205 protein-coding genes, 1 tRNA gene, 1 pseudogene and 2 riboswitches (2 of these 209 running past the window's edge) are annotated in these 229,437 nt (G+C 71.4%); of the genes and pseudogenes, 126 read left to right on the top strand and 81 right to left on the bottom strand.

The window, feature by feature from the left end; all coding sequences use genetic code 11:
• Positions 1-1,329: the 5' portion of a leucyl aminopeptidase gene (locus ACIGJO_RS01840; protein WP_399950546.1), read on the bottom strand. 213 nt of this gene lie to the left of the window's left edge; only the first 1,329 of its 1,542 coding nucleotides appear in the window; it begins with the start codon at positions 1,327-1,329; the stop codon falls past the left edge of the window.
• A 358-nt stretch (positions 1,330-1,687) separates the two neighbouring features.
• Between ACIGJO_RS01840 and ACIGJO_RS01835 the strand changes: the two genes are divergently transcribed.
• Positions 1,688-2,494, top strand: coding sequence for an endo alpha-1,4 polygalactosaminidase (locus tag ACIGJO_RS01835; protein WP_399950543.1), 807 nt, complete (start codon positions 1,688-1,690; stop codon positions 2,492-2,494).
• Positions 2,495-2,614: 120 nt separating this feature from the next.
• Here ACIGJO_RS01835 and ACIGJO_RS01830 read toward each other — a convergent pair whose 3' ends face one another.
• Entirely contained in the window at positions 2,615-3,397 is a 783-nt protein-coding gene (locus tag ACIGJO_RS01830) for an adenosylcobinamide-GDP ribazoletransferase (RefSeq protein ID WP_399950540.1), read from the bottom strand.
• Positions 3,398-3,484: 87 nt separating this feature from the next.
• Here ACIGJO_RS01830 and ACIGJO_RS01825 point away from each other — a divergent pair, with 87 nt between their 5' ends.
• Positions 3,485-4,249, top strand: coding sequence for a hypothetical protein (locus tag ACIGJO_RS01825; protein WP_399950537.1), 765 nt, complete (start codon positions 3,485-3,487; stop codon positions 4,247-4,249).
• Here the strand turns inward: ACIGJO_RS01825 and ACIGJO_RS01820 are convergent.
• The 4 genes from ACIGJO_RS01820 to ACIGJO_RS01805 all read right to left on the bottom strand — a co-directional run bounded on the left by ACIGJO_RS01820 (position 4,189) and on the right by ACIGJO_RS01805 (position 9,357).
• Positions 4,189-4,920, bottom strand: a complete 732-nt coding sequence (locus ACIGJO_RS01820) for a hypothetical protein (protein ID WP_399950534.1) — start codon at positions 4,918-4,920, stop codon at positions 4,189-4,191. The two genes, ACIGJO_RS01825 and ACIGJO_RS01820, sit on opposite strands and share 61 nt — an antisense overlap.
• On the bottom strand, positions 4,917-6,746 hold the full coding sequence (locus ACIGJO_RS01815) for a phosphatidylglycerol lysyltransferase domain-containing protein (RefSeq protein ID WP_399950531.1): 1,830 nt from the start codon (positions 6,744-6,746) through the stop codon (positions 4,917-4,919). The genes ACIGJO_RS01820 and ACIGJO_RS01815 overlap by 4 nt, the downstream gene beginning before the upstream one ends.
• A gap of 88 nt (positions 6,747-6,834) precedes the next feature.
• Positions 6,835-8,010 (bottom strand): nicotinate-nucleotide--dimethylbenzimidazole phosphoribosyltransferase, encoded by a 1,176-nt coding sequence (cobT, locus tag ACIGJO_RS01810; protein ID WP_399950528.1) that lies wholly within the window; start codon positions 8,008-8,010, stop codon positions 6,835-6,837.
• A gap of 144 nt (positions 8,011-8,154) precedes the next feature.
• Positions 8,155-9,357 carry a bifunctional adenosylcobinamide kinase/adenosylcobinamide-phosphate guanylyltransferase gene (locus ACIGJO_RS01805; protein ID WP_399950525.1) on the bottom strand — a complete coding sequence of 401 codons (1,203 nt, stop codon included), beginning with the start codon at positions 9,355-9,357 and terminating at the stop codon, positions 8,155-8,157.
• Positions 9,358-9,435: 78 nt separating this feature from the next.
• Here ACIGJO_RS01805 and ACIGJO_RS01800 point away from each other — a divergent pair, with 78 nt between their 5' ends.
• A complete protein-coding gene (locus ACIGJO_RS01800) occupies positions 9,436-9,690 on the top strand; it encodes a hypothetical protein (protein ID WP_399950522.1) in 255 nt (84 codons plus the stop codon).
• A gap of 300 nt (positions 9,691-9,990) precedes the next feature.
• On the opposite strand, the gene ACIGJO_RS01795 is transcribed toward ACIGJO_RS01800, so the two are convergent.
• The 3 genes from ACIGJO_RS01795 to ACIGJO_RS01785 form a co-directional block, all read right to left on the bottom strand.
• On the bottom strand, positions 9,991-11,088 hold the full coding sequence (locus tag ACIGJO_RS01795; RefSeq protein WP_399950517.1) for a S1C family serine protease: 1,098 nt from the start codon (positions 11,086-11,088) through the stop codon (positions 9,991-9,993).
• Between the two features lie 116 nt (positions 11,089-11,204).
• Positions 11,205-11,939, bottom strand: a complete 735-nt coding sequence (locus ACIGJO_RS01790; RefSeq protein WP_329943463.1) for a methyltransferase domain-containing protein — start codon at positions 11,937-11,939, stop codon at positions 11,205-11,207.
• A gap of 59 nt (positions 11,940-11,998) precedes the next feature.
• Positions 11,999-12,595 carry a DUF3043 domain-containing protein gene (locus ACIGJO_RS01785; protein WP_266930020.1) on the bottom strand — a complete coding sequence of 199 codons (597 nt, stop codon included), beginning with the start codon at positions 12,593-12,595 and terminating at the stop codon, positions 11,999-12,001.
• A 296-nt stretch (positions 12,596-12,891) separates the two neighbouring features.
• Here ACIGJO_RS01785 and ACIGJO_RS01780 point away from each other — a divergent pair, with 296 nt between their 5' ends.
• The 5 genes from ACIGJO_RS01780 to ACIGJO_RS01760 all read left to right on the top strand — a co-directional run bounded on the left by ACIGJO_RS01780 (position 12,892) and on the right by ACIGJO_RS01760 (position 19,654).
• On the top strand, positions 12,892-13,671 hold the full coding sequence (locus ACIGJO_RS01780; protein ID WP_399950514.1) for a PspA/IM30 family protein: 780 nt from the start codon (positions 12,892-12,894) through the stop codon (positions 13,669-13,671).
• Between the two features lie 10 nt (positions 13,672-13,681).
• A complete protein-coding gene (locus ACIGJO_RS01775; protein WP_399950511.1) occupies positions 13,682-13,960 on the top strand; it encodes a hypothetical protein in 279 nt (92 codons plus the stop codon).
• Between the two features lie 199 nt (positions 13,961-14,159).
• Positions 14,160-15,443 (top strand): sensor histidine kinase, encoded by a 1,284-nt coding sequence (locus ACIGJO_RS01770; RefSeq protein WP_399950507.1) that lies wholly within the window; start codon positions 14,160-14,162, stop codon positions 15,441-15,443.
• Positions 15,440-16,129 (top strand): response regulator, encoded by a 690-nt coding sequence (locus ACIGJO_RS01765; RefSeq protein WP_399950504.1) that lies wholly within the window; start codon positions 15,440-15,442, stop codon positions 16,127-16,129. The genes ACIGJO_RS01770 and ACIGJO_RS01765 overlap by 4 nt, the downstream gene beginning before the upstream one ends.
• Positions 16,130-16,504: 375 nt before the next feature.
• The gene (locus tag ACIGJO_RS01760) at positions 16,505-19,654 is read left to right on the top strand and encodes an efflux RND transporter permease subunit (protein ID WP_399950501.1); all 3,150 of its coding nucleotides are present in this window, start codon (positions 16,505-16,507) and stop codon (positions 19,652-19,654) included.
• Positions 19,655-19,765: 111 nt separating this feature from the next.
• Here the strand turns inward: ACIGJO_RS01760 and nadA are convergent, their stop codons facing one another.
• Entirely contained in the window at positions 19,766-20,953 is a 1,188-nt protein-coding gene (nadA, locus tag ACIGJO_RS01755; RefSeq protein ID WP_399950498.1) for a quinolinate synthase NadA, read from the bottom strand.
• A gap of 222 nt (positions 20,954-21,175) precedes the next feature.
• Between nadA and ACIGJO_RS01750 the strand changes: the two genes are divergently transcribed.
• Positions 21,176-21,532 carry an iron-sulfur cluster assembly accessory protein gene (locus ACIGJO_RS01750; RefSeq protein ID WP_073725163.1) on the top strand — a complete coding sequence of 119 codons (357 nt, stop codon included), beginning with the start codon at positions 21,176-21,178 and terminating at the stop codon, positions 21,530-21,532.
• A 73-nt stretch (positions 21,533-21,605) separates the two neighbouring features.
• On the opposite strand, the gene ACIGJO_RS01745 is transcribed toward ACIGJO_RS01750, so the two are convergent.
• The gene (locus ACIGJO_RS01745) at positions 21,606-23,036 is read right to left on the bottom strand and encodes a hypothetical protein (protein ID WP_399950495.1); all 1,431 of its coding nucleotides are present in this window, start codon (positions 23,034-23,036) and stop codon (positions 21,606-21,608) included.
• A gap of 197 nt (positions 23,037-23,233) precedes the next feature.
• Positions 23,234-23,431 (bottom strand): hypothetical protein, encoded by a 198-nt coding sequence (locus tag ACIGJO_RS01740; protein ID WP_399950491.1) that lies wholly within the window; start codon positions 23,429-23,431, stop codon positions 23,234-23,236.
• Between the two features lie 159 nt (positions 23,432-23,590).
• Here ACIGJO_RS01740 and ACIGJO_RS01735 point away from each other — a divergent pair, with 159 nt between their 5' ends.
• Entirely contained in the window at positions 23,591-24,565 is a 975-nt protein-coding gene (locus tag ACIGJO_RS01735) for a carbohydrate kinase family protein (protein WP_399950488.1), read from the top strand.
• Here ACIGJO_RS01735 and ACIGJO_RS01730 read toward each other — a convergent pair whose 3' ends face one another.
• Positions 24,566-25,948, bottom strand: a complete 1,383-nt coding sequence (locus ACIGJO_RS01730; RefSeq protein WP_399950485.1) for a cysteine desulfurase/sulfurtransferase TusA family protein — start codon at positions 25,946-25,948, stop codon at positions 24,566-24,568.
• A gap of 270 nt (positions 25,949-26,218) precedes the next feature.
• Between ACIGJO_RS01730 and coxB the strand changes: the two genes are divergently transcribed.
• The 4 genes from coxB to ACIGJO_RS01710 all read left to right on the top strand — a co-directional run bounded on the left by coxB (position 26,219) and on the right by ACIGJO_RS01710 (position 30,699).
• Positions 26,219-27,187, top strand: a complete 969-nt coding sequence (gene coxB, locus ACIGJO_RS01725; RefSeq protein ID WP_399950482.1) for a cytochrome c oxidase subunit II — start codon at positions 26,219-26,221, stop codon at positions 27,185-27,187.
• Positions 27,184-28,920: a cytochrome c oxidase subunit I gene (ctaD, locus tag ACIGJO_RS01720; protein ID WP_399950478.1), complete on the top strand. Its 1,737-nt coding sequence runs from the start codon at positions 27,184-27,186 to the stop codon at positions 28,918-28,920. The genes coxB and ctaD overlap by 4 nt, the downstream gene beginning before the upstream one ends.
• A complete protein-coding gene (locus tag ACIGJO_RS01715; protein WP_399950474.1) occupies positions 28,917-29,315 on the top strand; it encodes a cytochrome c oxidase subunit 4 in 399 nt (132 codons plus the stop codon). The genes ctaD and ACIGJO_RS01715 overlap by 4 nt, the downstream gene beginning before the upstream one ends.
• Before the next feature lie 130 nt (positions 29,316-29,445).
• The gene (locus ACIGJO_RS01710) at positions 29,446-30,699 is read left to right on the top strand and encodes an Ig-like domain-containing protein (protein ID WP_399950472.1); all 1,254 of its coding nucleotides are present in this window, start codon (positions 29,446-29,448) and stop codon (positions 30,697-30,699) included.
• A 56-nt stretch (positions 30,700-30,755) separates the two neighbouring features.
• Here the strand turns inward: ACIGJO_RS01710 and ACIGJO_RS01705 are convergent, their stop codons facing one another.
• Complete coding sequence (locus ACIGJO_RS01705; RefSeq protein WP_399950469.1) at positions 30,756-31,157, bottom strand: hypothetical protein; 402 nt, start codon at positions 31,155-31,157, stop codon at positions 30,756-30,758.
• 187 nt (positions 31,158-31,344) lie between these two features.
• Here ACIGJO_RS01705 and ACIGJO_RS01700 point away from each other — a divergent pair, with 187 nt between their 5' ends.
• The 6 genes from ACIGJO_RS01700 to ACIGJO_RS01675 all read left to right on the top strand — a co-directional run bounded on the left by ACIGJO_RS01700 (position 31,345) and on the right by ACIGJO_RS01675 (position 38,463).
• Positions 31,345-31,965: a heme-copper oxidase subunit III gene (locus ACIGJO_RS01700; RefSeq protein WP_266807862.1), complete on the top strand. Its 621-nt coding sequence runs from the start codon at positions 31,345-31,347 to the stop codon at positions 31,963-31,965.
• Between the two features lie 55 nt (positions 31,966-32,020).
• On the top strand, positions 32,021-32,830 hold the full coding sequence (locus ACIGJO_RS01695; RefSeq protein WP_399950467.1) for a c-type cytochrome: 810 nt from the start codon (positions 32,021-32,023) through the stop codon (positions 32,828-32,830).
• Positions 32,827-33,879: a Rieske 2Fe-2S domain-containing protein gene (locus ACIGJO_RS01690; protein ID WP_399950464.1), complete on the top strand. Its 1,053-nt coding sequence runs from the start codon at positions 32,827-32,829 to the stop codon at positions 33,877-33,879. Before ACIGJO_RS01695 ends, ACIGJO_RS01690 begins: the two co-directional genes overlap by 4 nt.
• On the top strand, positions 33,876-35,525 hold the full coding sequence (locus ACIGJO_RS01685; protein WP_399950461.1) for a cytochrome bc complex cytochrome b subunit: 1,650 nt from the start codon (positions 33,876-33,878) through the stop codon (positions 35,523-35,525). The genes ACIGJO_RS01690 and ACIGJO_RS01685 overlap by 4 nt, the downstream gene beginning before the upstream one ends.
• Before the next feature lie 122 nt (positions 35,526-35,647).
• Entirely contained in the window at positions 35,648-36,712 is a 1,065-nt protein-coding gene (gene trpD, locus ACIGJO_RS01680; RefSeq protein WP_399950458.1) for an anthranilate phosphoribosyltransferase, read from the top strand.
• A gap of 84 nt (positions 36,713-36,796) precedes the next feature.
• A riboswitch (SAM riboswitch) is annotated at positions 36,797-36,914 on the top strand.
• Positions 36,915-37,086: 172 nt separating this feature from the next.
• Positions 37,087-38,463, top strand: coding sequence for an aminotransferase class V-fold PLP-dependent enzyme (locus tag ACIGJO_RS01675; protein ID WP_399950455.1), 1,377 nt, complete (start codon positions 37,087-37,089; stop codon positions 38,461-38,463).
• 80 nt (positions 38,464-38,543) lie between these two features.
• Here ACIGJO_RS01675 and ACIGJO_RS01670 read toward each other — a convergent pair whose 3' ends face one another.
• Positions 38,544-38,825: an Lrp/AsnC family transcriptional regulator gene (locus ACIGJO_RS01670; protein WP_123470113.1), complete on the bottom strand. Its 282-nt coding sequence runs from the start codon at positions 38,823-38,825 to the stop codon at positions 38,544-38,546.
• Positions 38,822-39,574, bottom strand: a complete 753-nt coding sequence (locus ACIGJO_RS01665; protein WP_399950451.1) for a rhomboid family intramembrane serine protease — start codon at positions 39,572-39,574, stop codon at positions 38,822-38,824. Before ACIGJO_RS01665 ends, ACIGJO_RS01670 begins: the two co-directional genes overlap by 4 nt.
• Before the next feature lie 200 nt (positions 39,575-39,774).
• On the opposite strand from ACIGJO_RS01665, the gene ACIGJO_RS01660 reads away from it, so the two are divergent.
• The 5 genes from ACIGJO_RS01660 (at position 39,775) to ACIGJO_RS01640 (ending at position 45,305) form a co-directional block, all read left to right on the top strand.
• Positions 39,775-40,017, top strand: a complete 243-nt coding sequence (locus ACIGJO_RS01660; protein WP_018555472.1) for a hypothetical protein — start codon at positions 39,775-39,777, stop codon at positions 40,015-40,017.
• Between the two features lie 37 nt (positions 40,018-40,054).
• Positions 40,055-41,416, top strand: coding sequence for an NYN domain-containing protein (locus ACIGJO_RS01655; RefSeq protein ID WP_399950448.1), 1,362 nt, complete (start codon positions 40,055-40,057; stop codon positions 41,414-41,416).
• A 320-nt stretch (positions 41,417-41,736) separates the two neighbouring features.
• Positions 41,737-42,765 carry an NlpC/P60 family protein gene (locus ACIGJO_RS01650; protein ID WP_399950445.1) on the top strand — a complete coding sequence of 343 codons (1,029 nt, stop codon included), beginning with the start codon at positions 41,737-41,739 and terminating at the stop codon, positions 42,763-42,765.
• A 235-nt stretch (positions 42,766-43,000) separates the two neighbouring features.
• Positions 43,001-44,029, top strand: coding sequence for an NlpC/P60 family protein (locus ACIGJO_RS01645; protein WP_399950442.1), 1,029 nt, complete (start codon positions 43,001-43,003; stop codon positions 44,027-44,029).
• A gap of 79 nt (positions 44,030-44,108) precedes the next feature.
• Positions 44,109-45,305 carry a hypothetical protein gene (locus ACIGJO_RS01640; RefSeq protein ID WP_399951667.1) on the top strand — a complete coding sequence of 399 codons (1,197 nt, stop codon included), beginning with the start codon at positions 44,109-44,111 and terminating at the stop codon, positions 45,303-45,305.
• Here the strand turns inward: ACIGJO_RS01640 and ACIGJO_RS01635 are convergent.
• Entirely contained in the window at positions 45,281-46,567 is a 1,287-nt protein-coding gene (locus ACIGJO_RS01635) for a glycosyltransferase 87 family protein (protein ID WP_399950439.1), read from the bottom strand. The two genes, ACIGJO_RS01640 and ACIGJO_RS01635, sit on opposite strands and share 25 nt — an antisense overlap.
• 127 nt (positions 46,568-46,694) lie before the next feature.
• On the opposite strand from ACIGJO_RS01635, the gene ACIGJO_RS01630 reads away from it, so the two are divergent.
• Positions 46,695-47,837 carry a glycosyltransferase family 4 protein gene (locus ACIGJO_RS01630; protein WP_399950436.1) on the top strand — a complete coding sequence of 381 codons (1,143 nt, stop codon included), beginning with the start codon at positions 46,695-46,697 and terminating at the stop codon, positions 47,835-47,837.
• A gap of 125 nt (positions 47,838-47,962) precedes the next feature.
• Here ACIGJO_RS01630 and ACIGJO_RS01625 read toward each other — a convergent pair whose 3' ends face one another.
• Positions 47,963-49,759: an AMP-dependent synthetase/ligase gene (locus tag ACIGJO_RS01625; RefSeq protein ID WP_399950433.1), complete on the bottom strand. Its 1,797-nt coding sequence runs from the start codon at positions 49,757-49,759 to the stop codon at positions 47,963-47,965.
• A 317-nt stretch (positions 49,760-50,076) separates the two neighbouring features.
• On the opposite strand from ACIGJO_RS01625, the gene ACIGJO_RS01620 reads away from it, so the two are divergent.
• The 6 genes from ACIGJO_RS01620 to ACIGJO_RS01595 all read left to right on the top strand — a co-directional run bounded on the left by ACIGJO_RS01620 (position 50,077) and on the right by ACIGJO_RS01595 (position 55,144).
• Entirely contained in the window at positions 50,077-50,895 is an 819-nt protein-coding gene (locus tag ACIGJO_RS01620) for a metallophosphoesterase (protein WP_399950430.1), read from the top strand.
• An 86-nt stretch (positions 50,896-50,981) separates the two neighbouring features.
• The gene (locus tag ACIGJO_RS01615; RefSeq protein WP_399950427.1) at positions 50,982-51,431 is read left to right on the top strand and encodes an SRPBCC family protein; all 450 of its coding nucleotides are present in this window, start codon (positions 50,982-50,984) and stop codon (positions 51,429-51,431) included.
• A 4-nt stretch (positions 51,432-51,435) separates the two neighbouring features.
• The gene (locus ACIGJO_RS01610) at positions 51,436-52,635 is read left to right on the top strand and encodes an ArsA family ATPase (protein ID WP_399950425.1); all 1,200 of its coding nucleotides are present in this window, start codon (positions 51,436-51,438) and stop codon (positions 52,633-52,635) included.
• A gap of 83 nt (positions 52,636-52,718) precedes the next feature.
• Positions 52,719-53,198 (top strand): DUF5304 domain-containing protein, encoded by a 480-nt coding sequence (locus tag ACIGJO_RS01605; RefSeq protein WP_399950422.1) that lies wholly within the window; start codon positions 52,719-52,721, stop codon positions 53,196-53,198.
• 101 nt (positions 53,199-53,299) lie between these two features.
• Entirely contained in the window at positions 53,300-54,241 is a 942-nt protein-coding gene (locus ACIGJO_RS01600) for an ROK family glucokinase (RefSeq protein ID WP_329945648.1), read from the top strand.
• A gap of 102 nt (positions 54,242-54,343) precedes the next feature.
• Positions 54,344-55,144 carry an endonuclease/exonuclease/phosphatase family protein gene (locus ACIGJO_RS01595; RefSeq protein WP_399950419.1) on the top strand — a complete coding sequence of 267 codons (801 nt, stop codon included), beginning with the start codon at positions 54,344-54,346 and terminating at the stop codon, positions 55,142-55,144.
• Here the strand turns inward: ACIGJO_RS01595 and ACIGJO_RS01590 are convergent.
• Positions 55,111-55,800, bottom strand: coding sequence for a hypothetical protein (locus tag ACIGJO_RS01590; RefSeq protein ID WP_399950417.1), 690 nt, complete (start codon positions 55,798-55,800; stop codon positions 55,111-55,113). The two genes, ACIGJO_RS01595 and ACIGJO_RS01590, sit on opposite strands and share 34 nt — an antisense overlap.
• A complete protein-coding gene (locus tag ACIGJO_RS01585) occupies positions 55,793-56,572 on the bottom strand; it encodes an alpha/beta hydrolase (RefSeq protein ID WP_399950413.1) in 780 nt (259 codons plus the stop codon). The genes ACIGJO_RS01590 and ACIGJO_RS01585 overlap by 8 nt, the downstream gene beginning before the upstream one ends.
• Before the next feature lie 206 nt (positions 56,573-56,778).
• On the opposite strand from ACIGJO_RS01585, the gene ACIGJO_RS01580 reads away from it, so the two are divergent.
• The 4 genes from ACIGJO_RS01580 (at position 56,779) to ACIGJO_RS01565 (ending at position 60,583) form a co-directional block, all read left to right on the top strand.
• Positions 56,779-57,549: a lysophospholipid acyltransferase family protein gene (locus ACIGJO_RS01580; protein ID WP_399950411.1), complete on the top strand. Its 771-nt coding sequence runs from the start codon at positions 56,779-56,781 to the stop codon at positions 57,547-57,549.
• Positions 57,550-57,583: 34 nt separating this feature from the next.
• Complete coding sequence (gene macS / locus ACIGJO_RS01575) at positions 57,584-58,822, top strand: MacS family sensor histidine kinase (RefSeq protein ID WP_399950408.1); 1,239 nt, start codon at positions 57,584-57,586, stop codon at positions 58,820-58,822.
• Positions 58,819-59,511, top strand: a complete 693-nt coding sequence (locus tag ACIGJO_RS01570; protein WP_399950406.1) for a response regulator — start codon at positions 58,819-58,821, stop codon at positions 59,509-59,511. Before macS ends, ACIGJO_RS01570 begins: the two co-directional genes overlap by 4 nt.
• Positions 59,512-59,578: 67 nt before the next feature.
• Complete coding sequence (locus tag ACIGJO_RS01565; protein ID WP_399950403.1) at positions 59,579-60,583, top strand: 2-hydroxyacid dehydrogenase; 1,005 nt, start codon at positions 59,579-59,581, stop codon at positions 60,581-60,583.
• Between the two features lie 45 nt (positions 60,584-60,628).
• Here ACIGJO_RS01565 and ACIGJO_RS01560 read toward each other — a convergent pair whose 3' ends face one another.
• Positions 60,629-62,515: an anthranilate synthase family protein gene (locus ACIGJO_RS01560; RefSeq protein ID WP_399950400.1), complete on the bottom strand. Its 1,887-nt coding sequence runs from the start codon at positions 62,513-62,515 to the stop codon at positions 60,629-60,631.
• 96 nt (positions 62,516-62,611) lie between these two features.
• Positions 62,612-62,680 carry a trp operon leader peptide gene (locus ACIGJO_RS01555; protein ID WP_351863589.1) on the bottom strand — a complete coding sequence of 23 codons (69 nt, stop codon included), beginning with the start codon at positions 62,678-62,680 and terminating at the stop codon, positions 62,612-62,614.
• Between the two features lie 103 nt (positions 62,681-62,783).
• Here ACIGJO_RS01555 and ACIGJO_RS01550 point away from each other — a divergent pair, with 103 nt between their 5' ends.
• Positions 62,784-64,130, top strand: a complete 1,347-nt coding sequence (locus ACIGJO_RS01550; RefSeq protein ID WP_329945759.1) for a class II 3-deoxy-7-phosphoheptulonate synthase — start codon at positions 62,784-62,786, stop codon at positions 64,128-64,130.
• A gap of 163 nt (positions 64,131-64,293) precedes the next feature.
• A complete protein-coding gene (locus ACIGJO_RS01545; protein ID WP_399950397.1) occupies positions 64,294-64,563 on the top strand; it encodes a bacterioferritin-associated ferredoxin in 270 nt (89 codons plus the stop codon).
• 31 nt (positions 64,564-64,594) lie between these two features.
• Here ACIGJO_RS01545 and bfr read toward each other — a convergent pair whose 3' ends face one another.
• Positions 64,595-65,074 carry a bacterioferritin gene (gene bfr / locus ACIGJO_RS01540; RefSeq protein WP_399950394.1) on the bottom strand — a complete coding sequence of 160 codons (480 nt, stop codon included), beginning with the start codon at positions 65,072-65,074 and terminating at the stop codon, positions 64,595-64,597.
• A gap of 154 nt (positions 65,075-65,228) precedes the next feature.
• On the opposite strand from bfr, the gene ACIGJO_RS01535 reads away from it, so the two are divergent.
• Positions 65,229-65,861, top strand: a complete 633-nt coding sequence (locus tag ACIGJO_RS01535) for a sulfite oxidase-like oxidoreductase (RefSeq protein ID WP_266929936.1) — start codon at positions 65,229-65,231, stop codon at positions 65,859-65,861.
• A 34-nt stretch (positions 65,862-65,895) separates the two neighbouring features.
• On the opposite strand, the gene ACIGJO_RS01530 is transcribed toward ACIGJO_RS01535, so the two are convergent.
• The 5 genes from ACIGJO_RS01530 to thiO all read right to left on the bottom strand — a co-directional run bounded on the left by ACIGJO_RS01530 (position 65,896) and on the right by thiO (position 71,208).
• Positions 65,896-66,816 carry a deoxyribonuclease IV gene (locus ACIGJO_RS01530; RefSeq protein ID WP_399950391.1) on the bottom strand — a complete coding sequence of 307 codons (921 nt, stop codon included), beginning with the start codon at positions 66,814-66,816 and terminating at the stop codon, positions 65,896-65,898.
• Between the two features lie 3 nt (positions 66,817-66,819).
• Positions 66,820-68,742: a Stk1 family PASTA domain-containing Ser/Thr kinase gene (gene pknB, locus ACIGJO_RS01525; protein WP_399950388.1), complete on the bottom strand. Its 1,923-nt coding sequence runs from the start codon at positions 68,740-68,742 to the stop codon at positions 66,820-66,822.
• A 137-nt stretch (positions 68,743-68,879) separates the two neighbouring features.
• On the bottom strand, positions 68,880-69,674 hold the full coding sequence (locus ACIGJO_RS01520; protein ID WP_399950385.1) for a thiazole synthase: 795 nt from the start codon (positions 69,672-69,674) through the stop codon (positions 68,880-68,882).
• 2 nt (positions 69,675-69,676) lie between these two features.
• On the bottom strand, positions 69,677-69,865 hold the full coding sequence (thiS, locus tag ACIGJO_RS01515; RefSeq protein ID WP_399951662.1) for a sulfur carrier protein ThiS: 189 nt from the start codon (positions 69,863-69,865) through the stop codon (positions 69,677-69,679).
• A 143-nt stretch (positions 69,866-70,008) separates the two neighbouring features.
• Complete coding sequence (gene thiO / locus ACIGJO_RS01510) at positions 70,009-71,208, bottom strand: glycine oxidase ThiO (RefSeq protein ID WP_399950383.1); 1,200 nt, start codon at positions 71,206-71,208, stop codon at positions 70,009-70,011.
• Positions 71,206-71,318, bottom strand: a riboswitch (TPP riboswitch). It overlaps the preceding gene by 3 nt.
• A 150-nt stretch (positions 71,319-71,468) precedes the next feature.
• Here thiO and ACIGJO_RS01505 point away from each other — a divergent pair.
• From ACIGJO_RS01505 to ACIGJO_RS01485, 5 genes are all read left to right on the top strand, one after another.
• The gene (locus ACIGJO_RS01505) at positions 71,469-72,713 is read left to right on the top strand and encodes an NAD(P)/FAD-dependent oxidoreductase (RefSeq protein WP_399950380.1); all 1,245 of its coding nucleotides are present in this window, start codon (positions 71,469-71,471) and stop codon (positions 72,711-72,713) included.
• A 70-nt stretch (positions 72,714-72,783) separates the two neighbouring features.
• Positions 72,784-73,149: an Rv2175c family DNA-binding protein gene (locus tag ACIGJO_RS01500; RefSeq protein ID WP_399950377.1), complete on the top strand. Its 366-nt coding sequence runs from the start codon at positions 72,784-72,786 to the stop codon at positions 73,147-73,149.
• A 75-nt stretch (positions 73,150-73,224) separates the two neighbouring features.
• The gene (thiE, locus tag ACIGJO_RS01495) at positions 73,225-73,875 is read left to right on the top strand and encodes a thiamine phosphate synthase (protein WP_399950374.1); all 651 of its coding nucleotides are present in this window, start codon (positions 73,225-73,227) and stop codon (positions 73,873-73,875) included.
• Between the two features lie 144 nt (positions 73,876-74,019).
• On the top strand, positions 74,020-74,937 hold the full coding sequence (gene metF / locus ACIGJO_RS01490; protein ID WP_399950371.1) for a methylenetetrahydrofolate reductase [NAD(P)H]: 918 nt from the start codon (positions 74,020-74,022) through the stop codon (positions 74,935-74,937).
• Between the two features lie 50 nt (positions 74,938-74,987).
• Positions 74,988-75,893 (top strand): hypothetical protein, encoded by a 906-nt coding sequence (locus ACIGJO_RS01485; protein WP_399950369.1) that lies wholly within the window; start codon positions 74,988-74,990, stop codon positions 75,891-75,893.
• Positions 75,894-75,981: 88 nt separating this feature from the next.
• On the opposite strand, the gene ACIGJO_RS01480 is transcribed toward ACIGJO_RS01485, so the two are convergent.
• The 5 genes from ACIGJO_RS01480 to ACIGJO_RS01460 form a co-directional block, all read right to left on the bottom strand.
• Positions 75,982-77,499 (bottom strand): phytoene desaturase family protein, encoded by a 1,518-nt coding sequence (locus ACIGJO_RS01480; protein ID WP_399950366.1) that lies wholly within the window; start codon positions 77,497-77,499, stop codon positions 75,982-75,984.
• A 31-nt stretch (positions 77,500-77,530) separates the two neighbouring features.
• A complete protein-coding gene (locus ACIGJO_RS01475; RefSeq protein ID WP_399950363.1) occupies positions 77,531-78,148 on the bottom strand; it encodes a DUF4126 domain-containing protein in 618 nt (205 codons plus the stop codon).
• 371 nt (positions 78,149-78,519) lie between these two features.
• Positions 78,520-79,131, bottom strand: coding sequence for a TetR/AcrR family transcriptional regulator (locus ACIGJO_RS01470; RefSeq protein WP_399950360.1), 612 nt, complete (start codon positions 79,129-79,131; stop codon positions 78,520-78,522).
• Between the two features lie 29 nt (positions 79,132-79,160).
• Complete coding sequence (locus tag ACIGJO_RS01465; protein WP_399950357.1) at positions 79,161-81,251, bottom strand: YhgE/Pip family protein; 2,091 nt, start codon at positions 81,249-81,251, stop codon at positions 79,161-79,163.
• On the bottom strand, positions 81,223-81,963 hold the full coding sequence (locus tag ACIGJO_RS01460) for an ATP-binding cassette domain-containing protein (RefSeq protein ID WP_399950354.1): 741 nt from the start codon (positions 81,961-81,963) through the stop codon (positions 81,223-81,225). The genes ACIGJO_RS01465 and ACIGJO_RS01460 overlap by 29 nt, the downstream gene beginning before the upstream one ends.
• A 194-nt stretch (positions 81,964-82,157) precedes the next feature.
• Here ACIGJO_RS01460 and ACIGJO_RS01455 point away from each other — a divergent pair, with 194 nt between their 5' ends.
• The 3 genes from ACIGJO_RS01455 to ACIGJO_RS01445 all read left to right on the top strand — a co-directional run bounded on the left by ACIGJO_RS01455 (position 82,158) and on the right by ACIGJO_RS01445 (position 84,253).
• On the top strand, positions 82,158-82,685 hold the full coding sequence (locus tag ACIGJO_RS01455; RefSeq protein WP_266929907.1) for an SAV_6107 family HEPN domain-containing protein: 528 nt from the start codon (positions 82,158-82,160) through the stop codon (positions 82,683-82,685).
• Between the two features lie 103 nt (positions 82,686-82,788).
• Positions 82,789-83,547: a methyltransferase gene (locus ACIGJO_RS01450; protein ID WP_399950350.1), complete on the top strand. Its 759-nt coding sequence runs from the start codon at positions 82,789-82,791 to the stop codon at positions 83,545-83,547.
• Between the two features lie 301 nt (positions 83,548-83,848).
• On the top strand, positions 83,849-84,253 hold the full coding sequence (locus tag ACIGJO_RS01445) for a DUF3040 domain-containing protein (protein WP_266929903.1): 405 nt from the start codon (positions 83,849-83,851) through the stop codon (positions 84,251-84,253).
• Positions 84,254-84,567: 314 nt separating this feature from the next.
• Here ACIGJO_RS01445 and ACIGJO_RS01440 read toward each other — a convergent pair whose 3' ends face one another.
• The 4 genes from ACIGJO_RS01440 to ACIGJO_RS01425 all read right to left on the bottom strand — a co-directional run bounded on the left by ACIGJO_RS01440 (position 84,568) and on the right by ACIGJO_RS01425 (position 90,195).
• Positions 84,568-86,988: a transglutaminaseTgpA domain-containing protein gene (locus ACIGJO_RS01440; RefSeq protein WP_399950347.1), complete on the bottom strand. Its 2,421-nt coding sequence runs from the start codon at positions 86,986-86,988 to the stop codon at positions 84,568-84,570.
• Positions 86,985-88,358 (bottom strand): DUF58 domain-containing protein, encoded by a 1,374-nt coding sequence (locus tag ACIGJO_RS01435; RefSeq protein WP_399950344.1) that lies wholly within the window; start codon positions 88,356-88,358, stop codon positions 86,985-86,987. The genes ACIGJO_RS01440 and ACIGJO_RS01435 overlap by 4 nt, the downstream gene beginning before the upstream one ends.
• Positions 88,358-89,407: an AAA family ATPase gene (locus ACIGJO_RS01430; RefSeq protein ID WP_399950341.1), complete on the bottom strand. Its 1,050-nt coding sequence runs from the start codon at positions 89,405-89,407 to the stop codon at positions 88,358-88,360. Before ACIGJO_RS01430 ends, ACIGJO_RS01435 begins: the two co-directional genes overlap by 1 nt.
• Positions 89,408-89,631: 224 nt before the next feature.
• The gene (locus tag ACIGJO_RS01425; RefSeq protein WP_399950338.1) at positions 89,632-90,195 is read right to left on the bottom strand and encodes a beta-class carbonic anhydrase; all 564 of its coding nucleotides are present in this window, start codon (positions 90,193-90,195) and stop codon (positions 89,632-89,634) included.
• A gap of 438 nt (positions 90,196-90,633) precedes the next feature.
• On the opposite strand from ACIGJO_RS01425, the gene rsmH reads away from it, so the two are divergent.
• The 16 genes from rsmH (at position 90,634) to ACIGJO_RS01345 (ending at position 108,714) form a co-directional block, all read left to right on the top strand.
• The gene (rsmH, locus tag ACIGJO_RS01420; RefSeq protein ID WP_399950335.1) at positions 90,634-91,599 is read left to right on the top strand and encodes a 16S rRNA (cytosine(1402)-N(4))-methyltransferase RsmH; all 966 of its coding nucleotides are present in this window, start codon (positions 90,634-90,636) and stop codon (positions 91,597-91,599) included.
• A gap of 79 nt (positions 91,600-91,678) precedes the next feature.
• The gene (locus ACIGJO_RS01415) at positions 91,679-92,233 is read left to right on the top strand and encodes a septum formation initiator family protein (protein WP_399950332.1); all 555 of its coding nucleotides are present in this window, start codon (positions 91,679-91,681) and stop codon (positions 92,231-92,233) included.
• 4 nt (positions 92,234-92,237) lie between these two features.
• Complete coding sequence (locus ACIGJO_RS01410) at positions 92,238-94,250, top strand: peptidoglycan D,D-transpeptidase FtsI family protein (RefSeq protein WP_399950329.1); 2,013 nt, start codon at positions 92,238-92,240, stop codon at positions 94,248-94,250.
• Between the two features lie 39 nt (positions 94,251-94,289).
• Positions 94,290-96,029 (top strand): UDP-N-acetylmuramoyl-L-alanyl-D-glutamate--2,6-diaminopimelate ligase, encoded by a 1,740-nt coding sequence (locus ACIGJO_RS01405; RefSeq protein WP_399950325.1) that lies wholly within the window; start codon positions 94,290-94,292, stop codon positions 96,027-96,029.
• Positions 96,030-96,033: 4 nt separating this feature from the next.
• Positions 96,034-97,455, top strand: coding sequence for a UDP-N-acetylmuramoyl-tripeptide--D-alanyl-D-alanine ligase (gene murF / locus ACIGJO_RS01400; RefSeq protein ID WP_399950322.1), 1,422 nt, complete (start codon positions 96,034-96,036; stop codon positions 97,453-97,455).
• Complete coding sequence (mraY, locus tag ACIGJO_RS01395) at positions 97,452-98,522, top strand: phospho-N-acetylmuramoyl-pentapeptide-transferase (RefSeq protein WP_266929884.1); 1,071 nt, start codon at positions 97,452-97,454, stop codon at positions 98,520-98,522. Before murF ends, mraY begins: the two co-directional genes overlap by 4 nt.
• A complete protein-coding gene (gene murD, locus ACIGJO_RS01390; RefSeq protein ID WP_399950319.1) occupies positions 98,504-99,946 on the top strand; it encodes a UDP-N-acetylmuramoyl-L-alanine--D-glutamate ligase in 1,443 nt (480 codons plus the stop codon). Before mraY ends, murD begins: the two co-directional genes overlap by 19 nt.
• Before the next feature lie 76 nt (positions 99,947-100,022).
• On the top strand, positions 100,023-101,486 hold the full coding sequence (gene ftsW / locus ACIGJO_RS01385) for a putative lipid II flippase FtsW (protein ID WP_399950316.1): 1,464 nt from the start codon (positions 100,023-100,025) through the stop codon (positions 101,484-101,486).
• A gap of 6 nt (positions 101,487-101,492) precedes the next feature.
• On the top strand, positions 101,493-102,587 hold the full coding sequence (gene murG / locus ACIGJO_RS01380) for an undecaprenyldiphospho-muramoylpentapeptide beta-N-acetylglucosaminyltransferase (RefSeq protein ID WP_399950311.1): 1,095 nt from the start codon (positions 101,493-101,495) through the stop codon (positions 102,585-102,587).
• 49 nt (positions 102,588-102,636) lie between these two features.
• The gene (locus tag ACIGJO_RS01375) at positions 102,637-103,431 is read left to right on the top strand and encodes a cell division protein FtsQ/DivIB (RefSeq protein WP_399950308.1); all 795 of its coding nucleotides are present in this window, start codon (positions 102,637-102,639) and stop codon (positions 103,429-103,431) included.
• A gap of 276 nt (positions 103,432-103,707) precedes the next feature.
• On the top strand, positions 103,708-104,922 hold the full coding sequence (gene ftsZ / locus ACIGJO_RS01370; RefSeq protein ID WP_399950305.1) for a cell division protein FtsZ: 1,215 nt from the start codon (positions 103,708-103,710) through the stop codon (positions 104,920-104,922).
• A 32-nt stretch (positions 104,923-104,954) separates the two neighbouring features.
• The gene (gene pgeF, locus ACIGJO_RS01365; RefSeq protein ID WP_399950301.1) at positions 104,955-105,677 is read left to right on the top strand and encodes a peptidoglycan editing factor PgeF; all 723 of its coding nucleotides are present in this window, start codon (positions 104,955-104,957) and stop codon (positions 105,675-105,677) included.
• Positions 105,678-105,683: 6 nt separating this feature from the next.
• On the top strand, positions 105,684-106,403 hold the full coding sequence (locus ACIGJO_RS01360; protein WP_399950298.1) for a YggS family pyridoxal phosphate-dependent enzyme: 720 nt from the start codon (positions 105,684-105,686) through the stop codon (positions 106,401-106,403).
• A gap of 127 nt (positions 106,404-106,530) precedes the next feature.
• The gene (locus ACIGJO_RS01355; RefSeq protein ID WP_266929870.1) at positions 106,531-107,148 is read left to right on the top strand and encodes a cell division protein SepF; all 618 of its coding nucleotides are present in this window, start codon (positions 106,531-106,533) and stop codon (positions 107,146-107,148) included.
• 89 nt (positions 107,149-107,237) lie between these two features.
• Entirely contained in the window at positions 107,238-107,522 is a 285-nt protein-coding gene (locus ACIGJO_RS01350; protein ID WP_006123846.1) for a YggT family protein, read from the top strand.
• Between the two features lie 49 nt (positions 107,523-107,571).
• On the top strand, positions 107,572-108,714 hold the full coding sequence (locus tag ACIGJO_RS01345; protein WP_399950294.1) for a DivIVA domain-containing protein: 1,143 nt from the start codon (positions 107,572-107,574) through the stop codon (positions 108,712-108,714).
• A 198-nt stretch (positions 108,715-108,912) separates the two neighbouring features.
• Here the strand turns inward: ACIGJO_RS01345 and ileS are convergent, their stop codons facing one another.
• Entirely contained in the window at positions 108,913-112,086 is a 3,174-nt protein-coding gene (ileS, locus tag ACIGJO_RS01340) for an isoleucine--tRNA ligase (protein ID WP_399950291.1), read from the bottom strand.
• Between the two features lie 535 nt (positions 112,087-112,621).
• Between ileS and ACIGJO_RS01335 the strand changes: the two genes are divergently transcribed.
• From ACIGJO_RS01335 to ACIGJO_RS01310, 6 genes are all read left to right on the top strand, one after another.
• Positions 112,622-113,404: a TraR/DksA family transcriptional regulator gene (locus tag ACIGJO_RS01335; RefSeq protein ID WP_399950287.1), complete on the top strand. Its 783-nt coding sequence runs from the start codon at positions 112,622-112,624 to the stop codon at positions 113,402-113,404.
• Between the two features lie 201 nt (positions 113,405-113,605).
• The gene (lspA, locus tag ACIGJO_RS01330; RefSeq protein WP_399950284.1) at positions 113,606-114,250 is read left to right on the top strand and encodes a signal peptidase II; all 645 of its coding nucleotides are present in this window, start codon (positions 113,606-113,608) and stop codon (positions 114,248-114,250) included.
• A gap of 23 nt (positions 114,251-114,273) precedes the next feature.
• Positions 114,274-115,215: an RluA family pseudouridine synthase gene (locus tag ACIGJO_RS01325; RefSeq protein ID WP_266929860.1), complete on the top strand. Its 942-nt coding sequence runs from the start codon at positions 114,274-114,276 to the stop codon at positions 115,213-115,215.
• Positions 115,212-115,688, top strand: coding sequence for a GNAT family N-acetyltransferase (locus ACIGJO_RS01320; RefSeq protein ID WP_399950281.1), 477 nt, complete (start codon positions 115,212-115,214; stop codon positions 115,686-115,688). Before ACIGJO_RS01325 ends, ACIGJO_RS01320 begins: the two co-directional genes overlap by 4 nt.
• Positions 115,689-115,866: 178 nt before the next feature.
• The gene (locus ACIGJO_RS01315) at positions 115,867-117,453 is read left to right on the top strand and encodes a Na+/H+ antiporter (protein ID WP_399950278.1); all 1,587 of its coding nucleotides are present in this window, start codon (positions 115,867-115,869) and stop codon (positions 117,451-117,453) included.
• 305 nt (positions 117,454-117,758) lie between these two features.
• Positions 117,759-118,337 (top strand): dienelactone hydrolase family protein, encoded by a 579-nt coding sequence (locus ACIGJO_RS01310; protein WP_399950275.1) that lies wholly within the window; start codon positions 117,759-117,761, stop codon positions 118,335-118,337.
• Positions 118,338-118,423: 86 nt separating this feature from the next.
• On the opposite strand, the gene ACIGJO_RS01305 is transcribed toward ACIGJO_RS01310, so the two are convergent.
• The 3 genes from ACIGJO_RS01305 to ACIGJO_RS01295 form a co-directional block, all read right to left on the bottom strand.
• Entirely contained in the window at positions 118,424-119,239 is an 816-nt protein-coding gene (locus ACIGJO_RS01305) for a thioredoxin domain-containing protein (RefSeq protein ID WP_399950272.1), read from the bottom strand.
• An 85-nt stretch (positions 119,240-119,324) separates the two neighbouring features.
• Complete coding sequence (locus ACIGJO_RS01300; RefSeq protein ID WP_399950269.1) at positions 119,325-120,047, bottom strand: hypothetical protein; 723 nt, start codon at positions 120,045-120,047, stop codon at positions 119,325-119,327.
• An 80-nt stretch (positions 120,048-120,127) separates the two neighbouring features.
• Positions 120,128-121,453, bottom strand: coding sequence for a DUF2252 domain-containing protein (locus ACIGJO_RS01295; RefSeq protein WP_399950266.1), 1,326 nt, complete (start codon positions 121,451-121,453; stop codon positions 120,128-120,130).
• Between the two features lie 205 nt (positions 121,454-121,658).
• On the opposite strand from ACIGJO_RS01295, the gene dnaE reads away from it, so the two are divergent.
• The gene (gene dnaE / locus ACIGJO_RS01290; RefSeq protein ID WP_399950263.1) at positions 121,659-125,198 is read left to right on the top strand and encodes a DNA polymerase III subunit alpha; all 3,540 of its coding nucleotides are present in this window, start codon (positions 121,659-121,661) and stop codon (positions 125,196-125,198) included.
• 89 nt (positions 125,199-125,287) lie between these two features.
• On the opposite strand, the gene ACIGJO_RS01285 is transcribed toward dnaE, so the two are convergent.
• Complete coding sequence (locus ACIGJO_RS01285) at positions 125,288-125,467, bottom strand: hypothetical protein (protein WP_266929851.1); 180 nt, start codon at positions 125,465-125,467, stop codon at positions 125,288-125,290.
• 226 nt (positions 125,468-125,693) lie between these two features.
• Between ACIGJO_RS01285 and ACIGJO_RS01280 the strand changes: the two genes are divergently transcribed.
• The 4 genes from ACIGJO_RS01280 (at position 125,694) to ACIGJO_RS01265 (ending at position 129,793) form a co-directional block, all read left to right on the top strand.
• Positions 125,694-126,950, top strand: coding sequence for an NYN domain-containing protein (locus ACIGJO_RS01280; RefSeq protein WP_399950259.1), 1,257 nt, complete (start codon positions 125,694-125,696; stop codon positions 126,948-126,950).
• A gap of 192 nt (positions 126,951-127,142) precedes the next feature.
• Positions 127,143-128,126, top strand: coding sequence for an ABC transporter ATP-binding protein (locus ACIGJO_RS01275; RefSeq protein WP_399951659.1), 984 nt, complete (start codon positions 127,143-127,145; stop codon positions 128,124-128,126).
• A gap of 61 nt (positions 128,127-128,187) precedes the next feature.
• The gene (locus ACIGJO_RS01270) at positions 128,188-129,030 is read left to right on the top strand and encodes an ABC transporter permease (RefSeq protein WP_399950256.1); all 843 of its coding nucleotides are present in this window, start codon (positions 128,188-128,190) and stop codon (positions 129,028-129,030) included.
• Between the two features lie 100 nt (positions 129,031-129,130).
• Positions 129,131-129,793 (top strand): ABC transporter permease, encoded by a 663-nt coding sequence (locus tag ACIGJO_RS01265; RefSeq protein WP_399950253.1) that lies wholly within the window; start codon positions 129,131-129,133, stop codon positions 129,791-129,793.
• Positions 129,794-129,857: 64 nt separating this feature from the next.
• Here the strand turns inward: ACIGJO_RS01265 and ybaK are convergent, their stop codons facing one another.
• From ybaK to ACIGJO_RS01245, 4 genes are all read right to left on the bottom strand, one after another.
• Positions 129,858-130,361: a Cys-tRNA(Pro) deacylase gene (gene ybaK / locus ACIGJO_RS01260; protein ID WP_399950250.1), complete on the bottom strand. Its 504-nt coding sequence runs from the start codon at positions 130,359-130,361 to the stop codon at positions 129,858-129,860.
• Positions 130,362-130,388: 27 nt separating this feature from the next.
• A complete protein-coding gene (locus ACIGJO_RS01255; protein WP_399950247.1) occupies positions 130,389-131,141 on the bottom strand; it encodes an LON peptidase substrate-binding domain-containing protein in 753 nt (250 codons plus the stop codon).
• A gap of 5 nt (positions 131,142-131,146) precedes the next feature.
• On the bottom strand, positions 131,147-132,187 hold the full coding sequence (locus ACIGJO_RS01250) for a hypothetical protein (RefSeq protein ID WP_329945703.1): 1,041 nt from the start codon (positions 132,185-132,187) through the stop codon (positions 131,147-131,149).
• Positions 132,188-132,409: 222 nt separating this feature from the next.
• Positions 132,410-134,011: an oxidoreductase gene (locus tag ACIGJO_RS01245; protein ID WP_399950244.1), complete on the bottom strand. Its 1,602-nt coding sequence runs from the start codon at positions 134,009-134,011 to the stop codon at positions 132,410-132,412.
• Positions 134,012-134,157: 146 nt separating this feature from the next.
• Between ACIGJO_RS01245 and hisD the strand changes: the two genes are divergently transcribed.
• The 10 genes from hisD to ACIGJO_RS01195 all read left to right on the top strand — a co-directional run bounded on the left by hisD (position 134,158) and on the right by ACIGJO_RS01195 (position 142,218).
• Entirely contained in the window at positions 134,158-135,489 is a 1,332-nt protein-coding gene (hisD, locus tag ACIGJO_RS01240) for a histidinol dehydrogenase (RefSeq protein ID WP_399950241.1), read from the top strand.
• Positions 135,486-136,676, top strand: a complete 1,191-nt coding sequence (locus ACIGJO_RS01235) for a histidinol-phosphate transaminase (RefSeq protein ID WP_399950238.1) — start codon at positions 135,486-135,488, stop codon at positions 136,674-136,676. The genes hisD and ACIGJO_RS01235 overlap by 4 nt, the downstream gene beginning before the upstream one ends.
• Positions 136,673-137,269, top strand: a complete 597-nt coding sequence (gene hisB / locus ACIGJO_RS01230; protein ID WP_266929841.1) for an imidazoleglycerol-phosphate dehydratase HisB — start codon at positions 136,673-136,675, stop codon at positions 137,267-137,269. Before ACIGJO_RS01235 ends, hisB begins: the two co-directional genes overlap by 4 nt.
• Entirely contained in the window at positions 137,266-137,433 is a 168-nt protein-coding gene (locus ACIGJO_RS01225) for a hypothetical protein (RefSeq protein ID WP_266929840.1), read from the top strand. The genes hisB and ACIGJO_RS01225 overlap by 4 nt, the downstream gene beginning before the upstream one ends.
• Positions 137,434-137,443: 10 nt before the next feature.
• Positions 137,444-138,085, top strand: a complete 642-nt coding sequence (hisH, locus tag ACIGJO_RS01220) for an imidazole glycerol phosphate synthase subunit HisH (protein WP_399950234.1) — start codon at positions 137,444-137,446, stop codon at positions 138,083-138,085.
• Positions 138,085-138,810: a bifunctional 1-(5-phosphoribosyl)-5-((5-phosphoribosylamino)methylideneamino)imidazole-4-carboxamide isomerase/phosphoribosylanthranilate isomerase PriA gene (gene priA / locus ACIGJO_RS01215; RefSeq protein WP_399950231.1), complete on the top strand. Its 726-nt coding sequence runs from the start codon at positions 138,085-138,087 to the stop codon at positions 138,808-138,810. Before hisH ends, priA begins: the two co-directional genes overlap by 1 nt.
• Positions 138,807-139,205, top strand: a complete 399-nt coding sequence (locus tag ACIGJO_RS01210) for a RidA family protein (RefSeq protein WP_399950229.1) — start codon at positions 138,807-138,809, stop codon at positions 139,203-139,205. The genes priA and ACIGJO_RS01210 overlap by 4 nt, the downstream gene beginning before the upstream one ends.
• Complete coding sequence (hisF, locus tag ACIGJO_RS01205) at positions 139,202-139,957, top strand: imidazole glycerol phosphate synthase subunit HisF (protein ID WP_399950227.1); 756 nt, start codon at positions 139,202-139,204, stop codon at positions 139,955-139,957. Before ACIGJO_RS01210 ends, hisF begins: the two co-directional genes overlap by 4 nt.
• A 383-nt stretch (positions 139,958-140,340) precedes the next feature.
• The gene (locus tag ACIGJO_RS01200; protein ID WP_399950225.1) at positions 140,341-140,928 is read left to right on the top strand and encodes an ArsR/SmtB family transcription factor; all 588 of its coding nucleotides are present in this window, start codon (positions 140,341-140,343) and stop codon (positions 140,926-140,928) included.
• 30 nt (positions 140,929-140,958) lie between these two features.
• Positions 140,959-142,218 (top strand): MFS transporter, encoded by a 1,260-nt coding sequence (locus tag ACIGJO_RS01195; protein ID WP_399950223.1) that lies wholly within the window; start codon positions 140,959-140,961, stop codon positions 142,216-142,218.
• Positions 142,219-142,290: 72 nt separating this feature from the next.
• Here the strand turns inward: ACIGJO_RS01195 and ACIGJO_RS01190 are convergent, their stop codons facing one another.
• Positions 142,291-142,923 carry a TIGR03085 family metal-binding protein gene (locus tag ACIGJO_RS01190; protein WP_399950221.1) on the bottom strand — a complete coding sequence of 211 codons (633 nt, stop codon included), beginning with the start codon at positions 142,921-142,923 and terminating at the stop codon, positions 142,291-142,293.
• An 85-nt stretch (positions 142,924-143,008) separates the two neighbouring features.
• On the opposite strand from ACIGJO_RS01190, the gene hisI reads away from it, so the two are divergent.
• From hisI to lgt, 11 genes are all read left to right on the top strand, one after another.
• The gene (gene hisI / locus ACIGJO_RS01185; protein WP_399950218.1) at positions 143,009-143,386 is read left to right on the top strand and encodes a phosphoribosyl-AMP cyclohydrolase; all 378 of its coding nucleotides are present in this window, start codon (positions 143,009-143,011) and stop codon (positions 143,384-143,386) included.
• A gap of 11 nt (positions 143,387-143,397) precedes the next feature.
• Positions 143,398-144,906: an anthranilate synthase component I gene (locus ACIGJO_RS01180; protein ID WP_399950215.1), complete on the top strand. Its 1,509-nt coding sequence runs from the start codon at positions 143,398-143,400 to the stop codon at positions 144,904-144,906.
• Positions 144,906-145,586, top strand: a complete 681-nt coding sequence (locus ACIGJO_RS01175; protein WP_399950211.1) for a TIGR02234 family membrane protein — start codon at positions 144,906-144,908, stop codon at positions 145,584-145,586. Before ACIGJO_RS01180 ends, ACIGJO_RS01175 begins: the two co-directional genes overlap by 1 nt.
• A gap of 108 nt (positions 145,587-145,694) precedes the next feature.
• Positions 145,695-145,946 (top strand): HGxxPAAW family protein, encoded by a 252-nt coding sequence (locus ACIGJO_RS01170; protein WP_266930972.1) that lies wholly within the window; start codon positions 145,695-145,697, stop codon positions 145,944-145,946.
• 71 nt (positions 145,947-146,017) lie between these two features.
• Positions 146,018-146,524: a DUF2752 domain-containing protein gene (locus ACIGJO_RS01165; RefSeq protein ID WP_399950207.1), complete on the top strand. Its 507-nt coding sequence runs from the start codon at positions 146,018-146,020 to the stop codon at positions 146,522-146,524.
• Between the two features lie 115 nt (positions 146,525-146,639).
• The gene (gene trpC, locus ACIGJO_RS01160) at positions 146,640-147,449 is read left to right on the top strand and encodes an indole-3-glycerol phosphate synthase TrpC (protein ID WP_399950203.1); all 810 of its coding nucleotides are present in this window, start codon (positions 146,640-146,642) and stop codon (positions 147,447-147,449) included.
• An 8-nt stretch (positions 147,450-147,457) separates the two neighbouring features.
• Positions 147,458-147,673 (top strand): tryptophan biosynthesis modulator TrpM, encoded by a 216-nt coding sequence (trpM, locus tag ACIGJO_RS01155; protein ID WP_399950200.1) that lies wholly within the window; start codon positions 147,458-147,460, stop codon positions 147,671-147,673.
• A 132-nt stretch (positions 147,674-147,805) separates the two neighbouring features.
• Positions 147,806-149,041 (top strand): tryptophan synthase subunit beta, encoded by a 1,236-nt coding sequence (gene trpB, locus ACIGJO_RS01150; protein ID WP_399950197.1) that lies wholly within the window; start codon positions 147,806-147,808, stop codon positions 149,039-149,041.
• Entirely contained in the window at positions 149,038-149,859 is an 822-nt protein-coding gene (gene trpA / locus ACIGJO_RS01145) for a tryptophan synthase subunit alpha (RefSeq protein WP_399950194.1), read from the top strand. The genes trpB and trpA overlap by 4 nt, the downstream gene beginning before the upstream one ends.
• A gap of 75 nt (positions 149,860-149,934) precedes the next feature.
• Positions 149,935-150,756, top strand: a complete 822-nt coding sequence (locus tag ACIGJO_RS01140) for a DsbA family protein (RefSeq protein ID WP_399950191.1) — start codon at positions 149,935-149,937, stop codon at positions 150,754-150,756.
• Positions 150,757-150,877: 121 nt separating this feature from the next.
• On the top strand, positions 150,878-151,924 hold the full coding sequence (gene lgt / locus ACIGJO_RS01135) for a prolipoprotein diacylglyceryl transferase (protein ID WP_399950188.1): 1,047 nt from the start codon (positions 150,878-150,880) through the stop codon (positions 151,922-151,924).
• 28 nt (positions 151,925-151,952) lie between these two features.
• On the opposite strand, the gene ACIGJO_RS01130 is transcribed toward lgt, so the two are convergent.
• The 6 genes from ACIGJO_RS01130 to ACIGJO_RS01105 all read right to left on the bottom strand — a co-directional run bounded on the left by ACIGJO_RS01130 (position 151,953) and on the right by ACIGJO_RS01105 (position 159,115).
• Positions 151,953-152,807, bottom strand: coding sequence for an HpcH/HpaI aldolase/citrate lyase family protein (locus tag ACIGJO_RS01130; protein ID WP_399950185.1), 855 nt, complete (start codon positions 152,805-152,807; stop codon positions 151,953-151,955).
• Positions 152,804-154,003, bottom strand: coding sequence for a CaiB/BaiF CoA transferase family protein (locus tag ACIGJO_RS01125; protein ID WP_399950183.1), 1,200 nt, complete (start codon positions 154,001-154,003; stop codon positions 152,804-152,806). The genes ACIGJO_RS01130 and ACIGJO_RS01125 overlap by 4 nt, the downstream gene beginning before the upstream one ends.
• Before the next feature lie 115 nt (positions 154,004-154,118).
• A complete protein-coding gene (locus tag ACIGJO_RS01120) occupies positions 154,119-155,486 on the bottom strand; it encodes an ADP-ribosylglycohydrolase family protein (protein ID WP_399950180.1) in 1,368 nt (455 codons plus the stop codon).
• Positions 155,483-156,667, bottom strand: coding sequence for an ADP-ribosylglycohydrolase family protein (locus ACIGJO_RS01115; protein WP_399950177.1), 1,185 nt, complete (start codon positions 156,665-156,667; stop codon positions 155,483-155,485). Before ACIGJO_RS01115 ends, ACIGJO_RS01120 begins: the two co-directional genes overlap by 4 nt.
• Positions 156,612-157,880 (bottom strand): ADP-ribosylglycohydrolase family protein, encoded by a 1,269-nt coding sequence (locus tag ACIGJO_RS01110; protein WP_399950174.1) that lies wholly within the window; start codon positions 157,878-157,880, stop codon positions 156,612-156,614. Before ACIGJO_RS01110 ends, ACIGJO_RS01115 begins: the two co-directional genes overlap by 56 nt.
• Positions 157,877-159,115 (bottom strand): ADP-ribosylglycohydrolase family protein, encoded by a 1,239-nt coding sequence (locus ACIGJO_RS01105; RefSeq protein ID WP_399950171.1) that lies wholly within the window; start codon positions 159,113-159,115, stop codon positions 157,877-157,879. The genes ACIGJO_RS01110 and ACIGJO_RS01105 overlap by 4 nt, the downstream gene beginning before the upstream one ends.
• A gap of 320 nt (positions 159,116-159,435) precedes the next feature.
• On the opposite strand from ACIGJO_RS01105, the gene ACIGJO_RS01100 reads away from it, so the two are divergent.
• The 3 genes from ACIGJO_RS01100 to ACIGJO_RS01090 all read left to right on the top strand — a co-directional run bounded on the left by ACIGJO_RS01100 (position 159,436) and on the right by ACIGJO_RS01090 (position 166,766).
• Positions 159,436-160,170, top strand: a complete 735-nt coding sequence (locus ACIGJO_RS01100; RefSeq protein ID WP_399950168.1) for a VIT1/CCC1 transporter family protein — start codon at positions 159,436-159,438, stop codon at positions 160,168-160,170.
• Positions 160,171-160,705: 535 nt separating this feature from the next.
• Complete coding sequence (gene gltB / locus ACIGJO_RS01095) at positions 160,706-165,295, top strand: glutamate synthase large subunit (protein WP_399950165.1); 4,590 nt, start codon at positions 160,706-160,708, stop codon at positions 165,293-165,295.
• Complete coding sequence (locus ACIGJO_RS01090; protein WP_399950162.1) at positions 165,288-166,766, top strand: glutamate synthase subunit beta; 1,479 nt, start codon at positions 165,288-165,290, stop codon at positions 166,764-166,766. The genes gltB and ACIGJO_RS01090 overlap by 8 nt, the downstream gene beginning before the upstream one ends.
• Positions 166,767-166,893: 127 nt before the next feature.
• Here ACIGJO_RS01090 and ACIGJO_RS01085 read toward each other — a convergent pair whose 3' ends face one another.
• Entirely contained in the window at positions 166,894-167,142 is a 249-nt protein-coding gene (locus ACIGJO_RS01085; protein WP_399950158.1) for a hypothetical protein, read from the bottom strand.
• A gap of 172 nt (positions 167,143-167,314) precedes the next feature.
• Positions 167,315-168,229: a rhomboid family intramembrane serine protease gene (locus tag ACIGJO_RS01080; RefSeq protein WP_399950155.1), complete on the bottom strand. Its 915-nt coding sequence runs from the start codon at positions 168,227-168,229 to the stop codon at positions 167,315-167,317.
• 165 nt (positions 168,230-168,394) lie between these two features.
• Here ACIGJO_RS01080 and ACIGJO_RS01075 point away from each other — a divergent pair, with 165 nt between their 5' ends.
• Both ACIGJO_RS01075 and ACIGJO_RS01070 read left to right on the top strand, forming a co-directional pair.
• Positions 168,395-168,964 (top strand): HutD family protein, encoded by a 570-nt coding sequence (locus ACIGJO_RS01075; protein ID WP_399950152.1) that lies wholly within the window; start codon positions 168,395-168,397, stop codon positions 168,962-168,964.
• 75 nt (positions 168,965-169,039) lie between these two features.
• Entirely contained in the window at positions 169,040-169,555 is a 516-nt protein-coding gene (locus ACIGJO_RS01070; protein ID WP_399950149.1) for a pyridoxamine 5'-phosphate oxidase family protein, read from the top strand.
• Positions 169,556-169,638: 83 nt separating this feature from the next.
• Here the strand turns inward: ACIGJO_RS01070 and ACIGJO_RS01065 are convergent, their stop codons facing one another.
• The 3 genes from ACIGJO_RS01065 to ACIGJO_RS01055 are packed head-to-tail and all read right to left on the bottom strand — an operon-like array spanning position 169,639 to position 172,666.
• Entirely contained in the window at positions 169,639-170,625 is a 987-nt protein-coding gene (locus ACIGJO_RS01065; RefSeq protein ID WP_399950146.1) for an acyl-CoA dehydrogenase family protein, read from the bottom strand.
• Positions 170,625-171,770, bottom strand: coding sequence for an acyl-CoA dehydrogenase family protein (locus ACIGJO_RS01060; protein WP_399950143.1), 1,146 nt, complete (start codon positions 171,768-171,770; stop codon positions 170,625-170,627). The genes ACIGJO_RS01065 and ACIGJO_RS01060 overlap by 1 nt, the downstream gene beginning before the upstream one ends.
• Positions 171,770-172,666 (bottom strand): enoyl-CoA hydratase, encoded by an 897-nt coding sequence (locus ACIGJO_RS01055; RefSeq protein WP_399950140.1) that lies wholly within the window; start codon positions 172,664-172,666, stop codon positions 171,770-171,772. The genes ACIGJO_RS01060 and ACIGJO_RS01055 overlap by 1 nt, the downstream gene beginning before the upstream one ends.
• A 115-nt stretch (positions 172,667-172,781) precedes the next feature.
• On the opposite strand from ACIGJO_RS01055, the gene ACIGJO_RS01050 reads away from it, so the two are divergent.
• The 5 genes from ACIGJO_RS01050 to ACIGJO_RS01030 all read left to right on the top strand — a co-directional run bounded on the left by ACIGJO_RS01050 (position 172,782) and on the right by ACIGJO_RS01030 (position 177,839).
• Positions 172,782-173,564, top strand: a complete 783-nt coding sequence (locus ACIGJO_RS01050) for an SDR family oxidoreductase (RefSeq protein WP_399950137.1) — start codon at positions 172,782-172,784, stop codon at positions 173,562-173,564.
• Positions 173,565-173,624: 60 nt separating this feature from the next.
• Positions 173,625-174,236 carry a TetR/AcrR family transcriptional regulator gene (locus ACIGJO_RS01045; protein WP_399950134.1) on the top strand — a complete coding sequence of 204 codons (612 nt, stop codon included), beginning with the start codon at positions 173,625-173,627 and terminating at the stop codon, positions 174,234-174,236.
• 20 nt (positions 174,237-174,256) lie between these two features.
• Positions 174,257-175,414 (top strand): acetyl-CoA C-acetyltransferase, encoded by a 1,158-nt coding sequence (locus ACIGJO_RS01040; RefSeq protein WP_399950131.1) that lies wholly within the window; start codon positions 174,257-174,259, stop codon positions 175,412-175,414.
• A gap of 366 nt (positions 175,415-175,780) precedes the next feature.
• Positions 175,781-175,984, top strand: coding sequence for a cold-shock protein (locus tag ACIGJO_RS01035; RefSeq protein ID WP_015607926.1), 204 nt, complete (start codon positions 175,781-175,783; stop codon positions 175,982-175,984).
• Positions 175,985-176,153: 169 nt separating this feature from the next.
• Positions 176,154-177,839, top strand: a complete 1,686-nt coding sequence (locus ACIGJO_RS01030; protein WP_399950128.1) for a DEAD/DEAH box helicase — start codon at positions 176,154-176,156, stop codon at positions 177,837-177,839.
• Positions 177,840-177,915: 76 nt separating this feature from the next.
• On the opposite strand, the gene ACIGJO_RS01025 is transcribed toward ACIGJO_RS01030, so the two are convergent.
• Genes ACIGJO_RS01025 through ACIGJO_RS01010 form a run of 4 tightly spaced genes read right to left on the bottom strand, consistent with a single transcriptional unit; the run spans position 177,916 to position 181,320 of the window.
• The gene (locus tag ACIGJO_RS01025) at positions 177,916-178,956 is read right to left on the bottom strand and encodes an NAD(P)H-dependent flavin oxidoreductase (RefSeq protein WP_399950125.1); all 1,041 of its coding nucleotides are present in this window, start codon (positions 178,954-178,956) and stop codon (positions 177,916-177,918) included.
• Positions 178,956-179,708: a CoA-transferase subunit beta gene (locus ACIGJO_RS01020; RefSeq protein ID WP_399950122.1), complete on the bottom strand. Its 753-nt coding sequence runs from the start codon at positions 179,706-179,708 to the stop codon at positions 178,956-178,958. Before ACIGJO_RS01020 ends, ACIGJO_RS01025 begins: the two co-directional genes overlap by 1 nt.
• Complete coding sequence (locus ACIGJO_RS01015; protein WP_399951656.1) at positions 179,705-180,559, bottom strand: CoA transferase subunit A; 855 nt, start codon at positions 180,557-180,559, stop codon at positions 179,705-179,707. Before ACIGJO_RS01015 ends, ACIGJO_RS01020 begins: the two co-directional genes overlap by 4 nt.
• 11 nt (positions 180,560-180,570) lie before the next feature.
• Positions 180,571-181,320 carry an enoyl-CoA hydratase family protein gene (locus ACIGJO_RS01010; protein ID WP_399950119.1) on the bottom strand — a complete coding sequence of 250 codons (750 nt, stop codon included), beginning with the start codon at positions 181,318-181,320 and terminating at the stop codon, positions 180,571-180,573.
• Between the two features lie 84 nt (positions 181,321-181,404).
• Here ACIGJO_RS01010 and ACIGJO_RS01005 point away from each other — a divergent pair, with 84 nt between their 5' ends.
• Positions 181,405-182,406, top strand: a complete 1,002-nt coding sequence (locus ACIGJO_RS01005) for an SDR family oxidoreductase (protein ID WP_399950116.1) — start codon at positions 181,405-181,407, stop codon at positions 182,404-182,406.
• A 137-nt stretch (positions 182,407-182,543) separates the two neighbouring features.
• On the opposite strand, the gene ACIGJO_RS01000 is transcribed toward ACIGJO_RS01005, so the two are convergent.
• Both ACIGJO_RS01000 and ACIGJO_RS00995 read right to left on the bottom strand, forming a co-directional pair.
• Positions 182,544-183,293 carry an ankyrin repeat domain-containing protein gene (locus ACIGJO_RS01000; RefSeq protein ID WP_399950113.1) on the bottom strand — a complete coding sequence of 250 codons (750 nt, stop codon included), beginning with the start codon at positions 183,291-183,293 and terminating at the stop codon, positions 182,544-182,546.
• Between the two features lie 48 nt (positions 183,294-183,341).
• Complete coding sequence (locus ACIGJO_RS00995; protein ID WP_399950110.1) at positions 183,342-184,238, bottom strand: hypothetical protein; 897 nt, start codon at positions 184,236-184,238, stop codon at positions 183,342-183,344.
• Between the two features lie 380 nt (positions 184,239-184,618).
• Here ACIGJO_RS00995 and ACIGJO_RS00990 point away from each other — a divergent pair, with 380 nt between their 5' ends.
• Positions 184,619-185,395 (top strand): S1 family peptidase, encoded by a 777-nt coding sequence (locus ACIGJO_RS00990; protein ID WP_399950107.1) that lies wholly within the window; start codon positions 184,619-184,621, stop codon positions 185,393-185,395.
• Between the two features lie 13 nt (positions 185,396-185,408).
• On the opposite strand, the gene ACIGJO_RS00985 is transcribed toward ACIGJO_RS00990, so the two are convergent.
• Entirely contained in the window at positions 185,409-187,220 is a 1,812-nt protein-coding gene (locus ACIGJO_RS00985) for a beta-galactosidase family protein (RefSeq protein ID WP_399950104.1), read from the bottom strand.
• A gap of 151 nt (positions 187,221-187,371) precedes the next feature.
• Between ACIGJO_RS00985 and ACIGJO_RS00980 the strand changes: the two genes are divergently transcribed.
• From ACIGJO_RS00980 to ACIGJO_RS00960, 5 genes are all read left to right on the top strand, one after another.
• Positions 187,372-188,250 carry a helix-turn-helix domain-containing protein gene (locus ACIGJO_RS00980; RefSeq protein WP_399950101.1) on the top strand — a complete coding sequence of 293 codons (879 nt, stop codon included), beginning with the start codon at positions 187,372-187,374 and terminating at the stop codon, positions 188,248-188,250.
• Between the two features lie 55 nt (positions 188,251-188,305).
• A complete protein-coding gene (locus ACIGJO_RS00975; RefSeq protein ID WP_399950098.1) occupies positions 188,306-188,695 on the top strand; it encodes a chorismate mutase in 390 nt (129 codons plus the stop codon).
• A 163-nt stretch (positions 188,696-188,858) separates the two neighbouring features.
• Positions 188,859-191,366: an aminopeptidase N gene (gene pepN / locus ACIGJO_RS00970; RefSeq protein ID WP_399950096.1), complete on the top strand. Its 2,508-nt coding sequence runs from the start codon at positions 188,859-188,861 to the stop codon at positions 191,364-191,366.
• 310 nt (positions 191,367-191,676) lie between these two features.
• Positions 191,677-193,128, top strand: coding sequence for a pyridoxal phosphate-dependent decarboxylase family protein (locus tag ACIGJO_RS00965; RefSeq protein WP_399950094.1), 1,452 nt, complete (start codon positions 191,677-191,679; stop codon positions 193,126-193,128).
• Entirely contained in the window at positions 193,125-194,555 is a 1,431-nt protein-coding gene (locus ACIGJO_RS00960; protein ID WP_399950092.1) for a lysine N(6)-hydroxylase/L-ornithine N(5)-oxygenase family protein, read from the top strand. The genes ACIGJO_RS00965 and ACIGJO_RS00960 overlap by 4 nt, the downstream gene beginning before the upstream one ends.
• A gap of 115 nt (positions 194,556-194,670) precedes the next feature.
• On the opposite strand, the gene ACIGJO_RS00955 is transcribed toward ACIGJO_RS00960, so the two are convergent.
• Positions 194,671-196,497: a bifunctional metallophosphatase/5'-nucleotidase gene (locus ACIGJO_RS00955; RefSeq protein ID WP_399950089.1), complete on the bottom strand. Its 1,827-nt coding sequence runs from the start codon at positions 196,495-196,497 to the stop codon at positions 194,671-194,673.
• Positions 196,498-196,622: 125 nt separating this feature from the next.
• Here ACIGJO_RS00955 and ACIGJO_RS00950 point away from each other — a divergent pair, with 125 nt between their 5' ends.
• Positions 196,623-197,336, top strand: coding sequence for an SIMPL domain-containing protein (locus tag ACIGJO_RS00950; RefSeq protein ID WP_399950086.1), 714 nt, complete (start codon positions 196,623-196,625; stop codon positions 197,334-197,336).
• Positions 197,337-197,457: 121 nt separating this feature from the next.
• Positions 197,458-198,891 (top strand): pyruvate kinase, encoded by a 1,434-nt coding sequence (pyk, locus tag ACIGJO_RS00945; RefSeq protein ID WP_399950083.1) that lies wholly within the window; start codon positions 197,458-197,460, stop codon positions 198,889-198,891.
• A gap of 6 nt (positions 198,892-198,897) precedes the next feature.
• Here the strand turns inward: pyk and ACIGJO_RS00940 are convergent, their stop codons facing one another.
• Positions 198,898-199,677, bottom strand: coding sequence for a helix-turn-helix domain-containing protein (locus tag ACIGJO_RS00940; RefSeq protein WP_399951653.1), 780 nt, complete (start codon positions 199,675-199,677; stop codon positions 198,898-198,900).
• A gap of 111 nt (positions 199,678-199,788) precedes the next feature.
• Positions 199,789-199,861 (bottom strand) — tRNA-Leu (locus ACIGJO_RS00935).
• 101 nt (positions 199,862-199,962) lie between these two features.
• Between ACIGJO_RS00935 and ACIGJO_RS00930 the strand changes: the two genes are divergently transcribed.
• A complete protein-coding gene (locus tag ACIGJO_RS00930) occupies positions 199,963-200,619 on the top strand; it encodes an ANTAR domain-containing response regulator (protein ID WP_266929766.1) in 657 nt (218 codons plus the stop codon).
• Positions 200,620-200,709: 90 nt separating this feature from the next.
• Here the strand turns inward: ACIGJO_RS00930 and ACIGJO_RS00925 are convergent, their stop codons facing one another.
• The 7 genes from ACIGJO_RS00925 to ACIGJO_RS00895 form a co-directional block, all read right to left on the bottom strand.
• The gene (locus ACIGJO_RS00925) at positions 200,710-201,426 is read right to left on the bottom strand and encodes an ABC transporter ATP-binding protein (protein ID WP_399950079.1); all 717 of its coding nucleotides are present in this window, start codon (positions 201,424-201,426) and stop codon (positions 200,710-200,712) included.
• Positions 201,423-202,370 (bottom strand): ABC transporter ATP-binding protein, encoded by a 948-nt coding sequence (locus ACIGJO_RS00920; protein WP_399951649.1) that lies wholly within the window; start codon positions 202,368-202,370, stop codon positions 201,423-201,425. Before ACIGJO_RS00920 ends, ACIGJO_RS00925 begins: the two co-directional genes overlap by 4 nt.
• A 5-nt stretch (positions 202,371-202,375) precedes the next feature.
• Positions 202,376-204,205 (bottom strand): branched-chain amino acid ABC transporter permease, encoded by a 1,830-nt coding sequence (locus ACIGJO_RS00915; RefSeq protein WP_399950076.1) that lies wholly within the window; start codon positions 204,203-204,205, stop codon positions 202,376-202,378.
• A 5-nt stretch (positions 204,206-204,210) separates the two neighbouring features.
• Positions 204,211-205,140, bottom strand: a complete 930-nt coding sequence (locus ACIGJO_RS00910) for a branched-chain amino acid ABC transporter permease (protein ID WP_399950073.1) — start codon at positions 205,138-205,140, stop codon at positions 204,211-204,213.
• 107 nt (positions 205,141-205,247) lie between these two features.
• Positions 205,248-206,471 (bottom strand): branched-chain amino acid ABC transporter substrate-binding protein, encoded by a 1,224-nt coding sequence (locus ACIGJO_RS00905; protein ID WP_399950070.1) that lies wholly within the window; start codon positions 206,469-206,471, stop codon positions 205,248-205,250.
• A 591-nt stretch (positions 206,472-207,062) separates the two neighbouring features.
• A complete protein-coding gene (locus ACIGJO_RS00900; protein WP_399950067.1) occupies positions 207,063-207,533 on the bottom strand; it encodes a PaaI family thioesterase in 471 nt (156 codons plus the stop codon).
• A gap of 95 nt (positions 207,534-207,628) precedes the next feature.
• Positions 207,629-209,902, bottom strand: a complete 2,274-nt coding sequence (locus ACIGJO_RS00895; RefSeq protein WP_399950065.1) for an FdhF/YdeP family oxidoreductase — start codon at positions 209,900-209,902, stop codon at positions 207,629-207,631.
• Between the two features lie 161 nt (positions 209,903-210,063).
• On the opposite strand from ACIGJO_RS00895, the gene polA reads away from it, so the two are divergent.
• Complete coding sequence (polA, locus tag ACIGJO_RS00890; protein ID WP_399950062.1) at positions 210,064-212,775, top strand: DNA polymerase I; 2,712 nt, start codon at positions 210,064-210,066, stop codon at positions 212,773-212,775.
• Positions 212,776-212,830: 55 nt separating this feature from the next.
• Here the strand turns inward: polA and ACIGJO_RS00885 are convergent, their stop codons facing one another.
• Positions 212,831-213,709, bottom strand: a complete 879-nt coding sequence (locus ACIGJO_RS00885) for a DUF4184 family protein (protein WP_399950059.1) — start codon at positions 213,707-213,709, stop codon at positions 212,831-212,833.
• Positions 213,710-213,907: 198 nt separating this feature from the next.
• Between ACIGJO_RS00885 and ACIGJO_RS00880 the strand changes: the two genes are divergently transcribed.
• From ACIGJO_RS00880 to ACIGJO_RS00870, 3 genes are all read left to right on the top strand, one after another.
• Positions 213,908-215,629, top strand: a complete 1,722-nt coding sequence (locus ACIGJO_RS00880) for a lytic transglycosylase domain-containing protein (RefSeq protein WP_399950056.1) — start codon at positions 213,908-213,910, stop codon at positions 215,627-215,629.
• A 180-nt stretch (positions 215,630-215,809) separates the two neighbouring features.
• The gene (locus ACIGJO_RS00875) at positions 215,810-215,947 is read left to right on the top strand and encodes an SPW_0924 family protein (RefSeq protein WP_399950053.1); all 138 of its coding nucleotides are present in this window, start codon (positions 215,810-215,812) and stop codon (positions 215,945-215,947) included.
• Between the two features lie 71 nt (positions 215,948-216,018).
• Positions 216,019-217,020, top strand: a complete 1,002-nt coding sequence (locus ACIGJO_RS00870) for a DUF3068 domain-containing protein (RefSeq protein WP_399950050.1) — start codon at positions 216,019-216,021, stop codon at positions 217,018-217,020.
• Here the strand turns inward: ACIGJO_RS00870 and hrpB are convergent.
• Together hrpB and ACIGJO_RS00860 are read right to left on the bottom strand one after the other, a co-directional pair.
• Positions 217,007-219,505: an ATP-dependent helicase HrpB gene (gene hrpB / locus ACIGJO_RS00865; RefSeq protein WP_399950047.1), complete on the bottom strand. Its 2,499-nt coding sequence runs from the start codon at positions 219,503-219,505 to the stop codon at positions 217,007-217,009. The two genes, ACIGJO_RS00870 and hrpB, sit on opposite strands and share 14 nt — an antisense overlap.
• A 37-nt stretch (positions 219,506-219,542) precedes the next feature.
• On the bottom strand, positions 219,543-220,355 hold the full coding sequence (locus ACIGJO_RS00860; RefSeq protein ID WP_399950044.1) for a class I SAM-dependent methyltransferase: 813 nt from the start codon (positions 220,353-220,355) through the stop codon (positions 219,543-219,545).
• A 425-nt stretch (positions 220,356-220,780) separates the two neighbouring features.
• On the opposite strand from ACIGJO_RS00860, the gene rpsA reads away from it, so the two are divergent.
• Positions 220,781-222,295: a 30S ribosomal protein S1 gene (rpsA, locus tag ACIGJO_RS00855; protein WP_266929749.1), complete on the top strand. Its 1,515-nt coding sequence runs from the start codon at positions 220,781-220,783 to the stop codon at positions 222,293-222,295.
• 125 nt (positions 222,296-222,420) lie between these two features.
• Here rpsA and ACIGJO_RS00850 read toward each other — a convergent pair whose 3' ends face one another.
• On the bottom strand, positions 222,421-223,383 hold the full coding sequence (locus tag ACIGJO_RS00850) for a nitrous oxide reductase family maturation protein NosD (protein ID WP_399950040.1): 963 nt from the start codon (positions 223,381-223,383) through the stop codon (positions 222,421-222,423).
• Between the two features lie 627 nt (positions 223,384-224,010).
• On the opposite strand from ACIGJO_RS00850, the gene ACIGJO_RS00845 reads away from it, so the two are divergent.
• From ACIGJO_RS00845 to ACIGJO_RS00835, 3 genes are all read left to right on the top strand, one after another.
• Positions 224,011-224,949: a PAC2 family protein gene (locus ACIGJO_RS00845; RefSeq protein ID WP_266929746.1), complete on the top strand. Its 939-nt coding sequence runs from the start codon at positions 224,011-224,013 to the stop codon at positions 224,947-224,949.
• A gap of 32 nt (positions 224,950-224,981) precedes the next feature.
• Positions 224,982-225,584 (top strand): dephospho-CoA kinase, encoded by a 603-nt coding sequence (gene coaE, locus ACIGJO_RS00840; protein ID WP_399950036.1) that lies wholly within the window; start codon positions 224,982-224,984, stop codon positions 225,582-225,584.
• Positions 225,585-225,646: 62 nt separating this feature from the next.
• Positions 225,647-226,015, top strand: a complete 369-nt coding sequence (locus tag ACIGJO_RS00835) for a tetratricopeptide repeat protein (RefSeq protein ID WP_399950033.1) — start codon at positions 225,647-225,649, stop codon at positions 226,013-226,015.
• A gap of 78 nt (positions 226,016-226,093) precedes the next feature.
• Here the strand turns inward: ACIGJO_RS00835 and ACIGJO_RS00830 are convergent, their stop codons facing one another.
• Positions 226,094-226,423 (bottom strand): DUF6343 family protein, encoded by a 330-nt coding sequence (locus ACIGJO_RS00830; RefSeq protein WP_399950030.1) that lies wholly within the window; start codon positions 226,421-226,423, stop codon positions 226,094-226,096.
• 59 nt (positions 226,424-226,482) lie between these two features.
• Here ACIGJO_RS00830 and ACIGJO_RS00825 point away from each other — a divergent pair, with 59 nt between their 5' ends.
• Both ACIGJO_RS00825 and ACIGJO_RS00820 read left to right on the top strand, forming a co-directional pair.
• Positions 226,483-227,601: an ADP-ribosylglycohydrolase family protein gene (locus ACIGJO_RS00825; protein ID WP_399950027.1), complete on the top strand. Its 1,119-nt coding sequence runs from the start codon at positions 226,483-226,485 to the stop codon at positions 227,599-227,601.
• Positions 227,602-227,751: 150 nt separating this feature from the next.
• Positions 227,752-228,447, top strand: coding sequence for a class I SAM-dependent methyltransferase (locus ACIGJO_RS00820; RefSeq protein ID WP_399950024.1), 696 nt, complete (start codon positions 227,752-227,754; stop codon positions 228,445-228,447).
• Between the two features lie 38 nt (positions 228,448-228,485).
• Here the strand turns inward: ACIGJO_RS00820 and ACIGJO_RS00815 are convergent, their stop codons facing one another.
• Complete coding sequence (locus tag ACIGJO_RS00815) at positions 228,486-228,872, bottom strand: hypothetical protein (RefSeq protein WP_399950020.1); 387 nt, start codon at positions 228,870-228,872, stop codon at positions 228,486-228,488.
• A gap of 241 nt (positions 228,873-229,113) precedes the next feature.
• Here ACIGJO_RS00815 and ACIGJO_RS00810 point away from each other — a divergent pair.
• Positions 229,114-229,437, top strand: a pseudogene (locus tag ACIGJO_RS00810) (slipin family protein); its annotated part runs 439 nt beyond the window's last position; the annotation flags it as partial.

Raw genomic sequence — 229,437 nt, 5'->3', positions numbered from 1 at the left:
GGCGATGTCGGCGGTCGGGGAGTCCATGCCCTTGCGCAGGTCGGCGGGGAGCGGCATCGGCCAGGAGGCCTCGCCGACCTCCTCGGCGATCTCGTGGATGGAGGTACGGAAGGCGTCGTCGTTCGCCATGATGCCGAACGTGCGGTTGCCGAGCGCCAGCACCATCGCGCCGGTCAGGGTCGCCACGTCGACGATCGCGTCCGGCTTCTCCTCCGAGGCGCGGGTCAGCGCGTCGGCGAGCACGAGACGGCCCTCGGCGTCCGTGTTGAGCACCTCGACGGTCTTGCCGCTGTACATGCGCAGCACGTCACCCGGGCGGGTGGCGTTGCCGGACGGCATGTTCTCGGCGAGCGCCAGCCAGCCGGTGACGTTGACCTGGAGGCCGATACGGGCGGCCGCGACGACGGCGGCGAACACGGCGGCGGCGCCGCTCATGTCGCACTTCATCGTCTCGTTGTGGCCGGCCGGCTTCAGCGAGATGCCGCCCGAGTCGTAGGTGATGCCCTTGCCCACGAGGGCCAGGGTCTTCTCCGCCTTCGGGTGGGTGTAGGCGAGCTTCACCAGGCGGGGGCCGTGGGACGAGCCCTGGCCGACACCCAGCAGACCGCCGAAGCCGCCCTTGACGAGCGCCTTCTCGTCGAGGATCTGCACCTTGACGCCGTGCTCCTTGCCGGCGGCGGTGGCCACGGCGGCGAAGGACTCGGGGTACAGGTCGTTCGGCGGGGTGTTGATCAGGTCGCGGGCGCGGTTGATCTCCTCGGCGAGGGCGACGGCGCGCTCGGCGACGGCCTTGAACGCCTTGTCGCGCGGCTTGGCGCCGAGCAGGGCCACCTCGGCGAGCGGCTGCTTGGGACCGCTGTCCTTCTTGCCCTTGGGGGCGAGCTTGTTCTCGCCGCCCTGGTAGGCGGTGAAGGCGTACGCGCCGAGCAGCGCGCCCTCGGCGACGGCCCCGGCGTCCTCGACGGACTCGGCCGGCAGGGCGAAGCCGGCCTTCTTCGAACCGGTCAGCGCGCGGGCGGCGCTGCCCGCGGCGCGGCGCAGCGCCTCGGAGTCGTACGCGTCGTCCTTGTCCGGGACCGGACCGAGACCGACCGCGATGACGACCGGGGCCTTGAGGCCGGACGGCGCGGGCAGCTTGGTCACTTCGCCCTCGGCACCGGTGGCACCCAGGGTCTCCAGGACGGTGGCGAGCTTTCCGTCGAACGCCTTGTCCACGGCCTCGGCGCCCGGTGCGAGGACCGGGCCCTTGGCACCCTTCGCGACGCCGACGACGAGTGCGTCGGCGCGCAGCGTCGCCGCGCCTGAGGTGCTGAGAGTGAGAGCAGTCACGGTGGTGAAATCTCGCTTCCGTTGAGTTCTGTGTCGGTCGAGGGGTGGGCCGACCGTGCCCGGCGCATCGTAGACGCCGCCGCAATGTGCCGGGAATGAGCCTACGCGCGCCTTTCCTGTTGGATCACGGCGGCGGGCCGTTCCCGGTCCCGCCCGGCCCCGCCGCGGTGCTCCGGCGCTGCTCCCGCAGCGCTCCGGCGGTCCTCCCCGCAGGGCGGGGCCGGAGGGAACGCGGCCCCGCAGTAGGGTCGTTGTTCCGGCCGGTGCCGGGCAGGCCGGGAAGCCGGGAGAAACCTGGAGAAGCGGGGGAACGGTGCGGGGCAGGGGTGGGGCAGAGGGTACGCGGCGGTGGTCGCCGGTGCCCGTCACCGTACTGATTCTGCTGGTCCTGCTCTCCGGCTGTACCCCGGGGCGGCCGGAATCCGGCCCTTCGGAGCGCCCGGGTTCCGCCGGTCCGGACACCGGGTCCCACTGGCGTCCGGAGCCGGGTCTGGACTGGCAGTGGCAGTTGTCCGGCCGGCTCGATCCGACGGTCGACGTCCCGGTGTACGACATCGACGGCTTCGATCACGACGCGGCGGCGGTGGCCGGTCTGCACCGCCGGGACCGCAAGGTGATCTGCTACCTCTCCACCGGCGCCTGGGAGGACTTCCGCCCGGACGCCGGAGAGTTCCCCGCCGCGGTGCTCGGCCGGGGCAACGGCTGGGAGGGCGAGCGCTGGTTCGACATCCGCGCCGTCGACATCCTGGAACCGCTGATGGAGGCCCGGATCGCCATGTGCGCGAAGAAGGGATTCGACGCCGTGGAGCCGGACAACATGGACGGCTACCGCAATCGCACCGGCTTTCCGCTCACCGCCGCCGACCAGCTGCGCTACAACCGCCTCATCGCCCGCATCGCCCACCGGCACGGGCTCGCCGTGGGACTGAAGAACGACCTGGACCAGATCCCGCAGCTGGTGGGGGACTTCGACTTCGCGGTCAACGAACAGTGCGCCCAGTACGGGGAATGCGGGGATCTCACCCCGTTCATCGAGGCGGGGAAAGCCGTCTTCCACGTCGAGTACGAGCTTCCGGTGGCCCGGTTCTGCCCGGACTCCCGGCGGCTGGGGCTGAGCTCCCTGCTGAAGAAGTACGAGCTCGGCGTCTGGCGGCAGGCCTGCTGACCGGAGCCCGGGGCGGGGGTTCCGCTTCCGGTTCCGGTTCTGCCTCCGTATCCGGTTCCGCTCGCGGTTCCTTGTCCGGTCGCTGTTCCAGGGCGGGTGCGGTCGGGTCGGCCCGGCAGCTCACGCCCCCAGCGCCAGGATCACCAGGGCCGCTGTCGCCGCCGTCTCCTCCAGCCCGCCGAAGACATCTCCGGTCACTCCGCCGAAGCGCCGCACACAGTGCCTGAGCAGCAGCTCGGCGGCCACGAGGGCGCCCAGTACGGCGAGAGCGTGGCGCAGTGCCCCGTACGGGCCCAGCAGCGCCCCCGCCGCCGCGCAGCCCGCCACCGTGAGGATCCCGGCCGCCACCGCGCGCCCCACCGGAACCGTGGACGCGACCACCGCGCCCAGTCCCTCCGGGCGGGCCGCGGGCACTCCCTGACGCGATGCCAGAGTGAGCGCGAGCCGGGCCGCGACGGCGGCGACGGCCGCCCCCAGCGCGCCGTGCGCCCAGCCCTGCCCGTACAGCTGGAAGAGGACCGCGACCTGGGCCAGCAGGACCAGGAGCAGCGTGATGACACCGAACGGCCCAATGTCCGACTGCTTCATGATCCGCAGGGCGTCCTCGGCCGGTTTGGCGCTGCCGAGGCCGTCCGCGGTGTCCGCCAGGCCGTCCAGGTGCAGTCCCCGGGTGAGGGCCGCGGGCGCCGCGACGGAGGCGACCGCCGCGAGCAGCGGCCCCGCCCCGGACAGCAGCAGCAGGGAGCCGAGCGCGGCGGCGAGCAGGCCCACGACGAGACCGGCGAGCGGGGCGCAGAGCATTCCGGCGCGGGCGCTCCCGCGGTCCCAGCGGGTGACGCGGACGGGGAGCACGGTCAGCGTGCCGAAGGCGAAACGTACGCCGTGGCTGTTCAGGGAGGTCACCGCGGGCAGGCTAGCCGGTTCATCTCGCCGATAGATTGGGCAAATGCCTCCGGAGTGGAGCAATGTGACGTATCGGGAGTGGGTGGCATGGGTCACTGGTGGTACACCAACATCACCGAGCCGGGCAAACTCCCGCTGCTCCTGGCGTTGAGCGCCTTCGTGCTGACCTTCGCGGTCACCCGCACGATCACCCGCATGATCCGGGCGGGGAAGGGGCCGTTCCGCAACATCACCCCGGGCGGGGTGCACATCCACCACGTGGTGCCCGGGGTCGTGCTGTCCGTGGTCGGCGGCTTCGGCGCGGTCGCGAGCGGCCGTCAGGGGGTGACCGCCGGGGTCTTCGCGGTGATCTTCGGGGTGGGAGCGGGGCTCGTGCTCGACGAGTTCGCGCTGATCCTCCACCTCGACGACGTGTACTGGACCGAGGAGGGCCGCCGCAGTGTGGAGGTCGTCGTCCTGACGGCCTCGCTCGTCCTGCTGGTCCTCGCGGGCTTCTCACCGCTGGGGGTGGACGACGTCAGCGGCGACGAACAGCAGAGCCGGCTGAGCGTCATCCTGTCCGTCATGATCAATTTCTGCTTCGTGCTGATCGCCCTGTTCAAGGGCAAGGCGCGGATGGCGGTGGTCGGCACGCTCGTCCCGTTCGTCGCGCTGATCGGCGCGATCCGGCTGGCCCGGCCGACCTCGCTGTGGGCGAGGCGTTTCTACCGGAACAGACACCGGGCCCGCGCCCGGGCGGTGCTGCGCGCCTACCACCACGATGTGCGGTGGGCGGGACCGCGCCGCAGGTTTCAGGACCTCATCGGCGGGGCCCCGGACCGGGTGCCGCTGCCGCCCGCACCCCGGTCCTGACCGTGCCCGCGCGTGCGCCGGCGCCACTCCGCCACGGCGCACAGCACCAGCACGGCGGCGATCGCGGCGAGATGCTCCTTGCCCGCCAGGTTGTCCTTGAAGACGATCTCCACCACCATCGCCACGATCACGAGCGCCCCGGTGAACCAGGCCCGGTAGGCGCAGCAGACGTACACCGCGAGCCCCACCACCGCCGCCGACGGCCCCGTGTCCACGACCTGGGCGTCGGAGGCCGGCAGTCCGAGGAACCCCGCCGGGCCGACCGCCACGCCGATCCGCGCGTACAGGGTTCCGGCCAGTGTCGCCAGATACGCGATACCCAGCGTGCGCCCGCGCCCCAGCGTGATCTCGGCGATGCCGAACACCAGGAGCAGCTGCGCCAGCGCACCCCACACCGGCAGGTCGAGCGCGGGGACGAACAGCGACAACGGGGTACGCAGCAGAGCGAGCCACAACGGGTCCTCGGCCTGCACCGCGCCGAGGTTCCGCACGGTCCGCAATCCCCAGGTCTGGTTCTGCGCCACCTGTATCAGCGCCGTCAGGAACACGGCCGTGAGTGTCAGCGGGACGGCCCGCGCCCCGTGTGCCGCCAGCGCCCGCCGTACGGTTCCCAGCAGCGGCCCCCACTCCCGGCGGGCCGCCGAGCGCAGGGCGCCCGTACGGACGGTCATCTATGGGTTTCCAGATGTGTGCGGTGCATCCACTTGGGCAGCCCGGGAGCCTCCAGGAACCCTTCGGCGCGGCCCGCCGCGACGCCGATGCGCAACAGGTCGGCGCTCTTCTCGAAGAGCATGAAGCGGGGCTCCCAGATCGGTCGGTACTTGGCGTTGGCACGGTAGAGCGACTCGATCTGCCACCAGCGCGAGAAGAAGCTCAGCAGGGAGCGCCACAGCCGCAGCACCGGTCCGGCACCCAGCCGCGATCCCCTCTCGAAGACGGACCGGAACATCGCGAAGTTGAGCGAGACCTGCGTGATCCCGATCTCCCCGGAACGCTGGAGGAGCTCGATGACCATGAACTCCATCAGGCCGTTCTCCGCGTCCCGGTCGCGGCGCATCAGGTCCAGCGAGAGGCCGTGCGGGCCCCAGGGGACGAAGCTCAGGACGGCCCGCAGCTCGCCCGGCTTCCGGTCCGCCCCGCTGCCGTCCGCGGTGTCGCCGTCGCCGGGGGCGGCGCTCGCCACGGGGGCGTCGCGGCACTCCAGCATCACGCACTGCCCGTCCGCCGGGTCGCCCAGGCGCCCGAGAGCCATGGAGAAGCCGCGTTCGGTGGCCCCGTCGCGCCAGTCGTCGGCGCGGCGCAGCAACTCGGCCATCTCGTCGGCGGGAATGTCCGCGTGCCGCCGGACGGTCACCTCGTAACCGGCCCGCCGGACCCGGTTGTACGCCTGGCGCACGGTGCGCATCGCGCGCCCTTCGAGGGTGAAGTCGGCCGTCTCCACGATCGCCTCGTCGCCCAGTTCCAGCGCGTCGAGACCGTGCCGGGCGTAGACGGTGCCCGCCTCCTCGCTCGCGCCCATGACCGCCGGGATCCAGCCGTGCTCCCGGGCCTCGGCCAGCCACGGCGTGATCGCGCCGGGCCAGGCCTCGGGGTCGCCGATCGGGTCCCCGGAGGCGAGGGAGACCCCGCCGACCACCCGGTAGACCACGGCCGCCTTCCCGGTCGGTGACCAGACGACGCTCTTCTCGCGGCGCAGCGCGAAGTAGCCGAGCGAGTCGCGGTCGCCGTACTTGTCCAGGAGCCCGCGGAGCTTCGCCTCGTCCCCGGGGGTGAGCGCGTCGACGGCCCGGCGGGCCCGGAACGCCACGTACACCACGGCGATCAGCAGCAGCGTGGACAGGATGTTGATCACGACATCGACCCAGCTCGGCGTGGTGATGCCGGGGAACCGTGAGTCGTCCGCCGCGACCGAGACCAGCCGCAGCGCCCCGTAGCGCCAGCGGTCCAGGAACGTCGAGCGGTAGTCGTCGTGCGCGGTGTTGGTGAGGGTGACCAGCCCCGCGGCGAGCAGCGAGGTGACCAGCAGCCCGACGGCCGCCACGACGGCCGCCAGCCTGGGGTTGGAGCGGTCGCCCTTCGCGTAGAACTCCCGCCGTCCCAGCAGCAGCGCCAGGACGAACCCCGCGGTGAGGGCCAGTGAGATCCAGTTCTGCGCGTGCTGCCTGATCTCCGGGAAGAAGAACGCGAGAGCCAGGAGCAGCAGCAGAAGCCCGCCCGCCACCACATTGAGGATCCAGGCGGCCCGCTTGCGCCGGCGCATCGTGACCGCCAGGAAGAGCGCGACCACCCCGGACGAGAAGCCCGCGGTGAGCAGATAGGGCGTGAAGAAGTTCTCGGTGTTGTGGCGCCGCAGGTCCTGGCCGAGGGTGACCCAGACGGCGCTCAGGAAATTGATGAACGAGACGACACGCAGGTACCAGATGGCGAACGCCGCGCTGCGCCGTGACCGGACGGTACTGCGTCCGGCCTCCTCACTGGACAATCGGACCTCTCCCATGAAACGCGATCATATGGGGCGTCGCGGATCGTGGTGACGCGGGCTGCGGCCGGTCTGCGCAGCCCGCGGGTGTCCGGGAGCGGTGCGGTCAGCCGCCGCTCTTCGCGTCGCTCTTCACGGGGCCGGCGTTGTCGGCGTCGGCGGGAGGAGCGTCGGAGTCCGCGCCGTCGTCCGCTTCCGCCTCCGCGCCGTCGTCCGCTTCCGCCTCCGCCTCCGTGTCCGCTTCCGGCGCGCGCTCGGGGAGTTCGGCCGCCAGCGCCGCCGCGGCCTGGACGAGCGGCAGGGCGAGCAGAGCTCCGCTGCCCTCGCCGACCGTGACACCGTGGTCGAGCAGCGGCGTCAGGGCCATCCGGTCCAGCGCCTTCGTCTGCGCGGGCTCACCGCTGACCTGACCCGCCAGCCACCAGTCCGGAGCCCGGAACGCCGCCCGCTGCGCCACCAGCGCACAGGCCGCCGAGACGACGCCGTCCAGGATCACCGGCATCCGGCGCACCGCGCTCTGGAGCAGGAAGCCCGTCGTCGCGGCCAGATCCGCGCCGCCGACCGTGGCCAGCAGCTCCAACTGGTCACCGAGGACCGGCCGGGCCCGGCGCAGCGCGTCCCGGATAGCCGCGCACTTGCGCATCCACGCCAGATCGTCGATGCCCGCACCGCCGCGCCCGGTGACCACGGAGGCGTCCGTGCCGCACAGCGCGGCGATCAGCGTGGCCGCGGCCGTGGTGCCGCCGACACTCAGATCGCCGAGCACCACCAGGTCGGTGCCGGAGTCGGCCTCCTCGTCGGCGATCGCCATGCCCAGGCGTACCGCCTGCTCGGCCTCATCCGCCGTCAGCGCGTCCTCGATGTCGATCCGCCCGCTGCCGCGCCGCACCCGGTGCCGTACGACGGACTCGGGCAGCAGTTCCGGGTCGCAGTCCACCCCCGCGTCGATGATCCGCAGGGGCACGGAGAAGCGGCGGGCCAGCACCGATACGGGGCTCGCGCCGTCCAGCGCGGCCCGGACCAGCTCGTGGGCACCCCCCGCCGCGCGGCCGGACACCCCCAGCTCCGCGACCCCGTGGTCACCGGCGAAGAGCACCACGCGCGGCTGCTCGACCGGCTTGACCGGCACGGACTGCTGCGCGGCGGAGAGCCACTCGGCCAGCTCGTCGAGGCGGCCGAGCGCACCCGGGGGAACGGTCAGCCGCTCCCGGCGTTCCTCGGCATCGCGCCGTACACCGCCGTCGGGGCGTTCGATCAGGTCGGAGAAGTCGTCCAGATTCACGGAGGTCTGCCTCGCGGGTCGTCACGTCGGGGTCCGGGAACCCGGCGGCGGGCTCCTGCCGGGAACAGTACCGGTGCCGCTTCCCCACGAGTACGGCCGGAGGCGGGCTCTCCCCGGAGGGGGCTCGCTCCGCCCGGGGCGGGCTCACCCCCGCAGTACCAGCACCTGTCCCGCCACCACCAGCAGCACTTCCTCGCACTCGGCCGCGACCGCCGCGTTCAGCCGCCCCAGCTCGTCCCGGAACCGCCGCCCCGCGGCCGTCGCCGGTACCACTCCCGCGCCCACCTCATTGGTCACCGCCACCACCTTCCGCCGGGTCGCGCGCACCGCGCCGACCAGCTCCGCGACCCGCTCCCGCAGCGCCTCCTCGCCACCGTCCGCCCACCGCGCGTCGTCCCAGGCACCCACCCGGTCCATCGCGTCCGTCAGCCACAGCGACAGGCAGTCGATCAACAGCGGGGGCCCGTCCGCCGACAGCAGCTCCGCCAGCTCGCAGGTCTCCTCGGTCTGCCACGCGGCGGGCCGGCGCTCCCGGTGCAGTCCCACCCGCGCCGCCCACTCGGCGTCGCCGTCGCGGCGGCCACCGGTCGCCACGTACACCACCGCGGGAAAGGTCTCCAGGCGTTGCTCGGCCTCCAGCGACTTCCCGGACCGCGCGCCACCGGTCACCAGCGTGCGCCGGGGCACGTCCGGTACCGCGTGGTATTCGCCCACCACCAGCGTCGTGCCGTCCGGCACGGCCCGCGCCCCGGCGGCCGCGAGCTGCCGGTCCAGCGCGGCGCCCGGCGGTGCGTCGTGGTCCAGATGGACGGCGATGACCTCGGTGGTCGGGCCGATCGCGTCGACGGCCCGCAGCCGGGCCACGGCGTCGGGCCGGGCGATCACATCGCCGGCCACCATGTCGTACGGCGCCGTCGCCCGGTCGGTGAGCCCGGCGGGCGCCGCTCCCGGCGGGAGGTACAGCAGCCGTTCGCCCTCCGGTGAGGTCACCTCGTAACCGGTCCCCGGGGCGTCCATCGGCACCGCCCGCACCCGGTGTCCGCTGATCAGCGTCAGTACCTGGCCGTCCGGCACCCGCCCGGCAGGCGGCAGCACGGCGGGCAGTTCGACGGCGGGCCCGTCGTGGGGATGGGTCAGCAGCACCTGGCGCACCCCGGTCAGCGAACGCCCCGCGCGGGCGGCCGCGAGCACGGCCCCGGGGGTGAGGTCGAGAAGCAGCGCGTCATCGACCAGCAGGGCGGTCGCGGCCCGTGCCCGCGGGCCGTGGGCCGTCGCGCAGACGGCGCAGGGGCAGTCGGGCCGGGGCAGCCCGCCGGAGGCTCCGGTGCCGAGCAGAGTCAGTTCCACACGATGATCCTCCCGCGTCCCCGCTCGGGGTGCGCGCCCGGCTAGGCTTCGGGCAGCAACGTGACCCAGGAGGCGGACATGGCGTGGACGTGGCGGTTCGAGAAGTCCGACGGTACGGAGACGGAGCCGGCGCTGCAGCCGGAGGAGTTCACGACGCAGGGGGACGCGGAGTCCTGGATCGGTGAGTTCTGGAAGGAGCTCCTGGCGGGCGGGGCGGAGCAGGCGACGCTGTTCGAGGACTCGGCCAGGATCTACGGCCCGATGAGCCTGCGCGCGGACGGGGCCGACGGCGCCGACGCGGCGGACAGGGCCGACGCGTCCGACCAGGCCTGACGCCGGGAGGACCGCGCGGTCCCGTACGGCGGGACGTCGGAGAACGGGACGGGCGGGCGGTACGGGGATTTCCCCCTGTACCGCCCGCCCTTTTCGCTCCCGTACCGGCTGTCCGTACGGACTCCTGTACCGCCCGCCCTTTTCGCTCCCGTACCGGCTCCCGTACCGACTGCCCGTACGGACGTCCCTATCGGCTCCGCTCCGGATTCCGCTCCGGATTCCGCTCCGGATTCCGTTTCCGGTTCCGCCGCGTAGGTCCGTACCGGCTGCCCGCGTGTGCGGTCCGCGGCCCCGGACCGGTCAGATCTCGCCCAGCGTGACCTCGGCCGTGCGCTCCGAGCCGCCGCGCGTGTAGGTCACCGCGACCTTCTGGCCGGGCTTCTTGCCCGCCAGGGCCTCCGAGAGCGACGTGATCGTCGTGACCGGGGCGTCGCCCACCTTGGTGATGATGTCGCCGACCCGCAGCCCCGCCTTGTCGGCGGCGCCGCCCTTGGTCACGCTGACCAGCGCCACCCCGGCCGGCCGGTAGCTGTCGTCGACGACCGTGCGGCCGGTGATGTTCAGCGCCGCCCGCCCCGAGTCGGTGACCCTGCCGTACTTGATGATCTGGTCGGCGACCGTCTTCACCATCGAGACCGGGATCGCGAACCCGATCCCGGGCGCCGCGCTGTCACCCATCTGGGGGTCGGTCGCCGCCAGCGTCGGAATGCCGATCACCTCGCTGTTGAGGTTCACCAGCGCGCCACCGCTGTTGCCCGGGTTGATCGCCGCGGAGGTCTGCACCATGTCGCCGATGGTCGCCCCGGTACCGCCGCCCGAACGGCTCTCGCTCACGGTCCGGCCGAGGGCCGAGACGATGCCCTGTGTGACGCTGCTGGACAGGCCGAGCGGCGAGCCCATCGCCATCACGATCTGCCCCACCTCGACCTTCTCCGAGTCGCCGAACTTCGCCGCCTTCAGCCCGTCGGGGACCGCGTCGAGCTTGATGACGGCCAGATCCTGTTCCGGATACGAGGCGACGAGCGAGGCGCCGAGGACCTTGCCCCCGGTGGCGACGCTGACCTTGAAGGACTTCTCCTCGCCGACGACGTGGGCGTTCGTGACGATATGCCCCTTGCCGTCGTAGACGATGCCGGAGCCCAGGCTGTCGGAGGCGTCGATCTGCACGACCGACGGCAGTACGTCCTTGATGACGGCCTGGTAGTCGTCCTGGAGGTCATTGGTGGCGCGGGAGGCCGAACCCTGTGCCGCGCCCGACGGACTGGAGCCGGGCTCCACGGAGCCGGAGCCGGAATCGGAGCAGCCGCCCACCAGGGTGATCGCGCAGACACCCGCGGCCAGCGGCATCAGCAGCCGTCGCACCCGGCTGCGGGAGTGTCGGGAGTGTGATGAGTCCATGTCCGGAGTCTCATGGCACCGACCCCCGCGCGGCCTGCGCTGATGGGCCGAACGGGGCAGCGCCGCCGCCCGCGCCGCCCACCCGCGGCCGCACCCGCGGCCCGCTTCCCGCAGCGTCAGCCGCGTACGCCGCACAGATGCAGCAGCGCCGCCACCCGGCGGTAGGGATCCGTCCGCGCGGCCCGGTCCTCCGCGGCCAGCAGCTGCTCCAGCTCCGTGGCGGCGGGCAGCTCCACATCGTTGCCCACGTTGTCCGTGAAGACCCGGACCCCGTACCAGGCGTGCAGCGGCGCCGCGATCCCGGCGAGGGTGGCCGTCAGGGCGTCGAGCCGGTCGGCCCGCACCGTGAGGCCGAGCCGGTTGGTGTACGTGGCGGTGTCGAAGGCCGCCAGCGCGCCCGCGAAGTCCCCGGCGTACCCGGGGCGCATCGCCAGCGCGTCCGCGTTCCGTACGAGCAGCGAGAGCAGCCCGCCGGGGGCCAGCATCCGGGCCAGGCCCGCGAGCATCGGGTCCGGCTCCGGTACGTACATCAGCACGCCGTGGCAGAGGACCACGTCGAAGCTGCCGGGCAGAAAGTGCACCCCGGTGTCCCGGCCGTCGCCCTCGATCAGCCTGACCCGCTCCCGGATGCCCTCGGGCTCCACCGACAGCGACTCACGGGCCGCCCGCAGCATGGCCGCGTCGGACTCCAGACCGGTCACCGAGTGCCCGGCCCGCGCCAGCCGCAGGGCCTGGGTGCCCTGGCCCATGCCGACGTCGAGCACCCGCAGCCGCTGCCCCACCGGGAAGCGCGCGGCTATCTGCTCGTCCAGCTGCCGGGCGACGAGTTCCTGGCGGACCGTGTTGCGCAGGCCGCCGAGACCGTCCAGCCACGCCGATGAGACCCCCGTGAATCCGGAGGTCTCCGTACTCAGGGCCGCTCTCCGCGCTTGACCTGGGGCTTGGGAAGCCGCAGGCGGCGCATCTGGAGCGTGCGCATCAGGCCGTACGCGACGGCGCCGCGCTTCGGGGTGTCCGGGAAACGCTCCCGCAGCTGCTTCTTGAGCCGGAACGCGAGACCGATCGAGTCGACCACGATCAGCACGATCACGCCGAGCCAGAGCAGCAGCGAGATGTTCTGGATGTTCTGGATCTGGATCACGCTGAGGATCAGGATGATCACTGCGAGCGGCAGGAAGTACTCGGCCACGCAGAAGCGCGAGTCCACGAAATCACGGACGAAGCGCCGGACCGGCCCCTTGTCGCGCACGGGGAGGTAGCGCTCGTCGCCAGTGGCGAGCGCCTCACGCTGCTTGGCCATGTCGACGCGGCGCGCTTCGCGCTGGCGCTTCATGGCCGCCTTGCGGTCGGTCGGCGTGCTGGAGGCACGCCGGCGCTGCGTCTGGGCCTCGCTGCGCTTGGGGGTCGGGCGGCCCTTGGGGGCCTGCGGGTCGCGGGACTGCCTGGAGAGGTCCGTCGTCACCTTGTCGGTGGGGACCTTCTCTTCCTTGGCACGGCTACGGAACACAAAACCCAAGGGTACGGGGTCGGCCGCGGCACGGGCGGACCGGGCGGGAACGATCCGGCAACGGCCCGCCCCCCGAGACGGTCCTGACAGGGGCAGAACGGGCGTTTGTCACCCGCCTCCCTGACCACCACCTACTCCCTGGGCTGGAGCGTTCACCGGGTGCAGTCGTCCTTTGGGAGGAGCACATCCGCGTCCGAACAGTGCGGTAATAGAGACAGGGCCCGTACTGTGGGTTCTGTTGGAGTGCTGGAGCTCAGTCCGTCAGAAGGGGGCGCGCGAAGCCCATGAGCGGTGTCATGAAGCGTATGGGGATGATCTTCCGCGCGAAGGCAAACAAGGCCCTTGACCGGGCCGAGGATCCGCGCGAGACCCTCGATTACTCGTACCAGAAGCAGCTGGAGCTGCTTCAGAAGGTGCGCCGCGGCGTCGCCGATGTGGCGACCTCGCGCAAGCGGCTGGAGCTGCAGCTGAACCAGCTGCAGGGACAGTCGTCCAAGCTGGAGGACCAGGGCCGCAAGGCGCTCGCGCTCGGCCGCGAGGACCTGGCCCGCGAGGCGCTGTCCCGGCGCGCCGCCCTCCAGCAGCAGGTCACGGACCTGGAGACGCAGCACACCACGCTGCAGGGCGAGGAGGAGAAGCTCACTCTCGCGGCCCAGCGTCTTCAGGCCAAGGTCGACGCCTTCCGCACGAAGAAGGAAACGATCAAGGCGACCTACACGGCAGCCCAGGCGCAGACCCGGATCGGCGAGGCCTTCTCCGGGATCTCCGAGGAGATGGGCGACGTCGGTCTGGCGATCCAGCGGGCCGAGGACAAGACCCAGCAGCTCCAGGCGCGGGCCGGCGCCATCGACGAACTGCTCGCCTCCGGAGCCCTGGACGACCCGACCGGGACGGCGAAGGACGACATCGCCGCCGAGCTGGACCGGATCTCCGGTGGTACGGATGTGGAGCTGGAGCTGCAGCGCATGAAGGCCGAACTGGCCGGCGGCTCCTCCTCGCAGCAGGCCATCGAGGGCGGTGTCCAGGACGCCGCACCGCAGTCGCAGCAGTCCCCGCACAGGTTCGACAAGCAGTAAGGGCAACGTCATGATCGTACGGATCATGGGGGAGGGCCAGGTCAGACTGGCCGACAGTCATGTCGCCGAGCTCAACAAGCTCGACGACGTACTGCTCGCGGAAATGGAGAGCGGCGACGGCCCCGGCTTTCGCACCACGCTCCACGCGCTCCTGGACAAGGTGCGCGAGCTCGGTACACCCCTGCCGGACGACTCCCTGGAGCCGTCCGGGCTGATCCTGCCGTCGCCGGACGCGACCCTCGAAGAGGTGCGCGCCATGCTCCGCGACGACGGGCTGATCCCCGGCTGACAGCCGCCGCACACGACCCCCGCTCCACACTCCGGCAGCACCCGCTCGACACAGTGCCCCGCCCGGTCCGCCGGCCGCGGGGCACCGTGCTGTCCGCCGCGGGTTCCGGGCCCGGACTGCGGGGCGGTGGCGGTTCTGTGGTCGTATTCGCACACCGTGCGGACGGATCCGTGTACGACACGCCGTACCGTTGCCCGATGTGACCACCCTCTCGACCGGGCTCGTGCGTGCCCGCCGCTGGCTGCGGGACCATCCCCTGGCGTTCGACGGGGCCCTCGCCCTCATCGTGTTCCTGAGCATGATCTGCGCGTCGTTCGCCGACCCGGGCGCGGCGAACGCCGGGAGGCCGAGCTTCGGCACCCGCAGCCCCGGGGTCTTCAGCGTGTTCATGATGGTGCTCAGTGCCGGAGCCCTCGTGCTGCGCCGCAGGCGCCCCATGGCGGTGCTCGCGTTCACCGGTGCCCTGTCGGCCGCGGAGTTCGTGGTGACGGACCCGCCGGCCCCGGTCGTCATGGGGGTCGTCATCGCGCTCTACACCGTCGCCTCGCGCACCGACCGGCCCACCACCTGGCGGGTCGGCCTGGTCACCATGGCGGTGCTGACCGTGGCCGCGATGGTCTTCGGCTCGTCCCCCTGGTACGCGCAGGAGAACCTCGGCGTCTTCGCCTGGACCGGGATGGCGGGCGCCGCGGGGGACGCGGTCCGCAGCAGGCGCGCGTTCGTCGACGCGATCAGGGAACGCGCCGAGCGTGCCGAGCGCACCCGCGAGGAGGAGGCCCGCCGCCGGGTCGCCGAGGAGCGGCTGCGGATCGCCCGGGACCTGCACGACGTCGTCGCCCACCACATCGCCCTGGTCAACGTCCAGGCCGGGGTGGCCGCCCATGTCATGGACAGGCGCCCGGACCAGGCCAAGGAGGCGCTCGCCCACGTCCGGGACGCCAGCCGCTCGGCGCTCAACGAACTCCGGGCCACGGTCGGGCTGCTCCGGCAGTCCGGCGACCCCGAGGCCCCCACCGAACCCGCTCCCGGGCTCGCCGTCCTCGGTGGGCTCGTGGACACCTTCCGCAACGCCGGGCTCCCCGTCGAGGTGGCCTGTGCCGACAGCGAGCCCCCGCTGCCCGCGGCCGTCGACCTGGCCGCCTACCGGGTCATCCAGGAAGCGCTGACCAATGTCCGCAAACACGCGGGATCCGGTGCCAGGGCCGAGGTGAGCGTCATACGGGTCGGGGTCACGGCCGAGGTCACGGTGCTCGACAACGGCCGCGGCGGTGACGCCCGCCCCGCCGCCGAGGACGAGGACCGCCACGGCGGCGGCCACGGCCTCGTCGGCATGCGTGAACGCGTCACCGCACTCGGCGGCACCCTCACCGCGGGACCTCGGTACGGAGGCGGATTCCGGGTGCATGCGATCCTGCCGGTCAGAACCCGCACGGGTGAACCGGAGCGGCCGGGCACGGCGGGCAGGACGGGGGGACGCGGATGACACCGATCAAGGTGCTGCTCGCCGACGACCAGGCGCTGCTGCGCAGCGCGTTCCGGGTGCTGGTGGACTCGGAGCCCGACATGGAGGTCGTCGGGGAGGCGGCGGACGGCGCGCAGGCCGTGGAGCTGGCCCGCTCGACGCGCGCCGACGTGGTGCTGATGGACATCCGGATGCCGGGCACGGACGGGCTCGCCGCCACCCGCATGATCAGCGCCGACCCGGATCTGGCGGAGGTGCGCGTCGTCATGCTCACCACCTTCGAGGTGGACGAGTACGTCGTGCAGTCACTGCGCGCCGGAGCCTCGGGCTTCCTCGGAAAAGGCGCGGAACCGGATGAACTCCTCAACGCCATCCGTGTCGCCGCGGGCGGGGAGGCGCTGCTCTCCCCTGCGGCGACGAAGGGGCTCATCGCCACCTTCCTCGCACAGGGCGGAAGCTCGGGGGAGGGGCCGGACTCCGCCGCGTACTCCGGCCGGCTCGCCGCGCTCACCGTGCGCGAACGCGAGGTGCTCGTGCTGGTCGCGGGGGGGCATTCCAACGACGAGATCGCCGAGCGGCTCGCCGTCAGCCCGCTCACCGTCAAGACCCATGTGAACCGGGCCATGGCGAAGCTCGGTGCCCGTGACCGGGCCCAACTCGTCGTCATCGCCTATGAGTCGGGGCTGGTACGGGCCCGTCTGGAGTGACCGCGGAGCCGCCTGGTGGAGGAGGGGTGGAGCGGCGGGTGCGGCTACAGGTGGAGATCCGGCGTACTCCACCTGCGGTATGCGCGACATAAGAAAGCAACCCGGGGGCCGACGTCCCGGCAACCCGGATCGGCGATCGTATGAGAACGACCAGTACCTGGGGGCGGGGTCGCGGGGCGGGGGACGCACATCTGCGGCGTCGCCGCCACTCACCACGGCTCGGCCATCCACCGATCCTCAGTCCCGCCGGAGGCGCACGCCCGGCCCCGCTCCTTCCCCCAACCTCCATGTGCCGGTCGGTACGAGCGGCGGGAGGCTTCCCCCGTTCCACCTCCTGCCCATCTGCCGCGCAAGCCACAGAAGAGAGACCCACCCATGTCCTGGCTGTCCAGATTCAGCCTCGCGCAACGGGCCCTGATCGGGCTGATCTCGATCGTCGCGCTCGTATTCGGAGCGATCGCGATCCCGCAGCTCAAGCAGCAACTGCTGCCCACCATCGAACTCCCGATGGTGTCGGTGCTGGCCCCCTATCCGGGTGCGTCTCCCGATGTGGTCGAGAAGCAGGTCGTCGAACCCCTGGAGAACTCCATCAAGGCCGTCGACGGCATCGAGGGCATAACCTCGACCGCCAGCGAGGGCAACGCCGTCATCATGGCGACGTTCGACTTCGGTGACGAGGGCACCAAGCAGCTCGTCGCCGACATCCAGCAGGCCGTGAACCGGGCCCGCATCCAGCTCCCCGACGACGTGGACCCCCAGGTCATCGCCGGTTCCACCGACGACATCCCGACCGTGGTCCTCGCCGTCACCGCCGACAAGGACCAGCAGGCGCTCGCCGACCAGCTGGACCGCACGGTCGTCCCCGCCCTGGAGGACATCGAGGGTGTCGGCCAGGTCGCGGTCGACGGGGTCCAGGAACTCCAGATCTCCGTCGTCCCCGACGACAAGAAGCTCGCCGGGGCCGGACTGAACGCCGGATCGCTGGCCCAGGCGCTCCAGGCGGGCGGCGCCACCGTCCCGGCCGGTTCGTTCTCCGAGGCGGGCAAGAGCCGCACCATCCAGGTCGGCGGCGGCTTCACCTCGCTGAAGCAGATCCAGGACCTCCAGGTCGCCGCCAAGGACCCGGCGACCGGTCAGCCCGGGAAGCCGGTCCGCCTCGGTGACGTCGCCGAGGTGAAGCAGGAGCCCTCCACCGCGGTCTCCATCACCCGGACGAACGGCAAGCCGAGCCTCGCCGTCATGGCGACGATGGACAAGGACGGCAGCGCCGTCGCCATCTCGGACGCCGTCAAGGAGAAGCTCCCGGACCTGCGCAAGGACCTCGGCGCCGGCGCCGAACTGACCGTCGTCTCCGACCAGGGCCCCGCCGTCTCCAAGGCGATCTCCGGTCTGACCACCGAGGGCGCGCTCGGCCTCGTCTTCGCGGTCATCGTGATCCTGGTCTTCCTCGCCTCGCTGCGCTCGACCCTGGTCACCGCGGTCTCCATCCCGCTCTCCGTGGTCCTCGCGCTGATCGTTCTCTGGACCCGCGACCTCTCGCTGAACATGCTCACGCTCGGCGCCCTGACGATCGCCATCGGCCGTGTCGTCGACGACTCGATCGTGGTCCTGGAGAACATCAAGCGGCACCTCGGCTACGGCGAGGAGCGCCAGCCGGCGATCATCGCGGCCGTCAAGGAAGTGGCCGGAGCCGTCACCGCCTCCACCCTGACGACGGTCGCCGTCTTCCTCCCGATCGGTCTGGTCGGCGGCATGGTCGGGCAGCTCTTCGGCTCGTTCTCGCTCACCGTCACCGCGGCCCTGCTGGCCTCCCTGCTGGTCTCGCTGACCGTCGTCCCGGTCCTCTCGTTCTGGTTCCTGCGCGCCCCCAAGGGCACGGAGGAGAACCCGGCCGAGGCACGCCGGAAGGCGGAGGAGAAGGAAGCGGCCAGCAAGCTCCAGCGGCTCTACGTCCCGGTGCTGCAGTTCGCGACCCGGCGCCGTATCACCAGCATCGTCATCGCCGTCGCGGTGCTCTTCGGCACCTTCGGCATGGTGCCGCTGCTCAAGACGAACTTCTTCGACCAGGGTGAGCAGGAAGTCCTCTCCATCAAGCAGGAGCTGACCCCCGGCACCAGCCTGGAAGCCGCCGACAAGGCGGCCCGGAAGGTCGAGAAGGTCCTCGACGACGACAAGGGCGTCAAGGACTACCAGGTCACCGTCGGCTCCTCCGGCTTCATGGCGGCCTTCGGCGGCGGTACGGGCGCCAACCAGGCCTCCTACCAGGTCACCCTGAAGGACGCGGCCGAATTCGAAGCCGCTCAGGACCGCATCGACGAGGCCCTCGGCAAGCTCGACGGCATCGGGGACACCACCATCGCCGCGGGCGACGGCTTCGGCAGCCAGGACCTCAGCGTGGTGGTCAAGGCCTCCGACGCCGACGTCCTGAAGAAGGCGTCCGAAGCGGTACGCACCGAGGTCGGCGGGATCAAGGACGTCACCGACGTCCAGAGCGACCTGGCGCAGAGCATCCCCCGGATCTCGGTCAAGGCCAACGACAAGGCGGCCGCCGCCGGATTCGACCAGGCCACGCTCGGCGCGGCCGTCGCCGGTGCGGTGCGCGGCACCCCGTCCGGCAAGGCGATCCTGGACGACACCGAGCGTGACGTCATCGTCCGGTCCTCCCACCCGGCCACCACGATGGCCGAGCTCAAGGACCTGCCGCTCGGCCCGGTCAAGCTCGGCACGATCGCCGATGTGAAGCTGGTCCCCGGCCCGGTCTCGATGACCCGGATCGACGGCCAGCGCGCCGCGACGATCACCGCCAAGCCCATCGGCGACAACACCGGCGCGGTCTCCGCCTCGCTCCAGTCGAAGATCGACGCCCTGGACCTCCCGGAGGGTGCCACCGCCACCATCGGCGGAGTCTCCGAGGACCAGAACGACGCCTTCATGAAGCTGGGCCTGGCCATGCTGGCGGCCATCGCGATCGTCTTCATGCTGCTGGTGGCGACCTTCCGGTCCCTGGTCCAGCCGCTGATCCTGCTGATCTCCATCCCGTTCGCGGCCACCGGCGCGCTGGGGCTGCTCATCATCACCGGCACCCCGATGGGCGTTCCCGCGATGATCGGCATGCTGATGCTGATCGGCATCGTGGTGACCAACGCGATCGTGCTGATCGACCTGATCAACCAGTACCGGTCGCAGGGCATGGGCATCGTCGAGGCGGTCGTCGAGGGCGGCCGTCACCGGCTCCGCCCGATCCTGATGACCGCACTGGCGACGATCTTCGCGCTGCTCCCGATGGCGCTCGGCGTCACCGGCGAGGGCGGCTTCATCTCGCAGCCGCTGGCGGTCGTGGTGATCGGCGGTCTGATCACCTCCACGCTGCTGACGCTGCTGCTCGTGCCGACGCTGTACGCGATGGTCGAGCTGCGCAAGGAGCGCCGGGCCGGCAAGAAGGCGGCCAAGCGGGCCGGGAAGTCCGCTGCCCCGGCCGCGCGGGCCACGGACGAGGCCCGCGAGACGGAGCCCTCGGGCGTGTGATCCGCCGGCCCGCTCCATGACGGACGGCTGACAACGAAGGGGCCTGTCCCACGCGTCCACCGCGTGGGACAGGCCCCTTCGTTGTTCACTGTGGCCGCGCGGGACGCGCGGCTACGCCAGCGCGAGCATCCGCTCCAGCGCGAGCTTCGCGTACTTCTCCGTCTCCGGGTCGACCTCGATCCGGTTGACCAGATTGCCCTCGGCCAGGGACTCCAGCGTCCAGACGAGGTGGGGCAGGTCGATCCGGTTCATCGTCGAGCAGAAGCACACCGTCCGGTCGAGGAAGACGATCTCCTTGTCCTCGGCCGCGAAGCGGTCGGCGAGCCGGCGGACCAGGTTCAGCTCCGTGCCGATCGCCCACTTCGAGCCGGCCGGGGCCGCTTCCAGGGCCTTGATGATGTATTCGGTCGAACCGACGTAGTCCGCGGCCGCCACGACCTCGTGCTTGCACTCCGGGTGCACCAGCACATTGACGCCGGGTATGCGGGCGCGCACGTCGTTGACGGACTCGACCGAGAAGCGCCCGTGCACCGAGCAGTGCCCGCGCCACAGGATCATCTTCGCGGCGCGCAGCTCCTCGGTGGTCAGGCCGCCGCCCGGCTTGTGCGGGTTGTAGAGGACGCAGTCCTCCAGCGTCATTCCCATGTCCCGCACGGCGGTGTTCCGGCCGAGGTGCTGGTCGGGGAGGAAGAGCACCTTCTCGCCCTGCTCGAAGGCCCACTCCAGGGCCGTCCGCGCATTGGACGAGGTGCAGATCGTGCCGCCGTGCCTGCCGGTGAAGGCCTTGATGTCGGCGGAGGAGTTCATGTACGAGACGGGCACGACCTGTCCGGCGACACCGGCCTCGGTCAGGACGTCCCAGCACTCGGCGACCTGCTCGGCGGTGGCCATGTCGGCCATCGAGCAGCCCGCCGCCAGGTCCGGCAGCACGACCTTCTGGTCGTCCGTGGTCAGGATGTCCGCCGACTCGGCCATGAAGTGCACGCCGCAGAAGACGATGTACTCGGCCTCCGGGCGAGCCGCCGCGTCCCGGGCGAGCTTGAACGAGTCGCCGGTGACGTCCGCGAACTGGATGACCTCGTCGCGCTGGTAGTGGTGGCCGAGGACGAAGACCTTGTCCCCGAGCTTCTCCTTCGCGGCACGGGCGCGCTCCACCAGGTCCGGGTCGGACGGGGAGGGGAGGTCGCCGGGGCACTCGACGCCGCGCTCGCTCTTCGGGTCGGCCTCACGGCCGAGCAGCAGCAGCGCGAGGGGCGACGGCTGTACATCCAGGGGCTGGGCGGTGGTCACGTCACGCACCCTCTCTTCTCTGCGGACTAGCCTTTTCGTCTATTTGACATTATCTATCATAACCGCTTCGCGTCACGTTGACGATGCCGATAGCGTCGATGTGACGCATCCGGCTGCCCGGGTGGTGTGCGAGCATGAAAAGGAACAGACAGGCGCCTGGCCCGGAATGAATCCGCGGCCCCGACGGTTGAAACGTCGGCAAGCAGTCCGTACAACCCGGGAGAGAAGCAGATGTCCGTATCGGACGAGACCACCACCGTGAACGACGGCATCCTCCTTTCGGACGCCGCCGCAGCCAAGGTCAAGGGCCTGCTGGAGCAGGAGGGCCGCGAGGACCTGGCGCTGCGCGTCGCCGTTCAGCCCGGCGGTTGCTCGGGCCTGCGCTACCAGCTCTTCTTCGACGAGCGTTCGCTCGACGGCGACGTCGTGAAGGACTTCGACGGCGTCAAGGTCGTCACCGACCGGATGAGCGCCCCGTACCTGGGCGGCGCCTCCATCGACTTCGTCGACACCATCGAGAAGCAGGGCTTCACGATCGACAACCCGAACGCCACGGGTTCCTGCGCCTGCGGCGACTCCTTCAACTAGGCGCCACGCACGACGGCGGCGGCCCCCGGAGTGATCCCGGGTGCCGCCGCCGTCGTGTGTGCCCGGACCCTGTTCAGCCGCGCGGCACCGCACTGCCCGACTCCGCGTCGACGACCCTGCGCTCGCCCAGCGGCGCGTCCAGCGTCACCGTCCGCTTCAGCTCCTTGGCGATCATGATGCAGACCTTGCCGCCGTCCTGCTTCGCCTCGGTCACCGACACCCGCACCTGACCCGCGCTCTCCTCGGCGCTCGCCGTGTACGTGCTGCACGCGCCGCCCCAGAACGCCACCTCCAGCATCCGGCCGTCCACGCCGTACGAGGTGACCTTCCGGTCGCCCGACTGCCGCGGGGCATCCGGCTTCGCCAGGAAGTCGGGGGCCACGGCCACCTGGGTGACCGTGCTCTCCGGGCCGCCGGGCGCCGACCGTACCGAGAAGAGCCAGGACGGTACGAGGGTCTGCCGCCCGTCCACATGGTTCAGGGCCAGCCCGAACACCGCCTTGTGGACCGTCCGCGTGACCGGTGCCGGCTTGCCGTTCGACGGCACGCACTGCGGCTGGGAGGGCTTCACGGGCTTCTGCCCGTCCTGCAGCGGTACGGGGACGGCGCAGCCGCCGACGTCCGGCGGGCCGCTGTTCCGGCTCAGGGCATTCAGCTGCTTCAGCGCCTCGTCCGCGCCGACCGCCGGATAGGTGTCGCCCTTCTCCAGGGCCTTCAGGCGCCCGCTGCCGCCGACCACATCGCCGCCGGGGCCCACCTGGATCCCGGTCTGCCAGCCGTACGTGGGCAGCCCGTCGACCACCGGGTCGGCGTTCACCACCCGTACGGCGCCCATCAGCTGGCCCGCGTCGAGGGCCGCGCCGTCCTGGCCGGCCGCCCTGAGCACGGGTGCCGCGGCCGCCTTGGCCGCCTTGTCGCTCACCGGGCCGGCCCCGCCCGGCCCCCCGTCCTCGTTCGCGCACATCCTGCCGGGCTCGCACGGGGCCGGGCCCCCGGAGCCGTACCGGGCGAACGTCCAGGTGCCCGGGGCCTGCTTCGTGACCTTGAGGGAGGGCCCGTCCTTGCCCGCGCCCACCGCCCAGGAGGTGCCCTCGGTGTGCGGGGTGCCCGTGAGGCCGAGGGCCTTCGCCAGCCGGGTGACCTCGGCCGCGGTAACGGTGCCCGTCGCACGGTGGACGGCCGCCGAGTCCGGGCCGTCGGGCAGTTCGCCGGAGGCGCGGTAGACGATCCCGGAGCCCCCCGGGTCCGGTTCACCCGGGGCGATGCCCCGGGGCGGCGCGGGGGTCCCCCCGGACGCGTCCAGGGACAGCAGGGGGGCCGCGCTGTCGCTCCGGGCCGCGTTGCCACCGTCCGTACTGCCGCCGCTGCCGTCCGAGGCCGTCGAGGCCCAGTACGCGCCGCCGCCGCCGGCCAGCAGCACCGCTGCCGCCACCGAGACCACCGCGAGCGGCGGACGTCGCCGCCGGGGACCGGTCACGTCGTTGTCGGGTCGCTCGGTGCTCACCGGATCGCTCCTTCGACTGCATCGCCGTCACGGTGTCTGCCGTGTGTCCCCCGGGTGGCGGACAACGGTGGGACGGAGCAGGGGAGCGCGCGGTTCCACCGGCGGGCGCGGGGGAGTCCGCGCCCGCCGATCGGAGCCTCGTCCGGAGGAGCGGGAACCGGCCGGAAAAAGCTGTTTGCCGCAGCCGGTTCCGGGGCTCAGTCGCCGTACTCGGACATCGAGTCGATCAGCCGGGCGGAGGCGGGAGGCACCGATACCCCGTGGATCAGGGACGGTGCCACCGGTGCCGCGGCCGCCTTCGCCGGTACCACCCAGTGCGGCGCCATTCGCGCGCAGTCGCCGCGCAGCTCGGCAAGGCTCATCTCGGACTCACGCGGTGCGATGTGCTTCGACATATCCGCACCGTATGCACGGTCGGGCTCGGGTAGAAAGCCCTACTATCGGGTAGTTTTCCCCTCTCGGTCGGGACGCGATCACCCGGTAGCGTGAACTGTCACGCCGTCCCGGAGGGCGCGCTCCGCGTTCCCTTCGCCTTCCGCAGGAGCATTCTCCCCGTGCGTATTGCAGTCACCGGCTCCATCGCCACCGATCACCTCATGACCTTCCCCGGCCGTTTCGCCGACCAGCTGGTCGCGGATCAGCTGCATACGGTCTCCCTCTCCTTCCTCGTCGACAACCTCGATGTGCGCCGGGGCGGTGTCGCCGCGAACATCTGCTTCGGCATGGGCCTGCTCGGCACCAGCCCGGTCCTCGTCGGCGCCGCCGGCGCCGACTTCGACGAGTACCGTGCCTGGCTCGACCGGCACGGCGTCGAAACCGGCTCCGTACGGATCTCCGAGGTCCTGCACACCGCCCGCTTCGTCTGCACCACCGACGCCGACCACAACCAGATCGGCTCCTTCTACACGGGCGCGATGAGCGAGGCCCGGCTGATCGAGCTGAAGAGCGTCGCCGACCGGTTCGGCGGCCTCGACCTGGTCTCGATCGGCGCCGACGACCCCGAGGCGATGCTCCGGCACACCGAGGAGTGCCGCACCCGGGGCATCCCGTTCGCCGCGGACTTCTCCCAGCAGATCGCGCGCATGGACGGGGAGGAGATCCGGATCCTGCTGGACGGAGCCACGTACCTCTTCTCCAACGAGTACGAGAAGGGGCTCATCGAGTCCAAGACCGGCTGGAGCGACGAGGAGATCCTGGCCAAGGTCGGCCACCGGGTCACCACGCTCGGCGCCCGCGGGGTCCGGATCGAGCGGGTCGGCGAGGAGACGATCGAGGTCGGCTGCCCGGACGAGGAGGCCAAGGCCGACCCGACCGGCGTCGGTGACGCCTTCCGGGCCGGATTCCTCTCCGGTCTGGCCTGGGGAGTCTCCCTGGAGCGCGCGGCCCAGGTCGGCTGCATGCTGGCCACCCTGGTCATCGAGACGGTCGGCACCCAGGAGTACACGCTGCGCCGCACCGACTTCATGGACCGCTTCACCAAGGCGTACGGCGACGAGGCCGCCGCCGAGGTGCGCGTCCACCTGGTGTAGTCAGCCGAGCCGGCGGACCACATAGGCCGAGCCCCGGTCCGCCGGCTCCTCTCCCACGTACTCCTGACCGCGCATCTCGCACCAGGCCGGGATGTCCAGGCGTGCCGCCTCGTCGTCGGCCAGGACCGTCACCGTGCCGCCCACGGGTACCTCTCCGATCACCTTTGCGAGTTCGATCACCGGAATCGGGCAGCGCCTGCCCACCGCGTCGACGACGAGGGACCGCGCGGGGGCGGGGGAGACGGGGGCGGCCACCGGGGCGCCCAGCTTCTCCCGGACCCCGGCCACCACGCCCGGCAGGACCTCGAGGAAGCGGTCGACATCGGCCCGGGTGGTGCCGGCGGGGAGCGAGATCCGGACGTTTCCCTCGGACAGCACGCCCATCGCCTTGAGCACATGGCTCGGTGTCAGTGTGCTGCTGGTGCAGGACGAACCGGACGATACGGAAAATCCCTCCCGGTTCAGTTCATCCAGCAGCGTCTCCCCGTCGACATAGAGACAGGAGAAGGTGACCAGATGCGGCAGCCGCCGCTCCGGGTCGCCCACCACCTCCACATCCGGCACCCGCGCGGCCACCGAGGTCCGGATCAGCTCCACCAGGGCCCGCAGCCGTACCGATTCGGCCGCCGCCTCGGCGCGTACCGCCCGCAGCGAGGCCGCCGCCGCCACGATCGCCGGGATGTTCTCGAACCCGGCCGCCCGCCCCGACTCCCGTTCCCCGAAGGGGCCTTGGGGGGAGAAGCGGACCCCCTTGCGCACGGCCAGCAGCCCGACCCCCGCGGGTCCGCCCCACTTGTGGGCGGAGGCGGTCAGCAGCGACCAGCCGCCGGGCACCGGCCCCCATCCCAGCGACTGGGCCGCGTCCACCAGCAGCGGTACCCCGGCGGCGGCGCAGATCCCGGCCACCTCGGCCACCGGCTGCTCGGTGCCCACCTCGTGGTTGGCCGACTGGAGGCAGGCCAGCGCGGTGTCGGCGCGCAGGGCCCCGGCGTACCCCTCCGGGCTCACCGCCCCCGACCGGCCGGCCGGCACCTCGGAGCACGACCCGCCCGCGGCCTCATGGGCCGCGGCCGAATGGAGCACCGACGAATGTTCGACCGCGGAGTGGACCAGATGACGTCCGACACGCCGGCGCCCGGCGAGCGCCCCGGCGATCCCGGCGTGCACCGCCGTCGTCCCCGAAGAGGTGAACACCAGCTCGTCCGGACGGCAGCCGGCCGCGTCCGCCGCCGCCTCCCGGGCCGCGTCCAGCAGCAGCCGGGCGCGCCGCCCCTCCCGGTAGAGCCTGGCGGGATCGGCCCAGCCCTCGTCCAGGGAGGCGAGCAGCGCCTGGCGGGCGACGGGGTGCAGGGGTGCGGCGGAGGCGGCGTCGAAGTAGGGCACACCGCCACGCTAGCCCGCCCCCGTCCCCACCCCGGAGCCGACCGGCCGCCGCGGCGGGAGAGGGAGCGTCAGATGGTGGCCGGAGGCCCGGATTCCACCCCTTCGGGGAGTCGGGCGGCGCGTTGGGCACCCTCCCCGCGCGACCCCAAATAGCGTCCAGTAGGGTTTGGTCCGCATAAACATCCAAACCCCTGCCCGCGTCAGGGCCGGCGACCGACCAGCGAGACGGGCGCGCCGACCGTGCGGGCGAGACTCTCGGGAAGGCGCTACGTGAGTCCCAACGGCTCCGACCGCTCGTCGCGGCGCCCGATGCGGCGGAAGCTGCCGCAGGTGCTGACTGCGGGCCTGGTCCTGGCGACGGCCTCCGGTTGTTCATACAACTGGGAGGATTTCCCCCGCCTTGGTATGCCCACCCCGGTAACGGAAGAGGCCCCTCGGATCCTCTCCCTCTGGCAAGGCTCGTGGGCGGCAGCGCTCGTCACGGGTGTCCTTGTCTGGGGGCTGATCATCTGGAGCGTCATCTTCCACCGGCGCAGCCGATCCAAGGTGGAGGTACCTCCGCAGACCAGGTACAACATGCCCATCGAGGCGTTGTACACAGTGGTTCCCCTCATCATCGTCTCGGTGCTCTTCTACTTCACCGCACGCGATGAATCGAAGCTCCTGGAGCTCTCCGACAAGCCGGCCCACACCATCAATGTGGTCGGCTACCAGTGGAGCTGGGGCTTCAACTACATCGAGAAGGTGGAAGGCCAGCCTTCCGCCGGCGGCGAGATCCCCAAGGAACTCGACGCCATTCCCGACCGGTACCGCAAGGACTTCCCCACGGACGCCGGCGGCGTCTACGACGTGGGCATCCCCGGTACGCGCAACCCGCAGAACGGCAACCCGGGTCCGACCCTGTGGCTGCCGAAGGGTGAGAAGGTCCGTTTCGTCCTTACTTCGCGTGACGTCATCCACTCCTTCTGGGTGGTGCCGTTCCTCATGAAGCAGGACGTCATTCCGGGCCACACCAACGCGTTCGAGGTCACTCCCAAACGGGAGGGCACCTACATGGGCAAGTGCGCCGAGCTCTGCGGCGCCGACCACTCCCGGATGCTCTTCAACGTCAAGATCGTCTCCCCCGAGCGTTACCAGCAGCACCTCAAGGAGCTGGCGGAGAAGGGTCAGACGGGCTACGTGCCGGCAGGCATCGAGCAGACGGACCCGGCCAGGAATGCGGAGACGAACAAACTGTGAGCATCCTCAACGAACCTCAGGGTGCCGAGGCAGCAGACGACTCGTACGAGGACGAGCTGCCGGTACGGCGCAAGCAGCCGGGAAACGTCGTCATCAAGTGGCTGACCACCACTGACCACAAGACGATCGGCACGCTCTACCTGGTCACGTCGTTCGTGTTCTTCTGCATCGGCGGACTGATGGCGCTCTTCATGCGCGCCGAGCTGGCCCGTCCCGGCACGCAGATCATGTCGAACGAGCAGTTCAACCAGGCGTTCACGATGCACGGCACGATCATGCTGCTGATGTTCGCGACGCCGCTGTTCGCCGGATTCGCGAACTGGATCATGCCGCTGCAGATCGGTGCGCCCGACGTGGCGTTCCCGCGGCTGAACATGTTCGCGTACTGGCTGTACCTCTTCGGTTCGATCATCGCGGTGGCCGGCTTCCTCACCCCGCAGGGTGCCGCCGACTTCGGCTGGTTCGCCTACTCCCCGCTGTCGGACGCCGTCCGCTCGCCGGGCATCGGCGCCGATATGTGGATCATGGGTCTGGCGTTCTCCGGATTCGGCACGATCCTCGGTTCGGTCAACTTCATCACCACGATCATCTGCATGCGCGCTCCCGGCATGACGATGTTCCGCATGCCGATCTTCGTCTGGAACGTCCTGCTGACCGGTGTGCTGGTCCTGCTGGCCTTCCCGGTCCTCGCCGCCGCGCTCTTCGCGCTGGAGGCGGACCGCAAGTTCGGTGCGCATATCTTCGACGCGGCCAATGGCGGCGCATTGCTCTGGCAGCACCTCTTCTGGTTCTTCGGCCATCCAGAGGTGTACATCATCGCCCTGCCGTTCTTCGGAATCATTTCCGAAGTGATTCCGGTGTTCAGCCGCAAGCCGATGTTCGGCTACATCGGCCTGATCAGCGCGACGATCGCCATCGCGGGCCTCTCGGTGACCGTGTGGGCACACCACATGTACGTCACCGGCGGTGTGCTGTTGCCGTTCTTCTCGTTCATGACCTTCCTGATCGCGGTACCGACCGGTGTGAAGTTCTTCAACTGGATCGGCACGATGTGGAAGGGGTCGTTGTCCTTCGAGACACCGATGCTCTGGGCCGTCGGCTTCCTGATCACCTTCACCTTCGGTGGTCTGACCGGCGTCATCCTGGCCTCGCCCCCGCTGGACTTCCACGTCTCCGACTCGTACTTCGTCGTCGCGCACTTCCACTACGTCATCTTCGGCACCGTGGTCTTCGCGATGTTCTCCGGATTCCACTTCTGGTGGCCGAAGTTCACGGGCAAGATGCTGGACGAGCGGCTCGGCAAGATCACGTTCTGGACGCTGTTCGTGGGCTTCCACGGCACGTTCCTGGTGCAGCACTGGCTCGGTGCCGAGGGCATGCCGCGTCGTTACGCGGACTACCTCGCCGCCGACGGCTTCACCGCGCTGAACACGATCTCCACGATCTCCTCGTTCCTGCTCGGCCTGTCGATGCTGCCGTTCTTCTACAACGTCTGGAAGACGGCCAAGTACGGCAAGAAGATCGAGGTCGACGACCCGTGGGGTTACGGCCGCTCCCTGGAGTGGGCGACCTCCTGCCCGCCGCCGCGGCACAACTTCCTCACGCTGCCGCGGATCCGTTCCGAATCCCCGGCGTTCGACCTGCACCACCCGGAGATCTCGGCGCTCGAACAGCTGGAGCACCACTCCGAGGCCGGCACGGCCCTCGCCGGTGGCAAGGAGGCAGGCAAGTGAAGATCCAAGGCAAGATGTTCATCTGGCTGAGCGTCTTCATGCTGGCCATGGCCGTCACGTACGGCGTCTGGTCCAAGGAGCCGGTGGGCACCACCGCGCTCGTCCTGGGCTTCGGCCTGAGCATCATGATCGGCTTCTACCTGGCCTTCACGGCCAACCGGGTCGACGAGATGGCCCAGGACAACAAGGAAGCCGATGTCGCGGACGAGGCCGGCGAGGTGGGGTTCTTCTCCCCGCACAGCTGGCAGCCGCTCTCCCTGGCGGTCGGCGGAGCCCTCGCCTTCATGGGCGTCATCTTCGGCTGGTGGCTGCTCTACTTCTCGGCCCCGATGCTGCTGATCGGACTCTTCGGCTGGGTCTTCGAGTACTACCGCGGCGAGAACCGCACCCAGTGACACCGCACCACCCGTAACACCCGCAGTACCCCGCGAGGGGCCCGGACCGCTCAGCCGAGCGGTCCGGGCCCCTCGCTCGTTTGCAGGCACTGAACGCGCTGGATCGGATGAATCTTCTTAGCGTGGGTTCATGAACCAGACGCCCCGTATCCGCACCGTAGTGAACTGCACTCTGCTGGTCGTGACCCTGGTCGCAGGGGCGACAGCCTGTGGTGGACCCGATGGCCATCCGCTCGCGGAGAAGCCGTACGACGCGGGCGACCAGGTCTCCTTCAACGGTCCGTCCGAGGGCCACAAGGCCGACCCGGACAAGCCCCTCGAAGTCACCGTCACGGATGACGGCACCCGGATCACGGATGTGTCGGCGGTGGACAAGGGCGGCCGCCATCTGGCGGGCGAGCTCACCGCCGACGGCAGGCGCTGGCACTCCACGGCCCCGCTGGCGGCCGGCACGGGATACACCGTCAGGGTCTCCACCGAGGACGATGACGGCGCTCCGGGCAGCCGTACGCTCACGTTCGACACCGCCTCGCCCAAGAAGCTGCTGAGCGTCTCCTTCGGCCCCCGGGCGGGCACCTACGGCGTCGGACAGCCCATCACCGCGGAACTGAGCGCTCCGGTCGCGGACAAGGCCTCACGGGCCACCGTGGAGCGCGCCCTGAAGGTCCGCTCCACGCCCGCGGTGACCGGCTCCTGGTACTGGGTGGACGACAAGACCCTGCACTACCGCCCGCAGGACTACTGGCCCGCCAGGGCCACCATCGAGGTCCGCAGCAACCTCACGGGCATCAAGGTGACCAACGCCCTCTACGGGGCCGCCGCCAAGCCGCTGAAGCTCACCACCGGGGACCGCATCGAAGCCGTGACCGACGCCGCGGACCACTCGATGACGGTGCTGCGCAACGGAGAAGTGATCAACACCATTCCGGTCACCACCGGCAAGCCGGGATTCTCCACCCGCAACGGTGTCAAGGTGGTGCTCGGCAAGGAGTACTACGTACGCATGCGCGGGGAGAGCGTCGGCATCGCGGCCGGCTCCTCCGAGTCGTACGACCTGCCGGTCTACTACGCGACCCGGGTCACCTGGAGCGGCGAGTACGTCCACGCCGCCCCCTGGTCCACCGGCTCGCAGGGCAGCGCGAACGTCAGCCACGGCTGTACGGGCATGAGCACCGGCGACGCCGAATGGTTCTTCGACACCGTCCGCGAGGGCGACATCGTCAAGGTCGTCGGCAGCGAGGGCGAGACGATGACCCCGTTCGACAACGGCTTCGGCGACTGGAACCTGACCTGGGAGAAGTGGCAGAAGGGCAGTGCCCTGCACAGCGGGGCGCCGGACAGCGCGAACACCGTCCAGGCCGCGCGCCTGCGCCCCCAGGTCTGACCCGGCAGTGGAGTGCACTGCCCTCCTGAGGGCCTCCCCAGGGCCCTGCGGGGCCCTCAGGCCCCCACGGAGAGCCGGGAGCGCAGCAGGGCGGCCAGGGCGTCCGCGAACTCGACCGGTTCGACCGGCAGGGTCACCGCGGCGTCCGCGCGGCTCCAGGTGGCCAGCCAGGCGTCCTGCGGGCGGCCGATCAGCACGAGCACCGGCGGGCAGCCGAAGATCTCGTCCTTGATCTGCCGGCAGACGCCCATGCCGCCCGCGGGAGCCGTTTCCCCGTCCAGCACGCAGATGTCGATGCCGCCGCCGTCCAGCGCGGACAGGACGGCGGGCAGGGTGGCGCACTCCAGGAACTCCACCGGTGGCACGTCCGCCGCAGGCCTGCGACCGGCTGCCAGCCTCACCTGCTCGCGGATGTTGGCGTCGTCGCTGTAGACCAGGACCGTGGCGGTCGGCTGCATTGTTCCTCCGTGACATCTGTGTCTTCGGGGCTCTCGGGGCATGAACCGATGCGCGGATCGTACTCCGACCGACAGCCTGTCAGCACCGGTAATGACACCGATTCGATGGGCCGTTCGGGGAGGACACACCCCGCTGACACACCGAACGGCACCCCCCGGAGTGAGGGCGGGATAAGCGACCGACATAATGTCGGTCGTGGCGACAGCAACGACAGTAGAAACCGGGCACGCGCACCCGTCGGTCAATCGACCGAACCTCACCAGCGTCGGAACCATCATCTGGTTGAGTTCCGAGCTGATGTTCTTCGCGGCCCTCTTCGCGATGTACTTCACCCTGCGATCGGTGATGGGACCGGATCACTGGAAGGAGATGGCTCATCATCTGAACTTCCCGTTCTCGGCGACGAACACCACGATCCTGGTGCTTTCCTCACTCACCTGCCAGCTCGGCGTTTTCGCCGCGGAGCGGGGCGATGTGAAGAAGCTCCGCACCTGGTTCATCATCACCTTCGTGATGGGTGCGATCTTCATCGGCGGCCAGGTCCTGGAGTACACCGAGCTGGTCAAGGACGCGGGGCTCTCCCTGTCGTCCGACCCGTACGGCTCGGTGTTCTACCTGACCACCGGCTTCCACGGTCTGCATGTGACAGGCGGTCTCATCGCCTTCCTGCTGGTTCTCGGCAGAACATACGCGGCCAAGAGGTTCACCCACGAACAGGCAACCGCCGCCATCGTCGTGTCCTACTACTGGCACTTCGTCGATGTCGTGTGGATCGGCCTCTTCGCCACGATCTACATGATCAAGTAACCGGGCTCGCACCCACCCACCATCGACGCAGAAGATCCTGACACCGGGGTAATCCGTGAAAAAGCTCTCCGCACGACGACGCCATCCACTGGCGGCGATCGTCGTACTACTCCTCGCGCTGGCGGCTACCGGGGGGCTGTACGCCGCGTTTGCGCCTGCGGGCAAGGCGCAGGCCGATGAAACCGCCCAGTCCCTCGCCATCGAGGAGGGCAAGAAGCTCTACTCCGTCGGCTGCGCCAGCTGCCACGGAGCCGGCGGTCAGGGCACCACCGACGGGCCGCAGCTTGTCGGCGTGGGCTCCGCCGCCGTCGACTTCCAGGTCGGTACGGGCCGTATGCCGGCACAGCAGCCGGGCGCCCAGGTACCGAAGAAGAAGGTCATCTACACCCAGGCCGAGATCGACCAGCTCGCGGCGTACGTGGCGTCGCTCGGCGCCGGTCCGATCACGCCGACCGAGAAGCAGGTCGACCCGGCGGGGGCAGACGTCGCCAACGGCGGCGACCTGTTCCGCACCAACTGTGCCCAGTGCCACAACTTCACCGGTGAGGGCGGCGCGCTGACACACGGCAAGTATGCCCCGACCCTCGAAGGTGTGAGCCCGAAGCACATCTACGAGGCCATGCAGACCGGCCCGCAGAGCATGCCCTCCTTCCCCGACACCACGATGCCGGAGCAGGAGAAGAAGGACATCATCGCGTACATCAAGACCGTCAACGGTTCCGAGTCCGAGAACCCCGGAGGACTCTCCCTCGGCGGACTCGGACCGGTCAGCGAGGGTCTGTTCGCGTGGATCTTCGGGCTGGGCGCACTGATCGCAGTTGCCGTTTGGGTCGCGGCCCACACCGCTAAGGCCAAGAAGTCATGAGTAGCCAAGAGATTCCAGAAGAGACCCTGCCCGCAGAGCAGGAGACCGCGCACGGCGCGGTAGAGGGTACGGACGACCCGTTCGCCGACCCGGGGCTGCCGGCCCACAAGCCGCGCATCCAGGACATCGACGAACGTGCCGCGAAGCGCTCCGAGCGGGCCGTCGCGTTCATGTTCACCCTGTCGATGCTGGCGACGGTGGGCTTCATCGCCTCCTACGTCATCTTCCCGGTGGACAAGATCGTCTACATCTGGCCCTTCGGCCATGTGAGCGCGCTCAACTTCTCCCTGGGTGTGACCCTCGGTGTGGCGCTCTTCTTCATCGGCGCGGGGGCCGTCCACTGGGCGCGCACCCTGATGTCCGACGTGGAGGTCGCCGACGAACGGCACCCCATCGAGGCGGAGCCCGAGGTCAAGGCGAAGGTTCTCGCCGACTTCAAGGCCGGTGCCGAGGAGTCCGCCTTCGGACGGCGCAAGCTGATCCGTAACACCATGTTCGGCGCGCTGGCCTTGGTGCCGCTCTCCGGCGTGGTCCTGCTGCGCGACCTCGGTCCGCTGCCGGAGAAGAAGCTCCGCCACACCCTGTGGGCCAGGGGCAAGCAGCTCATCAACATGAACACGATGGAGCCGCTGCGTCCCGAGGACATCGTCGTCGGTTCGCTGACCTTCGCCATGCCCGAGGGGCTGGACCCGGAGGCGCACGACTTCCAGACGCAGATGGGCAAGGCGGCCCTGATGATCGTCCGCATCGAGCCGGACGACATCAAGGACAAGCAGCAGCGCGACTGGGCCCACGAGGGCATCGTGGCCTTCTCGAAGATCTGCACCCACGTCGGCTGCCCGATCAGCCTGTACGAGCAGCAGACGCACCACGTGCTCTGCCCGTGCCACCAGTCCACCTTCGACCTTTCCGACGGCGCTCGCGTCATCTTCGGTCCGGCCGGTCACCCTCTCCCGCAGCTGCGGATCGGCGTGAACACTGAGGGCAACCTTCAGGCGCTCGGCGACTTCGATGAGCCCGTCGGTGCTGCCTTCTGGGAGCGCGGATGAGTACTTCGACGACCAACACAGCGACCGCTGACGCGGCGAGCGCGCGCAAGGCGCCCGCCGGTGAGCGGGTGGCCGACTGGGCGGACGGCCGGCTGGGCATCTACAGCCTGGCCAAGGCCAACATGCGCAAGATCTTCCCGGACCACTGGTCCTTCATGCTCGGTGAGGTCGCGCTCTACAGCTTCATCATCATCATCCTCACGGGTGTGTATCTGACGCTGTTCTTCCACCCGAGCATGAACGAGGTCGTGTACCACGGCTCGTACGAGCCGATGCAGGGCATCCGGATGTCCGAGGCCTACGCCTCGACGCTGGACATCAGCTTCGACGTCCGCGGTGGTCTGCTCATGCGGCAGATCCACCACTGGGCCGCGCTGATCTTCCTCGCCGCCATGTTCGTGCACATGATGCGCGTCTTCTTCACGGGTGCGTTCCGCAAGCCGCGTGAGATCAACTGGCTGTTCGGCTTCCTGCTGTTCGTGCTGGGCATGTTCACCGGCTTCACCGGCTACTCCCTGCCGGACGACCTGCTCTCCGGTACGGGTGTCCGCTTCACCCAGGGCGCGATCCTGTCCATGCCGATCGTGGGCACGTACATCTCGATGTTCCTGTTCGGTGGAGAGTTCCCCGGCGGCGACTTCGTCGCCCGGTTCTACTCGGTCCACATCCTGCTGCTGCCGGGCATCATGCTCGGTCTGCTGGTCGCTCACCTGATCCTGGTCTTCTACCACAAGCACACGCAGTTCGCGGGTCCGGGCCGGACCAACAAGAACGTCGTCGGCATGCCCCTGCTGCCGGTGTACATGGCGAAGGCCGGAGGGTTCTTCTTCCTGGTCTTCGGCATCATCGCCCTGATCGGGGGCATCGCCTCGATCAACCCGATCTGGGCCATCGGCCCGTACCGCATCGACCAGGTCTCCACTGGTGCCCAGCCCGACTGGTACATGGGCTTCACCGAGGGTCTGGTGCGCGTGATGCCGGGCTGGGAGATCAACCTCTGGGGCCACACGCTGGTCCTGGGTGTGCTCATCCCTCTGGTGGGCTTCGGTGTCATGCTCGGCGCGATCGCGCTCTGGCCGTTCCTCGAGTCCTGGATCACCGGGGACAAGCGCGAGCACCACATCCTGGACCGCCCGCGCAACGCCCCGACCCGTACGGCCTTCGGCGTCGCCTGGATCACGGCGTACTTCATCGCCCTCGTCGGTGGTGGCAACGACCTGTGGGCCACGCACTTCCACCTGTCGCTGAACGCCATCTCGTGGTTCGTCCGGATCTTCTTCTTCGCCGGACCGGTCATCGCGTTCATCGTCACCAAGCGGATCTGCCTCGGCCTCCAGCGCCGCGACAAGGAGAAGGTGCTGCACGGACGTGAGTCCGGCATCATCAAGCGCCTGCCGCACGGTGAGTTCGTCGAGATCCACGAGCCGCTCAGCCAGGGCCAGCTGCACACGCTCACGGCGCACGAGCAGTACAAGCCGGCCGAGATCGGCCCCGCGGTCGACGAGAACGGCGTCAAGCGGAAGGTCTCCCTGCTGGAGAAGCTGCGCGTCAAGCTCAGCAAGGGCCTCTACGGCGAGGGCAACCAGATCGCCAAGCCCACCGCCGAGGAGTACAAGGAGATCACCAGCGGCCACGGTCACCACTGATCGCCTGAACTGATCGCCACAGCGGGAGCCCCGTCCATTCGATGGACGGGGCTCTTCGCTGTCCCCGGCGCTGGATAGGGTGGAGCCATTCCCTTTACCGGCTGTGGACCCTGGAGCGGACCATGAACGTTGTGACCCCGAACGGCGGCGACAGCGTGGCGGACCGTTCCTGGCCCGGCGTGCTGAACCCGCTGCTGCGCCGCGAGGACCTCACGTCGGACGACACCGCCTGGGCCATGGACCGCATCATGAGCGGCGAGGCGACCGACGCGCAGATCGCCGGCTTCGCGGTCGCGCTGCGCGCCAAGGGCGAGACGGTCGACGAGGTCTCCGGACTCGTCCGGGCGATGTACGAGCACGCCAACACCATTCACGTACCGGGCCGCACGGTCGACATCGTCGGCACCGGCGGGGACCTGGCCAGGACGGTCAACATCTCCACGATGGCGGCGATCGTCATCGCGGGCACCGGTGCCAAGGTGGTCAAGCACGGCAACCGTGCCGCCTCCTCGGCCAGCGGTTCCTCCGACGTACTGGAGAAACTGGGCGTCAACCTCGACCTCTCCCCGCAGCGGGTCGTCGCGGTGGCGGAGGAGGCGGGCATCACCTTCTGCTTCGCCGTGAAGTTCCACCCCGCCCTGCGGTACGCGGCCAAGGCCCGCAAGGAGCTGGGCGCGCAGACCACCTTCAACATCCTGGGGCCGCTGACCAACCCGGCCCGGGTGCGGGCCCAGGCCGTCGGTGTCGCCGACGCGCGGATGGCGCCCATCGTCGCGGGCGTGCTCGCCGACCGGGGCAACTCGGCGCTGGTCTTCCGCGGCGACGACGGCCTCGACGAGCTGACGACCACGGCCACCTCACGGGTCTGGGTGGTCCGCGACGGCCGGGTGCGCGAGGAGGCCTTCGACCCGCGCGACGTGGGCCTGGAACTGGTGCCGGTCGAGGCCCTGCGGGGGGCCGACGCCTCGTACAACGCCGATGTCGCCCGCCGCCTGCTGGACGGTGAGCGGGGACCCGTACGCGATGCCGTGCTGCTCAACGCGGCCGCGGCCCTGGTCGCGCTGGACGGGGGCGGGGGCACGCTGAACGAGCGGATCGCGGCGAAGACTTCCGAGGCCGCCGAGTCGGTCGACTCCGGTGCGGCCAAGCGGGCCCTGGAGCGCTGGGTGGCGGTCAGCAACGCCTGAACGCGCGCGGTGTGGCCGAGGGCGCAGTCCGGATGACGGACTGCGCCCTCGCGCATGCCGGTACGTATGGCAAGATGCTGCGCAGGTCATGAGTGACAGCGACTACGGCCCCGGCCCGCTGTCCGGCAACCCTCCGTCCGTGGCGGGGTGCCCCGGGTGAAGACCAGGCCGTAGGCAGCGAGGTCTGCGGCAAGCGCGGGCCCCTCGGCATCGATGCATGCCAACCCCCGGGGTCCTGGTCCCTAGGGAGCCTCTTGTGAGCAAGCGAATGCGATAGGGCTCGACGCCCTTCTCCGCGCACCTCTTTTCCCTCTCCTGCGCTGCCGCGTATCCGCCGGCGCATGGATTTCGCCTGCCTGTTACGGGAGTTCGCCATGTCTGTCTCCACCGCTGCCACCGACCGTTCCCTTTGTGCCCCTCTGCCGGTTCTGGGGGAGAACGTCACTGTTCCGCTGGTCACGGGTGGAGAGGTCACCTACGCGGCGCTCGACTACGCGGCGAGTGCCCCGGCGCTCCAGCGGGTGTGGGACGACGTCGCCGCGTACGCCCCGTACTACGGCAGCGTCCACCGCGGCGCCGGATACCTTTCGCAGCTGTCCACCGACCTGTTCGAGAACAGCCGCGCGGCCGTCGCGGAGTTCCTCGGCTGCCGGGCCGAGGACCAGGTGATCTTCACCCGCTCGACCACGGACTCGCTCAACCTGCTGGCCGCCGTAGTCCCCGCCGACTGCCAGGTGTTCGTGTACGAGACCGAGCACCACGCCTCCCTGCTGCCCTGGCGCGACGCCCGGGTCACCTACCTCAACGCGCCGCGCACCCCGGCCCAGGCGGTCGAGACCCTGGAGCGGGCGCTCGCCGACCGCGACCCCTACGGCCCGGCCCTGGTCTGCGTCACCGGCGCCTCCAACGTCACCGGTGAGCTGTGGCCCGTGAAGGAACTGGCCGCCGCCGCCCACGCGCACGGTGCCCGGATCGTCCTGGACGCCGCCCAGCTCGCCCCGCACCACCCCGTGGACATCGCCGCGCTGGACGTCGACTGGGTCGCCTTCTCCGGACACAAGCTGTACGCGCCGTTCGGCTCCGGTGTCCTCGCGGGCCGCGCCGACTGGCTCCAGGAGGCCGAGCCCTACCTGGCCGGCGGCGGCGCCTCCCGCAAGGTCGCCCGGCGCGCCGACGGCGGCGTGGACGTGGACTGGCACACCACCGCGGCCCGCCACGAGGCCGGTTCGCCCAATGTCATCGGCGTCTACTCCATCGCCTCCGCCTGCAAGGCGCTGACCGAGGCCGGCTTCGAGAGCCTGGTCGCCCGTGAGCAGCGGCTCGTCGCCCGGGTCCGCGCGGGACTCGCCGAGGTCCCCGAGGTCAAGGTGCTCTCGCTGTTCGGCGACGACGCCCCGCGGGTCGGCGTCATCTCGTTCGTGGTGGAGGGCTGGAACAGCTCGCACTTCGCCGCCGCGCTCTCCGCGGAGTACGGCATCGGTGTGCGCGACGGTCTGTTCTGCGCCCACCCGCTGGTCCGCACCCTGCTGGGCAGCGACCCGCAGGACCCGGGGGAGTGCGGCGCACCCGAGGCCGAGCCGGGCGAGCGCTCGCTGAACGCCATCCGGGTCAGCTTCGGCGCGGGTACGCCGGACGAGCACATCGAGCGCTTCGTGCGGGCGGTCGGGGAACTGGTCCGCGAGGGTGCCCGGTGGCAGTACCGCACCGAGGGCGGCCGCTGCGTCCCGGACCGGGGTGCCGCACAGGTCTGACCCGTGGACACGGGTACGGGAAACGGCTTCGGCCGGGTACGGGGCAGCCGCCCCGTACCCGGCCGAAGCCGTACCCGCCGCTACGCGTCCAGGCCGATGGCGAAGGCCGCCTCCAGGTCATGCTGCGAGTACGTACGGAACGCCACATGGGTGTCGGTCCCCTCGACGCCCGGGATCTTGCTGATCCGGCCGGGGATGACATCGGCGAGATCGTCGTGCTTGGCCACCCGGACCATGGCGATGAGGTCGTACGTACCGGTGACGGAGAAGACCTCGCTGACACTGTCCAGCGCGGCGACGGCCTCGGCGATCTCGGGAATCCGGTCCACGCTGGTCTTGATGAGCACGATCGCGGTGATCACGGCTGGCTTTCTCCCTCGGTGGCCGTGGTGGGACTCTTCACTCTAGCCCCACCCCGACAGCGCCCCCAGGCGTAGAGGAACCCGGCGGCGAACCCCGCCACATGCGCCAGATAGGCGACCCCGGGACCGCTGCCCGCGGCGCGGGCAGCCAGCCATTGGAGGACGAACCAGAAGATCAGCACGATCCAGGCGGGGAAACGCAGCGGCAGGAAGAAGAGGAACGGGAAGAGGCTGGTGACCCGGGCCCTGGGGAAGAGGCGGAGGAACGCGCCGAGCACGGCGGAGATCGCCCCCGACGCGCCGACCAGGGTCTGGCCGGACCCGGCGTGGGTCGCCGCGTAGCAGACCAGGGCCAGGTAGCCGCAGCCGAGATAGAAGAACGTGAACTCCGCGCGGCCCATCCGTTCCTCGGTCATCGCGCCGAACACGTACAGAAAGAGCAGGTTGCCCAGCAGGTGCAGCCAGCTCCCGTGCACGAACAGGGCGGTGAGCGGGGTGAGCGCCGCGTGCGCGGAGCCGTCCCAGAGCTCGGCGGGGATGACGCCCCACCGCTCGAAGTACGCGGCCTGTGCGGCGAGCAGGGTGTCGCCGGTGCCGTAGCCGGGGCTGAACCCGGACAGCGGGCCGACCAGGAAGACGGCGCAGCTCAGCGCGATCAGTCCGTAGGTGACCGGAGCGCCGCCCGCCGCGGCCGCGGCCCGGATTCTTCCGGCCCTGTCCCGCCAACCGGCGTCCCGCCAATCGATCATGCACAGAGCATGACGCACCGGTGGAGAAGCGGACAGAGCGCCTCGCCGTATCGATGGGTATACGCGAGGCCGTAGGGTTGCGCCAGGACTTCCGCAGTTCGACGGCGCACCGCGAGATCCTTGGAAACAGGACAGCACGGGACCCGGCCGCGCGTGGCTGAGGCCCGGTGGACGGACGAACGACGAAAGAGGACGCAACGATGACGACGGTTCCCCAGCCGACCGACGCTACTCGCTGGCGCTGCACGCTCTGCGGCAATCTCACTCGCTTCGATGTGACGAGGTCCTCCAAGGTCGTCGAATACGTTCATCTCGACCTGGCCGGGGAGTCGAGTGTCGAGGAGCGCGAGGTGGTCAGTGAGACCATCGAGTCGGTCCGGTGTCGTTGGTGCAACGCGGTGGACCAGATCGAACTGGTGGACAGGCCTGGTGCCGACTCCTGAGGGGGCCGCCCGGACAGACAATTTGGGGTGACGGATGGTGGAGCAGCCGACTAACGGCGCCGAACCGGCCGATGCGGCCGACGGTGCCGTCGAGGTGCTCGACCGCCCGCTGCCCGAGGGCGTACGGCGGCGGGTCGTCGCGCTGGTCGCGGAGGCCTTCGGCGGCCTGACGGTCAGCGAACTGCCCGCCCAGCTGCGGCAGTATGCCCGTTTCACCCCGTCCCGGCGTGCCAAGTTCGCCGGGAACGCGATGGCGGCTGCCCTGGCGAGCGATCCGCTGTTCCGGCAGCGCATCGGCGAGCGGATCGCCCAGTCCCAGCCCGAGCTGGCCGGCGCGCTGGAGGCGGGCGCGCCGCCCGCCGCCGCCGATCCCGTCGATGTGGCCGCGGCCGCCTATGTGCTGCGCCCGGCCGGCTGGGTCAAGCTGGTCGGGGCCGCCGGCGAGGAGGTCCAGCGCGCCGACGCGGAACGGGCCGACGAGGAGACCCGGCGTGAGCTGGAACGGCTGCGCGAGGAGCTGGCCCAGGCGCGGGCGCTGACGCGGAGCGAGACGGAGCGGCTGCGCAGCGAGCTGGACGCGGCCCGCAAGGAAGCCGAGTCCCTCCACCGCAAACTGCGCAGCGCGCAGAGCGAGGTGAAGCGCAGCGAGGCGGCGCTGCGCCGGAGCGCGGCCGAGGCCGACGCGCTGCGGGCCGAGGCGGCCGCGCAGGTCTCCGCGGCCGAGAGCGAGTCGCGGCGGCTCAAGGCACGGCTCGGCGAGGCGGAGTCGTCCGTCGAGGCGAGCCGCAGAGCGGCCAGGGAGGGGCGCTCCGTCGAGGACATGCGCCTGAGGCTGCTGCTCGACACGGTGCTGGACGCGGCCCGCGGGCTGCGCCGCGAACTGGCGCTGCCGCCCTCGACGATCCGTCCCGCCGACAGTGTCGAGGCGGTGGAGCCGGGCCGGATGTCGCCCAAGGACATTGCCGCCAGGGCCCTTTCGGAGACGGACCCGGCGCTCCTGGACCAGCTGCTCGCGCTGCCGCAGGCGCATCTGATCGTGGACGGCTACAACGTCACCAAGACCGGATATCCGCAGATGCCGTTGGAGAAGCAGCGGTTGCGGCTGCTGGGCGGCCTCTCGGTGCTCGCGGCGCAGACCGGCGCCGAGATGACCTGTGTGTTCGACGGGGCCGAACTGGCCGCGCCGGTGCTGCTCGCCCCGCCGCGCGGGGTCCGGGTGCTGTTCAGCAAGGCCGGGGTCACGGCGGACGAGCTGATCCGTCAACTGGCCCGCGCGGAACCGCCCGGCCGGCCCGTCGTGGTGGTCTCCACCGACCGTGAGGTGGCGGACGGGGTGGCCAAGGCCGGGGCCAGGCCGGTCGCGTCCGCCCTGCTGTTGAAACGGCTCTCCCGTGTCTGAGGGGGCATGGCGGGAGATGACCGGCTAGTTCGGCATGCGTGACATGTGCAGCATGCCGGGATTTCCGGAACGTACCGTCAAGTCGTCGCTACACGCGGTGCGATGTGTGTAAAGAAGTACCTGAAGTGGTGAGTTTTTTCTTGTGAGGATTTGAACTGATCACAAGATGGTCACTAAGGTCAGGCCTCGAACCTTCGCACGGTTGATCACCCATTCGGGGTGACGGCGAAGGCACCGCCGAGTCCGTGACATGCACGGAGCCGGGGATCCACGTCCCCCACAGCCCGGTAGGCGGCTCGAGGAAGAAGGAGCTCGCCTTCGTGGCGTCCCACCGTCGTCCCAAGCAGCCGAGCCGCGCCCGCGTGAACGTGCTCACCGCGGCCGCCGCTGCGGCAGTGGCCCTGTCCTCCCAGGCCGCCCACGCCGACCCCAAGCCGAGCAAGGCCGACGTCAAGGCGGAGGTCGACAAGCTCTACCACGAGGCGGAGGCGGCCACCGAGAAGTTCAACGGGGCCAAGGAGCAGCAGGACAAGCTCAAGAAGCAGGTCGACGCGCTCCAGGACAAGGTCGCCCGCGGCCAGGAGGAGCTCAACACCCTGCGCGGCGAGCTGGGTTCGATCGCCACCGCGCAGTACCGCTCCGGCGGTATCGACCCGTCCGTCCAGCTCTTCCTCGCCTCGGACCCGGACGACTTCCTCGACCAGGCCTCCGCGCTGGACCAGCTGACGGCCAAGCAGACCGAGTCGCTCCAGAAGATCCAGTCCAAGCAGCGCACCCTCGCGCAGCAGCGCAAGGAAGCGCAGGCGAAGCTGGGCGACCTCGCCGAGGTCCGCAAGACGCTCGGCGAGAACAAGAAGAAGTCCTCGGCCAAGCTCGCCGAGGCCCGGCGACTGCTCAACACCCTGACCGTCGCCGAGCGCGCCAAGATGGACGCGGACGAGCAGCGCGCCAGCCGCGCCGCGGGCGACCGGGTCGAGCTGGGCAACGAGGTTCCCGCCTCCGCCCGCGGCGCCGCCGCCCTCCAGGCCGCCGCGACCCAGATCGGCAAGCCGTACTACCCCGGCGGCACCGGCCCCGGCTCCTTCGACTGCTCCGGGCTGACCCAGTGGGCCTACGCCCAGGCCAACGTCCAGATCTCCCGCGTCACCTACACCCAGGTCAACGACGGCCAGCGGATCGGGCGCAGCGCGCTGAAGCCCGGCGACCTGGTGTTCTTCAACAACACGTCGCACGTGGGCCTGTACGCGGGCAACAACCAGATCCTGCACGCCCCGAAGCCGGGCGCCTTCGTCCGGTACGAGTCGATGAACTACATGGGCACCTTCCAGTTCGGCGTCCGCGTCGGCTGACGCCCGAACGGGCGAATTACGCCCCGCTCCACTGACGCCCCGCCCCGCCGGAGACCGAGGTCACCGGCGGGGCGGAGCCGTATGACACCCCCGCGCGCGCCCGGCGCGGTCCTTGGCCGCCGCGTAGCCGTCCGATTACTGTCTGGCTGCTGTGCAGCTCCCGGTCGTCGGTCCGCCCGCCCCGGGCGGCAGGGGCTGCGCACCTCTGCGTCAGCGGAAGGAAGTGCGGCTTCCTGTGGTGTCCCATCACCGTTCCACTCAGTCCGGCCTCGGCCGGAGCGTCCGGGCCACTGTCCTCACGGCCGCCGCGGCCACCGCGGCCGCGACGCTCACGGGGGCCCCGGCGAGCGCCGACCCGCAGGACAGCCCCGAGGCGGCCAGGGCCGAGGTCGACCGGCTGTACCGCGAGGCGGAGCGGGCCACCGAGGAGTTCAACGAGGCCGGGGAGCTGGTCGACCGGCTGCGCGGCGAGGTGGACCGCGCCCAGGACCGCGCGGCGCGCGGCCAGGAAGGCATCAACCGGATGCGTACGGCGCTCGGTTCGCTCGCCGGCGCGCAGTACCGCTCCGGCTCCATCGACCCCTCGCTGGCCCTGCTGTTCTCCTCGGACCCCGACACCTATCTCGACCGGGCCGCCACCCTGGAACGGGTGAACACCCGCCAGTCACTGGTCCTGGACAGGCTCCGCCGGGCCCAGCGCAAGGTCGCGCAGACCCGCGCGGAGGCCGCCGGATCGCTGGCCGGCCTCGAAGCCGGCCGGAACGCCGTCATCCGCCACAAGCGCACCGTCGAGGCCAAGCTCGCCCGCGCCCGCCAACTGCTGGAGGCGCTGCCCGCCGGGGAGCGCGCGTCCTTCGACCGGGCCTCGCGCTCCGGCCGCGACGGGGCGGTGGACCTCACCGGCGTCCTCCCCGGTTCGGCGAGGGGGACGGCCGCCGTGGCGGCGGCCACGCGGGCGCTCGGCCGTCCGTATGTGTGGGGGGCCGAGGGGCCCTCGGGATTCGACTGCTCCGGGCTGATGCGCTGGGCGTACGCCCAGGCCGGGGTCGGCCTGCCGCGCACCTCGCAGGCCCAGCGGTACGCGGGCCGGATGGTGCCGCTCTCCCAGGCGCGGCCGGGAGACCTGGTGGCCTACCGCGCGGACGCCGGCCACATCGGGATGTACGTGGGAAACGGCCAGGTCATCCACGCCCCCTACCCCGGGGCCAGGGTGCGCTACGACCCCGTCGGCATGATGCCCGTCTCCTCGGTCACCCGTATCTGACCGTACGATCGGCAGGGTGGCTGTTCTCAGGGGTGACGCGCGGCGGGGCAGACCCCGCGGACGGCGTACGGCGGGTGCCGTGCTCGCCGGTCTGCTGCTGACGTCCGCCTGCGCCGGTCCCGACGCCCCCGCCACCGGTCCCACGGCCCGGGAGGTCGGTGCCGTCCTGGACGACCGGGCCGCCGCCGTCCTGGCCCACGACACCGCCGCCTTCCTGTCCGTGATCGACCCCCGGGCCACGCGGCTGCGGGCCGCCCAGCGCACCGAACTGGCCAACCTCGCCGACGTACCCCTGAAGTCCTGGACGTACGAGCTGAAGGGCGTCAGCGGGCACGGCGAGCGCAGGGCCACCGCCGATGTCGAGCTGCGCTACCGGATCGCCGGATACGACAGCGCCCCGATGGCCACCCGCCGCACCCTGGAGCTGACCCGCGCCGGGGCCGGGGAGCGCTGGTACATCGCCGCCGACCGGCCGGGCAAGGACGCCGCGGACCAGCTCTGGCAGCAGGGCGACGTCCAGGCCGTGCGCGGCGCGCACAGCCTCGTCCTGGGCGTCGGCCGGGACCCGGGGGAGCTGCGCCGGGTCGCGGACACCGCCGACCTCGCCGTTGTGGCCGTCTCCGGAGCCTGGCCCCGGTCCTGGGCGCGCCGGGTGGTGGTGCTCGTACCGGACTCCGTCGAGGACATGGCGAAGCTGCTGGGCTCACCGGAGGCGAGCTACCGGGGCATAGCCGCCGTCACCACCGGCGAGGTCGGCGGCACCGGCCGGCGCCCGGCCCTGGCCGACCGGGTGATCGTCAACCCGCAGGCGTACGCGATGCTCGGCACCTTCGGCCAACGGGTCGTCCTGACCCATGAGACCACCCACGTCGCGTCCCGGCCCGGGACGTCCGCGGCCACCCCGATGTGGCTCTCCGAGGGCTTCGCCGACTGGGCGGCCTACCGCGCGGAGTCCCGCCCGGCGGAGCAGATCGCGCCCGAACTGGCCCAGGCCGTACGGCGCGGCGAGCGGCCCGCCGGACTGCCCGCGGACAAGGACTTCGCCTTCACCGGGGACGCCGGGCAGCTCGCCAGGGCCTACGAGGGCGGCTGGCTGGCCTGCGCGCTGATCGCCGAGCGGTGGGGCGAGGAGAAGCTGATCGCCTTCTACGAGGCCGTGGGGCGCCACCCGGGCCGGGAGGGGTCCGTCGAGCACGCGCTGCGCACCGTCCTCGACACGACGCCCCAGGACCTCACGGCGTCCTGGCGCGACTACCTCAGCGCCCGGCTGGGCTGAGCGGCCGCCCCGGGCACGGTGTCCGCCGCGCCCCCGGCCGGTCGCCCCGCGGGCCGCCCGCGCCCCGGCACCGTCTCCCGCCACAGCCGCCGCCCGGCGATGACGGAGGCCGCCACCAGCAGACCGTTGCGGACCACCAGCAGACCCACCCCCGTCGCGTCACTGGCCACCACATGCCCGAACCCGAGCGGGAACTCCAGCAGCGTGGCGCCGGCCGCCAGCAGCACCAGACAGGCGGGCAGCACCGTCCGGCCGTCCCGGAACACCAGACAGACCGCCGCGAGCCCGACCAGCCACACCAGGTACTGCGGGCTGATCACACGGCTGGTCGTGGTGAACAGCAGCACCGCGGTGAACGCCGCCTCCGCCGGAGTACGGACCGAGAACTCACGGGCCCGCAGCCGCCACACCAGCAGCCAGCCGAACGCCGGCAGGCTCAGCCCCAGCGCCAGCGCCGAGACCAGCGGCACATGGGGTCCGAGGAACTCCAGCGAGCCGTAGTGCAGCTCCACCCGTCCCTCCCAGCCGAAGTGCCGGGCCACGTGGAAGAACAGCGCCCCCAGCGACTCGATCTCGGTGCCCCGCTCCCGCTGGAACTCCAGGAACGCGAACGCGCCCGGCATGGCCAGGGCGCACCCCGCGGCCACCACCGCACCCGTCACCGCCGCAGAGACCCATGCTCCGCGCGTCGCCCGCCCGCGCCGGGTGCCCACCAGCAGCAGCACCGGCCACACCTTCAGCAGCGCCCCGAACCCGGCCAGCACCCCCAGCGCCCGGGGGCGGCGAAGCCCGGCCAGCAGCGCCGCCACGGCGAGCGCCGTCACCATCAGGTCGTACCGGGCGTACGCGGTCGGACCCAGCAGCGGCACCCCCGCCACCCAGACCCACGCGCCCGCGTCCCGTATCCCGGGGCGCCGCCCGGCGTACAGCAGCAGCCCCAGGACCAGCGCGTCGCACAGCAGCACCAGCACGAAGAACGCCGCCGCGTACTCCAGGAACGGCAGCAGCGCCGGGGACAGCATGGCCAGCGCGGCGGCGGGCGGGTACTGCCAGGTGATGTCGTCCAGCGGGTACGTGCCGGTGCGCAGGACGTCGTACCAGCCCCGGTAGATCACCGAGACATCCACCGTGACGTCCGGGCCTGGCACCGTGAACACCTTGAACACGCACAGCAGCAGCGCGGCCCTGGTCAGTGCCCACACCGCGAGCGGCAGCAGCCGCGCGCCAAAGGCTCCCGTCGCCGCACCCTTCACCGGCCCCATCCGCCGCCCCGTCCGTCCCGCTCGTCGCCGTCCCGCCGCGTGTCCGTCCCGTGTTCCGGGGGAGCCATGATGCCGTCGGGGCCGTGCGTGATCCATGAAGCGCGGCCGTTGGGTACTGTCGGCGGCGATGGACAAGACCTTGATCGTGACGAACGACTTCCCGCCCCGCCCCGGCGGTATCCAGGCGTTCCTGCACAACATGGCGCTGCGCCTGGACCCCGGACAGCTCGTCGTCTACGCCTCGACCTGGAAGCGGAGTGCCGAGGGTGTCGCGGCCACCGCCGCCTTCGACGCGGAGCAGCCGTTCACCGTCGTGCGCGACCGCACGACCATGCTGCTGCCGACCCCGCGGGTCACCCGGCGGGCCGTGGGGCTGCTGCGCGAACACGGCTGCACCTCCGTCTGGTTCGGCGCCGCCGCCCCGCTCGGTCTGATGGCGCCGGCCCTGCGCAGGGCCGGCGCCCGCCGCATCGTGGCCACCACCCACGGGCACGAGGCGGGCTGGGCCCAGCTGCCCGCGTCCCGGCAGCTGCTGCGCCGGATCGGCGAGGGCACGGACACCATCACCTACCTCGGCGAGTACACCCGCTCCCGCATCGCCGCCGCGCTCACCCCCGAGGCGGCCGGCCGGATGGTCCGGCTGCCGCCCGGGGTCGACGAGAAGACCTTCCACCCGGCGTCCGGCGGGGACCGGGTCAGGGCCCGCCTGGGCCTCACCGACCGGCCCGTCGTCGTCTGTGTGTCGCGGCTCGTGCCGCGCAAGGGCCAGGACACGCTGATCCTCGCCATGCCCGCGATCCTGGCGCAGGTGCCGGACGCCGTGCTCCTGATCGTCGGCGGCGGCCCGTACGCCAAGGAGCTGAAGCGGCTGGCCGCCGAGACGGGCGTGCTGGACTCGGTGCGCTTCACCGGCCCGGTGCCGTGGGCGGAGCTGCCCGCCCACTACGGCGCGGGGGACGTCTTCGCCATGCCGTGCCGCACCCGGCGCGGCGGGCTCGACGTCGAGGGCCTGGGCATCGTCTACCTGGAGGCCTCCGCCACCGGACTGCCGGTGGTGGCGGGCGACTCGGGCGGTGCCCCCGACGCGGTGCTCGACGGGGAGACCGGGTGGGTGGTGCGCGGCGGGAACGCCGAGGAGTCGGCCGACCGGATCGTCACGCTGCTCGGCGACCCGGAGCTGCGGCGGAGCATGGGGGAGCGGGGCCGGGCCTGGGTCGAGGAGAAGTGGCGCTGGGACCTGCTCGCCGAAGAGCTGAGGACACTGCTCTGAGCCGGGCGCGCGGCATCAGGGCGTCCGAGGCCCCAGGGCCACCGGGCGGGCTGCTTGCAAGGCTCCGGCCGGACATGCGAAAGGGGGCCGCGCACACCGTGCGGGCCCCCTTTCGCGTACGTGCGTCAGGCGCGGTAGATCGACTCGACCTCGTCCGCGAAGTCCTTCGCCACCACATTGCGCTTCAGCTTCAGCGACGGCGTGATGTGGCCCGCCTCCTCGGTGAACTGCGTCGGCAGGATGCGGAACTTGCGTACGGACTCCGCCTTGGACACCGCGGCGTTGCCGTCGTCCACCGCCCGCTGCACCGCGGCCAGCAGATCGGCGTCCTCGCGCAGCGACACCGCCGTGGAGCCGGCCGGCTTGCCGTGGTCCTCGGCCCAGCGGACCAGGAACTCCTCGTCGATGGTGATCAGCGCGCCGATGAACGGCCGCCCGTCGCCGACCACCATGCACTCGGCGACCAGGGCGTGCGCGCGGATCCGGTCCTCGATGACGGCGGGGGCGACGTTCTTGCCGCCCGCCGTGACGATGATCTCCTTCTTGCGGCCGGTGATCGCGAGATAGCCGTCCTCGTCGAGTGTGCCGATGTCACCCGTGTGGAACCAGCCGTCGGCCAGCGCCTCGGCCGTCGCCGCCTCGTTGTTCCAGTAACCGGTGAACAGGTGCTCACCGTGCAGCAGGACCTCGCCGTCGTCGGCGATCCGGACGACCGAACCGGGCAGCGGCTGGCCGACCGTACCGATCTTCTGCCGGTCCCACGGGTTGAACGCGGTCGCCGCACACGTCTCGGTGAGGCCGTAGCCCTCCAGCACCGTGAAGCCGATGCCCCGGTAGAAGTGCCCGAGCCGCTCGCCCAGCGGGGCGCCGCCGGAGATCGCGAACTCGCCGCGCCCGCCGAGCACCGCGCGGAGCTTGCCGAAGACCAGCTTGTCGAAGAGCCTGTGCTTGAGCCGCAGACCGAGCGAGGGGCCCTGCGCGGTGCCCAGCGCGCGGCTGTAGGCGATCGCGGTGTCGGCCGCCCGGTCGAAGATCCTGCCCTTGCCGTCGGCCTGCGCCTTGGCGCGCGCCGCGTTGTAGACCTTCTCGAAGACCCGCGGCACACCGAGGATCAGCGTCGGCCGGAACGTGGCCAGTTCATCGGTGAGGTTCTTGATGTCCGGCACACAGCCGAGCCTGATCGGGGCCATCACGGCGGCCACCTCGACCAGCCGTCCGAAGACGTGCGCGGCGGGCAGGAAGAGCAGCACCGAGCACTCGCCGGTACGGAAGAGGGGCTTCAGCCGCTCCACCACGTTGCCGCACTCCGCGAAGAAGCTGCGGTGCGTCAGCACACAGCCCTTGGGGCGGCCCGTGGTGCCGGAGGTGTAGACGATGGTGGCCGGGTCGTCCGCCCTCGCGCTCACCATGCGCAGGTCCAGGGTCTCGTCCGAGACCTCGCCGCCGGCCGCGGTCAGCTCGTCGACCGCGCCCTTGTCGATCTGCCACACGTGCGACAGCTCCGGCAGCCGGTCCCGTACCGAGGTGACCGCGCCGACGTGCCCGTCGCTCTCCACGAGCACCGCGACCGCGCCGGAGTCACCGAGGATCCACTGGATCTGCTCGGCGGAGCTGGTCTCGTAGACCGGCACGGTCACCGCGCCCGCACTCCAGATCGCGAAGTCCAGCAGAACCCACTCGAAGCGCGTGCGGGACATCAGGGCGATCCGGTCGCCGGGCTGCACGCCCGAGGCGATCAGCCCTTTGGCGGCGGCTCTCACCTCGGCCAGGAACCGGGTGGCGGTGACATCCGTCCAGACACCGCCCACCTTGCGGCTCATCACCGCGACCTCAGGATGCTGAGCGGCATTGCGGCGGATGAGATCCGTCAGGTTGCCGTCCGTCGGGACCTCGTAAAGGGCCGGAAGGCTGAACTCGCGCAAGACTGCTGCTCCTCATCGGGCTCCGGTGCCACGGCTCTGTGTGGCGCACCGGCTGCGGTCCAAGATTGGCAGGTGCTCCGTGGGGTGAGCACGACTGGACTGCCCGGACGTTACCCACCGGTACATGGTTCCCGATAGGGGGTTCCGGCCAGATGTCTTATGCATCACACACATGGGTGGTCCTTTCGCGCACAGTAGTCCACGCCTGTGACGACCCGGAAGTAACCGCAGGTCCGGCCGCCCCTTGCTCCTGACCCCGCCGGCCCGTTCTCCGGACGGGCGGCGCCGCGTGCCGGACAGCCCCTAGGGTGAACGGCATGCGAGGCAGCGAACAGGACGTTCGGCACGGCCGGGACGCGGCCGCGCGCCGCCCCACACGTGTCCATGTGGTGAGCGATGTGCACGGCAACACCGAAGCGCTGGCCCGCGCCGGGGACGGTGCGGACGCCCTCGTCTGCCTGGGTGACCTGGTGCTCTTCCTCGACTACGCCGACCATTCGCGCGGCATCTTCCCCGAGCTCTTCGGCGAGCGGAACGCGGACCGCATCGTCGCGCTGCGCACCGAACGCCGCTTCGAGGAGGCGCGTGAGTTCGGCCGCTCGCTCTGGGCGGGGAGGGACCGCAACGCCGCGATCCTCGGTGCGGTGCGCAAGCAGTACGCCGAGCTGTTCGCGGCCTTCCCCACCCCGACGTACGCCACCTACGGCAATGTCGACGTCCCCGTCCTGTGGCCCGAGTACGCGGGCCCCGGCACCACCGTCCTGGACGGTGAGCGCGTGGAGATCGGCGGCCGGGTCTTCGGCTTCGTCGGCGGCGGGCTGAAGACCCCGATGAACACCCCGTACGAGATCAGTGACGAGGAGTACGCGGCCAAGGTCGAGGCGCTCGGTCCGGTCGACGTGCTCTGCTCGCACATCCCGCCCGAGGTGCCGGAGCTGACGTACGACACCGTCGCCCGCCGTTTCGAACGCGGCAGCCGGGCCCTCCTCGACGCCATTCGCAGGACCCGCCCCCGGTACGCGCTGTTCGGCCATGTCCATCAGCCACTGGTCCGCAGGATGCGGATAGGGACCACCGAGTGCGTCAACGTCGGGCACTTCGCCTCGACCGGGGTGCCCTGGGCCCTCACCTGGTGAACGGGGCGAGGCCGGGCACGCGATAGCCTGCAACCGGCAGGCTCCTGCCGAACGCGACCGGTACACCGCACTGGAGGGCCACGGCGATGGCTGAACACACCAGCTCGAGCATCACGATCGAGGCGGCACCGGCCGACGTCATGGGCGTGATCGCCGACTTCGCCCGCTACCCGGAGTGGACCGGCGAGGTGAAGGAGGCCGAGGTCCTGGCCACCGACGACCGCGGCCGCGCCGAGCAGGTCCGGCTCGTCCTGGACGCCGGAGCGATCAAGGACGACCACGTCCTCGCCTACACCTGGACCGGTGAGAACGAGGTCAGCTGGAGCCTGGTGAAGTCCCAGATGCTGCGCGCCCTCGACGGCACCTACGCCCTGGCGCCCGTCGGCGGCGGCGACCGCACCGAGGTCACCTACCGGCTCGCGGTCGACGTCAAGATCCCGCTCCTCGGCATGATCAAGCGCAAGGCGGAGAAGGTCATCATCGACCGCGCCCTGGCCGGCCTGAAGAAGCGCGTCGAGTCCGTCCCGCAGGCCTGACCCGGTGCGTACGGTCCTGGTCACCGGTCCCGGCGGCGCAGGCCGTACCACCGTCGCGGCGGCGACCGCGCTGGCGGCCGCCCGCAGCGGCCGCCGCACCCTCCTGATCTCCGCCGACACCGTCCCCGGCTTCCCCGACGGCCCGGAACCCGCCGAGGTCACCGGCCACCTGTACAGCGCCCGCGTCGACTCCGGTGCCCACTTCCGCGGCGAACTCCTCGAACTCCAGAACCGGGCCGCGGGCGCCCTCGAACTCCTCGGCGCCAACCGGCTGGACGGCGAGGAGCTCACCGAGCTGCCCGGCAGCACCCCGCTCGCGCTGCTGCACACCCTGCGCCGCGCGGCCGAGGGCGACTGGGCCTCGCCCGAAGCCGGCTACGAGGTCCTCGTCGTCGACCTGCCACCGCTGCGCGAAGCCCTCGCCCTCCTCGCCCTGCCCGAACAGCTGCGCCGCTATCTGCGCCGGCTGCTCCCCCAGGAACGGCAGGCCGCCCGCGCGCTGCGCCCGATGCTCGCCCAGCTCGCCGGGGTCCCGATGCCCGCCCAGTGGCTGTACGAGGCGGCCGCCCGCAAGGACGCCGAGCTGGCCGCCGTCCAGGCGCTGATCGAGGACCGCGCGACCACCGTCCGCCTGGTCGCCGAACCGGGACCCGCCGCCGAGGACGCGCTGCGCACCGCCCGCACCGGCCTCGCCCTGCACGGGCTGCGCGTCGACACCCTGGTGGCCGGCCGGGTGCTTCCCCGGCACTCGTCCGACCCCTGGTTCGCCGGGCTCGCGGCCCAGCAGGAGAAGTGCCTGGACCACTGGCGCGCGGACCGGGCCCCCGGCACCCCCCTGTGCGAGGTGCCCCACCTCGGGCGCGACCCGCGGGGCCTCGACGACCTCGGCGCCCTCGCCCCCGCCGTGCCGGACGAGCGGGCTCCGGGGCGGGCGGACGACCCCTGGTGGATCGAGGAGGCCCCCGCCGAGGAAGGCCGCGAGCGGGCGCTCGTCTGGTGCCTGCCGCTGCCCGGAGCCGCCAAGTCCGACCTCCGGCTCGTCCGCCGCGGCGACGAACTGATGCTCACCGTGGGCCCGTTCCACCGGATCGTGCGGCTCGAATCCGGGCTGCGGCGCTGTACCGTCTCGGGCGCGGCACTCCACGAAGGTGTGCTGCGCGTCCGGTTCACCCCGGACCCGGCGCTCTGGCCGCGCACCCCCTGAACGGGACACCACCGTTCGGGTAACGTCGGTAGTACGTGTTCCGTACGGCCCGTCGCCGGCAACCCGCGTCGCAGGAGTCAGCCATGAGTGAAGCCACCGATCGTCCCGTCGACGGCGACGCGTGGGCCGAGGCCTGCGCCGAGGACCTCAAGGCCGAGAAGGCCCGCCGCCGCGCCGAGTACGGCCCGCAGCCCGGCTCCGCAGCCGAAGAACTGCGCAAGCTGGTCGACGCCGTGGCCGACAAGGTCGCCTCCTTCCAGTCGCCGCTGCTCGGCGTGGCCGCGCAGGGAGCCGTGCAGCAGGTCATCCAGCAGGCGAAGACGGCCGTCGAACCCGTCATCGAGCGCAATCCCGACCTCTTCGATCATCTCGCGGCGGCGGGCAATGAACTCCTGGCCGCCTACCGCTCGGCCGTCGAGGGCCAGGAGGGCCGCTGGACCCGGACGACGGAGGGTGCCGGAGGCAGCGGCGGTCCCGCCGGTACGCAGAAGAAGGCGGCCGAGGACCCCTCCGACCCGAGGGACGAGGGCCCCGCCGGGAGCGAGCACATCGACCTGGACTGACCCGCGCGGAACGGGTCCGCCGGGGCGGACGGACGGACCGGGCGGTGCCCTGCCTCGGGTACGGTTGGCCCTAGCGGGGCTCGACCGGAACTGAGGGACTCATGGGACTCACCATCGGCGTCGATATCGGCGGCACGAAGATCGCGGCTGGAGTGGTCGACGAAGAGGGCCGGATCCTCTCGACGTTCAAGGTACCGACCCCTCCGACGGCCGAAGGCATCGTCGACGCCATCTGCTCGGCCGTGGCCGGCGCGAGCGAGGGACACGACATCGAGGCCGTCGGCATCGGTGCCGCCGGATACGTCGACGACAAGCGCGCCACCGTACTCTTCGCGCCGAACATCAACTGGCGCCACGAGCCGCTCAAGGACAAGGTCGAGCAGCGCGTCGGCCTGCCCGTCGTCGTCGAGAACGACGCCAACGCGGCCGCCTGGGGCGAATACCGCTTCGGTGCCGGCCAGGGCCACGACGACGTCATCTGCATCACGCTCGGCACCGGCCTCGGCGGCGGCATCATCATCGGCAACAAGCTGCGCCGCGGCCGCTTCGGCGTGGCCGCCGAGTTCGGCCACATCCGGGTCGTCCCGGACGGTCTGCTCTGCGGCTGCGGCAGCCAGGGTTGCTGGGAGCAGTACGCCTCCGGCCGCGCGCTCGTCCGGTACGCCAAGCAGCGCGCCAACGCCACCCCGGAGAACGCCGCCGCCCTGCTCGCGCTCGGCGACGGCACCGTGGAGGGCATCGAGGGCAAGCACATCAGCCAGGCCGCCCGCCAGGGCGACCCGGTGGCCGTCGACTCGTTCCGTGAGCTGGCCCGCTGGGCCGGCGCCGGACTGGCCGACCTCGCCTCGCTCTTCGACCCGTCCGCGTTCATCGTCGGCGGCGGTGTCTCGGACGAGGGCGAACTCGTCCTCGACCCGATCCGCAAGTCGTTCCGGCGCTGGCTGATCGGCGGCCAGTGGCGCCCGCACGCACAGGTGCTCGCCGCCCAACTGGGCGGCAAGGCCGGACTGGTGGGCGCGGCCGACCTGGCCCGCCAGGGCTGACGGCGGGCCGCCGCGGGCGAGAGCCGACGGCGGCCCAGGACCGACCGGACGCCCGTCGCGCCCTTCGGGGCAGCGGCGGGCGTCCGTCGTATCGTGGCCCGCATGGTCATGACGCCGTTGCCCGACTCCCGCACCGAGCCGGACGGTTCGGCCGTCGTCCGGGTGCTCAGCTACAACGTCCGCTCGATGCGCGACGACACCGCGGCGCTGGCCCGGGTCATCCGCGCCTGCGCCCCCGACCTGGTCTTCGTCCAGGAGGCCCCGCGCTTCTTCCGCTGGCGCAAGGCGGCCGCCCGGCTCGCCAAGCGCAGCGGTCTCGTGGTCCTGGGCGGCGGCGCCACCGCGGCCGGGCCGATGCTGCTGTGCTCGCTGCGGGCCACGGTCGAGCGCACCGAGGACATCCTGCTGCCCCGCACCCCCGGGCTGCACCGCAGGGGCTTCGCCACGGCGGTGGTACGGATCGCCGGCACCCGGATCGGCGTACTGAGCTGCCATCTGAGCCTCCAGCGCGAGGAGCGCCTGGCCCAGAGCGCGCTGCTGCTCCGGCGGCTGGAGGAGTTGGACGTGCCGCACGCCGTGGCGGCGGGCGACCTCAACGACGTACCGACCGGGAAGGCGTTCCGGCACCTGGCCGGGCGGCTCCAGGACTGCTGGGCCGTGGCACCGTGGGGCGGCGAGCTCACCTTCACCCCGCAGGACCCGCGACGCCGTATCGACGCGGTCTTCGCGACGCACGGCATCGAGGTTCTCGGCTGCGGCGTCCCGGCGGGACTGCCCGGCGTCGACGAGGCCGACCTGCGGGCGGCCACGGACCACCTGCCCGTGCTGGCGGTGCTCCGGGTGCCCGCGGTCCGGCCGGTCCCCGGGGCTCAGACCACCGCGCCGCGCCCCGGATCGTCGTAGCCGTCGGCATCGTCGTCGTCATGGGGCATCCGGGCCACCAGCGTCGCGAAGCCGCCCAGGAACCCGCCGATGCAGATCGTGGTGAGCCACCACGTCATCTCCCACTGGAGCAGCACCGCGAGCAGCATCAGGACCGGGCCGCCGACGACCGCGAGCCACGCGAACTTCGCGGTGACATCGGCCTCCGGGAGCTCGGGGGGCACGGGGGGCACGAAGTGGCCCTCCTCGCTGTCGTCCGGATCGTCGGTGTCGCCGTTCGCGGGCTCCGCCACGTCGTAGTCACGGGGACCGCCGACACCGGGGGCGAAGACCACCGAACTGCCGAGCGCCTTCTTCTCCGGCGGCTTCGGGGGAGCCTGCTTGGTCCCCTTGTCCACGGAGTCGCCCGGACCCGTGTCCGGCCCCAGGACGTTCAGCCGGCCGTCCTCCAGCAGGGCGAGATCCTCGATCGACTTGAACGGCTTGGCGCCCGGCGGGTCCGGCGGCTCCTCGCCGTACCCTGCGACGATCGCCTGCCAGGCGGCGTCCTCGTCGACCGGCCCGCTGCCCGGTGCCCCCTCGGCACTCCCGGTCCCCCCGGGAGCGGCCGCGCCCTCCATGGGGCGTGGTTCGCGCTCCTCGTCGCTGCCTGTGCGCTCCGCGTCGTGCTCAGCCACCGGATGTGCTCCCCTTCTTCCCGACGCTGGGTGCGAGGCGGCCGATGAACCGGTAGCTCTCATCGAAGATCCGCTCCGCATCGTGGTCCAACGTCGCCACGTGGTAGCTCTGTTCCAGCAGGATCTCCTCGACATCCGTCGAGGACACCCGGCTGAGGATCCGGGCCGAGTCGGCGGGCGGCACCACATGGTCCTGCGGGCTGTGCAGCAGCACGATCGGCTGGGTGACCTGGGGCAGCTCGGCGTCGACCAGCCGGAAGAACTTCCGCACCGAGTGGGCCGCGTGCAGCGGCACCCGGCCGTAGCCGACCTCCTCGGCGCCCTCCAGCGCGATATCGCTGGCCAGCCCCTTGGTCGTACGCACCAGATGACGGGCGACCGGCAGGGCGTACGCCGAGAGGCCGTGCACCTTGTTCGCCGGGTTGACGAGCACCAGACCGCTGATCGCGTCCCCGTGCTTCGCCGCCAGCCGCAGGGTCAGCGCGCCGCCCATCGACAGACCGAAGACGAAGACCTGCTCGCACCGCTCACGAAGCGCCCGCAGCTCCCGGTCCACCTCGGCGTACCAGTCCTGCCAGCCGGTGACGGCCATGTCCTCCCAGCGGGTGCCGTGTCCGGGCAGCAGCGGCAGCGAGACGGTCAGCCCGCGCCCGGCCAGATAGTCGGCCCAGGGGCGCAGCGACTGCGGCGATCCGGTGAATCCATGACAGAGGAGGACGCCGACCTCTCCGCCCTCGTGGCGGAACGGCTCGGCTCCAGGGAGGACCGGCACCAAGGTCTCCTGTTCGTGAGGCTGGCGGGCGTGCAAGGGGAGTGCGAGAAGGATGACTTCACCGTACGCGACCGGGCTGACACCGACCAGGGCCGTCACCGTCCGTACCGCCGGCACCGGCCGGTACCGGGTGCCCCGTGCCGGGCGGAAGCGCGGGCGGGGGCACAGGCTAAGGTCTGACCGACAGCACACAGGAGGCACCCGAGTTGATCTACGGCGCAATGAAGTTCTCCATCGGCGGCTCTCTGAAGCTCGCTTTCAGGCCGTGGGTGGAGGGCCTGGAGAACATTCCCGAGCACGGGCCGGCGATCCTCGCGAGCAACCATCTGTCGTTCTCCGACTCGTTCTTCCTGCCGGCCGTCCTGGACCGCAAGGTCACCTTCATCGCGAAGGCCGAGTACTTCACCTCGCCCGGGGTGAAGGGCAGGCTCACCGCCGCCTTCTTCAAGGGCGTCGGCCAGCTCCCGGTCGACCGCTCCGGTGCCCGGGGCGCCGGTGAGGCGGCGATCAGGGCGGGCATCCAGGTCGTCGAGAGCGGTGGCCTCTTCGGGATCTACCCCGAGGGCACCCGTTCGCCCGACGGACGGCTCTACCGGGGCAAGCCCGGCGGTCTGGCCCGGGTGGCGCTGGCCACCGGAGCGCCCGTCATCCCGGTCGCGATGATCGACACGGAGAAGATCCAGCCGCCCGGCCAGGTGATGCCCAAGCTGATGCGGCCGGGCATCAGGATCGGCAAGCCGCTCGACTTCAGCCGCTACCAGGGCATGGACGGCGACCGGTTCATCCTGCGCTCGGTGACCGACGAGGTCATGTACGAGATCATGAAGCTCTCCGGCCAGGAGTACGTGGACATCTACGCCACCGCCGCCAAGCGCCGGATCGCCGAGGAGGCCAAACGGCGGGCCGAGGACGAGAAGCGCGCGCACAAGCAGGGGCACGGGGCGGACGAGGGCGGAACGGAACGGTCCGGCGACTAGCCGCGTCGTTGTCCGTCCCGGGGGGTGTGAAGTGATGGCCAGGCGCGAGCGGGTCGTACGGATGTCGGTCGAGCAGCCGCTGTGGCGTGCGCTGACCGCGTACCGCGTACTGACGATGATCTACGCGGTGCTGCTCTCGGTGTTCGGCCGGGACAAGTACGAACGGCCCTGGGTGGCCGTCGCCTTCCTGGTGGTCATGGTGCTGTGGACGCTGTTCACGCTGCCCAAGGTCGCGGGCGCGGTGAGCTGCACCAAACGCTTCCTGGGCGTGGACCTCGTCGTCGCCCTCTCCGGGATCCTGCTCACCCCGCTCGCCGACTTCGACGCCCAGCACGTCGACGGCCCGACGCTCCCGTCGATCTGGACGGCCGGTTCGGTGCTGGCCTTCGCGATCAAGGGCGGCTGGCGCTGGGCGGCCTTCGCCTCCACCTTCGTCGCCGTCGCCAACATCATCGAGCGCGGCCATCCCAGCCGGGACACCTTCCACAACGTCCTGCTGGTCTGGGTCGCCTCCATCGCCATCGGGTACGTCGTCGAGGTCGCCCGCGCCAGTGAACGCACGCTGGCCCGCGCCCTGGAGATCGAGGCCGCCACCCGCGAGCGGGAGCGCCTGGCCCGCGACATCCACGACAGCGTGCTCCAGGTCCTCGCCATGGTGCAGCGCCGGGGCTCGGCCATCGGCGGCGAGGCCGCCGAGCTCGGCCGGATGGCGGGGGAGCAGGAGATCGCCCTGCGCACGCTCGTCTCCAGCGGTCTGGTGCCCACCTCCCGGCTCTCCGAGGACGCCGCCGAGGGCGCCGTCGTACGTACGGTCGAGGTCGACGACGACGGCGAGGCGGAGCGGTCCGGCCGGGCCGGGGTGTGCGATCTGCGTGCTCTGCTCGCCCCGCACGCGGGTTCCCGGACCAGCTTCGCGGAGCCGGGCGCTCCGGTGCTGCTGCCGCCCGGGGCCGCGCGGGAGCTCGCCGCCGCTGTCAGTGCCGCGCTGGACAATGTGCGGGTGCACGCGGGTCAGGACGCGCACGCCTGGATCCTGGTCGAGGACGAGCCGGACGAGGTGATCGTCACGGTCCGGGACGACGGCCCCGGGATTCCGGAGGGGCGCCTGGCCCAGGCGGAGGGCGAGGGGCGGCTCGGGGTCGCCCTGTCCATCCGCGGCCGGCTGCGTGATCTCGGCGGCACGGCAGAGCTGATCTCGGTGCCGGGACAGGGCACCGAGGTCGAGTTGAAGGTTCCGAAGGTTTCCCGGGGGAAGGCAGGATCGGCCGGATGAGTACGCACGACGAGCGGGGTGCCGCGGAGCGGCCCATCAAGGTGATGGTGGTCGACGACCACCCGATGTGGCGCGACGCGGTGGCCCGCGATCTCGCCGAGTCCGGCTTCGAGGTCGTGGCGACCGCCGGGGACGGCCCGCAGGCCGTGCGCCGTGCCAGGGCCGCGGATCCCGATGTCCTCGTCCTGGATCTGAACCTGCCAGGGATGCCCGGTGTCCAGGTCTGCAAGGAACTGGTCGGCTCGCACCCCGGGCTGCGTGTCCTGGTGCTCTCCGCGAGCGGTGAGCACGCCGACGTGCTGGAGGCCGTGAAGTCCGGCGCCACCGGCTATCTGCTGAAGTCCGCCTCCACCCAGGAGCTGACCGAAGCGGTCCGCTCCACCGCCGTGGGCGACCCGGTCTTCACCCCCGGCCTCGCCGGGCTCGTCCTCGGCGAGTACCGCAGGCTGGCCTCCGACCCCGCCCCCGTCGCCTCCGACGAACCCAAGGCCCCGCGGCTGACCGAGCGCGAGACGGAGGTGCTGCGGCTGGTCGCCAAGGGACTCTCGTACAAGCAGATCGCCGAACGGCTGGTCATCTCGCACCGCACCGTGCAGAACCACGTCCAGAACACCCTCGGCAAGCTCCAGCTGCACAACCGGGTGGAGCTCGTGCGGTACGCCATTGAGCGCGGGCTCGACGACGCCTGACCCGGCGGGCCGTATATTCGCGATATCCGGCCCATCACCCTGGTATGCGTACAGAGCGGGAGAAGCAGTGGAGATCCTGGCATTCGGCGTGCAGTCCGACGAGAAGCCCCTGATCGAGAAGGCGTTCGCCGGACAGCACGAGGTCCGCTGCCTGGACGTCTTCCTGAACCGGGACACCGCTCCCATCGCGGCGGGCTACGAGATCATCTCCACCAGCGTCAACGCCGACCTCGGCGGCAAGGTCCTCCAGACCCTCGCCGCGGGCGGCACCCAGATGATCGCCCAGCGCTCCACGGGCTTCAACAACATCGACCTGGACGTTGCCGAGCGGCTCGCCCTGCGCGTCGCCCGGGTCTCCTCCTACTCCCCGTACTCCGTCGCGGAATTCGCCTGGACGCTCGCCATGGCGGTCAACCGGCGCATCATCCGCGCCGCGAGCCGCACCCGGGACTTCGACTTCCGTCTCGACGGGCTGCTCGGCCGGGACATGCGGGGCCGCACCGTCGGCGTGGTCGGCACCGGGAAGATCGGCGAGGCGTTCACCCGGATCGCCCACGGCTTCGGCATGAAGCTGCTGGGCTGGGACGTCGCCGAGAACCCGGCCTGTACCGAACTCGGCATGCGCTACGTGGAGAAGGAGCAGCTGTTCGCCGAGGCCGACCTGATCAGCCTGCACGTACCGCTGCTCCCCTCCACCCATCACCTCATCGGCAAGGCCGCCCTGGCCGCGATGAAGGACGACGCGATCCTCATCAACTCCAGCAGGGGCGGCCTGATCGACACCACCGCCCTGGTCGGTGAGCTGCGCGCGGGCCGCTTCCTGGGCGTCGGACTGGATGTGTACGAGGCCGAGGCCGGTCTCTTCTTCCTGGACAAGTCCCTGGAGGGCGTCGACGACGACACCCTGGCCCGGCTGGTCACCTTCCCGAACGTCATCGTGACCTCGCACCAGGCGTACTACACCGAGGACGCGGTGGGCCAGATCATCGACGCCACCGTACGGAACGTCGCCGACTACCTGGCCCGCCGCGGCAGCGAGAACGTCCTCGTCCCGGCACCGCCGAAGAGCTGACGGACCCGCCGGCCGGACGGCCCGTCAGCTCTCCGGCCGCCGTTCTCAGCTGAGGACCGGCAGCCCCGCCAGCAGCTCGGACACGATCGCGGCCCCGCGGATCGTGAGGACCGACTCCGGGTGGAACTGCACCGAGGCGAAGCCCTCCCCGCGCAGCGCGTGCAGCTCGCCGGTGGCCTCGTCCCGGCTCACCTCGATGCCGTGCGCGGCCAGTTCGGCGGCGCTCGCCCCGTCGCAGCGCGCGGTGAAGCTGTTGTAGAAGCCGACCGTCTCCGGCCGGCCGAACAGCTCGATCCGGGTCTGCGCGCCCTGGTACGGCACGGCCTTGCGCACGACGTCCATCCCCAGCTCGGCCGCGATCAGCTCATGGCCCAGGCAGACGCCCAGCAGCCCGTGCCGGTGATCGCGCACCAGCTCGGCCGCGAGCCCGCGCAGCAGCCGCATCTTCGGGTCCGTGAGATCGCCCGGGTTGCCGGGACCGGGGCCCAGCACGACCGGCCCGCGGTGCGCCCGTACGTCCTCCCGCAGCCCCGGCTCGTCGTACCGGCGCACCGAAACCTCCAGCCCCGCGGAGCGCAGCAGATGGGCCAGCATCGCGGTGAAGGTGTCCTCGCCGTCCACCACCAGCGCGTGGCCGGTCAGCTCCCGCGTGCGCTCCTGCATCCGCAGCCAGAAGGGCGCGAGCCCGCCGCGCCGGCCGTCCAGCGCCGACTGCACCCGCGGATCGGACGCCAGCCGCGGCCGGGCCGCCTCTTCCCGAGGCCGCCCCGGCCGTACCCCCAGCGCCGTCAGTACCCCGGCCGCCTTCGCGTGCGTCTCGGCGACCTCGCTCCGCGGGTCCGAGTGACGTACGAGCGTGGCACCGACCGGCACCTTCAGCTGTCCGCCGGCCGAGATGTCCGCGGTCCTGATCAGGATCGGCGAGTCCAGGGTCTGCGTCCCGCCCGCGTCCCGGCGCAGCAGGGCCAGGGCGCCCGCGTAGTAGCCCCGGCCGCCGGGCTCGTACCGTTCGATGACACGGCAGGCGTTCTGCACGGGCGAGCCCGTGACCGTCGCCGCGAACATGGTCTCCCGCAGCACCTCCCGGACGTCCAGGGAGGACTTGCCCCGCAGCTCGTACTCGGTGTGCGCGAGGTGGGCCATCTCCTTCAGCCGGGGGCCGATCACCACCCCGCCCATGTCACCGACGGTGCACATCATCTTCAGTTCCTCGTCGACCACCATGGAGAGCTCCTCGGTCTCCTTGCGGTCGCCGAGGAAGGCCAGCAGGCTCTCGGGGGTGGGGCCCTCGGCCGGGTACCGGTACGTCCCGCTGATCGGGTTCATCACGACCGTGCCGCCGGACATCCGGACATGCACCTCGGGGCTGGCGCCGACCAGTGTCCGCTCCCCGGTGTGGACGACGAACGTCCAGTACGCCCCCCGCTCCCCGGCCAGCAGCCGCCGGAACAGCGCCAGCGCGTCCGCCCGCCCGAATCCCGGGATCTCGCCCAGGAAGTTCCGCCGGATCACGAAGTTCGCGCCCTCGCCCTGCCCGATCTCGTCCTCGATGACCCGCCGGACGATCCCCGCGTACTCCTCGTCGGGGACGTCGAAGCCCCCGTTCTCGACCCGCACCTCATGGCCGGGCAGCCGGGCGAGGACCTCGTCCAGCGGCAGCTCGTACGTCTCGTCCGCGACCAGCACGGACAGCGGGGTCCCGTCGTCGCGGACGTCGAAACCGCGCTCGGCGATCTGCCGGAACGGCACCAGGGCGAGCGAGGGCGCCTCGCCCACCGGCAGGTCGGCCAGCCGCTCCGCCTCCCGCACCCCGCCGATCAGCAGCTCGACGATGTCGTGGTCATGGCCGGGAGTACGGCGGCGCAGCAGCGCGAACGGCGGGCAGTCGTCCTGGAGCAGTCGGCGGACGAGGTCGGTGACACGGTCGGACATGGTCGTTCCTTCCGGATGGAGGTGGAGGAACGGCCCGGAACACAAAGAAAGGCCGCCCTCGGGGCGGCCTTCGCGAAGTCTGTTACGCGCGTCGAGTCAGCGGGCCGCCGGATGAGCGGTCCACCACCAGTTCTGGATGGAGATACGGGTCTGCTGCGCGAACATGCCCCGAACCCTAGCGGACGTTGGGGGCGCCGGAGCATGTGTCTCAATTATTGAGCGTTCGAATGGACGCACGCCGCGACCCCGTAATGTTGTCCGTGTGACCGTGAACGCCAATACCTCCGTCGCCGGTGGCCACACCTGGCGAGACCTTCCCGCGGCGCAGCAGCCCGAGTACCCCGACTCCGAGGCGCTGCGCGATGTACTCGCGGACCTCGCGTCGTATCCGCCGCTCGTCTTCGCCGGCGAGTGCGACCAGCTGCGCGCCCGCCTGGGTGCCGTCGCCAAGGGCGAGGCGTTCCTGCTGCAGGGCGGCGACTGCGCCGAGGCCTTCGACGCCGTGTCCGCCGAGCACATCCGGGCCAAGCTGAAGACGCTGCTCCAGATGAGCGCCGTCCTGACCTACGCGGCCTCCGTGCCCGTGGTGAAGGTGGGCCGGATCGCGGGCCAGTACTCCAAGCCGCGCTCCAAGCCGACCGAGACCCGCGACGGGGTGACGCTGCCGACCTACCGGGGCGACTCCGTCAACGGCTTCGCCTTCACCGAGAAGGCCCGGATCCCGGACCCGGAACGGCTGAAGCAGATGTACCACGCATCCGCTTCCACGCTGAACCTGGTCCGCGCCTTCACCACCGGTGGTTACGCCGACCTGCGCCAGGTGCACGCCTGGAACCAGGACTTCGTGAAGTCCTCGCCCTCCGGCCAGCGCTACGAGGCCCTGGCCCGCGAGATCGACAACGCGCTGAACTTCATGAAGGCGTGCGGCACGGACCCGGCCGAGTTCAAGGCGGTCGAGTTCTACTCCTCGCACGAGGGGCTGCTGCTGGACTACGAGTCGGCCCTCACCCGTACCGACTCGCGCACCGGCGAGCTGTACGACACCTCCGGCCACATGGTCTGGATCGGTGAGCGCACCCGCCAGATGGACGGCGCGCACATCGAGTTCGCCTCGAAGATCCGCAACCCCATCGGGGTCAAGCTCGGCCCGACGACCACCGTCGACGAGGCCCTCGGCTACATCGACCGGCTGGACCCCGACCGGGAGCCCGGCCGGCTGACCTTCATCGTGCGGATGGGCGCCGACAAGGTCCGCGACAAGCTCCCGCAGCTCGTCGAGAAGGTCACCGCCTCCGGCGCCACCGTGGTGTGGGTGACCGACCCGATGCACGGCAACACCTTCGAGGCCGCCTCCGGCCACAAGACGCGCCGTTTCGACGACGTGCTGGACGAGGTCAAGGGCTTCTTCGAGGTGCACAAGGGCCTGGGCACGCACCCGGGCGGCATCCATGTCGAGCTGACCGGTGACGATGTCACCGAGTGCGTCGGCGGCGGCCACGAGATCTTCGTGGACGACCTGCACCAGCGCTACGAGACGGCCTGCGACCCGCGCCTGAACCGCAGCCAGTCCCTCGACCTGGCGTTCCTCGTCGCCGAGATGTACCGCGACCAGTAGGAATCCCGGGCGGTCCTACCGGTGGGGCACGGATCGATGTGATCCGTGCCCCACCGGGCGTTCCAGGGCTTTTACGCACCTTGAGCGACGGGTAAGGTTAGGTTAGCCTCACCGAATAGATCGGGACGGCGCCAGCGACCGACCCCGCCGGGAGGTGAACCGCATGTACGTCTGCTCGTGTTTCGGCGTTACGGAGCAGCAGGTCAAGCAGCATGCGGATGCCGGGGCCTGCACGCCCCGCCAGATAGCCTCCGCCTGCAAGGCCGGCACCGACTGCGGCGGCTGCGTCCGCAGGATCCAGGCGCTTCTCGGACGCGGCGAATGCCCGCGCCGGGACCTGCTGGAACAGCGCCGGGAGCCGGCCGCCGGTCCGCTCGCCGCACCGGTGACCAGGGCGCCGCTGCCGGACGTCCGGCTCTCCGACGCCGCCTGAGCCTCTTTCTCGGGGGCCGTTCCCGCGCGGGTCAGCTGTCCGGCTGCTCGATGAGCTGCGCGATGTAGAGCGGCTCCCCGAGCTTCTCGATGAGTTCCAGCTGCGTGTCGAGGTAGTCGATGTGGTGCTCCTCGTCCTCCAGGATCTCCTCGAAGATCCGCGCCGAGGTGATGTCGCCCTTGCCGCGCATGACCTCGATGCCGCGCTTGAGGCGGTCGATCGCCTCCACCTCGACCTGCCGGTCCGCCTGGAACATCTCGGTGACCGTCTGTCCCACCCGCACATGGAACAACCGCTGATAGTTGGGCAGCGCGTCCAGGAACAGAATGCGTTCCGTGAGCCGGTCCGCGTGCTTCATCTCGTCCATGGACTCCGCCCGCGTGTACTTCGCAAGCTTTGTCCAGCCGTTGTTTTCCTGGATTCGGTAGTGCAACCAGTACTGGTTGATGGCAGTCAGCTCGCCCGTGAGCTGTTCGTTGAGATACTCGATGACTTCCGGGTCGCCCTGCATCGCAGAGGCTCCTTCCAACCGGTGAACTGGGCAAGTTGGCCGCATCCTTGCACCACACCTTCCGGCCGTCCAGTAAGTGCATGCTTAGTACGAGTTGCCCGAATCGCCTCTGCTCTGGTCATGACCACCCCTGCCTGTCTGTCACCATGGAGCCATGGGTCAGCCGGAAAGCCGGGAATACCGCGAATCAGAGCAGTCCGAGCTTCCGCCGGGTCAGCGGCTGCAGCGCGGCTGGCCGGTAACCCATTACGGACCCGTTCCCAAGTTCAAACCCGACCGCTGGGAATTCCGGGTCTTCGGGGCCACGGCGGACGGCGACAAACACTGCTGGAATCACCAGGATTTCTCGGCGCTGCCGTTCTCCTCGGTCGTCGCCGACCTGCACTGCGTGACGAAATTCAGCATGCTCGGCGCCGAATGGGGCGGGGTGCTCGCCAGGAACGTCGTCGAACTCGCGCCGCCCGCGCCCGACGTCACCCATGTGATGGTCTGGGCGGAGTACGGCTTCTCCTCGAATCTGCGGCTCGCCGACTTCGTCTCGGACCGCACGCTGTTCGCCACCCACAAGGACGGCGAACTCCTCACCGCCGAGCACGGCTTCCCGCTGCGCCTGGTCGTTCCCCATCTGTACGCCTGGAAGGGCCCGAAGTGGGTCCGGGGCATCGAGTACATGACGGCCGACCGGCGCGGTTTCTGGGAGGAGCGCGGCTACCACAACATCGGTGACCCCTGGAGCGAGCAGCGCTACTCCTACCAGGAGGAGCCCGGGGACGGCCCCGAACTCTGAGCCGGCCGGGTGGTGGTGCTCCCCGTCAGCGGTGCTACCGGTGGGCCACGGCGTGTCCGGTGAGCCGCGTGGAGACCCCTGTGGGGTACTCCTGGGCGGTCGCCGAAGCGCGCAGCTCCTTCAGCCGCGCCACGTCCGCGATATGTCCCGCCGTGCCGCCGGGCGTCTCGATGATCAGCGGTACGCCCTCGGTCGCCGGGTGCGAGAACAGCTCCCGGAACGGCTCCGCGCCGATGTGGCCCGCGCCGATGTTCTCGTGCCGGTCCTTGTGCGCGCCCACGACGTCCTTGGAGTCATTGGCGTGGATCAGCTTCAGCCGGCCCTCGCCGACGGTGTCCACCAGCAGGTCGAGGGTCTGCCGCATGCCCGCCGGACCGGTCAGATCGTGGCCCGCGGCGTAGATGTGACAGGTGTCGAGGCAGACGCCCAGCTTGGGGTGGGAGTCCAGCGCCTCGAAGTACGGGCCGAAGTCCCAGGTCCGTGAGCAGAGCGAGAACCCCTGGCCGGCGGTCGACTCCAGCAGCAGATCCGGATCGTCGTCGTGCGTCAGCTCGTCCAGCAGCGGCCGCATGTGCGTGCGCACCTGCGCCAGAGCCAGGGCGCGGGGCCGTCCCCCGGTCGCCGAACCCGTGTGCACCACGACTCCCCGCGCGCCGATCTCCCTGGCCCGGCGCAGCGAGTGGCGCAGTGACTCCACGGACTTCTCGACGGTGGCCTCGGTGTGCGAGCCGAAGTTGATCAGATACGGGGCGTGGACGTACGCGGGGATCGACGCGGCGGCGCACTCGGAGCGGAACAGGTCGTCCTGCGCCGGGTTCCCGGCGGGCGTCGCCCATCCGCGCGGATTGGCGACGAAGACCTGCACGGTCTCCGCGGCCAGCTCGCGCGCATGGCCGAGACCGACCCTGGCGAGGCCGCCGGCCACCGGAACGTGGCCGCCCACCGGATTGCGCATGTTCTACAGTCCCTTGGTCCTGATGGTGATCGTGGAGCCCTCGGCGGCCTGTTCGCCGCCTTCCACGGACTGGCTCGCGACGGTGTCGCTGAAGGAGAGGAACGGCCGGTCGACCTCGACCTCGAAGCCCGCGTCCTCCAGTGTGCTCCGTGCCTCGTCGGCGTCCTTGCCGGTGACATCGGGGACGTCCAGCATCCGCGGCCCCTTGGAGACCGTGAGCTGGACCGTGTCGCCCTCCGCCGCCTCCGCGCCCTCGCCCGGCGTCTGGTGGGCGATGTCGCCCGCGACCTCGGGGGAGTTGACCCGGTCGGGCAGCACCTCGGCCTTGAGCCCCTCCTCGTCCAGCGCGGCGGTGGCGTCCACGACGGAGAGCCCCGTGACATCGGGCACGTCGACCGGGCTGCCCTTGCTGACGACCAGCGCGACGGCCGAGTCGGGGTGGCGCTCCGTGCCGGCCTCGGGGTCCGTACGGATCACATCGCCCCGGACGATGTCCTCGCTGAACTCCCTGGTCACCATCCCGGGAACCAGGCCCGCCTTCTTCAGCTCGCGCCGGGCGTCGCCGAGCGAGAGGCCCTCGGCGTCGGGGACCTTCACGATCTCCGGGCCGCGCGAGACGACCAGCGCGACCGAGCCGTTGCCCCGGATCCGCTCGCCGGACGCGGGGTCACTGCTGATCACCGCGCCGCGGTCGACCGTGTCGCTGTAGGCGCGGTCGACGCCCCCCAGATCCAGACCGGCGTCCGAGAGCCGCTGCTCGGCCGTCTTCTGGGTCTGGCCCAGGAGGGAGGGGACCCGGGTGAACTGCCCGGAGTTGATGTACCAGACGCCCGTGCCGATCCCCAGCACCAGCACCAGAGCGGTGAGGGCCGCGTACAGCCCCCGGCGCGGGCCCCCGAACGGTCCGCGCCGCCGGCTCCGGGCCGGCTCCGGCGGACCGGACGGTGGCATCTCCAGCCGGCTCGTGTGATGGGCCGTGCCCTGGTCCACGGGCAGGACCCGCGGGATCACGCTCGTACGGTCCTCACCGCCGTCGTGGTCCGTGGTCAGGGCCTGCGGCGGTACGGCGTCCAGCTCCTCGTCGGTGAGCCCGGCACGGGCCTCCCGGGCCTCGGCGAGCAGCACCACCGCGTCGTGCGGGCGGATCTCCGCGTTCCGGGCCGTCGCGCTCGCCACCAGGCTGTCCAGCGCGACCGGAAGGCCGGGAACCACGGCCGAGGGAGCCGGGACGTCCTCGTTGAGGTGCTGGTAGATGACCTGGGCCGGGGTCTCGCCGGTGTGCGGCTTGCCGCCGGTCAGCATCTCGTACAGCACGACCCCGCAGGCGTACACATCGGCGCGGGTGTCCGCCGTGCCGTGCTCGATCTGCTCGGGGGCGAGATACGACACGGTGCCCAGGAGCGAGCCGGTGCTGTCGGTGACGGTGCCCACGGCCCGTACGAGACCGAAGTCGGCGACCTTCACCCGGCCGTCGTCCCCGATCAGGACGTTCTCCGGCTTCATGTCGCGGTGCACGAAGCCCGCCCGGTGCGCCGCGCCGAGCGCGGCCAGGACCGGCTCCAGGATGTCCAGCGCGGCCCGGGGCTGGAGGGCACCGCGCTCGCGCAGGACGTCGCGCAGGGTGCACCCCGCGACGTACTCCATCGCGAGATAGACGTACGCCCCCTGCGCCCCCTGGTCGAAGACCGCGACGACATTGGGGTGCGCGAGCCGGGCCACCGACTTGGCCTCGCGGATGAAGCGCTCGACGAAGGAGACGTCGGTCGCGAGCGCCGGGTGCATCACCTTGAGGGCGAGCACCCGGTCGAGGCGGGTGTCCACGGCCCGGTAGACCGTGGCCATGCCGCCGACGGCGATGCGCGCCTCTACGCGATACCGGCCGTCGAGCAGCTGCCCGACGAGAGGGTCCTGGAGGGTCGTATCCACCTGATGAGTCTACGAGTCACCACGGACGGGCCGGACGGGCCGGGGCGGTCCCGGGGCCGTACTGCAGCCGATCCGTGACAGGGACACGCACACGGTGAAGGTGCTGTGCGTGCGCCGGAACCACGCGCCCCGGGCCGTCAGAACGCCGGGCGCTCCGGGTCCAGCACCGCCCGCCCCGCCACCGGCGACGAGGCCTCGGCGAAGTGGCGGCGCGGGATCCGGCCCGCCCGGTGGGCCAGCCGTCCGCCGTCCACCGCGTGCCGCATCGCCGCCGCCATCAGCTCGGGCTCCTGCGCCCGGGTCACGGCGGAGGCCAGCATCACCGCCGCGCACCCGAGCTCCATCGCCTGTGCGGCGTCCGAGGCGGTTCCGGCCCCCGCGTCCAGGATCACCGGCACCCCGGCCCGTTCGACGATCAGCTGGAAGTTGTGCGGATTGCGGATGCCGAGGCCGGAGCCGATGGGGGAGCCGAGCGGCATGATCGCCGCGCACCCCACGTCCTCCAGCTTCCGGGCCAGCACGGGGTCGTCGTTGGTGTACGGCAGCACCGTGAACCCGTCGTCGACCAGGGTCTCGGCCGCGTCCAGCAGCTCGATCGGGTCGGGCAGCAGCGTCCGTTCGTCGGCCACCACCTCCAGCTTTACCCAGTCGGTACCGAGCGCCTCCCGGGCCAGCCGGGCAGTCAGTACGGCCTCGCCCGCCGTGAAGCAGCCCGCCGTGTTCGGCAGGACCCTGATCGCGAGCCGTTCCAGGACGGAGAGCACCGAGCCCTGGACGGTCGGGTCGAGACGGCGCATCGCGACGGTGGTCAGCTCGGTGCCGGAGGCGGCCAGGGAGCGTTCGAGCACGTCGAGGCTCGGGGCCCCGCCGGTGCCCATGATCAGCCGGGAGGTGAAGGCGGTGCCGCCGAGGGTGAAGAGATCGCCGGACACGGTCAGCCCCCCTGCACGGCGGTGAGGATCTCGACCCGGTCGCCGTCGCCGAGCGTGGTGGCGGACCACCGGCCGTGCGGGACGACGCTCTCGTTGACGGCGGCGGCGACTCCGCGGTGCGCGGAGGTCAGCGTCGCGACGAGGGCGTCCAGCGCGGTGCCGGCGGGCAGGTCGCGGTCCTCGCCGTTCACGGTGACCGCGACGGACGCGCCGGGTGCCGGACGGGGAGCGGGGGCCGGAACGGGAGCCGGGGCTGCGACGGGCACGGCGAAGGGCACGGCGGAGGGCGCGGATACGGGGGCGGGCGCGGCGGCGCGGGCCGGATCGGGCCGGGTCATGCGGGCTGCTCCTGGGATACGGGGGCGGCGGGTACACGGGCGGCGGCGGGCGCGAAACGGCCCGGCGCGAAGGGGCGGGCCACCTCGGGCAGCTCGCCGGAGGTCAGCACCTCCGCCATCACGTCACCCGTGACGGGGGTCAGCAGCACCCCGTTGCGGTGGTGGCCGGTGGCGAGGAGGAGACCGGGCAGGGCGGTGGGGCCGAGCAGCGGGGCGTTGTCGGGGGAGGCGGGGCGCAGTCCCGCCCGGGTCTCGGTGAGGGGCAGTTCGGTGATGCCGGGCACCAGCTCGTGCGCGTCGCGGAGCAGCTCGTACACCCCGCCGGCCGTGACGGTGGTGTCCCAGCCCAGCTCCTCGCTGGTGGCTCCGACGACCAGCTCGCCGTTCTCGCGCGGGACGAGATAGAGGTGGCTGCCGCGGACCACGGCGCGCACGGTCCGGCTCAGGAAGGGGGCGTACGCGGGCGGCACGGTCAGCCGCAGCACCTGGCCCTTGACCGGGCGTACCGGCGGAACGGCCTCGTCCGGCAGCCCGGCGAGCCGGCCGCTGAGACTGCCCGCGGCGAGCACCACCTGGTCGGCGGCGAGCTCCGTGCCGTCGGCGAGTACGGCACCGGCGGCCCGGCCGCCCGAGACCGTGAGCCGCTCGGCCCGGTCCCGGTGAAGGACCACCCCGGCCCGCTCGCAGGCGGTCAGGAGCGCGGCGGCCAGCCGCCGGGGGTCCACCTGATGGTCGCCGTCGACCCGCAGTCCGCCGCGTACCGCGGGCGCCAGCATCGGCTCCAGCCGGCGGCACTCACGGCCGGTGAGCCACTCGGACCGCAGCCCCGAACGCTGTTGCAGGGCGTGCAGTTCGCGCAGATGGGCGCGGTCGTCGGAGTCCAGCGCCACGGCGAGCGTGCCGCAGGCGCGAAAGCCGATGTCCTGTCCGCTCGCCGCCGTCAGCTCCTCGGCGAACGCCGGATAACGGGCCGCGGAGGCGACATTGAGGCCGAGCAGCAGCTGTTCGCCGTAGTGGAGTTCGGTGACGGCGGCCAGCATTCCGGCCGCGACCCGCGCGGCCCCGCCGCCGGGGCCGGGATCGGCGACCGTGGTCCGCAGCCCGCGCTGCGCCGCCCGCCAGGCGGTCACCAGACCGATGATTCCGCCCCCGATGACGAGGACGTCGGATCCGTTTCCGTTACGAGAAGAACGCATGGGCGTCCAGCCCCTCCCTTCGCCGGCATGACCCGGATCAGGTTCGTACGGTCGGAGGCCGTCCAGCCTCCCTCTCAGTCCGGTACGCCCGGACTCCCGCGAGTGTTTTCCGTCTGCCACCCTAAACCCGGTCGCCCCGGGAGACGCCCCCCGCGCCCAGCTGACGCGGGACGCGGGAGGGGGGCACCGGAAGGGCGGCGGGACGGGCGTGGAGGGGCAGCCCACTTCCTGACGGTCCGTCAGGTGTTTATGGTGGACGGGTGAGCGAGCAGACGGAACAGCAGGCAGCACGGCAGCGGACGCGCCGCGTCGTGATCGTCGGAGCGGGCATGGCGGGCGTGCAGACCGCCGTGGCCCTGCGCGAAAGGGGCTTCACCGGACCGGTGACCCTGATCGGCGCCGAACCGCACCAGCCCTACGACCGGCCACCGCTGTCCAAGGCGGTCCTGCTCGGCAAGGCGGAGGACTCCGCGTTCGACATCGACTTCGAGGCGCTGGACATCACCCTGCGCCTGGGCGTGGACGTGAGCGCCCTGCGCTCCGGCGCACATGAACTGGACACACCGGACGGTCCCGTTCCGTACGACGTCCTGGTCATCGCCACCGGCGCCGAACCCGTGCTGCTGCCCGGCTCCGAGGGGGTGCCCGGGGTCCATCTGCTGCGCACCCTCGACGACGCCGCCCGGCTGCGCCCCGTCCTGGAGCGGCAGCACGACGTGGTGGTCGTGGGGGCGGGCTGGATCGGCGCCGAGTTCGCCACCGCCGCCCGCGCCGCGGGCTGCGCGGTCACCGTCGTCGAAGCCGCCGACCGCCCGCTCGCCGGCGCCCTGCCCGCGGAGGCCGCCGCCCCGATGGCCGACTGGTACGCCGAGAGCGGTGCCGAACTCCTCACCGGTGCCCGGGTCGCCCGCGTCGAGGAGGGCACCGTGGTCCTCGCGGACGGCAGGGTCCTCCCGGCCGGTGCGGTGGTCGTCGGGATCGGCGCCCGGCCCGCCACCGGCTGGCTGACCGGCTCCGGCGTCGCGCTCGGCCCGGACGGCTCCGTCACCGCCGACAGCGCGCTGCGCACCTCGCTGCCCGATGTGTACGCGGTCGGCGACTGCGCCTCCTTCCCCTCCGCCCGCTACGGCGAACGCCTGCTGGTCCACCACTGGGACAACGCCCTCCAGGGCCCCCGTACCGTCGCCGCGGACATCGCCGCCCTCGACGGGGAAGGGCGGCCCGGGGTGTACGACCCCGTGCCGTACTTCTGGTCCGAGCAGTTCGGCCGCTTCGTGCAGTACGCGGGCCACCACGCGGGGGCCGACACCCTGCTGTGGCGCGGCGACCCCGCCGACCCCGCCTGGTCGGTGTGCTGGCTCCGCGGCGGCGCGCTGACCGCCGTCCTCGCCGTCGGCCGGCCGCGCGACCTGGCGCAGGGCCGCAAGCTCATCGAATCGGGGGCGCCCATCGACCCGGCGCGGGCCGCGGACCCCTCCGTACCGCTGAAGTCGGCGGTCCTGTGACGGCGCGGGCCGACCCCCGTACGGTCGGCCCGGCTTCCGACTGTCGGTCCCAGATGGCACGCTTGTCCTCGTGACCGAGATTGACGCAAAGATCGATGCTCTAGTCCCTGCCTGGCTCCACCTTCCCGACATCGCGGAAATGCTCGATATCGAGGTGACGCGGGTGCGGCAGCTGGTCAAGGAAGGCCAGCTCATCGCCGTACGCCGTGGTGAGAACCGGACACTCCAGGTGCCTGCCGCCTTCATCGACGGCGACAAGGTGGTCAAGGGCCTCTCGGGGACCCTGACGCTCCTGAGGGACGACGGCTTCTCCGACGAAGAGATGGTGGACTGGCTCTTCACCCCCGACCCGACCCTGCCCGGCACTCCCGCGCAGGCCCTGAGCGAGAATCGCGGGACGGAGGTGAAGCGCCGCGCCCAGGCGCTCGCCGTCTGACCGAGACAACCGCACGCGGGGTACGGGCCGTGCCGCACGGCCCGTACCCCGCGGTAACCCCGGGGGGATTCCGCCATGCCCACGCCTCGCGAGCTGCTGTCCGACGCCCGGCTGTACCTCTGCACGGACGCCCGCAGGCGACAGGGTGACCTTCCCGCGTTCCTCGACGCCGTGCTCTCCGGCGGCGTCGACATCGTCCAACTGCGGGACAAGGGCATGGAGGCGGCCGAGGAGCTGGAACACCTCGAAGTGTTCGCCGACGCCTGCCTGCGCCACGGCAAGCTCCTCGCCGTGAACGACCGCGCCGATGTCGCCCACGCCATCGGCGCGGATGTGCTGCACCTGGGCCAGGGCGACCTGCCGGTGCCGGCCGCCCGCGCGATCATCGGCCAGGACGTGGTGACCGGCCGCTCCACGCACGCCGAGTCCGAGGTCGACGCGGCCGTCGCCGCGCCGGGCGTGGACTACTTCTGCACCGGCCCCTGCTGGCCCACCCCGACCAAGCCCGGCCGGTACGCCCCCGGGCTCGGCCTCGTGCGCTACGCCGCCTCGCTCCGGCAGCCGCGCCCCTGGTTCGCCATCGGCGGGATCGGCGCGGGCAATCTGGACGAGGTGCTGGAGGCGGGCGCCCGCCGGGTTGTCGTCGTCCGGGCGATCACCGAGGCGGACGATCCGGCCGGAGCCGCCGCCGCCCTCGCGCGGCGCGTCAGGGCGCACGAGCTCTGAGGTCCGCGGGCCGTCCGGGCGGTCAGGGACACCTCCGGGCGGCCCGGGACGGCGGTGTCCGAGGGGTGGACAACAATCAGGCCAATTCAGGCAAAAAGTGGAGGCCTGGTTGGGGGACCGCCCCGCCCTGGTTAACCTCCCAGTATGGCCCTTGGCACACCTTCCACCAGGACAGACCGTGCGCGCACCGTGCGGGACCTGCTCGCGACCGGCAAAACCTCGTATTCCTTCGAGTTCTGGGCGCCCAAGACCGAGAAGGGCGAGCGGAACCTCTGGAATGCGCTGCGGCGGGTCGAGGCGGTGCGCCCGAGCTTCGTCTCGGTGACGTACGGCGCCGGAGGCTCCACGCGCGCGGGGACGGTCAAGGCGACCCAGCAGATCGCCGCCGACTCCACGCTCACCCCGGTCGCCCACCTCACCGCGGTCAACCACTCCGTCGCGGAACTGCGCAACATGATCGGGCAGTACGCCGACGCCGGGATCCGGAACATCCTCGCGGTGCGGGGCGACCCGCCCGGCGACCCGATGGGCGAGTGGGTCGAGCACCCGCAGGGCGTGCGGTACGCCGCCGACCTCGTCCGGCTCATCAAGGAGTCCGGCGACTTCTGTGTGGGCGTCGCCGCATTTCCCGAAATGCACCCGCGGTCGAGCGACTGGGAGACCGACATCGGGCATTTCGTGGACAAGTGCCGCGCCGGTGCCGATTATGCGATCACTCAGATGTTCTTCAATCCGGATGACTATCTCCGTATGCGTGACCGAGTGGTTGCGGCGGGTTGCGGAACTCCCGTCATTCCCGAGGTCATGCCGCTCACCAGCGTGAAACAGCTGGAAAGGTTTGCGCAGCTCAGCAACGCGACCCTCCCCGCAGTGTTGAAAGAGCGCATCCTCGCCGTCAAGGACGAGCCGGCCGCTGTACGCTCCATTGGCATCGAGTTCGCAACGGAGTTCTGCGCGAAGCTGCAGTCCGAAGGTGTGCCCGGACTTCACTTCATCACGCTCAACAACTCGACGGCAACGCTCGAAATCTACGAGAATCTCGGACTGCACAAGCAGTCGTGACCGGCCGTACCCGCCACCAACCGGGGCGGTGGCCGTAGGAGGGGGCGGGCGTGGGCTGGACGGTCCTCTACATCGCATTCGGCTTTGTGGCGTTGTGGCTGCTGGGCGAGGTGCTGCTGCAGTACAAGGCGCGGCTGCGCTGGCGGCTCCTCGCCTTCGGCGGGTTCCTCGGAGTGGTGATCGGCGTGCTGATCCCCTCCGTACTGGTCATTGTCGTGGGGGCGATCGCCTTCGCCACCGGCCAGACCTATGTGACGCTCTCCTTCCGGCGGGGCTTCTCGACCGGCTGGGCCATCGGGGGCAGCCCCGGCGAGAGCCGGCGCCGCCGGGGCGGCGGGCGGGCGGCCACCAAGGAGCCCACCCTGGAGGTCTCGGACCTGGAGTTCGGGCAGCCGCTCCAGGAGACCGCCGCGGCACCGGCCGCATCGGTCTACGAGCCGCAGCCGATGCCCGACGACACCGGGCAGTACGGCGTCTACACCCGTGACACGCAGTCCGCCGGCGCCACCGGCCCCGGCGGCGACCTCGGATTCGGCGGCGGCCCCGCCTTCGGCTCCGGCAGTCCGGAGCAGCCCGGGACCGGAGCGCAGCCGCAGTACGGCGACTACGGCGGCCCGGCCCAGGACACCTACGCGGGGCAGTACGACTACGGCACGGGCCAGCAGAGCTACGCGGCCTACTCCGACCCCTACATCGGCACCGGCACCACCGGCGGACCGGCGCCCTACGCCCCGTACGACAGCCAGGGCAGCGGCTTCGACGGCTACGGGGGCCAGCAGCCGTTCGCCGACCCGTACGCCCAGCAGTACGGCGTGGACACCCCGCCCGGGGGCGTCTGGGTCCCGCAGCAGCGCGACACCGAGCAGTACCCGCCGACGCCCCAGGAGCAGCCGGTGCGGCCCGCCCCCTACGGCAACGGCTACGACACCGGCCAGAACGAGCAGTACCGCTACTGAGCCCCGTCCCGCCGCCGAGCACCCCGTTCCGCCACTGAGCAGGGGGACAGCCGCAACGGCTGTCCCCCGAACGCCGCCGTCCCCGCGCTCAGCGGGAGCCGCGGAAGTCGTCGCCCTCCACGATGAGTCCGGCGACCAGCGTCCCCGACATCCCTGCGTGCGCGAGGCCGCCGCCCGGATGGGACCAGCCGCCCGCCAGATACAGGCCCGGCAGCCGGGTGAGGTTCGCCGGATGCAGATACGCGCCGCCCGCCCCGGCCAGCGCGGGCGCGGGCACCGCACCGCCCTCGGCGCCCGTCTCCGCGGCGGTCTCGGCCGGGGTCCGCACCTCGGTGTGCAGGATCCGCTCCCGCAGCCCGGGAACGGCCGCGGCGGCCAGCGAGACCAGCGTTCCGGCGTACCGGTCGCGCAGCTCCGCGTCCGTCCAGTCGACCGGCCCCTGCGGGGCCACCGTGGCGGTCAGGGTCACCGCCTCATGGGCCTCGTCCGGGCGGGTCGAGGGATCGTCTGGCCGCAGCACCGTCACCGTGGGGCTCTCGGCGATCCCGCCCCCGAACACCGCCGCCGACTCCGCGGCCCCGTCCGCCGGATGCACCACCGTACGGTGCACGGCACCGGCCTCCCGGGCACCGCGCAGGGACAGCAGCACCACGAACCGGCCGGGCGCGTCACCCGTCCCCGGACGCGGCCGCGTTGCCATGTCCCCGTCCGCCCACGGCTCCTGACCCGGCACCAGACCGGGGCGAGGCTGGACGCCGAGCACCACCCGGTCGGCCTCGGCCACCTGACCGCCCGCCAGTTCCACGCCCGCGGCCCGGCCGTCCTTCTCGACGATCCGGACCACCTCGGCGCCGAAGACGAACTCCACCCGGCGGGCCAGGCACCGCTCGTACACCGCACGGGCCAGCTCCCGCATCCCTCCGGCGACGTACCAGCTGCCGAAGGTCTCCTCCATGTACGGCAGGAGCGCGGCGGCGGCCGGGGCGCGGCGGGGATCGAGCCCGTACGCCAGGGCGTACCCGTCGAGCAGGGCGGCCAGCCGGGGGTCCGCCAGCTCCCAGGCGCCGATCTCCGAGACCGTTCCCGCCTGCCGGGCGCCGCGCAGCAGCCGGCGCTGCCGCAGCGCGGGGTAGGGATCGCGGCCGAGCGCCTGCCGTCCGGTGGTCAGCGGCTCCTCCAGCAACGGGCGCCGCGACCGGTCCCAGGCGTCCCGCGCCCGGTCCAGGAATCCGCTCCAGCGGGCGCCCGAGCCCGCCCCGAGCGCTCCGTCCAGCGCGGCGGCCACCTTGGACCGGGAGGCATTGGGCAGGGAGACCGCGGTGCCGTCCGCGAAGAGGTGGCGGCCGGCCGGGTCGACCTGGCACAGCGTGACGCTCTGCTCCAGGGACTCCTTGCCGGTCTTGACGAACAGGTCCCGCTGGACCGCGGGCAGATGCAGCAGCCCCGGCCCCGTGTCGAAGACGAAGCCGTCGTGGGCGTACCGGCCCACCGAGCCGCCGTACGTCGCCGACCGCTCGTACACCGTCACCCGGTGGCCTGCCACGGCGAGCCGGGCGGCCGCCGCCATCGCGCCCGTCCCGGCGCCGATCACCGCAATTCGTGCCATGCGGGTGACTTTATCGACCGCCTCCGGCACCTCACCCGTGAGGCCGGTGCCCGCCCGCCCCGGCCAGGTGTCTCTCCTCGCGCCGCCGGGCCCTGCGACGCAGGAACCGGCGGATGCGCGAGGCCAGGAAGGCCACTGTCACCAGCCCGAGCACCAGCAGCGTCGCGGCGATGACGGCGGCCGCCAGCGGATGGAATATCGCGAAGGTGATGATCCCCGCGACACCCAGGTCCTCGGCCGTGCTCACCCCGATATTGCTGAACGGCTCGGGGGAGGTGTTGACCGCCATCCTGGTGCCCGCCTTCACCAGATGGCTCAGCAGCGCCGTGGAACCGCCGAGGGCCCCGGCCGCCAGCTCCGGCAGCGAACCGCTCCCGCCGGCCAGCAGCGCCGCCACGACCGCGCCGGACAGCGGCCGGATCACGGTGTGCGCGGTGTCCCAGACCGAGTCCACGTACGGGATCTTGTCGGCCACCGCCTCGCACAGGAACAGCACGGCGGCCACGACGAGGACATCGGTGCGCTGCAATGACGCGGGCACCTCGTCGCTCACCCCGGTCGCGCCGAAGACGCCGAGCAGCAGGACCACCGCGTAGGCGTTGATCCCGCTCGCCCAGCCACTTGTGAACACCAGAGGGAGTACGGACACGGACGCGATCGTAACCAGCGCGGGGCCGGCCGGGATGGGCCCGGGTGCGCAGCTCTGAGTACCCGTACCTAGGGACCGAGATGAGTAGATGTGCGGATGGGCCTCCACCTGCGCGGACGGCAGAGTGGTGGCCACGGAAGGGGCGCGGCGCCAGGACCGCCGGCACGGGGCGGCGGAACGGCGCGGCACCCCCGACGACACGGGGGTGCGCGACGGAGGGCCCGGGGGACCACGGGGGACACGAAGTCACGGGGTCACGGGGGAAAGGTTCTCCGGCAGCACGGAAGACGCCGGTCCGGTGGAGTTCGAGGGGGATCGAACTCCACCGGGCCGGCGTCTTCGCGTGCGGCACGGGTCCGCGGCGCCCCGGATCAGTGCCCGCTGACCCGCCCGTGCAGCAGCAGGGACAGTGCCGAGTGCACCTCGTCGATCGACCGCTCCGGCTGGAACGCCTGCCAGTCGAGGGCCGCGACCAGCACCATTCCGACGAGCGCGGCCGCCGTCAGCGGAATGTCGATCTCCTTGCTCAGCTCGCCGTTCTTCACGGCCTCCCGCAGTACGTCCTCGACCACGGCCACGGCCTCCTGCCGCACCACCAGAAGGGTCGCCTGCCAGGCCCGGTTGGTGCGCCAGAGCTCGGCGACGTACAGCTGGGTGAAGGCCGGATAGCGGTCGATGAAGGCCAGCCCGGCCCGGATCATGGCGTCCAGCGCCTCGACCCTGGTGCCGCCCCGCTCCTCGGTCCCCTCGGCGGCCGCCCGCAGGGAGGCCGTGAGCAGTCCGACGCCGTGCCGCAGCAACTCCTCGAAGAGTTCGGTCTTGCTCTTGAAGTTGTAGTAGACCGTGCCCTTGGCGACCCCGGCACGCTCCGCGATCTCGTCCACCGTGGTCGCGGAGAAGCCCTTCTCGGCGATGAGAGTCACCGCCGCCTCGTAGAGCTTCTGCCGGGTGGCCTGGCGGCGCGTGGTGCTACTGCTTTCCATACGGTCGATTCTCACAGGTCCCGGGGTGCTCACAGGCTCAGCTCCGGATGCAGCCGGTCCAGCGTCCACACCTGCTTGCGGCGCGCGGAGAGCGCGGTCAGGACCAGCGCGCCCGCGGTGAAGAAGACCAGCACGGCGCAGCCCTGCCACACCGGGCCGAGGCCGCCGCCCGTGATCAGCCTGCGCAGCGCGTCGACGACGTAGCTCATCGGCAGATAGGGGTTGACCGCGCCGAAGAATCCGGGGCTGGTCTCGACGGGGTAGGTCCCTCCGGCCGAGGTCAGCTGGAGCATCAGCACCGCCAGGACCAGGATCCGTCCGGCCGCTCCGAAGCGGGCGTTCAGCCACTGGATGATCGCGGCGAAGCAGCAGGTGACCAGGGCCAGGAAGCCGATCGTCCCGGCCGCGTGGGCCATCTGCAGGCCGAGGCCCCAGTGCAGGACCGACATCAGCGTGGCGACCTGGAGCAGGCCGATCGAGGCGACCGGCAGCCAGCCGGCGAAGGCGATCCGCCAGGCGGAGGCCCCGGCGGCGAGCGCCCGCCGGTTGAGCGGCTGGATCAGCATGTACGCCACCATCGCGCCGACCCAGAGGGAGAGCGGGATGAAGTAGGGGGCGAAGCCGGTGCCGTAGTTCGGGGCCGCGTGCAGTGATTCGGACGCCAGCTGTACGGGGTCGGCCATCACGCCCGTACGCGTGTCGCGGTCCTTCTCGTCGTAGTCGGGGATCTTGCCGGCGCCGTCGTTCAGCCCCTGGGCGAGCGTGGCCGACCCGTCGCCGAGCCGGTACAGCCCGCCGTCCAGGTTGTCCGCGCCCGTCTTGAGCTTGCCGACCCCGGTGTCCAGATCGGCGGATCCGGTCTTGGCCGTCCCGAGTCCGGTGTGCAGGTCGTCGGCGCCCTTGGCGACCTTGTGGGCACCGGTGTTGAGCGTGTTGATCTTCGCGACGGCGGACTTCAGGTCGGTGTCCAGCGTCGGGGAGCGCTCGGCGAGCGCGTCGGCCTGCTCCTGCAGGGTGGCCAGCTGTCCGCGCAGCTTCTTCAGGTCGCCGTTCTGGCTCGTGACCAGGGCGTTCACGTCGTCCGCGACCTTCGCGACATCGGCCGCCGCGGTCCTGGCCCGCTTCAGCGGGGGGCAGACCGTCGGGTCGTCGGGGAGCGGCTGCTCCTCGCACCGGGTGCGGTAGATCTCGGCGAGGTCGTCGGAGGCCGCGTCGGCGGTGCTCGCCGCGGTGGGGGCGGCCTCCACGAGCAGGCCGAGGTTGTCGCGCACGGTCTGCGAGGAGTCGGCGACCAGCCGGGCCGTGTCGCCGATCGCCTTCCCGTTGTCCTTGAGGAACGGCCGTACGTCGGTGGCGATGCCGTTGACCTTGTCGGCGAGCGCCTGGGTGCCCTCGGCGACCTGCCGGGAACCCGCTTCGAGATCGCTCGCGCCCTGGTTGAGCGTGACGATGCCGTCGGACAGCCGCTTGCTGCCCGCCTTGGAGTCCTTGAGGCCGTCCGCGAGGTCCTTCGAGCCCTTCTTGGCCTGGGAGATGCCGCCCTTGAGGTCGTCGGCGCCCTTGGCCGCCTTGGCGGTCTCGCCGTGGAGGTCGGAGAAGTTGATGAAGATCCGGTCCAGGAAGCCCCGGGAGGCGTTCGTGGACGCCGCCGTGCGTACCTCGGAGAACACCGAGCGGGAGATCTGCCCGACGATGTAGTTGTTGGCGTCGTTCGTCCGCACCTGGAGGGCGCCGGTCTCGGGGGAGTCCCCGCCGCTGGACGCGATCCGCTCGCTGAAGTCGGACGGCATGGTCAGCGAGAGGTAGTACGTGCCGTCCTCGACGCCCTTGAGGGCCTCGGCGGAACTCACCTCGTGCCACTCGAAGACCTCGGAGTCCCGCAGCTTGCCGGTGATCTCGTCACCGGCCGCGATGCGCTCGCCCGAGACGCTCGCTCCCTTGTCGTCGTTGACCAGGGCCACGGGCAGCTTGTCGAGGCGGCCGTAGGGGTCCCAGAACGAACACAGGTACAGGGCGCCGTACAGCAGGGGCAGCAGCAGGATCGCCACCAGCGCGGCCATCGGCAGCTTCCCCCTGCCGAACCGCTTCAGCTCAAGCGCGGCCAGTCTCGGCGAACGCATCGGCCGTCCTCTCTTCCATGGTGCCGGCACGCACGACGAGTGCGTCCTCCGGGGCTTCGCTGCACACGGCGAGCACCGTCGTTCCCGCGTCCGCGACCGAACGCAGCAGGTCCCAGGCCTCGGCGCGCGCGGCGTCGGAGAGCTTGAGATCGGTGTCGTCGACGGCGAGCAGCCGGGGCCTGCCGATCAGGGCCAGCGCGACGGACAGCCGCAGCGCCTCCAGCCGCTCCAGATCCCGTACGGAGGTCCGGTCGGCCTTGGGCAGGGCGGCGGGGTCGAGTCCGGCGCGCTCCAGCGCCTCGTCGATCCGGGCCCGCGCCGAGGCGGCGCGTTCGGCGCGCGGGCGGAACAGGGCGCGCAGGGAACCGTCGTAGCGGCGCTGGAGCAGGGCCCGCTCCCGCAGGTGCTCGGCGACGGTGAAGGCGGGATCGAGCTCGCTGACCCCGGGGACCGGGCCCAGGGCGCTGATCCTGCGGACGGCGGCCGCCTTGCCCGGCAGGCGCAGGCCGCCGGTCTCCGCGTGGCCCTCGGAGGGGCGCATCCGGCCGGTGAGCGCGAGCAGCAGGCAGGTGCGGCCCGAGCCGGAGGGCCCCTCGATCGCGACGAGCGATCCGGGCTCGGCGTCGAACGCCACCCCCCGGAACGCCCAGCCACGCGGCCCCTTGAGTCCGAAGTCCTCGGCGCCGACGGCCGCGCCGTGCGGGCTGTCCACAGATTCTCCCCTGATCCTCTGGTGCTCGGACGATTCTTTTAGACTGACTGGTCAGTGCAAAAAACTAGCCTGAACTTGTACTCGAATGCAAAAGACCAGGTCAGGTGTGGCTTCGGCGGCATTGTCAGTGGGGGCCGTCACGATGGATACATACGGCCACGGAGCCGTCACACGACGACAGCAGGAGGTTCGTCATGGCCAGCTCGTCCGCAGCCGCCGCCCCGCGGCGCCGCACAGTCAGCCCTGCACCCTCACTGACCGGTCCGCCAAGCGATGTCCACCCCGTGCCGCGCCGCACCACGGCACCGCCGGCCGCTCTCGATCTGCTCGCCAAAGCCCGCACCGGCCTGGAGGAGGCCGCCGTTCTCGACGTTCCGAACGAGCGGTACGCCACCGCCCACCTCGCCGCCCTGCGCGCCGCCGCCGCCGTCCTCGCGGCCCGGGGCCGGCCCGAAACGAACAAGCGCCGCCGTGAGCGCATCCGCAGCGCCTGGGAGGTCCTCCCGGAAATAGCGCCCGAGCTCACGGAGTGGAGCGCCCTGTTCGCCTCCGGAGCCGCCCGCCGGGCCCGTGCCGAAGCGGGGATGCCGGGTGCGGCCGGCAGCCGTGACGCCGACGATCTGCTGCGCGACGCGGCGATGTTCCTGCGCCTGGTCGAACGCCTGCTGGTGCTCCAGCCGGTCCTCCCGCAGCCGAGAAGGGAGCGGCCCGACGCGGGGTGACCGGGGCGGCGGTGCGAGGCAATAGGGTGGAGAGCACCTGTAGTCACCTGCACTGTTCACGCTCCGCCGTCAGTGGCGGCACCGTGCCGAGGAGTCATCTGCCGTGTCGGACCAGCTGCGCCCCCGCGCCTCCCTCCGTACCGCCGTGGTCTGGGAGGTGCTCAAGGACGCTCTTGACCGCCAGGCCGAGGCGAGCGGCAGGGACGCCCTGGATGTCCTGGACACCGGCGGCGGCACCGGGAACTTCGCGGTGCCCGCCGCCCGGCTCGGCCACCGGGTCACGGTCGTCGACCCCAGCCCCAACGCGCTCTTCGCGCTGGAGCGCCGCGCCGCCGAGGCCGGGGTCGCCGACCGGGTCCGGGGAGTCCAGGGCGACATCCTCGGGCTGTTCGACGTGGTGGAGCGCGGCGGCTTCGACGCGGTGCTCTGCCACGGCGTCCTGGAGTACGTGGACGAGCCCGCCGAGGGCGTACGGAAAGCGGTCGACGCGCTCCGCCCGTCCGGTGCGCTCAGCCTGCTCGCCGCCGGGCTCGGCGGGGCCGTTCTGGCCAGGGCCCTCGCCGGGCACTTCACCGAGGCCCGGCACGCGCTCACGGACCCGGCGGGCCGCTGGGGCGAGGGCGACCCGGTGCCGCGCCGGTTCACCGCCGAGCAGCTCTCCGGCCTGGTCTCCGGCGCGGGCCTGGAGGTCGGGGCCGTCCACGGTGTGCGGGTCTTCGCGGACCTCGTACCGGGCGTCCTGGTGGACACCGAGCCGGGTGCCGTGGACGCTCTCCTCAGGCTGGAGGCGGCGGTGGCCGAGCTGCCCGCCTTCCACTCGGTCGCGACCCAGCTGCACGTTCTGGGCGAGAAGCGCGCCTGAGGGTGGCGGGGACGTGGCCGGAGCACGGCCGCGGACCCACCGGAGCGCGGCTGATCAGCAACGCAGCCGCAGACGGAGTACCGCCCAGGACCCCCGTACGGCGCCCGCGCCCCGTATGATCGGGTGACACCATCCGGCATGACGGATCGGATGTCGGGGAATCTACGCCTCAGCAGCCGAGCCGACATGGCGGTCCGGAGTGGCTAAACGCTAGAGGGCGGGTTTCACGGGGGCGAATCCCTGCCTATCCTGGAAGGGCCGCATACCGGTCGCCCCCGCGGCCGACGACGAGGAGGACTCCGTGCCGCTCTCGGAGCACGAGCAGCGAATGCTCGAGCAGATGGAGCGAGCGCTGTACGCCGAAGATCCCAAGTTCGCTACAGCGCTTGAGGGAAGCGGGCTGCGTACGTACACCCGGCGACGGGTCTACCAGGCGGTCGCTGGCTTTCTGGTGGGTATCGCGCTCCTCATGGCCGGAATGGTCGCGCAGCAGATCTGGATCAGCGTGGTGGGGTTCCTCGTCATGCTCGGCTGTGCCGTGCTCGCGGTCACCGGGTGGCGCAAAGCGCCCAAACCCGGCGAACAACAGCAGGAAGCCGCAGGGAGCGGGGGCAGCGGCGCACGCCGACAGCCCCGGCAGCGCCGGTCGATGATGAACCGCATCGAGCAGCGGTGGCAGCGCCGCCGCGACGAACAGGGCCAATAGAAGCTCCCGACTTCCGGAAGTCGTTTCCGGGATCGGGCTGAGAACTTAACGCGCACTCTGATGGGTGAGGGGCGGCCGCATTTCTGCGGCCGCCCTTCACTTGTGCGCAGCCATGGGCCGCAGTCCGCAGTCCGCAGTCCGCAGTCCGCGAGCCCGAAGCCGCTCCCGCTTGTGCTCCCGCAGCCGCAGTGGGAGTAGGCGCGGGAGCCGCAGCGGGAGCCACCCCCCACCCGTCGTGGGCACGGACGGCACCCGGTCGGCCCGCCCGGCCTGCTCTCCCGGTCAGGCGCACCGGCCAGGAGAGCCGACCGGGGTCAGCCGTGCTGCCGTGTCGGCCTGCGCGGCCTGCCGGTCCAGCGGCCACGGCCCGGACGGTTCGTCCAGCGGTCGCGGAGCGCCGCCCGGCGGTCCGCCACCGCCCACACCACCCGGACGGCCGAGCGCGGCGCGAGCGTCGCACGGAGCCGTGCGGCGCGGCCCGCCGCCGCCCGCAGGCCCGCCCGTACCGCCGTCGCATCCTCGGCGAGCCCGGTGACCGGCCGGGGCCGCGGCGCGTAGAGCGCCTGCTCCACCGAACCCGCCACCCGGTGCACCGCGGCCGCGGCGGCGGGGTCGAGACGGCCCAGGCGCACGATCCGCGCCGCGGCCTTGCGCGGGGTCAGCGACTCGTCCGGCACGATGCCGTGGTCCCAGGCCGAATCGATGATCTCCCGCCAGGCCGCCAGGATCCTGGCCGTCGCGTCCGCGGCCGTCCGGCCGCCGGACGAACCCAGCCTCCGGCTACGGGCCCGGATCCGCCAGAGCAGCGGCAGCAGGGGCACCACCAGCACCAGCACCGCCGCGAGAATCACCAGGGCCACCATGCCCGCGGGGGTCCCCGGATCGGCGGGACCCGCCGCGCCGGGGGCCGCCGAGGCACCGCACTCACCCTGGCGGCGCAGCTGCGCCGGGCAGCTCTCCGATGCGGACGGCGCGGCCGTCGGGGCGGCCGAGTCGCTCGCGGACGGCTGTGCCGGATCGTCCGTGTCGCCGGAAGGGGTGTCGGGCCGGGTGTACGCCGGGGCGCTGCCCCGGGTCGGGGTCGGCTCGAACCGGGTCCAGCCCACACCCTCGAAATACAGCTCGGGCCAGGCGTGCGCGTCCCGCAGCCCGACCGAGGACGCGCCGTCCGCCTGGAACGTGCCCGGGGTGAAGCCCACCGCGACCCGGGCCGGGATGCCCAGTGTCCGGGCCATCGCGGCCATCGAGAACGAGAAGTGGACGCAGAAGCCCTGCTTGTCCCTGAGGAAGCGGGCTATCGCGGTCGAGCCGGTCCCCGAGCTGACCGTCGTGTCGTAGGTGAAGCCGCCCGAGGAGGAGAACCAGTCCTGCAGCTTCACAGCTCGTTCGTAGTCGCTGGCCGCGCCCTCGGTGACCTGACGGGCGGTCGCGTCCACCACGTCCGGCAGCGAACCGGGCAGCCGGGTGTACTCCCGCGCCAGCGCCTTCGGCGGCGGGCCCGCGGCGGCGAGCTGTGCCGCTGTCGGCTCGATGATCAGGCTGCCGGTCTCGTACCGCGCGCCGCCCGTCGTCTGACCGGCGTCACCGACGAGCGTGCGGCCCTCGGGCTCGTACCGCCATCGCCCGCCGACCTCGACCTCGGTCGCCGGGTAGGGGAGCGGCAGATAGGTCTGCTGGTACGAACGGGACGCCGAGATGTTCGTCCTGATCTCGGTGACTGCCACATCGGGGCTGAGTCCGGTGGGTTCCGGCAGACGCTCCGGCACGTCCTTCAGCCGGCGGGTGGACGAGCGCCACTCGGTCCCGTTGAACTCGTCCAGGGCCAGGATCCGCAGATAGAGGTCCTGCGGGTTCCGTGCGTTGGTGCGGTACGTCATCACCTCCCGGTTCTCCGGCTGGTTGAGGTTGTTCTGGAGCGAGACCAGCGGGTTCACCGCGGAGATGGTGCCTCCGCCGCTGCCCTTGCCGTTCCCGTTGCCCGTGCCGCCCAGCAGACCGCCGTCGAGTGCGGGCAGCGTGGCGGGGACGACCAGGGCGATGCCCAGTGCCACGGCGCCGATGCGCCGTCCCGTGCGGACCGGAGCCGTGGCCCCGCCACCCGGGCCGGTGAGCCCGGCGAGACCGTCGGCGGACCGGGCGGTGCCGCCGAAGACCCGCCCCCACCGGGAGAGCCGGTCCCGGCCCTCGGCCAGCAGGAGCAGCAGATAGCCGCAGGCGGCGAGCAGGAACCACAGCCAGCTCGCCCCGCCCTCGGCCAGCCCAGCGGCGACCGAGTACAGCGCGAGCAGGGGCAGCCCGGCCGGGGCGGCGCTGCGGAAGGTCACCGCGAGGGCGTCCACCGCGAGCCCGATCAGCAGGACTCCGCCGACCAGCAGCAGCCGGATTCCGTCGGTCATCGGCGCCGGAATCGCGTACGTACCGACGTCGTCGGCGCCCGCCGTCAGCAGCTCCCCGAGCCGCTGGACGGCCTGCGGGCCCGGCAGGACACCGAACAGCGCGTGATCCCTGACGAACACCACGGTCAGCAGCAGCAGGGTGACCAGCGCCTGAACGGCGACCGTCAGCGACCTGGCCAGCGGCACCCGGCGGGCGAGCGCGCCCGCCCCGCTCTGGACCGCGAGCAGCAGCGCCGCCTGCGGCAGCCATCCCTTCGCACCCACCAGCGGCAGCAGGGCGCCCGCCGCCGTCAGCGTCGCCGCGAAGGCGCACAGCGTCAGCCGGGTCCGCCCGCTCATGACCATCCCCCTGAGAAACCTGTCGGACCGCCGCTTCCGGCGGACTGGGTGCCGGCGCGCAGCTGCCCCGCCTGCTGCCAGAGCCGGGCGAGGTCCGTGCGGGGCGGTACCGGCACCGCGATCCAGCCGGCCTCGCGCAGCGGCCGCAGCCGCTCCTCCGTGCCCGCGCTCCCCGGCCCGTCCCCGCCGTGCCCCCAGTCCCCGCTGTCCAGGACGAACGCGACGGCCGCGCCGCTGCGCCGGCGCATCCGGGCCGCCACCGCGGCCTGCTCCTCGTCGATATCGCCGAAGAAGGCGATCAGCAGTCCTTCGTTGCCGCCGCGCAGTACGTCGTACGCGGGCGAGAGCCCCTCGCCGTCGGACTGGCCGATGACCGCGAGGGTGTCCAGCATCAGGCCCGCCGAGTCCGCGGACTCCTGGGTCGAACCGGCGAAGCCGTCGGGGCCCGCGCCGGGTACCGAATCCCCGGTGTCCGTCAGCAGCCGTACCGCGAAGCCCCGCTCCAGCATGTGCACCATCGCGGACGCCGCACCCGAGACCGCCCACTCGAACGCCGAGTCGGGCCCGGCCCCCTGATAGGCGCTCCGCCGGGTGTCCAGCAGCACCGTGCATCTGGCCCGCTGCGGCTGTTCCTCGCGCCTGACCATCAGCTCGCCGTAGCGCGCGGTGGACCGCCAGTGGACCCGGCGCAGATCGTCGCCGTGCCGGTAGCCGCGCGGGATGACATCGTCCTCACCGGCCAGGGCCAGTGAGCGCTGCCGCCCGTCGCCGTACCCCGAGGCCTCACCGGCGAGCCGCAGCGTGGGCAGCGGTTCGGTACGGGGGATCACGATCAGGGTGTCGTAGGCGCTGAACGACCGGGTCAGCTCGCACATGCCGAAGGGGTCGCTGAGCCGCAGCTGCAGCGGTCCCAGCGGATAGCGCCCGCGCAGGTCGGACCTGACCTTGTAGGACACCTCGCGGATGCCGCCCGCCTCCACCCGGTCCAGTACGAAACGGGGCCGGGGGCCCAGTACGTAGGGCACCCGGTCCTGGAGCATCAGGAGCCCGGTGGGGACCCGGGACACGTTGTCCATCCGCAGATGCACCCGCGCCTCGGAACCGGCGGTCACCCGGGACGGCGACAGCCGCCGGCTGCCCGCGACCCGGTAGCGGGTGCGGTGGAGCACCGCCACGGAGACCAGCGGCAGCACGGCGAGCAGCAGTCCGACCCGCAGCAGGTCGCCCTGGCCCAGCACATAGGCGCAGACCGCGGCGGCCACCCCGGCGGCGAGGAAGGACCGCCCCCGGGTGGTCAGCCCGCTCAGGGCCGCCCGCAGACCGCCCCGGTCCTCGCCGTCGTCCGCGGCACCGGGCTGCCCGGCGGCCATCACAGCCGCCGGGCGCCGGGCTGCTGCTGGCCGTACACCGGGCGGCCCTGCTGGGGCTGCAGCACCGGGCCCCCCGCGCCGGCGGCCGATGTCGGCACGGGGGTGCGCTGGAGGATCTCCAGCACCACCTGTTCCGCCGTGCGGCGGTTCAGCTGGGCCTGTGCGGTGGGCAGCAGACGGTGCGAGAGCACCGGCGCCGCGAGCGCCTGCACATCGTCCGGCAGCGCGTAGTCGCGCCCGCTCAGCGCGGCGGAGGCCTTCGCGGCGCGCAGCAGATGCAGGGTGGCGCGCGGAGAGGCCCCGAGTCTGAGGTCCGGGTGGTGACGGGTGGCCCCCACCAGCTCCACCGCGTAGCGCCGTACGGCATCCGCGACGTGGACCGTGCGCACCGCGTCGATCAGCTTCACGATGTCGTGGGCGTGCGCCACCGGCTGGAGGTCGTCCAGCGGCGAGATGCCGCCGTGCACGTCGAGCATCTGCAGCTCGGCCTCCGGACTCGGGTAGCCGATCGAGACCCGGGCCATGAAGCGGTCGCGCTGGGCCTCGGGCAGCGGGTAGGTGCCCTCCATCTCCACGGGGTTCTGGGTGGCCACCACCATGAACGGGTCGGGCAGCTCGTATGTCTGCCCGTCGATGGTGACCTGGCGTTCCTCCATCGACTCCAGCAGCGCTGACTGGGTCTTCGGCGACGCGCGGTTGATCTCGTCGCCGATCACGATCTGGGCGAAGATGGCGCCCGGTTTGAACTCGAACTCCCGCCGCTGCTGATCGAAGATGGACACACCGGTGATGTCCGAGGGCAGCAGGTCCGGTGTGAACTGGATGCGCCGCACCGAGCAGTCGACGGACCGCGCCAGCGCCTTGGCCAGCATCGTCTTGCCGACCCCGGGGACGTCCTCGATGAGGAGATGTCCTTCGGCGAGCAGCACGGTCAGCGAAAGCCGTACGACCTCAGGCTTGCCCTCGATCACACTCTCCACCGACCTGCGCACCCGCTCCGCTGTGGTGGTCAGATCCGTAAGGCTCGCTCGATCGTCATAGGTCGTCACCCGGCCCTCCTCGGCCCTTTGTGCACGGGCCGGTGCGCGTTTCCGCCCCGGCCCACCCCGAAATACGCGCATCGCACCGGAAGACCCGGGGAGATGTCACCCCGCATTCTTGTTGCCGTTACCGCTTCGTGTCACTCGCCTGTGGATAAGTGAGTGCGATATGTCGGGTGTTGCCGGGGTTTCGGTGCTCCGGGTGCCGGGCCGGAACGGAGCGCGGGGGCAGGTCAGGCGGTGGGGAGGATCTCGCGCAGCAGGCCGGTGGTGACATCGAAGACGAAGCCGCGGATGTCGTCGGTGTGCAGCAGGAACGGCGAGGTGCGGACGCGCTGCATCGACTGGCGAACGTCCTGGTCGGCGTCCGAGTAGGCCTCCACCGCCCAGACCGGCCGCTGGCCGACCTCGTGCTCCAGCTCCTGCCGGAAGCCCTCGGTGAGCGATTCGAGGCCGCAGTTGGTGTGGTGGATCAGTATGACGCTGCGGGTGCCGAGTGCCCGCTGGCTGATGGTGAGCGAACGGATCACATCGTCGGTGACCACGCCGCCCGCGTTGCGGATGGTGTGGCAGTCGCCGAGTTCGAGGCCGAGCGCGTCGTGCAGGTCGAGGCGGGCGTCCATGCAGGCGACCACGGCCACGTGCAGTACCGGACGGGCGTCCATGCCGGGGTCGGTGAACTCGTCGGCGTACCGGGCGTTCGCCGCGACCAGGCGGTCGGTGACCGTGCCGTCGGCGCGGGCCGTGCCCGGGAGGGTCGTCAGGGGCTCGGCGGGGGAGTGCGCGGAAGTCGACATGGAGATGACGTTAGTACTGATGGCGGGCCGGAGCCTGCTGTGGGAGCGGACAAAGAACGTCAATGAGGCTTGTTGTGAGGTACCCCACAAGCCTCACATGGATGCGCCCTTCCGGGTGAGTCCGGGGGCTCCCGGCGGACGGTGCGACGCGCTGCCCGGTTCGTTGATCGGGAATCGATCGAATGGCAGGGTGGACTAAAGTGACGCGAAGTTACCGACACAGCCCGCACATTCTGCGCACTCCGTAGATTTCTGCGTGTTCCGTACGTTCCGCATTTTCCGCATTTCCCCCCGTATCGTGCGGTGTACGTGCGGCCCGGCCCTCTCCCGCTCCGGTCGTCCGACGCCACTTCCCCGGCGTCGGCCGACCTCCCCTTCCGAGCGGGCGGGGACCAGGGCGCACGTACAGCCACGCGGGACTGAGCCTGAGAGGGCGCATTGAGCCAGACCCGACACGTCCCGGTGATGCTCCAGCGGTGCCTGGACCTGTTGGCCCCGGCTCTGGACAGCCCGAGTCCCCAGACACCGGTGGTCGTCGACTGCACCCTCGGCCTCGGCGGCCACAGCGAGGCACTGCTCTCCGCCTTCCCCGCCGTCCGGCTGATCGCCCTGGACCGGGACAAGGAGGCGCTGCGGCTCTCCGGCGAGCGGCTCGCCCCGTACGGCGACCGGGCCACCCTGGTGCACGCCGTCTACGACGAGCTCCCGGAGGTGCTGGCCCGGCTGGGCATCCCCAAGGTCCAGGGCGTGCTGTTCGACCTGGGCGTCTCCTCCATGCAGTTGGACGAGGCCGACCGAGGGTTCGCGTACGCCCAGGACGCCCCGCTCGACATGCGCATGGACCAGACGACCGGCATGGGCGCCGCCGAGGTCCTCAACACCTACCCGCCGGGCGAGCTGGTCCGGATCCTGCGTGCGTACGGCGAGGAGAAGCAGGCCAAGCGGATCGTCTCCGCCATCGTGCGCGAGCGCGAGAAGGAGCCCTTCAGCAACAGCGCCCGGCTCGTCGAGCTGATCCGCGACTCGCTGCCGCAGGCCGCCAAGCGGACCGGCGGCAACCCGGCCAAGCGCACCTTCCAGGCCCTGCGCATCGAGGTCAACGGCGAACTGAGTGTCCTGGAGCGGGCCGTCCCGGCCGCTGTGGGGAGCCTCGCGGTCGGCGGCCGTATCGCCGTGCTGTCCTACCACTCGCTGGAGGACCGGCTGGTCAAGCAGGTCTTCGCCGCCGGTGCCGCCAACACCGCGCCCCCCGGGCTGCCCGTCGTCCCCGAGCGCTACCAGCCCCGGCTGAAGCTGCTCACCCGGGGCGCGGAGCTGCCCACGGAGGAGGAGGTCGCCGAGAATCGGCGCGCCGCCCCCGCCCGGCTGCGCGGTGCCCAGCGCATCCGCGAGGAGGAGCGATGAGCGCTCGGGCAGCGGTGTCGGCCGCAGAGGCAGACGCATCGGCCGGCGCACCGGCCGGCGGAGGTCCGGGGGGAACGGGGTGAGCAAGTCGGCCGCGCAGTTGAAAGGGCGGGCCGGACGGCTCGCCCGGCTGATGCCGTCGGGGCCCAGCAACGCGGCCCGCACCCCCTTCGTCCTGCTGGTGGTCCTGCTCCTGGGCGGCGGGCTCATCACGCTTCTCCTGCTGAACTCCGCGCTGAACGAGGGCTCGTTCAGGCTGAGCGAGCTCAAGCGCGAGACCACCGAACTCACCGACGAGCAGCAGGCCCTCCAGCGCGACGTCGACGCCTATTCCCAGCCCGACGCACTGGAACGGCGCGCCCGGGAACTGGGCATGGTCCCGGGCGGCAGTCCCGCCTTCCTCGACCCGGACGGCACCGTCCGGGGCGTCCCCGCGGAAGCCACCGCCGAGCCGTCACCGCCCCCCGGGACCGGCACCCCGGCCGACCCCTCGGACAGCGCCTCGCCGGGCGCCACGCCCGCACCCACCGGTTCCGCGCAGCCCGGCCCGCCCACGCCCGCCGGACCGGAGCCCGCAGCAGAGAACGCGCCGCCCACCGCGGCGACCCCGACCCCGACGAGCCCCGGCAGGTGACGCAGTGCCGCCCAAGGAACCGCCGCACCGCCGCGTACCCGGCCCCGCGCGCCCGCGCGGAAGCGGCAACGGAGCGGGCGGCTCCGGCCGCCCCCGGTCCACCGCGCACCCCGGGGGCAGGCGTCCGCGCCCGTCCGCCCGGCGGCCCGGCAGCGCGACGGCCCGCGGCCGCACCCCGCGCTCGCTGCGCCTGGGCAGCCCCCGCCCCCGGCTGCGCCTGGTGGGCCTCGGCCTGACGGCCGTCATGCTGGTCTTCGTGGCCCGGCTGTTCCAGGTCCAGGCCGTCGACGCCGGCGCGTACGCGGCCAAGGCCGACAAGAACCGCTACCAGGAGTACACGGTGGCCGCGGAGCGGGGCGAGATCACCGACCGCAGGGGCATCGCCCTGGCCACCAGTGTCGACGCGCACGACATCACCGCGGACCCCAAGATGTTCACCCCCGAGGACAGCAAGGCCCCCGACGCACCGCAGCAGGCCGCAGCCCTGCTCGCGCCGATCCTCGGCAAGGACGCCGAGGAGCTGACCAAGAAGCTGTCGACGCCCGGGAGCCGCTACACCGTGCTGGCCCAGCGGCAGACCCCGCAGGTCTGGAAGCAGATCAAGGACCTCAAGTCGGTCTTCGCGGAGAAGGCGGCCAGGGACCGGGCCAACGGCGGCCCGGGGGTCAATGTGCTCGCCGGCGTCCTCCAGGTGCCGACCACCAAGCGGGTCTATCCCAACGGCGACCTCGCCGCCGGGATACTGGGATTCGTCAGTGCCGACGGCAAGGGCGGCGGCGGGCTCGAATCGCAGCTGGACAAGCAGCTGGCGGGCGAGGACGGCACGATCAGGTACGCCCAGTCGGGCGGCCGCAGGGTGCCCACCGCGGGTGCCCGGGAGATCCCCGCCGTCTCCGGCTCCGACATCGAGCTCACCATCGACCGGGACATCCAGTGGGCCGCGCAGCGGGCCATCGCCGACCAGGTGAAGAAGTCCAAGGCCGACCGCGGCTATGTGGTCGTCCAGAACACGAAGACCGGCGAACTGCTGGCCATGGCCAATGCCCCCGGCTACGACCCGAACGACCTCTCGCAGGTCAACGGGGCCGCCCTGGGCAACGCGGCGCTCCAGGACGTGTACGAACCCGGCTCCACCAGCAAGGTCATGTCCATGGCGGCAGTGCTGGAGGAAGGCGTCGCCACGCCCGGCACACATGTCACCGTCCCCAACCGGCTGCACCGCGGCGACCGGCTCTTCAAGGACGACATCGACCACCCCACCTGGTACCTGACGCTCAACGGCGTACTGGCCAAGTCCAGCAACATCGGCACCATCCTGGCCACCGGACAGCTCGGCAAGACCCAGGCCGAGGCCAACAAGGTCCTCCACTCCTATCTGCGCAAGTTCGGACTCGGCAGCGAGACCGGGCTGAACTACCCGGGCGAGTCGCCCGGCATTCTGGCCGAGCCGGAGGACTGGTCGACCTCGCAGCAGTACACGATCCCGTTCGGCCAGGGCCTCTCGCTCAACGCCGTACAGGCCGCGTCGGTCTACTCCACGATCGCCAATGGCGGGGTACGGGTCGCCCCCACCCTCGTACGCGGGACCAAGGGCTCCGACGGACGCTACACCGCGTCCCCGGAGCCCGAGCAGAACCGGGTGGTCAGCGAGAAGACCGCCAACACGCTGGCGGCCATGCTGGAGTCCGTCGTCGGCGACGAGGAGGGCACCGGGACCAAGGCCAGGATCCCCGGCTACCGGGTCGCGGGAAAGACCGGCACCGCCAACCGCGTCGACCCGGTACGCGGCGTCTACAAGGGCTACACCGCCTCCTTCGCGGGCTTCGCGCCCGCCGACAATCCGCAGATCACCGTCTACTGCGCGATCCAGAACCCCACCCGGGGCAGCTACTTCGGCGGCCAGATCTGCGGGCCGATCTACAAACAGGTCATGGAGTTCGCGCTGAAGACGCTCCAGACCGCACCGTCCGGCAGCGAGCCCGCCCGGCTGCCGGTGTCCTTCAAGCCCGGCGAGTGACAAGGGGGGTGCGCGAGCACGCCCCCGAGGGAAGACCCAGTGACAACCATCACCCCCGATCCCGGGAACCGGAACGAGATCCACCGCAACCCGGGTCCCTCGCTTCGCGAGAGGCCGGGTCAGCCCGGTACGCTCACCGCCGTGCCCCACGCTGATCAGTCTCAAACCACCCAGAAGGACGCGCCTGTGACTTATCCGGGAGCGCCCCGACCGGACCGGCTCCGGCCGACTTCCCTCGGCGAGCTGGCAGCCCGGCTCGGCCTCGAAGCACCGCGGACCGGCGAGGTCACGGGAATCACCCACGACTCACGGGCGGTACGGCCCGGCGACGTGTACGCGGCCCTGCCCGGGGCCCGCCTCCACGGCGCCGACTTCGCCGCCCAGGCCGCCGGTCTCGGCGCCGCCGCGGTCCTCACCGACCCGGCGGGCGCCGAACGGGCCGCCGCCACCGGACTCCCGGTGCTGGTCACCGAGGACCCGCGCGGCCGGATGGGCGAGCTCGCCACCGAGATCTACGGGCGGCCGGGCGCCGGCCTGCTCCAGATCGGCATCACCGGAACCTCCGGCAAGACCACCACCGCGTACCTCGTCGAGGGCGGGCTGCGCGGCGCCGGCCGCAGCACCGGGCTGATCGGCACCGTGGAGATGCGGATCGGCGACGAGCGCATCAAGTCCGAGCGCACCACCCCCGAAGCCACCGACCTCCAGGCACTGTTCGCCGTCATGCGCGAACGCGGCGTCGAGGCGGTCGCGATGGAGGTCTCCAGCCACGCGCTGGTGCTCGGCCGGGTCGACGGCTGTGTCTTCGACGTCGCGGTCTTCAACAACCTCAGCCCGGAACACATGGAGTTCCACACCGGCATGGAGGACTACTTCCAGGCCAAGGCGCAGCTGTTCACCCCGCTGCGCAGCCGGCTGGGAGTCGTGAACTTCGACGACGAGTACGGCCGCAGGCTGATCAAGGAGGCCTCCGTCCCCGTCGTCAGCTTCTCCGCCGAGGGCCACCCGGACGCCGACTGGCACGCCGAGGACGTCGAAGTCGGCCCGCGGGACAGCACCTTCACGGCTGTGGGCCCCCAGGGCGAGCGGATCACGGCCAGGGCCCCGCTGCCCGGCCCGTTCAACGTCGCCAACACCCTCGCCGCCATCGTCACGCTGGCCGTCGCGGGCATCGACCCGCAGACCGCCGCCGACGGCGTCGCGGATGTCCCCGGCGTTCCCGGCCGGCTGGAGCGCGTGGACGCCGGACAGCCCTATCTGGCGGTCGTCGACTACGCACACAAGACCGACGCCGTCGAATCGGTGCTGCGCTCGCTGCGCAAGGTCACCGAGGGCCGGGTGCACATCGTGCTCGGCTGCGGCGGCGACCGTGACACGACCAAGCGCGGCCCGATGGGCGCCGCCGCGGCCCGCCTCGCCGACACCGCCGTACTGACCTCCGACAACCCCCGCTCCGAGGACCCCCTGGCGATCCTCGCCGGGATGCTCTCGGGCGCCGCCGAGGTGCCCGTCCACGAGCGCGGTGACGTCCTGGTCGACGCCGACCGGGCCGCGGCCATCGCCGCCGCGGTCGCCCGTGCCGAGCCCGGCGACACCGTCCTCGTCGCGGGCAAGGGGCACGAGCAGGGCCAGGACATCCACGGGGTGGTGCGGCCCTTCGACGACCGCCTCGTTCTGCACGCAGCCATCGCACGGTCCCTGGGGCGCCACAGAGCCGATGACGCGTCCCCGAGCGTCACGGACCACGCCCCTCACCACGAGAACAACAGTCAGGGATGACCCAGTGATCGCCCTTTCCCTCGCCGAGATCGCCGAAATCGTCGGCGGGCAGCCGCACGACATACCGGATCAGGCAGTCGTCGTCGACGGGCCCGTCGTCATCGACTCCCGAGAAGTGGCGCAAGGCAGCCTGTTCGCCGCGTTCAGCGGTGAGCGGACCGACGGCCACGACCACGCGCAGCGCGCCGTCGAGGCGGGCGCGGCAGCAGTGCTCGCCGCCCGCCCCGTCGGTGTTCCGGCGATCGTCGTGGACGACGTCGAAACCGCGCTCGGCACGCTCGCACGCGCCGTCGTGGAGCGCCTCGACGCCACCGTCGTCGCCCTCACCGGCTCCGCGGGCAAGACCTCCACCAAGGACCTGATCGCCCAGATCCTCCAGCACCGGGCCCCCACCGTCTGGACGCCGGGCTCCTTCAACAACGAGATCGGCCTACCGCTCACCGCGCTGCGCGCCACGCGGGAGACCCGGCACCTGGTCCTGGAGATGGGTGCCCGCGGCGTCGGCCACATCCGCTACCTCGCCGGTCTCACCCCGCCGCGCATCGGGCTGGTGCTCAACGTCGGCACCGCCCACATCGGCGAGTTCGGCAGCCGGGAGGCCATCGCGCAGGCCAAGGGCGAACTGGTCGAGGTCCTCCCCGAGGACGGCGCCGCCGTCCTCAACGCCGACGACCCCCTCGTACGCGCCATGGCCTCCCGCACGAAGGCCCGGGTACTCCTCTTCGGAGAGGCCGCGGATGCGGACGTACGGGGCGAGAAGGTCCGGCTCACCGAGGACGGCCGCCCCGCTTTCGAGCTCCACACACCCACCGGGTGCAGCGACGTGACCTTGCGCCTGTACGGTGAGCACCACGTGTCGAACGCGCTCGCCGCGGCCGCCGTCGCCCATGAGTTGGGCATGTCCGTGACTGAGATCGCCGAGGCGCTCTCCGGAGCGGGCACCCTCTCCCGCTGGCGCATGGAGGTCACCGAGCGTCCGGACGGTGTGACGGTCGTCAATGACGCCTACAACGCGAACCCCGAATCCATGAGAGCCGCACTGCGTGCGCTGGCCGCCATGGGCAAGGCCCCCCGGGCCGGCGGGGGACGCACCTGGGCGGTGCTCGGTCCGATGGCCGAGCTCGGCGAGGCGTCGCTCGCCGAGCACGACGCGGTCGGACGGCTCGCCGTCCGGCTCAACGTCAGCAAGCTCGTCGCAGTCGGAGGAAGAGAAGCCTCCTGGCTGCAACTGGGCGCATATAACGAGGGTTCGTGGGGTGAGGAGTCGGTGCACGTGTCCGACGCACAGGCGGCCGTCGACCTGTTGCGCAGTGAACTGCGCCCGGGAGACGTCGTGCTGGTGAAGGCGTCCCGGTCGGTCGGCCTGGAGAAGGTCGCCCTGGCACTGCTGGAGAACTCGACCGAGGGCGAGGTCGCCGGCCGATGAGGCAGATCCTCTTCGCGGGGGCCATAGGGCTCTTTCTGACCCTGGTCGGTACCCCGCTGCTGATCAAGCTCCTGGCCCGCAAGGGATACGGGCAGTTCATCCGCGACGACGGCCCGCGCAGCCACGGCAGCAAGAAGGGCACGCCCACCATGGGCGGCATCGCCTTCATCCTGGCGACGATCATCGCGTACATCCTGGCGAAGGTGATCACCGGCGAGGAGATGCGCTTCTCCGGTGTCCTCGTCCTGTTCCTGATGGCCGGGATGGGGCTCGTCGGCTTCCTCGACGACTACATCAAGATCGTCAAGCAGCGTTCGCTGGGCCTGCGGGCCAAAGCGAAGATGGCCGGCCAGCTGATCGTCGGCATCGCCTTCGCGGTGCTCTCGCTCCAGTTCGCCGACTCCAGCGGCAACACCCCCGCCTCCACCCGGCTCTCGTTCGTCGAGGACTTCGGCTGGTCGATCGGCCCGGTGATGTTCTGCGTCTGGGCGCTGTTCATGATCCTCGCGATGTCCAACGGCGTGAACCTGACGGACGGTCTGGACGGCCTGGCCACCGGTGCCTCCGTGATGGTCTTCGGCGCCTACACCTTCATCGGTCTCTGGCAGTTCCAGGAGTCCTGCGCCAACGCGGACACCCTGACCAACCCCAGCGCCTGCTTCCAGGTACGCGACCCGCTCGACCTGGCCGTGGTGGCCTCCGCCCTCATGGGTGCCTGCTTCGGCTTCCTGTGGTGGAACACCTCGCCCGCCAAGATCTTCATGGGTGACACCGGTTCGCTCGCCCTCGGCGGCGCGCTGGCCGGGCTCGCGATCTGCTCCCGTACGGAGTTCCTGCTCGCCATCCTCGGCGGCCTCTTCGTGATGATCACCATGTCCGTGGTCATCCAGGTCGGTTCGTTCAAGATGACCGGCAAGCGGGTCTTCCGGATGGCACCGCTCCAGCACCACTTCGAACTCAAGGGGTGGTCCGAAGTCCTTGTCGTGGTCCGCTTCTGGATCATCCAGGGCATGTGCGTGATCGTCGGCCTCGGCCTCTTCTACGCGGGATGGGCAGCCAAGAAGTGAGCAACGTGGACTGGCAGGGCAAGCGCGTCACGGTGGCCGGACTCGGCGTCAGCGGAATCCCCGCCGCCCGTGTCCTGCACGGACTCGGGGCGCTCGTCACCGTCGTCAACGACGGGGACGACGAGCGCAGCCGTATCCAGGCGGCCGAGCTGGAGGCGCACGGCATCACCGTGCGCCTCGGCGACGGCGCGACCCTGCCCGAGTCCACCGAGCTCATCGTGACCGCCCCCGGCTGGAAGCCGGACAAGCCGCTCTTCCTGGCAGCCGCCGAGGCGGGCGTCCCCGTATGGGGCGACGTCGAACTCGCCTGGCGGCTGCGCGGGCTGAACGGCAGGGAGCCCGCCCCCTGGCTCGCGGTCACCGGCACCAACGGCAAGACCACCACCGTACGGATGCTCGCCTCGATCCTCGGCGCCGCGGGGCTGCGCACCGAGGCCGTCGGCAACATCGGGGTCTCGCTGCTGGACGCGGTGCTCGGCGACGAGACGTACGACGTGCTCGCCGTCGAGCTCTCCAGCTACCAGCTGCACTGGGCGCCTTCGCTGCGCGCCCACTCCGCGGCCGTGCTCAACCTGGCCCCGGACCACCTCGACTGGCACGGCTCCATGGAGGCGTACACCGCCGACAAGGGCCGGATCTACGAGGGCAACACCGTCGCCTGCGTCTACAACGCCGCCGACCCGGCCACCGAGCACCTGGTGCGCGAGGCCGATGTCGAGGAGGGCTGCCGTGCCATCGGCTTCACCCTGGGCGCCCCCGGCCCCTCGCAGCTCGGAGTGGTCGACGGCATCCTCGTCGACCGGGCCTTCGTGGCGAACCGGCAGAAGCAGGCGCAGGAGCTCGCGGAGGTCGGCGACATCGACCCGCCCGCCCCGCACAACATCGCCAACGCGCTCGCGGCCGCCGCGCTGGCCCGCGCCTTCGGGGTCGGGCCCGCGGCGGTACGCGACGGGCTGCGGGCCTTCCGCCCGGACGCCCACCGCATCGAACATGTGGCGGACGTCGGCGAAGTCGCGTACATCGACGACTCCAAGGCCACCAACACCCACGCCGCCGAAGCCTCCCTCGCGGCGTACGACCCGGTGGTCTGGATCGCCGGGGGGCTCGCCAAGGGCGCCACGTTCGACGGGCTGGTGGCCGGTGCGGCCAAGCACCTGAGGGGTGCCGTGCTGATGGGCGCCGACCGGGCGCTGATCCGCGAAGCCCTGGCGCGACACGCCCCCGAGGTACCGGTGGTCGACCTCGACCGGACCGACACTGGGGCGATGTCCGAGGCGGTCGGGGAAGCGGCACGGCTCGCCCGGCCGGGCGACACCGTACTGCTGGCACCGGCCTGCGCCTCGATGGACATGTTCACCAACTACAACAAGCGGGGCGAGGCGTTCGCGGACGCGGTCCGCGCACTCGCCGACGAGCGCGACTGACGGGCCCGGCCACCGTCGCCACGGGCCCCGGGCCCGGCACCGGTCCCGGGCACGAACAGTGGAGGGGACAGCGACAATGCCGGCCGACGAGAGCTCCGCCGCGCGCCTGCCGGACCGCGCACGCGCGACCGCGGCGGTCAGCCGGGCGCTCATCCCGCGCCTCCTGGCCCGCCCCGCCCCGGCGGGCCCTGTGCCGCCCGTGGGCCTCATGCTGCGCGGCCGGCCCACAACGGCCTCACGACGGCCCCCGGCGCCCCGTGGCGGCGGCCGTGGCTCCGGCGGCCCCAGTGGCTCCGGCGGTCTCTTCCGAGGCCCGCGCAGGCTCTACGAACAGGCGCGCCGGGCCTGGGACCGGCCGCTGACCGCGTACTACCTGATCCTGGGCTCCAGCCTGCTGATCACCGTGCTCGGGCTCGTGATGGTCTACTCCGCCTCGATGATCAAGGCGCTGGACATCGACAGGCCCGCCACGTACTTCTTCCGCAAGCAGTTCCTCGCCGCCGTCATCGGCGCCGCGCTGATGCTGCTCGCCGCCAGGATGCCCGTCAAGCTCCACCGGGCGCTCGCCTACCCGCTGCTGATGGGCACCGTCTTCCTCATGGTGCTGGTCCAGGTGCCGGGGATAGGGATGTCGGTCAACGGCAACCAGAACTGGATCTATCTGGGCGGCCCCTTCCAGCTCCAGCCCAGCGAGTTCGGCAAACTCGCGCTGATCCTGTGGGGCGCCGACCTGCTGGCCCGCAAACAGGACAAACGCCTGCTGACGCAGTGGAAACACATGCTCGTCCCGGTCGTCCCGGTCGCCTTCATGCTGCTCGGGCTGATCATGCTCGGCGGCGACATGGGAACTGCGATCATTCTCACCGCGATCCTGTTCGGGCTGCTCTGGCTGGCCGGCGCGCCCACCCGGCTGTTCGCCGGGGTGCTCGGCTTCGCCGCCGTCATCGGATTCCTGCTGATCAAGACCAGCCCGAACCGCATGGCCAGGCTCGAATGCACGGCGTTCAGCAACCCCGGCCCGGAGGCCTCCTGCTGGCAGGCCGTACATGGTATCTACGCTCTGGCGTCCGGCGGATGGTTCGGTTCCGGGCTGGGCGCGAGTGTGGAAAAATGGGGTCAACTGCCTGAACCACACACCGACTTCATCTTCGCGATCACCGGTGAGGAACTGGGTCTGGCAGGGACGCTGTCGGTGCTCGCCCTGTTCGCGGCTCTAGGCTATGCGGGTATCCGCGTGGCCGGACGCACGGAGGACCCCTTCGTGAGGTATGCCGCGGGAGGTGTGACCACCTGGATCACGGCGCAGGCCGTGATCAACGTCGGTGCGGTGCTCGGTCTGCTGCCGATCGCCGGGGTCCCGCTCCCGCTGTTCTCCTACGGAGGGTCGGCTCTGCTGCCGACCATGTTCGCTGTCGGGCTGATGATCGCCTTCGCGCGAGATGATCCCGCCGCGAGAGCGGCCCTGGCCATGCGGAGGCCCGGGGTGAGATGGAAGACGATGAGACGGCGCGTCAAGAAGCGTCCGTCCGGAGAGCGGTGAATTTCGGTGCATGTCGTACTCGCCGGCGGGGGGACCGCCGGCCACATCGAGCCCGCGCTTGCCCTCGCAGACGCCCTGCGCAGGCAGGACCCGGCCGTGGGAATCACTGCCCTCGGCACGGAACGCGGACTTGAGACCAGGCTCGTACCCGAGCGGGGGTACGAACTGGCGCTCATCCCTGCCGTACCGCTGCCGCGCAAGCCCACCCCCGAGCTGATCACCGTCCCGGGACGGCTGCGCGGCACGATCAAGGCCGCCGAGCAGATCCTGGAGCGCACCAAGGCGGACTGCGTGGTCGGCTTCGGCGGCTACGTCGCCCTGCCCGGCTACCTGGCCGCCAAACGGGCCGGAGTGCCGATCGTCGTCCATGAGGCCAACGCCCGTCCGGGACTGGCCAACAAGATCGGTTCGCGGTACGCGCACGGCGTCGCCGTCTCCACCCCGGACAGCAAGCTGCGCGGCGCCCGCTACATCGGCATCCCGCTGCGCCGCACCATCGCGACCCTGGACCGCGCCCGGGTGCGCCCCGAGGCGCGCGCCGCCTTCGGTCTGGATCCCAACCTGCCGACGCTGCTGGTCTCCGGCGGCTCGCAGGGCGCCCGCCGCCTGAACGAGGTGGTCCAGCGCGTCGCGCCGCTGCTCCAGCGCTCCGGAATCCAGATCCTCCATGCGGTCGGTCCGAAGAACGAATTGCCGCGCATCGACAACATGCCCGGGATGCCGCCCTACATCCCGGTACCGTACGTGGACCGGATGGACCTCGCGTACGCCGCGGCCGACATGATGCTCTGCCGCGCGGGCGCGATGACCGTCGCCGAACTCTCCGCCGTCGGGCTTCCCGCCGCCTATGTCCCGCTGCCCATCGGCAACGGCGAACAGCGGCTCAACGCCCAGCCGGTGGTCAACGCGGGCGGCGGTCTGCTGGTGGACGACGCGGCGCTGACCCCGGAGTGGGTGCAGGGCAACGTCCTTCCGGTGCTGTCCGATCCGCACCGGCTGTACGAGATGTCCCGTGCCGCCGCGGAGTTCGGCCGGCGCGACGCCGACGACCTGCTCGTCGGCATGGTGTACGAGGCGATTGCCGCACGCCGCCAGGCGTGAGGCGGTGCGGACCCGGGGCGCGCGCCCCGGGTCCGGTGAAGGAGCGAGCGTGGCCGGAGGGACGACCGCCCAGCGCGGTGCGGGCAAGCGGGCGGACACCCCCGCCCGTCCGCCGCGCACCGGGCCCGAGGGGCGTCGGCTGAGCCGCCGTACACTGCTCATCCTGATCGCCGTCGCGGTGGCCCTGGTCACCGCCGGCGCGGTCTGGGTGCTCTACGGGTCGTCCTGGCTGCGGGTGGAGCGGGTCGGTGCCACCGGCACCGATGTGCTGACCCCGGCCGAGGTGGAGGCCGCGGCGGAGGTTCCGCTCGGGGCGCCGCTGATCTCCGTGGACACGGGCGCCATGGAGAACAGGTTGCGCCAGAAGTTGTCTCGTATCGACACAGTGGATGTCGTACGGTCATGGCCGCACGGGATCGGCCTTAAAGTGACCGAACGAAAGCCGGTCCTGTTGGTGGAAAAGGGCGCAAAGTTCATTGAAGTGGACGCGAAAGGCGTGCGCTTCGCGACCGTGGACAAAGCGCCCCGGGGCGTACCTCTGCTGGAACTGAAACCCGATCAGTCAGCGAGTTTGCGCCGCTTCGGCAGTGACCGTCTGTTGCGGGAAGCGGTCCGGGTCGCGGGCGGTCTTCCGGGGAACATCGCCAAGGACACCGAGGCCGTACGGGTCACCTCGTACGACTCGATCTCCCTGGAACTGACCCGGGGTCGTGCGGTGACCTGGGGCAGCGGCGAGGAGGGGCCGGTGAAGGCGAGAGTCCTCACCGCTCTCATGAAAGCCGCTCCCAAAGCGGGGCACTTCGACGTGAGTGCACCCACCGCCCCTGCGGTTTCGGGAAGTTGACGCACATTTGGCCTGGCCAGGACCCTGGTTGGTCATCGCTACGGGTGATCACATAGGGTGAAAAGAAAAACGGGAGGTTCGGCGTGTTCGTTGAACGTGCGCCACTTGTCGACTTAGTGTCCTGTTCGGAAGAGTCCAAGAAGCAGACACACTGGTAACCCTAAACTTCAACGTTAGGGTTTGGGTCGGCGTCCGGACCGTCCCAATCGGCATCCGTCGTCGCCACGGGAAACCCGTGAAGCGACGACACGTAACTCGAGGCGAGAGGCCTTCGACGTGGCAGCACCGCAGAACTACCTCGCAGTCATCAAGGTCATCGGTGTCGGCGGCGGTGGTGTCAATGCCATCAACCGAATGATCGAGGTCGGCCTCAAGGGCGTCGAGTTCATCGCGATCAACACTGATGCGCAAGCCCTGTTGATGAGCGACGCCGACGTCAAGCTCGACGTCGGCCGTGAACTCACCCGCGGCCTCGGCGCCGGGGCGAACCCGGCCGTCGGTCGCAAGGCGGCAGAGGACCACCGTGAGGAGATCGAGGAGGTCCTCAAGGGGGCCGACATGGTCTTCGTCACCGCCGGAGAAGGCGGCGGCACCGGCACCGGCGGCGCACCCGTCGTCGCCAACATCGCGCGCTCGCTCGGCGCCCTGACGATCGGTGTGGTCACCCGCCCGTTCACCTTCGAGGGCCGGCGACGCGCGAACCAGGCGGAGGACGGCATCGCCGAACTCCGCGAAGAGGTCGACACCCTCATCGTCATTCCCAATGACCGACTGCTGTCCATCTCGGACCGCCAGGTCAGTGTGCTCGACGCGTTCAAGTCGGCCGACCAGGTACTGCTCTCGGGTGTCCAGGGCATCACCGACCTCATCACCACCCCGGGTCTGATCAACCTCGACTTCGCCGACGTCAAGTCGGTCATGTCCGAGGCCGGATCGGCGCTCATGGGGATCGGCTCGGCCCGCGGGGACGACCGCGCGGTGGCCGCCGCGGAGATGGCGATCTCCTCGCCGCTCCTGGAGGCGTCCATCGACGGCGCCCGCGGTGTCCTGCTCTCCATCTCCGGCGGCAGCGACCTCGGTCTCTTCGAGATCAACGAGGCCGCCCAGCTGGTGAGTGAGGCGGCACACCCCGAGGCGAACATCATCTTCGGCGCCGTCATCGACGACGCCCTGGGTGACGAGGTACGGGTCACCGTGATCGCCGCGGGCTTCGACGGCGGACAGCCGCCGGCCCGTCGTGAGAACGTCCTGGGCGCGGGCGCCGGCAAGCGCGAGGAGCCGGCCGCGCCGGTACGGGCCGCCGAACCCGCCCGCCAGGGCGGTGGACTGGGCTCGGTGCCTCTGCGCGATGAGCCCAAGGCCCCGGCCGAACCCGCTCCGGTGGTGAACGAGAGCCCGCTTCCGCCGGTCTCGCCGCCGCACGTCCCGCCAGCCCGTCCCTACCAGGACACCCAGGCCGAAGAGCTGGATGTACCGGACTTCTTGAAGTGATAGGTCGGCATCACAAGAGCCCCGCGTTTCACGTGGAGGACTCGACGGGCGGCGCGCACTTCGCCTTCACCGACAGGTGGGGCGGGGTGAGCGCCGCTCCGTATGAGCAGCTCAACCTCGGCGGCGCGGTCGGAGACGACCCCGCCGCCGTGCGCGCGAACCGCTCCCGCGCCGCCCGCCACCTCGGTCTCGATCCGGCGCGGGTCGTCTGGATGAACCAGGTGCACGGGCGGGACGTGGCCGTCGTCGACGGACCCTGGGGCGAGGCCCCGGACATTCCGGCGGTGGACGCGGTGGTGACCGCCCGGCGCGGAGTCCCGCTCGCCGTGCTCACCGCGGACTGCACGCCCGTACTGCTCGCCGACCCGGTCGCCGGAGTCGTCGCGGCGGCGCACGCGGGACGGCCCGGTCTGGTCGCCGGAGTCGTACCGGCCGCGGTCGAGGCCATGACCGGCCTCGGCGCCGAACCCTCCCGGATCATCGCGCACACCGGGCCCGCCGTCTGTGGACGGTGCTACGAAGTCCCGGAGCCGATGCGGGCGGAGGTGGCTCGGACCGTTCCCGCCTCCTGGTCCGAGACGAGCTGGGGAACGCCGGCCGTGGACGTCACCGCCGGAGTGCACGCGCAGCTCGACGCCCTCGGCATCGGCGACCGGCACCGCTCGCCGTTCTGCACCCTGGAATCGGGCGACCATTTCTCCTACCGCCGCGACCGCACGACAGGGCGGCTCGCCGGATATGTCTGGTTGGACTGATAGGGCATGACGGACCGTAGGACTCAACTCGCCGAAAATCTGGCACAGGTGGAGGAACGTATTGCTTCCGCTTGTGCAACAGCCGGTCGTAAAAGGGAAGAAGTGACCCTGATTGTGGTCACGAAGACTTATCCAGCGAGCGATGTGCGGATCTTGCACCAACTCGGTGTGCGTCATGTCGCGGAGAATCGCGACCAGGACGCGGCACCGAAAGCCGCCGCATGTGCGGATCTGTCACTGACATGGCACTTTGTCGGACAATTGCAGACGAACAAGGTTCGTTCTGTGGCGAGTTATGCCGATGTCGTGCAGTCGGTGGACCGGGTCAAGCTGGTCACCGCGCTCTCCGCGGCCGCGGTGCGCGGTGAGCGTGAACTGGGCTGTCTCATCCAGGTCGCCCTGGACGCGGACAGCGGCGGGCGCGGTGAGCGCGGCGGTGTCGCGCCGGACGCGATCGAGGAGTTGGCCGCCGCGGTGGACGCGGCGCCGGGGCTCCGGCTCGACGGCCTGATGACGGTCGCGCCGCTGGCCGGACCGTACGCGGGGCGGCAACGGGCGGCATTCGACCGGCTGATGGAAATCGCATCCCGCCTGCGCTCCGGCCGTCCGGCTGCGAACATGGTCTCCGCGGGGATGAGTGCGGACCTTGAGGACGCCGTTGCGGCCGGAGCGACACATGTACGCGTCGGTACGGCGGTACTCGGAGTCCGACCCCGGCTCGGGTAACGTCGCGAAGCAGGTCGGACCACAGCAGAAAATATGGTCATTCCCACTTGTAGCGGGCAAAGACCACAGTGGATCGCGGGCACTTGGTGACGAATGCCGATCCACCACAGAGCGGAGGACTCAGAGCATGGCCGGCGCGATGCGCAAGATGGCGGTCTACCTCGGCCTCGTGGAGGACGATGGGTACGACGGTCCGGGGTTCGACCCCGACGATGAATTCGAACCCGAGCCGGAGCCCGAGCGGGACCGGCGGCGGCACCAGCCCGCGCATCAGGTGGAGCGGGAGCGCGAACGGGACGAACCGGTACGAGTCGTGCAACCACCCGCGCAGCGCGAGCCGGTTCAGCTCCCTGCGGAAAGCGGACGACCCGCCCGAATCGCCCCCGTGGCATCCATCACACCTGAACGTCCGAACATGGAGAAGAACGCACCCGTGATCATGCCCAAGGTCGTGTCCGAGCGGGAGCCCTACCGCATCACCACGCTTCACCCCCGGACCTACAACGAGGCCCGTACCATCGGGGAACACTTCCGTGAGGGCACTCCGGTGATCATGAATCTCACGGAGATGGACGACACGGACGCAAAGCGACTTGTCGACTTTGCCGCAGGACTTGTCTTCGGTCTCCATGGCAGCATTGAGCGTGTGACGCAGAAGGTGTTCCTGTTGTCGCCTGCTAACGTCGATGTCACGGCGGAGGACAAGGCCCGTATCGCAGAGGGCGGATTCTTCAACCAGAGCTGAGAACACGACACCGGGAACAACCCGGCCGAGAGGCCGGTGCCGGCCGCGAGGCCGGAGCTACGAGAGCCAGGGGAGAGGGAAGCGCGGGAATGGGCGTCGCACTGGATGTGGTCTATATCGCGCTGATGTGTTTCCTCATCGTGCTGATCTTCCGGCTGGTCATGGACTATGTCTTCCAGTTCGCACGTTCATGGCAGCCCGGCAAGGCGATGGTGGTCGTTCTCGAGGCCACCTACACTGTCACCGATCCACCGCTCAAGCTTCTGCGGCGGTTCATTCCGCCGTTGCGTCTCGGGGGCGTGGCACTCGACCTGTCCTTCTTCGTTCTGATGATCATCGTCTACATCCTGATCAGCGTTGTGGTCAGGTTGTGAGCGATACGGTCTTGCCGACTGCCGACGACTACGTAGAGGTGAAGAAGAGATGCCGCTGACCCCCGAGGACGTGCGGAACAAGCAGTTCACGACCGTCCGCCTCCGAGAAGGCTATGACGAGGACGAGGTCGATGCCTTCCTCGACGAGGTCGAATCGGAGCTGACCCGTCTGCTCCGCGAGAACGAGGACCTGCGCGCCAAGCTGGCCGCCGCGACGCGAGCCGCCGCGCAGAACCAGCAGCAGCAGGGCATGCGCAAGCCGGAGCCGCAGGACCGCCCGGGTGCGCCCGTTCCCGCCGCCATATCCGGACCTCCGGTGCAGCAGCAGCAGCCGCAGATGGGTCCGCCCCAGCTGCCCGGTGGCGCGCCGCAGTTGCCCGCAGGTCCCAGTGGCCATGGCCCTCAGGGTGGCCACGGTCCCGGTCCGCAGGGCCCGCACGGCCCCGGACCGATGCAGGGCGGTCCCATGGGTGGCCCGATGGGCGGCCCCATGGGCGGTCACGCCCCGCAGCAGCAGATGCAGCAGATGCAGCAGCCGCCGCAGATGCAGCAGCCCGGTCAGGGCCCCGGCGGCGACAGCGCCGCCCGTGTCCTCTCGCTCGCACAGCAGACCGCCGACCAGGCGATCGCGGAGGCCCGTTCCGAGGCCAACAAGATCGTCGGCGAGGCGCGCAGCCGTGCCGAGGGCCTGGAGCGCGACGCGCGTGCCAAGGCCGACGCCCTGGAGCGGGACGCGCAGGAGAAGCACCGCGTGGCGATGGGCTCCCTGGAGTCGGCCCGCGCGACGCTGGAGCGCAAGGTCGAGGACCTGCGTGGCTTCGAGCGCGAGTACCGGACCCGTCTGAAGTCCTACCTGGAGAGCCAGCTGCGTCAGCTGGAGACCCAGGCCGACGACTCGCTGGCTCCGCCGCGGACCCCGGCGGCCGCTTCGCTGCCGCCGTCGCCCTCGCTGGCTCCGGCCGGTGCGGGTGCCATGGGCCACAGCATGGGCGGTGGCAGCCACGGCGGTCACAGCAGCCAGCAGATGGGCGCCAACGCGTCCATGGGCGGTGCGCCTTCGTACGGTGGCCAGCAGCAGATGTCGCCCGCGATGACGCAGCCGATGGCACCGGTGCGGCCGCAGGCGCCGCAGCCGATGCAGCAGGCACCCTCGCCGATGCGCGGGTTCCTGATCGACGAGGACGACAACTGACAGGTTCGCGCTCGCTGAGCGCGTAGCCGTCGGCAGACAGAGGGCCGGGCCCCGGGATTCTCCCCGGGGCCCGGCCCTTTGCCGTGGGCGGTGAGCGATGAGGCGGCGCCCGGCGCGGCTGCCAAAAGGCTCCGGGAAAGCGGACGGCCCGACCGGAGACTCTCCGGTCGGGCCGTCCGTTCCGCGGGTGGCTCCGGGTCAGCGCTCCGTGCGGCGCAGGCGGAAGGTGAGGGCCAGGCCCTCGTCCTCGAACGGGGCGCCGTACGTCTCGTCCGCCTCGGCCTGCGCGTAGTCCAGGGCCAGCACCTCGTCCTGGATCAGCGGCGCGTGCTCGGTCAGGGCCTCCACCGTCGCGGGGGAAGTGGACGTCCAGCGCACCGCGATCCGGTCCGCCACGTCCAGGCCGCTGTTCTTGCGGGCCTCCTGGATCAGGCGGATCGCGTCACGCGCCAGGCCGGCCCGCCGCAGTTCCGGGGTGATCTCCAGATCCAGGGCGACCGTCGCGCCCGAGTCGGAGGCCACCGACCAGCCCTCGCGCGGCGTTTCGGTGATGATCACCTCGTCGGGGGAGAGCAAGACCGTCTCGCCGTCCACCTCGACCGACGCCGTACCCTCGCGCAGAGCAAGCGAGAGCGCGGCCGCGTCCGCGTCGGCGACGGCCTTGGCCACCGCCTGGACGCCCTTGCCGAACCGCTTGCCCAGGGCACGGAAGTTGGCCTTCGCCGTGGTGTCGACGAGCGAGCCGCCGACGTCCGAGAGCGAGGCCAGCGAGGAGACGTTCAGCTCCTCGGTGATCTGGGCGTGGAGCTCGGGGGAGAGGGACTCGAAGCCGGCCGCGCCCACCAGGGCACGGGACAGCGGCTGGCGCGTCTTGACGCCCGACTCGGCCCGCGTGGCCCGGCCCAGCTCCACCAGGCGGCGCACCAGCGCCATCTGCGTGGACAGCGCGGGGTCGATCGCCGCCAGGTCCGCCTTCGGCCAGCTGGAGAGGTGGACCGACTCCGGGGCCTCCGGGACGACGGGGACGACCAGGTCCTGCCAGACCCGCTCGGTGATGAACGGGGTCAGCGGGGCCATCAGCCGGGTCACCGTCTCGATGGCCTCGTGCAGTGTGCGCAGCGCCGCCTTGTCGCCCTGCCAGAAGCGGCGGCGCGAGCGGCGTACGTACCAGTTGGACAGGTCGTCCACGAAGGCGGAGAGCAGCTTTCCGGCACGCTGGGTGTCGTAACCCTCCAGCGCCTGCGTGACCTGGTCGACCAGCGCGTTGAGCTCGCTGAGGAGCCAGCGGTCCAGGACCGTGCGGTCCGCCGGTGCCGGGTCGGCCGCGGACGGCGCCCAGTCGGACGTGCGGGCGTACAGGGCCTGGAAGGCGACCGTGTTCCAGTACGTCAGGAGCGTCTTGCGGACGACCTCCTGGATGGTGCCGTGGCCGACGCGCCGCGCCGCCCACGGGGAGCCGCCCGCCGCCATGAACCAGCGCACCGCGTCGGCGCCGTGCTGGTCCATCAGCGGGATGGGCTGGAGGATGTTGCCCAGGTGCTTGGACATCTTCCGGCCGTCCTCGGCGAGGATGTGGCCGAGGCACACCACGTTCTCGTACGACGACTTGTCGAACACCAGCGTGCCGACGGCCATCAGGGTGTAGAACCAGCCACGGGTCTGGTCGATGGCCTCCGAGATGAACTGCGCCGGGTAGCGGCTCTCGAAGATCTCCTTGTTCTTGTACGGGTAGCCCCACTGCGCGAACGGCATCGAACCCGAGTCGTACCAGGCGTCGATGACCTCGGGGACGCGGTACGCCTCCAGCTGGCAGTTCTGCTGCGAGCAGGTGAACGTGATCTCGTCGATGAACGGACGGTGCGGGTCCAGCTCCGACTGGTCGGTACCCGTCAGCTCACCGAGTTCGGCGCGCGAGCCGACGCAGGTGAGGTGGTTGTCCTCGCAGCGCCAGATGGGCAGCGGCGTGCCCCAGTAGCGGTTGCGGGACAGCGCCCAGTCGACGTTGTTGTTGAGCCAGTCGCCGAAGCGTCCGTTCTTGACCGAATCGGGGAACCAGTTGGTCTTCTCGTTCTCTTCGAGGAGCCGGTTCTTGATCGCGGTCGTGCGGATGTACCAGGACGGCTGCGCGTAGTAGAGCAGCGCGGTGTGGCAGCGCCAGCAGTGCGGGTAGCTGTGCTCGTACGGGACGTGGCGGAAGAGCTTGCCGCGGGCGGCCAGGTCCTCGGTGAGCGCCTCGTCGGCCTTCTTGAAGAAGACGCCGCCGATCAGCGGCAGCCCTTCCTCGAAGGTCCCGTCGGGGCGGACCGGGTTGACGACCGGGAGGCCGTAGGCGCGGCAGACGACGAGGTCGTCGGCGCCGAAGGCGGGGGACTGGTGGACCAGACCCGTACCGTCCTCGGTCGTGACGTACTCGGCGTTCACGACGTAGTGGGCCGCAGCGGATCCGTCGCTGCCCTCGACGCTCGGGAAGTCGACCAGGGTGAACGGGCGCTCGTAGGTCCAGCGCTCCATCTCACGGCCGGTGAAGCTCTCGCCGGTGGTCTCCCAGCCCTCGCCGAGCGCCTTCTCCAGCAGCGGCTGCGCGACGACGAGCTTCTCCTCGCCGTTCGTCGCGACGACGTAGGTGACCTCGGGGTGTGCGGCGACGGCGGTGTTGGAGACCAGGGTCCAGGGGGTGGTCGTCCAGACCAGGAGTGCGGCCTCGCCGGCCAGCGGGCCGCTGGTCAGCGGGAAGCGCACGAAGACCGAGGGGTCGACGACCGTCTCGTAGCCCTGTGCCAGCTCGTGGTCGGAGAGCCCGGTGCCGCAGCGCGGGCACCAGGGAGCCACCCGGTGGTCCTGGACCAGCAGGTCCTTGTTGAAGATTTCCTTCAGCGACCACCACACGGAGTCGACGTACTCCGGGTCCATCGTGCGGTACGCGTCGTCCAGGTCGACCCAGTAGCCCATGCGGGTGGTCAGCTCGGTGAAGGCGTCGGTGTGCCGGGTGACGGACTCGCGGCACTTGGCGTTGAACTCGGCGATGCCGAACGCCTCGATGTCCTTCTTGCCGTTGAAGCCCAGCTCCTTCTCGACCGCGAGCTCGACCGGCAGGCCGTGGCAGTCCCAGCCGGCCTTGCGGCCGACGTGGTAGCCCTGCATGGTGCGGAAGCGGGGAAAGACGTCCTTGAAGACGCGGGCCTCGATGTGGTGCGCGCCGGGCATGCCGTTGGCGGTGGGCGGGCCCTCGTAGAAGACCCATTCCGGGCGGCCCTCGGACTGTTCGAGGCTCTTGGCGAAGACCTTGCTGTCGCGCCAGAAGTCGAGCACGGCGTGTTCGAGCGCGGGCAGGTCGACCTGGGCGGGTACCGGGCGGTACTGAGGCGATGTCATGTGCGGCTTCCTCCGGCGGACGTTTTCCACTTCCGTCGGAGGGACGAGAGCATCTCGCTCCCGCGGTACCACCCTCCTTGGCCCCGGGCGTGCGCCCTTGGCCCCCTCATTGGGTCGCGATGCCGGGTCTACTGGCCTTGCGGCGTTCTTCCGACGGCTCCGGGTGATCTTCACGACGCGCTCGCCCCCGGGCTTCCACCGTCCCCGGGTCGCTCATGGCCGCGTACGACGCTACTCGTCCCATCCACGCCTCTCGCTGAGGCAAGTGTACGGGCCCGTACGGGCGACGGCCGACCGGTTTACCCGGCGGCGCGGGCGTGACCCGAATGGCCACAGGGGAGCGGACGGACTTCCCGGCCGGGGGCGGGAGCGGATTACCGGGCGGGGAGCTGGGCACAACGGAGGCAGGCGCGCCACGACCCGGGTACGGGGAGGGGCGTGACGGCGGCGTGCCCCGTTGCCGCGGAGCTGGGGTCGATTTATCGTCCCAGCACGATTCGCGTGCAAGATCACAATATGTGAAGGGGCCGCGGCCATGGTGGCGAAGAAGACGGCGAAAGAGACCGTGGAGACCGTGGCCGGCACCGGGGCCGACGGAAAGCCACCGGCCGGGACGGCTGCCAGGAAGACGGTGGCGAAGAAGACGGCTGCCAAGAAGACGGCTGCCAAGAAGGCCCCGGCGAAGAGGACCGCGGCCGCGACCGCGGTGGAGAAGACGGCGGCAAAGAAGGCGCCGGCGAGGAAGAGCGCAGCCAAGAAGGCTTCGAAGAAGGCCGCAGCGACGGCCACGGGGGCGGCCCAGGCCGCCGAGCAGACGGGAGCCCACACGGTGGTAGCCAAGAAGAGCGCGGGTCGGACCACAGCCGCCGGGAAGGCCGCGGCCGCGGTGCCGCAGGCCCGCGCGGCCGCTGCGACAGCGCCCGGAGAGCTGGCGGTACGGCCCGGGGAGGACCCCTGGACGCCGGAGGAGGTCGCCGAGGCGCGCACGGTCCTGACCAGTGAGGTTCTGCGGCTGCGGAGCGAGCTGGAGGCCTCGGGCGCCGCCCTCGCCGGACTGATGCGGGACTCCGGGGACGGCGCCGGGCACGACGAGGCGGACACCGGAACGAAGAACATCACCCGCGAGCACGAGCTGTCGCTGGCCGCCAACGCGCAGGAGATGCTGGAGCAGACCGAGCGCGCCCTGGCCCGGCTGGAGGCGGGGACCTACGGACTCTGTGAGATCTGCGGCAAGCCGATCGGCAAGGCGCGGATGCAGGCCTTCCCCCGGGCCACGCTGTGTGTGGAGGACAAACAGAAGCAGGAGCGGCGCGGCTGATCCGGCGGGGCCGCGCCCGGACCCGCGAAACGGCCTTCGTCCGGTCCGGGCGGACCTGTCGTCCGGACCGGACGCGGCTTTCGTCCGGACCGGACAGCGGCCGCGGGCGCCGGACCCCACCGGCCCGGCCCGACCCGAACGAAAGAGCCCGGGTGTGTCGTACCCTCGTCCTCAGTCAGGCACCTAGGTTGAGGGACTCACGTGGCAGAGGCGGAGCGCATCATCGGTACGCCGGATATCCCTGATGCCGAGGGGGCGGCCGGGGACGAGACCCCGCAGACCGCCGAGGCCGGGGCCAAGGGCCCGGACGCGGGCGAGACCGGAAGCACGGACGCGGGCGGGGCGGCGGCCGGGGGCAAGGGCCACCGGAAGATCCTCGCGCTCTTCGTCGTGGCCGTGGTCGCCTATCTGCTCGACCTGAGCAGCAAGATGCTCGTGGTCGCCAAGCTGGAGCACCAGGAGCCCATCGAGATCTTCGGCGACTGGCTGAAGCTCAGCGCGATCCGCAACGCGGGTGCCGCGTTCGGGATCGGCGAGGCCTTCACGGTGATCTTCACCGTGATCGCCGCCGGTGTGATCGTGGTCATCGCCCGGCTGGCCCGCAAGCTCTACAGCCTGCCGTGGGCCATCGCGCTGGGGCTGCTGCTCGGCGGTGCGCTCGGCAACCTCACCGACCGCATCTTCCGCGCGCCCGGCGTGTTCGAGGGCGCGGTGGTGGACTTCATCGCCCCCGCGCACTTCGCCGTCTTCAACCTCGCCGACTCCGCGATCGTCTGCGGCGGAATCCTCATCGTGATCCTTTCCTTCAAGGGCCTGGACCCCGACGGCACCGTGCACAAGGACTAGCGGGCGCAAGGCATACTCGACAGGTGAGTACGCATCCCGAGATCCGCACCCTGCCCGTACCCGATGGCCTGGAAGGCGAGCGCGTCGACGCCGCCATCTCCCGGATGTTCGGTTTCTCCCGCACCAAGGCCGCAGAGCTGGCCGCTGCCGGGAAGGTCCAGGTGGACGGTTCGGTGGCCGGGAAGTCCGAGCGGGTGCACGGTGGCGCCTGGCTGGAGGTGGAGATGCCGCAGGCGGCCGCTCCGGTCCAGATCGTCGCCGAGCCCGTCGAGGGCATGGAGATCGTGCACGACGACGACGACATCGTCGTCATCGTGAAGCCGGTGGGCGTCGCGGCCCACCCGAGCCCCGGCTGGACCGGGACCACGGTCATCGGCGGGCTCGCGGCCGCCGGGTACCGGATCTCCACGTCCGGTGCCGCCGAGCGCCAGGGCATCGTGCACCGCCTGGACGTCGGCACCTCCGGGCTGATGGTCGTCGCCAAGTCGGAGCGCGCCTACACCCTGCTCAAGGCACAGTTCCGCGACCGGGTCGTCGAGAAGAAGTACCACGCGCTCGTCCAGGGCCACCCGGACCCGATGAGCGGCACCATCGACGCCCCCATCGGCCGGCACCCCAACCACGACTACAAGTGGGCGGTCACGGCCGAGGGCAAGCCGTCGGTGACGCACTACGACCTGATCGAGGCCTACCGCGCCGCGAGCCTCCTCGACATCAAGCTGGAGACGGGCCGCACGCACCAGATCCGGGTGCACATGTCGGCCCACCGCCACCCGTGCGTCGGCGACCTCACCTACGGCGCCGACCCGACCCTGGCCAAGCGGCTGGGGCTGACCCGGCAGTGGCTGCACGCCGTGCGCCTCGGCTTCGAGCACCCCTCCGACGGCAGCTGGGTCGAGTTCGCCAGCAGCTACCCGGACGACCTCCAGCAGGCCCTCGACAAGATCGCGGCGGAGAGCGAATGACCGCTGGGCCCGCCCCGTACACCACCCGCAGGGCCCTCGGCGACAGCGATCTCGCGGCCTGCTTCCAGGTCCGCAAGGACGTCTTCGTCGGTGAGCAGCGGGTGCCCGAGGAGATCGAGTACGACGCGCACGACGCGGACGCGGTGCATGTCCTGGCGCTCGCGGCGGACGGCTCGGCGCTCGGCACGGGGCGGCTGCTGCACGGTCCCGCAGTGGCGGACCGGGCGGGCGGCGACCTCACGGCCGGCTCGCTCGGCAGGCTCGCGGTGACCCGGGAGGCGCGCGGCCTCGGCGCCGGCACCGCACTGGTGCGCGCCATCGAGGACGAGGCGCGCACCCTGGGCCTGGCCGCCGTCGATCTGCACGCCCAGACCCACGCCCTCGGTTTCTACGAGCGGCTCGGGTACGTGGCGTACGGCCCCGAATTCCCGGACGCGGGCATCGCCCACCGGGCCATGCGCCGTTCGCTCTGACGTCACCCCCCCCCGGATCGCCCGCAGCGGTGCGGCGGCGGCCGATACATCGGAGGACCGAGGGGCCAAGGGGGCGGCCGGAGGGGGGTGTTGTCTGAATTGCGGGGATTGCGTGGCAGGGTGGAAGCCCCTATCGGCCGAGCTCACGGCCTGACCCCGCACGCCCGGAAGGCACATCGTGGACCAAATGGCACTGCTGCTCCTGCTTCTGCTGGGAGCCGTGGTCACGGTGCCCCTCGGGGAGCGTCTGGGTCTTCCGGCGCCGGTGCTGATGACGCTCGCCGGGGTCGCGATGGCGTTCACCAGCTTCGTGCCGAATGTCGACATCCCGCCGGAGATCATCCTCCCCGCGCTGCTGCCGCCGCTGCTGTACGCATCGGTGCAGCGCACCTCCTGGCGGCAGTTCGCGGCCAACAGACGGCCGATCTTCCTGCTGGCCGTGGCGCTGGTCTTCGTCACCACGGCGGCCGTCGCCGCGGTCGCCAACGCGATCGTCCCGGGGCTGCCCATCGCCGCCGCGGTCGCCCTCGGCGCGCTCGTCGCCCCGCCCGACCCGGTCGCCGCGACCGCTGTCGCGGGCTCGGTCGGACTGCCGCGCCGGCTCGTCTCGATCCTGGAGGGCGAGGGGCTGTTCAACGACGTGACCGCGATCGTGCTCTACCACGTGGCGATCGCCGCCGCCGTGAGCGGCACCTTCTCGCTGCCCGAGGCGTTCGGCCTGCTGATCCTGTCCGCCGTCGTCGCGGTGGTGGTCGGGCTGGCGCTGGGCTGGCTCACCATCAAGCTGATGAACATCCTGGGTGATGCCACCCTTCAGGTCGGCCTCTCCCTGCTCGTACCGTTCGTGAGCTACGTCCTCGCCGAGGAGCTCATGGGGTCGGGCGTGCTGGCCGTCCTCACCACCGCGCTCTTCCTCGCCGAGCACACCGCGGACGCAGACGATGTCCTCGGACGTCTGACCGGACGCAGCTTCTGGGAGATCGTCGACACGCTCGTCACCGGGGTCGCCTTCGGGCTGATCGGCCTCGAACTCCACAGTGTCTTCGGCACGGCCGACGGGCGCGTACCGCAGATGGTGGGCTGGGGCCTGGCGATCGTCGTGGTCGTCGTCGGCGTACGACTGCTGTGGCTACTGCCCGCGACCTGGCTGGCCAAACGGCTGCACACCCGGCGCGATGTGAGCGAGGAGATCCCCACCAGCTGGCGGGAGACCGTCGTCATGTGGTGGGCCGGGATGCGAGGGGTGGCCTCGGTCGCGCTGGCGCTGGCGATCCCGCTGGAGACGGACGACGGGAAGCCGTTCCCCGGCCGTGACGAGATCATCTTCATCGCGTTCACCGTCATCATGGCGACCCTCGTCTTCCAGGGGCTCACACTGCCGTGGCTGGTGCGCAAGCTCGGGGTGCGTGCCGACACCGACGCCGAACAGGCCCTGGAACGGGAGCTCGCGATCCGGGCGGCCAAGGCGGCGAAGCACCGGCTCAAGGAGATCCAGGAGGTCGAGGACTTCCCGGAGGACGTCGTCGAGCGGCTCCAGCGCGCGGCGTACGACATCGGGGCACGGATCAGCCCCGACATGGTCGACGACGAGCGGCGCGAGGCGTACGCGCAGCGGGCGGAACGGTTCCGGGCGGTCAACCGTATTCAGCGGGAGATGATGTCGGCCGCCCGTCACGCGGTGCTCTCCGCCCGCAGCGAGCCGGGCGCCGACCCCGAGGTCGTCGACCGGGTGCTGCGCTACCTGGACGTACGCAGCCTGCGCTGAGAGCCTGTCGGGTGACCTTCGATCGGGAAGCGGACGTGGCATGGTGCGTGCGATTCCCAGGCGCCGGAAGCGTGCGTGCCAGGGCGTGGCCGCCCGATCAGAGGTCACCCGACAGGCTCTGAGGCGGCGGGACGGACCGGACGGGGGAGGCGGAGAGGACGGACGTGCCCGGCGCGGGGTCAGCCGCGTCCCGTCCGCGGGGCCTTGCTGTCGCCGCCGTGGCCACTGCCGTGGCCGCCCCTGTGGCCGCCGTCCGGCGGGCCCCGGGGCCCTGTCGTTCGGATCGGGCCGGGCTCGCTGGCACCATGGGCGTCATGAACATCATGCTTTTCCACTCGACCTATGGGCTGCGGCCCGCCGTGCACGCCGCGGCCGACCGGCTCCGGGCCGCCGGCCATGAGGTGCGGGTGCCCGATCTGTTCGAGGGGCACACCTTCGACACGGTGGAGGAGGGCATGGCCTTCAAGGAGCAGGTGGGCAAGGACGAGCTGCTCAGGCGCGCCGTGCTGGCCGCGGCGCCCTACTCCGACCAGGGACTGGTGTACGCGGGCTTCTCCTTCGGCGCCTCCACCGCGCAGACCCTGGCCCTCGGCGACGAGAAGGCGCGCGGGCTGCTGCTCCTGCACGGCACCTCGGACATCGCGGAGAACGCCTCGGTGGACGAACTCCCCGTACAGCTGCATGTCGCCGACCCCGACCCGTTCGAGTCGCCCGACTGGCTCAACAGCTGGTACCTCCAGATGCGGCGGACCGGAGCCGATGTGGAGGTCTACCGCTATCCGGGCGCCGGGCACCTGTTCACCGACCCGGAGCTGCACGACTACGACGAGCGGGCCGCCGAGCAGACCTGGAAGGTCGCCCTGGGGTTCCTCGCCACGCTGTGACCGGGCCGGAAAACCCGCGGCGGGGTCCCGCACCTTCCGGTGCCGGACCCCGCCGCGCCGTACGGCCGTGAGCGGACGGGCGGACGTTACGCCTTCAGCGCCTTGTCGACCGCGGCGTTGAAGTCGGCCACCGACATCGGGGCGTTCTCGCTGCCCTCGGCGGTGACCGGCTTGCCGTCCATCCTCAGCGACGGCGTGCCCCTCACCCCGCTCTTTTCGAACGCCTTGGACATCTTCATCGCCCAGGCGTCGTACGTGCCGTCCTCCACGTTCTCGCGGAACTCCTTGTTGCCCTTCAGCGCGTCCACGGAGTCCGCCACCTCGAGCAGGAAGCTGTCCTTGGCGAACTTGTCGTCGCTCTCCTCCGGGTGGTACTTCGCGGAGTAGAGCGCGGCCTTGTAGTCCAGGAACGCTTCGGGGCTCACATCGAGAGCCGCGCCCAGCGCGCTGAGGGCGTTCTTGGAGCCCTCTCCGCTGTCGGAGTTGTCGATGAAGGTCGCACCGACGTACTTGATCTTGTACTTGCCCGCCTCGACGTCCTTCTCGACGGTCTCGCCGACCGCCTGCTCGAACGTGCCGCAGATCGGGCAGCGCGAGTCCTCGTACAGCTCAAGGGTCTTCTTGGCGGTCGACTTGCCGATGACCACGGTCGTGCCGTCCTTGCCCGAGGTGTTCTTCGGGGCGGTCACGTTCTTCGCGTCCGCGGCGGCCGTCCAGGCGTCCGGCTTGTTCAGCTGCATCACGCCGTAGCTGATGCCGCCGATGACCGCCAGCGCGGCGACGACCGAGACACCGACGACGACCTGCTTGCGGGCCTTGTCCTTCTTCGCCTGGCGCTCGCGCTCGGCGCGCAGCCGCTCGCGGGCCGCTGCCTTGTTGGCCTGGGTGTTGCGGTTGCTCATGATCGTTCTCCGTGGGTGCGAAAGCTGGGTGTGGGGGTGCTGTACGGGCGGGGCCGCCGTTCCCGGGGCCCGGCGTGCCGCGTGCTCAGAGCGCGGCACGGACCGTCAGCGGCGGACCCCTTCGTCCCACGGAGTGCCCCAGCAGGCGGGCCGGGAAGAGCGGGTGCGGCCGGCCGGCCGGGCGCGGGGCGCGGGCCGTCCGGCGGCGGGAGTGGCCCACCACGGCGACGGCGGTCAGCAGCGGGCGGAACGCCACGGCGGCCACCGCGCGCAGCAGCCCCGCGAGCGCGGACTCCCCGCGCCTCAGCCAGGCCGCGGCGAGCAGCCCGACGGTCACATGGGCGGCGAGCAGCAGCCACGGCACCGCGGGCCCCGGCTGCGCCAGCAGGGCGGCGGCCCGGTCACCGGCTCCGGTCACCCCGGCCAGCGGGGTGCCCACCGTGCCGACACCCGCGAGATGCGCGGCACCGCCGCCGCTCCCGCCGCACAGCACATCGACGCCCACGGACCGCAGCGGCCCCGCGATCGGGCCGCCGGCCGCCCCGTAACAGAGATGCTGCCCCGTGGTGAAGACCGTGTCGGCGGCCAGCTCCAGCGGGACGAGCAGGCCCGCGATCGCCCCGAAGCCGCGCTCGCGGCCCGCCAGCGCGTACGCCGTCGCGAAGACGGCGCAGGCCAGCATCGCGACCGCGGTCAGCGGCAGCGGGACCTGGGAGAGCAGCACATGGGAAGCAGTGGACAGGGTGACGACGAGCGCTGTGAAAAGCGCCGCGCGCACCACCCTGAGCTGCGTCCCTGAGATGTCCATCGCCGGAGAGTGTGTCATGTGTACCTGTAAACGACCCCTAAAACCCCCGGACCCGCGGGATCCGGGGGTCCGGGACCGCCCTACAGGCCGGGAATACGGTCGTTGCGGAAGAGGTCCACGAAGATCTGGTGGTCGGCGCGGGCACGGGCCCCGTAGCTGTGGGCGAAGTCGACCAGCAGCTCCGCGAAGCCCTCCTCGTCGGCCGCGATGGCCGCGTCGATCGCCCGCTCCGTGGAGAACGGCACCAGCGAGTGCCCGCTCTCGTCGTCCGCCGCCGAGTGCATCGTCGCCGTCGCCCGGCCGAGATCGGCGACGACTGCCGCGATCTCCTCCGGCTCGTCGATGTCGGACCAGTCCAGGTCGACGGCGTACGGCGACACCTCCGCCACCAGCTGGCCCGCGCCGTCCAGCTCGGTCCAGCCGAGCCACGGGTCGGCGTGGGCCTGCAGCGCGCGCTGCGAGATCACGGTGCGGTGCCCCTCGTGCTGGAAGTAGTCCCGCACGGCGGCGTCGGTGATGTGCCGGGAGACCGCCGGGGTCTGCGCCTGCTTGAGATAGATCACCACATCGTTCTCCAGGGCGTCGCTGTTGCCCTCCAGGAGGATGTTGTACGACGGCAGCCCGGCCGAGCCTATGCCGATGCCCCGCCGGCCCACCACGTCCTTCACCCGGTACGAGTCGGGGCGGGTCAGGCTCGACTCGGGCAGCGTCTCCAGATAGCCGTCGAACGCGGACAGCACCTTGTAGCGGGTCGCCGCGTCCAGGTCGATCGCCCCGCCGCCGGCGGCGAACCGGCGCTCGAAGTCCCGTATCTCCGTCATCGAGTCCAGCAGCGAGAACCGGGTCAGCGAGCGGGCGTCACGCAGCGCGTCCAGCAGCGGACCCTGGGCGGTGTCCAGCGTGAACGGCGGCAGCTCGTCGTTCTTCGCGCCGGCCGCCAGGGCGTGGATCCGCTCCCGGTAGGCGGCGGCGTAGATCCGCACCAGCTCGCTGATCTGGCCGTCGCTCAGCGCCTTCGCGTAGCCGATCAGGGCCACGGAGGCGGCGAAGCGCTTGAGGTCCCAGGTGAACGGGCCCACATAGGCCTCGTCGAAGTCGTTCACATTGAAGATCAGCCGGCCGTTGGCGTCCATGTACGTGCCGAAGTTCTCCGCGTGCAGATCGCCGTGGATCCACACCCGTCCGGTGCGCTCGTCCAGATAGTCCCCGCCGTGCCGCTCCCGCTCCACATCGCCGTAGAACAGGCACGCCGTGCCGCGGTAGAAGGCGAAGGCCGAGCCCGCCATCTTGCGGAACTTGACCCGGAAGGCCGCGGGATCGGCGGCCAGCAGCTCACCGAAAGCGGTGTCGAAAACGGCGAGGATCTGCTCCCCGCGCTGCGCCGCGCCGGTCTGCGTTTCCGACATTTCTTGGTGCCTCCTGGTACCGGACGTGCATGACGTGGGACGTGCCCCATGACGTGACTGAGGACATGACAAAAAGGACACGTTCCTCAGCCTCTACAACGCGCGACCGTACCCGGGAGTGCCCTTCGTCCGTCACCTCCAAGACGTAGACTTCCCCGCTGTCCCCCCTGTCCGTCATCCCCAGTTCTCCCGGAGGCCCGACGCCGTGACCAAGCCGCCCTTCACGCACCTTCACGTCCACACGCAGTACTCGCTCCTGGACGGTGCCGCGCGGCTCAAGGACATGTTCGAGGCGTGCAACGAGATGGGCATGTCGCACATCGCGATGACGGACCACGGCAACCTGCACGGGGCGTACGACTTCTTCCACAGCGCCACCAAGGCGGGTGTGACGCCGATCATCGGCATCGAGGCGTACGTCGCCCCGGAGTCGCGCAAGCACAAGCGCAAGGTGCAGTGGGGACAGCCGCACCAGAAGCGCGACGATGTGTCCGGATCCGGTGGTTACACCCACAAGACGATCTGGGCGTCGAACAAGACCGGCCTCCACAACCTCTTCCGGCTCTCCTCGGACGCGTACGCCGAGGGCTGGCTGCAGAAGTGGCCGCGGATGGACAAGGAGACCATCGCCAAGTGGTCCGAGGGTCTGATCGCGTCCACCGGGTGCCCCTCGGGCGAGGTACAGACCCGGCTGCGGCTCGGACAGTTCGACGAGGCGGTCCAGGCGGCCTCCGACTACAAGGACATCTTCGGCAGGGGCAAGTACTTCCTGGAGCTGATGGACCACGGCATCGAGATCGAGCGCCGCGTCCGCGACGGGCTCCTCGAAATCGGCAGGAAGCTGGACATCCCGCCGCTGGTGACGAACGACTCGCACTACACCTACGCGAGCGAGGCCACGGCGCACGACGCCCTGCTGTGCATCCAGACCGGCAAGAACCTCTCCGACCCGGACCGCTTCCGCTTCGACGGCACCGGCTACTACCTCAAGACCACGGAGGAGATGTACGGCGTCGACTCCTCCGACGCCTGGCAGGAGGGCTGCGCCAACACCCTGCTGGTCGCGGAACAGATCGACACGGGCGGCATGTTCGAGGCGAAGAACCTCATGCCGAAGTTCGACATCCCGGACGGCTTCACCGAGATCACCTGGTTCCAGGAAGAGGTCCGGGTCGGCATGCAGCGCCGCTTCCCGGGCGGGGTCCCCGACGACCGGCAGAAGCAGGTCGAGTACGAGATGGACATCATCATCCAGATGGGGTTCCCGGGGTACTTCCTGGTCGTCGCCGACTTCATCATGTGGGCCAAGAACAACGGCATCGCGGTCGGTCCCGGACGAGGCAGCGCCGCCGGTTCGATCGTGGCGTACGCGATGGGCATCACCGACCTCGACCCGATCGAGCACGGGCTGATCTTCGAGCGGTTCCTGAACCCCGAGCGTGTCTCCATGCCCGACGTCGACATCGACTTCGACGAGCGCCGGCGCGTCGAAGTGATCCGGTACGTGACCGAGAAGTACGGCGCCGACAAGGTCGCCATGATCGGTACGTACGGCAAGATCAAGGCCAAGAACGCCATCAAGGACTCCGCCCGGGTCCTGGGCTACCCGTACGCCATGGGCGACCGGCTCACCAAGGCGATGCCCGCCGACGTCCTGGGCAAGGGCATCGACCTCAACGGCATCACCGACCCCAAGCACCCGCGCTACAGCGAGGCGGGCGAGATCCGGGGGATGTACGAGAACGAGCCGGACGTACGGAAGGTCATCGACACCGCGAAGGGCGTCGAGGGCCTGGTGCGGCAGATGGGCGTGCACGCCGCGGGCGTCATCATGTCCAGCGAACCCATCGTCGACCACGCCCCCGTCTGGGTGCGGCACACCGACGGCGTCACCATCACGCAGTGGGACTACCCGCAGTGCGAGTCGCTCGGCCTGCTGAAGATGGACTTCCTGGGCCTGCGCAACCTGACGATCATGGACGACGCCATCAAGATGGTGAAGTCCAACAAGGGCATCGACCTGGAGATGCTCTCCCTGCCGCTGGACGACCCCAAGACGTACGAACTGCTCTGCCGCGGTGACACGCTCGGCGTCTTCCAGTTCGACGGCGGTCCGATGCGCTCCCTGCTGCGCCAGATGCAGCCCGACAACTTCGAGGACATTTCCGCCGTCTCGGCCCTCTACCGGCCGGGCCCGATGGGAATGAACTCCCACACGAACTACGCGGAGCGCAAGAACGCCCGCCAGGAGATCACCCCGATCCACCCGGAGCTGGAGGAGCCTCTCAAGGAGGTCCTCGGCCTCACCTACGGCCTGATCGTCTACCAGGAGCAGGTGCAGAAGGCCGCCCAGATCGTCGCCGGGTACTCGCTCGGCGAGGCCGACATCCTGCGCCGCGTGATGGGCAAGAAGAAGCCCGACGAGCTGGCGAAGAACTTCGTCCTCTTCGAGGCGGGCGCCAAGGAGAAGGGCTTCTCCGACGCGGCGATCAAGGCGCTGTGGGACGTACTGGTGCCGTTCGCCGGATACGCGTTCAACAAGGCGCACTCCTCCGCGTACGGCCTGGTCACCTACTGGACCGCGTACCTCAAGGCGAACTACCCCGCCGAGTACATGGCGGCCCTGCTGACCTCGGTCAAGGACGACAAGGACAAGTCCGCGGTCTACCTCAACGAGTGCCGCCGCATGGGCATCAAGGTGCTGCCGCCCAACGTCAACGAGTCGCTGTCCAACTTCGCCGCCCAGGGTGACGACGTGATCCTCTTCGGCCTGACCGCCGTGCGCAACGTCGGTCAGAACGTCGTCGACTCGATCATCCGGAGCCGCAAGGCGAAGGGGAAGTACAGCACCTTCCCCGACTTCCTCGACAAGGTCGAAGCGGTCGTCTGCAACAAGCGCACCGTCGAGTCCCTCATCAAGGCCGGTGCCTTCGACGAGATGGGCCACACCCGCAAGGGCCTCGTCGCCCACCACGAGCCGATGATCGACAACGTGGTGCAGGTCAAGCGCAAGGAGGCCGAGGGACAGTTCGACCTGTTCGGCGGCATGGGTGAGGAGGAGAGCGACGAGCCCGGCTTCGGGCTGGACGTGGAGTTCTCCGACATCGAGTGGGAGAAGTCCTACCTGCTCGCGCAGGAACGGGAAATGCTCGGACTGTACGTCTCCGACCACCCGCTCTTCGGGCTGGAGCACGTCCTGTCCGACAAGGCCGACGCGTCGATCTCCCAGCTGACCGGCGGCGAGCACGGCGACGGTGCCATCGTGACCGTCGGCGGCATCATCTCCGGCCTCCAGCGCAAGATGACCAAGCAGGGCAACGCCTGGGCCATCGCGACCGTGGAGGACCTGGCGGGCTCCATCGAGTGCATGTTCTTCCCGGCCACCTACCAGCTGGTCTCCACCCAGCTCGTCGAGGACACCGTCGTCTTCGTCAAGGGCCGGCTGGACAAGCGCGAGGACGTGCCGCGTCTGGTCGCCATGGAGATGCAGGTCCCCGACATCTCCAACGCCGGGACCAACGCGCCGGTCGTCCTCACCATCCCCACGGTGAAGATCACCCCGCCCATGGTCAGCAGGCTCGGCGAGGTCCTGAGCAGCCACCGGGGCGACACCGAGGTACGGATCAGGCTCCAGGGCCCCCGCAAGACCACGGTGCTCCGGCTCGACCGGCACCGGGTGAAGCCCGACCCCGCGCTCTTCGGTGACCTGAAGGTGCTGCTCGGCCCGTCCTGCCTGGCCGGCTGACCGACGCCACCCACGACGGGAGGGGCGCCCCGCGGCTGCGGGGCGCCCCTCCTGGTCTGCGGGCCTGAGGCCGGACCGGAGATGACCGGTCAGTTGTGGCCGAAGCGCCGCTGGTGCTTGCGCGCGACATCGGAGGGGCTGCCCTGGGCCTGGGACTGGGGCTGGTTCTGCGACTCGAAGGCCGTGGACTTCGCCTGCTCCTCGCCGCGCTCCGAGGCGGACGCGCGATCCTGCTGGCTGCCCTGCTTGCGGTTCTTGTGCTTGGCCATGGTGAATGCCTCCTGTGGGGAATCCTGTGGGGCCAGGACCGCTGTCAGACTCACATAGCACCGCAAAGGCCGCATGTTGGATCATTACCGTGCGTAGCAGTATCCGCAGTCGGCCGTTTTCCGGATCCGCCACGCCGATGATCGAGTTCCGGACGTTAACCCCTTCACGGTCGGGCAGACTCGAAGGAAACCCTGAGTAAACCCGTTCCCGAATTCCTGGAAGAGGGTGGAACGCGTGGACCGTTGCGTCGTCCTGGTGGACGCCGGCTACTTGCTGGGCGCAGCCGCGAGTCTGCTGGCCGGGGAGCCCGCCCGTTCCCGCATCACCGTCGACCACGCGGCCCTGATCCAGGGACTGCGCGAACGTGCCGAGATCGATACGGAACAGCCCCTGCTCCGGATCTACTGGTTCGACGGCGCCCCCGACCGCGTACCGCAGCCCGAGCACCGCAGACTCCGGGTGATGTCCCGTGTGACCGTACGCCTGGGCGCTCTCACCCGCAGTGACGGGCGCTGGGCGCAGAAGGGCGTCGACGCCGCCATGCACGCCGAGCTCACCGAGCTGGCCAGGAACCGGGCCTGCTCCGATGTGGTGCTGGTGACCGGCGACGGTGATCTGCTGCCCGGACTGATGTCCGCCAAGGAGCACGGGGTCGCCGTCCATCTGTGGGCCGTTCAGGCCGCCGACGGCGACTACAACCAGTCCGAGGACCTGGTCGCCGAGGCGGACGAACGGCGCGTGCTCGACCGGGCCTGGATCACCAAGGCCGTGCGGGCCAAGGAGACCGGCGGCATCTGCGCCCCGCCGCCCGCCCCGCGCCCCGAGATCGCCGCCATCCTCTCCGCCCCGCTGCCGGAGGCGGCCCTCGCCGCGTCCGCCGAGCGCGCCTCCGAGGCCCAGGCCGCCGCCGCCCGCAACGGCACCGCGGAGCCGGCCGGCGAGAACAACGCCGTCGCGCCGCCCGCCCCCGCCCACAAGGGCGTCCCCACCCCGAAGGACCTGGCCGCCCTCCGGGCACCCGGCGCACACGCCGAGCGGCCCTCCGCGGCCCCGCCCGCCAACGCGACCCTGCGCTGGTCCTCCGACAAGGGGTGGGTGGAGCGCGGCGGCCCGCTCGGCGAGCCGCCCGAGACCGCCTCCCTGCCGACCCTGGCCCAGCTCACCAGCGCCGAACAGCGCTGGGCGGACCGGGAGGAGGACATCACCACCGTCGGCGGCGACCCGTTCGAGGTCGGCCAGGTCTTCGCCCGGCGCTGGATGGAACGGCTGCCGGAGACCGTGCACCTGCAGAAGCTGTCCACCATGTACCCGCGCATCCCGCACCGGATCGACGGTGAACTGCTGCGGTACGCGGCACGCTTCGGACTCCTCGCGCACAAGGACGACCAGATCGACGAGCACGACCGCTATGCGATCCGGGCCGGATTCTGGCGCGAGATCGACGTCCGCGCCGCGGCGGAGCACGTACCCGCGGTGGAGTAGCCGGTGGAGCGGAGGTGCGGCGGCCGTTGCGGCGGCCGTTCCGGCCGCCGGGGAGGGCCGCACCGGGCACCCCGGCCCAGGAGCGGGACCGTGCCCCGGATACGGCCCCGGACGCGGTCCGGGGCATCCGACCCCGTACCCTCATACCTCGTGAGCAAGGGCACAGCACAGGCACAGAGGGCCACCGGAACCGTGTGCGCGGTGCGTGATCTGGTCAAGACCCACCCCGCCGTCCGGGGCCGGCGCGGACGGCCCGCCACCCCCGAGGTACGCGCCACCGACGGAATCAGCCTCGATGTGCGGCGCGGCGAGATCTTCGGGCTGCTCGGCCCCAACGGGGCGGGCAAGACCACCCTGGTCCGGCAGCTCACCGGGCTGATGCGCCCCGACTCCGGAAGTGTCGAAGTGCTGGGGCACGACCTGGTGCGCCACCCCGAACGGGCCTCCCGCCTCATCGGCTACCTGGGGCAGGAATCCACCGCCCTCGACGAGCTGACCGTGTCCCTCGCCGCAGAGACCACCGGGCGGCTGCGTGGCCTCGCCGTACGGGAGGCCCGCGCCGAGCGCGACGCCGTGCTGGAGGAACTGGGACTCACCGGACTCGCCGCGCGCCCCCTGAAGAAGCTCTCCGGCGGGGAGCGCAGGCTCGCCTGCTTCGCCGCCACCCTCGTCGGGGAGCGCCCCGTCCTGGTGCTGGACGAGCCCACGACCGGCATGGACCCCGTCGCCAGGCGCGCCGTGTGGGCCGCCGTCGACCGGCGCAGGGCCGAGCGCGGTGTCACGGTCCTGCTCGTCACCCACAACGTGATCGAGGCCGAGACCGTCCTCGACCGGGTCGCCGTCGTCGAACGCGGCCGGGTCATCGCCTGCGACACCCCCGGCGGGCTGAAGGAGCGGGTCGCCGGAGAGGTCCGGGTCGAGCTGGTGTGGCGGGAGCGGGCGCCGCTGGACGTCCCGGAGGTCGCCGCGCTGCGCGCCGTCGCCCAGGAGTCCGGACGGCGCTGGGTCCTGCGGCTGGGACCGGACGAGGCGCGGGCCGCGGTCGCCGCGGTGACCGGTGGCGCGGCCTTCGCCGCGCTCGACGATTTCACCCTGGCCACGCCCAGCCTGGAGGATGTCTATCTGGCCCTCGGCGGGGATGCGGCCAATGCGACCAAGGGGCTGGTGAAGGCGTGAGATTCCACGTACGGGAGCGGGGACACGTGCGGGCAGCCGTGTCGAGGGGGAGCGGCCTCAGGTGACGAGCATCGTTCCCGCCGAGGCGGTGTCCTCGCGCGCCCCGGACCGGGCGGCGCACGGGCCTTCCGGCACCGCCCGCACCCTGCCGGCCCCGCTCGCGCCGCGCGCCCGGCTGCTGCCCTCACTGGCCGCGGTGTACCGCGCCCAGCTCTCCCGGGCCCGGGTCGCCCGGATTCCGCTGCTGTTCGTGGCGACCTTCCAGTCCGTCGGGATCATGATCCTGATGCGCGGGGTCGTCGACGGCGGCTCCGAGGCCCGCGCCGTCGTCGCCGGTTCCAGTGTGCTGGTCGTGGCGTTCGTCGCGCTGAACCTGCTCGCCCAGTACTTCGGCCAGCTGCGGGCCGGCGGCGGGCTCGACCACTACGCCACGCTGCCGGTGCCGCCCGCCTCGGTGGTGCTGGGGGCGGCCGGTGCGTACGCCTCCTTCACCGTGCCCGGCACGCTCGTCACGGCCGTCACGGGCAGTGTGCTCTTCCAGCTGCCGATGACGCATCTGTGGGTGCTCGTCGCCGTGATCCCCCTCGCCGGGGCGGCGCTGGCGGGTCTGGGGGCCGCCCTCGGCCTGCTCGCGCCGCGCCAGGAGCTGGCCACGCTGCTCGGGCAGCTGGGCATGTCCGCCGCGCTGCTGCTCGGTGTGCTGCCGGCCGACCGGATGCCGGAGCCGGTGGGGTGGGCGCGCGATCTGCTGCCGTCCACGTACGGGGTCGAGGCGCTGGCCCGGTCCTTCGACGCCCGGCCGGACTGGACCGCGATCACGCTCGACCTCGGCGTGTGCTCGGCCGTGGGTGTGCTGTCGCTCGCGGTGGCGACGTGGGCCTACCGCCGCGCCGCGGTGCGCTGAAAGGTGTCCCGGAGGCCGGTGACCGGCCGCGTACGGCCGCGGGAGCCGGGGCAAGCGGTCCGGTGAGGCGGCGCACAGGGGAGCCTGGCACGATGGCTGAGTGACAGCACCTCTGACGCCGCCTCACCAGCCTTCGCCCCACGACCCCTGGCAGACCCCGCCGGCGGGCTCGCATCCCGCGCCCGGCCATGGGTCGCCGGACGCCACGGATCTGGCCACGGAGCTCCGTCAGGCCGCCGTGGTCATGGTGCTCGTGGCCCTGACCGGTCTCGGTCTCGGGCTGCTCTGGCTGTGGCTGGCACCGAGAGTGCCGCTGATCTCCGACGACACGGCCGTCTTCCTCAAGGACAGCGAGGGCGAGGAGGCCATCGGCGCCGACGGAACGTTTGTGCTGCTGGCACTCGTGTTCGGTGCGGTCACGGCCGCGGCGGTGGTCTTCTTCCGCCGCCGCGGGGGCATCTGGCTGGTCGTGGGGCTGGCGCTCGGCGGGCTGCTCGGCTCGCTGCTGGCGTGGCGCGTCGGCGTCTGGTTCGGGCCCACCTCGGACGTGGTCGCCCATGCGCGCGAGGTCGGCAAGGGCGTGGTCTTCGACGCGCCGCTGGAGCTCCACGCGGTGGGCGCGGTGCTGGCGTGGCCGATCGCGGCGATGAGCGTGCACCTGGGGCTGACGGCGATGTTCGGGCCGTCGGACATCGAGCCCGACTGGGGCCCCGCGCAGTGGCCGCCCGCGCCGAAGGACGGGGCGGGGCCGGCGGCGCCGTGAAGGCCGTCCGCAGGGCTTGTCCCGCAGGGCTGTCCCGTACTCCCCGGCGGGCGCCGGGGACGGGTTACGCGCCCCGGCCGATCGGGGCGAACACCGCGTCGGTCAGGGCCGCCAGGTCCGTCGCGGAGAGTTCGACCTCCAGGCCCCGGCGGCCCGCCGAGACACAGATCGTGGGATGGGTCCGTGCCGAGGCGTCCAGCACCGTGCGCAGCCGCTTGCGCTGGCCCAGCGGGGAGATGCCGCCCCGGACGTAACCGGTCGTGCGCTCGGCGGCCGCGGGGTCGGCCATGGCCGCGCGCTTGCCCCCCACCGCCGAGGCCAGGGCCTTCAGGTCCAGGGAGCCGGCGACCGGGACGACCGCGACGGTCAGCGCGCCGTCGACATCGGCCACCAGGGTCTTGAACACCCGGTCGGGGGAGACACCGAGCGCCTCGGCCGCCTCCTCCCCGTACGAGGGGGAGGCCGGGTCGTGCTCGTAGGCGTGGACCGTGAACGCGGTGCCCGCCGCCGTCAGGGCGACCGTGGCGGGGGTACCGCCCGGCTGCTGCTTCTTCGGCTTCTTCGCCACCGGGCGGTTTCCTCCGTCGCTGAGGGATCAGTTGGGGTGGGTGGGGGCGCGGGTCAGGTCCACGGCGGGCAGCGACGGCAGATGCCGGATGACCGCGGTCTCCTTGCGCAGGAGGGTCAGTTCCTCGCGCAGCCGGGTCGCCGTGTCCGGCGCCTGGAGCAGCCGCTGTTTGGAGGGGACGTCCAGCACGGCCGCCGCCGCGACGAGGTACGAGACCACGGACGGGTCGTCCGGCAGCTCCGCGCCCGTTGTCAGTGACCGTTCCCTCGCTCCGGCCAGCCGCTTCTGATAGGCGCGGAAGGCCCGCAGGACGCCCTCGGCCAGCGCGCCGGCCTCGTCGTCCTTCGTCCCCTCGGTCAGCTCCTCCACCTCGGCCGTGAGGTACGGGCCGCTCGCGTCGACGGAGAGCAGCCTGACCCGGGTGGTGCCGGTGGCCAGGACCTCGAAGCTGCCGTCGGAGCGCTCACGGACCGTCGCCGCGTCCGCGATGCAGCCGACCCGGTGGAAGGCCTGGACGGGATCGGGGCCGAAGCCGTCGGCGGGGCCGCGCTCCATGACCGGTGCCGCGGCGGCCGTGTCCGGCATGCCGGTGGCCGTCGGGGCGGTCTCGCGGCCGTCGCGGATCGCGACGACGACGAAGCGGCGCGGTTCGTCCTCGTCGGTCTTCAGCAGCTCGCGCATCATGGCGCGATAACGCTCCTCGAAGACGTTGAGGGGCAGCACGAGGCCGGGGAACAGCACCGCGTTGAGCGGAAAGAGAGGCAGACGGGCGGTGGTCACAACGGTCAAGCGTAATGGCCGCGCGGCCGGCCGTGACCGGACCGGTTGCGCAGCGGGGTCGAGGAGGCGACCTGGAGCCGTGCGCGGTCCCTCGCTTCGAGGAAGAGACCGAGCGCGTCCTCGGACACCGACGACCACGGGAACGACGTCGCGTGCGGCCCGATCAGCGTGAACTGTTCCAGCGCCTCCTCCCAGCGGCCCCGGGCCACCAGGACGTACGCGAGGAGGTTGCGGACCTCGGCGGGCCACGGATCGTTCGGGCGGTACGCGCCCGAGAGCCCGATCGCCAGGTCGGCCGCCAGGTCGATCCGCTCCTCCAGCACCGAGCTGGTCCGTCCGGCGAGCTGCTCGTCGAGCAGCAGCGCGAAGGCGGCCCGTACCGGCAGCGCCTGCACCAGCGAGTCGGGCACGGCGTCCTCGGCGGCGCGCTCGGCGAAGTCGAAGCACTCGCGGTGCGAGCCGTACCAGGCGGCGGAGAGATAGCGGAGCGCCGCTATGTGGCAGCCGTAGTGGTGCGGGGCGCGGCGTACGGCCTGCTCCCACAGGGCCTCGAACACGGTGTGTGTGGCGTGGGTGCCGCGGGCGTGGTCGAGGGCGAGGCGCCAGGGCACCGGATCGCGCGGGTCGGCGTCGGCCGCCGCGGTGATCAGCGGGCCGACCTCGCGCAGCCGTTCGGCCCTGGCAGGCGACTCCCAGGCCCGGAAGACGGCCAGCTGGGCCTTGACGAGCAGCGCGTCCGGATCGCGCGGCGAGCCGGCCAGCCAGTCGATGAGCCAGCCGTCCCGGTTGTGGGCGAACATGACGAGCCGGCCGAGATACCGGTCGCGGTTCTCCCAGTCGGTGGCGTCACGGGTGGTGGCGAGGAGCTTGGCGGCGGGGCCGTAGTCCCCCAGGGCAGCCGCGACCAGCGCGGGGGAGAGCCGCTCGTCGGGGGCGTCGAGCAGCACCGCGTCGTCCGCGGGCAGTCCGGCGGACAGCCGGGGGCTGTGCCGGAACCTGCGCGCGGTACTGAGCAGAGCGCGAAGCAATGGCATGGTGCAGACCATTGAAAAGCGCTGGTGAGGGCGGCGCCAGAGGTGCGCTGTGAAGCTTCTGTGCCGAGTGAATGGGTTGTACCGGACCCAGTCAAGATAAGGTAAAGGAAAAGGGTGTCACTGGCTTGATTCCGCCTTTTCCCGTCGGCCCCGCCCGCCACTCCGGCCGCACCCCGGCATTCCGTTCGACCGCGGTGCCGGAAGGAATTCCCCCCGGCCCGCACGGCCCGGACGTCAGCCCCGGCGCAGCAGCCGGGAGGCGCCCGCCGCCACCGTCGTGGCCAATATCCACCCCAGGAATACGAGAGCGGCGGCCGCCCACTGCCAGCCGCCCTCCGTCCGCCAGTAACCGTCCTGTCCGAGGTTGATCACCGGGATCAGCAGATCGAGCGCGTACAGCGCGGCGTTCCACTGGGGATGCTCGTCCCCCTTGATCGCCGCGGGGTGGTATTGCGCGAAGCCCAGCGCGCCCGCCGCCCACAGCACCGCCATCCACACGGCGGCCCGGCCCGGCCGGTAGCCGTAGGCCACCGTCCAGTCCTGGAGGAAGCCCCACAGCTTGGCGGCGGTCGGCAGCGTCTCGCGGCGGCGCCGCTGCTTGGCGAGCAGCACCTCACGGGCGTCCGCGTCCTCGCCGCAGCTGCGCAGGACCGCGGCGAGCCGCTCGTACGGCTCCGGGACGTACTCCGGGGTCGCGGCCAGCACCCACTCCAGCCGCCGGGAGAGCGGGAAGTGCCCGTAGGGGACGAGGTTCTCGTAGACGAAGCCGCCCATCGCCAGGCCCCCGGGGCCCGGCCAGCTGGACGACACATCGATCAGTGTGACCACCTTCGCGCCGTTCAGGACGACCCGGCCCTCCTCCGGGCGCTCCGCGTTGAACCGCAGTTCGGGCGTGACGATCCGCCGCAGCGACAGCTCCTCGTGCCGGGCCAGGACGAACCGCGCCTTGTGCAGGTCCACCGCGTCCCCGAAGCGCCCGTCGTCCAGCCGTACCGCGCCCCGGCACTCGAAGATCTGGGCCCGGGTGCCGCGCGCCGGGGTGGGCCCGAACACGATGCCGTACGGGGGAGTGGTGCCCTGGTTCCCGGTGTCGACGCTCACCCACGCCTCGGTCATGTAGAGCGTGCGCTCCACGGTCAGCTGCGGGGCGTTCAGCGCCCGCCGCCCGTCCTTGGCGCGCAGCCGGCTGCCGCGCAGACTCAGCGAACCGCCCACCTTCGCCCCGCGCAGACTCAGCTCGCCGTGCGCCTCGACCATCTCGGCCTGGAGGTCCTGCGCGACGCCCAGCCCGTCCCCGACCAGGGCGCGGCCGCTCCGGTCGGCGCCGACGCTGATCTGGTTGATCAGCAGATCGGTGCCGATCTGGGCATCGGTGAGCCGGATGCCGCGCTCCACCCGGCAGCGCGGCAGATGCAGATCGCCCTCCGTGTGCAGCCGGGCCGCCTCCAGCCTCGGCAGCGCGCAGCCGACCATCCTCAGGGTGGTGAAGTGGCACTCCGGAAGCACCACCTCCTGTTCGAACCGGCAGCCCGTCAGCTCCACGTACGGAGCGACCCGGCCACCCGCCAGGTCCAGCTTCCCGGTGATCCGGACTCCCCGTAACTTCAGTGCCGCCACCCGGCCGGGCCGCGCGGGCGGCCCGCTCAGCAGCAGCCGCGCCACCGTGCGCGCGCCGACGCTGCGCTCGGGTCCCCAGATGTGCGGTGCGAATGGATCGTCGCGCACCGGGTCATGGGTGCGCAGATCGTAGGTGGTTCCGTTGCGGAAGGACTGCCACATACCCAGCTCCGCTGCGCTGAGGCCGTCCGGGATTTCGCCATCATGCGGCTCGGTCACTGCCGTCCCCTCTGTGCACATGCCGTACAACTGTTCTTCCCGCTGTGTGACGGCGTGAACGCTAATGGTCAGCAGTGACGGACGTGGCTGGTATCAGCCAGTGATACGGGCGACCGGCGCCTGTGCCGGTCTGCGAGAATTGCGGGGTGATCTCTCTAATCGATCTGCGCGGCGAGGCCCTCCCCGAGGGTGCCGCTCTGCGCGACCTGCTGCCCCGTGCCGAGTTCGACGTGGAAGCCGCCCTGGAGACGGTGCGGCCCATCTGCGAGGACGTACGCCATCGTGGCTCCGCGGCAGTGATCGAGTGGGGAGAGAAGTTCGACGGTGTGCGGATCGACTCGATCCGGGTCCCGGCCGCCGCGGTCACCGGGGCGCTGGAGGGGCTCGATCCGGCCGTCCGTGCCGCGCTGGAGGAGTCGATCCGCCGCGCCCGCCTCGTCCACCGCGAGCAGCGCCGCACCACCCACACCACCCAGGTCGTCCCCGGCGGCACCGTCACCGAGAAGTGGGTGCCCGTCGAGCGGGTCGGGCTGTACGTCCCCGGCGGGCGCTCGGTCTACCCCTCCTCCGTCGTCATGAACGTCGTGCCCGCCCAGGAGGCGGGGGTCGAGGGCATCGCCGTCGCCTCCCCGCCGCAGAAGGAGTTCGGCGGTCTGCCGCACCCCACCATCCTCGCCGCCTGCGCCCTGCTCGGTGTCGAGGAGGTGTACGCGGCGGGCGGCGCCCAGGCCGTCGCGATGTTCGCGTACGGCACCCCGGAAGAGGGCGGCTGCGCCCCCGTCAACCTGGTCACCGGCCCCGGCAACATCTACGTCGCCGCCGCCAAGCGCCTGCTCAAGGGCCGTGTCGGCATCGACGCCGAGGCCGGCCCCACCGAGATCGCGATCCTCGCGGACTCCACCGCCGACCCGGTGCACGTCGCGGCCGACCTGATCAGCCAGGCCGAGCACGACCCGCTGGCCGCCGCCGTCCTCGTCACCGACTCCGCGGAGCTGGCCGCCGCCACCGAGGCCGAGCTCGTCCCGCAGGTCGCCGCGTCCAAGCACATCACCGACCGGATCGAGCCCGCCCTGGCCGGCCGCCAGTCCGCGATCGTGCTGGTCGACAGCATCGACGCGGGCCTCAAGGTCGTCGACGCCTACGGCGCGGAACACCTGGAGATCCAGACCGCCGACGCCGCGGCCGTCGCCGGCCGGGTCCGCAACGCCGGTGCGGTCTTCGTCGGCCCCTGGTCCCCGGTCTCCCTCGGCGACTACTGCGCGGGCTCCAACCACGTGCTGCCCACCGGCGGCTGCGCCTGCCACTCCTCGGGGCTGTCCGTGCAGTCGTTCCTGCGCGGCATCCACATCGTCGACTACACCCGCGACGCCCTCGCCGAGGTCACCCACCATGTCGTGACCCTTGCCGAGGCGGAGGACCTCCCCGCCCACGGCGCCGCGCTCAAGGCAAGGTTCGGCTGGAAGGTTCCGCAGCAGTGACGCACAACAGCTCCGACAGCACCAGCAGCCCCGACAGCACCGACGGCTCCGGCGGCACCGCCCGCAACGCCGGCACCGCCCGCAACGCCTGGGACGAGCTTCCGATCCGTGACGAACTGCGCGGGCAGTCGCCCTACGGGGCACCTCAGCTCGACGTGCCCGTCCGGCTGAACACCAACGAGAACCCCTACCCGCTGCCCGAGGCGCTCGTCGACCGGATCGCCGAACGCGTCCGCGAGGCCGCCCGCGACCTCAACCGCTACCCCGACCGGGACGCGGTGGAACTGCGCACCGAGCTGGCCCGCTACCTCACCCGCACCGCCGGGCACGAGGTCGGCCCCGCCAACGTCTGGGCGGCCAACGGCTCCAACGAGGTCCTCCAGCAGCTGCTCCAGACCTTCGGCGGCCCGGGGCGCACGGCCATCGGCTTCGAGCCCTCGTACTCGATGCACGCCCTCATCTCGCGCGGCACCGGCACCGGCTGGATCTCCGGCCCGCGCAAGGACGACTTCACCATCGACGTCGCGGCGGCCCGCGAGGCCATCGCCGAGCACCGCCCCGACGTCGTCTTCATCACCTCCCCCAACAACCCCACCGGCACCGCCGTGGACGCCGGCACCGTCCTCGCGCTGTACGAGGCGGCCCAGGCCGCCGGGCCCTCGATGGTCGTCGTCGACGAGGCGTACGGCGAGTTCAGCCACCACCCCTCGCTGCTCCCGCTGATCGAGGGCCGCCGCAATCTGGTGCTCTCGCGCACCATGTCCAAGGCGTTCGGCGCCGCCGGACTGCGCCTGGGCTACCTCGCGGCCGACCCGGCGGTCGTGGACGCCGTCCAGCTGGTGCGGCTGCCGTACCACCTGTCCTCCGTCACCCAGGCCACCGCGCTCGCCGCCCTGGAGCACACGGATACGCTGCTCGGGTACGTCGGCCGGCTCAAGGACGAGCGTGACCGGATCGTCGTCGAGCTGCGCGCGCTCGGGTTCGACGTGACCGACTCGGACGCCAACTTCGTCCAGTTCGGCCGCTTCGCCGACAGCCACATCGCCTGGCAGCAGATCCTCGACCGGGGCGTCCTGGTCCGGGACAACGGCGTACCGGGATGGCTGCGGGTCTCCGCGGGCACCCCGGCAGAGAACGACGCGTTCCTCGCTGCGGTGCGCGAACTCAAGAAGGAGCACGACGCATGAGCCCCCGCGTAGGCCGCGTGGAACGCACCACGAAGGAAACATCCGTGCTCGTCGAGATCGATCTCGACGGCACCGGCAAGGTCGATGTCGCCACCGGGGTCGGTTTCTACGACCACATGCTCGACCAGCTCGGCCGTCACGGCCTGTTCGACCTGACGGTCAAGACCGACGGCGACCTGCACATCGACAGCCACCACACCATCGAGGACACCGCCCTCGCCCTCGGCGCCGCCTTCCGGCAGGCCCTCGGCGACAAGGTCGGGATCTACCGCTTCGGCAACTGCACCGTCCCGCTGGACGAGTCGCTCGCCCAGGTCACCGTCGACCTCTCCGGCCGCCCGTACCTGGTGCACACCGAGCCGGAGAAAATGGCGCCGATGATCGGCGAGTACGACACGACGATGACCCGGCACATCCTGGAGTCCTTCGTCGCCCAGGCGCAGATCGCCCTGCACGTCCACGTACCGTACGGGCGCAACGCCCACCACATCGTCGAGTGCCAGTTCAAGGCGCTCGCCCGCGCACTGCGCTATGCCTGCGAGCATGATCCGCGCGCCGCCGGAATCCTCCCCTCCACGAAGGGCGCGCTGTGACCGGCCTCAACACCATCCTGATAGTCGTCGGCCTCTTCCTGGCCGGCGGCGTCTACTCCTTCTCGAAGCAGGGCATGCCCAAGGGCGTCATCGTCCTGCTCTCGATCGCCTCCGTGATGTGCCTGGTGGCAGGCGTCATGCGGATCCAGGGACTCTGGGACTGAGGAACGAGCTGTGAGCGACAACAAGAAGGTCGTCGTCTTCGACTACGGCTTCGGCAACGTCCGTTCCGCCGAGCGGGCCCTGGCCCATGTCGGCGCGGACGTGGAGATCACCCGTGACTACGACCGGGCGATGAACGCGGACGGGCTGCTGGTGCCCGGCGTCGGTGCCTTCTCCGCCTGCATGGACGGGCTGAAGCGGGCCCGCGGCGACTGGATCATCGGCCGCAGGCTCTCCGGCGGGCGTCCCGTCATGGGCATCTGCGTCGGCATGCAGATCCTGTTCGAGCGCGGCATCGAGCACGGCGTGGAGACCGAGGGCCTGGACGAGTGGCCCGGCACCGTCGGCCCGCTCAAGGCCGACGTCGTCCCGCACATGGGCTGGAACACCGTCGAATCCCCCGCGGACTCCCGGCTCTTCGCCGGTCTCGACGCGGACGCGCGCTACTACTTCGTGCACTCCTACGCCGCGCACGACTGGTCCCTCGAAGTCACCAACGCCAAGATCCGTGCTCCCAGGGTCACCTGGGCCACGCACGGCGAGCGGTTCGTGGCGGCCGTGGAGAACGGCGCGCTGTGGGCCACCCAGTTCCACCCCGAGAAGTCCGGCGATGCCGGCGCCCAGCTGCTGACCAACTGGATCGAGACGCTGTAATGCCGAAGCTTGAACTGCTCCCCGCCGTCGACGTCCGCGACGGCCAGGCCGTCCGCCTCGTCCACGGCGAGTCCGGCTCCGAGACCTCCTACGGCTCCCCGCTGGAGGCCGCCCTCGCCTGGCAGCGCGCCGGGGCCGAGTGGCTGCACCTCGTCGACCTGGACGCCGCCTTCGGCACCGGCGACAACCGGGAGCTGATCGCCGAAGTGGCCGGCGCCATGGACATCAAGGTCGAGCTGTCCGGCGGCATCCGCGACGACGCCTCGCTCGCCGCCGCTCTCGCCACCGGCTGCCGCCGGGTCAACCTCGGCACCGCCGCGCTGGAGACCCCCGAGTGGGTCGCCAAGGTCATCGCCGAGCACGGCGACAAGATCGCGGTCGGCCTGGACGTACGCGGCACGACGCTGCGCGGACGCGGCTGGACCCGCGACGGCGGCGACCTCTACGAGACGCTCGCCCGCCTCGACTCCGAGGGCTGCGCCCGCTACGTCGTCACCGACATCGCCAAGGACGGCACCCTCCAGGGCCCCAACCTGGAGCTCCTGAAGAACGTCTGCGCCGCCACCGACAAGCCCGTCGTCGCCTCCGGCGGCGTCTCCTCGCTGGACGACCTGCGGGCGATCGCCTCGCTCGTACCGGACGGTGTCGAGGGCGCCATCGTCGGCAAGGCGCTGTACGCCGAGGCGTTCACCCTGGAAGAGGCGCTGAAGGCGGTCTCGGCATGACCGGGTCCGTACGCCGCATCTCCACGGGCGCGCCGTGGGAGGAGAAGTTCGGCTACTCCCGCGCCGTGGAGCTTCCCGGCGGCCTGGTCCTGGTCTCCGGCTGCACCTCCGTGGTCAACGGCCAGATCTCGGCGGGCAGCCCGTACGAGCAGACCATCGCCTCCTTCGACGTCGCCTTCGGGGCGCTGAAGGAGGCGGGCCTGGGCCGCGAGGACGTCGTCCGCACCCGGATGTACCTCACCCACGCCCGGGACGTGGACGACGTCGGCCGCGCCCACAAGGAGCTGTTCGACGCCGTGCGCCCCGCCGCGTCCATGATCATCGTGTCCGGCCTGGTCGACCCGAGCCTGGTCGTCGAGGTCGAGGTCGAGGCATACCGGGCAGGTGCGCGGTGAGCCTCGCGGTACGCGTCATCCCCTGCCTGGACGTCGACAACGGCCGGGTCGTCAAGGGGGTCAACTTCCAGAACCTGCGCGACGCCGGTGACCCCGTCGAGATGGCCAAGCTGTACGACGCCGAGGGCGCCGACGAGCTGACCTTCCTCGACATCACCGCCTCCAGCGGCGACCGCGAGACGACCTACGACGTGGTGCGCCGCACCGCCGAGCAGGTCTTCATCCCGCTCACCGTCGGCGGCGGCGTCCGCACCCCGGACGACGTCGACAAGCTGCTGCGCGCGGGCGCGGACAAGGTCGGCGTCAACACCGCCGCCATCGCCCGCCCCGACCTGATCCGCGAGATCGCCGAGCGCTTCGGCCGCCAGGTGCTCGTGCTCTCCGTCGACGCCCGGCGCACCGCGGCGGGCACCTTCGAGGTCACCACCCACGGCGGCCGGAAGGGCACCGGCATCGACGCCGTCGAATGGGCTCACCGGGCCGCCGAGCTGGGCGCGGGCGAGATCCTGCTCAACTCGATGGACGCCGACGGCACCAAGGACGGCTACGACACCGAGATGATCGCGGCGGTACGGGCCCATGTCACCGTCCCCGTCATCGCCTCCGGGGGCGCGGGCCGGCTCGCGGACTTCGCGCCCGCCATCGACGCGGGCGCCGACGCGGTGCTCGCCGCGTCCGTCTTCCACTTCGGGGACCTGCGCATCTCCGAGGTCAAGGGCGCCCTCCGGGAGGCCGGGCACCCGGTGCGCTGACCACCGTCGCGGGAGGGCCGGCCGCCGGGGCCGGTGATCCCGCCGACGCGTACCCCAGGGGTGCGCCGCACAGGTGACGACCGCCGACGGCCGACGGCGGTACCCGTGCGGCGCACCCCTGAGCTTTGGACGACGGGCTCCCGGTCCCCTCGCGGTGCGGTTCCGCCACGACCGGGAGCACCCCCTCGCGCAGCGGCACCTCCGCTCCGGCGACGCCGCACCCCCGCGTCCGCTCCAGGACCGAGGCGGCCCGGCTCCCGGGCCGCACACGCCTCCCACGTTTCCCGAGCCTCACCTGCCCCGGTGGGAAGCCATCGAAAACCCGCAAGATTTGTTGCGCAATAAATATTGCGCAAGTTTCCTTTTCTTTCTACGGTGGAGGCATGCCCAGCGAAGAAACCCGCCGCGTCTCCGACCTCGCCACCCTCAAGGCGTTCGGTCACCCCTTGCGGATGAAGCTCTACCGGGCGCTCTACGTAGCGCGCTCGGCCACCGCCTCCCAGCTCGCCGAGCAGGTCGACGAGGCCGTCTCCCTGGTCAGCTACCACCTGCGCAAGCTCGCCGACCACGGCCTGATCGAGGAGGCCGAGCAGCAGGGCACGGACGGCCGCGAGCGCTGGTGGCGGCCCGCGTCGCACGGACTGACCTTCCACGACGAGGACTTCCGCGACGCCCCCGAGGCGGCGGCCACGCACTCCGCCATCGGCCGCCTCTCGTTCGACCAGCACATCGAGCTCTACCGCCGCTATCTCGACTCCTACCGCGACTGGTCACCCGAGTGGCGCAGCGCCTCCTTCAGCTCCGAGTTCCTGGCCCGGCTCACCGCCGAGGAGCTCGCCTCCCTCAGCAGCGAGGTGCACACCCTGATCAGGCGCTACGAGGACGAGGGCCGCGCCCGCGAGGAGTCGGGCGACACGGAGGGGCGCGAGAACGTCGCCCTGCACCTCTACGGATTCCCGTTCCGGACCTGACACGGCACACGCCCCGAGAGGACGAACCCCATGACCAGCGCCACCCTCACCGCCCCCGGCCCGGCCGCTCCGGCCGAACGGCCCGCCCACCGCGACGGCAACGTCCTGCGCTGGCTCGGCGCGTACACCGCGTCGATGATCGGCGACAGCGTCTACTACATGGCGCTCGCCTGGGCCGCGTCCCGTGCCGGCAGCGACTCCCAGACCGGGCTCGTCCTGGCCGCCGGCTCCATACCCAGGGCCGTGCTGATGCTCGGCGGGGGAGTGCTCGCCGACCGGCTCGGCCCGCGCCGCGTCGTCATCGGCAGCGACATCGCGCGCTGTCTCGTCGTCCTGGGCCTGGCCGGGGCCCTGCTGCTCACCTCGCCCGCCGTCTGGATGCTGATCGCCGTCGCCCTGGTCTTCGGCGCGGTGGACGCCCTGTTCCTCCCCGCCGTCGGGGCCCTGCCGCCCCGGATCAGCGCCCCCGGGCAGCTCGCCAGGATCCAGGGACTGCGCGGCCTCGCCGCCCGGGGTGCCAATGTCGTCGGCGCCCCGCTCGGCGGCCTCGCGGTGGCCCTCGGCGGGCCCGTGCTCGCCTTCGCCGCCGCCGGAGTGCTCTTCGCGCTCTCGCTGCCGCTGCTCCTGCTCGTACGGATGCGACCGCTGCCCGAACAGCCGGAGACGGCCGGCGAAACGGGTTCGGCGTGGCAGGAGCTGACCGACGGGCTGCGCCACATCCGCCGCCACCCGCTGCTCGGCCCGCTCATGCTCGTCATCGCCGTCAGCGAGCTGGGCTTCGTCGGCCCGCTCAACCTCGGCATGATCCTGCTCGCCCGGCAGCGCGGCTGGGGCGCCACCGGAATGGGCTGGGTCGTCGCCGCGTTCGGCATCGGCGCGGGTGCCGCCGCGCTGCTGCTCGCGGTGCGCGGCCGGGTGCCGCGCGGCGGGCTCGTGATGTGCCTGCTGGTGCTGGTCGGCGCGTTCGGCGTCGGTGCCCTCGCGTACGCGCCCTCGGTGCCCGTGGCCGCCGCCCTCGCCGCCCTCGTCGGGCTCCTCATGGGCCTCGGCGGTGCCCTGTGCGCGGCCCTCGTGCAGACCGCGACGGAGCCCGCCTATCTGGGCCGGGTCACCTCGGTCTCGACGCTCTTCACCCACGCCGTCGCACCGCTCAGCTACCCGGTCACCGGCGCGGCCGTCGCGGCCTGGGGCACCGGCCCGGTCTTCGTCGCCAGCGGGGCGCTGTGCGCGGCGGGCGGTGCCATCGGCCTGGCCTTCACCCGGCTGCGCCGCGCCGAACTCCCGGTCTGACCCCGGCCCCGTACGCCCCGCGACCGGCCCGTACGCCCCGCCCGTACGCTCCGCCCGCGGCCGGGGCGGGGCCTACATCCCGAGCTGGGCCGTCCGCAGCCGGGCCACCGCCTCCTTGTCGCCGTCCAGCTCCACCGAGGCCACGTCCTGCCGGCCGAACGCGAACAGCAGCAGCTCGCCCGGCTCCCCGGTGACCGTCACCACCGGCGTGCCCTTGTGCGCCACCGCCGTCTGGCCGTCCGGGCGGCGCAGCACCAGGCCCACCGGGGACCGGCGGCCCAGCAGCCGGGCCATCTTCTCGGTGCGCGACCACAGCACATCGGAGAAGACCGGGTCCAGCTCCCGCCGGGTCCAGTCCGGCTGCGCCCGGCGCACGTCCTCCGTATGGACGTAGAACTCGATCGTGTTGGCCACCTCGTCGAGCTGCTTGAGGGAGTACGGGGAAAAGCGCGGCGGTCCCGTACGGATGAGCTGGATCAGTTCCTCGTACGGCTTCGCCGCGAACTCGGCCTGCACCCGCTCCATCCGGGTCCGCAGCGCGCCCAGCAGCAGCCCGCCCGCCGCGTCCGCGCGGCGCTCGCGCACCACCACATGGGCGGCCAGGTCGCGGGTCCTCCAGCCGTCGCACAGGGTCGGGGCCTCCGGGCCCGCCGCCTCCAACAGGTCGGCAAGCAGCAGACGTTCACGCTTCGCATGGGTCGACATGCCCGCCAGCGTACGGCCGGGCCACGCCGTCCGCCCAGTGGACGCCCGCCCGGACGGCCCCCGCCGCCACGGCACAATGGACCGTATGACCAGCACGCCCGGCACCCCGCCGCCCGCCAGCAGCCTCGATCCCGCCATCGCCGCCCGCCTCAAGCGCGGCGCCGACGGTCTGGTCCCGGCCATCGCCCAGCAGTACGACACCGGCGAGGTGCTGATGCTCGGCTGGATGGACGACGAGGCGCTGCACCGCACCCTCACCACCGGCCGCTGCACCTACTGGTCGCGCAGCCGCCAGGAGTACTGGGTCAAGGGCGACACCTCCGGGCACGTCCAGCGGGTGAAGTCGGTCGCGCTGGACTGCGACGCCGACACCGTTCTGGTGAAGGTCGACCAGACGGGTGCCGCCTGCCACACGGGGGACCGCACCTGTTTCGACGCCGACGTCCTCCCCCTCGCCCAGTAAGGTCACCGGCCATGGATCTCGACACCTTCCGCAAGCTGGCCGTCGACCGGCGCGTCATCCCCGTCAGCCGCCGGCTCCTCGCGGACGGCGACACCCCGGTCGGGCTCTACCGCAAGCTCGCGGCCGAGCGGACCGGTACCTTCCTCCTCGAATCCGCCGAGAACGGCCGCACCTGGTCCCGCTACTCCTTCATCGGGGTACGCAGCGACGCCACCCTCACCGCCCGCGACGGGCAGGCCCACTGGCTGGGCACACCGCCCGTCGGGGTCCCCGCCGGCGGCGATCCGCTCCAGGCCCTGCGCGCCACCGTCGAGACCCTGCACACCCCGCGCGACCTGGCCGCCGACGAGGGGCTGCCGCCCTTCACCGGCGGCATGGTCGGCTACCTCGGGTACGACATCGTGCGCCGCCTGGAGAAGATCGGCGAGCACGGCGGCGACGACCTGGGGCTCCCCGAACTGACCATGCTCCTCACCTCGGACCTCGCCGTCCTGGACCACTGGGACGGCACCGTCCTGCTGATCGCCAACGCGATCAACCACAACGACCTCTCGACCGGCGTCGACGAGGCGTACACGGACGCCCTGGCCCGGCTCGACGCCATGGAGCAGGACCTGCGCCGGCCCGTCGAGAACGCCCCCGCCGTCCTGCCCCCGTCCGAGCTGCCCCCGTACACCGCGCTGTGGGGCGGCGAGGCGTTCCAGGACGCCGTCGAGGACGTCAAGGAACGGATCAGGGCCGGCGAGGCCTTCCAGGTCGTCCCGTCCCAGCGCTTCGAAACCCCTTGCACGGCAAGCGCGTTGGACGTCTACCGGGTGCTGCGCGCCACCAACCCGTCGCCGTACATGTACCTCTTCCGCTTCGACGGCTTCGATGTCGTCGGCTCCAGCCCCGAGGCCCTGGTCAAGGTCGAGGACGGCCGGGCCATGCTCCACCCGATCGCCGGTACCCGGCACCGCGGCGCCACCCCGCAGGAGGACCAGGCACTCGCCGAGGAACTGCTGGCCGACCCGAAGGAACGCGCCGAGCACCTGATGCTCGTCGACCTCGGCCGCAACGACCTCGGGCGCGTCTGCGAACCCGGCAGCGTCGAGGTCGTCGACTTCATGTCGGTCGAGCGGTACTCGCACGTGATGCACATCGTCTCCACCGTCACCGGCCGGGTCACCGAGGGCCGCACCGCCTTCGACGTCCTCACCGCCTGCTTCCCCGCGGGCACCCTCTCCGGCGCACCCAAGCCGCGGGCGATGCAGATCATCGAGGAGCTCGAACCCACCCGCCGCGGGCTGTACGGAGGCTGCGTCGGCTACCTCGACTTCGCCGGGGACTCCGACACCGCCATCGCCATCCGCACCGCGCTGCTGCGCGACGGAACCGCGTACGTCCAGGCCGGAGCGGGCATCGTCGCCGATTCCGACCCGGTCGCCGAGGACACCGAATGCCGCAACAAGGCGGCCGCCGTGCTGCGGGCCGTCCATACGGCCAACCGCCTCCGCGAGCACCGGAGCGGTAGGGGATAGTGGAGGGCGTGAGTGCCGTGCCCGTACCCCAGCCCCGCGCCCGAGCCGCCGTGTCCGGCTCCGCGCCCGCCTCCGCACCCGACTCCGCGGGAAGCCGCCGCAGTCTGGCCGCCGGTCTGTTCCTCGGCGCGATCGGCGCGGCCGTCGTCCTTCTGGCCTCCGGGCAGACGTGGGCCGAGGGCAAGGCCTCCGTGGGCGGCGGCACCCTGCCGCTGACCGCCGACGGCCAGGACGTCACCGGGCTGCCGGCCGCCCTGGCCGTCGTCGCCCTGGCCGCTCTCGTCGCCGTCTTCGCCGTACGCGGTGCCGGACGCCTGGCCGTCTCCGGGCTCCTCGCCCTCAGCGGACTCGGCGCGGCCCTCAGCTCCTGGTACGGAGCCTTCGACAGCGCCGCCCTCGACGAGAAGGCCGCCCTCTCCACGGGTGACACCTCCGCCACCGTCGGCGCCCTCACCCACACCGCCTGGCCGTACCTCACGGCCGTCGGCGGCGCGCTGATCCTGCTCGCCGGGCTGCTCGCCCTGCGCTACGGCAGGCGCTGGCCCGCCATGTCGGGACGGTACGAGCGCGACGGCACCCCGCGCCCCGGCAAGGCACCCCGCACCGCCCCGGACCCCGACCGGCCCGAGGACCTGTGGAAGGCCCTGGACCGCGGTGAGGACCCGACGCGCGAGGCATGACCCCCCCAGCTCACGTCCTACCAGCACGTACGGGACAATGGCCGTGAGCTTTCCCCGTGGCGCCAGTCACGGCGATATCCACAGCGCAACACCAACGAGGAGCAACTCATGGCGGGCAGCAGCCACGGACACACCCCGGCCGCCTGGACCGGTGTCATCATCTCGTTCATCGGCTTCTGCGTCGCAGGCGTCTTCATGGTCGCGGCCAACCCGCTCGGCTTCTGGGCCGGTATCGCCGTCATCTTCGTCGGCGGCGTCGTCGGTCTCGCGATGAAGGCCGCGGGCCTCGGCATGCCGAAGGAGTCGGCCGAGATGGCGGCGGCCAGGGCCCGCGCTTCGCAGGCGCAGATCTCCCACTGATACCGGGGACATCCGGCCCCGGCCGGAGACACGACGCGAGGCGCAGCCCGGACCGGGCTGCGCCTTTCCGTATGAGCGTGGACAATCGGCGGGTGGACGCCTCGCCTTCTCCCGCCGCACCCCCGCCCCCCGACCCCGGGGCGGCGTACGCGCCCGGCCCCGCGCGGCCCCCGGGGCCCGCCTCGCGCCTGCGCCGGTTCGCCACGCCCGTGGGCATCCTGGCCGGTGTCGTCGGGGCATTCGGCTACGTCGCCACGTTCGACCCCAACGAACCCGGCCACTACCCGGTCTGCCCGCTGCTGGGGCTCACCGGGGTGTACTGCCCCGGCTGCGGAGGCCTGCGCAGCGCCTACGCCTTCGCCCACGGAGACATCGGGACCGCGTTCGGCGCCAACGCCGTGGCCGTCGTCGGCTACTTCCTCTTCGCCGCCGTGTGGGTGCTCTGGATGGTCCGCGCGGGCCGCGGTAAGCCCCTGCGGATCGGTCTGGCACCGGTCTACTGGTGGGGGATCGGGGCCCTGCTGCTGATCTTCTCCGTCGTCCGGAACCTGCCCTTCGGCTCCGCCCTGGCGCCATGAACGCCCAGCCAGTGGGACGCATCGTGGCCGGATGCGAACCCTTTGCCCTGCTGCGGATACCATCGGTATGGCTGATCCTGTTCCCTCATCACCGTTCCGGAAGGGGGCCGCTCGCGTGAGTGTGCTCGACGAGATCATCGACGGCGTACGCGCCGACCTCGCGGAGCGGCAGGCGCGCGTCAGCCTCGACGAGCTGAAGGAGCGCGCGGCCCGCGCTCCCCAGGCCAAGGACGGGGTCGCCGCACTGCGCGGCGAGGGCGTCACCGTCATCTGCGAGGTCAAGCGCTCGTCCCCCTCCAAGGGGGCGCTTGCCGCGATCGCCGACCCTGCCGCACTCGCCGCCGACTACGAGGCGGGCGGCGCGTCCGTCATCTCGGTCCTCACCGAGCAGCGCCGCTTCGGCGGCTCGCTCGCCGACCTGGAGGCCGTCCGCGCCAAGGTCGACATCCCGGTCCTGCGCAAGGACTTCATCGTCACCTCGTACCAGCTGTGGGAGGCCCGCGCCTACGGCGCCGACCTCGCCCTGCTGATCGTCGCCGCCCTCGACCAGCAGGCCCTGGTCTCGCTGATCGAGCGTGCCGAGTCGATCGGCCTCACGCCGCTCGTCGAGGCGCACGACGAGGAGGAGGCGGAGCGCGCCGTGGACGCCGGAGCGAAGATCATCGGTGTCAACGCGCGCAATCTGAAGGACCTCAAGGTCGACCGCTCCACCTTCGAGCGGGTCGCCCCCGAGATCCCGGACCACATCGTCAAGGTCGCCGAGTCCGGCGTCCGCGGCCCGCACGACCTCATCGCCTACGCCAACGCGGGCGCGGACGCCGTGCTCGTCGGCGAGTCCCTGGTCACCGGCCGCGACCCGCGCGCCGCCGTCGCCGATCTGGTCGCCGCGGGCGCCCACCCGGCGCTCCGGCACGGACGGGGCTGACCCGGCCCGTGTCCGCCCACCGCTCCGTGTCCCGCACCCGGCCGGGCCTGCGCCCCGCCGGGGCGGGCGCCCGGGTCCCGCACGCCCCGCTGGCGCGCGGCTGCCGCCCACGCGGCTGCCGCGCCCCCGCCCGGCGCGTGCACGGCCGGCGGGTGCGGTACGTCATCGGTGACGAACCCGGCCAGGTCAACGGCATGCGATGGCGCACGGGGTCCGCGCTGTAGCGAGCCCCGGCCGTCGTACCCGCACCACACGTACGTACGACCGCACCGCCACGACCGATCCCGGTCGCGGTGGCGCTCCGCCCGCGGCGCATACGGTGAACCCACCCGTTGCCATGCCAAGGAGCACGTCGGATGTCGTCTGACTTCTTCATTCCGGACCCCGAGGGTCTGATTCCCAGCGCCGAAGGGTATTTCGGCGCCTACGGCGGCAAGTTCATCCCGGAGGCGCTCGTCGCCGCCGTGGACGAGGTCGCCGTCGAGTACGACAAGGCCAAGGCCGACCCGGCCTTCGCCGCCGAGCTCAACGAGCTCATGGTCAACTACACGGGCCGCCCGAGCGCGCTGACCGAGGTCCCGCGCTTCGCCGAGCACGCGGGCGGGGCCCGGGTCTTCCTCAAGCGCGAGGACCTGAACCACACCGGCTCGCACAAGATCAACAACGTGCTGGGCCAGGCACTCCTCACCAAGCGCATGGGCAAGACCCGGGTCATCGCCGAGACCGGCGCGGGCCAGCACGGCGTCGCCACCGCCACCGCCTGCGCCCTGTTCGGCCTCGAATGCACCATCTACATGGGCGAGATCGACACCGAGCGGCAGGCGCTGAACGTGGCGCGGATGCGGATGCTCGGCGCCGAGGTCATCGCCGTGAAGTCCGGCTCACGCACCCTCAAGGACGCCATCAACGAGGCGTTCCGCGACTGGGTCGCCAATGTGGACCGCACCCACTACCTCTTCGGCACGGTCGCGGGCCCGCACCCGTTCCCGGCGATGGTCCGCGACTTCCACCGGGTGATCGGCGTCGAGGCCCGCCGTCAGATCCTGGAGCGGGCCGGCCGGCTGCCGGACGCCGCGGTCGCCTGCGTCGGCGGCGGCTCCAACGCCATCGGGCTCTTCCACGCGTTCATCCCGGACGCGGACGTCCGGCTGATCGGCTGCGAGCCCGCCGGACACGGGGTGGAGACCGGTGAGCACGCGGCCACCCTGACCGCGGGTGAGCCCGGCATCCTGCACGGCTCGCGCTCCTACGTCCTCCAGGACGACGAGGGCCAGATCACCGAGCCGTACTCCATCTCGGCGGGGCTGGACTACCCGGGCATCGGCCCGGAGCACTCCTACCTCAAGGACATCGGCCGCGGCGAGTACCGGGCGGTCACCGACGACGCCGCCATGCAGGCCCTGCGGCTGCTCTCCCGTACCGAGGGGATCATCCCGGCCATCGAGAGCGCGCACGCGCTGGCAGGCGCACTGGAGGTCGGGCGGGAGCTGGGCGGGGACGGGCTGATCCTGATCAACCTGTCCGGCCGCGGCGACAAGGACATGGACACGGCGGCCCGCTACTTCGGCCTGTACGACGGAGGTGCCAAGTGAGCACGCACAGCGGGAACAGGGATCTGCTGAGCTCGACGCTGGCCAAGGCCCGGGCGGAGGACCGGGCGGCGCTGATCGCGTACCTCCCGGCCGGGTTCCCGACCGTCGACGGAGGCATCGAGGCGGTCAAGGCCGTCGTCGCGGGCGGCGCGGACATCGTCGAGGTGGGACTGCCGCACAGCGACCCGGTGCTCGACGGCCCGGTCATCCAGACCGCCGACGACATCGCCCTGCGCGGCGGGGTCAGGATCGCCGACGTGATGCGTACGGTCCGCGAGGCGTACGAGGCGACCGGCGCCCCGATCCTGATCATGACCTACTGGAACCCCATCGACCGGTACGGCGTCGAGCGCTTCACCGCCGAGCTGGCCGAGGCGGGCGGAGCCGGGTGCATCCTGCCCGACCTGCCGGTCCAGGAGTCCGCGGCCTGGCGCGAACACGCGGACAAGCACGGCCTCGCGACCGTGTTCGTCGTCGCGCCCAGCAGCCGGGACGCACGTCTGGCCACCATCACGGCGGCGGGCTCCGGCTTCGTGTACGCAGCCTCGCTCATGGGGGTCACCGGCACCCGTGAGTCGGTCGGCGACGAGGCCCAGAACCTGGTGCGCCGCACCCGCGCCACCACCGACCTGCCCGTCTGCGTCGGCCTCGGAGTCTCCAACGCCGAGCAGGCCGCCGAGGTCGCCGGGTTCGCCGACGGGGTGATCGTCGGCTCGGCCTTCGTCAAGGGCATGCTGGACGCCCCCGACGAGGCGGCGGGTCTCGCCGCCGTCCGGGCGCTGGCGGGCGAACTGGCCGAAGGTGTTCGAAAGCGCTGATACCAGACATCATCCGAACGGGTGGAACCGGACCGGGGAGGCACGCGCGTGCCTCCCCGGTTCGTTGCTGCGGGTGTGAGCGAGAAGAACCCTGAGGGAAACAGAAGCGCGCGTGAGCGCCTGGCCCAGCAGCGCGAGCGGGACAAGGCGCGCGAGCGCCGCCGGCGCACGCTGATCGTCTCGGCCGCGGTGGTCGGAGTGCTGGCCCTGGCGGCCGTGATCGGACTGATCGCCGCCAACGCGGGCGACGACGGCGACAGCGGCGCGGGCCCGGTGGTCGCCCCCTCGGGCGCGACCGGGAAGGACGAGCTCACCATCCCGGTCGGAGCGAGCGACGCACCGTCCACGCTCACGATCTGGGAGGACTTCCGCTGCCCGGTCTGCGCCCAGTTCGAGCTCGCCTTCCGGGACACGATCGCGGAGCTGGCGGACAGCGGCCAGATCAAGGTGGAGTACCACCTCGCCACGATCATCGACGGGAATCTCGGCGGCACCGGCTCGCTGCGCGCCGCCAACGCCGCCGCCTGCGCCCAGGACGTCGGCAAGTTCCCCGCGTACCACGACGTCCTCTACAGCAACCAGCCCGCCGAGGCCGATGACGCCTTCGGCCGGAACAGCAAGCTGATCGAGCTGGCGGGCAAGGTCGAGGGCCTCGACACGCCCGGCTTCCGCAGCTGTGTGGAGAGCGGCAAGCACGACAGCTGGGTCACCGAGTCCGACACCGCGTTCCGCAACGGCGGATTCCAGGGCACCCCGACCGCGCTGCTCAACGGTGTGTCGATCTTCCCGAAGAAGGGCGACGAACAGATCTCCGCCGAGAACATCAAGAAGTGGGTCGCCGAGGCCAACAAGGGCAAGAAGCCGGGCACGGCCACCCCGGCCGCCCCGGCTTCCTGATCCGGCCCTTCCGGGCTCCTGGCAGGGGTGCGGGGCGGCGGGCCGGCGGCCGCCTCGTTACCCAGACGTTGCCGGGTGACCCGCCGTACCTCCCGCCCGGCAAGGTAGCGTCGACCCCGTCATGAACCTTGCCTTCATTCCCAGCCCGTCGACCGGCGTGATCGATCTCGGCCCGATCCCGCTTCGCGGCTACGCGTTCTGCATCATCATCGGTGTCTTTGTCGCCGTCTGGTTCGGCAACAAGCGCTGGGTCGCCCGCGGCGGGAGATCCGGCACCGTCGCCGACATCGCCGTCTGGGCCGTGCCCTTCGGCCTCGTCGGCGGCCGGCTGTACCACGTCATCACCGACTACCAGCTGTACTTCAGCGAGGGTGAGAACTGGGTCGACGCCTTCAAGATCTGGGAAGGCGGCCTCGGTATCTGGGGCGCGATCGCGCTCGGCGCGGTCGGCGCCTGGATCGGCTGCCGCCGGCGCGGGATTCCGCTCCCCGCCTGGGCCGACGCCCTGGCCCCCGGCATCGCCCTCGCCCAGGCCATCGGCCGCTGGGGCAACTGGTTCAACCAGGAGCTGTACGGCAAGCCGACCGACCTCCCGTGGGCGCTGAAGATCAGCGAGGGCCCGAACCGGGTCGCGGGCACCTACCACCCGACCTTCCTGTACGAGTCGCTGTGGTGCGTCGGCGTCGCGCTGCTGGTGATCTGGGCGGACCGCCGCTTCAAGCTCGGCCACGGACGGGTCTTCGCGCTCTACGTCGCGGCGTACTGCGCGGGCCGTGCCTGGATCGAGTACATGCGGGTGGACGAGGCCCACCACGTGCTGGGTCTGCGCCTCAACGTCTGGACCGCGATCATCGTGTTCGTCCTCGCCGTCACGTACATCGTGATCTCGGCGAAGGTACGCCCCGGACGCGAGGAGATCGTCGAGCCGGGCGCGACGGACACCGACGCCGAAGGCGACGCCGACGCCAAGGACAGCGACGCCAAGGACAGCGACGCCAAGGACAGCGACGTCAAGGACGCCGACGCGAAGGACGCCGGGCCCGGCGCCACGGCCGATGGCACCGACGCCGAGACCAAGGCCGACGCCGGGTCCACGGACGGAACCGGTGACGGCGAGACCGGTGACACGGAGAAGGACGGCGCCCCCGAGGCGGCCAAGAAGCTCTGACCGCGCCCGCGGGCGCACCCTGTTCCGCTCAGACGCCGGACGGGTCGGTATGGCCGACCCGTCCGGCGTTCCGCTGTCCCAGGGCCAGTGTCCGGCGCGCCGATGCCACCACCGCCGCGTCCACGAACCTCCCGTCCGGCAGTGCCAGCGCACCCGCGTCCACCGCCGAGGCGGCCACGATCTCCTCGGCTGCCTCGATCTCCTCGGCCGTCGGCAGGAAGGCCCGCTCGATCACCGCCAGCTGCCGGGGGTGGATCGCCGCCCGGCCGAGCATCCCCAGCGCCCGCGCCCGTCCGCAGGAGGTCCACAGCCCGTCCAGGTCCCGGACGTCCGGGAAGACCGACTGGGCGGGCGGCGGCAGACCGGCGGCCCGCGCGGCGACCACGGTACGGCTGCGCGGCCAGTCCAGCCCGGCGTCCTCCCGTACCCCCAGATCGGCCCGGAGGTCGGCCTCGCCCAGTCCGATGCCCCGCACCTGCGCGTGGGCCGTCGCGATCGAGTAGGCGTGCTCGATCGCGAGCGCCGATTCGAGCAGCGGGTACAGCGGCACACCGGGGGCCACCGCCGCCACATGGTGCACGGACACCGCGTGCGTGATCTTCGGCAGCCGCAGACCGGAGAGGCCCGGCAGCCCGGCCAGGGCCCGTACGTCGTCCTCGCCGTGCACCCGGACATGGACCGGCACCGCACCCGGGGCGGCGGTGACCGGGTCGGCGAGGAGTTCGGCGGTGGCCGTCCGCGCGTACTCCTTGCGGTCCGGTGCGACCGCGTCCTCCAGGTCGACGATCACCACGTCCGCTCCCGAGCCGAGTGCCTTGCGCACCACCTCCGGCCGGTCCCCGGGTACATAGAGCCAGGTCAGGGGGACGAACAGGGAGGTCACAGGGCTCCCTGGGCACGCAGGTCCATGATGTCGGGAGCCGACAGGCCGAGCCCGGCGAGGATCTCCTCGGTGTCCGCGCCGTGCGGGCGGCCCGCCCAGCGGATCGCTCCCGGTGTCCCGGACAGCCGGAAGAGGACGTTCTGCATCCGCAGGGGTCCCAGCTCCGGGTCGTCGATCTCGGTGAGGGTGTCCAGGGCCCGGTACTGCGGATCCTCCATCACCTCCCGTACGTCCTGGACCGGCGCGATCGCCGCCTCCGCCTTCTCGAACGCGGTCAGGGCCTCTTCCCGGGTGTGCCGGGCGATCCAGTTGCCGACGGCCTCGTCCAGTTCCTCGGTGTGCTCGGCACGGGTGGTGCCCGCGCCGAACCACGGCTCGTCGATCAGTTCCGGGCGGCCGACCAGCCGCATGACGCGTTCGGCGACCGACTGCGCGGAGGTGGACACGGCGACCCAGTGGCCGTCCCCGGTGCGGTAGGTGTTGCGCGGGGCGTTGTTGCGGGAGCGGTTCCCGGTGCGCGGCTGGACATGACCGAGCTGGTCGTACCAGAGGGGCTGCGGGCCCAGCACCGTCAGGATCGGTTCGATGATCGCCAGGTCGACGACCTGGCCCTCGCCGGTGCGCTCGCGCCCGGCGAGTGCGGCCATCACCGCGTACGCGGTGGCGAGCGCCGCGATCGAGTCGGCGAGCCCGAACGGCGGCAGGGTGGGCGGCCCGTCCGGCTCCCCGGTGATCGCCGCGAAGCCGCTCATGGCCTCGGCGAGGGTGCCGAATCCGGGGCGGTGCGCGTACGGGCCGAACTGGCCGAAGCCGGTGACCCGGGCCAGTACCAGGCGGGGGTTGACGGCCCGCAGCTCCTCCCAGCCGATGCCCCAGCGCTCCAGGGTTCCCGGCCGGAAGTTCTCGATGATCACGTCGCTGTCCGCCGCCAGCCGCAGCAGGACGTCCCGGCCGCCGGGGGCGGACAGGTCCAGCGTCATCGTGCGCTTGTTGCGGCCGAGCAGCTTCCACCACAGTCCGATGCCGTTCTTGGCGGGGCCGTGCCCGCGCGAGGGGTCGGGGCGGCGCGGATGCTCGACCTTGATGACCTCGGCACCGAAGTCACCGAGCATCGTGGCCGCGAGCGGTCCGGCGAACAGGGTGGCGATGTCGAGGACCTTCAGACCGGTCAGGGGTCCTTCTGCGGGGTGATTCACGCGGCGTCGCTCTCGCTTCGGTACGGCATGGACGGGGAGGCGCCGGGCAGCGGCCGGACGGGGGAGGAGATGAGCCCGTCCGTGCTCCCCGGGCACGGGAGACGTGCGATGCCGGTCATGTGCGGGTGGCTTCCTGATGGGTCAGTTCGGCGAGGGTGTCGAAACCGGTCGATTCGAAACCGGCGACGGAGGTGGCGAGGCGGTTCTTCAGCGGGGCGGTGAAGCGCTCGGGCAGCGCGGCGGGCCGGCCGGCCAGCAGGCCCGCGAGCGAACCGGCCGTCGCCCCGTTGGAATCGGTGTCCCAGCCGCCCGAGACCGCGCAGCCGACGGAACGGGTGAAGTCCCCGTCGGCGTGGGTGAGGGCCGCGGCCAGCAGTGCGGTGTTGGGCAGGACGTGGACCCAGTGGTGGGTGTCCGCGTACACGGCGTGCAGCCGGTCCACCACCGTGTCGAACTCCGCCTCCGCACGGGCCGTCGCGATGCCGAGGCGGACGGCCCGCGCGTACCGGGAACGGGGCGGGACCACCCGCAGCCCGGCCGCCAGGCACCCGTGCACATCGCTGTCGCCACCGGCCGCCTCGGCGAGCGCGGCAGCGGTGAACATCGCCCCGTACACCCCGTTGGCGGTGTGGGTGAGGACCGCGTCCCGGTGGGCCTGGGCGGCGGCGGCGGCCGGGTCGCCCGGGTGCGTCCAGCCGTGTGCGTCGGCCCGGATCTGGGCGCCGATCCACTCCCGGAACGGGTTGCGGTGACGTGCCGTGTCCGGCGGCTCGATGCCGTCCAGCAGATTGCGGTACGCGATGCGCTCGGCGGTGAAGACGCGGCCCGCCGGGAGTTCGGCGAGCCAGAGCCGGGCGAGATCGGCCGTGGTGAAATCGCGCCCGTGGCGACGGAGCAACAGCACGGTGAGCAGGGGGTGGTTGAGGTCGTCGTCCTCCGGCATGCCGTCGATGTTCTCGGCCAGCGAGGTGGGGGCCGAGCGCCGGTTCCACGGGTACCGCTCCAGCAGTGCGGCGGGTACGCCCCTGGCGGTGAACCAGGTGGTGAGCGGCCAGTTGCCGGTGGCGCGGGCCAGGGCGCGGATGCCGGCCAGCTCCAGCTTCTCGACCGGCTTGCCCAGCAGACAGCCCGCGGCCCGGCCGAGCCACGCGGCGTGCAGCCGGTCCGGACCGGCCGCCCGCCGGCCGGCGGGCGGGGCGGGCCAGTGCGGGCAGGCCGCCCGGATCGCCGCCAGATCCGTGGGCTCGTGGGGCGCCAACGGGGATTCCAGCAGGGCGAGTTCGTCCAGCAGCTCCTCGGCCAGCGCGCGCAGCCGGGGTGCGGCGGGTGGCTCGGACGCGCCGGCGCCCTCCGGGGCGGGCGCGCCGCCGGCCCCGTACCAGCGCCGCTCGATCTCCCGCGCGTCCCGGCCGTCCTGCGCCGCCTGCCGCAGTTCATGGCCGACCAGGTCCTCGGGCTGCACCCAGGTCAGCCGGACGGTCACCGCTCACCGGCCAGCGCGGCGAAGGCCGCCTCGTGCGCCCGGCGGCGGGCGGTGTCCCGTACGAAGATCTCGCGGGCCACCTCCGCCAGCTCCCGTGCCGGGGTGTGCAGGTCGAGGCGGCTGGCCTCGGCGACCGTCTTCGACCAGTCGGCGGGAATCGCCGCCGCGCCGTTCAGCGCGCCCGCCAGGGCACCGCCCATGGTGGCGATCGAGTCGCAGTCGCGGCCGTAGTTGACCGAGCCGAGGACCGTGCGGCGGTAGTCGCCGTCCCCGACGAGCAGCATGCCGAGCGCGATGGGCAGTTCCTCGATGGAGTGCAGCCGGGAGGGCCGGCGGGCGCCGAGGGAGGGGGCGCGGTAGTCCGGGCCCACCGTGTCGAAGGGGGCGACGGCGGCACGCAGGGGGGCCAGCGCCGACTCGAAGTCGCTGTGGCGCACGGCCACTTCACCGACCGCCTCGATCGCGGACCGGGTCCCGTCCTTGGCCAGCGCCGAGGCGGCCGTGACGACGGAGGCGGGGGTGGCGCCCGGGGCGCAGGCGGCGGCGACGGCGGCGGCGAACACCCCCGCGGCCTCCCGCCCGTACGAGGACTGATGAGCCCCCGCGATCTCCAGCGCCTCGGCGTAGGCCGCCTCGGGGTGGGCGGCGTTGACCAGGCCGACCGGTGCCATGTACATCGCCGCACCGCAGTTGACGATGTTCCCGGAGCCCGCCTCGCGCGGGTCGGCGTGGCCGTAGTGCAGCCGCGCGACGATCCACTTCTCGGCCAGGAAGATCCGCTGGAGGGGCAGCGCCTCGGCCTCCAGCTCCGGGATCCAGCGGGGGCGGGACATCAGGTCCGGTACGAGACGACCGGCGATGTCGTAGGCGTCGAGGTGGTCGCGGACGCCGGTGTAGACCCGGATCAGCGCATGGGTCATCAGGGTGTCGTCGGTGACGTGCCCGTCGCCCTTGTGGTACGGGGCGATGGGGCGGGCGGTGCGCCATTCGTCGCCGTGCCAGGGGCCGACGATGCCGCGCACCCGGCCGCCGTGGCGTTCGGCGATCTGCTCCGGGGTCCAGCCTTCGACGGGTCCGCCGAGCGCGTCGCCGACCGCGGCACCGATGAGTGCGCCGGTGATGCGTTCATCGAGCCCGAGCGTGGGGGGTGAGGTCCGAGGGACGGTCGTTGTGGGCGTCATGCCGGAATTGTCCACCCGTGGGGGCCGGTTCCGTGTCTGCCAGCAGCCCGGCGAGTTCGATCAGATCCGTGCCCGCGAGCCGGGGCAGCGCGCAGCCGGCCAGGGTGCGGCAGGCCTCGCGCCAGCCCGCCGGTACGGCGGCGATCCCGCCGAGCGCACCGGTCAGCGCCCCGGCGAGGGCGGGCGCGGAATCGGCGACCCGGGACAGACAGGCCGCCGCCGGTACGGCCTGGGCGATCTCGCCGCGGGCCGCGGTGGTCAGCGCCAGGGCCACCGGCACGGTCTCGGCCGCCGCGATCCCGTAGCTGTAGACATGGTCGACGATCTGGTGCTCCAGCACCGGGACCAGGGCGAAGGCGCCGTGCGGCTCGTCGGCGAAGGCGCGGGCGAGCCGCACGGCGTGCTCGGCGTTGCGGGCGATCTCGGTGCCCTCGGGGAGCTGGGCGAGCGCGGCGTTCACCACCGTGTCGACGTCCGCCCCGGCCAGCGCCTCGGCGACAGCCGCGGCGACGGCCCGCGCGCCGTGCACCCCGTCGCCGTCCTGGGTGTAGCGGGCGTCGAACTCGGCGAGTCCGGCGGCGGCCGCCGGGTCCCCGGGGTGGACGACGGCGAGCACGGCGGCCCGCACACAGGCGGCGTCGTCGAAGTAGTGCGGGTTGTCGTGGCCGGTGGCGGGCGGCCGGAGCCCGGCGGCGAGGTTGCCGAGCCCCGCCCGTACCGAGATCCGGGCCCGCAGGGGGAGTACGGCGGCCTCGATCTCGGGGGCCCGTGCGCCGGCGGCGGCGACTTTCGCGGCCAGCGCGTTCCAGGCCCGGTCCACCGCGTCCCGCGTCCGGCGGCCGGGGGAGAGGCCGTCCACGGGGTCCGCCGCGCCGGCCAGCACCGTACGGGCGGCGAACGCGGCCCACTCGGCGTCGTCGGACGGCCCGAGCCGCAGCGGTTCGGGCGGCTGGTTGAGGGCGATCGGGACCGGGAGCGTGGTGGTGGCGTTCTGCTCGGCGAAGGTGTCCAGCTCCCGGGTGAGCCGCCGCGTCCATTCCGGCATCCGGGCCGCCCGGTGCCGGGCGGCGGGCCATCCGGCGGCGTCCCCGGCGGCCAGCCCGAGCAGCAGGCCCTCGATCCGGGCCCGGCGGCCGGGGGCGGGCACGGCCAGGGGCTCCCGGCCGGCCGGGGGGCCGCCGGTGCGGTGGCCGGTCCGGCGTGCGGTGGTCATCGGTGCTTCTCCCGGCCCGGCCCGGCGGACGCCGAGGCATGTGCCAGGTCCCGCTCGGTCTCCCCGGCCGCACCGGGCCCGCGCGCCCCGCCACTCCCGTCCGCGCCCCGCTCGTCCCCGCCCTCTCGCGCTCCCTTTTCCGCGCCCGTGCTCCCCGCCGCCGCATCCGCGCCCGCGCTTTCCGCCTGCCGCGCGCTCCCCGGGCGCCGCATGTGCCCGGCCCGCGCCGTCTCCTTCCGCTGCTCCGGGGGTTCCGGCTCCTCCGGGGTCAGCAGTTCCGCGATGTCCAGGACGTGGTAGCCCCGCATCGACGGCAGACAACTGCCCCGGACCGGCCCGATCGCCGCCGCCCAGTCCGGTTCGATCGCGCCCGCCCCGTTCAGCGCCCCGGCCAGCGCCCCCGCCACCGCCGCCGTCGTATCGGCGTCGCGGCCCATGTTGACGGCCGTCAGCACCGCCGTACGGAAGTCGCCGCGTGCCGCCGTGAGCGCGCCGAAGGCCAGGCCCACCGCCTCCGGCGCCAGGTCCGTCCACGGGTAGCCGCCGATCACCACGGCCGAACGCACCGCGCGTTCCATGGTGAGCCGGTCCGGGTAGGCGAGCTGAGCGGCCGTCACCGCGCGCCGCAGCGAGCGGGCCGTCCACGAGTCCATCGGGACGACGGACAGCGCGGCGGCGATCACGGAGGCGAGCCCCGCCCCCACCATCGCCGCGGCCACCCCGGCCGCCACGGCCTGCCCGCCGTAGATGCCCTCGCCGTCATGGCTCACCCGGCCGTCGATCGCGACCAGCCGCGCCGCCTCGGCCGGCCGGCCCGCCGCGAACACCCCGAACGGCGCGGCCCGCATGGCGAGACCGTCGCTCCAGGCGTGCCGGTGCTGCGCCGAGATCGGCGCCGCCAGCCCCCGGCGGAGGTTCTCCAGGGTGCCGCGCTCGCTGAACCCGGCGCCGCGGAACGGCCCTTCGTCGAGGTCGGCGATCCAGTGGTGCCAGGCCCGCTCGACATGGGCGACGGTGAGCGCCGAACCGTGCCGGGCCAGCAGCAGCCCGGAGAAGATCGCGTACTCCGTGTCGTCCGTTCCCGCCGGGTCCTCGCTCACGAACCCTTCGATGCGCCCCCAGCGGCGGCGGATCTCGGACGGCCGGAGATTCTCCGCGGGCGCTCCCAGCGCGTCCCCGACGGCGAGCCCCAGCAGTGCACCCCGGGCCCGGTCATTGCCTGCGATCGGTTCCATCGCGTCGCCCTTCGTCCGTGCCGGAGTCCTGATCCCCGTCCTGTCCGATCTGTGCCACGCGGAGCACGGGTAGAGGCTGACAATCGCAATAAAAGGGCCAGTCGGATGAGGCGCCGAGGAGGGGCCGAAGAGAGGCCGAAGAGGGGCCGAGGGCGGGGCCTACGGAGGGTCAGGAGAGGTGAGCCTGCCCTTCCTTCGCAGGTCAGAGGCCTGGTAAGTACGGCCTGCCTTGCTGGCGGGCGCCCGATTTCGTGCGTACTTTCGATGGTGTCGAGCGGGGGCGGAACGCAGGGAGCCCGCTTCCGGAGAAGGGGAGAGCCGTGGCCATCATCGAGACCGAAGCCGTACTGCACGAGGCGCACCGCGACAATCACACCCACCGCGATGTGAACGGCGGCTGGCTGCGCCCCGCCGTATTCGGTGCCATGGACGGCCTGGTCTCCAACCTCGCGCTGATGACCGGAGTCGCGGGCGGAGCGGTGTCCCAGCAGACCCTGGTGATCACCGGCCTGGCGGGCCTGGCCGCCGGCGCGTTCTCCATGGCGGCCGGCGAGTACACCTCCGTCGCCTCCCAGCGCGAACTGGTCGAGGCCGAACTCGACGTCGAGCGGCGGGAGTTGCGCAAGCACCCGATGGACGAGATGGCGGAGCTCGCCGCCCTGTACGAGAGCCGTGGCGTCGAGCCCGCGCTGGCCCGCGAGGTCGCCCGGCAGCTCTCGCGCGACCCGGAACAGGCCCTGGAGATCCACGCCCGCGAGGAGCTCGGCATCGACCCGGGCGATCTGCCCTCGCCGCTCGTGGCGGCCGTGTCCTCGTTCGGCGCCTTCGCGCTGGGTGCCCTGCTGCCCGTGCTGCCGTATCTGCTCGGCGCGAGCGCGCTGTGGCCCGCGGTGCTGCTCGCGCTGATCGGCCTCTTCGCCTGCGGTGCGGTGGTGGCCAGGGTGACCGCCCGCAGCTGGTGGTTCAGCGGGCTGCGCCAGCTCGCCCTGGGCGGGGCCGCCGCGGCGCTGACGTACGGTCTCGGCACGCTGTTCGGTGTGGCCGTCGGCGGCTGACCCTCCGGCCCCCCGGAGGGGCCGGAAGCGGGGCCTGCGCTCACAGCCCTCTCCGGTGGCCGGAAGCAGGCCCGTCCGTACCGCCTTCGCCGTGCCCGTAACGGGCCCGTCCGCACAGCCCTCTCCGGTGGCCGGAAGCGGGCCCGTCCGTACCGCCCTCGCCGTACCGGCAACGGGCCTGCTGCCCGTGTGACGTACGTCCTGGCACCCGCCACTGGGCGGATCCGGCCCGGCGGCCGTAAAATGAGACTCTATGCAGGACTGCACATAAGTAGTCGTTACCCAGCGGTTTCGTTTTCTTTGCCGCCGGGCATGAGCCGTAGACACACGCAGGCAACGACGCCTGCTCTCTGCGGATCCCAGGGCGCCGATCTTCCGACCGCGACCCACCTCACTGTCACCACAGTGTCCGTATGTTGGAACGAGCCTTCCGCTTCTTGAGAAGCGCCCCATCATGTAACCTGCACAAAATTTCGCAGAGGGCCAACGTCGTCCCTCGGCACTTGCATATGCCACGACGACGACGGGAGAGCCGATGCGTACTCACGCCTGGTCGCCCATGGACGGTCGCCCCGCCCAGCAGGGGTTGTACGACCCCCGTAACGAGCACGACGCCTGTGGCGTCGGGTTCGTGGCCACTTTGACCGGTGTGGCCGGCCATGAGCTGGTCGAGCAGGCGCTGACCGTACTGCGCAACCTCGAACACCGCGGCGCGACCGGATCCGAGCCCGACTCGGGTGACGGCGCCGGCATTCTGCTCCAGGTCCCGGACGCCTTCCTCCGCGAGGAGGCCGCCTTCGCCCTCCCCGAGGCCGGCTCCTACGCCGTCGGCATCGCCTTCCTCCCCGCGGACGACTCCACCGGGGCCGTCCGCGCGATCGAGGACATCGCCGCCGAGGAGGGCCTGACGGTCCTCGGCTGGCGCGAGGTCCCGGTCGCCCCGGACCTCCTCGGCAACGGCGCCCGCGCCACCATGCCCGAGTTCCGCCAGCTCTTCGTCGCCGACAGCGAGGGCACGGCGAGCGGCATCGTCCTGGACCGCAAGGCCTTCGTCCTGCGCAAGCGCGCCGAGCGTGAGGCCGGGGTGTACTTCCCCTCGCTCTCCGCCCGCACGATCGTCTACAAGGGCATGCTCACCACCGGGCAGCTGGAGCCGTTCTTCCCGGACCTCTCCGACCGCCGGTTCGCCACCACGGTCGCGCTGGTCCACTCCCGCTTCTCCACCAACACCTTCCCCAGCTGGCCGCTCGCCCACCCGTACCGCTTCGTCGCCCACAACGGCGAGATCAACACGGTCAAGGGCAACCGGAACTGGATGAAGGCCCGCGAGTCCCAGCTCGCCTCCCGCCTCTTCGGCGAGGCACAGCTCGACCGGATCTTCCCCGTCTGCACCCCGGACGCCTCCGACTCGGCCTCCTTCGACGAGGTCCTGGAGCTGCTCCACCTCGGCGGCCGTTCACTGCCGCACTCGGTGCTGATGATGGTCCCCGAGGCATGGGAGAACCATGACTCCATGGACCCCGCCCGGCGCGCGTTCTACCAGTACCACGCCACGATGATGGAGCCCTGGGACGGCCCGGCCTGCGTCACCTTCACCGACGGCACCCAGGTCGGCGCGGTCCTCGACCGCAACGGGCTGCGCCCCGGCCGCTACTGGGTCACCGACGACGGCCTCGTCGTCCTCTCCTCCGAGGTCGGCGTCCTGGACATCGACCCCGCCAAGGTCGTCCGCAAGGGCCGCCTCCAGCCGGGCAAGATGTTCCTCGTCGACACCGCCGAGCACCGCATCATCGAGGACGACGAGATCAAGGCGTCCCTCGCCGCCGAGCAGCCCTACCAGGACTGGCTGGAGACCGGCGAGATCGGGCTCGGCGACCTCCCCGAGCGCGAGCACATCGTGCACACCCACGCCTCGGTCACCCGCCGCCAGCAGACCTTCGGCTACACCGAGGAAGAGCTCCGCGTCATCCTCGCGCCGATGGCCCGCACCGCGGGCGAGCCGCTCGGCTCCATGGGCACGGACTCGCCGATCGCCGCGCTCTCCGAACGGCCCCGGCTGCTCTTCGACTACTTCACCCAGCTCTTCGCCCAGGTCACCAACCCGCCGCTGGACGCCATCCGCGAGGAGCTCGTCACCTCGCTGCGCTCCTCGCTCGGCCCCCAGGGCAACATCCTGGAGCCGACCGCCGCGGCCTGCCGCAGCGTCACGCTGCCCTTCCCGGTGATCGACAACGACGAGCTGGCCAAGCTCATACACATCAACGCCGACGGCGACATGCCGGGCATGAAGGCCGCCACCCTCGCCGGCCTCTACCGGGTCGGCGGCGGCGGAGAGGCCCTGGCCGCGCGGATCGAGGAGATCTGCGCGGAGGCCGACGCCGCCATTGAGGACGGCACCCGTCTGATCGTCCTGTCCGACCGGCACTCCGACGCCGAGCACGCGCCGATCCCCTCTCTGCTGCTCACCGCGGCCGTCCACCACCACCTCATCCGCACCAAGCAGCGCACCCAGGTGGGTCTGCTGGTCGAGGCCGGAGACGTCCGCGAGGTCCACCACGTCGCCCTGCTGATCGGCTACGGCGCCGCCGCGGTCAACCCGTACCTGGCGATGGAGTCCGTCGAGGACCTGGTCCGCGCCGGCACGTTCATCGACGGCATCGAGGCCGAAGCGGCCATCCGCAACCTGATCCACGCGCTCGGCAAGGGCGTCCTCAAGGTCATGTCCAAGATGGGCATCTCCACCGTCGCCTCCTACCGCGGCGCCCAGGTCTTCGAGGCCGTCGGCCTGGACGAGGCCTTCGTCGCCACGTACTTCAACGGCACCGCCACCAAGATCGGCGGCGCCGGACTCGACGTCGTCGCCAAGGAGGTCGCCGCCCGGCACACCAAGGCGTACCCCGCCTCCGGCATCGCGGCCTCGCACCGCGCACTGGAGATCGGCGGCGAGTACCAGTGGCGCCGCGAGGGCGAACCGCACCTGTTCGACCCGGAGACCGTCTTCCGCCTCCAGCACGCCACCCGCAACCGGCGCTACGACATCTTCAAGAAGTACACGGACCGGGTGAACGAGCAGTCCGAGCGCCTCATGACGCTCCGCGGACTGTTCGCCCTCCCGCACGAGCGCGGCACCTCCGAGCGCGAGCCGGTACCCCTCGACGAGGTCGAGTCCGTCTCCGACATCGTCAAGCGCTTCTCCACCGGTGCCATGTCCTACGGCTCGATCTCCCGCGAGGCGCACGAGACCCTCGCCATCGCCATGAACCAGCTGGGCGGCAAGTCCAACACCGGTGAGGGCGGCGAGGACGCCGACCGTCTCTACGACCCGGCGCGCCGCTCCTCCATCAAGCAGGTCGCCTCCGGCCGCTTCGGCGTGACCAGCGAATACCTGGTCAACGCGGACGACATCCAGATCAAGATGGCGCAGGGCGCCAAGCCCGGCGAGGGCGGCCAGCTGCCCGGCCACAAGGTCTACCCGTGGGTCGCCAGGACCCGGCACTCCACCCCCGGCGTCGGCCTGATCTCCCCGCCGCCGCACCACGACATCTACTCCATCGAGGATCTGGCCCAGCTGATCCACGACCTCAAGAACGCCAACCCCGTGGCCCGTATCCACGTGAAGCTGGTGTCCGAGGTCGGTGTCGGCACGGTCGCCGCGGGTGTCTCCAAGGCGCACGCGGACGTCGTCCTCATCTCCGGCCACGACGGCGGCACGGGCGCCTCCCCGCTGACCAGCCTCAAGCACGCGGGCGGCCCCTGGGAGCTCGGCCTCGCCGAGACCCAGCAGACCCTGCTGCTCAACGGCCTGCGCGACCGCATCGTCGTACAGACCGACGGCCAGCTCAAGACCGGCCGCGACGTCGTCATCGCCGCGCTGCTGGGCGCCGAGGAGTTCGGTTTCGCGACCGCGCCGCTCGTCGTCTCCGGCTGCGTCATGATGCGCGTCTGCCACCTCGACACCTGCCCGGTCGGCATCGCCACCCAGAACCCGGTGCTGCGCGACCGGTTCTCCGGCAAGGCCGAGTACGTCGTGAACTTCTTCGAGTTCATCGCCGAGGAGGTCCGCGAGATCCTCGCCGAGCTGGGCTTCCGCACCATCGAGGAAGCCGTCGGCCACGCCGAACTGCTGGACACCGAGCGGGCCGTCACCCACTGGAAGGCCCAGGGCCTCGACCTGGCCCCGCTCTTCCACGTTCCCGAGCTGGCCGAGGGCGCCGTCCGCCACCAGGTCGTCGAGCAGGACCACGGCCTGACCAAGGCGCTCGACAACGAGCTGATCAAGCTCGCCGCCGACGCGCTCGGCGCGGACACCGCCGAGGCCGCCCAGCCCGTCCGGGCCCAGGTCGCGATCCGCAACATCAACCGGACCGTCGGCACCATGCTCGGCCACGAGGTCACCAAGAAGTTCGGCGGTGCGGGCCTGCCCGAGAACACCATCGACATCACCTTCACCGGCTCCGCGGGCCAGTCCTTCGGCGCCTTCGTACCGAAGGGCGTGACGCTGCGCCTGGAGGGCGACGCCAACGACTACGTCGGCAAGGGCCTCTCCGGCGGCCGCGTCGTCGTCCGCCCCGACCGCGGCGCCGACCACCTCGCCGAGTACTCCACCATCGCGGGCAACACCATCGGCTACGGTGCGACCGGCGGCGAGCTGTTCCTGCGCGGCCGCACCGGCGAGCGGTTCTGCGTCCGCAACTCCGGCGCCACCGTCGTCTCCGAGGGCGTGGGCGACCACGGCTGCGAGTACATGACCGGCGGCCACGCCGTCGTCCTCGGCGAGACCGGACGCAACTTCGCCGCAGGCATGTCGGGCGGTGTCGCGTACGTCATCGACCTCGACCGCGACAACGTCAACATCGGCAACCTCGGCGCGGTCGAGGAACTGACCGCCACGGACAAGCAGTGGCTGCACGACGTGGTGCGCCGTCACCAGGAGGAGACCGGCTCCACGGTCGCCGAGAAGCTGCTCGCCGAGTGGGACGGCGCAGACGGTGGTGTCTCCCGCTTCAGCAAGATCATCCCGTCCACCTACAAGGCAGTGCTCGCCGCCAAGGACGCCGCTGAGCTCGCCGGTCTCTCCGAGCAGGAGACCACCGAGAAGATGATGGAGGCGGCGACCAATGGCTGACCCCAAGGGCTTCCTGACCACCGGCCGCGAGGTCGCCGAGACCCGCCCCGTCCAGGAGCGCGTCAAGGACTGGAACGAGGTCTACGTTCCGGGCTCGCTGCTCCCGATCATCAGCAAGCAGGCCGGCCGCTGCATGGACTGCGGCATTCCGTTCTGCCACAACGGCTGCCCCCTCGGAAACCTCATCCCCGAGTGGAACGACTACGCCTACCGCGAGGACTGGACCGCCGCGTCCGAGCGCCTGCACGCCACGAACAACTTCCCGGAGTTCACCGGGCGGCTGTGCCCCGCTCCCTGCGAGTCGGCGTGCGTCCTCGGCATCAACCAGCCCGCCGTCACCATCAAGAACGTCGAAGTCTCCATCATCGACAAGGCGTGGGACAGCGGCGACGTCACCCCGCAGCCGCCCGAGCGCCTCTCCGGCAAGACCGTCGCCGTCATCGGCTCCGGACCGGCCGGACTGGCCGCCGCCCAGCAGCTGACCCGGGCCGGCCACACCGTCGCCGTCTACGAGCGCGCCGACCGCATCGGGGGCCTGCTCCGTTACGGCATCCCCGAGTTCAAGATGGAGAAGTCGCACATCAACCGGCGCATCGAGCAGATGCGCGCGGAAGGCACCAAGTTCCGTACCGAGGTGGAGATCGGCACGGACATCGACGCCGCCAAGCTCCGCCGCCGCTACGACGCGGTCGTCATCGCCGCCGGTGCCACCGTCTCCCGCGATCTGCCCGTCCCGGGCCGTGAGCTGAACGGCGTGCACTTCGCGATGGAGTACCTCCCGCTCGCCAACAAGGTGCAGGAGGGCGATCTGACGGTCTCCCCGATCACCGCCGAGGGCAAGCACGTCGTCGTCATCGGCGGCGGTGACACCGGCGCCGACTGCGTCGGCACCGCCCACCGCCAGGGCGCGGCCTCCGTCACCCAGCTGGAGATCATGCCGAAGCCGGGCGAGGACCGCAGCGCCGCCCAGCCGTGGCCGACCTTCCCCATGCTCTACAAGGTCACCTCCGCGCACGAGGAGGGCGGCGAGCGGGTCTACTCCGTCTCCACCACCCACTTCGAGGGCTCGGCCCCCGAGGAGGGCCAGGCGGTCGGCAACGTCCGGGCGCTGCATCTGGTCGAGGTGGAGTTCAAGGACGGCAAGCTGGAGCAGAAGCCCGGCACCGAGCGCCGCATCCCCGCGGACCTCGTCACCCTCGCCATGGGCTTCACCGGCACGGACCAGGCCAACGGTCTTGTCCAGCAGTTCGGCCTCGAACTCGACGGACGAGGTAATGTTGCCCGTGACGACAACTACGCGACCAATGTCGACGGCGTCTTCGTCGCCGGGGACGCGGGCCGCGGGCAGTCGCTCATCGTCTGGGCCATCGCCGAAGGCCGCTCCGCGGCACGAGGCGTGGACCGCTACCTGACCGGGACCAGCGCACTGCCGGCCCCGATCCGCCCGACGGACCGGTCGCTGCTGGTCTGACCCCACGGGGTTCCCCTGACCGGGAATCCCCCCAAAAACGTCCCGTACAACGGCGTGCGGAACTGAACGCGGCGCCTGCGCAGTCCCCGACCGGACCATGCGGGCGCCGTGGCGCGTCCGGGGCCGGCTACTGGACGTCGGCCCCGTGCGGGTGCGAGGCGTCCGCAGGGCAGACGAACACCCGGTACGCCCCGTACCGCCCCACCGCGATCTGTGTCGGCTCACCGGCCGACGGTACGGGGGGGAGGTCCGGATCGGTGGGCGAGGGGTCCTCGCGCGGCCACCAGCCCGCCCCGCCCCACTCGCTGGAGTCGATGGTGAGCATCAGCCGCAGCTCCCGCCCGCAGTCGCAGTACTGCCGCTGGAGATCGGTCACGCTCCAGCTGTCCCAGCCCCCGGCCTTCCAGCCGGGCGCCAGGGAGAGGGCTGCGTCCCCGCCGTCGGCGCGCCGGGCCGCGGATGCAGCCGGGTGGCGGTACGGGCGTACGGGGCGATCTCCGGGAACAGCGCCGCGATGTCGACCGGACGGGGCGGCGTCGTACGGCTCATCAGGCACCGCCGCCGGTCAGCTCCGCCGTCCTGAGGGCGACCGCCACGGCCAGCAGGCACAGCAGCACCAGCCCGCCCACGGTCTGCGCCGCCGAGTTCCGCAGCTTCGCCGGGGCGTAGGCGAGCCCGTACGTCACCAGGGCGCCGGTCAGCAGACCGCCCAGGTGCCCCTGCCACGAGGTGAGCGCCGCCGAGACGATCATCCACAGCAGGAGCCCGGCCATGAACCGGTTGACCGCCCGCATGTCCCGGCCGAGCCGCCTGCTGATGACGTAGAACGAGGCGGCGACCCCGAAGACCGCGCCGGACGCGCCCACCGTCATGGTGTCGGGGGAGACCAGATAGACCAGCACCGAGCCGCCGGCCGCCGACAGCAGATACAGCGCCAGATAGCGCGCCCGGCCCAGCTGCCCCTCCACGACCCGGCCCAGGTTCCACAGCGCGAGCATGTTGAAGACCAGGTGCATCACCCCGAACGAGGCGTCCGGCGGCAGATGCAGGAAGGTACCGGTCAGCAGCCGGTACCACTCGCCGTCCGCGATCCCGGTCAGCTCGTACCCGGGGACCGTCCCGCCCTCGTACTGGTACCGCCCGCCCTCCGGATCGACCAGGACCGCCCCGAGCACGCCGAAGCGGTCCACGATCGAGGGCCTCGCCACCTCCGCGATGTACACGAGGACGTTCAGCGCCATCAGCACCTGGGTCACGACGGGCCTCGCCGCCGATGACACCGCGCCGCCGAAGACCGTGCGGGCCTGCCGCACCGACCGCCGTCCCTCCTTCACGCACTCCACGCAGTGATGACCGACCGAGGCCTCGCGCATGCAGTCGGGGCAGATGTAGCGGTCGCAACGGGTGCAGCGCACATACGTCTCGTGGGACGGATGGCGGTAACACGTGGTGGCGGCCTCCATGACCGGCTCCTTCACTGCTGGCTGAGACAAAAGGGCCGGTGGGGACGGCGGCGCTCAAGATAGCGAACCCGGCAGGGGACGCCCTGCCCGGGGCGCCGCCGCACGGCCCGGGTGACCTACCCTCAGGAGTCCGCGACGCGCGGAGCGGAGACACAGGGAGACGACATGGCCGGCTCGCCGCACGTACTGAGGGCCGCCGGGCGCGCGGCCGTGCCCTGGAAGAACGGCGGGGGAGTCACCCGCGAGATCGCCGCCGGCCCCGAGGGCGCGGCGATGGACGCCTTCGACTGGCGGATCAGCCTGGCGGAGGTCGCCGCCGACGGGCCGTTCTCCGTGTTCGACGGCGTCGACCGTACTCTGACCGTGGTCGAGGGCGCCGGGATACACCTGCTGGTGGGCGGCGAGCACCACATCGTCGACGAGCCGCGATGGCCCCACGACTTCCCCGGGGACCTGCCGGCCGAGGGCCGGCTGCCGGCGGGGCCGGTCGTGAACCTCAACGTGATGTGGCGCAGGGGCCGTACGCGGGCGGAGACCGCCGTCGTCAGGGGCACCGTCCGGCTGCTGCCCCCGCCCGGCGGAGCGGTGCTCGCCCTCGCGCTCGACGGCGGCACCGTCATCGACGGTACGGACATCGCGCTGGGTCCCTACGACGCGGTCCTGGCGACCGGCGCGTCCACCGGTGTCCTGCGCACGATGGGCGACGCCGTCCTGGTCACGCTGTCCCCCGCGTGAATCCGCCGTAGGACGGCGTCCGATCCGGTGACCATCGGCCATACCGGACAGAAGGTGTCGGGTTTCGGGTGTTCGATGGCTGCCATGACGTCGACCTCACCGGCCTCCTGGGCGGACTTCGCAGCGCAACAGCCCGACTACGCCGACATCGTGCGCAAGCGGTTCCAGCAGTACAAGCACCATGTCCTGGCCACCCTGCGCAAGGACGGCTCGCCCCGGGTCACCGGCCTCGAAGCGGAATTCCGCCTCGGTGAGCTGTGGCTCGGCATGATGCCGGGCTCCCGCAAGGCCCTGGACCTGATGCGGGACCCGCGCTTCGCGCTCCAGGCCAACCCGGGGCCCGACGCCGAGATGGCCGACGGCGACGTCCGCGTCGCCGGGCGCGCGGTGGCGGTGACCGACCCCGGGACCCTGGCCCGTTTCGCCGAGGCGGTCCAGCCCCCGGAACCCTTCCTCCTCTTCCGCGCGGAACTGACCGAGGCGGTCCGCACCACGCTGGAGGGCGAGACCCTGATCATCCGGACCTGGCGCCCCGGCCACGCCCTGCGCACCGTCCGCCGGGGCGGCGACGACCCGCGAGCCGGAGCCTGAGAGGGCGGGGCGGGCGCGCAGGACGGTCACCGGCCGCCCCGCGCGCCGCCGCCCCCACAGCACGCTGCCGCGCCGGGCCCCCGCTATCCGGCGAGCACCCGCTCCCGGCACGCCCCCGGAGTCCCCCACGCGTCCCGCAGCGGCCGCGCCTTGCGCAGCCACAGCGACAGGTCCAGCTCCTGCGTGTACCCCACGGCACCGTGCAGCTGGAGCGCGGTGCGGGCCGCCGCGTACCCCGCCTCGCCCGCCAGCACCTTCGCCGCCGCGATGTCCGCCCCGGCCCGCGCGGAGCCCTCCGCCAGCGACACCGCCGCCCCGTACAGCGCCGGACGGGCGAACTCCAGCCCCAGCAGGGTGTCCGCCAGCCGGTGCTTGACGGCCTGGAAGGACCCGATGGGCACCGAGAACTGCGTGCGCTGCTTGACGTACCCGACCGTGGAGCGCAGCAGCTCCTCCCCGGTTCCCAGGGCCTGGGCCGCCGTCGCGAACGCCGCCCAGTCGCCCGCCGCCCGTGCCCCCGCCACCACCCGGGGCCCGGCGGCGAGCACCGTGCCGCCCTCCTCCGGGACGAACAGCCGCCGCGCCGGGTCCGCCGAGGCACGCGGCTCGCCGGGCCCCGGCGCGAGCCGCAGCACCTCCCCGTCGACCACGAACACCGCGTCCACCGCGTCCGCGTCCAGGGCGTACGGCCCGTACCCGTCCAGCCGCAGGCTCGCCGACGCCTCCCCGGAGGCCAGCCGGGGCAGCCACTCCTTCGCCGCCGGACCTCCCACCGCGCCCAGCAGCACCGCGGCCGCCACCGACTCCACCACCGGACCCGGCACCGCGTGCCGCCCCAACTCCACGAAGGAGAGGGCGAGTTCGACCGGGAGGAGCCCCACGCCCCCGTGCGCCGGGGGGACCGCGAGAGCGAACACCCCGGCATGGGCGAGCCGGGCCCACAGGGCTCTGCCCGGGGCGTGGTCCCCGGCGCCCCACGCCCGTACCGCCGACGGGGTGTCCGAGGCGCTCAGCATCGCGTCCAGCGAACGGGCGAACTCCCGCTGCTCCCCGTCGAGGAGGAAAGGCATCAGCGCCGTCCCTTCGGCAGGCCGAGCAGCCGCTCGGCGATGATGTCCCGCTGGATCTCGTTCGTACCGGCGTAGATCGGGCCGGCCAGGGAGAAGACGTACCCCTCGGCCCACTCGGACTCCGCGAGCTCCGCGTCCGGGCCCAGCAGATCGAGCGCGGTCTCGTGCAGCGCGATGTCGTACTCCGACCAGAACACCTTGTTCAGGCTCGACTCCGCGCCGATGGCCCCGCCCGCCGCGAAGCGCGCCGCGCCCGCGCAGGTGAACAGCTGATAGGCCCGCGCCCCGATCACCGCGTCGGCCACCCGGTCCCGCAGCGCCGTGTCCGAGGCGTCGCCCCGCGTACGCCACAGTCCGGCCAGCCGGTCCGCCGCCGCGAGGAAACGCCCGGGGGAGCGGAGCGTGAGCCCGCGCTCGTTCCCCGTCGCCGACATGGCGATACGCCAGCCCTGGCCGGGCTCCCCGATGATGTCCGCGTCCGGTACGAAGACCTCGTCCAGGAACAGTTCGGCGAACGCCGGCTTCCCGTCGAGCCGCCCGATCGGCCGCACCGAGACACCCGGCGCCGACAGGTCGAACATCAGATACGTCAGCCCCTGATGCGGCTTCGCGGCCCCGGGATCCGTCCGGAAGACGCCGAACGCCCGGTCCGCGAACGCCGCCCGCGAGGACCAGGTCTTCTGTCCCGACAGCAGCCACCCGCCGTCGGTGCGCACCGCACGCGAGCGCAGCGACGCCAGGTCGGAGCCCGCCTCCGGTTCGGACCAGGCCTGGGCCCAGATCACCTCGCCGCTCGCCATCGGGGGCAGCACCCGGGCCCGCTGCTCCTCGGTCGCGTGGTCGAAGAGCGTCGGGGCGAGCAGATTGATGCCGTTCTGCGAGACCCGGCCGGGCGCTCCGGCCGCGTAGTACTCCTCCTCGAAGGCCAGCCAGCCGAAGATGTCCGTGTCGCGGCCACCGAACCGGCCGGGCCAGGAGACCACCGACCAGCGGTCCGCGTGCAGCCGTGCCTCCCACTCCCGGTGCGCGGCGAACCCCTCCGCCGTCTCCAGCGACGGCAGCGGCGTGGCCGGTACGTTGGCCCGCAGCCAGGCCCGTGCCTCGGCCCGGACGGCGTCCGTCTGCGCCGAGTGCGCCAGATCCATCACGCACCCGCCTTCTTCATCGAGGCGATGTCCATACCGCCCAGGGAGTCCGCGGCCGTCTCGGCGTTGTGGGCGTGGGCGAGGTGATGCAGCCCGAACACCGAGTCCAGGCCGGTGTGCAGCCCCTGGAGATCCTCCGCCTGATTCACCGCGCGCTTGGTGAGCGCCAGCCCCAGGCGCGGCATCGCGGCGATGCGCAGGGCCAGTTCCGTGGTGCGTTCAGCGAGTTCGGCCCGCTCCACGACCCGGTTGACCATGCCGACCTCGTACGCCCGCCGGGCACTCATCCGGTCTCCGGTGAACAGGAACTCCTTGGCGATCCGGGGCGGCATCACCCAGGGGTGCGCGAAGTACTCGACACCCGGGATGCCCATCCGCACCACCGGATCGGCGAAGAACGCGTCCTCGCTCGCCACGATCAGATCGCAGATCCACGCCAGCATCAGCCCGCCCGCCACGCACGCCCCGTGCACGGAGGCGACGACGGGTTTCGGCAGCTCGCGCCAGCGCCGGCACATCCCGAGGTAGACCTCCGACTCCCGGGCGAAGCGGCTCTCCGCGCCCGTCTTGTCGCTGTGGTCCCACCAGAGCCCGGCCCGGCGTTCGAAGGGCAGATGCGCGTCGCGCTGCGGGGTGCCGATGTCATGGCCCGCCGAGAAGTGGTCCCCGGCCCCGGCCAGCACGACCACCTTGACCTCGCCGTCCTCGGCCGCGCGGTAGAAGGCGGCGTCCAGCGCGTAGGTCATCGCGGAGTTCTGGGCGTTGCGGTAGCGGGGCCGGTTCAGCGTGAGGTACGCGACGGGGCCCCGGCGCTCGTACAGCACGGGCCCGCCCTCACCGATGGACGGCGGGCCGGGCGTCGGATCGGGCGTGGCGCCGGGTGTCGGATCGGGCATCGGCTCATCCTTCCCTAACAAGTGTTTGGTAGGTTAATGTACGCGCACCGGCACCGGCTAGAGGATGTGTCACACAGCCCCTGGCCCCGCTGCCGCCGAGCGGAGGGGGCAGGGCGTGAACGCACCGCAGTACCTACCGGGCCACGGACTGCTGGCCTCCCGAGGCGCCGTCGTGACCGCGGCCGCCGGGGCCGGGATCGGCGGAGCCACCGCCCGCCGGCTCCTGGAGGAGGGCGCCCGCGTCGTCATCGGCGACGCCCACGCCCGCCGCCTCAAGGAGACCGAACGGGCCCTCGCCGAGGAGTTCGGCGCCGACCGCGTCACCTCCCTGCCCTGCGACGTCACCGACGAGACCCAGGTCCGGGCCCTCTTCGCCCATGCCGAACAGGCCCACGGCGGCCTCGATATCGTCGTCAACAACGCCGGCCTCGGCGGCACCGCCGAACTCACCGAGATGACCGACGAACAGTGGACCAAGGTCCTCGACGTCACCCTCAACGGCACCTTCCGCTGCACCCGCACCGCCCTGCGCTCCCTCAAGGCCGCGGGCGGCGGAGGCGTCGTCATCAACAACGCCTCCGTCATCGGCTGGCGCGCCCAGAGCGGCCAGGCCCACTACGCCGCCGCCAAGGCCGGCGTCATGGCACTCACCCGCTGCGCGGCCGTCGAGGCCGCCGCGTACGGCGTGCGGGTCAACGCGGTCGCCCCCAGCCTCGCCATGCACCCGCACCTGGCGAAGGTCACCTCCGAGGAACTCCTCGCCGAACTCACCGCGAAGGAGGCCTTCGGCCGGTACGCCGAACCCTGGGAGGTCGCCAACGTCATCGTCTTCCTCGCCAGCGGCTACTCCTCCTACATGACCGGCGAGGTCGTCTCCGTGAGCAGCCAGCATGCGTGAGACCGCCGCGGGCCCGCGCGCACGGGCGGGCCGGACGGCGGGCGGGCGGACAATGGACGGGTGCCTACCAAGAAGAAGCCCCAGGTGACCCCCTCGCCCGAGCGGCGCCGTGAACTGCTCGCCACCGCCGCGGAGGTCTTCGCCGCGCAGGGATACAACGCCACCACCGTCCGCCGGATCGCGGACGAGGCCGGGATGCTCGCGGGCAGCCTCTACTACCACTTCGATTCCAAGGAATCGATGGTCGACGAGATCCTCTCCACCTTCCTCGGCGAACTCTGGGAGGGGTACGACGCGGTACTGGAGGCCGGTCTCAGCCCCAGGGAATCCATCGAGGCACTCGTCACCGAGTCCTTCCGGGAGATCGACCGGCACCGGGCCGCCGTCGCCATCTACCAGAAGGAGTCCAAGCACCTCGCCACCCAGCCCCGCTTCCAGTACCTCATCGACTCGCAGCAGAAGTTCGAGAAGGCCTGGCTCGGCACGCTGGAGCGCGGCGTCGCCGACCGGTCCTTCCGCGACGACCTCGACATCCGGCTCACCTACCGGTTCGTCCGCGACACCGTCTGGGTCGCCGCGTCCTGGTACCGGCCCGGCGGACAGCACAGCCCCGAGGAGATCGCCCGCCAGTACCTCTCGATGGTGCTCGACGGGATCGCCCTGCGTCACTGACCACCCAAGGAGCAGCAGTCATGGCCGAGGCCTACATCGTCGAAGCGGTACGCACCCCCGTCGGCAGGCGCAAAGGGGGCCTCGGAGCCGTCCACCCCGCCGACCTCGGCGCCCATGTCCTCAAGGCCCTGGTCGCCCGCAGCGGCATCGACCCGGCGGCCGTCGAGGACGTCGTCTTCGGCTGCCTCGACACCGTCGGGCCGCAGGCCGGAGACATCGCCCGCACCTCCTGGCTCGCGGCCGGACTCCCCGAAGAGGTTCCCGGCGTCACCATCGACCGCCAGTGCGGCTCCTCCCAGCAGGCCGTCCACTTCGCCGCCCAGGGCGTTCTCTCCGGCACCCAGGACCTGGTCGTCGCCGGCGGCACCCAGAGCATGACGCAGATCCCGATCGCGTTCGCCTCCCGGCAGGCCGCCGAACCCCTCGGCCTCACCCAAGGCCCCTACGCGGGCAGCGAGGGCTGGCGCGCCCGGTACGGCGACGCACCCGTCAACCAGTTCCACGGCGCCGAACTCATCGCCGCGAAGTGGGGCATCGGCCGCCGCGACATGGAGGAGTTCGCCCTGCGCTCCCACCGGCGGGCGGTCCGGGCCATCGACGAGGGCCGCTTCGCCCGCGAAACCGTCGCCTACGGGGAGGTCACCGTCGACGAGGGGCCGCGCCGCGACACCACCCTGGAGAAGATGGCCGCGCTCAGGCCCGTCGTGGACGGCGGCACGATCACCGCCGCCTGCTCCTCGCAGGTCTCCGACGCCGCCGCCGCCCTGCTGATCGCCTCCGAACGGGCCGTCGCCGAGCACGGCCTCACCCCGCGCGCCCGCATCCACCATCTCTCCGTACGCGGCGAGGACCCGATCCGGATGCTGTCCGCCCCTATCCCGGCCACCGCCCACGCACTGAAGAAGACCGGCCTCACCCTCGACGACATCGACCTCGTGGAGATCAACGAAGCCTTCGCGCCGGTCGTCCTGGCCTGGCTGAAGGAGACCGGCGCGGACCCGGAAAAGGTCAATGTGAACGGCGGGGCGATCGCCCTCGGGCACCCGCTCGGCGCGACCGGCGTCAAACTGATGACGACCCTTCTCCACGAACTGGAACGCACCGGCGGCCGCTACGGCCTCCAGACGATGTGCGAAGGCGGCGGCCAGGCGAACGTCACCATCATCGAACGGCTCTGACGCCCGGTCCCGGAGCCGGGGGAAAACAGCCGGGGAACCTTGGGACAACGGGCGTCCAACGCTCCGGGGCGGCACTCGGACACACTCCGGACACCGCCCCGGAAACCGCCCGGAAACGGCCCCGGACCCCTCCTGGTCAGCGACGTTCCCCGCCCGGCGGCAGGACGCGATCCGCCGCCGGGCGACAGGACGTGCTACGGTGGTCCAGTTGCAGTTTTGGTACCCATGAACTTTATGTGCGCCTGACGGGAATGCTTCCTCAGGCGCTTTATTGTTTTCCGGCTTTCTCCGGGTGGGGCTCAATGCGGCGACTTGGAATTCGTAAAGTGCGAATTTCCGGCACTGCACCTCTTTTAGGAGATTGACATGGCTACTGGAACCGTGAAGTGGTTCAACTCGGAAAAGGGCTTCGGCTTCATCGAGCAGGACGGCGGCGGCGCCGACGTCTTCGCCCACTACTCCAACATCGCCACCCAGGGCTTCCGTGAGCTCCAGGAGGGCCAGAAGGTCTCCTTCGACGTCACGCAGGGCCAGAAGGGCCCGCAGGCGGAGAACATCGTCCCGGCCTAATTGCCGGACGCGTACCTCGCAACCGGGGCCCGCACCGTGAAGGTGCGGGCCCCGGTTTGTGCTGTCCGGGGGACACCCTGCTTTGTGCTGCATCCTGGGGCGCACATCAAGCAGTCCCGCCGGTCAGTCCCGCAGTAACCCCAGGAATCCCCCAGGAGGGCAATTCCGTATGACCCGCTTCGAACGCCAGGACCGACCGGCCCGCACCCGACCGACCAGGGGACGGGGCCCGGCCCCTGCGCAGCGAGACGCCAAGGGCTCCGGCCGCGGCTCCGGCAAGGCACCCGCCCGCCGCCGCGCCACACCGCCCCAGGGCGAATTCGCCCTGCCGGAGACCATGACCCCCGCGCTGCCCGCGGTCGAGGCGTTCGCCGAGCTGGACATGCCGGCGGCACTGCTGAAGACCCTCACCGCGCAGGGCGTCACCGAGCCCTTCCCCATCCAGGGCGCCACCCTGCCGAACTCGCTGGCCGGCCGGGACATCCTCGGCCGCGGCCGCACCGGCTCCGGCAAGACGCTCGCCTTCGGCCTGGCGCTGCTCGCCCGCACCGCCGGACGCCGCTCCGAGCCCCACGCCCCGCTGGCACTCGTCCTGGTCCCGACCCGCGAGCTCGCCCAGCAGGTCACCGACGCCCTCACCCCGTACGCGACCTCCGTGAACCTGCGGCTCGCCACCGTCGTCGGCGGCATGTCGATCAGCAAGCAGTCCGGCACGCTGCGCCGGGGTGCCGAGGTCCTCGTCGCCACGCCCGGCCGGCTCAAGGACCTCATCGAGCGCGGCGACTGCCGCCTCGACCAGGTCGCCATCACCGTCCTCGACGAGGCCGACCAGATGGCCGACATGGGTTTCATGCCGCAGGTCGTCGCGCTGCTCAAGCAGGTCGAGCCGGACGGACAGCGGATGCTGTTCTCCGCGACCCTCGACAAGAACATCGACCGGCTGGTCAAGATGTTCCTCACCGACCCGGTCGTGCACTCCGTCGACCCGTCCGCCGGCGCGGTCACCACCATGGAGCACCATGTGCTCCACGTCGCCGACGAGACGGACAAGAAGGCCGTCGCCACGAAGATCGCCGCCCGCGAGGGCCGGGTGATCATGTTCGTCGACACCAAGCGCGCCGCCGACCGTTTCGCCAAGCGGCTGCTCGCCAGCGGTGTACGGGCAGCCGCCCTGCACGGCGGCCGGTCCCAGCCGCAGCGCAACAGGACCCTGGACCAGTTCAAGAACGGCCAGGTCACCGCGCTCGTCGCGACCAATGTGGCGGCCCGCGGCATCCACGTCGACGACCTCGACCTCGTCGTCAACGTGGACCCGCCCACCGACCACAAGGACTACCTCCACCGCGGCGGGCGCACGGCGCGCGCCGGGGAGTCCGGCAGCGTCGTCACGCTGGTGCTGCCCGAGGAGAAGCGGGAGATGACCCGGCTGATGCAGGACGCGGGCATCGCCCCGCGCACCACCCGCATCAAGTCGAGCGACGAGGAGCTCAGCCGGATCACCGGCGCGCGCGAGCCCTCCGGTGTCGCGGTCGTCGTCGAGGTCCCCCAGCCCACCCAGCCCAAGCCGCGCACGCGGACGGGCGGGGCGGCGGGCCAGGGCAACGGCGGCGGCTTCCGCTCGGGCAGCCGGGGCCGCGGTCGCCGCGGTGGCGGCGCCGGTGGTGCGCAGGGCGCGGGAGGCGGCGGTGAGTCCCGCGGTGCCGCGACCGGTTCCGTACGCGGCGGTGGCGGCAACGGCGGCGGTGGCGCGCGTTCGGGCGGCGAGTCCCGTGGCGCCGGAACCGGCCGTACCGGTTCGGGCCGTACCGGTACCGGCCGCAGCGGCGCTCCGGCGCGGGGCCGCCGGGCCGCCTAGCCGGCAGCCGTACGGGGCGGGGACCGGGCGCAGACCTTTCGGGGCTGCCGCCCCGGCCCCGCCCCTCTCCGTACCCCTACGGCAGCGCCGCGCGGGCCTCCCGGGCCTCGCCCATGATCCGTTCCACCAGTTCCGCCACGCTCGGCAGGTCCTCGATCAGGCCCGCCACCTGGCCCGAGGCCATGATCCCGAGGTCCGTGCGGCCGTCCACCATGGACGCCTTCAGCAGCATCGGCGTGTTCGCGGCCAGCAGCATCTGGCTCCAGGTCAGATCCTTCCCGTGCTTCGCCGCCAGCCCCTCGCGCAGCATCCGGGGCCAGCTCAGCCCGGAGATCCGCCGGAAGCCCGATGCCCGGCGCACCGCCTGCGCCAGCGCCCGCACACGCCCCGCCCGCTCCAGGGCCGCCACCATGTCGGTCCGCAGCATCCGGTGCGGGAGCCCGTCCACCGCCGTGGTGACCGTGATGTCCTTGACACCCGCGGCCACATACCGCGCCTTCACCGCGTCCGGGACGGTCGAGTCCGACGTCAGCAGGAACCGGGTCCCCATCGCGATGCCCGCCGCCCCGTACGCAAGCGCCGCGACCAGCCCCCGGCCGTCGTGGAAGCCGCCCGCCGCGACCACCGGGATGTCCACCGCGTCGACGACCTGGGGCAGCAGGACCGTCGTCGCCACCTCCCCGGTGTGCCCGCCGCCCTCGCCCCCCTGCACGATCACCGCGTCCGCACCCCACGCCGCGACCTTCTCCGCATGGCGCCGGGCACCGATCGACGGGACGACCACCACCCCCGCGTCCTTCAGCTCGGCGATCAGCTCCCTCGACGGGGCCAGCGCGAACGACGCCACCCGGACCCCTTCGTCGATGATGATCCGTACCCGCTCGCGGGCGTCCCCCGCGTCCGCCCGCAGATTCACGCCGAACGGCGCGTCGGTGCGCGACCTGACCTCCCGGACCGCCGCGCGCAGCTGGTCCGCCGTCATCGTCGCGGAGGCCAGGATCCCCAGCGCGCCCGCCCGCGCGGTGGCGGTGACCAGCCGGGGACCGGCGACCCAGCCCATGCCGGTCTGCACGATCGGATACCGGACACCGACGAGCTCGGTGAGGGCCGTGCGCATCAGGACCGCACCTCGCGCTCACGGGCGCCCTCGGGGTCGATGACCTCACGGATCAGCCGGAGTTCCCCGGCGGTCGGCTCACGGGTGTACGGGACGTCGTCCGCGACCGTCAGCGCGAATCCCGTGGCCTCGCGGACCTGCGCGGCGGTGACACCCGGGTGCACCGAGGCGAGCCGCATGGAACGGTCCGGGGTGGCGAAGTCGAAGACCCCGAGATCGCTGACGACCCGCGGGATGCGGTGGAAGCGCGTCGCGGACGGACCCGCCGCCGCGGCCCGGTCGTAACCGACTCCGCAGACCATGTCGACCCGCTCGACGAAGACCCGGAGGGAATGCCGGGGGATCCAGTAACTGACCGGATTGTTCAGGGTGTTGACCGGTGCGCCGCGGACCCCGAGCAACTGGCGGGCGGGCCGCTCCCAGTCGCCCACGCAGGAGATGTTCTGGTTGCCGAAACGGTCGATCTGGCTCGCGCCCATCATCACGTGCCGCTTGCCGCCGGTGACCATGGCCAGATGCTGACGGTAGGGCAGCCAGCCCTCCACCGTGCCGTCGAGCCCGACGATCATCGCCTCGCCGTCGGTGAGCAGCAGATCGGGGGAGAAGGTGCGCTTGGCGAGACGGGCCCCCAGCGACGGGATCAGGCCCATCGGACTGGCCAGCACCTCACCGTCGCCGCGCCAGGCCTCGGCACACGCGATCACGCAGTACTCGGCCCGGGTGACGGTCCCCGCGGCGGCTTCGGTGCTCACATCTGCTCCTCGTGCCAGGTCCGGACGGCGCTCTGGTAGCTCTTCTCGTCGCCCCGCGCGGGCAGGAAGCGTTCGCTGAACGCGGCCCAGGCCCCGGGGTCGGCGGCGGCTTCGGCGTACGCCTTCTGGAACGCCTCGTCGCGGGGGTGGTCGGGCACGCAGGAGGTGAAGTGCGCCCCGTTCGGCGTCTCGACGACCCCGGTGACGGAGTGCCGTTTGACCAGGAGGGTCTGTGGAGCGGCACCGTCGGTCAGCTCGGCGGTCCCCACGAGCCGTTCGCAGGAGAGGTACGCGGTGTCGGCGGCCTCGCAGAAAAGGTCGTCGAAGTACGGATCGGGGCCCAGGTACTGGCCGTTGCCGAGCCGGTCCGCCCGGTTGACATGGACCAGGGCCGCGTCCATCCGCAGGGCCGGCATCGCGACGAACTCCTCGCCGTCCTCGTACGGTGAAGTCACCGTACGCAGACCGGGGTTGACCCGCATCACATCGGATCCGAGGCCCGCCCGCACCGGCAGGAACGGCAGCCGGTTCGCGGCGGCGCGCAGACCCCACATGAACATCGCCTCGTCGATCTCCCGCAGTTCGAACGCGCCCTGCTGCCGGGCCGCGCGGAAGTGCGGTTCGAGGGGGACCGAGTCGAGCGTGACGAACGCGGCGACCAGGGTGCGGATCCGGCCCGCGGCGGCCAGCAGGCCGACATCGGGGCCGCCGTAGGAGATCACCTTGAGATCGGTGACCGGCGACCGGAGCAGGGCGCGCACGAGCGCCATCGGCTTGCGGCGCGACCCCCAGCCGCCGATGCCGATCGTCATCCCGCTGCGGAGCCGGGAGACGACATCCTCGGGCGTCATCGTCTTGTCGGTCACGGTCGTTCCTCCTTGCCGAAGGTGTCGCGGACGCGGCCGGCGCTGCCGCTGAGTCCGGCCTCGAAGGTGAAGCCCTGCTCGAAGCGGTAGCTGCGGCGCACGTCCACGGGGTCGATGCCGTTGATGGCGGCCTTGGCGAGCCGCAGGAGATGCCCGTCCTTGCGGGCGATCTCCCCGGCCAGCTCCAGCGCCGCCGCGGCCAGCCCGTCGCGCGGGACGACCCGCCAGACCGAGCCATGGGCGTGCAGTTCGGCCGCCGTGACGGTGCGTGAGGTGTAGTACAGCGTCCGCATCAGATGCTGCGGAACCAGCCGCGCGAGATGGGTGGCCGCACCGAGCGCGCCGCGGTCCAGCTCCGGCAGTCCGAACGTGGCGTCCTCGCTCGCCACGATCGCGTCGGCGTTGCCGACGAGCCCGATGCCGCCGCCGAGGCAGAAGCCGTGCACCGCGGCGACGACCGGCACCTCGCACTCGTACACCGCCGCGAACGCCTCGAAACAGCCGCGGTTGGCACCGATCAGGGCGTCCTGACCGGGGTCGCGCTGGATCTCCTTGATGTCGACACCCGCGTTGAAGCCGCGCCCCGCCGCGGTCAGCACCACGCAGCGGACCCCGGGGTCGCGGCCGGCCGCGCGCACTGCGTCGGCCAGGTCGTACCAGCCCCGCACCGGCAGGGCGTTGACGGGCGGGAAGTCGGCGGTGACGGCGAGGACGCCTTCGGCGGGCCGTGAGGTGGAGACACCCATGAGCGGATCAGCTACCTTTCCACCAAACATTTGTTAGGTGGAAGGTAGCAGCCTGCCACCGCATCGCCAACCAGGGGAGCCGAGATGACCACCAGCAGCGCCGGACTCTGCGCGGGCCGCGTCGTCGCCGTGACGGGCGCCGGGCGGGGACTGGGCCGGGCCCACGCCCTGGCCTTCGCCGCCGAAGGGGCCAAGGTCGTCGTCAACGACCTCGGCGTCGGACTCGCGGGCGACGGGGGAGCGGGCGACGGGGGAGCGGACGACGGGGGAGTGGACGACGGGGGAGTGGACACGGGGGCCGACGGGGCGGCCGGGGGCGCTGCCGGACCCGCCCGGCAGGTGGTCGACGAGATCGTGGCGGCGGGCGGTGAGGCCGTCGCCCACCGCGGTGACATCGCCACGACCGCGGGCGCGTCCTCGCTGGTCACCACGGCCCTGGAGGCGTTCGGCCGGTTCGACACCCTGGTCAACAACGCGGGCTTCCTGCGGGACCGGATGCTGGTCAACCTCGACGAGGACGACTGGGACGCGGTGCTGCGGGTCCACCTCAAGGGCCACTTCCTGCCCCTGAAGCACGCGGCGGCCCACTGGCGGGCCGAGTCCAGGGACGGCCGCACCCCCGTCGCCCGGGTGATCAACACCAGCTCGGGCGCGGGGCTGCTCGGCAGTGTCGGGCAGGGCAACTACGCCGCCGCGAAAGCCGGGATCCTCGGCCTCACCCTGGTCGCGGCCGAGGAACTGGGACGGTACGGAGTCCAGGTCAACGCCCTTGCCCCGGCGGCCCGGACCCGGATGACCGAGCAGACCTTCGCCGCGACGATGGCGGCGCCGGAGCCGGGGGCCTTCGACGCGATGGCCCCCGAGAACGTGTCGCCGCTGGTGGTGTGGCTCGGCTCGGCCGCGAGCGCCGGGGTCACCGGACGCGTCTTCGAGGCCGAGGCGGGCCGGATCACCGTCATGGAGGGCTGGCGCCCCGGGCCCACCGCGGACCGGGGCGCACGCTGGTCCCCGGCGGAGGCGGGCGCCGCGGCCCGCCGCCTGCTGGCCGAGGCGGAGCCGGTCGGGCCGGTGTACGGGGCGCGATGAGGTCCGCGAGCCCGGAACGCCCGGTGCCGGCGGCCGGTGGCACAGCAGCCGGTGCGCCGGCGGGCGGCTGAGCAGCCGGAGCGCCCGGTGCCGGTGGTTCCGGCCCCGGGGCGTGCCCGCACCCGGCTCCGTACCCCTCACTTCGCGGCGTTCAGCAGCTCCGCGATCTCCTCGTGCGCCGTCTGGCAGTCCGCGCCGGCGAACGGCACCCCGTCGCGCAGCAGTTCCACCGTCAACGTCTCCTCGCCGTTTACGAGGTCACGGCGGGACAGCGCGTCGAACCCGGTGCCGTGCGCCTCCTCCAGACCCCGCAGCAACTGCTGCTCCACGTCCACGCCGAGCATCCGCCGCGCCTGGGTCAGTGCCCACTCCACCGCCCCCGCCCAGGTCCCCGCCCCGTGCTCCAGCAGCGCCCGCACCGTCCGGACCGATCCGCGCCGGGCCGCGAGCACCAGCGGGGGTTCGCCCTCCGGGCCGGGCAGATGGGGGTCGGCGCCATGGGCGAGCAGCAGCTCCACGATCGGCGCGTGGCCGAGCCCCACCGCCCAGCGCAGCGCCGTGAACCCGAACTGCTCGGCCAGATCCGGCCGTGCCCCGGCGGACAGCAGGGCCGCCACCACCTCGGTGTGCCCGCCGCACGAGGCCCCGCACAGCGGGAGATCGCCCGCTTCGGGGCCGCTCGGCCGGTCCGGGTCGGCCCCGGCCGCGAGCAGGAGCCGTACCGCTCCCGGCAGGTCCTGGACCGACGCGAGATACAGCGCCGTCGTGCCGTCCGTGTCGCGGGAATCGGCCCCGGCCCCCGCGCGCAGCGCCCGTACGACGGCGTCCTCACTCACGTACAAGGCTTCGAACAGGCTCTGTTCGTCCCCGATGGGCTCTTCCGTCATGCTTCGACCCTACGGTGGCCGGGCCCGTGCCCGGCCCGCGGCGTCCGCTCAGGTGTCGCACTCCAGGACCGTGCGGCACAGCCCGCACCTGGCCCGTACCCGGCCGCGGACCGGGACCCGGATGCGCTGGTGGCAGCCGGGGCAGGCGAAGGAGACCCGCAGCGCTTCGCCGCCGCCGCCCTCGAAGGCGTACGGAAGACCGGGATCCGCGGCCGTGCCGGGGTGGTCCGCGGCGTACCGCCGGTCCTTGGCGTACCGCCTGCGGCCCGCCCACCCGGCCGCTGCCAGCGGAGGCTGCCGCAGATCACGCAGGGCCCGCGCCCGCCCCCGGGTGTACGCGGAGTACGCCTGCGGGCTGGTGAACCACGGTGAGGGGTCCTCGCCGAACGCCAGCGCCCGCTTGGCCAGGACGTACCCGAACTCCTCCGGGGTGAGGTAGCCGAGCTTCTGGCTGGAGACGGCGTCCTCGCGGAAGGCGTCGAGCAGCAGCCAGCCCGCACCGAGGTACGTCGTGACGGTGTCGGTGAGGATCTCGTTGTCGCGGGTGCCGGGCAGCTCCAGGCCGAGCCGGTGCAGCAGTACATGGGTGATCTCGTGCGCGAGCGCGGCCCCGATGTCCCTGCGATGCGTACGGAATCGGTCATTGAGCTCGATGAAGTACTCGGGCCCGGCGGCGAGTTCGACGCTTGCCGCGTGCTCCATCCGCCGGAAGCCGACAATCATGCGGGCCTCCGGGAGGCGCAGATGCCGCACCAGTGCGCCGGCCACCCGCTGGGCGCCCGGATGCAGGTCGTCCAGGTCCGGGAAAGCGGCGTCGGAGGGCGCCAGGCTGGTGGCGTAGGCGTGCACACCGTCGTACGAGACGCGCCGGTACAGCGCGGTGATCGCGGACCGGACGGCGTCGAGGTGCGGAAACCCATGGACGACCGGACTGCCGTTCGCCACGTCAGAACCCCCTCCGTGACGTTCAACGGACCTCCACTGTATGCCGACCGCGCACGGACGGACGGGGGGTGTGCGGGAGCGCGCGGGGACGGGCGGACGCCGAGGCGGGCGGGGGAGCGGACGCGGGAACGCGCGGGGGACGGACGCGGGGGTGGGAGGGCGCCTTGGTGATCTTGGCCGGAAAGTGTGCCTTGTGGCCGCGGTGATCGGATCCCGATAATCGGATCACTCTTGTCGGGGTCATGCCGAAAATGCTCGATGGCGGCCCTCCGGCCGGAGCACGCACCTCACAGCAGCACCGTACGGCGATGTCCCACAACAGCGCCGTACAACCCTCACAGCAACCCCCCTCAGCACCCCCCACGAAAGAAGGCAGTCCGTTGAAGCAGCTTCTGCGCGCGCTGAAAAGATGTTCCGTCATAGCCGCCGTGGCCCTCGCGACCGTCAGCCTCCAGCCCTCCGGCGCCTCCGCCGCCCCCAACCCCGTCGTCGGCGGAACCCGGGCCGCCCAGGGTGAGTTCCCCTTCATGGTCCGGCTCTCCATGGGCTGCGGCGGCGCGCTCTACGCCAAGGACATCGTCCTCACCGCCGCCCACTGCGTGGACGGATCGGGCAACAACACCTCGATCACCGCCACCGCCGGAGTCGTGGACCTCCAGTCCTCCAGCGCCGTCAAGGTGAAGTCCACCAAGGTCCTCCAGGCCCCCGGCTACAACGGCAAGGGCAAGGACTGGGCGCTGATCAAGCTCGCCAAGCCGATCAACCAGCCGACGCTGAAGATCGCCACCAGCACCGCGTACAACCAGGGCGACTTCACCATCGCCGGCTGGGGTGCCGCCACCGAGGGCGGCGCCCAGCAGCGCTACCTGCTCAAGGCGAGCGTGCCCTACGTCTCCGACGCCGACTGCCAGGCCGCGTACGGCAGCGACCTCGTCCCCGGTGAGGAGCTGTGCGCCGGCCTCATCGACACCGGCGGCGTCGACACCTGCCAGGGCGACTCCGGCGGCCCGATGTTCCGCAAGGACAACGCCGGCGCCTGGATCCAGGTCGGCATCGTCAGCTGGGGCGAGGGCTGCGCACGCGCGGGCTACCCCGGCGTCTACACCGAGGTCTCGACCTTCGCCTCCGCCATCGCCTCCGCGGCCGCCACGCTCTGACCCCGGTGCGTGATCACAGCTGATCCACCCCGGGGGTGCCCGTCCGGACGGGCACCCCCGGGCCCAGCTCCACGAACGGCCCGCCCGCACCCTCCAGCTCCAGCACCCACACCTCGTTGGCGCCCTCGCGGAGCACCGGGCCCGGCACATACAGCGTCTCCTGCGGACCCGCGGACCAGTACCGGCCCAGGCAGAAGCCGTTCACCCAGACGAAGCCGCGCGTCCAGCCCGGCAGTTCCAGCCCGGCGTGACCGGTGGCGACGGCGTCCTCGGCCTCGAACGTCCCCCGGAACAGCCCCGTCCGGCCGGCCGGCTCCGCCGGCACCGCGGTGAACGGCACCGCCGCCACCGCCTCCGCCGACTCGAAGGCGTCCAGCCGCAGCCCCCGGGCCCGCACCCCGTGCAGATACTGCCGCTCGTGCAGCACCCCGCCCGTGATGCCCTTCGGCTCACCCAGCCGCGGCCCGTAGTTGACCCGGCCCAGCGACTCCACCCACAGCTCGACCTCCGCGGGACCCGCCACCGGCTCCTCCAGCGTGCCCCGCTCCTCGGTCAGCACCCCGGCCCGGACCCCGTCCACGTACACCACCGCCCGGTCCCGGAGGCCCGAGACCCCCAGCGCGTACGGCTCGCGCGGACCCGGAACGCCGACCCGGTAGCGGACCAGCCCACGATCCACCCCCAGCTCCTCGAACGTCGGCGCGGCACCCAGCTCCGCCGTCTCCGGGTCACCCAGCGCCTCCAGCACGTCCCCCAGCGGCGCCCATTGCGTCAACGCGGCCCGCACCGGGCCCGGCAGCCCGGCCGGCTCCGGAGGCAGCTCCGGAAGCGGACCGTCCGCGTACTGCGCCAGCACCTTCCGGAACAGCCAGAACTTCTCCGTCGGCCGCCCGTACTCATCGACCGGCGCGTCGTAGTCGTACGACGTCACCGTCGGCTGAAGTTCCTGGTCCTGGAGCGGACCGGAGCGATTCGCCCCCGCCCAGCCCGCGAAGTTCGTCCCACCGTGCGCCATATAGATGTTCACCGACGCCCCGCACTCCAGGATCTCCCGCAGCGCGTCCGCGGCCTGCGCCGGATCCCGTACGACGGACTCCGCACCCCAGTGATCGAACCAGCCGCACCAGAACTCCATGCACATCAGGGGCCCCTTCGGCTGATGGCGGCGCAGCACCTCGAACCCCGCACGCGCCCCCGAACCGAAATTCGCCGTCGCCGGCAGACCGGGCACCGAACCGCCCGTCAGCATGTGATCCTCCGGCCCGTCCGACGTGAACAGCGGTACCGTCACCCCGCACTGCCGCAGCAGCCCCGCCAGCCACTCCAGATAGACCGAGTCGGTGCCGTAGCTCCCGTACTCGTTCTCCACCTGCACCATGATCACCGGGCCGCCCCGGGTGATCTGCCGGGCCACCACCTGCGGCAACAGCTCCCGGAACCAGCGCTCCACCGACGCCAGATACTCCGCGTCCCGCGTCCGCACCCGCCGGCCGAACCGTCCCGTCACCCAGACCGGCAGCCCACCGTTCTCCCACTCGGCACAGATGTACGGTCCCGGCCGCACGATCGCCAGCAGCCCGGCCCGCTCCGCCGCGTCCAGGAACCGCCCCAGCGCCGCCACATCCCGGAACCGCCCCGGACGCGGCTCATGCAGATTCCACGGCACATACGTCTCGACACAGTTCAGCCCCATGGCCCGCAGCATCGCCAGCCGGTGATCCCACTGCTCCTCATGCACCCGGAAGTAGTGCAGAGCCCCCGACAGCAGCCGTACGGGCTTCCCGTCGAGCCGGAAGTGGTCGTCCCCCACGGTGAAGTCAGCCATCGTGCTCGTACTCTCCTGTGCGCCTCGGGTCACCCCGGGTGAAATAGTGCGCCCAGCTTCACCCTCTGGCGCCGACCCGGTCCATGGACAAAGATCACTGCTGTTTGGACACAACGAGATGCACCACAGAGCCCGGGAGGAAGGCAGGCCGATGTACCACACCTGGATGCGCTTCTTCACTCCCAGCCCGCTCCACCACCGTCTGGGCCTCGTCTGCCTCGGGGTCGGCCTCCAGCACGGCGCCCTGCCCACGGTCGGCCCCCGCACCCTCGACCACCACGTCGCCGTGATCATCAACTCCGGCAGCGGCTGGTTCAGCGGCCCCGACGGCCGCCGCACCCCCGTCACCGGCCCCAGCCTGATCTGGCTGACCCCCGGCACCCCCCACCACTACGGCGCCGACCCGGACACCGGCTGGGACGAGAGCTTCGTCGACTTCACCGGACCCGCCACCGCCACCTACACCGAACTGGGCTACATCGAACCCGACCGCCCCCTCGTCCCCCTCTCCGACACCGCCGGCCCACGCGCCGCCATCGGCCGCATGGTCCGCGCCGCCCGCAGGGGCAACCCCCTCCTCGAAGTCGAGACCGGCGCCGCCGTCCATGAGCTCCTCGTCTCCCTGCGCCGCGCCCGCGCCGACATCGGACCCGACGGCGACCCCGTACTCCAGGCCCTGGCCCGCGACGCGTTCCAGCCGCTCTCCGTCGCCGAACACGCGGCCCGCCACGGCATGACGCCCGCCGAGCTGCGCACCGCCGTACGACGCGGCGCGGGCTGCAGCCCCAAGGACTACCTGCTCGGCATCCGGCTGGGCCACGCCAAGGAACTCCTCGCGGCCACCGAACTGCCGGTCGCCGCCGTGGCCCGCCGCGTCGGCTACGACGACCCCGCCTACTTCTCCCGGCTCTTCGCCCGCCGCGTCGGCACCGCCCCCGTCCGCTTCCGCGAACAACAGGGCCGCACCGTCCCGGGCGGCTGGAGCGACCAGGTCCCCGACCCGGAGAACCCGCCCACGATCAGCACCTGAGACCCGAAGCCCTCGAAGCGCTTCCCAGGTGCGGGCCGGTCTAAGCTCGACGACCATGACCAAGAGCAACATCGACGAGTCCGTACGCACGGAACTGAAGCGGCTGCGCGACAGCATCGACAACATCGACGCCGCTGTCATCCACATGCTCGCCGAGCGCTTCAAGTGCACCCAGCAGGTCGGTCATCTCAAAGCCGAGCACAAGCTCCCGCCCGCCGACCCGGACCGCGAAGCCCGTCAGATCGCCCGCCTGCGACAGCTCGCGGAGAACGCCAGACTCGACCCCGCCTTCGCGGAGAAACTGCTGAACTTCGTCGTCGCCGAAGTCATCCGCCACCACGAACGCATCGCGGACGAGTCGGAACACGCGGCCACCGGGAGCGCCCCGGCCCCCGGATGCGGAGCGGCTCCCGGGTGCGGAGCGGCCGACAGCACCGGGATGTGACCCGGCCCCGCCCGGCCCGGCCGCCCACCGGGCCGGGCCCCGCGGGCCCCGCGGGCCGCGCATCCGGGCCCGGACCGCTCCCACGGCTCTCCCGCGGCCCCTCCCGTTTCTCTGCGGGAGAACCCGCCCGCACGGCCCCGACCCCGTACGGCAGCATGGATCCATGTCCGTACTGACGCGCGACGAAGCGCAGACCCGAGCCCAGAACCTCGACGTACACCGGTACACGATCGATCTCGATCTCACCGCAGGCGAGGAGACCTTCGACTCCCGCACCGTCATCCACTTCACCGCCCGCACGGCCGGAGACACCTTCGTAGAGGTCAAGCCCGCCGCCCTGCGCTCGCTCAGCCTCGACGGACAACCCCTCGACCCCAGCCTCCTCACCGAGAACCGCTACCCCCTCACCGCCCTCACCGCGGGCCCCCACGAACTCCACGTCGACGCCGCCATGAACTACTCCCGCACCGGCGAAGGCATGCACCGCTTCACGGACCCCACCGACGGCGAGACATACGCCTACACCCAGCTCTTCATGGAGGACGTCCAGCGCGTCTTCGCCGCGTTCGACCAGCCCGACCTCAAGTCCGTCTTCCAGATCAACGTCACCGCCCCCGCCACCTGGACCGTTCTCGGGAACGGCATCGCCGAGCGCACGGGCCAGGGCCGCTGGACCATCGCCGCCACCCCTCTCATCTCCACCTATCTCGTCGCCGTCGCGGCGGGCCCCTGGCACTCCATCACCACCGAACACGCCGGGCTGCCCTTCGGCATCCACTGCCGCCGCTCCCTCGCCGAACACCTGGACACCGACGCCGACGAGATCCTCGGCATCACCCGCGCCTGCTACGACCGGTACCACGAGAAGTTCGACGAGCCCTACCCCTTCGACTCCTACGACCAGGCCTTCGTCCCCGAATTCAACGCGGGCGCCATGGAGAACCCCGGCCTCGTCACCTTCCGCGACGAATTCATCTACCGCTCGGCCGTCACCGACACCGAACGCCAGACCCGCGCCATGATCATCGCCCACGAGATGGCCCACATGTGGTTCGGTGACCTCGTCACGCTCTCCTGGTGGGACGACATCTGGCTCAACGAGTCCTTCGCCGAGTACATGGGCTACCAGACCCTCACCGAAGCCACCCGCTTCACCGACACCTGGGTCGACTTCGGCGTCGCGCGCAAGGGCTGGGGATACGACGCCGACCAGCGTCCCTCCACCCACCCCGTCGCCCCCGACCCCGACGCCGTCCCCGACACCGCCTCCGCACTCCTCAACTTCGACGGCATCAGCTACGCCAAGGGCGCCTCCGCACTCCGCCAGCTCGTCGCCTGGCTCGGCGAGAAGGACTTCCTCGCCGGCATCAACACCCACTTCGCCCGGCACAAGTTCGCCAACGCCACCCTCGCCGACTTCATCGACAACCTCGCCTCCGCCACCGACCGCGACGTTCACGGCTGGGCCGCGCAGTGGCTGCGCACCACCGGCACCGACACCCTCACCGCCGGCGTGACCGAGAACGGCAACACCTGGTCCCTCACCGTCGACCGCGACGGCAGCCGCCCCCACCGCATCACCGTCGGCACCTACGACCGCACCCTCGACACCCGTGGCGGCCCCGGCCACCTCATCCCGCGCGACCGCTTCGAACTCGACATCCCCACCGACCCCGCCGCCGCCACCACCTTCCCCGGCAGCCGCCCCGACCTGGTCGTCCTCAACGACGGCGACCTCACCTACGCCAAGGTCCGCCTCGACAGCACCTCCTGGGACGCGGCCCTCGCCGGCCTCTCCGGCATCCCCGACGCCCTCACCCGCGCCGTCATCTGGAACACCGCCCGCGACATGGTCCGCGACGGCGAGCTCGACCCCACCACCTACCTCAGCACCGCCCGCACCCACCTCCCGTACGAAACCGACCTCGCCCTCGTCCAGGGCGTCCTCGGCTTCGCCGCCACCCACATCGCCTCCCGCTACCTCACCCCCGCCGACCGGCCGGCCGCCCTCGCCACCCTCACCAGCCTCTGCCGCGACCTCATCCGCCGCACCGAGGACGGCACCGACCCCGGCCTCCGCCTCATCGCCGTACGCCACTTCATCGACGCCGCCGGCCAGCCCGACACCATCCAGGACTGGCTGACCAACGGCACCGTCCACGGCGGCCCCGAACTCGACCCCGAACTCCGCTGGCGCATCCTCACCCGCCTCGCCGTCCTCGGCGCCACCGACGAAGCCATCATCGCCGCCGAACTCGCCCAGGACCCCAGCGCCACCGGCCGGGAAGGTGCCGCCCGGTGCCGCGCCGCCCTGCCCACCCCCGGGACCAAGGCCGCCGCCTGGCAGGCCCTGTTCACCGACGACTCCCTGTCCAACTACCTCTTCACCGCCACCGCCCAGGGCTTCTGGCAGCCCGAACAGGCCGACCTCCTGCAGGAATACGTCGCCCGCTACTACCCCGACGCGACCGAGCTCGCCGCCCGCCGCGGACCCGCCATCGCGGAAGCCGCCGGACGCTACGCCTTCCCCGTGTACGCCGTCGACACCCACAACCTCGACCTCGGCACCCACGCCCTGGAGGACCAGGCCCTCACCCCCGCCCTCCGCCGCAAACTGACCGACCAGATCGACGACCTGCGCCGCGCCCTGGCCGTACGCAACGCCCACTGACCGCATCCGGCGACCACGAGCCACCGGCTCGGCCCGCCGGAACCCGCGTCACCCGTGCCCGGGATCCCTCAGCACCGAGGGGCCCCGGGCACACCCATGCCCGGGGCACCGACCACCGGCACACACGCCACCCACGCGCACACTCATCCCAAAACCGCACACCCATACCACCTGAACCACCGGCAACGGGGTCACACCCATGGCCAGTACCCCTTTCGAGTTCAGATCGTTGGGCTCTTCGGCCGCGCCACCACAAATCGCGTACAAGCTGGCATATCCACCCCCCGCGTACCCGAAGGACCACCCGCCCATGCCCACCCCACCGCTCGCCGGAGGCACCGCAGGCCCCGCCGCCCTGCGCCCCCTCCTCGACACCGTCCTCACCGCCCTCCACGACGGCGCCACCCGCAGAAACGGTCCCCTCCCCGCAGGCGGACCCGACACCGTCACCCCCCGGACCCGCACCGCCGCCCACCCCCTCATCCCCGACCACGGCACCGGCCCCCACCACGCACTGCGCACCCTCATCACCGCCCTCACCGAAGGCGCCGCAGACCCCGCACACCCCCACTGCGCCGCCCACCTCCACACCCCGCCCCTCGCGCTCGCCGCAGCGGCCGACCTCGCCGCCAGCGCCCTCAACCCCTCCATGGACTCCTGGGACCAGGCCCCCGCCGCCTCCGCCCTCGAAGCCGACCTCACCACCGCACTCGCCAACGAGGTCTACCCCCACACCGGCTCACCCGATGCCGTCATCACCACCGGCGGCACCGAGGCCAACCAACTCGCCCTCCTCCTCGCCCGCGAACGCCATGGCCCCGTCCAGACCATCTGCGCCGCCAACGCCCACCACAGCATCACCCGCGCCACCTGGCTCCTCGGTCTCCCCGAACCCGTCGTCCTCCCCGCCCCCACCGGTGTCATGGACCTCGCCGCCCTCGACACCGCCCTCACCCACCTCCACCGCCCCCTCCTCGTCGTCGCCACCGCGGGCACCACCGACACCGGAGAGATCGACCCCCTCGACGACATCGCCGACCTCTGCGCCACCCATGGCGCCGAACTCCACATCGACGCCGCGTACGGCGGCCCGCTGCTCTTCAGCCCCACCCACCGAAACCGCGTCCACGGCCTCGACCGCGCCCAGAGCGTCACCCTCGACCTGCACAAACTCGGCTGGCAACCCGCCTCCGCAGGCATCCTCGCCGTCCCCGACCACCACCACCTCGCCCCCCTCCACCACCACGCCCCCTACCTCAACGCCGACGACGACACCGAAGCCGGCCTCCCCGACCTCCTCGGCCGCTCCCTCCGCACCACCCGACGCCCCGACGCCCTCAAGATCGCCGTCACCCTCCAAGCCCTCGGCCGCGCCGGACTCGCCGACCTCATCGACCGCACCCTCGGCGCAGCCCGCCAACTCGCCGACCTCATCACCAAAACCCCCACCCTCGACCTCTACGACCACCCCACCATCAGCACCGTCCTCTTCCGCCCCACCGACGCCGACGACCTCACCGTCGCCACCGTCCGCCGCACCCTCCTCAACCGCGGCCACGCCGTCCTCGGCCGCGCCCATACCGGCGGCCGACTCTGGCTCAAGGCCACCCTCCTCAACCCCCACACCACCCCCGAGGACCTCCACGCACTCCTCGACCTCGTCAACAACGTCACCACCGACCTCACCCACCCCCACAACCCCACCTCCCACACGGTGACCGACCCCACGACTCCCCGCACAGAAGGCGACACCCCCCGATGACCGACCGGCCCGCCCTCGACCCCGACCAGCCGCACGACCTCGTCGGCGTCGGCATCGGCCCCTTCAACCTCTCCCTCGCCGCCCTCGCCCACGGCGTCCCCACCGCACCCGGCAACCCCCGCCCCCTGGCCGCGACCTTCTACGAACAACGCCGCGCCTTCCACTGGCACCCCGGGCTCCTCCTCGACGGCGCCAGCCTCCAAGTCCCCTTCCTGGCCGACCTCGTCACCCTCGCCGACCCCGCGAGCCCCTGGACCTTCCTCAACTACCTGCGCACCCGCGACCGGCTCTTCCCCTTCTACTTCGCCGAGCGCTTCCACATCCAACGCGCCGAATACGACGCCTACTGCCGCTGGGTCAGCGAACAACTCCCCGGACTCCACTTCAGCCACCAGGTCGACGCCGTCCGCTGGAACCCCGACCGCGCCCTCTTCGAGGTCGACTTCACCCAACTCGACACCGAGGGCGAAGCCGAAGCGCTCGGCCGTGCCTACACCCGCCACATCGCCCTCGGCATCGGCACCGAACCCTTCGTCCCCGAACCGCTCAAACCCCTCGCCGAAGCCGAATCCGTCCCCGTCATCCACTCCGCCGAGTACCTCCAGCACCGCGAGCGACTGCTGAAGGCCGAACACATCACCGTCATCGGCTCAGGACAGTCGGGCGCCGAAATCTTCCTCGACCTCCTCCGCGCCCGCCCCACCGGAGCCGAGAAGATCCACTGGCTCGCCCGCACCGAGGCCTTCGCCCCCATGGAGTACTCCAAACTCGGCCTCGAACACTTCACCCCCGACTACAGCCGCTACTTCCACGCACTCCCCGAATCGGCCCGCGACGAACTCGTCCCCCGCCAATGGCAGCTCCACAAAGGCATCGACGCCGACACCATCGCCGCCATCCACGACGAGCTCTACCGGCGCACCCTCCACGGCGGCTGGCCCGACGCCACCCTCACCCCCGGAGTCTCCGTGCGCACCGCGGGCCGCGTTGCCACCGCCCGCGTCGAACTCCACCTCGAACACACCCAGCAGGCCACCCGCACCCGCCTCACGACCGACGCCGTCATCCTCGCCACCGGCTACCGCGAACGCCCCCTCGACGGTCTCCTCGACAGCCTCGGCCCCTACCTGCGCCGCGACGCCTCCCACCGCCCCCGCATCGACGACCAGTACCGGCTGGTCCTCGACCCCGCGGTGACCGGACACGTTTACGTACAGAACGCCGAACGCCACACCCACGGCGTCGGCGCCCCCGACCTCGGACTCGCCGCCTGGCGCAGCGCCACCATCCTCAACAATCTCACCGGCACCGACCCCTACCCCCTCCCACAGCGCACCGCCTTCACCACCTTCGGCCTCACCCCCCAGCACGACCCCCGGATCCCCGCCCAGGGCCACGCACTCCTCCCGCTCGCCCACGGCAACTGACCACCGGCACGCACAAAGGCGGCCGCCCCCGGCACAGACCGGGGGCGGCCGCCCCACACCCGAACCCGAACCCGGCCCCGGAAACCGGAACCGGAACCCGGAACCGGAACGGGACCTAGAACACCGGCACACCGTCCCGCGTCAGCCGCCACCCCACCGAGGCGAACGAAGCCGGATCCACCGACCCCTTCGCCTGAACCCAGCCGATGATCGTGTTCCGGATCTCGTCCGAATTCGCCCACAGCTGCTTCGCACCCGGCACATGCGGGAAGTTGCCCCCACCACTCGCCCGGTAATTGTTCACCGCGAACACGAACTGCGCGGCCGGATCGATCGGCTTCCCCTCAAAGGAAAGACCCACAATCCGCGAACCCACCGGCTTGGCGATATCGACCTCATACGTCACACCCGACACCGCGTCATAGTTGTAGTCCGGCGTGTTGTCGGCATTCGTCAGCTTCGACGTGTCCACCGGGGCGCCGGACGCCGTCCGCACGTAGTACTTCGCCGAATACTCCAGATAGTCCTTCAGCTGCGCGCCCGTCAGCAACCGTGCCTCAAGCGTGTTCTCGAACGGATACAGCCCCGCCGCGTCCCGGATCGTCACCTCACCCGCGGGAATCGCCGCCGTCCGCGAGAAGCACGACGCCTGCGACAGCACCGGCAACGCCGCGTACTCGCCACCGGCCAGTGCCGCCCGCACCGTATCCGCCTGCACCACATTGATCAGATCGATGATCGGCTCGTCCTTCCACGCCGCCTCCGCCGTGGACATCGCGACCACCGATGTACCGATGACCTGATTCACATAGGCCACCACCTTCCGGTGCTCGTCCCGCAACAGCGACGTCACCTTCCGGTCCTCCGCCACCGTGTTGGAGTTCAGCACCTGCGCCCCGGCCTTCTCGACCGTCCAGCGCCCCTTCTCCCACACCAGATCAAAGTCGAACAGCGTCAGCCGCTGCCCCCACTTCGCCGGCTCCGAGAGAACAACCTGCTTGCCCGTCTCCTTGTTCGTCACGAAGTGCTCAGGAATCTCCAGATGGGCATGGCCCACCAGAATCGCGTCGATCCCCGGCACCTGCTCCGCCACCAGACCCGCCGCGTTCTCCACATGCGGCAGCTGATCCCCGTACGAGGACGTGCCCGACGAACCCGAATGCGCCGAAACGATCACCACATCCGCACCCATCGACCGAAGCCTCGGCACCCACTTCGCCGCCTGCTCCTCAAGACCCGGGAACACCATCTTCCCGCCCACATTCGCCTTGTCCCAGATCGCGATACCAGGATTCGTCAACCCCAGCACCGCCACCCGTACATCACGGCCGTGCGGAGTACACAGCCGCTTCATCACATAAGGAGCGAATGCCGGACGCAGCGTCCTCGCATCCAGCGCGTTCGCACCGAGCAGCGGGAAATCACACTGCTCCTCGAACTTCCGCAGCACCGGAATACCGTAATTGAACTCGTGATTCCCCAGTGCCGCCGCGTCGTACCCGATCGCGTTCATCGCCTGCGCCATCGGATGCACCGGACCACGCCGCGCCGTGATCGGATCGATCTTCGCGTAGTAGTACGACAACTGGGTGCCCTGGATCGTGTCACCTGCGTCGATCAGCAGGGTGTTCCGGCGGCCCTTCTCCTTCCGGACCTGATCCACCAGCGTCGAGATCTTCGCCAGACCCACATCGTTGTGCGCCGCGTCGTCGAACTCCTTGTCCGTGAAGTAGTCCCAGTTGAAGACATTGCCATGCAGATCCGTCGTGCCCATCACCGTGAACGAGTACCGCTTCGCCGGACGGCCATGACCATGCCCGTGCCCGGGGTGACCCTTCGCCTCCGCGGCCCCGGCAGTCCCCGCGACAGCCCCGCCCGCCATCGCCACTCCCGCACCGGCAGCAGCCGAACGGCCCAGAAACGTCCTACGGTTCAACGGCATTCTTACTCCTCGTTCAGTCGGGCAACGCGCGTAGATTCTGGCCCAGCGACCACACCCCGCAACACCCCGCGCAGGTTTCGATCTGATGACCACCAGCCCCCGCACCCCCGTGCCACAGTGAACACATGACCGACCACACGGCCCCCCGCCCCTACGGCACCCCCGAGACCCCCCACCTCACCGTCCGCGGCGAGGCCCACCTCGAAGCCGACCCCGAGATCGCCCGCATCACCGTCACCGTCACCGCCCGCGGCACCGACCGGCGCACCGCCCTCGATGACCTCTCCCGCCGCAACACCCAGGCCATCGACCTCATCAAGGGCTACGGCGACGCCGTCGAGAAACTGGAGACGGGCACCCTTTCCGTCAGTCCCGAACTCACCCGCCACGGCCGCGGCGAACGCGTCCGCGCCTACCATGGGCACGTACAACTCACCGCCACACTCACCGACTTCACGGCCCTCGGTGAACTCACCGCCCGCCTCGCCGGCCATGAACTCACCCGCGTCGACGGCCCCTGGTGGGAGCTGCGCCCCCACTCACCCGTCCACGCCGCCGCCCGCCGCCAGGCCGTCCACGAAGCCCTTCAACGCGCCCGCGAATACGCCGAAGCCCTCAACACCCGGCTCGGCGCCCTTCTCGAACTCGCCGACACCGGCACCGCGGCCGGCCGGCGCCCCGCCCGCGCGGGCTTCGCCCACCGCGCCGTCCCCTTCAGCGCCGCCGCATCCACCGAGACGGCCGACGCCGCCGCCCCCATCGACCTCGAACCCGTACGCCAGAGCGTCGACGCACAGGTCGAAGCCTCCTTCACCCTCGACCCGCCCCCGCTCCACTGAAACGCTCATCGGAGCACCCCCGTGCACAATTCAACACTTGTCAATAACCCTTCATCCAAAGGTTGTTGAGGTGTCATACGGAGCCAATTGCCTACCCGTAGGTAAGGTCTAGGCTCGAACCATGCGCCGAGCAAAAATCGTTTGTACCCTGGGCCCCGCAACCGACTCGTACGACCAGATCAAGGCACTCGTCGAAGCGGGAATGGACATCGCCCGCTTCAACCTCAGCCACGGCAACTACGCCGAACACGAAGAGCGCTACCACCGTGTACGCAAAGCATCCGAGGAGACCGGCCGCAGCGTAGGCATCCTCGCCGACCTTCAAGGCCCGAAGATCCGCCTCGGACGCTTCCGCGAAGGACCCGTACTCCTTGAACGCGGTGACACCTTCACCATCACCGTCGAACCCCACGAAGGCGACCGCAACACCTGCGGCACCACCTACGACGGCCTCGCGGCCGATGTCACCACCGGCGAACGCATCCTCGTCGACGACGGCCGCGTCACCCTCGAAGTCACCGAGGTCGACGGCCCCCGGGTCCGCACCACCGTCATCGAGGGCGGCATGGTCTCCGACCACAAGGGGCTCAACCTCCCCGGCGTCGCCGTCTCCGTCCCCGCTCTCTCCGAAAAGGACATCGACGACCTCCGCTGGGCCCTGCGCATCGGCGCCGACATCGTCGCCCTCTCCTTCGTGCGCAGCGGACGCGACATCGACGACGTCCACCGCATCATGGAGGAGGAGGGCCGCCGGCTCCCCGTCATCGCCAAGGTCGAGAAGCCCCAGGCCGTCGACAGCATCGACGGCATCGTCGCCGCCTTCGACGGCATCATGGTCGCCCGCGGCGACCTCGGCGTCGAAATGCCCCTGGAACAGGTGCCGATCGTCCAGAAGCGCGCCATCAAGCTCGCCCGGCGCAACGCCAAGCCGGTCATCGTCGCCACCCAGATGCTCGACTCGATGATCGACAACTCCCGCCCCACCCGCGCCGAGGCCTCCGACGTCGCCAACGCGATCATCGACGGCACGGACGCGGTGATGCTCTCCGGCGAGACCAGCGTCGGCAAGTTCCCCGTCGAGACCGTCCGCACGATGTCGCGCATCGTCGAGGCGGCCGAGGAGGACATCCTCGCCAAGGGCCTCCCGCCCCTCACCGAACGCAACAAGCCCCGCACCCAGGGCGGCGCGGTCGCCCGCGCGGCAGCCGAGATGGGCGACTTCCTCGGCGCGAAGTTCCTGGTGGCCTTCACTCAGAGCGGCGACACGGTCAAGCGCCTCTCCCGCTACCGCTCGCCCATCCCGCTCCTCGCCTTCACCCCCGACGAGGCCACCCGCGCACAGCTGAACCTCACCTGGGGCGTCGAGACCTTCCTCGGCCCGCACGTGGACTCCACGGACGCGATGGTGGCCCAGGTCGACGAGGAACTTCTGCGGATCGGCCGCTGCCGGAAGGGCGACGTGGTCGTCATCACGGCCGGCTCCCCGCCCGGAGTCGCGGGATCCACGAATCTGGTCCGCGTGCACCACATCGGCGAGGACGACAGCCCGAAGTAGGGCAGCTCAGTATTTCGGCCCGACGTGAGCATCCATGAGCGCTACGGATGCCCGTCGGGCGACGGAAATGTTGTACGCCTTCCCGCCGCGCGTGCAGTGCTTCCACTCGACGCCGAGCTTGTCGAGAGTGTCGGTGTAGAGCCGCCGGATGTCGTCGGAGACGTTGGTGAAGTAGTAGCGGGGATACTCGTAGCGCTTGAGTACGCCATCGACCACTCGGGTCGTCCAGTTCATGTTCCGGCATCCGTCGGAATGGATGAGGCCGCGGATGAAGTCCCAGGGATGTTCATCGACGATGTCCTGCTGCCAGGACTCAAGGGCGATCAGGCGCTCGTGCTTCTTGCCCGGACCGTGCTGCGGGAAAATGCATGTCCAGTGCTTCGTATAGGACTTGACCTCGACGCAACCGGTTTTCTGCCGCCGTCCGGTACGCGGCATGGGCATCACTCTGCGCATGGCTGACTCCGCCTCGTCGATCAGGCCGGGCCAGGTGTCGCCGCAATAGATCGACAGGTGGTGCTGCCTCGGCTTGGAGATGATGTGGCCGTCGCCGAGGTAGAGGCCGAGTAGATAGGCGTACGCGACACGATCAAAATCTCGGCCAGTGCAAGTCAGGCAGTCGGTCGGCCGCTCGTAACGCACGCTGCGGCGCTTGCGATCTTCGTGCAGCCACCAGCCGATGGTTCCGCGCGGCACGTTGAGCCGCTCGGCAACTGCTCGATTGGTCTTCCCGCTCCGTAGCAGGGCGAGGGCTTCGTCACGTATGGACGGATGGTGCTGTGGCATGAGGCAGAGCCTTGCGTGATCTTCGCCCGCCTGCGCACGGATCGAAGGTTCGTTCACCGGCAAGGGTGAAGATCCCTAATGATCCCTCGCGCCTTAGAATTGAAGGAGAAGTGCCCCGAGTCGGATTCGAACCGACGCTGTATGGGTTTTGAATCCATGGCCTCTACCGCTGGGCTACCGGGGCCCCCTTCGAAACGAAGGGTATCGAATACCCCCCGTGCCTCAAACATACCGTAACTAGGTAGGCTCTTGGGAGCTGTACCCCTGTCCTGACCAAGGAGCCCCGTGACCACCCCCGAGTCGCCCCAGCCCGTAGACGCCGCCGACGACGACAAGTCGCACGTCCCGCCGCTGACGACCCGTGTCGTCATCGCCGAGGACGAGGCTCTGATCCGTCTGGACCTCAAGGAGATGCTGGAGGAGGAGGGCTACTCCGTCGTCGGTGAGGCCGGGGACGGCCAGCAGGCCGTGGAGCTGGCCCGGGAGCACAAGCCGGACCTGGTCATCCTCGATGTGAAGATGCCCGTGCTCGACGGGATCTCGGCGGCGGAGAAGATCGCCGAGGAGTCCATCGCGCCGGTCCTGATGCTCACCGCGTTCTCGCAGCGCGACCTCGTGGAGCGGGCCCGGGACGCCGGGGCGATGGCGTATCTGGTGAAGCCGTTCAGCAAGAGCGACGTGGTGCCGGCCATCGAGATGGCGGTGTCGCGGTTCGCGGAGCTGAAGGCGCTGGAGGGCGAGGTCGCGGACCTGGCGCAGCGGCTGGAGACCCGGAAGCTGGTGGACCGGGCGAAGAGCATTCTGCAGACGGACTACGGGCTGTCCGAGCCCGCGGCCTTCCGGTGGATCCAGAAGACGTCGATGGACCGGCGGCTGTCGATGCAGCAGCTGGCGGAGGCGTTGATCGAGGACGCCGAGGAGAAGAAGAAGGCGGCCGAGTAGCGGTCGCCGTAAGGGTTTGCACGAAGGAGGCCCGCGCCCCGGATCGATCGGGGTGCGGGCCTCCTTCGTGTGTCCGGGAGTGCCGGCGGGTCAGTCCTCGCCGAGGTAGGCCTTGCGGACGGATTCGTCGTGCAGGAGGTCCGGGCCGGTGCCGGAGAGGACGATCTTGCCGACCTCCATGACGTGGCCCTGGTCCGCGAGGGAGAGGGCCGCCTGGGCGTTCTGTTCGACGAGGAGGATCGTGGTGCCCGCGGCCTTGAGTTCGACGATGGTCTCCATGATCTTCTGCATCATGATCGGGGAGAGGCCCATGGAGGGTTCGTCGAGCATGAGCAGTTTGGGCTGGGACATGAGGGCGCGTCCCATGGCGAGCATCTGCTGTTCGCCGCCGGAGAGCGTTCCCGCGGCCTGCTTCCGGCGTTCCCCGAGAATGGGGAAGAGGCTGTAGGCGCGCTGGATGTCCTTCTCGATGCCTGCTTTGTCGTTGCGGAGGTAGGCGCCGAGCAGGAGGTTCTCGGTGATCGTCAGCCGGGGGAAGATGTGGCGTCCCTCGGGGGAGTGGGCGATACCGAGCGAGACGATCTTGTGGGCGGGGATGTCGGTGAGGGGTTTGCCCTCGAAGAGGACGCTGCCGCCGAGTGGTTTGAGCAGTCCGGAGAGGGTGCGCAGGGTGGTGGTCTTGCCTGCGCCGTTGGTGCCGATGAGGGTGACGACCTGGCCGGCTTCGACGCTGAAGGAGATGCCCTTGACGGCTTCGATCTTGCCGTAGGCGACGCGGAGGTCCTTGACCTCTAGCAGTGCGGTCATCGGGTGTCCTCCTCCTCGGTGCGGGTGGTGTCGGTGGTGTCCGTTTTCGTCGCGGCCGTTTCTTTCACGGCCGTTTCTTTCGTGGCTGTTCCGTGTGCGGCCGCTTCGCTCTCGGCTGCTTCGACCTCGGCGACCTCCTCGGCGCCGGGGGCGCCTTCGAAGGGGGTGCCGAGGTAGGCGGCGACGACGCGTTCGTCGCTCTGGACGATGTCGGAGGTGCCTTCGACGAGTTTTTCGCCCTGGACGAGGACGGCGACGCGGTCGCAGAGATTGAAGATGAACCGCATGTCGTGCTCGATGACGAGGATGGCGATGCCCTGGTCCCGGATGGCGAAGATGAGTTCTTCGGTGACGCGGGTTTCCTGGGGGTTCATGCCTGCGGTGGGTTCGTCCAGGAGGAGGAGGCCGGGGTCGCTGGCGAGGGCGCGGGCGATTTCCAGCTTGCGCTGGTCCCCGTAGGGGAGATTGCGCGCGAGGTGGTCGGCCTTGTCCTGGAGTCCGATGAACTCCAGGAGTTCCATGGAGCGTTCGCGGCTGGCGTTCTCGGCCTTCTTGTAGCCGGGGAGGCGCAGGAGGGCGGACCAGAGGCCTTCTTTGGTCCTGGTGTGGCGTCCGACGAGGACGTTCTCCAGGACGGTCATGTTGGCGAAGAGCCGGATGTTCTGGAAGGTGCGGGCGATGCCTGCCTGGGTGACGAGGTGGGGCTTGGGAGGCAGGACGGTGCCTTGGTAACTGACCTTGCCCTCGGTGGGGACGTAGAGGCCGGTGAGGCAGTTGAAGAAGGTGGTCTTGCCGGCGCCGTTGGGGCCGATGAGGCCGACGATCTCGCCGGAGTTGACGGTGAGGTCGACGTTGCGTACGGCGGTGAGGCCGCCGAAGCGCATGGTGACGCCGCTGGCGTCGAGCACGGTGGTGCTGGTTTTGGTGGTGGCTGTTGTGGTCATGGTGGTCACGCCCCCGCCTTCGTGGTGCCGGCGGCCGTGTCGGTGAGTGGTGTGTCGGGTGGTACGTCGAGCTGGCCGGTCTCGTGGAATTCGAGCTGCTTCCTGCGGTCGGCGACGAGGCCCTCGGGGCGGAAGCGCATCAGGAGGATGAGCGCGAGGCCGAAGAGGAGGAGCTGGTAGTCCTGCATGAACTGCAGCTTGGCCGGGATGAGGTAGAGCAGTGCGGCGCCGACGAGGGGTCCGCTGAGGGTGCCCATGCCACCGAGGATGACGGCGGCGAGGAGGAAGGCGGAGTTGGGCGGGGCGGATCCGGCGAACTGGTACTGCTCGGGCGTCACGGTGTAGGAGACGTGTGCCTGGACGGTGCCGGCGAGTCCGGCGAGGGTGGCGCCGAGGGCGAAGGCGAGCAGTTTGAGCCGGAAGGCGTTGATGCCCATGGCGGTGGCTGCGGTTTCGTCCTCGCGGATGGCGACCCAGGCGCGGCCGATGCGGGATTCACCGGAGCGGCGGAAGACCATGACGACGACGGCGGTGAAGACGAGCATCAGCAGGTAGTAGTTGGCGGATCTGCCGAGGGTGAAGCCGCCGATGTCGTGGCTGATGCCGAAGTCGAACCCGAAGAGGTTGAGGTCGGGGATGCTCGGGATGCCTTGTGAGCCGTTGGTGAGGTCCGGGCCGCTGACGCCGTTGAGGGCGTTGACGGTGAGGCGGAAGATTTCACCGAAGCCGAGGGTGACGATGGCGAGGTAGTCGCCGCGCAGCCGCAGGGTGGGGGCGCCGATGACGACACCGAAGACGAGTGATGCGGCGGCGCCGGTGAGGACGGCGGCCCAGAAGGGGAACTGGACGCCGATGGGGGAGAGCGGCGATCCGGATACGAGGGCGGCGGCGTAGGCGCCGACGCCGAGGAAGGCGACGTATCCGAGGTCGAGGAGTCCGGCGAGGCCGACGACGACGTTGAGGCCGAGGGCGACGGTCGCGAAGATGAGGATGTTGGCGCCGATGAGGGCGTATTCCTCGTTCTGCTGGGTGAAGGGGAAGCAGAACGCTGCGACGAGTGCGGCCGCGAGGGTGACGTTGCGGTGTTTTGTGGTGAGTGCGGTGATGCGGGTGATGAGGCCGGCGCGGTTGAGCGCGGTGAAGCCGAAGCCGACGCTGATCAGGAAGCCGATGAAGAGTTCGGCGTACTCGGTGTCGATGCCGTACGTGAAGACGTAGAGGGCGACGCCGAAGGCTCCGGCGATGATCAGGATTTCGGCCCAGGAGGGGAGTTCCTTGGCGCGTTTGGTCTCACGGGTGCTGGGGCCGAGCCGGACGAGTCGCCAGAGGGCGTAGGTGACCAGGCCGACGATGATCGCGACTGCCCAGTTCCACTTGGGCAGTGACTCCTTCGTGTGCCGGTCGAGGGGGAGTCCCAGGGCGGCGAGCACGGTGAGGACGGAGGCTGCCATGGCGACGAAGCCGCCGGGTTCGAGGTTGGCCATGCCTCCGAGGTCTGTGGCGATGGCGATGGTGGTGAACCACGTGGTGGCGAAGGTACCGAAGGCGATCAGGAAGGTCGCGTTGTTGGTCTGGGCCGGGTTGAGCCAGCCCAGTCCGCGTATTCCGTAGCCGGCGACGGTGAAGAGCAGGGTGAGGGCTGCACCGATGAGGGTGAGGACCTGGAGTCCGCCGGGGTAGCCGGTGACGGTGAGGTCGCCGGGGAATTCGTCGGTCCAGGTCCAGGCGAGGAAGGTGGAGGCGACGGTGAGCGCTGCGCCGACTGTGGTCGCCGTGCGTGCTGCCGGTGTGGGTATGGCGAGGACGGGTGTCGTCTCGGTGGCGTTCGTGGTCATCCGTATCACGCCCGATCCGCGACGCGTTCGCCGAGTAGGCCCTGGGGTCGGACGAGGAGGACGATGATGAGCAGGGCGAAGGCCCATACGTCCTTCCAGGCGCCGCCGCCGAAGAGTTCCATGCCGGGGACCTCGCTCATGTAGCCGGTGGCGAGGGCTTCGGCGACGCCGAGCACGACGCCGCCGAGCATGGCGCCGTAGATGTTTCCGATGCCGCCGAGCACGGCCGCGGTGAAGGCCTTGAGGCCCATGATGAAGCCCATGCGGAAGCCGATCTGGCCGTTCTTGAGCCCGTAGGCGACGGCGGCGACGGCGGCGAACGCGGCACCGATGGCGAAGGCCATGACGATGATGCGGTCGGTGTTGATGCCCATGAGCTTGGCGGTGTCGGGGTCCTGCGAGGTCGCTTGCATGCCGCGGCCGGAGCGGGTCTTGGAGACGAAGAGGCCGAGCGCGAACATGCAGACGGGAGCCGCGATGAGGACGAAGACGTCGCCGCGCTGGATGTTGGCGCCGAAGACCTCGAACGCCTCACCCTTGAACTGGGGGAAGGAACGATCCTTCGTGGCGTCGGGGTACCACATCCAGACTGCCTGCTGGAGGGCGAGGGAGAGTCCGATGGCGGTGATCAGGGGGGCCAGGCGTGGCGCTGTGCGCAGTGGCCGGTAGGCGAATCGTTCGGCGGCCATACTGATGGCGACCGCAGCGATGATGCCGCCGATGATCATGAGGGGTATCGCAGCTATGAGGGAGAATCCGGACGGAAGCCCGAGGTAGACCGTGAGGGCACCGAAGCCTCCGATCATGAAGATCTCGCCGTGTGCGAAGTTGATGAGCTGGATGATTCCGTAGACCATCGTGTATCCGATCGCGATGAGACCGTACATCGCGCCGAGGATGAGTCCATTGGCCAGCTGTTGCGGCAGTTCGTTCACCGCAGGGCCTCCGTCGAGTGGTTCGGATATGGCACCGCGCGGGAGCGCTCGTAGCGCTCCCGCGCGGTCTGGTTGCTTTTCGGGGTGACCGGGAGGGGCCTGGCCGGTTAGTTGACTGCCTCGCTGAGCTTGGAGGCCCACTTGCCGCTGGTGACCTGGTAGGCGGTCATCATGGTGTTGGTGGTGTCGCCGTACTCGTCGAAGGAGACGGGGCCGGTGACGCCTTCGAACTTGACCTTGGCCATGGCGGCGAGGACCTTCTCGCGGGCGTCGTCGGGGAGCTTGCCGCCGTTGTCGGCGGCGACGATCTTGACGGCTTCGATGATGGACCAGGTGGCGTCGTAGGTGCCGCCGCCGTAGGCCTCGTAGGCGTCCTTGTAGCCGGCCGTCTTGTAGTCCGCGATGAACTTCTTGGCGGAGTCGAGTTCTTCGACGGGCTTGCCGACGGAGGTGGCGATGTCGCCCTCGGCCTTCTTGTTGAGCTCGATGAAGTCGGCGCTGTACATGCCGTCGCCACCCATGAGGGGGATCTTGACGCTGTCCTTGAGCTGCTGGCTCAGGGGTGCGCCGGCGGGGTACTCACCGCCGTAGTAGACGGCCTTGGCGCTGGTGCCCTTGACCTTGGTGACGACGGAGTTGAAGTCGCGGTCGTCGGGGTTGACGTGGTCGGTGCCGACGATCTTGCCGCCGAGCTCGGTGAACGTCGTCTTGAAGGAGGCGGCCAGACCGGCGCCGTAGGGCTTCTGGTCGTCGATGAGGTAGACGTCCTTGATCTTCGCGTTGTTGAAGAGGTACTTGGCCGCGAAGGCGCCCTGGATCTGGTCGGTGGTGGAGGTGCGGAAGTACGAGGCGTAGGGGCGCTTCTTGTCGCCGGTCTTCCAGTTGTTGCCCTGGGTCAGCTCGGTGCCGGTGTTGGCCGGAGAGACCTGGGTGAGCTTGGCGTCGTTGAGGGGCTTCTGCATCGACTGGGAGACGCCGGAGTTCAGCGGACCGACGACGCCGAGGAGTTCCTTGTTGCCGATGAACTTCTGGGCGTTCTGCTGGCCGACGGAGGGCTGGGCCTGGTCGTCGAGCGGCTGGAGCTCGAACTTGATGCCGGGGACCGTCTTGTCCTTGTTCGCCGTGTTGACGGCGAGGTCGGCGGAGTTCTTGATGCCGAGGCCGAGGGCGGAGAGGTCGCCGGTCAGGGGCGCGTCGACGCCGATGACGACGGTCTGGGTGTCGCCGCTTCCGCTGCTCTTCTTGTCGTCGTCGCGCGACCCGCAGGCGGTGAGCGTCAGTGCTCCGGTGGTGAGCACTGCAGTGAGTATGAGCGAAGAACGGTGTCGCACGAAAGGTCCTTTCCCTGGCGCGGCCTCCTCTGCTTGAGGTGCCGTCCTCGATCGCCGGGCGGTACTGAGTGGTGCGTACGTGCAGCAGGTGCGCCCGGCGGCGCGGTGACTGGCGGTGACTCTAGGCGTAGGTGTGGAGGTCCGGGATGGGTCGAGTCAGGATGTGACTCTCTTGTTATGCCCTTGAGGAAGGCTTGAGGTGGCTGTGCTGACATGTGCTGTTTTTTCACTGGACGGCGAAGTGACCGCATCCTGAGAACGCGCAGCTCTGCTAAGGGGCTTGAACCGATCTTGGTGCTGTCGCGTGGTGTGTGGTGGGGAGGGCGCGACGGGGCCGGCCGCTGCCGGGGAGGGCGGTGGGAGCGGCCTGTTTTCGCCTTGCCCGGTAGTTACGGAGAGTTACATCGCGGCGAGCTGTCCGCAGTGCGCCGCGGCCGGGTGGGTTGCTGAGTGGCTCATGGAACGGCCTTCGGGGTCAAGGGTGTTGACCGAGTGTGTTGGTCAACGGCCTTGAAAGGGTGGGGATATGGGTCTGCCCGGCCGGAATGCGAGGGTGCGTTCCGGTCGGGCAGTGGTGTGGTGCGGGGCGGGTCAGCCGGCGGTGGGTCGGGGGACCTCGCGGAGCAGGCAGGTGAGGCGGGCGGTGCAGACCCGCTTGTCCTGTTCGTCGGTGATGACGATCTCGTAGGTGGCGGTGCTGCGGCCGCGGTGTACGGGGGTGGCGACGCCGGTGACGAGGCCGCTGCGGACGCCGCGGTGGTGGGTGCAGTTCAGGTCGACGCCGACGGCGATCTTGGTGGCGCCGCCGTGCAGCATGGTGCCGACGGAGCCGAGGGTCTCGGCGAGTACGGCGGAGGCGCCGCCGTGCAGCAGGCCGTAGGGCTGGGTGTTGCCCTCGACGGGCATGGTGCCGACGACGCGGTCCGCGGAGGCCTCGGTGATGGATACGCCCATGCGCTCGCCGAGGTGTCCGGCGGAGAACAGTGCGGGGAGGTCGACGCCGAGTGCGGCGTACTCGTCGATGACTTCCTGGGGGAACTTCGGGGTGGTCTGCTCGCCCATGGTTCCGGCTCCGATCGTCTGCGCTGGTTCATTGCTGTGTGCGTTGTTCTTACCAGACGGCTGAGCGGACGCTTAGGGGAGGGTGTTTGTGCTCGTCAGCGGGTGTTCTCGAAGCGGATGACGACGGATTTGCTGGCGGGGGTGTTGCTGGTGTCGGCGGTGGCGTCGAGCGGGACGAGCACATTGGTCTCGGGGTAGTAGGCGGCGGCGCAGCCGCGTGCGGTGGGGTAGTGGACGACGCGGAAGCCTTCGGCGCGGCGTTCGGTGCCGTCCTTCCCTTCGCTCACGAGGTCGGTGTGGGCGCCGTCGGGGAGGCCGAGGGTGTGCGCGTCGTCGGGGTGGACCATGACGATGCGGCGGCCGCCCTTGATGCCCCGGTAGCGGTCGTCGAGTCCGTAGATCGTGGTGTTGTACTGGTCGTGGGAGCGCAGGGTCTGCAACAGCAGCCTGCCTTCGGGGAGTTCGGGGTATTCGACGGGGGCCGCGGTGAAGTTGGCCCGGCCGGTGGCGGTGGGGAAGCGGCGTTCGTCGCGCGGGGCGTGGGGGAGGGTGAAGCCGCCGGGGCGGGCGATGCGGGTGTTGAAGTCCTCGAAGCCGGGGACGACGCGGGATATGTGGTCGCGGATGGTGCCGTAGTCGCTTTCGAAGGCTTCCCACCGGGTGCGGGACGCGGGGCCGAGGACGGCGCGGGCGAGGCGGGCGATGATGGCCGGTTCGGAGAGCAGCTGGGGCCCGGCGGGGGTGAGGTTGCCGCGGGAGGCGTGGACCTTGCCCATGGAGTCCTCGACGGTGACGAACTGTCTGCCGCCGGCCTGGGTGTCCTTGTCGGTGCGGCCGAGCGTGGGCAGGATCAGGGCGCGGGTGCCGGTGACGGCGTGGGAGCGGTTGAGCTTGGTGGAGACGTGGACGGTGAGCCGGGCGCGGCGCATGGCGGCCTCGGTGACGTTGGTGTCGGGCGTGGCCGCGACGAAGTTGCCGCCCATGGCGAAGAAGACCTTTGCCTCGCCGTCGCGGAGTGCCTGGATGGATCTGACGACGTCGTAGCCGTGGTGGCGGGGTGAGGTGATCCCGAATTCCTTGTCGAGGGCGTCGAGGAAGGCGGGTGCGGGGCGTTCGAAGATGCCCATGGTGCGGTCGCCCTGGACGTTGGAGTGGCCGCGGACGGGGCAGACGCCGGCGCCGGGGCGGCCGATGTTCCCGCGGAGCAGCAGGAAGTTGACGACCTCGCGGATGGTGGGTACGGAGTGTTTGTGCTGGGTGAGGCCCATGGCCCAGCAGACGATGGTGCGCTTCGAGGCGAGGGTCATGGCGAGCGCCTGCTCGATGGCGGCGCGGTCGAGGCCGGTGGCGGTGAGGGTGTCGTCCCAGTCGGCGGCGCGGGCGGCTTCGGCGAACGCTTCGTATCCGTGGGTGTGTTCGGCGATGAACGCGGTGTCGACGGCGCCTTCGGTCTCCAGGATCATTTTGTTGAGGAGACGGAAGAGGGCCTGGTCGCCGCCTATCCGGATCTGGAGGAAGAGGTCGTTGAGGGCGACGCCCTTGATCATGCCGGTGGGCGTCTGCGGGTTCTTGAACCGTTCCATGCCGGCTTCCGGCAGCGGATTGACCGAGATGATCCTCGCTCCGGCGGATTTGGCCTTCTCGAGGGCGGAGAGCATCCGGGGATGGTTCGTGCCGGGGTTCTGTCCGGCGACGATGATCAGGTCGGCCTGGTGGAGGTCTTCGAGGGAGACGCTGCCCTTGCCGACACCGATGGTCTCCGTGAGCGCGGATCCGGAGGATTCGTGGCACATGTTGGAGCAGTCGGGCAGGTTGTTGGTGCCGAATTCGCGGGCGAGGAGCTGGAGGAGGAACGCGGCCTCGTTGCTGGTGCGGCCGGAGGTGTAGAAGAGGGCTTCGTCGGGGGAGGCGAGTGCCCGGAGCTCTTCGGCGATGACGGCGAAGGCGCGTTCCCAGGTGATGGCCTCGTAGCGGTCGGCGCCTTCGGGCAGGTACATCGGCTGGGTGATGCGGCCCTGCTGGCCGAGCCAGTAGCCACTGCGGGTGGCGAGGTCGGCGACGGGGTGGTCGGCGAAGAAGGCGGGGGTGACGCGGCGCAGGGTCGCTTCCTCGGCGACGGCCTTCGCCCCGTTCTCGCAGAACTCGGCGGTGTGCCGTTCGTCGCCTTCGGGCCAGGCGCAGCCGGGGCAGTCGAAGCCGTCCTTCTGGTTGACCTTGAGAAGGGTCTGCGCGGTGCGGCGCAGACCCATCTGCTGCTGGGCGGCGCGGAGGGTGTGGGCGATGGCGGGCAGGCCGGCGGCGGAGTGCCGGGCCTCCGTCACGTGCGGGGCGTCCTGGACCGGATCATCGGTCGGGGGCTTGCTGGCCATGGTGATCCCCTTCGAGCGCGTTTTCCTCTTCCTCGATCCTGTCATGCGTCACGGACGGCGGCGTGGCCGAGGACCGGGGGCTTCGGGGAAGTTCCGGCGGTGGTGCGGGTGGGGGCCGTGGCCGGTCCGGATTGTCAGTGGGCCGTGGCAGGATCGGGGGCGTGGCTGAGACGGCATCGAAGAAAACGGCAGACAACCGACCGCGCCTGCTCCTGATGGACGGGCACTCCCTGGCGTACCGGGCGTTCTTTGCGCTGCCTGCGGAGAATTTCACGACGGGTGCGGGGCAGCCGACGAATGCCGTGTACGGCTTCGCGTCGATGCTGGCGAACACGTTGCGTGACGAGGCGCCCACGCACTTCGCGGTGGCTTTCGACGTGTCGCGCAAGACGTGGCGTTCGCAGGAGTTCCCGGAGTACAAGGCGAATCGTTCGAAGACGCCCGATGAGTTCAAGGGGCAGGTCGAGCTGATCGGCGAGCTGCTGGACGCGATGCGCGCGGACCGGTTCGCGGTGGACGGTTTCGAGGCGGACGATGTCATCGCGACGCTCGCCACGCAGGCCGAGGCGGCCGGTTTCGAGGTGCTGATCGTCACCGGTGACCGTGACTCGTTCCAGCTGATCACGGACAATGTGACGGTGCTGTATCCGACGAAGGGCGTGTCGGAGCTGACGCGGTTCACCCCGGAGAAGGTCGAGGAGAAGTACGGGCTCACCCCGCAGCAGTATCCGGACTTCGCGGCGCTGCGCGGCGATCCGTCGGACAACCTGCCGGGCATTCCCGGTGTGGGTGAGAAGACGGCCGCGAAGTGGATCAATCAGTTCGGTTCGTTCGCGGAGCTGGTGGAGCGGGCCGAGGAGGTCAAGGGGAAGGCCGGGCAGAATTTCCGGGACCATCTGGACGCGGTGCGGCTGAACCGCCGGCTGACCGAGATGGTGCGGGATGTGGAGCTGCCGAAGACGCCGGCGGATCTGGAGCGTGCTCCGTACGACCGTACGGCGGTCACCGGGGTGCTGGATGTCCTGGAGATCCGCAACCCGAGCCTGCGTGAGCGGCTGCTGGCCGTCGATCCCGGTGCGGCCGAGGACGAGGGTCCGGCGCCGGCGGCGGGTGTCGAGCTGGACGGTGTGGTGCTGGGGCCGGGAGAGGTCGCCCCGTGGCTGGAGGCGCACGGCGGGCAGCCGCTCGGTGTCGCCACCGCCGATACCTGGGCGCAGGGCAGCGGTGCGGTGACCGAGATCGCGCTCGCGGCCTCGGACGGTGCGGCCGCGTGGCTGGATCCGGCGGAGCTCGACGAGGCCGATGAGCAGGCGTTCGCGGCGTGGATCGCGGACCCGGCGCGGTCGAAGGTCATGCACAACGCGAAGAGCGCCATGCGGGTCTTTCCCGAGCACGGCTGGCAGGTCGGCGGTGTCACGATGGACACCGCGCTGGCGGCGTATCTGGTCAAGCCCGGCCGCCGTTCCTTCGCGCTGGACGCGCTGGCGGTGGAGTATCTGGGGCGGGAGCTGGCCCCGGCCGTCGCGGGCGACGGTCAGCTGGCGTTCGGTGCCGACGACCGGGCGGAGGCCGATGCGCTGATGTCGCAGGCACGGGCCGTTCTGGATCTCGGTGACGCGTTCGCGGTGCGGCTGAAGGAAGTCGGTGCGGCCGAGCTGCTGCATGACATGGAGCTGCCGACATCGGTGCTGCTGGCCCGTCTGGAGCGGCACGGCATCGCTGCGGACCGGGAGCATCTGGAGGGTATGGAGCAGCAGTTCGCGGCTGCCGTGCAGCAGGCGGTGCAGGAGGCGCACGCGGCGGTGGGCCGCGAGTTCAACCTCGGTTCGCCCAAGCAGCTCCAGGAGGTCCTCTTCGGTGAGCTGGGCCTGCCGAAGACGAAGAAGACCAAGACGGGTTACACCACGGACGCGGACGCGCTGGCCTGGCTGGCGGGTCAGACCGAGCACGAGCTGCCGGTGATCATGCTGCGTCACCGTGAGCAGGCGAAGCTGCGGGTCACCGTCGAGGGTCTGATCAAGACGATCGCGGCGGACGGGCGTATCCACACCACGTTCAATCAGACGGTGGCGGCGACCGGCAGGCTTTCGTCGACCGATCCGAACCTGCAGAACATTCCCGTCCGCACGGACGAGGGGCGGGCGATCCGCCGCGGCTTCGTCGTCGGCGAGGGCTTCGAGACGCTGATGACGGCGGACTACAGCCAGATCGAGCTGCGGGTGATGGCACATCTCTCGCGGGACGCCGGGCTGATCGAGGCGTTCACGTCCGGGGAGGACCTGCATACGACGGTCGCCTCGCAGGTGTTCGGCGTCGACAAGTCGGCCGTCGACCCGGAGATGCGCCGCAAGATCAAGGCGATGTCGTACGGGCTGGCGTACGGGCTCTCCGCGTTCGGCCTCTCGCAGCAGCTGAACATCGAGGCCGGTGAGGCCCGCGGTCTGATGGACACCTACTTCGAGCGGTTCGGCGGGGTGCGGGACTATCTGCACCGGGTGGTGGAGGAGGCCAGGGCCACGGGCTACACGGAGACGGTCTTCGGCCGCCGCCGTTATCTCCCCGACCTGAACAGTGACAACCGTCAGCGCCGCGAGACGGCCGAGCGCATGGCGCTCAACGCGCCGATCCAGGGGACGGCCGCCGACATCGTGAAGGTCGCGATGCTGCAGGTGGACCGGGCGCTGACCGAGGCGCGGCTGACGTCGCGGATGCTGCTCCAGGTCCATGACGAAATCGTCCTGGAGATCGCGAAGGGGGAGCGCGAGCGGGTCGAGGAGATCCTGCGCCATGAGATGTCCACGGCGGTGGAGTTGCGCGCGCCGCTGGATGTGTCGGTGGGTGTGGGCACGGACTGGGAGTCCGCCGCGCACTGAGCGCGCGGGTGCCGACCGGTCGGGGCGGGTCCGTGTCCGGCGGGCCCGCCCCGCTTCAGTGGGCGCGCCCCGAGGTGTGCGGGGAGTCCGGGAGCGGTGTCCGCGGGTCCGGGCCGGCCGGAGGGTGTCGGACGACGTGCTTCCGCAGCCGCATCCACACCCCGTACAGGAGCAGTCCGGCCGCCAGCCCGGCCCCGGCGCCGAAGCACGCGGTCGGGATGATGTCGAGGGGTGTCTCGACATGACCGAAGTGGGCGTACCAGCGGGCGCACCGGTGGATGATGCCGAGCAGCACGCAGAGGGTGAGCAGGCCGCCGGCGTACCACCGTTCACGCAGGCCGAGTACGGGGACGGAGGCCGGCGGCGGGCCGGGCTCGGTGCGGCGCAGCGCGGTGACGGTGAACCAGGCGAGCACCGTGAAGGCCACCGCCGAACTGCCGTACTGGACCACCTGGAAGACGGGGTGGCCGCCGATGCTCCGGCCGAGTACGGGGAGGAGTTCGGTGCCCCATCGGCTGTGATGGGTGAACGCGTCCCATACGACGTGGCTGCCGGCGCCGATCACCGCGGACAGCACGAACCACATCGCGGCCCGCGGTCCGAGGGTTTCGCGGCCCCGGCGCCGCCCGGTGACGAAGGCGTGGACGTGTGCCTGCCGGGCGGCGGGCAGGAGTGCCACCAGGGGTTCGCGCAGCAGCAGCCACACCGCGACCAGGATCGCGGTGATCAGTACGTCCACGGTGAACACGCCCACGACACCGTGTGTCACTTCGCCGAACTCCATCGCCCCCGGGATCGCCGTGTCCGCGTAATAGGTGAGGTCCGGTGCGAACGAACCGGCGACCAGCGCGGAGGCGAACAGAGGCCCGCGGGCTGTCCCGTCGCGCCGGATTCCCGGGAGCACGGCGGCGGCATGACTGAGCGTGAACGGCATGCGGGCAAGTATGCGCGAAGCTTTCACACGGTCCCCGGCTGTGTCGGCGGCCTCCTGGACCACTTGTCGTCAGCAACGTGAGAAAACAGTAAGAACCGGTCAGCGCCCGGTGTTCGGGCGTCATCAGGTGCCGTAGGGTCGCCTGAGTCCTCGCGCTGGGGAGCGCGAGCAGCCGTCGACGGGGAGGGACCAGGACATATGGCAGCGCAATTCGGCCGACGACTGCGCAGGGGGGCCACGACCACCGCGGTGGCGGCCGCCGCCGTGGCGGCGCTCTCGGCCTCGCAGGCGGCCCCCGCGGCATCGCCGGCCGACACCCCGGGCGGCGGTGACCAGAAGACGGCCGGTGCGGAGTCCGGCGACAGTGCGGCCACCGGCAACTCGCCGTACTACACGGACCTGCCGCCCCTGGTCACGCCCGACAAGCCCGGCGCGTCCAGCAATCTCCCGATGACCGGAACCGCCGAGTCGGGCATCCCGGCGTCGATCCTGGCCGCGTACAAGCAGGCCGAGCAGACCGTCGCGGGCACCGACGCCGCCTGCCGTCTGCCGTGGCAGCTCCTCGCGGCGATCGGCAAGGTCGAGTCCGGCCAGGCCCGCGGCGGCCGGGTCGACGCGAACGGCACCACCCTCTCCCCGATCCTCGGCCCGGCCCTCAACGGGCAGGGGTTCGCACTGATCAAGGACACGGACGGCGGGGCGTACGACGGCGACGCCACGCACGACCGTGCGGTCGGCCCGATGCAGTTCATCCCGTCGACCTGGGCCACCTGGGGCCAGGACGGCAACGCGGACGGCCGCAAGGACCCCAACAACATCCACGACGCGGCGCTCGCCGCCGGGCGTTACCTCTGCGCCGGGACCCGCGACCTGGCGCTCGCCGCCGACCTGGACCGCGCGGTGCTGAGCTACAACCACTCGCGGGAGTACCTGCGTACGGTGCGCTCCTGGTTCGCGTACTACCAGCGCGGCACCCATGAGGTCCCCGACGGCACCGGCGCCCTCCCGGACGGCTCGAGCAGTGGCTCCGGTCCTTCGCCGAGCCCGACTCCGACGCCGACCCCGCCCGGCTCCGGCGGCACGGGTCCGTCCAAGCCGGGCGGCGGATCCGGCAGCCCGAAGCCCAAGCCGCCCACCACGCCGCCGACCAAGCCGCCCACGACCCCCAAGCCCACGCCGGACAAGACGCTCGGCAGCCTGGAGAACGCGGGCACCGGTCCGCTGAACGCCATGGCCGGCGAGGTGTTCGCCGAGCGGATCTCGGTGCGGGCCAGGAACGCCCTCGGTGCCCCGTTCGCCAAGGTGCCCGTCACCTTCACCATCACCGGTGACACCGACACGCGTTTCGCGGGCGGCAGGACCACCGTCAAGGTGGCCACCGGAGCCGACGGCACCGCCACCGCGCCGGAGCTGAAGGCGGGGGAGAAGACCGGCGAGTTCAAGGTGACGGTCACGGCGGGCACCGGCAAGCCGCGCGTCCTCACCTACGCGGCGGGCGTCACCGCCCGGCAGGCCGACAAGATCGTCCGGACCGGCGACAAGGCGTTCGTCGCCGCGCCCGGCACGAAGTTCGTGGACGCCGTCGAGGTCAGGGCGACGTACAAGGACGCGGCCGCCGACGGGGTCGCGGTCACCGCCACGATGATCACGGACGGCGAGAAGCCCGTCGAGAACGGCAAGGGCCCGTACTTCAAGGACGCGGACGGCAAGACGGTCCGCACCCTCGCGAACCTGAGGACCGGCCCCGACGGCCTCCTGGAGCTCCCGGAGATCTACGCCGACGACGCCGTGGGGACCTACAGGCTGCGGCTCACCACCGAGGGCGGCGCCACGGTCGTCATCGAGCTGACGGTCGAAGCGGCCCCGACGGCCCCGACGACCCCGCCCGCCACAACGGCCCCGCCGGCTCCGGCGGCCTGACCCCCGCGGCACACCGGGCGGACGCGTCGAGCGGCCCGCCCGGCACCGCACCGAACAGCCCCTTCACCGGCATCCGGTGAAGGGGCTGTTGTACGTGTTCTCATCTCGCGCCCCGGTTGCTACGGTGCCCCAGCCCTGGCTGACGATCCATCAGATCTCTGAGATCCCGGGAGGCCGACCATGCGTGCCCTCGTCGCCGCCGCCATCGGACTGGCCGCCGCCCTCGCGCTCGTGTTCACCGTCGGCGCGGTCGGCGCGCCGCCCGGGGAGACGTCGCCCAAGCCTCTGCTGACCACGGTCCCGGGCCCCAAGAAGTAGCCGGGACGCGGCAGGGGCAACGGGCCGATCCGCACCGAACCGGAACGAAAAAGCTGAGGGAGGACTCCATCATGCGCCGCCGAGCCAGCCTCGTACTCCTGGCCTTCGCCGTCTTCTTCGCCGCCATGTCACCGCTGCTGCGCTGGTACGCCTTCCCCCGGCTGGCGAAGATCCCGCCGAGCCAGTACCAGGAGACGGTCCTGGAGGCGAAGCCCGCCACTCTTCTCGACTACACCACCCTGAAGGCCAGGAAAGTCGACAAGGTGACCATCGTCCAGACCCTCAAGGGCAACGTCGAGGAGTCGGAGAGGATCGAGCGCAGCGCCGGGCGCGATGTCGTCGTCTGGGACGCGCTCTCCTACGTCCAGGGCCCCGATGGCAAGGTGGTCTCCCAGATCCCCGAGCGCTACATCTTCGACGCCCACACCCAGGCCCCGGTCAACGCCACCGGTGAGATGGTCGACGGCGACCCGGTCCGGCGCACCGGCATCGAGTTCAAGTGGCCCTTCCTCACGGAGAAGCGCGACTACGAGTACTTCGACGCGCAGACCCGTACGTCCTCGCCCATCCACTACAAGGGCACCCGGACGTTCCGCGGCATGGAGGTCTACTACTTCGAGCAGACCGTCCCCTGGACCAAGGTCCCCATGCCGCGGAAGATGCCGATCGCGGACATCACCGCCGAGCAGGTCGCCAAGACGGGCATGACCCGCTGGTACTCCACCAAACGCATGTTCTGGATCGACCCGGTCACCGGTGCGCCCGTCAACGGCGAGGAGATCCACAAGGAGGAGATGCGCGACGCGAAGAAGATGGGCATGCCCGAGGACACCGTCACCGCGTTCGCCGGACACGTGAAGATGCGCGAGGACTACATCGTCGCCGTCGTCGACCAGGTCAAGTCCCAGCGCCTGCTGATCCTGCTCCTCACCAGCTATCTGCCCTGGGGCTTCCTGACCCTCGCCGCCGGGTTCCTCGCGCTCTCCCTCTGGCTGGAGGCCCGCTCCCGCCGGCACCCCGGCCGGCCGGTGGCCGCCGGACCCGCGCCCGGCCCGGGGCCTACTCCCGCCTGAGCCGCGCCGAGGTGAACCGGGTCGCCGCCACCGTCGTCGGGTCCTCGGGCCACGGGTGCCTGGGGTACCGGCCGCGCAGCTCCGCCCGTACGGCGCGGTAGCCCTCCTGCCAGAACGACGCCAGGTCCGCGGTGACGGCCGCCGGGCGCCCCGCGGGCGAGAGCAGATGCACCAGGACCGGCACCCCGGCCACCCGCGGCGTCTCCCGCAGCCCGAACAACTCCTGGAGCTTCACCGCCAGTACGGGCTGGTCGCCGCCGTACTCCACCCGGATCCGCGAACCGCTCGGCACCTCGATCCGCTCCGGCGCCAGCTCGTCGAGCCGGGCCGCCTCACCGGACGCCCAGGGCAGCAGCCGCCGCACCGCCTGCCCCGCGTCGATCCGGGCCAGGTCCGAGCGGCGCCGGGCCCGCGACAGCTCGGGCTCCAGCCACTCGCCGGTACGCGCCAGCAGCGCGTCGTCCGACACATCCGGCCACGGCGCCCCCAGCACCCGGTGCACGAACGCGAGCCGCAGCCGCAACTGCCCGGCGTCCCGGGTCCACCGCAGCAGCCCGAGCCCCTCCCGGCGCAGCCCCTCCACCAGGGCCCCGCGCACCAGCTCCGGGTCCGGGGCCTTCAGCGGACGCACCGCCAGCTCCACGGCCCCCAGCCGGTCCACGGAACGCGCCACCACATCACCGTCCACCCAGCGGACCTCCTCGCCGCGGAACCGCAGATGCCCCGCCGCCAGCCGTGCGGTGTCCTCGTCGACGACGGCGGCCAGCCGCACCCGGGCCGACGCCGCGTGCGCCGGACGGTCCGCGACCGCGACGGCCAGCCACGGCGCGCTGCGCAGCCGCGAACCCTCCCGCAGCTCCGCACCGGTCCCCGACACCATCAGGAACGCCCCCTGCCCCCGGGCCCTCGCCACCCGCTCCGGGAACGCCAGCGCCGCCACCAGCCCCGCGGCGGCATCGTCCGAACCGGACCCCCCGCCCGTGTCCCCGACCGACGACGACAGCCGCCGCACCTCCTGCCGCCAGCGCGCCGCGTAGCCGTCGCCGCCCCGCCGCGCGGTACGCAGCGCTGCCGCCAGATCGTCCCCGTACTCCCCGGGCGGCTCCTCGCTCAGCAGCGCCACCACCTCCGCGGCGCGTCGCCCGCCGACCTCCGCCGCACCGTCCAGCAGCGCCCGCGCCAGCCGGGGGTGCAGGCCCAGCCGGGCCAGGCGTACGCCCCGTTCGGTGACCCGTCCCGCCCCGTCGACCGCGCCGACGGCCGTCAGCACCTCCCGGGCCGCGCCCATCGCGCCGGCGGGCGGCGGGTCGAGGAGCGCGAGCCCGGTGGCGTCCGGATCGCCCCAGCACGCCGCCTGGAGGGCGAACGCGGCGAGGTCGGCGACCTTGATCTCCGGGGCCGGGAACCTGGCCAGCCGCCCGTCCTCCGCCTGCTCCCAGCACCGGTACACCGCACCCGGCGCCTCCCGCCCGGCCCTGCCCGCCCGCTGCCGGCCCGCCGCCTGCGAGGCCCGTACGGTCGTCAGGGCGCTCAGCCCGCGCGCATGGTCGGTACGCGGCTCCCTGGCCAGCCCCGAGTCGACGACCACCCGCACACCCGGCACCGTCAGGGACGACTCCGCCACCGAGGTCGCCAGCACCACCCGGCGGCCCTGCGACGACCCGGCCAGCACCGCGTCCTGCACGGCGGCCGGAGCCCGCCCGTGGACCTGGAGCACCTCCGCGTCCACCCCGGCGAGCTGTCCGGCCACCCGGCCGATCTCACCGACGCCGGGCAGGAAGCACAGCACATCTCCCTCCCGCTCGGTGAGCGCCCGGCGCACCACCGAGGCCACATGCGTCAGCAGCGCCGGATCGACCCGCATCCCGTGGGGCGGGCGGACCGGACGCGCCGGCGGCGCCCACACCACGTCCACCGGATGCGACACGCCCGGGGCCGTCACCACCGGGGCATCGCCCAGCAGCCGTGACCAGCCCTCCGCGTCCGTCGTCGCCGACGCCGCCACCAGCCGGAGATCGGGCCGGATCGCCTCCCGTACATCGAGCAGGAACGCGGCGACGGTATCGGCGTCCAGATGCCGCTCGTGGCACTCGTCGAGGATCACCGTGTCGACCCCGGCCAGCTCCTGGTCCCGCTGGAGCCGCTGGAGCAGTACGCCGGTGGTGACGACCTCCACCGAGGTCCCGGGCCCCACGGCGCGCTCGCCCCGGACGGTGAAGCCGACCCGCCCGCCGGGCCGCTCGCCCAGGAGCCAGGCCATCCGCCGGGCCGCCGCGCGGGCGGCGATCCGGCGCGGCTCGGCGACCACCACCCGGCGCGGGGGTCCGTCGCCGGCCAGCCCGGCCAGGACCAGGGGGACGAGGGTCGTCTTGCCGGTGCCGGGCGGTGCGCAGAGCACCGCGACACCCCGCTCGTCGAGCGCCCGCTCCAGGGCGGGCACAGCGGTGCGTACGGGCAACTGGTCCAGCGCTTCGGTACGGATCACGCCCCCAGTCTCGTACGGACCGCCGCGGGGCCGGGCCTCAGTCCCGTTCGCAGACGAAGACCGCGGTCCCCGGGATCAGGTTCCCGCGCAGCGGCGACCAGCCGCCCCACTCCTGGTCGTTCCAGGCGGGCCACTCCGGTTCCACCAGGTCGACCAGCCGGAAGCCGCCCGCCACCACGTCCCGCACCCGGTCGCCGAGGGTCCGGTGGTGCTCGACGTACACCGCCTCGCCCCGCTCGTCCTGCTCGACATAGGGGACACGGTCGAAGTAGGAGGCGGCGACCGACAGGCCCTCGGGCCCCGGCTCGTCCGGGAAGGCCCAGCGGATCGGATGGGTCACCGAGAAGACCCAGCGCCCGCCGGGCCGCAGTACCCGGCGCACCTCGCGGAACACCCGTACCGGATCGGCGACGAAGGGCACCGCCCCGTAGGCGGAGCAGGCGAGGTCGAAGGAGCCGTCCCGGAAGGGCAGCCTCCCCGCGTCCGCCTCTACCAGCGGGATGCCCCCGCCGATCCGCAGGGCGTGCTGGAGCTGGCGGTGGGAGAGGTCCAGCGCCACCGGACGGGCCCCCCGGCCGGCCAGCCAGCGCGCGCACTGGGCGGCGCCGGCGCCGATCTCCAGGATGTCCCGGCCCTTCAGGGACGGGGCGGGGCCCAGCAGGGCGGCCTCGGCCTCGTCGAGCCCCTCGGGACCCCAGACGAAGCGGTCGTCCCCGAGGAAGGCCCCGTGGTCGTTCTGGTACTCGTCGGCGTTCCGGTCCCACCAGCCGCGGCTCGCCCGGCTGCTCTCCGATTCCCCCGCGGCGCGGCGGGTGGCTTCGGCTTCGGACTCGTGGATCTCTTGGCTCATCGTGCCCGTCGTTGTAGTTTGCCTTCACTCGCCGCACGCGGCACGTACGCGGGATACCCGTGGGTAACCAGGGGTGGCCGGGCGTACGGACGCGCGTGTGCGAAACCTTGTGGTGCGTGACCGGGGCCGACGCGGCCTCGGAGAGCACGAGTTGTGCCGGGTACGGGCCGTTGCGCCCCGGGTGTGCGCCTTCGCGCATTGACCGTGTCCGGCTGCCCCCGTATGCTACAAGTTGCGCTGCGAGCCTGCGCGCTTCAGACCTAGCAGGCCGCGCTCGCATCTGTTGTATGTCCCCTCGGTTGTCGAGGCGCCGCCCGGTCACGGGTCGGGTGCTTTCCAGGCTGTCCGGTCTTCTGCAGAAGCGATACGGGCTTTCGGCGTAGCAGTACCTACGACTCACTGTCCGTACCGGAGCCCTTTCCCACATGACGAGCAGCACCGAGACCACCGCCACCACTCCGCAGGTTGCGGTCAACGACATCGGCGACGCGGACGCGTTCCTCGCGGCGATCGACGAGACGATCAAGTACTTCAACGACGGCGACATCGTTGACGGTGTCATCGTCAAGGTTGACCGGGACGAGGTTCTCCTCGACATCGGTTACAAGACCGAAGGCGTCATCCCGAGCCGCGAGCTCTCGATCAAGCACGACGTCGACCCGAACGAGGTCGTCAAGGTCGGCGACGAGATCGAGGCCCTGGTTCTCCAGAAGGAGGACAAGGAAGGCCGCCTGATCCTCTCGAAGAAGCGCGCTCAGTACGAGCGTGCCTGGGGCACCATCGAGAAGATCAAGGAAGAAGACGGCATCGTCACCGGTACCGTCATCGAGGTCGTCAAGGGTGGTCTCATCCTCGACATCGGCCTCCGCGGCTTCCTCCCGGCGTCGCTCGTCGAGATGCGTCGTGTCCGCGACCTTCAGCCCTACGTGGGCAAGGAGCTCGAGGCGAAGATCATCGAGCTGGACAAGAACCGCAACAACGTGGTCCTGTCCCGCCGTGCCTGGCTCGAGCAGACCCAGTCCGAGGTTCGCCAGACGTTCCTCACGACCCTGCAGAAGGGTCAGGTCCGCTCCGGCGTCGTCTCCTCGATCGTCAACTTCGGTGCCTTCGTGGACCTGGGTGGCGTCGACGGTCTCGTGCACGTCTCCGAGCTCTCCTGGAAGCACATCGACCACCCCTCCGAGGTTGTCGAGGTCGGCCAGGAAGTCACCGTCGAGGTTCTCGACGTCGACATGGACCGCGAGCGCGTCTCCCTGTCGCTCAAGGCGACGCAGGAAGACCCGTGGCAGCAGTTCGCCCGGACGCACCAGATCGGTCAGGTCGTCCCGGGTAAGGTCACCAAGCTCGTTCCCTTCGGTGCGTTCGTGCGCGTCGACGAGGGCATCGAGGGTCTGGTCCACATCTCCGAGCTGGCCGAGCGCCACGTGGAGATCCCGGAGCAGGTCGTCCAGGTCAACGACGAGATCTTCGTCAAGGTCATCGACATCGACCTCGAGCGCCGTCGCATCAGCCTCTCGCTGAAGCAGGCCAACGAGTCCTTCGGTGGCGACCCGGCCTCGGTCGAGTTCGACCCGACCCTGTACGGCATGGCCGCGTCGTACGACGACCAGGGCAACTACATCTACCCCGAGGGCTTCGACCCCGAGACCAACGACTGGCTCGAGGGCTTCGAGGCTCAGCGCGAGGTCTGGGAGACCCAGTACGCCGAGGCGCAGCAGCGCTTCGAGCAGCACCAGGCCCAGGTCATCAAGTCCCGCGAGGCCGACGAGGCCGCTGCGGCCGAGGGCGCTGCTGCCCCGGCCGGCAGCGCTCCGGCTGCCTCGGGTGGCACCGGTGGCGGCGGCTCGTACTCCTCGGAGTCCGCGGACAACTCCGGCGCCCTGGCGTCGGACGAGGCCCTGGCCGCGCTGCGCGAGAAGCTGGCGGGCGGCCAGAGCTGAGGCTCCGACCCCCTTCCGCTCATCGGCCGCGTAGAGCTGTAGAGCAGTAAGTGAGGCCCGCTCCCTTCGGGGGGCGGGCCTCACTCGTGTGCCGGGGCGCCGGTGCGGGGCCGCGGGCGCGGTGGTTACGGGGTGACGGCGATGTTCGTCAGGCCCTTGCCGCCGGTGACGGTGTTGCTGCTGTGGACGGTGGTCCGGCAGCTCGTGCCGCTGTTGGTGACGTTGATGGCGAGCTGTTTGTCCCCCGAGGCTCCGGACAGGTCGGAGGCGTTGTCACGGAAGACGGTGCCGCAGCCCCAGCCGCTCTGCTGGGTGTGGGTCTCGTAGCCGTTGTTGGTGGTGCGGGAGCCCCTGTTGCCCTCGACCAGGACGTTGTTGCCCTTTACATCGACCCAGGAGTCGTCGTAGTGGGCGCCGGTCAGCCCCTTGCCGTCGAAGGTGTTGCCGATGATCCTCGCCCCGGTGGTGCCTTCCTTGATGTCGATGCTCTCGCCACCGACGCCGGGGCCGATGGTGTTGTCGAGGATCTGGGCGTCGTCGCTCCGGTCGGAGAGGTCGCCCGCCGTGCCGACGTACACGCCTTCGCCCATGCCGCGCCCGTCGTGCCCGGTGTCGTAGATGCGGGAGTTCCTGATGACGGCGTTCTTGCTGGACTTACGGAAGTGGACGCCCTCCATGTCGAGGCCGTGGACGGTCACCGAGTCGATGACGACGCCGTTCGCGGTGTCGGTCATGATGCCCTTCTGGCCGCCGGTCACGGTGATGCCCCGGACGGTCCAGTAGGAGGCGCCGTTGAGGTGCAGCCCGTAGCCGCCGCCCGCGCTGAGGACCGCCTTCGCGGAGCCGGTGAGGGTGATGCGGGAGCCGGAGGTGCCGGGGGTGGTGGCCTTGAAGTTGCCGGTGTACGTGCCGTCGGCGAGCCGGATCGTGTCGCCGGGGGAGGCGGCGGTCAGGGCCGACTTGAGCTGGGCGGCGGTGCTGACGTCGATGACGGCCGCGGCGCCGGCCGGACCTGCGGCGGACAGCGTGAGGCCGCCGGAGACGAGCGCGGCGGCCAGCAGGGCGGTGAGCGAAGTGCGGGTGCGCATGGGGGTGCCTTCCCGTCGGAGGGGGGATTCGCTTCGGTCTCGCACGTTTCCTGGCGTTCTTGAACGTTTCTGGGTGTTCTGGAATGTTCAAGACTGTTCTTGTACGTGAATGTGGGGCGCGTGTATGAACGTCTGCCCAGTGACGTTAGGGACCGGGGGTGGTCGCGTCAAGGTCTGGACCAGATCCGGGTGTCCGGGTGCGGGGCGCGTGGGCCGGTGAAGCGGAACGAGTGCCGCCGCGGCGCCCGCCGTATCGTTCAACGGGCCGCCGAGTGGGGCGGTTCGGGCGCCGGCCGCACCGTGCGCCGGGGCTCTCCCGCCCCTCCCGGGTTCCGCCCGGGGGTGGTCCCGGGCCTGCGGGGGATCCTCGTACGGACACCGGGGAATGGCGGGGAAAGGCCGCGCGCGGGGAATGCCCGTGGCCGCAGGGGCGTTCTCACCTCATGGCTGTCCCGTGATCCCTGGCGGGCGCGCGACGGCGGCTGTGGCACTCGCGGCGTGGTCGGACCACCGCAGGCATTCGGTGTGCGGATGTCCCTTCGCCTCGCGATGCGCCGCCTTTGACCGCGCGCGGGTCCGCCAGGGATGACGGGACAGCCTTGAGGAATACGAGGAGGAGCGGTAACCGTGCCTGATCCGCAGAGTTTGTACGAATGGGAGCCGAAGGGCCTGGCCGTCGTCGACATGGCGCTGGCGCAGGAGTCGGCCGGCCTGGTCATGCTCTACCACTTCGACGGATACATCGACGCGGGTGAGACCGGCGAGCAGATCGTCGACGGCCTGCTCGAAACGCTGCCCCACCAGGTCGTGGCCAGATTCGACCACGACCGGCTCGTCGATTACCGCGCACGGCGCCCGCTGCTCACCTTCCGGCGTGACCGCTGGGCCGCGTTCGAGGCCCCGACGCTGGATGTCCGGGTGGTCCAGGACGCCACCGGGGCGCCCTTCCTGCTGCTGTCGGGTCCCGAGCCGGATGTGGAGTGGGAGCGGTTCGCCGCCGCCGTCGAGCAGATCGTCGAGCGCCTCGGCGTCCGGCTCGCCGTCAATTTCCACGGCATCCCCATGGGTGTCCCGCACACCCGCCCCGTCGGCATCACCCCGCACGGCAACCGCACCGACCTCATGCCGGGCCACCGCAGCCCGTTCGACGAGGCGCAGGTTCCCGGTTCCGCCGAGTCGCTCGTCGAGTACCGGCTGATGGAGTCCGGCCACGACGTCCTCGGGGTGGCCACGCACGTGCCGCACTATGTCGCGCGCTCCGCGTACCCGGACGCGGCGCTCACCGCCCTGGAGGCGATCACCGCCGCGACCGGTCTCGTCCTGCCGGCCCTCGCGCACTCGCTCCGTACCGAAGCGCACCGCACCCAGACCGAGATCGACCGGCAGATCGGCCAGGGCGACGAGGAACTGGTGTCGCTGGTCGAGGGACTTGAGCACCAGTACGACGCGGTCGCGGGCGCCGAGACGCGGGGCAATCTCGTCGCCGAGCCGGTGGATCTGCCGTCCGCGGACGAGATCGGCCGCGAATTCGAACGTTTCCTCGCCGAACGTGAGGGCGACGCCTGACGGGGCGGGCCGGGGGACGTAGGCTGCCGCCCATGCTGAAAGTGGGCCTGACCGGCGGGATCGGCGCCGGCAAGAGCGAAGTGTCACGGCTGCTCGTCGGTTACGGCGCCGTGCTGATCGACGCCGACCGGATCGCCCGCGAGGTCGTCGAGCCCGGAACCCCCGGACTCGCGGCCGTCGTCGATGCCTTCGGTCCCGGCGTCCTCAACGCCGACGGCACGCTGGACCGGCCCGCTCTCGGCGCGGTCGTCTTCGCCGACGCGGACCGCCTGGCCACGCTCAACGCGATCGTCCATCCCCTGGTCGGCGCCCGCGCCGCCGAGCTGGAACGGGCGGCGGGCCGGGACGCCGTCGTCATCCACGACGTCCCCCTCCTCACCGAGAACGGCCTCGCCCCGCTCTACGACCTGGTCGTCGTCGTGGACGCCGCCCCCGCCACCCAGCTCGACCGGCTCGTACGGCTGCGCGGTATGACGGAGGCCGACGCCCGTGCCCGGATGGCCGCTCAGGCGACCCGCGAGGAGCGCCGGGCCATCGCCGATCTGATCGTCGACAACGACGGACCGCTGGAGGCCCTGGAGCCCCAGGTACGCGAGGTGTGGGCCGAGCTGACCCGGCGGGCCGCGGCCCGCTGAGGCGGAATAGCGCGGCCCGTACGCGTGTTGGGGAACTCGCGAGCGAAGGGAAGGACACGGCTGTGCCCGAGAGGAACCCGGAAACCCATGTCATCGACTTCCGGGCGGCGGAGCAGTTGCTCGCCGCCCGGGACCCGCGGGGTGCGGTGAAGCTGCTCGACTCGGTGATAGCCGCGCACCCGGAGAACACGGCCGCCCGGCTGCTGCGGGCCCGCGCCTTCTTCGCCTCCGCCCAACTGCGCCCGGCCGAGCTGGAGTTCGAGCTCGTACTGGAGCGTGAGCCGGACAACGCGTTCGCCCACTTCGCACTGGCCCGGACCTTCCAGCGGGCCGGCCGTCCGGAGCAGGCCACGCGGCACTTCCGGCTCGCCGCCGCGCTCGACCCGAACCCGGAGTATCTGCGTGCGGCCCGCTTCGAGGCGTCGGACTGACGCCCGGCCCGTGTCCCATGTCACGTGTCCCATGCCCCGTGACACGTACCGCTGCCCTCCCGTGGCCCGGCGGGCGGTTCAGCCCGGTCGGGGGTGCCTGTGTGTCCGGGCCGGCCGCGGCGGGTTCGTGCCGCGGTCCGGTTCGTACGGCGGGATGTCACGGCCCGGCTGGTAGTGCGGCCCCTGGTGGAGGCGGTGGACGATCACGACGAGGTCCAGGACGACGAGCGCCAGCAGCACCGCGCAGGCCGCCGCCCAGCCGGGCCGTCCGGTCAGCACGAAGGCCACCAGGCCGAAGACCGCCCAGACCATGCCCCATAGACTCAGCCAGAACCGCATCCGCAGAGCACTGCGGGCGGTCGCGGGTTCACTGCCGGTACGCATACGGATCGCCTCATCTACCAGCATGGACCCGCCGGCCGGCGGACGGAACACATGCGCCGGGCGCGGCGGCGGAGGAGCGGATCATGAGCGGCGGGGGACCGGAGAGCCACCTGGCCAGGCGGGCCCGGGTGCGGGGCTGTCTGCTGGGCGGCGCGATCGGTGACGCGCTGGGAAACCCGGTGGAGTTCCTCTCGCTCGACGGCATCCGCCGGGCCCACGGCGAGCACGGCGTACGGGGGCTCGTCGCGGACGGCGACGGGGTCCTCGGCCGCGTCACCGATGACACCCAGATGACGCTCTTCACGGTCGAGGGCCTGATCAGGGCGCGTGTCAGGGCCTCGGCACGAGGCATCGGCGGCGCACGCACGGCGATCGTGCACCACGCCTATCTGCGCTGGCTGGACACCCAGAACCATCCGTCCCCGCCGGCCGGGGCCGACGGCGACCCGGTACGGACGGGATGGCTGCGGCAACAGCCCTGGCTGTACGCGCGCCGCGCCCCCGGCAACGCCTGCCTGACCGGGCTCGCGGCCGCCGTCCCGCCGGACAACAGTGCCCCGCTCTCCGCGCCCGGACCGGTCAACACCGGTTCCAAGGGCTGCGGGACCGTGATGCGGTCCGCGCCGTTCGGGCTGACGGGGGAGCCCGCGCGGGCCGTGTTCGAGGACGCCGTCCGGTGCGCGAAGATCACCCACGGCCACCCCACCGGGGCGTACGCCGCCGGGGCGTTCGCCGTGATCGTCGCCCACCTGCTGGCAGGCGACTCGACCGAGGGCGCGGTGCTGCGGGCGATGGAACTCCTCGCCCGCCAGGCCGGCCACGAGGAGACGACCACGGCGCTGCGGGCGGCGGTCGACCTGGCCGCCAGGGGCCGGCCGGACGCCGGGAAGGTGGAGTCGCTGGGCGCGGGCTGGGTGGCCGAGGAGGCCCTCGCCATCGCCGTGTACTGCGCCCTGATCCTGCCGGGCGCACAGGACGTCGAGCGCGCGCTGCTGCTCTCGGTCAACCACTCGGGCGACAGCGACTCCACCGGTTCGGTCTGCGGGAATCTGCTCGGCGCCCGCCACGGTGACAGCCGGCTGCCACCGTCCTGGCTCGCGGCGACCCAGGGCCGCGCGGTGATCGCCGAACTGGCGGACGACATGTCGATGGAGTACGAGGCGCCGGTCGACTGGCCCGCCGGCCGCTACCCGGGCTGCTGAGACCGCGCACCGTTCACCGCACCGCACCGCGCGCCGTTCACCGCACTGTGTTTCGTGCACGGCACCGTGCACCGTGTTTCGTGCACCGCGTCCGCTGCGCCGACCCCGTGCGACGGGAACGGGACGGTACGGCCGGACGTTTGACGGAGTATGAGCGGACGACTGGTACGCGAGGGGTATACGGGGACGGGGCCCGGGGCCATCACTCCGGACGGCTGCGCGGTCGAGCTGTACAGACGGCTGTCCGTCGGCGAGGAACCGGACGTGATCCAGGCGGCGGTCCCCGCCGGGGCGAGCATTCTGGAGCTGGGCTGCGGCGCGGGCCGGGTGACGGGGCCGCTGGTGTCGCGCGGCTTCACCGTGACGGCCGTGGACGAGTCGGCGGAGATGCTGGAGCACATCAGCGGCGCCCGTACGGTCCGGAGCCCCATCGAGTCGCTGGACCTCGGCGAGGAGAGGTTCGACGTGGTGATGCTGGCGTCGTTCCTGGTCCACGCGCCCGAGCCCCGGGTGCGCGACGGAATGCTGCGGGTCTGCCGCAGACATGTGGCGGACGGCGGCTGCGTCCTCATCCAGCGCGAGGGCGTCGCGCACCGCTCCGAGCTGCCGTGGGAGCGGCAGGACCCGGCGGGCTGCACCGTCCGGATCGTCTCCGCGGAGCCGGTGGGGGACGGTGTGCGTTCGGTGCACGCGGAGTATGTCTTCGACGACGCCCGGTGGACGCAGACGTTCCTGTCGAGGGAACTGTCCGGCGAGCAGTTCGAAGGGCATCTGGCGGCCGCCGGACTCACCGTCGACCGGTATCTCACCGACGACGGAATGTGGGTGCGCGCCCTGCCCGCGTAGCCGCGGGCCGGCCGGGCGGCCTCCCCGTCCCCGCCGGATCAGTGCACGATGCTGTAGCTGCGCCAGGGGCGGCTGTTGTGCGCCTTGGTGTCGGTGAACGTGGTGGGCACGTACGCCGTATTGCCACCGGTGCAGTTCCGGGTGCGGTACAGGATGATGTCGACCAGCGTCCGGTTCTCGACCTCGTTGACACCGGACGGGGCCAGCCGGTGGCAGCCCTTGACCGAGGGGCTGTTCACCAGGATCACGGCGTCCCGTTCGGTGGAGTAGATCACCGGTCCCACGGCGGTGCGGCCGAGACCGGAACAGCCCGTGACGGTGAGGGCGAGAAGCGTTGCTCCGGCCGCGACGCCGAGACGGCTCCGGCGGCGGTGACCGGTCGCGGTCACGGGGGTGGTCATGGTCGCGTTCGCGGTCACGGACATGGGCGGGGGTCCTCGTCTTCTCGTCCGGCTCTTCTGTCTCCCGTACGTCACGGGGTGTGCCTGTACGTCACCTGTACGTCCCGGCGCTGGTCACCCTGCCCGCTCCGGGAGGGCACGGCATCCGGTGCGCGGCCGACCGGGCGAGCCTCGGCGCGGCGGAGGTTCGCCTGGTGCACTTATCGGGCATATCGTGGTATCAGCGCTTGATTGGGGCGTGATCGATTTCTGTCAGGGGGCCGTGATGGGCCAGGAGCTAGTGATCGTGGTGGTGGCGGCCATCTGCGTCGCCGCGGTGTACGCCGCGGCGGCGGCCCGGGTCGTCAAGCAGTACGAGCGCGGTGTGGTGCTGCGGCTGGGCAGGCTCCGCAACGACGTGCGAGGGCCGGGCTTCACCATGGTCCTGCCCGGCGTGGACCGGCTCCGCAAGGTGAACATGCAGATCGTGACCATGCCCGTGCCCGCCCAGGACGGCATCACCCGGGACAACGTGACGGTCCGGGTGGACGCCGTCATCTACTTCAAGGTGGTCGACGCGGCGAGCGCGGTCGTCCAGGTGGAGGACTAC

It is taken from the genome of Streptomyces sp. NPDC079020 (genome assembly GCF_044542225.1).
Taxonomy (GTDB): Bacteria; Actinomycetota; Actinomycetes; order Streptomycetales; family Streptomycetaceae; genus Streptomyces.
This window is presented reverse-complemented; position numbering and strand designations above follow the sequence as displayed.

What these genes read in the sequence shown, in the direction of transcription:
- ACIGJO_RS01115 (WP_399950177.1), bottom strand. Translation starts at nt 156,667, where the DNA reads ATGACGCCCACAACGACCGTCCCTCGGACCTCACCCCCCACGCTCGGG.
- ACIGJO_RS01615 (WP_399950427.1), top strand. Translation starts at nt 50,982, where the DNA reads ATGGCTGAACACACCAGCTCGAGCATCACGATCGAGGCGGCACCGGCC.
- ACIGJO_RS01035 (WP_015607926.1), top strand. Translation starts at nt 175,781, where the DNA reads ATGGCTACTGGAACCGTGAAGTGGTTCAACTCGGAAAAGGGCTTCGGC.
- ACIGJO_RS01030 (WP_399950128.1), top strand. Translation starts at nt 176,154, where the DNA reads ATGACCCGCTTCGAACGCCAGGACCGACCGGCCCGCACCCGACCGACC.
- ACIGJO_RS01690 (WP_399950464.1), top strand. Translation starts at nt 32,827, where the DNA reads ATGAGTAGCCAAGAGATTCCAGAAGAGACCCTGCCCGCAGAGCAGGAG.
- ACIGJO_RS00850 (WP_399950040.1), bottom strand. Translation starts at nt 223,383, where the DNA reads ATGCGCACCCGCACTTCGCTCACCGCCCTGCTGGCCGCCGCGCTCGTC.
- thiO (WP_399950383.1), bottom strand. Translation starts at nt 71,208, where the DNA reads ATGCGTTCTTCTCGTAACGGAAACGGATCCGACGTCCTCGTCATCGGG.
- ACIGJO_RS00825 (WP_399950027.1), top strand. Translation starts at nt 226,483, where the DNA reads ATGAGCGGCGGGGGACCGGAGAGCCACCTGGCCAGGCGGGCCCGGGTG.
- ACIGJO_RS01105 (WP_399950171.1), bottom strand. Translation starts at nt 159,115, where the DNA reads ATGGAACCGATCGCAGGCAATGACCGGGCCCGGGGTGCACTGCTGGGG.
- ACIGJO_RS01760 (WP_399950501.1), top strand. Translation starts at nt 16,505, where the DNA reads ATGTCCTGGCTGTCCAGATTCAGCCTCGCGCAACGGGCCCTGATCGGG.
- ACIGJO_RS01070 (WP_399950149.1), top strand. Translation starts at nt 169,040, where the DNA reads ATGGCTGCCATGACGTCGACCTCACCGGCCTCCTGGGCGGACTTCGCA.
- ACIGJO_RS01000 (WP_399950113.1), bottom strand. Translation starts at nt 183,293, where the DNA reads ATGACGGAAGAGCCCATCGGGGACGAACAGAGCCTGTTCGAAGCCTTG.
- ACIGJO_RS01795 (WP_399950517.1), bottom strand. Translation starts at nt 11,088, where the DNA reads ATGGACTCATCACACTCCCGACACTCCCGCAGCCGGGTGCGACGGCTG.
- ACIGJO_RS01180 (WP_399950215.1), top strand. Translation starts at nt 143,398, where the DNA reads ATGGATCTCGACACCTTCCGCAAGCTGGCCGTCGACCGGCGCGTCATC.
- ACIGJO_RS00900 (WP_399950067.1), bottom strand. Translation starts at nt 207,533, where the DNA reads ATGGGCGAGCAGACCACCCCGAAGTTCCCCCAGGAAGTCATCGACGAG.
- ACIGJO_RS01310 (WP_399950275.1), top strand. Translation starts at nt 117,759, where the DNA reads ATGGGCGTCATGAACATCATGCTTTTCCACTCGACCTATGGGCTGCGG.
- ACIGJO_RS01705 (WP_399950469.1), bottom strand. Translation starts at nt 31,157, where the DNA reads ATGCAGCCGACCGCCACGGTCCTGGTCTACAGCGACGACGCCAACATC.
- pepN (WP_399950096.1), top strand. Translation starts at nt 188,859, where the DNA reads ATGTCCGTACTGACGCGCGACGAAGCGCAGACCCGAGCCCAGAACCTC.
- ACIGJO_RS00925 (WP_399950079.1), bottom strand. Translation starts at nt 201,426, where the DNA reads ATGACCGCACTGCTAGAGGTCAAGGACCTCCGCGTCGCCTACGGCAAG.
- ACIGJO_RS01775 (WP_399950511.1), top strand. Translation starts at nt 13,682, where the DNA reads ATGATCGTACGGATCATGGGGGAGGGCCAGGTCAGACTGGCCGACAGT.
- ACIGJO_RS00870 (WP_399950050.1), top strand. Translation starts at nt 216,019, where the DNA reads ATGCGCCGCCGAGCCAGCCTCGTACTCCTGGCCTTCGCCGTCTTCTTC.
- ACIGJO_RS01750 (WP_073725163.1), top strand. Translation starts at nt 21,176, where the DNA reads ATGTCCGTATCGGACGAGACCACCACCGTGAACGACGGCATCCTCCTT.
- murD (WP_399950319.1), top strand. Translation starts at nt 98,504, where the DNA reads ATGGGCAGCCAAGAAGTGAGCAACGTGGACTGGCAGGGCAAGCGCGTC.
- thiE (WP_399950374.1), top strand. Translation starts at nt 73,225, where the DNA reads ATGCCCACGCCTCGCGAGCTGCTGTCCGACGCCCGGCTGTACCTCTGC.
- ACIGJO_RS01110 (WP_399950174.1), bottom strand. Translation starts at nt 157,880, where the DNA reads ATGACCACCGCACGCCGGACCGGCCACCGCACCGGCGGCCCCCCGGCC.
- ACIGJO_RS01165 (WP_399950207.1), top strand. Translation starts at nt 146,018, where the DNA reads ATGAGCGTGGACAATCGGCGGGTGGACGCCTCGCCTTCTCCCGCCGCA.
- ACIGJO_RS01005 (WP_399950116.1), top strand. Translation starts at nt 181,405, where the DNA reads ATGACCACCAGCAGCGCCGGACTCTGCGCGGGCCGCGTCGTCGCCGTG.
- ACIGJO_RS01025 (WP_399950125.1), bottom strand. Translation starts at nt 178,956, where the DNA reads ATGCGCACGGCCCTCACCGAGCTCGTCGGTGTCCGGTATCCGATCGTG.
- ACIGJO_RS01295 (WP_399950266.1), bottom strand. Translation starts at nt 121,453, where the DNA reads ATGTCGGAAACGCAGACCGGCGCGGCGCAGCGCGGGGAGCAGATCCTC.
- ACIGJO_RS00965 (WP_399950094.1), top strand. Translation starts at nt 191,677, where the DNA reads ATGCCCACCCCACCGCTCGCCGGAGGCACCGCAGGCCCCGCCGCCCTG.
- ACIGJO_RS01630 (WP_399950436.1), top strand. Translation starts at nt 46,695, where the DNA reads ATGGACAAGACCTTGATCGTGACGAACGACTTCCCGCCCCGCCCCGGC.
- ACIGJO_RS01080 (WP_399950155.1), bottom strand. Translation starts at nt 168,229, where the DNA reads ATGGAGGCCGCCACCACGTGTTACCGCCATCCGTCCCACGAGACGTAT.
- metF (WP_399950371.1), top strand. Translation starts at nt 74,020, where the DNA reads ATGGCCCTTGGCACACCTTCCACCAGGACAGACCGTGCGCGCACCGTG.
- ACIGJO_RS01055 (WP_399950140.1), bottom strand. Translation starts at nt 172,666, where the DNA reads ATGCCCGATCCGACACCCGGCGCCACGCCCGATCCGACGCCCGGCCCG.
- priA (WP_399950231.1), top strand. Translation starts at nt 138,085, where the DNA reads ATGCCGAAGCTTGAACTGCTCCCCGCCGTCGACGTCCGCGACGGCCAG.
- ACIGJO_RS01425 (WP_399950338.1), bottom strand. Translation starts at nt 90,195, where the DNA reads ATGTCGACTTCCGCGCACTCCCCCGCCGAGCCCCTGACGACCCTCCCG.
- ACIGJO_RS01335 (WP_399950287.1), top strand. Translation starts at nt 112,622, where the DNA reads ATGGTGGCGAAGAAGACGGCGAAAGAGACCGTGGAGACCGTGGCCGGC.
- ACIGJO_RS00875 (WP_399950053.1), top strand. Translation starts at nt 215,810, where the DNA reads ATGCGTGCCCTCGTCGCCGCCGCCATCGGACTGGCCGCCGCCCTCGCG.
- ACIGJO_RS00960 (WP_399950092.1), top strand. Translation starts at nt 193,125, where the DNA reads ATGACCGACCGGCCCGCCCTCGACCCCGACCAGCCGCACGACCTCGTC.
- ACIGJO_RS01560 (WP_399950400.1), bottom strand. Translation starts at nt 62,515, where the DNA reads ATGTCCGACCGTGTCACCGACCTCGTCCGCCGACTGCTCCAGGACGAC.
- ACIGJO_RS01765 (WP_399950504.1), top strand. Translation starts at nt 15,440, where the DNA reads ATGACACCGATCAAGGTGCTGCTCGCCGACGACCAGGCGCTGCTGCGC.
- ACIGJO_RS00975 (WP_399950098.1), top strand. Translation starts at nt 188,306, where the DNA reads ATGACCAAGAGCAACATCGACGAGTCCGTACGCACGGAACTGAAGCGG.
- ACIGJO_RS01545 (WP_399950397.1), top strand. Translation starts at nt 64,294, where the DNA reads ATGTACGTCTGCTCGTGTTTCGGCGTTACGGAGCAGCAGGTCAAGCAG.
- ACIGJO_RS01040 (WP_399950131.1), top strand. Translation starts at nt 174,257, where the DNA reads ATGGCCGAGGCCTACATCGTCGAAGCGGTACGCACCCCCGTCGGCAGG.
- ACIGJO_RS01300 (WP_399950269.1), bottom strand. Translation starts at nt 120,047, where the DNA reads ATGGACATCTCAGGGACGCAGCTCAGGGTGGTGCGCGCGGCGCTTTTC.
- ileS (WP_399950291.1), bottom strand. Translation starts at nt 112,086, where the DNA reads ATGACATCGCCTCAGTACCGCCCGGTACCCGCCCAGGTCGACCTGCCC.
- ACIGJO_RS00820 (WP_399950024.1), top strand. Translation starts at nt 227,752, where the DNA reads ATGAGCGGACGACTGGTACGCGAGGGGTATACGGGGACGGGGCCCGGG.
- ACIGJO_RS01635 (WP_399950439.1), bottom strand. Translation starts at nt 46,567, where the DNA reads ATGGGGCCGGTGAAGGGTGCGGCGACGGGAGCCTTTGGCGCGCGGCTG.
- ACIGJO_RS01440 (WP_399950347.1), bottom strand. Translation starts at nt 86,988, where the DNA reads ATGAGCGGGCGGACCCGGCTGACGCTGTGCGCCTTCGCGGCGACGCTG.
- ACIGJO_RS01090 (WP_399950162.1), top strand. Translation starts at nt 165,288, where the DNA reads ATGGCTGACCCCAAGGGCTTCCTGACCACCGGCCGCGAGGTCGCCGAG.
- ACIGJO_RS01685 (WP_399950461.1), top strand. Translation starts at nt 33,876, where the DNA reads ATGAGTACTTCGACGACCAACACAGCGACCGCTGACGCGGCGAGCGCG.
- ACIGJO_RS00860 (WP_399950044.1), bottom strand. Translation starts at nt 220,355, where the DNA reads ATGAGCCAAGAGATCCACGAGTCCGAAGCCGAAGCCACCCGCCGCGCC.
- ACIGJO_RS01660 (WP_018555472.1), top strand. Translation starts at nt 39,775, where the DNA reads ATGACGACGGTTCCCCAGCCGACCGACGCTACTCGCTGGCGCTGCACG.
- ACIGJO_RS00895 (WP_399950065.1), bottom strand. Translation starts at nt 209,902, where the DNA reads ATGGCCAGCAAGCCCCCGACCGATGATCCGGTCCAGGACGCCCCGCAC.
- ACIGJO_RS01195 (WP_399950223.1), top strand. Translation starts at nt 140,959, where the DNA reads ATGACCAGCGCCACCCTCACCGCCCCCGGCCCGGCCGCTCCGGCCGAA.
- ACIGJO_RS00920 (WP_399951649.1), bottom strand. Translation starts at nt 202,370, where the DNA reads ATGACCACAACAGCCACCACCAAAACCAGCACCACCGTGCTCGACGCC.
- ACIGJO_RS01740 (WP_399950491.1), bottom strand. Translation starts at nt 23,431, where the DNA reads ATGTCGAAGCACATCGCACCGCGTGAGTCCGAGATGAGCCTTGCCGAG.
- ACIGJO_RS01700 (WP_266807862.1), top strand. Translation starts at nt 31,345, where the DNA reads ATGTCGGTCGTGGCGACAGCAACGACAGTAGAAACCGGGCACGCGCAC.
- ACIGJO_RS01015 (WP_399951656.1), bottom strand. Translation starts at nt 180,559, where the DNA reads ATGACGCCCGAGGATGTCGTCTCCCGGCTCCGCAGCGGGATGACGATC.
- ACIGJO_RS01600 (WP_329945648.1), top strand. Translation starts at nt 53,300, where the DNA reads ATGGGACTCACCATCGGCGTCGATATCGGCGGCACGAAGATCGCGGCT.
- ACIGJO_RS00980 (WP_399950101.1), top strand. Translation starts at nt 187,372, where the DNA reads ATGTACCACACCTGGATGCGCTTCTTCACTCCCAGCCCGCTCCACCAC.
- ftsW (WP_399950316.1), top strand. Translation starts at nt 100,023, where the DNA reads ATGCCGGCCGACGAGAGCTCCGCCGCGCGCCTGCCGGACCGCGCACGC.
- ACIGJO_RS01200 (WP_399950225.1), top strand. Translation starts at nt 140,341, where the DNA reads ATGCCCAGCGAAGAAACCCGCCGCGTCTCCGACCTCGCCACCCTCAAG.
- ACIGJO_RS01465 (WP_399950357.1), bottom strand. Translation starts at nt 81,251, where the DNA reads ATGCGTTCGCCGAGACTGGCCGCGCTTGAGCTGAAGCGGTTCGGCAGG.
- hisB (WP_266929841.1), top strand. Translation starts at nt 136,673, where the DNA reads ATGAGCCCCCGCGTAGGCCGCGTGGAACGCACCACGAAGGAAACATCC.
- ACIGJO_RS01470 (WP_399950360.1), bottom strand. Translation starts at nt 79,131, where the DNA reads ATGGAAAGCAGTAGCACCACGCGCCGCCAGGCCACCCGGCAGAAGCTC.
- mraY (WP_266929884.1), top strand. Translation starts at nt 97,452, where the DNA reads ATGAGGCAGATCCTCTTCGCGGGGGCCATAGGGCTCTTTCTGACCCTG.
- ACIGJO_RS01190 (WP_399950221.1), bottom strand. Translation starts at nt 142,923, where the DNA reads ATGTCGACCCATGCGAAGCGTGAACGTCTGCTGCTTGCCGACCTGTTG.
- ACIGJO_RS01480 (WP_399950366.1), bottom strand. Translation starts at nt 77,499, where the DNA reads ATGGCACGAATTGCGGTGATCGGCGCCGGGACGGGCGCGATGGCGGCG.
- ACIGJO_RS01710 (WP_399950472.1), top strand. Translation starts at nt 29,446, where the DNA reads ATGAACCAGACGCCCCGTATCCGCACCGTAGTGAACTGCACTCTGCTG.
- ACIGJO_RS01820 (WP_399950534.1), bottom strand. Translation starts at nt 4,920, where the DNA reads ATGACCGTCCGTACGGGCGCCCTGCGCTCGGCGGCCCGCCGGGAGTGG.
- gltB (WP_399950165.1), top strand. Translation starts at nt 160,706, where the DNA reads ATGCGTACTCACGCCTGGTCGCCCATGGACGGTCGCCCCGCCCAGCAG.
- ACIGJO_RS01665 (WP_399950451.1), bottom strand. Translation starts at nt 39,574, where the DNA reads ATGATCGATTGGCGGGACGCCGGTTGGCGGGACAGGGCCGGAAGAATC.
- ACIGJO_RS01345 (WP_399950294.1), top strand. Translation starts at nt 107,572, where the DNA reads ATGCCGCTGACCCCCGAGGACGTGCGGAACAAGCAGTTCACGACCGTC.
- ACIGJO_RS01065 (WP_399950146.1), bottom strand. Translation starts at nt 170,625, where the DNA reads ATGCCTTTCCTCCTCGACGGGGAGCAGCGGGAGTTCGCCCGTTCGCTG.
- coaE (WP_399950036.1), top strand. Translation starts at nt 224,982, where the DNA reads ATGCTGAAAGTGGGCCTGACCGGCGGGATCGGCGCCGGCAAGAGCGAA.
- ACIGJO_RS01780 (WP_399950514.1), top strand. Translation starts at nt 12,892, where the DNA reads ATGAAGCGTATGGGGATGATCTTCCGCGCGAAGGCAAACAAGGCCCTT.
- ACIGJO_RS00815 (WP_399950020.1), bottom strand. Translation starts at nt 228,872, where the DNA reads ATGTCCGTGACCGCGAACGCGACCATGACCACCCCCGTGACCGCGACC.
- ACIGJO_RS01455 (WP_266929907.1), top strand. Translation starts at nt 82,158, where the DNA reads ATGGCCAGCTCGTCCGCAGCCGCCGCCCCGCGGCGCCGCACAGTCAGC.
- ACIGJO_RS00880 (WP_399950056.1), top strand. Translation starts at nt 213,908, where the DNA reads ATGGCAGCGCAATTCGGCCGACGACTGCGCAGGGGGGCCACGACCACC.
- ACIGJO_RS01815 (WP_399950531.1), bottom strand. Translation starts at nt 6,746, where the DNA reads ATGGGAGAGGTCCGATTGTCCAGTGAGGAGGCCGGACGCAGTACCGTC.
- macS (WP_399950408.1), top strand. Translation starts at nt 57,584, where the DNA reads ATGGCCAGGCGCGAGCGGGTCGTACGGATGTCGGTCGAGCAGCCGCTG.
- trpD (WP_399950458.1), top strand. Translation starts at nt 35,648, where the DNA reads ATGAACGTTGTGACCCCGAACGGCGGCGACAGCGTGGCGGACCGTTCC.
- ACIGJO_RS01060 (WP_399950143.1), bottom strand. Translation starts at nt 171,770, where the DNA reads ATGGATCTGGCGCACTCGGCGCAGACGGACGCCGTCCGGGCCGAGGCA.
- ACIGJO_RS01535 (WP_266929936.1), top strand. Translation starts at nt 65,229, where the DNA reads ATGGGTCAGCCGGAAAGCCGGGAATACCGCGAATCAGAGCAGTCCGAG.
- ACIGJO_RS01210 (WP_399950229.1), top strand. Translation starts at nt 138,807, where the DNA reads ATGACCGGGTCCGTACGCCGCATCTCCACGGGCGCGCCGTGGGAGGAG.
- ACIGJO_RS01320 (WP_399950281.1), top strand. Translation starts at nt 115,212, where the DNA reads ATGACCGCTGGGCCCGCCCCGTACACCACCCGCAGGGCCCTCGGCGAC.
- ACIGJO_RS01825 (WP_399950537.1), top strand. Translation starts at nt 3,485, where the DNA reads ATGGGTCACTGGTGGTACACCAACATCACCGAGCCGGGCAAACTCCCG.
- trpB (WP_399950197.1), top strand. Translation starts at nt 147,806, where the DNA reads ATGTCGTCTGACTTCTTCATTCCGGACCCCGAGGGTCTGATTCCCAGC.
- rpsA (WP_266929749.1), top strand. Translation starts at nt 220,781, where the DNA reads ATGACGAGCAGCACCGAGACCACCGCCACCACTCCGCAGGTTGCGGTC.
- ACIGJO_RS01620 (WP_399950430.1), top strand. Translation starts at nt 50,077, where the DNA reads ATGCGAGGCAGCGAACAGGACGTTCGGCACGGCCGGGACGCGGCCGCG.
- ACIGJO_RS00950 (WP_399950086.1), top strand. Translation starts at nt 196,623, where the DNA reads ATGACCGACCACACGGCCCCCCGCCCCTACGGCACCCCCGAGACCCCC.
- ACIGJO_RS01530 (WP_399950391.1), bottom strand. Translation starts at nt 66,816, where the DNA reads ATGCGCAATCCGGTGGGCGGCCACGTTCCGGTGGCCGGCGGCCTCGCC.
- ACIGJO_RS01595 (WP_399950419.1), top strand. Translation starts at nt 54,344, where the DNA reads ATGGTCATGACGCCGTTGCCCGACTCCCGCACCGAGCCGGACGGTTCG.
- ACIGJO_RS01360 (WP_399950298.1), top strand. Translation starts at nt 105,684, where the DNA reads ATGACGGACCGTAGGACTCAACTCGCCGAAAATCTGGCACAGGTGGAG.
- ACIGJO_RS01605 (WP_399950422.1), top strand. Translation starts at nt 52,719, where the DNA reads ATGAGTGAAGCCACCGATCGTCCCGTCGACGGCGACGCGTGGGCCGAG.
- hisI (WP_399950218.1), top strand. Translation starts at nt 143,009, where the DNA reads ATGACCAGCACGCCCGGCACCCCGCCGCCCGCCAGCAGCCTCGATCCC.
- ACIGJO_RS01435 (WP_399950344.1), bottom strand. Translation starts at nt 88,358, where the DNA reads ATGGCCGCCGGGCAGCCCGGTGCCGCGGACGACGGCGAGGACCGGGGC.
- ACIGJO_RS01075 (WP_399950152.1), top strand. Translation starts at nt 168,395, where the DNA reads ATGGCCGGCTCGCCGCACGTACTGAGGGCCGCCGGGCGCGCGGCCGTG.
- ACIGJO_RS00915 (WP_399950076.1), bottom strand. Translation starts at nt 204,205, where the DNA reads ATGACCACGAACGCCACCGAGACGACACCCGTCCTCGCCATACCCACA.
- ACIGJO_RS01170 (WP_266930972.1), top strand. Translation starts at nt 145,695, where the DNA reads ATGGCGGGCAGCAGCCACGGACACACCCCGGCCGCCTGGACCGGTGTC.
- lgt (WP_399950188.1), top strand. Translation starts at nt 150,878, where the DNA reads ATGAACCTTGCCTTCATTCCCAGCCCGTCGACCGGCGTGATCGATCTC.
- bfr (WP_399950394.1), bottom strand. Translation starts at nt 65,074, where the DNA reads ATGCAGGGCGACCCGGAAGTCATCGAGTATCTCAACGAACAGCTCACG.
- ACIGJO_RS01570 (WP_399950406.1), top strand. Translation starts at nt 58,819, where the DNA reads ATGAGTACGCACGACGAGCGGGGTGCCGCGGAGCGGCCCATCAAGGTG.
- ACIGJO_RS00885 (WP_399950059.1), bottom strand. Translation starts at nt 213,709, where the DNA reads ATGCCGTTCACGCTCAGTCATGCCGCCGCCGTGCTCCCGGGAATCCGG.
- ACIGJO_RS01800 (WP_399950522.1), top strand. Translation starts at nt 9,436, where the DNA reads ATGGCGTGGACGTGGCGGTTCGAGAAGTCCGACGGTACGGAGACGGAG.
- ACIGJO_RS00940 (WP_399951653.1), bottom strand. Translation starts at nt 199,677, where the DNA reads ATGCCACAGCACCATCCGTCCATACGTGACGAAGCCCTCGCCCTGCTA.
- ACIGJO_RS00985 (WP_399950104.1), bottom strand. Translation starts at nt 187,220, where the DNA reads ATGGCTGACTTCACCGTGGGGGACGACCACTTCCGGCTCGACGGGAAG.
- ACIGJO_RS01355 (WP_266929870.1), top strand. Translation starts at nt 106,531, where the DNA reads ATGGCCGGCGCGATGCGCAAGATGGCGGTCTACCTCGGCCTCGTGGAG.
- pyk (WP_399950083.1), top strand. Translation starts at nt 197,458, where the DNA reads ATGCGCCGAGCAAAAATCGTTTGTACCCTGGGCCCCGCAACCGACTCG.
- ACIGJO_RS01350 (WP_006123846.1), top strand. Translation starts at nt 107,238, where the DNA reads ATGGGCGTCGCACTGGATGTGGTCTATATCGCGCTGATGTGTTTCCTC.
- ACIGJO_RS01285 (WP_266929851.1), bottom strand. Translation starts at nt 125,467, where the DNA reads ATGGCCAAGCACAAGAACCGCAAGCAGGGCAGCCAGCAGGATCGCGCG.
- ACIGJO_RS00830 (WP_399950030.1), bottom strand. Translation starts at nt 226,423, where the DNA reads ATGCTGGTAGATGAGGCGATCCGTATGCGTACCGGCAGTGAACCCGCG.
- ACIGJO_RS01010 (WP_399950119.1), bottom strand. Translation starts at nt 181,320, where the DNA reads ATGGGTGTCTCCACCTCACGGCCCGCCGAAGGCGTCCTCGCCGTCACC.
- ACIGJO_RS00955 (WP_399950089.1), bottom strand. Translation starts at nt 196,497, where the DNA reads ATGCCGTTGAACCGTAGGACGTTTCTGGGCCGTTCGGCTGCTGCCGGT.
- ACIGJO_RS01305 (WP_399950272.1), bottom strand. Translation starts at nt 119,239, where the DNA reads ATGAGCAACCGCAACACCCAGGCCAACAAGGCAGCGGCCCGCGAGCGG.
- ACIGJO_RS01675 (WP_399950455.1), top strand. Translation starts at nt 37,087, where the DNA reads ATGTCTGTCTCCACCGCTGCCACCGACCGTTCCCTTTGTGCCCCTCTG.
- ACIGJO_RS01250 (WP_329945703.1), bottom strand. Translation starts at nt 132,187, where the DNA reads ATGGTCTGCACCATGCCATTGCTTCGCGCTCTGCTCAGTACCGCGCGC.